The sequence below is a fragment of the Agromyces kandeliae genome, from assembly GCF_009674665.1.
GTDB lineage: Bacteria > Actinomycetota > Actinomycetes > Actinomycetales > Microbacteriaceae > Agromyces > Agromyces kandeliae.
The window spans coordinates 170,189-397,016 of the sequence record NZ_WKJD01000019.1 but is presented as its reverse complement, the minus strand read 5'-3'; the positions used below and the strand labels follow the sequence as shown (position 1 = coordinate 397,016).

General features: G+C 71.9%; 205 protein-coding genes, 9 tRNA genes, 2 pseudogenes and 1 riboswitch (1 of these 217 only partly in view). Of the genes and pseudogenes, 150 read left to right on the top strand and 66 right to left on the bottom strand.

Going from position 1 to position 226,828, the window contains the following annotated elements; all coding sequences use genetic code 11:
* The first annotated feature begins 131 nt into the window (after positions 1-131).
* From iolB to GJR97_RS15765, 4 genes are read left to right on the top strand one after another with little or no spacing between them, the layout of a single operon-like run.
* Positions 132-1,049: a 5-deoxy-glucuronate isomerase gene (iolB, locus tag GJR97_RS15780; protein WP_154347682.1), complete on the top strand. Its 918-nt coding sequence runs from the start codon at positions 132-134 to the stop codon at positions 1,047-1,049.
* Between the two features lie 17 nt (positions 1,050-1,066).
* Positions 1,067-2,962 (top strand): 3D-(3,5/4)-trihydroxycyclohexane-1,2-dione acylhydrolase (decyclizing), encoded by a 1,896-nt coding sequence (iolD, locus tag GJR97_RS15775; protein ID WP_229276315.1) that lies wholly within the window; start codon positions 1,067-1,069, stop codon positions 2,960-2,962.
* 34 nt (positions 2,963-2,996) lie between these two features.
* Positions 2,997-4,010, top strand: coding sequence for a Gfo/Idh/MocA family protein (locus tag GJR97_RS15770; RefSeq protein ID WP_154347680.1), 1,014 nt, complete (start codon positions 2,997-2,999; stop codon positions 4,008-4,010).
* A gap of 23 nt (positions 4,011-4,033) precedes the next feature.
* On the top strand, positions 4,034-4,906 hold the full coding sequence (locus GJR97_RS15765) for a sugar phosphate isomerase/epimerase family protein (protein ID WP_154347679.1): 873 nt from the start codon (positions 4,034-4,036) through the stop codon (positions 4,904-4,906).
* Between the two features lie 430 nt (positions 4,907-5,336).
* Here the strand turns inward: GJR97_RS15765 and GJR97_RS17930 are convergent, their stop codons facing one another.
* Entirely contained in the window at positions 5,337-5,972 is a 636-nt protein-coding gene (locus GJR97_RS17930) for a TetR/AcrR family transcriptional regulator (protein ID WP_229276342.1), read from the bottom strand.
* 719 nt (positions 5,973-6,691) lie between these two features.
* On the opposite strand from GJR97_RS17930, the gene GJR97_RS15755 reads away from it, so the two are divergent.
* From GJR97_RS15755 to GJR97_RS15740, 4 genes are all read left to right on the top strand, one after another.
* Positions 6,692-8,083 (top strand): FAD-binding oxidoreductase, encoded by a 1,392-nt coding sequence (locus tag GJR97_RS15755; RefSeq protein ID WP_324613593.1) that lies wholly within the window; start codon positions 6,692-6,694, stop codon positions 8,081-8,083.
* Positions 8,084-8,137: 54 nt separating this feature from the next.
* The gene (locus GJR97_RS15750) at positions 8,138-8,566 is read left to right on the top strand and encodes an MmyB family transcriptional regulator (RefSeq protein WP_195760737.1); all 429 of its coding nucleotides are present in this window, start codon (positions 8,138-8,140) and stop codon (positions 8,564-8,566) included.
* Between the two features lie 158 nt (positions 8,567-8,724).
* On the top strand, positions 8,725-9,633 hold the full coding sequence (locus tag GJR97_RS15745; RefSeq protein WP_154347676.1) for a hypothetical protein: 909 nt from the start codon (positions 8,725-8,727) through the stop codon (positions 9,631-9,633).
* 147 nt (positions 9,634-9,780) lie between these two features.
* Positions 9,781-12,138 (top strand): transglycosylase domain-containing protein, encoded by a 2,358-nt coding sequence (locus GJR97_RS15740; protein WP_195760736.1) that lies wholly within the window; start codon positions 9,781-9,783, stop codon positions 12,136-12,138.
* A 39-nt stretch (positions 12,139-12,177) separates the two neighbouring features.
* Here GJR97_RS15740 and GJR97_RS15735 read toward each other — a convergent pair whose 3' ends face one another.
* Positions 12,178-12,822, bottom strand: a complete 645-nt coding sequence (locus GJR97_RS15735; RefSeq protein WP_154347674.1) for an MBL fold metallo-hydrolase — start codon at positions 12,820-12,822, stop codon at positions 12,178-12,180.
* Positions 12,823-12,883: 61 nt separating this feature from the next.
* On the opposite strand from GJR97_RS15735, the gene GJR97_RS15730 reads away from it, so the two are divergent.
* From GJR97_RS15730 to GJR97_RS15680, 11 genes are all read left to right on the top strand, one after another.
* Positions 12,884-13,786 carry a diacylglycerol/lipid kinase family protein gene (locus tag GJR97_RS15730; protein WP_154347673.1) on the top strand — a complete coding sequence of 301 codons (903 nt, stop codon included), beginning with the start codon at positions 12,884-12,886 and terminating at the stop codon, positions 13,784-13,786.
* Positions 13,787-13,862: 76 nt separating this feature from the next.
* A tRNA-Glu gene (locus tag GJR97_RS15725) sits at positions 13,863-13,938 on the top strand.
* Positions 13,939-14,107: 169 nt separating this feature from the next.
* Positions 14,108-15,220 carry a TerC family protein gene (locus GJR97_RS15720; protein ID WP_154347672.1) on the top strand — a complete coding sequence of 371 codons (1,113 nt, stop codon included), beginning with the start codon at positions 14,108-14,110 and terminating at the stop codon, positions 15,218-15,220.
* Positions 15,221-15,330: 110 nt separating this feature from the next.
* Complete coding sequence (locus GJR97_RS15715) at positions 15,331-16,131, top strand: PP2C family protein-serine/threonine phosphatase (protein WP_324613592.1); 801 nt, start codon at positions 15,331-15,333, stop codon at positions 16,129-16,131.
* A gap of 9 nt (positions 16,132-16,140) precedes the next feature.
* Positions 16,141-16,740: an FHA domain-containing protein gene (locus GJR97_RS15710; RefSeq protein ID WP_154347671.1), complete on the top strand. Its 600-nt coding sequence runs from the start codon at positions 16,141-16,143 to the stop codon at positions 16,738-16,740.
* 121 nt (positions 16,741-16,861) lie between these two features.
* Positions 16,862-18,340 (top strand): 3-isopropylmalate dehydratase large subunit, encoded by a 1,479-nt coding sequence (gene leuC / locus GJR97_RS15705; RefSeq protein ID WP_154347670.1) that lies wholly within the window; start codon positions 16,862-16,864, stop codon positions 18,338-18,340.
* Between the two features lie 2 nt (positions 18,341-18,342).
* A complete protein-coding gene (gene leuD / locus GJR97_RS15700; protein WP_154347669.1) occupies positions 18,343-18,960 on the top strand; it encodes a 3-isopropylmalate dehydratase small subunit in 618 nt (205 codons plus the stop codon).
* Positions 18,961-20,331 (top strand): UDP-N-acetylglucosamine 1-carboxyvinyltransferase, encoded by a 1,371-nt coding sequence (murA, locus tag GJR97_RS15695; RefSeq protein ID WP_324613591.1) that lies wholly within the window; start codon positions 18,961-18,963, stop codon positions 20,329-20,331.
* A gap of 7 nt (positions 20,332-20,338) precedes the next feature.
* The gene (locus tag GJR97_RS15690; RefSeq protein ID WP_324613590.1) at positions 20,339-21,115 is read left to right on the top strand and encodes a lysophospholipid acyltransferase family protein; all 777 of its coding nucleotides are present in this window, start codon (positions 20,339-20,341) and stop codon (positions 21,113-21,115) included.
* A gap of 16 nt (positions 21,116-21,131) precedes the next feature.
* Entirely contained in the window at positions 21,132-22,244 is a 1,113-nt protein-coding gene (locus tag GJR97_RS15685) for an NAD(P)H-dependent glycerol-3-phosphate dehydrogenase (protein ID WP_154347668.1), read from the top strand.
* Positions 22,144-23,244 carry a D-alanine--D-alanine ligase family protein gene (locus GJR97_RS15680; RefSeq protein WP_154347667.1) on the top strand — a complete coding sequence of 367 codons (1,101 nt, stop codon included), beginning with the start codon at positions 22,144-22,146 and terminating at the stop codon, positions 23,242-23,244. Before GJR97_RS15685 ends, GJR97_RS15680 begins: the two co-directional genes overlap by 101 nt.
* Before the next feature lie 42 nt (positions 23,245-23,286).
* Here GJR97_RS15680 and GJR97_RS15675 read toward each other — a convergent pair whose 3' ends face one another.
* A complete protein-coding gene (locus tag GJR97_RS15675) occupies positions 23,287-23,817 on the bottom strand; it encodes a DUF3515 family protein (RefSeq protein WP_154347666.1) in 531 nt (176 codons plus the stop codon).
* 25 nt (positions 23,818-23,842) lie between these two features.
* On the opposite strand from GJR97_RS15675, the gene thiL reads away from it, so the two are divergent.
* A complete protein-coding gene (gene thiL, locus GJR97_RS15670; protein ID WP_154347665.1) occupies positions 23,843-24,841 on the top strand; it encodes a thiamine-phosphate kinase in 999 nt (332 codons plus the stop codon).
* Here thiL and rsmD read toward each other — a convergent pair.
* Complete coding sequence (rsmD, locus tag GJR97_RS15665) at positions 24,811-25,470, bottom strand: 16S rRNA (guanine(966)-N(2))-methyltransferase RsmD (RefSeq protein ID WP_154347664.1); 660 nt, start codon at positions 25,468-25,470, stop codon at positions 24,811-24,813. The two genes, thiL and rsmD, sit on opposite strands and share 31 nt — an antisense overlap.
* Positions 25,471-25,518: 48 nt before the next feature.
* On the opposite strand from rsmD, the gene GJR97_RS15660 reads away from it, so the two are divergent.
* The 10 genes from GJR97_RS15660 to mutM all read left to right on the top strand — a co-directional run bounded on the left by GJR97_RS15660 (position 25,519) and on the right by mutM (position 36,389).
* Complete coding sequence (locus GJR97_RS15660) at positions 25,519-26,334, top strand: tetratricopeptide repeat protein (RefSeq protein ID WP_154347663.1); 816 nt, start codon at positions 25,519-25,521, stop codon at positions 26,332-26,334.
* The gene (locus GJR97_RS15655; RefSeq protein WP_154347662.1) at positions 26,331-28,520 is read left to right on the top strand and encodes an ATP-dependent DNA helicase RecG; all 2,190 of its coding nucleotides are present in this window, start codon (positions 26,331-26,333) and stop codon (positions 28,518-28,520) included. The genes GJR97_RS15660 and GJR97_RS15655 overlap by 4 nt, the downstream gene beginning before the upstream one ends.
* A gap of 51 nt (positions 28,521-28,571) precedes the next feature.
* Positions 28,572-29,063: a pantetheine-phosphate adenylyltransferase gene (gene coaD, locus GJR97_RS15650; protein WP_154347661.1), complete on the top strand. Its 492-nt coding sequence runs from the start codon at positions 28,572-28,574 to the stop codon at positions 29,061-29,063.
* A gap of 35 nt (positions 29,064-29,098) precedes the next feature.
* Complete coding sequence (locus GJR97_RS15645; RefSeq protein WP_154347747.1) at positions 29,099-30,073, top strand: AAA family ATPase; 975 nt, start codon at positions 29,099-29,101, stop codon at positions 30,071-30,073.
* A 5-nt stretch (positions 30,074-30,078) separates the two neighbouring features.
* Positions 30,079-31,446, top strand: coding sequence for a DUF58 domain-containing protein (locus tag GJR97_RS15640; RefSeq protein WP_154347660.1), 1,368 nt, complete (start codon positions 30,079-30,081; stop codon positions 31,444-31,446).
* Complete coding sequence (locus GJR97_RS15635) at positions 31,436-33,844, top strand: transglutaminaseTgpA domain-containing protein (RefSeq protein WP_195760735.1); 2,409 nt, start codon at positions 31,436-31,438, stop codon at positions 33,842-33,844. The genes GJR97_RS15640 and GJR97_RS15635 overlap by 11 nt, the downstream gene beginning before the upstream one ends.
* Positions 33,845-33,918: 74 nt before the next feature.
* Positions 33,919-34,419, top strand: coding sequence for a YceD family protein (locus GJR97_RS15630; RefSeq protein WP_154347746.1), 501 nt, complete (start codon positions 33,919-33,921; stop codon positions 34,417-34,419).
* A gap of 9 nt (positions 34,420-34,428) precedes the next feature.
* Positions 34,429-34,632 carry a 50S ribosomal protein L32 gene (rpmF, locus tag GJR97_RS15625; protein WP_092669520.1) on the top strand — a complete coding sequence of 68 codons (204 nt, stop codon included), beginning with the start codon at positions 34,429-34,431 and terminating at the stop codon, positions 34,630-34,632.
* Between the two features lie 76 nt (positions 34,633-34,708).
* Positions 34,709-35,371, top strand: coding sequence for a ribonuclease III (gene rnc / locus GJR97_RS15620; RefSeq protein ID WP_154347744.1), 663 nt, complete (start codon positions 34,709-34,711; stop codon positions 35,369-35,371).
* A gap of 1 nt (position 35,372) precedes the next feature.
* Positions 35,373-36,389, top strand: coding sequence for a bifunctional DNA-formamidopyrimidine glycosylase/DNA-(apurinic or apyrimidinic site) lyase (gene mutM, locus GJR97_RS15615; protein ID WP_324613589.1), 1,017 nt, complete (start codon positions 35,373-35,375; stop codon positions 36,387-36,389).
* Here the strand turns inward: mutM and GJR97_RS15610 are convergent.
* Positions 36,331-37,416 carry a GNAT family N-acetyltransferase gene (locus GJR97_RS15610; RefSeq protein ID WP_195760734.1) on the bottom strand — a complete coding sequence of 362 codons (1,086 nt, stop codon included), beginning with the start codon at positions 37,414-37,416 and terminating at the stop codon, positions 36,331-36,333. The genes mutM and GJR97_RS15610 overlap by 59 nt on opposite strands.
* 14 nt (positions 37,417-37,430) lie before the next feature.
* On the bottom strand, positions 37,431-38,525 hold the full coding sequence (locus GJR97_RS15605; protein ID WP_154347657.1) for a GNAT family N-acetyltransferase: 1,095 nt from the start codon (positions 38,523-38,525) through the stop codon (positions 37,431-37,433).
* A gap of 205 nt (positions 38,526-38,730) precedes the next feature.
* Here GJR97_RS15605 and smc point away from each other — a divergent pair, with 205 nt between their 5' ends.
* Complete coding sequence (gene smc / locus GJR97_RS15600) at positions 38,731-42,258, top strand: chromosome segregation protein SMC (protein ID WP_154347656.1); 3,528 nt, start codon at positions 38,731-38,733, stop codon at positions 42,256-42,258.
* Positions 42,259-42,309: 51 nt separating this feature from the next.
* On the opposite strand, the gene GJR97_RS15595 is transcribed toward smc, so the two are convergent.
* Together GJR97_RS15595 and GJR97_RS15590 are read right to left on the bottom strand one after the other, a co-directional pair.
* Positions 42,310-43,974, bottom strand: coding sequence for an alpha-amylase family protein (locus GJR97_RS15595; protein WP_154347655.1), 1,665 nt, complete (start codon positions 43,972-43,974; stop codon positions 42,310-42,312).
* Positions 43,975-43,978: 4 nt separating this feature from the next.
* Positions 43,979-44,965 (bottom strand): TIGR03885 family FMN-dependent LLM class oxidoreductase, encoded by a 987-nt coding sequence (locus GJR97_RS15590; protein ID WP_154347654.1) that lies wholly within the window; start codon positions 44,963-44,965, stop codon positions 43,979-43,981.
* 159 nt (positions 44,966-45,124) lie between these two features.
* On the opposite strand from GJR97_RS15590, the gene ftsY reads away from it, so the two are divergent.
* The 4 genes from ftsY to GJR97_RS15570 all read left to right on the top strand — a co-directional run bounded on the left by ftsY (position 45,125) and on the right by GJR97_RS15570 (position 49,660).
* Positions 45,125-46,000 carry a signal recognition particle-docking protein FtsY gene (ftsY, locus tag GJR97_RS15585; RefSeq protein WP_154347653.1) on the top strand — a complete coding sequence of 292 codons (876 nt, stop codon included), beginning with the start codon at positions 45,125-45,127 and terminating at the stop codon, positions 45,998-46,000.
* Between the two features lie 17 nt (positions 46,001-46,017).
* Complete coding sequence (locus GJR97_RS15580) at positions 46,018-46,506, top strand: DUF2004 domain-containing protein (protein WP_154347652.1); 489 nt, start codon at positions 46,018-46,020, stop codon at positions 46,504-46,506.
* Between the two features lie 46 nt (positions 46,507-46,552).
* A complete protein-coding gene (gene ffh, locus GJR97_RS15575; RefSeq protein ID WP_154347651.1) occupies positions 46,553-48,142 on the top strand; it encodes a signal recognition particle protein in 1,590 nt (529 codons plus the stop codon).
* 84 nt (positions 48,143-48,226) lie between these two features.
* Positions 48,227-49,660 (top strand): GH1 family beta-glucosidase, encoded by a 1,434-nt coding sequence (locus GJR97_RS15570; protein WP_154347650.1) that lies wholly within the window; start codon positions 48,227-48,229, stop codon positions 49,658-49,660.
* A gap of 7 nt (positions 49,661-49,667) precedes the next feature.
* Here the strand turns inward: GJR97_RS15570 and GJR97_RS15565 are convergent, their stop codons facing one another.
* Positions 49,668-50,819, bottom strand: a complete 1,152-nt coding sequence (locus tag GJR97_RS15565) for a glutamate--cysteine ligase (protein WP_154347649.1) — start codon at positions 50,817-50,819, stop codon at positions 49,668-49,670.
* A 151-nt stretch (positions 50,820-50,970) separates the two neighbouring features.
* Here GJR97_RS15565 and GJR97_RS15560 point away from each other — a divergent pair, with 151 nt between their 5' ends.
* The 6 genes from GJR97_RS15560 to GJR97_RS15535 are packed head-to-tail and all read left to right on the top strand — an operon-like array spanning position 50,971 to position 56,382.
* Positions 50,971-51,633 (top strand): GntR family transcriptional regulator, encoded by a 663-nt coding sequence (locus GJR97_RS15560; protein ID WP_154347648.1) that lies wholly within the window; start codon positions 50,971-50,973, stop codon positions 51,631-51,633.
* An 11-nt stretch (positions 51,634-51,644) separates the two neighbouring features.
* The gene (locus tag GJR97_RS15555) at positions 51,645-52,802 is read left to right on the top strand and encodes an NAD(P)/FAD-dependent oxidoreductase (protein ID WP_324613588.1); all 1,158 of its coding nucleotides are present in this window, start codon (positions 51,645-51,647) and stop codon (positions 52,800-52,802) included.
* The gene (locus tag GJR97_RS18390) at positions 52,799-53,041 is read left to right on the top strand and encodes a (2Fe-2S)-binding protein (protein WP_154347646.1); all 243 of its coding nucleotides are present in this window, start codon (positions 52,799-52,801) and stop codon (positions 53,039-53,041) included. Before GJR97_RS15555 ends, GJR97_RS18390 begins: the two co-directional genes overlap by 4 nt.
* Complete coding sequence (locus GJR97_RS15545) at positions 53,038-54,423, top strand: FAD-dependent oxidoreductase (RefSeq protein WP_324613587.1); 1,386 nt, start codon at positions 53,038-53,040, stop codon at positions 54,421-54,423. Before GJR97_RS18390 ends, GJR97_RS15545 begins: the two co-directional genes overlap by 4 nt.
* 43 nt (positions 54,424-54,466) lie before the next feature.
* Entirely contained in the window at positions 54,467-55,381 is a 915-nt protein-coding gene (locus GJR97_RS15540) for a dihydrodipicolinate synthase family protein (RefSeq protein ID WP_154347644.1), read from the top strand.
* Positions 55,381-56,382 (top strand): proline racemase family protein, encoded by a 1,002-nt coding sequence (locus GJR97_RS15535; protein WP_154347643.1) that lies wholly within the window; start codon positions 55,381-55,383, stop codon positions 56,380-56,382. The genes GJR97_RS15540 and GJR97_RS15535 overlap by 1 nt, the downstream gene beginning before the upstream one ends.
* A gap of 72 nt (positions 56,383-56,454) precedes the next feature.
* Here GJR97_RS15535 and GJR97_RS15530 read toward each other — a convergent pair whose 3' ends face one another.
* Complete coding sequence (locus GJR97_RS15530) at positions 56,455-57,438, bottom strand: proline racemase family protein (RefSeq protein WP_324613586.1); 984 nt, start codon at positions 57,436-57,438, stop codon at positions 56,455-56,457.
* Positions 57,438-58,376 (bottom strand): ornithine cyclodeaminase family protein, encoded by a 939-nt coding sequence (locus GJR97_RS15525; RefSeq protein WP_154347641.1) that lies wholly within the window; start codon positions 58,374-58,376, stop codon positions 57,438-57,440. Before GJR97_RS15525 ends, GJR97_RS15530 begins: the two co-directional genes overlap by 1 nt.
* A gap of 261 nt (positions 58,377-58,637) precedes the next feature.
* On the opposite strand from GJR97_RS15525, the gene rpsP reads away from it, so the two are divergent.
* The 5 genes from rpsP to GJR97_RS15500 all read left to right on the top strand — a co-directional run bounded on the left by rpsP (position 58,638) and on the right by GJR97_RS15500 (position 61,563).
* On the top strand, positions 58,638-59,057 hold the full coding sequence (rpsP, locus tag GJR97_RS15520) for a 30S ribosomal protein S16 (protein ID WP_324613585.1): 420 nt from the start codon (positions 58,638-58,640) through the stop codon (positions 59,055-59,057).
* A 3-nt stretch (positions 59,058-59,060) separates the two neighbouring features.
* Positions 59,061-59,297 carry an RNA-binding protein gene (locus GJR97_RS15515; protein WP_154347640.1) on the top strand — a complete coding sequence of 79 codons (237 nt, stop codon included), beginning with the start codon at positions 59,061-59,063 and terminating at the stop codon, positions 59,295-59,297.
* Between the two features lies 1 nt (position 59,298).
* Entirely contained in the window at positions 59,299-59,940 is a 642-nt protein-coding gene (gene rimM, locus GJR97_RS15510) for a ribosome maturation factor RimM (RefSeq protein ID WP_324613584.1), read from the top strand.
* Between the two features lie 9 nt (positions 59,941-59,949).
* Entirely contained in the window at positions 59,950-60,651 is a 702-nt protein-coding gene (gene trmD / locus GJR97_RS15505) for a tRNA (guanosine(37)-N1)-methyltransferase TrmD (RefSeq protein ID WP_154347639.1), read from the top strand.
* Positions 60,652-60,828: 177 nt separating this feature from the next.
* Entirely contained in the window at positions 60,829-61,563 is a 735-nt protein-coding gene (locus GJR97_RS15500; RefSeq protein WP_195760733.1) for a sirohydrochlorin chelatase, read from the top strand.
* A gap of 54 nt (positions 61,564-61,617) precedes the next feature.
* Here the strand turns inward: GJR97_RS15500 and GJR97_RS15495 are convergent, their stop codons facing one another.
* The 6 genes from GJR97_RS15495 to nirB all read right to left on the bottom strand — a co-directional run bounded on the left by GJR97_RS15495 (position 61,618) and on the right by nirB (position 71,510).
* Positions 61,618-63,225: an NAD(P)/FAD-dependent oxidoreductase gene (locus GJR97_RS15495; RefSeq protein WP_154347637.1), complete on the bottom strand. Its 1,608-nt coding sequence runs from the start codon at positions 63,223-63,225 to the stop codon at positions 61,618-61,620.
* Positions 63,222-65,345: a molybdopterin oxidoreductase family protein gene (locus GJR97_RS15490; protein WP_154347636.1), complete on the bottom strand. Its 2,124-nt coding sequence runs from the start codon at positions 65,343-65,345 to the stop codon at positions 63,222-63,224. Before GJR97_RS15490 ends, GJR97_RS15495 begins: the two co-directional genes overlap by 4 nt.
* A 76-nt stretch (positions 65,346-65,421) precedes the next feature.
* Positions 65,422-66,843: an MFS transporter gene (locus tag GJR97_RS15485; protein ID WP_154347635.1), complete on the bottom strand. Its 1,422-nt coding sequence runs from the start codon at positions 66,841-66,843 to the stop codon at positions 65,422-65,424.
* 139 nt (positions 66,844-66,982) lie between these two features.
* A complete protein-coding gene (locus GJR97_RS15480; RefSeq protein WP_324613583.1) occupies positions 66,983-68,113 on the bottom strand; it encodes a uroporphyrinogen-III synthase in 1,131 nt (376 codons plus the stop codon).
* Positions 68,110-68,886 (bottom strand): uroporphyrinogen-III C-methyltransferase, encoded by a 777-nt coding sequence (cobA, locus tag GJR97_RS15475; RefSeq protein WP_154347634.1) that lies wholly within the window; start codon positions 68,884-68,886, stop codon positions 68,110-68,112. The genes GJR97_RS15480 and cobA overlap by 4 nt, the downstream gene beginning before the upstream one ends.
* Positions 68,883-71,510, bottom strand: a complete 2,628-nt coding sequence (gene nirB / locus GJR97_RS15470) for a nitrite reductase large subunit NirB (RefSeq protein ID WP_154347633.1) — start codon at positions 71,508-71,510, stop codon at positions 68,883-68,885. The genes cobA and nirB overlap by 4 nt, the downstream gene beginning before the upstream one ends.
* 203 nt (positions 71,511-71,713) lie before the next feature.
* On the opposite strand from nirB, the gene nirD reads away from it, so the two are divergent.
* The gene (gene nirD / locus GJR97_RS15465; protein WP_154347632.1) at positions 71,714-72,064 is read left to right on the top strand and encodes a nitrite reductase small subunit NirD; all 351 of its coding nucleotides are present in this window, start codon (positions 71,714-71,716) and stop codon (positions 72,062-72,064) included.
* Between the two features lie 40 nt (positions 72,065-72,104).
* Here nirD and map read toward each other — a convergent pair whose 3' ends face one another.
* Entirely contained in the window at positions 72,105-72,872 is a 768-nt protein-coding gene (map, locus tag GJR97_RS15460; protein WP_324613582.1) for a type I methionyl aminopeptidase, read from the bottom strand.
* 86 nt (positions 72,873-72,958) lie between these two features.
* Here map and GJR97_RS15455 point away from each other — a divergent pair, with 86 nt between their 5' ends.
* From GJR97_RS15455 to GJR97_RS15410, 10 genes are all read left to right on the top strand, one after another.
* A complete protein-coding gene (locus GJR97_RS15455; protein ID WP_154347630.1) occupies positions 72,959-73,480 on the top strand; it encodes a hypothetical protein in 522 nt (173 codons plus the stop codon).
* Between the two features lie 209 nt (positions 73,481-73,689).
* Entirely contained in the window at positions 73,690-74,037 is a 348-nt protein-coding gene (gene rplS / locus GJR97_RS15450) for a 50S ribosomal protein L19 (RefSeq protein ID WP_154347629.1), read from the top strand.
* 79 nt (positions 74,038-74,116) lie between these two features.
* The gene (lepB, locus tag GJR97_RS15445) at positions 74,117-74,863 is read left to right on the top strand and encodes a signal peptidase I (protein WP_154347628.1); all 747 of its coding nucleotides are present in this window, start codon (positions 74,117-74,119) and stop codon (positions 74,861-74,863) included.
* A 1-nt stretch (position 74,864) separates the two neighbouring features.
* On the top strand, positions 74,865-75,551 hold the full coding sequence (locus tag GJR97_RS15440; RefSeq protein WP_324613581.1) for a ribonuclease HII: 687 nt from the start codon (positions 74,865-74,867) through the stop codon (positions 75,549-75,551).
* A 6-nt stretch (positions 75,552-75,557) separates the two neighbouring features.
* Positions 75,558-75,881, top strand: a complete 324-nt coding sequence (locus GJR97_RS15435; protein ID WP_129234496.1) for a DUF2469 family protein — start codon at positions 75,558-75,560, stop codon at positions 75,879-75,881.
* 102 nt (positions 75,882-75,983) lie between these two features.
* Complete coding sequence (locus tag GJR97_RS15430; protein ID WP_154347627.1) at positions 75,984-76,340, top strand: YraN family protein; 357 nt, start codon at positions 75,984-75,986, stop codon at positions 76,338-76,340.
* A complete protein-coding gene (locus GJR97_RS15425) occupies positions 76,340-77,917 on the top strand; it encodes a YifB family Mg chelatase-like AAA ATPase (RefSeq protein WP_154347626.1) in 1,578 nt (525 codons plus the stop codon). The genes GJR97_RS15430 and GJR97_RS15425 overlap by 1 nt, the downstream gene beginning before the upstream one ends.
* The gene (dprA, locus tag GJR97_RS15420; protein ID WP_154347625.1) at positions 77,914-79,203 is read left to right on the top strand and encodes a DNA-processing protein DprA; all 1,290 of its coding nucleotides are present in this window, start codon (positions 77,914-77,916) and stop codon (positions 79,201-79,203) included. Before GJR97_RS15425 ends, dprA begins: the two co-directional genes overlap by 4 nt.
* A gap of 49 nt (positions 79,204-79,252) precedes the next feature.
* On the top strand, positions 79,253-80,173 hold the full coding sequence (locus GJR97_RS15415) for a phosphodiesterase (protein WP_154347624.1): 921 nt from the start codon (positions 79,253-79,255) through the stop codon (positions 80,171-80,173).
* Positions 80,166-81,161, top strand: a complete 996-nt coding sequence (locus GJR97_RS15410) for a tyrosine recombinase XerC (RefSeq protein WP_154347623.1) — start codon at positions 80,166-80,168, stop codon at positions 81,159-81,161. The genes GJR97_RS15415 and GJR97_RS15410 overlap by 8 nt, the downstream gene beginning before the upstream one ends.
* A gap of 19 nt (positions 81,162-81,180) precedes the next feature.
* Here the strand turns inward: GJR97_RS15410 and GJR97_RS15405 are convergent, their stop codons facing one another.
* Positions 81,181-81,753, bottom strand: coding sequence for a M23 family metallopeptidase (locus GJR97_RS15405; RefSeq protein ID WP_229276314.1), 573 nt, complete (start codon positions 81,751-81,753; stop codon positions 81,181-81,183).
* A gap of 280 nt (positions 81,754-82,033) precedes the next feature.
* On the opposite strand from GJR97_RS15405, the gene rpsB reads away from it, so the two are divergent.
* The 9 genes from rpsB (at position 82,034) to GJR97_RS15360 (ending at position 88,814) form a co-directional block, all read left to right on the top strand.
* Complete coding sequence (gene rpsB, locus GJR97_RS15400) at positions 82,034-82,951, top strand: 30S ribosomal protein S2 (RefSeq protein ID WP_154347622.1); 918 nt, start codon at positions 82,034-82,036, stop codon at positions 82,949-82,951.
* Positions 82,952-82,997: 46 nt separating this feature from the next.
* Positions 82,998-83,828 carry a translation elongation factor Ts gene (tsf, locus tag GJR97_RS15395; protein ID WP_154347621.1) on the top strand — a complete coding sequence of 277 codons (831 nt, stop codon included), beginning with the start codon at positions 82,998-83,000 and terminating at the stop codon, positions 83,826-83,828.
* Between the two features lie 161 nt (positions 83,829-83,989).
* Entirely contained in the window at positions 83,990-84,721 is a 732-nt protein-coding gene (gene pyrH / locus GJR97_RS15390; protein ID WP_154347620.1) for a UMP kinase, read from the top strand.
* 30 nt (positions 84,722-84,751) lie between these two features.
* Positions 84,752-85,306, top strand: coding sequence for a ribosome recycling factor (frr, locus tag GJR97_RS15385; RefSeq protein WP_324613580.1), 555 nt, complete (start codon positions 84,752-84,754; stop codon positions 85,304-85,306).
* A gap of 8 nt (positions 85,307-85,314) precedes the next feature.
* On the top strand, positions 85,315-86,298 hold the full coding sequence (locus GJR97_RS15380) for a phosphatidate cytidylyltransferase (protein WP_229276313.1): 984 nt from the start codon (positions 85,315-85,317) through the stop codon (positions 86,296-86,298).
* 41 nt (positions 86,299-86,339) lie between these two features.
* Positions 86,340-86,894, top strand: a complete 555-nt coding sequence (locus tag GJR97_RS15375) for a DivIVA domain-containing protein (RefSeq protein WP_324613579.1) — start codon at positions 86,340-86,342, stop codon at positions 86,892-86,894.
* 230 nt (positions 86,895-87,124) lie between these two features.
* Positions 87,125-87,712: an aggregation-promoting factor C-terminal-like domain-containing protein gene (locus tag GJR97_RS18850; RefSeq protein WP_324613578.1), complete on the top strand. Its 588-nt coding sequence runs from the start codon at positions 87,125-87,127 to the stop codon at positions 87,710-87,712.
* 44 nt (positions 87,713-87,756) lie between these two features.
* Positions 87,757-88,065 carry a hypothetical protein gene (locus GJR97_RS15365; protein ID WP_195760732.1) on the top strand — a complete coding sequence of 103 codons (309 nt, stop codon included), beginning with the start codon at positions 87,757-87,759 and terminating at the stop codon, positions 88,063-88,065.
* Positions 88,066-88,076: 11 nt separating this feature from the next.
* The gene (locus GJR97_RS15360; protein ID WP_154347735.1) at positions 88,077-88,814 is read left to right on the top strand and encodes an alpha/beta hydrolase; all 738 of its coding nucleotides are present in this window, start codon (positions 88,077-88,079) and stop codon (positions 88,812-88,814) included.
* Positions 88,815-88,851: 37 nt separating this feature from the next.
* On the opposite strand, the gene GJR97_RS15355 is transcribed toward GJR97_RS15360, so the two are convergent.
* Both GJR97_RS15355 and GJR97_RS15350 read right to left on the bottom strand, forming a co-directional pair.
* Positions 88,852-89,916 carry an AI-2E family transporter gene (locus GJR97_RS15355; protein ID WP_154347618.1) on the bottom strand — a complete coding sequence of 355 codons (1,065 nt, stop codon included), beginning with the start codon at positions 89,914-89,916 and terminating at the stop codon, positions 88,852-88,854.
* Between the two features lie 23 nt (positions 89,917-89,939).
* On the bottom strand, positions 89,940-91,547 hold the full coding sequence (locus GJR97_RS15350) for a DivIVA domain-containing protein (RefSeq protein ID WP_154347617.1): 1,608 nt from the start codon (positions 91,545-91,547) through the stop codon (positions 89,940-89,942).
* 196 nt (positions 91,548-91,743) lie between these two features.
* Here GJR97_RS15350 and GJR97_RS15345 point away from each other — a divergent pair, with 196 nt between their 5' ends.
* Together GJR97_RS15345 and GJR97_RS15340 are read left to right on the top strand one after the other, a co-directional pair.
* The gene (locus tag GJR97_RS15345) at positions 91,744-93,627 is read left to right on the top strand and encodes a hypothetical protein (protein WP_154347616.1); all 1,884 of its coding nucleotides are present in this window, start codon (positions 91,744-91,746) and stop codon (positions 93,625-93,627) included.
* Positions 93,624-94,586: a tetratricopeptide repeat protein gene (locus tag GJR97_RS15340; protein ID WP_324613577.1), complete on the top strand. Its 963-nt coding sequence runs from the start codon at positions 93,624-93,626 to the stop codon at positions 94,584-94,586. The genes GJR97_RS15345 and GJR97_RS15340 overlap by 4 nt, the downstream gene beginning before the upstream one ends.
* A gap of 14 nt (positions 94,587-94,600) precedes the next feature.
* On the opposite strand, the gene glgB is transcribed toward GJR97_RS15340, so the two are convergent.
* A complete protein-coding gene (glgB, locus tag GJR97_RS15335) occupies positions 94,601-96,808 on the bottom strand; it encodes a 1,4-alpha-glucan branching protein GlgB (protein WP_154347615.1) in 2,208 nt (735 codons plus the stop codon).
* The gene (locus tag GJR97_RS15330; protein WP_324613576.1) at positions 96,805-98,820 is read right to left on the bottom strand and encodes a maltotransferase domain-containing protein; all 2,016 of its coding nucleotides are present in this window, start codon (positions 98,818-98,820) and stop codon (positions 96,805-96,807) included. The genes glgB and GJR97_RS15330 overlap by 4 nt, the downstream gene beginning before the upstream one ends.
* 120 nt (positions 98,821-98,940) lie before the next feature.
* Between GJR97_RS15330 and glgP the strand changes: the two genes are divergently transcribed.
* Complete coding sequence (gene glgP / locus GJR97_RS15325; protein ID WP_324613575.1) at positions 98,941-101,505, top strand: alpha-glucan family phosphorylase; 2,565 nt, start codon at positions 98,941-98,943, stop codon at positions 101,503-101,505.
* A gap of 82 nt (positions 101,506-101,587) precedes the next feature.
* Here glgP and GJR97_RS15320 read toward each other — a convergent pair whose 3' ends face one another.
* The 3 genes from GJR97_RS15320 to glgX are packed head-to-tail and all read right to left on the bottom strand — an operon-like array spanning position 101,588 to position 104,429.
* On the bottom strand, positions 101,588-101,746 hold the full coding sequence (locus GJR97_RS15320) for a hypothetical protein (RefSeq protein WP_154347613.1): 159 nt from the start codon (positions 101,744-101,746) through the stop codon (positions 101,588-101,590).
* A gap of 11 nt (positions 101,747-101,757) precedes the next feature.
* Positions 101,758-102,255, bottom strand: coding sequence for a Cys-tRNA(Pro) deacylase (ybaK, locus tag GJR97_RS15315; protein WP_154347612.1), 498 nt, complete (start codon positions 102,253-102,255; stop codon positions 101,758-101,760).
* The gene (gene glgX, locus GJR97_RS15310; protein WP_154347611.1) at positions 102,255-104,429 is read right to left on the bottom strand and encodes a glycogen debranching protein GlgX; all 2,175 of its coding nucleotides are present in this window, start codon (positions 104,427-104,429) and stop codon (positions 102,255-102,257) included. The genes ybaK and glgX overlap by 1 nt, the downstream gene beginning before the upstream one ends.
* Before the next feature lie 50 nt (positions 104,430-104,479).
* Here glgX and GJR97_RS15305 point away from each other — a divergent pair, with 50 nt between their 5' ends.
* From GJR97_RS15305 to GJR97_RS15225, 17 genes are all read left to right on the top strand, one after another.
* Positions 104,480-105,715, top strand: coding sequence for a cysteine desulfurase family protein (locus tag GJR97_RS15305; RefSeq protein WP_154347610.1), 1,236 nt, complete (start codon positions 104,480-104,482; stop codon positions 105,713-105,715).
* Positions 105,716-105,765: 50 nt separating this feature from the next.
* Positions 105,766-106,905 carry a tRNA 2-thiouridine(34) synthase MnmA gene (gene mnmA / locus GJR97_RS15300; RefSeq protein WP_154347609.1) on the top strand — a complete coding sequence of 380 codons (1,140 nt, stop codon included), beginning with the start codon at positions 105,766-105,768 and terminating at the stop codon, positions 106,903-106,905.
* 88 nt (positions 106,906-106,993) lie between these two features.
* Complete coding sequence (locus GJR97_RS15295) at positions 106,994-107,707, top strand: hypothetical protein (RefSeq protein WP_154347608.1); 714 nt, start codon at positions 106,994-106,996, stop codon at positions 107,705-107,707.
* Positions 107,708-107,934: 227 nt separating this feature from the next.
* Positions 107,935-108,726 (top strand): hypothetical protein, encoded by a 792-nt coding sequence (locus GJR97_RS15290; RefSeq protein ID WP_154347607.1) that lies wholly within the window; start codon positions 107,935-107,937, stop codon positions 108,724-108,726.
* Between the two features lie 142 nt (positions 108,727-108,868).
* The gene (gene ligA / locus GJR97_RS15285; protein ID WP_324613574.1) at positions 108,869-111,202 is read left to right on the top strand and encodes an NAD-dependent DNA ligase LigA; all 2,334 of its coding nucleotides are present in this window, start codon (positions 108,869-108,871) and stop codon (positions 111,200-111,202) included.
* 13 nt (positions 111,203-111,215) lie between these two features.
* Entirely contained in the window at positions 111,216-112,988 is a 1,773-nt protein-coding gene (locus tag GJR97_RS15280) for an alkaline phosphatase family protein (RefSeq protein WP_154347606.1), read from the top strand.
* A gap of 36 nt (positions 112,989-113,024) precedes the next feature.
* Entirely contained in the window at positions 113,025-113,324 is a 300-nt protein-coding gene (gatC, locus tag GJR97_RS15275) for an Asp-tRNA(Asn)/Glu-tRNA(Gln) amidotransferase subunit GatC (protein ID WP_154347605.1), read from the top strand.
* Positions 113,321-114,850 carry an Asp-tRNA(Asn)/Glu-tRNA(Gln) amidotransferase subunit GatA gene (gatA, locus tag GJR97_RS15270; RefSeq protein ID WP_324613573.1) on the top strand — a complete coding sequence of 510 codons (1,530 nt, stop codon included), beginning with the start codon at positions 113,321-113,323 and terminating at the stop codon, positions 114,848-114,850. Before gatC ends, gatA begins: the two co-directional genes overlap by 4 nt.
* Positions 114,850-116,367, top strand: a complete 1,518-nt coding sequence (gene gatB / locus GJR97_RS15265) for an Asp-tRNA(Asn)/Glu-tRNA(Gln) amidotransferase subunit GatB (RefSeq protein WP_154347604.1) — start codon at positions 114,850-114,852, stop codon at positions 116,365-116,367. Before gatA ends, gatB begins: the two co-directional genes overlap by 1 nt.
* Before the next feature lie 118 nt (positions 116,368-116,485).
* Positions 116,486-117,142, top strand: a complete 657-nt coding sequence (locus GJR97_RS15260; RefSeq protein ID WP_154347603.1) for a hypothetical protein — start codon at positions 116,486-116,488, stop codon at positions 117,140-117,142.
* A gap of 34 nt (positions 117,143-117,176) precedes the next feature.
* Positions 117,177-118,460 (top strand): DNA polymerase IV, encoded by a 1,284-nt coding sequence (locus tag GJR97_RS15255; protein ID WP_324613572.1) that lies wholly within the window; start codon positions 117,177-117,179, stop codon positions 118,458-118,460.
* Positions 118,461-118,587: 127 nt separating this feature from the next.
* Positions 118,588-118,920: a hypothetical protein gene (locus tag GJR97_RS15250; protein WP_154347602.1), complete on the top strand. Its 333-nt coding sequence runs from the start codon at positions 118,588-118,590 to the stop codon at positions 118,918-118,920.
* A gap of 77 nt (positions 118,921-118,997) precedes the next feature.
* Positions 118,998-119,108, top strand: a riboswitch (TPP riboswitch).
* Positions 119,109-119,144: 36 nt separating this feature from the next.
* Positions 119,145-119,798: an ECF transporter S component gene (locus tag GJR97_RS15245; protein ID WP_324613571.1), complete on the top strand. Its 654-nt coding sequence runs from the start codon at positions 119,145-119,147 to the stop codon at positions 119,796-119,798.
* 4 nt (positions 119,799-119,802) lie between these two features.
* Positions 119,803-121,314, top strand: a complete 1,512-nt coding sequence (locus tag GJR97_RS15240; protein WP_324613570.1) for an ABC transporter ATP-binding protein — start codon at positions 119,803-119,805, stop codon at positions 121,312-121,314.
* Positions 121,311-122,108, top strand: coding sequence for an energy-coupling factor transporter transmembrane component T family protein (locus GJR97_RS15235; RefSeq protein ID WP_154347601.1), 798 nt, complete (start codon positions 121,311-121,313; stop codon positions 122,106-122,108). The genes GJR97_RS15240 and GJR97_RS15235 overlap by 4 nt, the downstream gene beginning before the upstream one ends.
* The gene (locus GJR97_RS15230) at positions 122,105-122,668 is read left to right on the top strand and encodes an AAA family ATPase (RefSeq protein ID WP_154347600.1); all 564 of its coding nucleotides are present in this window, start codon (positions 122,105-122,107) and stop codon (positions 122,666-122,668) included. Before GJR97_RS15235 ends, GJR97_RS15230 begins: the two co-directional genes overlap by 4 nt.
* Positions 122,669-122,716: 48 nt before the next feature.
* Entirely contained in the window at positions 122,717-122,962 is a 246-nt protein-coding gene (locus GJR97_RS15225; RefSeq protein ID WP_154347599.1) for a hypothetical protein, read from the top strand.
* A 1-nt stretch (position 122,963) separates the two neighbouring features.
* On the opposite strand, the gene GJR97_RS15220 is transcribed toward GJR97_RS15225, so the two are convergent.
* The 4 genes from GJR97_RS15220 to orn all read right to left on the bottom strand — a co-directional run bounded on the left by GJR97_RS15220 (position 122,964) and on the right by orn (position 125,368).
* Positions 122,964-124,214 carry a D-alanyl-D-alanine carboxypeptidase family protein gene (locus tag GJR97_RS15220; RefSeq protein WP_154347598.1) on the bottom strand — a complete coding sequence of 417 codons (1,251 nt, stop codon included), beginning with the start codon at positions 124,212-124,214 and terminating at the stop codon, positions 122,964-122,966.
* Positions 124,215-124,239: 25 nt separating this feature from the next.
* Complete coding sequence (locus GJR97_RS15215; RefSeq protein WP_324613569.1) at positions 124,240-124,587, bottom strand: metallopeptidase family protein; 348 nt, start codon at positions 124,585-124,587, stop codon at positions 124,240-124,242.
* A gap of 24 nt (positions 124,588-124,611) precedes the next feature.
* A tRNA-His gene (locus tag GJR97_RS15210) sits at positions 124,612-124,687 on the bottom strand.
* Between the two features lie 39 nt (positions 124,688-124,726).
* On the bottom strand, positions 124,727-125,368 hold the full coding sequence (gene orn / locus GJR97_RS15205; protein ID WP_154347597.1) for an oligoribonuclease: 642 nt from the start codon (positions 125,366-125,368) through the stop codon (positions 124,727-124,729).
* 131 nt (positions 125,369-125,499) lie between these two features.
* On the opposite strand from orn, the gene GJR97_RS15200 reads away from it, so the two are divergent.
* Positions 125,500-125,572: transfer RNA gene (locus GJR97_RS15200), tRNA-Arg, on the top strand.
* Here the strand turns inward: GJR97_RS15200 and GJR97_RS15195 are convergent.
* A complete protein-coding gene (locus tag GJR97_RS15195) occupies positions 125,534-126,715 on the bottom strand; it encodes a cation:proton antiporter (protein WP_324613596.1) in 1,182 nt (393 codons plus the stop codon). The genes GJR97_RS15200 and GJR97_RS15195 overlap by 39 nt on opposite strands.
* A 128-nt stretch (positions 126,716-126,843) precedes the next feature.
* Here GJR97_RS15195 and nadE point away from each other — a divergent pair, with 128 nt between their 5' ends.
* On the top strand, positions 126,844-127,668 hold the full coding sequence (gene nadE, locus GJR97_RS15190; protein WP_154347596.1) for an ammonia-dependent NAD(+) synthetase: 825 nt from the start codon (positions 126,844-126,846) through the stop codon (positions 127,666-127,668).
* 45 nt (positions 127,669-127,713) lie between these two features.
* Here nadE and GJR97_RS15185 read toward each other — a convergent pair whose 3' ends face one another.
* On the bottom strand, positions 127,714-128,397 hold the full coding sequence (locus GJR97_RS15185; protein WP_154347595.1) for a cation:proton antiporter: 684 nt from the start codon (positions 128,395-128,397) through the stop codon (positions 127,714-127,716).
* Between the two features lie 102 nt (positions 128,398-128,499).
* Entirely contained in the window at positions 128,500-129,507 is a 1,008-nt protein-coding gene (locus tag GJR97_RS15180) for an aldo/keto reductase (protein WP_154347594.1), read from the bottom strand.
* A 20-nt stretch (positions 129,508-129,527) separates the two neighbouring features.
* Between GJR97_RS15180 and msrA the strand changes: the two genes are divergently transcribed.
* The 5 genes and pseudogenes from msrA (at position 129,528) to GJR97_RS15160 (ending at position 133,609) form a co-directional block, all read left to right on the top strand.
* Positions 129,528-130,052 carry a peptide-methionine (S)-S-oxide reductase MsrA gene (gene msrA, locus GJR97_RS15175; RefSeq protein ID WP_154347593.1) on the top strand — a complete coding sequence of 175 codons (525 nt, stop codon included), beginning with the start codon at positions 129,528-129,530 and terminating at the stop codon, positions 130,050-130,052.
* A gap of 177 nt (positions 130,053-130,229) precedes the next feature.
* On the top strand, positions 130,230-130,787 hold the full coding sequence (locus GJR97_RS15170) for a single-stranded DNA-binding protein (RefSeq protein ID WP_154347592.1): 558 nt from the start codon (positions 130,230-130,232) through the stop codon (positions 130,785-130,787).
* A pseudogene (locus tag GJR97_RS18920) lies at positions 130,729-131,325 on the top strand (DUF6993 domain-containing protein); the annotation flags it as partial. The gene GJR97_RS15170 and the pseudogene GJR97_RS18920, both read left to right, overlap by 59 nt.
* Before the next feature lie 120 nt (positions 131,326-131,445).
* Positions 131,446-133,128, top strand: a complete 1,683-nt coding sequence (gene ettA / locus GJR97_RS15165; protein WP_324613568.1) for an energy-dependent translational throttle protein EttA — start codon at positions 131,446-131,448, stop codon at positions 133,126-133,128.
* Between the two features lies 1 nt (position 133,129).
* On the top strand, positions 133,130-133,609 hold the full coding sequence (locus GJR97_RS15160; RefSeq protein ID WP_129235643.1) for an acyl-CoA thioesterase: 480 nt from the start codon (positions 133,130-133,132) through the stop codon (positions 133,607-133,609).
* A 52-nt stretch (positions 133,610-133,661) separates the two neighbouring features.
* Here GJR97_RS15160 and GJR97_RS15155 read toward each other — a convergent pair whose 3' ends face one another.
* From GJR97_RS15155 to GJR97_RS15145, 3 genes are all read right to left on the bottom strand, one after another.
* The gene (locus GJR97_RS15155; protein ID WP_154347591.1) at positions 133,662-134,222 is read right to left on the bottom strand and encodes a hypothetical protein; all 561 of its coding nucleotides are present in this window, start codon (positions 134,220-134,222) and stop codon (positions 133,662-133,664) included.
* Positions 134,219-134,689: a Rieske (2Fe-2S) protein gene (locus tag GJR97_RS15150; RefSeq protein WP_154347590.1), complete on the bottom strand. Its 471-nt coding sequence runs from the start codon at positions 134,687-134,689 to the stop codon at positions 134,219-134,221. Before GJR97_RS15150 ends, GJR97_RS15155 begins: the two co-directional genes overlap by 4 nt.
* Positions 134,690-134,800: 111 nt before the next feature.
* Positions 134,801-135,682, bottom strand: a complete 882-nt coding sequence (locus GJR97_RS15145; protein ID WP_154347589.1) for an acyl-CoA thioesterase — start codon at positions 135,680-135,682, stop codon at positions 134,801-134,803.
* Positions 135,683-135,777: 95 nt separating this feature from the next.
* Between GJR97_RS15145 and GJR97_RS15140 the strand changes: the two genes are divergently transcribed.
* Entirely contained in the window at positions 135,778-136,458 is a 681-nt protein-coding gene (locus tag GJR97_RS15140) for a hypothetical protein (RefSeq protein WP_154347588.1), read from the top strand.
* Between the two features lie 74 nt (positions 136,459-136,532).
* Here GJR97_RS15140 and GJR97_RS15135 read toward each other — a convergent pair whose 3' ends face one another.
* The 5 genes from GJR97_RS15135 to pepN (GJR97_RS15115) all read right to left on the bottom strand — a co-directional run bounded on the left by GJR97_RS15135 (position 136,533) and on the right by pepN (GJR97_RS15115) (position 145,063).
* Entirely contained in the window at positions 136,533-138,224 is a 1,692-nt protein-coding gene (locus tag GJR97_RS15135; RefSeq protein WP_195760731.1) for an FAD-binding dehydrogenase, read from the bottom strand.
* Between the two features lie 95 nt (positions 138,225-138,319).
* Entirely contained in the window at positions 138,320-138,721 is a 402-nt protein-coding gene (locus tag GJR97_RS15130; RefSeq protein WP_324613567.1) for a globin, read from the bottom strand.
* On the bottom strand, positions 138,718-139,836 hold the full coding sequence (locus GJR97_RS15125) for a mechanosensitive ion channel family protein (protein ID WP_154347586.1): 1,119 nt from the start codon (positions 139,834-139,836) through the stop codon (positions 138,718-138,720). The genes GJR97_RS15130 and GJR97_RS15125 overlap by 4 nt, the downstream gene beginning before the upstream one ends.
* 122 nt (positions 139,837-139,958) lie before the next feature.
* The gene (gene pepN, locus GJR97_RS15120; RefSeq protein ID WP_154347585.1) at positions 139,959-142,511 is read right to left on the bottom strand and encodes an aminopeptidase N; all 2,553 of its coding nucleotides are present in this window, start codon (positions 142,509-142,511) and stop codon (positions 139,959-139,961) included.
* Positions 142,511-145,063, bottom strand: coding sequence for an aminopeptidase N (gene pepN / locus GJR97_RS15115; protein ID WP_324613566.1), 2,553 nt, complete (start codon positions 145,061-145,063; stop codon positions 142,511-142,513). The genes pepN (GJR97_RS15120) and pepN (GJR97_RS15115) overlap by 1 nt, the downstream gene beginning before the upstream one ends.
* A gap of 122 nt (positions 145,064-145,185) precedes the next feature.
* Between pepN (GJR97_RS15115) and GJR97_RS15110 the strand changes: the two genes are divergently transcribed.
* The 6 genes from GJR97_RS15110 (at position 145,186) to GJR97_RS15085 (ending at position 151,315) form a co-directional block, all read left to right on the top strand.
* On the top strand, positions 145,186-145,713 hold the full coding sequence (locus GJR97_RS15110) for a ribose-5-phosphate isomerase (protein ID WP_154347584.1): 528 nt from the start codon (positions 145,186-145,188) through the stop codon (positions 145,711-145,713).
* 3 nt (positions 145,714-145,716) lie between these two features.
* Positions 145,717-146,721, top strand: coding sequence for an Fpg/Nei family DNA glycosylase (locus GJR97_RS15105; protein ID WP_324613565.1), 1,005 nt, complete (start codon positions 145,717-145,719; stop codon positions 146,719-146,721).
* A 13-nt stretch (positions 146,722-146,734) separates the two neighbouring features.
* Positions 146,735-147,427 (top strand): FMN-binding negative transcriptional regulator, encoded by a 693-nt coding sequence (locus GJR97_RS15100; RefSeq protein WP_154347583.1) that lies wholly within the window; start codon positions 146,735-146,737, stop codon positions 147,425-147,427.
* Positions 147,424-148,953, top strand: coding sequence for an amidohydrolase (locus GJR97_RS15095; protein ID WP_154347582.1), 1,530 nt, complete (start codon positions 147,424-147,426; stop codon positions 148,951-148,953). The genes GJR97_RS15100 and GJR97_RS15095 overlap by 4 nt, the downstream gene beginning before the upstream one ends.
* A 281-nt stretch (positions 148,954-149,234) precedes the next feature.
* The gene (locus tag GJR97_RS15090; RefSeq protein WP_154347581.1) at positions 149,235-150,650 is read left to right on the top strand and encodes a sensor histidine kinase; all 1,416 of its coding nucleotides are present in this window, start codon (positions 149,235-149,237) and stop codon (positions 150,648-150,650) included.
* Positions 150,647-151,315 (top strand): response regulator transcription factor, encoded by a 669-nt coding sequence (locus GJR97_RS15085; RefSeq protein WP_324613564.1) that lies wholly within the window; start codon positions 150,647-150,649, stop codon positions 151,313-151,315. Before GJR97_RS15090 ends, GJR97_RS15085 begins: the two co-directional genes overlap by 4 nt.
* Positions 151,316-151,334: 19 nt before the next feature.
* Here GJR97_RS15085 and GJR97_RS15080 read toward each other — a convergent pair whose 3' ends face one another.
* The 6 genes from GJR97_RS15080 to GJR97_RS15055 all read right to left on the bottom strand — a co-directional run bounded on the left by GJR97_RS15080 (position 151,335) and on the right by GJR97_RS15055 (position 158,642).
* The gene (locus tag GJR97_RS15080) at positions 151,335-152,045 is read right to left on the bottom strand and encodes a hypothetical protein (RefSeq protein ID WP_154347580.1); all 711 of its coding nucleotides are present in this window, start codon (positions 152,043-152,045) and stop codon (positions 151,335-151,337) included.
* A gap of 67 nt (positions 152,046-152,112) precedes the next feature.
* Positions 152,113-152,823: a hypothetical protein gene (locus tag GJR97_RS15075; RefSeq protein ID WP_195760730.1), complete on the bottom strand. Its 711-nt coding sequence runs from the start codon at positions 152,821-152,823 to the stop codon at positions 152,113-152,115.
* Positions 152,824-152,895: 72 nt separating this feature from the next.
* Positions 152,896-153,399 (bottom strand): Dps family protein, encoded by a 504-nt coding sequence (locus GJR97_RS15070; RefSeq protein WP_154347579.1) that lies wholly within the window; start codon positions 153,397-153,399, stop codon positions 152,896-152,898.
* A 149-nt stretch (positions 153,400-153,548) separates the two neighbouring features.
* The gene (locus tag GJR97_RS15065; RefSeq protein WP_154347578.1) at positions 153,549-154,709 is read right to left on the bottom strand and encodes a hypothetical protein; all 1,161 of its coding nucleotides are present in this window, start codon (positions 154,707-154,709) and stop codon (positions 153,549-153,551) included.
* Positions 154,710-154,756: 47 nt separating this feature from the next.
* Positions 154,757-154,827 (bottom strand) — tRNA-Gly (locus GJR97_RS15060).
* Between the two features lie 110 nt (positions 154,828-154,937).
* Positions 154,938-158,642: an SCO7613 C-terminal domain-containing membrane protein gene (locus GJR97_RS15055; RefSeq protein ID WP_154347577.1), complete on the bottom strand. Its 3,705-nt coding sequence runs from the start codon at positions 158,640-158,642 to the stop codon at positions 154,938-154,940.
* 198 nt (positions 158,643-158,840) lie between these two features.
* Here GJR97_RS15055 and GJR97_RS15050 point away from each other — a divergent pair.
* From GJR97_RS15050 to clpX, 6 genes are all read left to right on the top strand, one after another.
* Positions 158,841-158,915, top strand: a tRNA-Pro gene (locus GJR97_RS15050).
* Between the two features lie 52 nt (positions 158,916-158,967).
* The gene (tig, locus tag GJR97_RS15045) at positions 158,968-160,383 is read left to right on the top strand and encodes a trigger factor (protein WP_154347576.1); all 1,416 of its coding nucleotides are present in this window, start codon (positions 158,968-158,970) and stop codon (positions 160,381-160,383) included.
* Positions 160,384-160,475: 92 nt separating this feature from the next.
* Positions 160,476-160,985, top strand: a complete 510-nt coding sequence (locus GJR97_RS15040; RefSeq protein ID WP_154347575.1) for a tetratricopeptide repeat protein — start codon at positions 160,476-160,478, stop codon at positions 160,983-160,985.
* A 64-nt stretch (positions 160,986-161,049) separates the two neighbouring features.
* Entirely contained in the window at positions 161,050-161,682 is a 633-nt protein-coding gene (locus tag GJR97_RS15035) for an ATP-dependent Clp protease proteolytic subunit (RefSeq protein ID WP_271192402.1), read from the top strand.
* Positions 161,683-161,701: 19 nt separating this feature from the next.
* On the top strand, positions 161,702-162,373 hold the full coding sequence (locus tag GJR97_RS15030) for an ATP-dependent Clp protease proteolytic subunit (protein ID WP_154347573.1): 672 nt from the start codon (positions 161,702-161,704) through the stop codon (positions 162,371-162,373).
* A gap of 140 nt (positions 162,374-162,513) precedes the next feature.
* Positions 162,514-163,791, top strand: coding sequence for an ATP-dependent Clp protease ATP-binding subunit ClpX (gene clpX / locus GJR97_RS15025; RefSeq protein ID WP_154347572.1), 1,278 nt, complete (start codon positions 162,514-162,516; stop codon positions 163,789-163,791).
* Positions 163,792-163,860: 69 nt separating this feature from the next.
* Here clpX and GJR97_RS15020 read toward each other — a convergent pair whose 3' ends face one another.
* Both GJR97_RS15020 and sepH read right to left on the bottom strand, forming a co-directional pair.
* On the bottom strand, positions 163,861-164,145 hold the full coding sequence (locus GJR97_RS15020) for a hypothetical protein (RefSeq protein WP_154347571.1): 285 nt from the start codon (positions 164,143-164,145) through the stop codon (positions 163,861-163,863).
* 134 nt (positions 164,146-164,279) lie between these two features.
* Positions 164,280-165,431, bottom strand: a complete 1,152-nt coding sequence (sepH, locus tag GJR97_RS15015) for a septation protein SepH (RefSeq protein WP_154347570.1) — start codon at positions 165,429-165,431, stop codon at positions 164,280-164,282.
* A 193-nt stretch (positions 165,432-165,624) separates the two neighbouring features.
* Between sepH and GJR97_RS15010 the strand changes: the two genes are divergently transcribed.
* Complete coding sequence (locus tag GJR97_RS15010; protein ID WP_129233012.1) at positions 165,625-165,918, top strand: DUF4193 domain-containing protein; 294 nt, start codon at positions 165,625-165,627, stop codon at positions 165,916-165,918.
* Here GJR97_RS15010 and GJR97_RS15005 read toward each other — a convergent pair.
* Entirely contained in the window at positions 165,915-166,379 is a 465-nt protein-coding gene (locus GJR97_RS15005) for a DUF3093 domain-containing protein (protein WP_154347569.1), read from the bottom strand. The two genes, GJR97_RS15010 and GJR97_RS15005, sit on opposite strands and share 4 nt — an antisense overlap.
* Positions 166,380-166,417: 38 nt before the next feature.
* Between GJR97_RS15005 and dut the strand changes: the two genes are divergently transcribed.
* The 5 genes from dut (at position 166,418) to dxs (ending at position 173,300) form a co-directional block, all read left to right on the top strand.
* Complete coding sequence (gene dut, locus GJR97_RS15000) at positions 166,418-166,876, top strand: dUTP diphosphatase (RefSeq protein WP_129233010.1); 459 nt, start codon at positions 166,418-166,420, stop codon at positions 166,874-166,876.
* Positions 166,873-167,493 (top strand): DUF3710 domain-containing protein, encoded by a 621-nt coding sequence (locus GJR97_RS14995; RefSeq protein WP_324613563.1) that lies wholly within the window; start codon positions 166,873-166,875, stop codon positions 167,491-167,493. Before dut ends, GJR97_RS14995 begins: the two co-directional genes overlap by 4 nt.
* A complete protein-coding gene (locus GJR97_RS14990; RefSeq protein WP_324613562.1) occupies positions 167,490-168,257 on the top strand; it encodes a DUF3159 domain-containing protein in 768 nt (255 codons plus the stop codon). The genes GJR97_RS14995 and GJR97_RS14990 overlap by 4 nt, the downstream gene beginning before the upstream one ends.
* A gap of 158 nt (positions 168,258-168,415) precedes the next feature.
* The gene (acnA, locus tag GJR97_RS14985; RefSeq protein ID WP_324613561.1) at positions 168,416-171,226 is read left to right on the top strand and encodes an aconitate hydratase AcnA; all 2,811 of its coding nucleotides are present in this window, start codon (positions 168,416-168,418) and stop codon (positions 171,224-171,226) included.
* A gap of 130 nt (positions 171,227-171,356) precedes the next feature.
* The gene (dxs, locus tag GJR97_RS14980; RefSeq protein ID WP_154347567.1) at positions 171,357-173,300 is read left to right on the top strand and encodes a 1-deoxy-D-xylulose-5-phosphate synthase; all 1,944 of its coding nucleotides are present in this window, start codon (positions 171,357-171,359) and stop codon (positions 173,298-173,300) included.
* A gap of 45 nt (positions 173,301-173,345) precedes the next feature.
* Here dxs and GJR97_RS14975 read toward each other — a convergent pair whose 3' ends face one another.
* The 5 genes from GJR97_RS14975 to GJR97_RS14955 all read right to left on the bottom strand — a co-directional run bounded on the left by GJR97_RS14975 (position 173,346) and on the right by GJR97_RS14955 (position 179,153).
* Complete coding sequence (locus tag GJR97_RS14975; protein ID WP_324613560.1) at positions 173,346-173,876, bottom strand: dihydrofolate reductase family protein; 531 nt, start codon at positions 173,874-173,876, stop codon at positions 173,346-173,348.
* A gap of 63 nt (positions 173,877-173,939) precedes the next feature.
* The gene (locus GJR97_RS14970; protein WP_154347565.1) at positions 173,940-176,078 is read right to left on the bottom strand and encodes a 3-hydroxyacyl-CoA dehydrogenase NAD-binding domain-containing protein; all 2,139 of its coding nucleotides are present in this window, start codon (positions 176,076-176,078) and stop codon (positions 173,940-173,942) included.
* Between the two features lie 11 nt (positions 176,079-176,089).
* The gene (locus GJR97_RS14965) at positions 176,090-177,298 is read right to left on the bottom strand and encodes a thiolase family protein (RefSeq protein ID WP_324613559.1); all 1,209 of its coding nucleotides are present in this window, start codon (positions 177,296-177,298) and stop codon (positions 176,090-176,092) included.
* Positions 177,299-177,376: 78 nt separating this feature from the next.
* On the bottom strand, positions 177,377-178,573 hold the full coding sequence (locus tag GJR97_RS14960; RefSeq protein WP_324613558.1) for a ribonuclease D: 1,197 nt from the start codon (positions 178,571-178,573) through the stop codon (positions 177,377-177,379).
* Positions 178,566-179,153: a DUF3000 domain-containing protein gene (locus GJR97_RS14955; protein WP_324613557.1), complete on the bottom strand. Its 588-nt coding sequence runs from the start codon at positions 179,151-179,153 to the stop codon at positions 178,566-178,568. The genes GJR97_RS14960 and GJR97_RS14955 overlap by 8 nt, the downstream gene beginning before the upstream one ends.
* A gap of 99 nt (positions 179,154-179,252) precedes the next feature.
* Between GJR97_RS14955 and GJR97_RS14950 the strand changes: the two genes are divergently transcribed.
* Entirely contained in the window at positions 179,253-180,434 is a 1,182-nt protein-coding gene (locus GJR97_RS14950; protein WP_154347564.1) for an alpha/beta hydrolase family protein, read from the top strand.
* Positions 180,435-180,479: 45 nt separating this feature from the next.
* Here GJR97_RS14950 and GJR97_RS14945 read toward each other — a convergent pair whose 3' ends face one another.
* Together GJR97_RS14945 and GJR97_RS14940 are read right to left on the bottom strand one after the other, a co-directional pair.
* Positions 180,480-180,920 (bottom strand): SufE family protein, encoded by a 441-nt coding sequence (locus tag GJR97_RS14945; protein WP_154347563.1) that lies wholly within the window; start codon positions 180,918-180,920, stop codon positions 180,480-180,482.
* 36 nt (positions 180,921-180,956) lie between these two features.
* Positions 180,957-181,856 carry a sulfurtransferase gene (locus tag GJR97_RS14940; RefSeq protein WP_154347562.1) on the bottom strand — a complete coding sequence of 300 codons (900 nt, stop codon included), beginning with the start codon at positions 181,854-181,856 and terminating at the stop codon, positions 180,957-180,959.
* Between the two features lie 144 nt (positions 181,857-182,000).
* Here GJR97_RS14940 and zapE point away from each other — a divergent pair, with 144 nt between their 5' ends.
* From zapE to GJR97_RS14925, 3 genes are all read left to right on the top strand, one after another.
* Positions 182,001-183,056 (top strand): cell division protein ZapE, encoded by a 1,056-nt coding sequence (gene zapE / locus GJR97_RS14935; RefSeq protein ID WP_154347561.1) that lies wholly within the window; start codon positions 182,001-182,003, stop codon positions 183,054-183,056.
* Between the two features lie 231 nt (positions 183,057-183,287).
* Positions 183,288-184,511, top strand: coding sequence for an ammonium transporter (locus GJR97_RS14930; protein ID WP_154347560.1), 1,224 nt, complete (start codon positions 183,288-183,290; stop codon positions 184,509-184,511).
* Between the two features lie 42 nt (positions 184,512-184,553).
* Entirely contained in the window at positions 184,554-185,114 is a 561-nt protein-coding gene (locus GJR97_RS14925; protein ID WP_324613556.1) for a type II toxin-antitoxin system PemK/MazF family toxin, read from the top strand.
* 55 nt (positions 185,115-185,169) lie between these two features.
* Here GJR97_RS14925 and GJR97_RS14920 read toward each other — a convergent pair.
* Positions 185,170-185,245: transfer RNA gene (locus GJR97_RS14920), tRNA-Val, on the bottom strand.
* Positions 185,246-185,536: 291 nt separating this feature from the next.
* On the opposite strand from GJR97_RS14920, the gene GJR97_RS14915 reads away from it, so the two are divergent.
* The 3 genes from GJR97_RS14915 (at position 185,537) to GJR97_RS14905 (ending at position 185,839) form a co-directional block, all read left to right on the top strand.
* Positions 185,537-185,609, top strand: a tRNA-Gly gene (locus tag GJR97_RS14915).
* Positions 185,610-185,661: 52 nt separating this feature from the next.
* A tRNA-Cys gene (locus tag GJR97_RS14910) sits at positions 185,662-185,732 on the top strand.
* 32 nt (positions 185,733-185,764) lie between these two features.
* Positions 185,765-185,839 (top strand) — tRNA-Val (locus tag GJR97_RS14905).
* Between the two features lie 46 nt (positions 185,840-185,885).
* On the opposite strand, the gene GJR97_RS14900 is transcribed toward GJR97_RS14905, so the two are convergent.
* Positions 185,886-186,740, bottom strand: a complete 855-nt coding sequence (locus GJR97_RS14900; protein ID WP_154347559.1) for a lysyl oxidase family protein — start codon at positions 186,738-186,740, stop codon at positions 185,886-185,888.
* A gap of 160 nt (positions 186,741-186,900) precedes the next feature.
* Positions 186,901-188,961: a glycosyl hydrolase family 28-related protein gene (locus GJR97_RS14895; protein WP_154347558.1), complete on the bottom strand. Its 2,061-nt coding sequence runs from the start codon at positions 188,959-188,961 to the stop codon at positions 186,901-186,903.
* A gap of 287 nt (positions 188,962-189,248) precedes the next feature.
* Between GJR97_RS14895 and GJR97_RS14890 the strand changes: the two genes are divergently transcribed.
* The 3 genes from GJR97_RS14890 to GJR97_RS14880 all read left to right on the top strand — a co-directional run bounded on the left by GJR97_RS14890 (position 189,249) and on the right by GJR97_RS14880 (position 192,965).
* Positions 189,249-190,313 carry a metallophosphoesterase gene (locus tag GJR97_RS14890; protein WP_195760729.1) on the top strand — a complete coding sequence of 355 codons (1,065 nt, stop codon included), beginning with the start codon at positions 189,249-189,251 and terminating at the stop codon, positions 190,311-190,313.
* 178 nt (positions 190,314-190,491) lie between these two features.
* Positions 190,492-192,402, top strand: a complete 1,911-nt coding sequence (gene thrS, locus GJR97_RS14885) for a threonine--tRNA ligase (RefSeq protein WP_229276327.1) — start codon at positions 190,492-190,494, stop codon at positions 192,400-192,402.
* Complete coding sequence (locus GJR97_RS14880; protein WP_154347555.1) at positions 192,399-192,965, top strand: HIT family protein; 567 nt, start codon at positions 192,399-192,401, stop codon at positions 192,963-192,965. The genes thrS and GJR97_RS14880 overlap by 4 nt, the downstream gene beginning before the upstream one ends.
* A gap of 9 nt (positions 192,966-192,974) precedes the next feature.
* On the opposite strand, the gene pdxY is transcribed toward GJR97_RS14880, so the two are convergent.
* Positions 192,975-193,826 carry a pyridoxal kinase PdxY gene (gene pdxY / locus GJR97_RS14875; protein ID WP_324613555.1) on the bottom strand — a complete coding sequence of 284 codons (852 nt, stop codon included), beginning with the start codon at positions 193,824-193,826 and terminating at the stop codon, positions 192,975-192,977.
* Positions 193,827-193,833: 7 nt separating this feature from the next.
* Positions 193,834-195,174, bottom strand: coding sequence for an aminotransferase class I/II-fold pyridoxal phosphate-dependent enzyme (locus GJR97_RS14870; protein ID WP_229276311.1), 1,341 nt, complete (start codon positions 195,172-195,174; stop codon positions 193,834-193,836).
* Between the two features lie 122 nt (positions 195,175-195,296).
* Between GJR97_RS14870 and pdxS the strand changes: the two genes are divergently transcribed.
* The 10 genes from pdxS (at position 195,297) to GJR97_RS14820 (ending at position 205,588) form a co-directional block, all read left to right on the top strand.
* Positions 195,297-196,187, top strand: a complete 891-nt coding sequence (gene pdxS, locus GJR97_RS14865) for a pyridoxal 5'-phosphate synthase lyase subunit PdxS (protein WP_154347553.1) — start codon at positions 195,297-195,299, stop codon at positions 196,185-196,187.
* Complete coding sequence (pdxT, locus tag GJR97_RS14860; RefSeq protein WP_154347552.1) at positions 196,181-196,825, top strand: pyridoxal 5'-phosphate synthase glutaminase subunit PdxT; 645 nt, start codon at positions 196,181-196,183, stop codon at positions 196,823-196,825. Before pdxS ends, pdxT begins: the two co-directional genes overlap by 7 nt.
* A gap of 109 nt (positions 196,826-196,934) precedes the next feature.
* A complete protein-coding gene (locus GJR97_RS14855; protein WP_154347551.1) occupies positions 196,935-197,693 on the top strand; it encodes a YebC/PmpR family DNA-binding transcriptional regulator in 759 nt (252 codons plus the stop codon).
* 10 nt (positions 197,694-197,703) lie between these two features.
* Positions 197,704-198,336, top strand: coding sequence for a crossover junction endodeoxyribonuclease RuvC (gene ruvC / locus GJR97_RS14850; protein ID WP_324613554.1), 633 nt, complete (start codon positions 197,704-197,706; stop codon positions 198,334-198,336).
* Positions 198,333-198,953: a Holliday junction branch migration protein RuvA gene (gene ruvA / locus GJR97_RS14845; protein ID WP_324613553.1), complete on the top strand. Its 621-nt coding sequence runs from the start codon at positions 198,333-198,335 to the stop codon at positions 198,951-198,953. The genes ruvC and ruvA overlap by 4 nt, the downstream gene beginning before the upstream one ends.
* The gene (gene ruvB, locus GJR97_RS14840; protein WP_154347550.1) at positions 198,950-199,993 is read left to right on the top strand and encodes a Holliday junction branch migration DNA helicase RuvB; all 1,044 of its coding nucleotides are present in this window, start codon (positions 198,950-198,952) and stop codon (positions 199,991-199,993) included. Before ruvA ends, ruvB begins: the two co-directional genes overlap by 4 nt.
* 69 nt (positions 199,994-200,062) lie before the next feature.
* The gene (yajC, locus tag GJR97_RS14835) at positions 200,063-200,440 is read left to right on the top strand and encodes a preprotein translocase subunit YajC (RefSeq protein WP_154347549.1); all 378 of its coding nucleotides are present in this window, start codon (positions 200,063-200,065) and stop codon (positions 200,438-200,440) included.
* Positions 200,441-200,502: 62 nt separating this feature from the next.
* Entirely contained in the window at positions 200,503-202,245 is a 1,743-nt protein-coding gene (gene secD / locus GJR97_RS14830; protein WP_324613552.1) for a protein translocase subunit SecD, read from the top strand.
* Positions 202,245-203,258: a protein translocase subunit SecF gene (secF, locus tag GJR97_RS14825; RefSeq protein ID WP_154347548.1), complete on the top strand. Its 1,014-nt coding sequence runs from the start codon at positions 202,245-202,247 to the stop codon at positions 203,256-203,258. The genes secD and secF overlap by 1 nt, the downstream gene beginning before the upstream one ends.
* Positions 203,259-203,332: 74 nt before the next feature.
* Positions 203,333-205,588 carry a RelA/SpoT family protein gene (locus tag GJR97_RS14820; protein WP_154347547.1) on the top strand — a complete coding sequence of 752 codons (2,256 nt, stop codon included), beginning with the start codon at positions 203,333-203,335 and terminating at the stop codon, positions 205,586-205,588.
* Here the strand turns inward: GJR97_RS14820 and GJR97_RS14815 are convergent.
* From GJR97_RS14815 to GJR97_RS14805, 3 genes are all read right to left on the bottom strand, one after another.
* A complete protein-coding gene (locus GJR97_RS14815; RefSeq protein WP_154347546.1) occupies positions 205,567-206,142 on the bottom strand; it encodes a hypothetical protein in 576 nt (191 codons plus the stop codon). The two genes, GJR97_RS14820 and GJR97_RS14815, sit on opposite strands and share 22 nt — an antisense overlap.
* Positions 206,143-206,299: 157 nt before the next feature.
* On the bottom strand, positions 206,300-207,532 hold the full coding sequence (locus tag GJR97_RS14810; RefSeq protein ID WP_324613551.1) for a DUF349 domain-containing protein: 1,233 nt from the start codon (positions 207,530-207,532) through the stop codon (positions 206,300-206,302).
* A gap of 109 nt (positions 207,533-207,641) precedes the next feature.
* Entirely contained in the window at positions 207,642-208,409 is a 768-nt protein-coding gene (locus GJR97_RS14805; protein WP_324613550.1) for a peptidylprolyl isomerase, read from the bottom strand.
* A 121-nt stretch (positions 208,410-208,530) separates the two neighbouring features.
* Between GJR97_RS14805 and GJR97_RS14800 the strand changes: the two genes are divergently transcribed.
* The 13 genes from GJR97_RS14800 to nusB all read left to right on the top strand — a co-directional run bounded on the left by GJR97_RS14800 (position 208,531) and on the right by nusB (position 221,407).
* Positions 208,531-209,937, top strand: coding sequence for a replication-associated recombination protein A (locus GJR97_RS14800; protein ID WP_154347543.1), 1,407 nt, complete (start codon positions 208,531-208,533; stop codon positions 209,935-209,937).
* Between the two features lie 184 nt (positions 209,938-210,121).
* Positions 210,122-210,745 carry a 30S ribosomal protein S4 gene (rpsD, locus tag GJR97_RS14795; RefSeq protein WP_456057508.1) on the top strand — a complete coding sequence of 208 codons (624 nt, stop codon included), beginning with the start codon at positions 210,122-210,124 and terminating at the stop codon, positions 210,743-210,745.
* 137 nt (positions 210,746-210,882) lie between these two features.
* A complete protein-coding gene (locus GJR97_RS14790; protein ID WP_154347541.1) occupies positions 210,883-211,071 on the top strand; it encodes a hypothetical protein in 189 nt (62 codons plus the stop codon).
* A 70-nt stretch (positions 211,072-211,141) separates the two neighbouring features.
* Positions 211,142-213,799 (top strand): alanine--tRNA ligase, encoded by a 2,658-nt coding sequence (alaS, locus tag GJR97_RS14785; protein ID WP_154347540.1) that lies wholly within the window; start codon positions 211,142-211,144, stop codon positions 213,797-213,799.
* 2 nt (positions 213,800-213,801) lie between these two features.
* On the top strand, positions 213,802-214,272 hold the full coding sequence (gene ruvX, locus GJR97_RS14780; RefSeq protein WP_324613549.1) for a Holliday junction resolvase RuvX: 471 nt from the start codon (positions 213,802-213,804) through the stop codon (positions 214,270-214,272).
* Between the two features lie 4 nt (positions 214,273-214,276).
* Positions 214,277-216,130 (top strand): endolytic transglycosylase MltG, encoded by a 1,854-nt coding sequence (gene mltG / locus GJR97_RS18845; RefSeq protein ID WP_154347539.1) that lies wholly within the window; start codon positions 214,277-214,279, stop codon positions 216,128-216,130.
* 6 nt (positions 216,131-216,136) lie between these two features.
* A complete protein-coding gene (locus tag GJR97_RS14770) occupies positions 216,137-217,012 on the top strand; it encodes a shikimate dehydrogenase (protein ID WP_154347538.1) in 876 nt (291 codons plus the stop codon).
* A gap of 24 nt (positions 217,013-217,036) precedes the next feature.
* Positions 217,037-218,248, top strand: a complete 1,212-nt coding sequence (gene aroC / locus GJR97_RS14765; protein WP_154347537.1) for a chorismate synthase — start codon at positions 217,037-217,039, stop codon at positions 218,246-218,248.
* Positions 218,241-218,789, top strand: coding sequence for a shikimate kinase (locus GJR97_RS14760; RefSeq protein WP_324613548.1), 549 nt, complete (start codon positions 218,241-218,243; stop codon positions 218,787-218,789). Before aroC ends, GJR97_RS14760 begins: the two co-directional genes overlap by 8 nt.
* A complete protein-coding gene (gene aroB / locus GJR97_RS14755; RefSeq protein WP_154347536.1) occupies positions 218,786-219,868 on the top strand; it encodes a 3-dehydroquinate synthase in 1,083 nt (360 codons plus the stop codon). The genes GJR97_RS14760 and aroB overlap by 4 nt, the downstream gene beginning before the upstream one ends.
* Before the next feature lie 46 nt (positions 219,869-219,914).
* Positions 219,915-220,355 carry a type II 3-dehydroquinate dehydratase gene (locus GJR97_RS14750; RefSeq protein ID WP_154347535.1) on the top strand — a complete coding sequence of 147 codons (441 nt, stop codon included), beginning with the start codon at positions 219,915-219,917 and terminating at the stop codon, positions 220,353-220,355.
* Between the two features lie 75 nt (positions 220,356-220,430).
* Positions 220,431-220,994 carry an elongation factor P gene (gene efp, locus GJR97_RS14745; RefSeq protein WP_154347534.1) on the top strand — a complete coding sequence of 188 codons (564 nt, stop codon included), beginning with the start codon at positions 220,431-220,433 and terminating at the stop codon, positions 220,992-220,994.
* Complete coding sequence (gene nusB, locus GJR97_RS14740) at positions 220,994-221,407, top strand: transcription antitermination factor NusB (protein WP_324613547.1); 414 nt, start codon at positions 220,994-220,996, stop codon at positions 221,405-221,407. The genes efp and nusB overlap by 1 nt, the downstream gene beginning before the upstream one ends.
* A gap of 29 nt (positions 221,408-221,436) precedes the next feature.
* On the opposite strand, the gene GJR97_RS14735 is transcribed toward nusB, so the two are convergent.
* The gene (locus tag GJR97_RS14735; protein WP_154347533.1) at positions 221,437-222,735 is read right to left on the bottom strand and encodes a glycosyltransferase; all 1,299 of its coding nucleotides are present in this window, start codon (positions 222,733-222,735) and stop codon (positions 221,437-221,439) included.
* A gap of 172 nt (positions 222,736-222,907) precedes the next feature.
* Here GJR97_RS14735 and pyrR point away from each other — a divergent pair.
* The 5 genes and pseudogenes from pyrR to carA form a co-directional block, all read left to right on the top strand.
* Positions 222,908-223,477, top strand: a pseudogene (gene pyrR / locus GJR97_RS14730) (bifunctional pyr operon transcriptional regulator/uracil phosphoribosyltransferase PyrR); the annotation flags it as partial.
* Positions 223,474-224,427, top strand: coding sequence for an aspartate carbamoyltransferase catalytic subunit (locus GJR97_RS14725; protein WP_324613546.1), 954 nt, complete (start codon positions 223,474-223,476; stop codon positions 224,425-224,427). The pseudogene pyrR and the gene GJR97_RS14725, both read left to right, overlap by 4 nt.
* On the top strand, positions 224,424-225,770 hold the full coding sequence (locus tag GJR97_RS14720) for a dihydroorotase (RefSeq protein ID WP_154347532.1): 1,347 nt from the start codon (positions 224,424-224,426) through the stop codon (positions 225,768-225,770). Before GJR97_RS14725 ends, GJR97_RS14720 begins: the two co-directional genes overlap by 4 nt.
* Entirely contained in the window at positions 225,763-226,320 is a 558-nt protein-coding gene (locus GJR97_RS14715; RefSeq protein ID WP_324613545.1) for a PH-like domain-containing protein, read from the top strand. Before GJR97_RS14720 ends, GJR97_RS14715 begins: the two co-directional genes overlap by 8 nt.
* Positions 226,313-226,828, top strand: partial view of a glutamine-hydrolyzing carbamoyl-phosphate synthase small subunit gene (gene carA, locus GJR97_RS14710; RefSeq protein ID WP_154347531.1) — the 5' end (the start) only. 690 nt of this gene lie beyond the right edge of the window; the window shows 516 of its 1,206 coding nt (coding positions 1-516); the start codon lies at positions 226,313-226,315; the stop codon falls past the right edge of the window. The genes GJR97_RS14715 and carA overlap by 8 nt, the downstream gene beginning before the upstream one ends.

Sequence of the window (226,828 nt, the reverse complement as noted above, 5' to 3'; positions counted from 1 at the left end):
GCTGGCTCGACCCCGCCACCCACGGCGGCATCAACCTCGGCTTCCCCCAGAACCACTGACACCCACCCGACGGGATGCCACGGCCGGCAGGGGTGCCCGGCCGTGGCATCCACGAGACCCGAGAGGGACACATGAGCACCGATGACCAGCGCTGGTTCCATCGCCGCGGCGCGCTCGCGCGTGACGGGTGGGAGAGCGTCGTCGACGAGCGCACCCCGGGGTGGGCCCACACCGGCATCCGGGTGGCCGAGCTCGGCGCCGACGACTCACTCGACCTCTCGTCCACCGGCGTGGAACGGATCGTCGTGCCGCTCTCGGGATCGTTCACGGTGTCCGAACGCGACGGCGGCTCCTCGACGACGACGCGGCTGCTCGGTCGCGCGTCGGTGTTCGACGGACCGACCGACGTGCTTTACCTCTCCAGCGCCGTGACCGCGGTGATCACCGGCGAGGGCCGGGTCGCGGTCGCCACGTCGCCGACCGACGTCGTGAAGCCGAGCCGCTACATCGCCGCAGAGGAGACTCCGGTGGAACTGCGCGGTGCCGGCGCCTCGAGCCGTCAGGTGCACAACTTCGGCACGCCCGCGGCGCTCGACGCCGCGCGCCTCATCGTCTGCGAGGTGATCACGCCCGCCGAGAACTGGTCGTCGTACCCGCCGCACAAGCATGATGAGCACGTCCCCGGACATGAGTCGCGCTTGGAGGAGATCTACTACTTCGAGGCGGCGCCGGCTCGCGGCGCCACCGCAGCCGACCCCGACGCGGCGTTCGGAATGTTCAGCACCTACTCCTCGCCCGCGGGCGAGATCGAGATCGACGCCATGGTCCGGACGGGCGACATCGCACTCGTCCCGTACGGCTACCACGGGCCGGCGGTCGCCGCGCCCGGATACGACCTGTACTACCTCAACGTCATGGCCGGCCCGGATCCCGAGCGGGAGTGGCTGATCAGCGACGACCCGGCGCACGCTTGGGTACGAACCACGTGGGAGGGCCAGCGCGTCGACGCGCGCCTCCCATACACTCACGACGAGGAAGGCCACCATTGATGCCGGCGACGAAGCGGATGACAGTCAGCCAGGCGCTCATCGAGTTCCTGGCGCACCAGTGGACGGTCGACGGCGACATCCGGGAACGCACGATCCCGGGCGTGTTCGGCATCTTCGGGCACGGCAACGTTGCCGGCATCGGACAGGCGCTCAAGCAGTTCAACGTCGAGCAGCCCGACCTCATGCCGTACTACCAGGCCCGGAACGAGCAGGCCATGGTGCACCAGTCGGTCGGCTACGCCCGCATGCACCGTCGGCGCGGAACCTACGCGTCCGCAGCGTCCGTCGGGCCCGGCGCGGCGAACCTGCTCACGGGTGCCGCGCTGGCCACGACCAACCGCCTGCCCGCGCTGCTGCTGCCGAGCGACACCTTCGCGACCAGGGTGGCCGATCCCGTGCTGCAGCAACTCGAGCAGCCGTGGGACATCGGCCTCACCGTGAACGATGCGTTCCGCCCGCTGTCGAAGTTCTTCGACCGCGTGCAGCGTCCGGAGCAGCTGTACTCGATCGCCCTCGCTGCGATGCGGGTGCTGACCGATCCCGTCGAGACGGGCGCGGTCACCATCGCCCTGCCGGAGGATGTCCAGGCCGAGGCCCTCGACGTGCCCGTCGAGTTCCTCCAGGACCGCGAATGGCACGTGCGTCGCCCCCTGCCCGAGCGTGCCGCGCTCGCACGGGCCGTCGCGGCCATCCGCGGAGCGAAGCGCCCGCTCATCGTCGCCGGCGGCGGCGTGATCTACTCCGGCGCCGAGCCGCAGCTGCGAGAACTCGTCGAGGCCACCGGCATCCCCGTCGGAACCTCGCAGGCCGGCGGCGGTGCGCTCGACTGGGATCACCCCCAGAACCTGGGCGGCGTCGGCGCGACCGGCACGCTCGCGGCGAACCGGCTCGCTGCAGAGGCCGACGTGGTCATCGGCATCGGCACCCGCTACAGCGACTTCACCACCGCCTCGCGCACGGCCTTCCAGAACCCGGACGTCGTGTTCGTGAACATCAACGTCGCCTCCTTCGACGCGTACAAGCACGGCTCCCAGCTCCCCGTCGTCGCAGACGCCCGCGAGGCGCTCGTGGAGCTCGCGGCGGCGCTCGCGGGCCACACGGTCTCGAACGAGTACGCCGAGCGGATCGCACGCGAGAAGGAGGCCTGGGACCGGATGGTCGACGACGCCTTCGCGCCGTCCGGCCTGTCGCTCCCGGGCCAGCCCGAGATCATCGGGGCGGTGCAGGGGTCGAGCGACGCGAAGGACGTGATCGTGCAGGCCGCGGGCTCCCTGCCCGGGGACCTCCACAAGCTGTGGCGCGTGCGCGACCCGCTGGGGTACCACGTCGAGTACGCGTTCTCGTGCATGGGCTACGAGATCGCCGGCGGCCTCGGCGCCAAGCGCGGCCTGCTCGCCGACGGCGACGACCGCGACGTGATCGTGATGGTGGGCGACGGTTCGTACCTCATGCTGAACACCGAGCTCGTGACCGCGGTCGCCGAGGGCATCAAGCTCATCGTGGTGCTCATCCAGAACCACGGCTACGCGTCGATCGGCCACTTGTCCGAGACCGTCGGATCCGAGCGGTTCGGAACCTGGTACCGCGAGTACGACGCCGACGCGCGCAACTTCCAGGGCGACGCCGTCCTGCCGGTCGACCTCGCGATGAATGCGCGCAGCTACGGCCTCGACGTGGTCGAGATCGAGCCGAGCCCGACGGCGATCGACGACCTGAAGCGGGCGATGGCGGCCGCCAAGGCCTCCGACCGATCGACCTTCATCCACATCAACAGCGACCCGCTCGTCTACGCGCCCGACGGCGCGGGCTGGTGGGACGTGCCCGTGCCCGAGGTCTCGACCCTCGACTCCACGCAGCGCGCCCGCGAGGAGTACCTCGAGCAGCAGGCGGCGCAGCGCCCCCTGCTCGGCTGATCCGCCTCCGACCCCAACCTCGGGAGAACCCACCATGACCAACGACCTCCGCATCGGCGTCGTGGGCGCCGGCCTCATGGGCGCCGACCACGTGACCCGCATCACCGAGCGCATCAGCGGCGCCGTCGTCTCCGCGATCGTCGAGCCCGACGCCGACCGGGCGTCGGCCGCGGTGCAGCACGCCCCCGGCGCGACCGCATTCGCCTCGATCGAGGACGCGATCGCCGCGGGCGCCGTCGACGCCGTGCTGATCGCCACCCCCGGCCGATTCCACGAGCCCGTGCTCGTTCCGGTGCTGAAGGCGCGGCTCCCGGTCCTCTGCGAGAAGCCGCTCACGCCGGATTCGGAGTCGGCGATGCGCGTCCTCGAGCTCGAGCAGACGCTCGACCGGCCGCACATCCAGGTCGGCTTCATGCGCCGGTTCGACGCGGAGTACGAGGCGCTGCGCGAACTCATCGCCTCCGGCGACTCCGGTCACCTGATGCTCCTGCGGTGCGTGCACCGCAACCCCGCGGTGCCGGACTCGTACACGCAGCAGATGCTGATCAACGACTCCGTCGTGCACGAGTTCGACGTCGTGCCGTGGCTCGCCGGTTCACCCGTGAAGTCCGTCGAGGTGAAGTACCCGCGGCGCAACTCGATGTCGCCGGACCACCTGCGCGAGCCGATCCTCGTGCTCATGGAGCTCGAGAACGGCGTGCTGGTCGACGTCGAGATGAACGTGAGCGTGCAGTTCGGATACCAGGTTGGGACCGAGGCCGTCTTCGAGAAGGGCCTGGCGCGCATCGGCCAGCCGTCCGGGCTCCAGCAGTGGCGCGACGGCCGGTTCTTCGTGGAGGACCACACGAGCTTCGTGACCCGCTTCGCCGCCGCGTACGACAGCCAGATCCAGCGCTGGGTGGACGCGGTCCGCTCGGGCGCCCTCGTCGACGGCCCGAACGCATGGGACGGGTACCTCGTCGCCGTCGCGTGCGAGGCCGGCGTGAAGGCGCTCGACGGCGGCGTCATCCCGGTCGACGCCCCCGCCCGACCTGCGTTCTACGCCTGAGCCACGACCACGAAGGAGCCGTCATGCCCCGCATCGCCCTCGATCCGACGCCGTACCACCACGAGTTCTCCCTGCTCGAGTTCCCCGAGGTCGCCGCGCGCCTCGGCTACGAATCGATGCAGCTCACCCCGCACGTGGACTTCACGCCGTTCTTCCGCTATCCGAAGGCCGACGACGGCCTGGTCGCGAAGCTGAAGAAGGCCGCGTCGGACGCAGGCGTGGACATCCCGGCGATCCTCCCCGTGCACCGCATCTCGTGGCCCGACGAACCGCAGCGCGAAGCCGCCGTCCGCAACTTCCGTCGCGTGATCGAGCTCGCGGTCGAACTCGGCATTCCCGTCATCAACACCGAGTTCTCCGGCCGGCCGGAACGAGCGGAGGACTCGGAGGCCGCGTTCTACCGCTCGATGGAGGAGCTGCTCCCGATCATCGAGTCGGAGGGGCTCCGACTCAACATCGACCCGCACCCCGACGACTTCGTGGAGGACGGGCTCGAGGCGTGGCGCGTCCTGCGCGGCCTGAACTCCCCGGCCGTCGGGTTCGTCTACGTCGCCTCGCACACCTTCCACTACGGCGACCGGGCGACGACGCTGCTCCCCGAGATCGGCGACCGGCTGGGCGCCGTGTACACGGCCGACACGTTCGACCACACCCGCTCGCACGGCCTCCGGTACATCTCGAACCCGCCGGGAAACGCCGCCCGCGTGCACCAGCACCTGCGCATCGGCGACGGCGACGTGGACTGGTCGGAGCTCTTCACCGCACTCCGCGGGATCGGCTACCTCGACCGAGACGATGCGCTGATCGTCTCGAACGTGTTCGCCGAGGACGAGACGGCCGACGAGGTGTCGCGATTCCAGCTCCAGCGGCTGAAGGAGCTCGTCTCCGGGGCGTGATCACGCGGCGGAACAGCGCTGCAACCGACCGGACATGGGCCTGCGCAGCGAAGGCGCGAGCGGGGACAAGCTTGCCCGGGGCGTCCTCTGCGACGCTGCGAACGATGACCAGATACCCGCCGGAAACTCCTGCGGAGACCAGATTCGGCCCGTACGTCTCCGTAGCAGCACGTACACTGGACCCCATGAGATCCGCGGAAATCCGCGGAATTCCGCCCCTCGCGGGCTGCCCCCGAATCGCCGAGATCGACTTCAGTTGTTCTTGGTTCGAGTCCAGGTACCCCAGCAGTGAAGAACCCCCGCCCAGGCGGGGGTTTTGGCGTTTCCAGCCGGGTGGATTCCCCGTCCGAACTCCGCTCCCCACACGGCATTCAGAACAGCATCTCTCTCGTCACTCTCGCCCCGACACGAGCGCGTTCACCCTCCGGGACTACGCCAGCGGGTCTGTGGTGAGCACTTCCATCAGTCGGCGGTGCACGCGGCCCGCGATGTCGATTCCGGTCGGGTCCACGAGCCATTGGATCTGCAGCCCGTCGATGAGAGCGATCAGGTCGCGGCCGAATCCGTCCAGGTCCGTGGCGGGGCGGACCAGTCCGCGGGACTGCGCTTCGTGCATCGCCTCGTCGATGTCGTCTGCGAGCCAGTGGAACCGGTTCGCGATGTACGCGTGTGCGGGATGGTCGGGTTCGGATGCCTCGGTCGACAGCGTGGCGAAGAGACGGACGAGCTCGCGCTGCCCCTCGTTGTGGACGATCACCTGCAGGAGGTGCCGGACGTAGTCGATGCCGTCGCGCTTCGGGTCGGTGTCGCGGAAGAACAGCTCCCCGTTGACGCGGTCGCGTTCCTCGAGTACTGCGGCCAGGAGCGATTCCTTCGTGGGGAAGTGGTGGAGGAGCCCGGCACGGGAGACCCCGCAGGCGGCGGCGATCTGCACCATGCTGGCACCGTGGTATCCGTTCGCGGAGAAGTTCGTGAACGCGGCGGCGATGATCTCGGCCCGCCGCCGCTCGCCCTTCGGGGAGGAACGGGTGGGTCGGGTGGGCGTCCACGGAGCGTCGGCGGGCATCACGCCTCCGAGGGTAGCGACGCGCGTCGTCGGTCGCGGCGGAGCAGCCACCACGCCGCGGCGGCGGACACGATCTCTCCGAGCGGGAGCGCGATCCACACGCCGAGCGGTCCGAGAAGGCCGAGCACCGACAACCAAACACGTGCGCGCCCGTCGTCCTGGCCGACCGCCCTCGCAGGTGACCAGGAACCTGCAGAGAACGCCCTCGGAGACCAGATTCGGCCCGGATGACTCCGTCGCAGCACGTACACTAGGGCCCATGAGATCCGTGGAAATCCGCGGAACTCCGCCCCTCACGGGCCGGTACCGAATCGCCGAGATCGACGTCAGTTGTTCTTGGTTCGAGTCCAAGTGCCCCAGCTTGAAGAACCCCCGGTTCGCCGAGGGTTTTCGTGTTTCTGCGATGACTGATGCGCGCGTCAGGTTCTCGCTCGTCTCCCGGTCGGCTTCCGGTCCGCCGCCGACGTCATCCGACAGCTCGACTCGCCGAGGTCGACCTCTCGATGTAGTCGTTGGCGCGGCCGCCATGTCGACTCGTCCGAGCAGGCGCGTCGGCTCTGCGACCGACCATCGCGTCAGGTCTTCGCCATGCGGCACGGCCTTCCCGCCAGCCGGCTTCCGCCGAGAGGGGTAGGGTGTTCGGCCCCATGAGCCGTCGCGCGCGGCGGTCGTAGCATGAAGGTAGCCGCCGCTCCTGTGGCGGGGAGTCGAGGGTGACTATGGCGATGTCCGAGGTCACGCGCCGATCGCTGCTCAGTGAGCTCGGGGCGCGAGTGCGAGGAACGGTGATCGGCCGGGATCACCCGGAATACGACGAGGCGCGAGCTGTGTGGAATGGCCTGATCGATCGGCATCCGGAGGTCGTCGTCCGTTGCGCGGACGCCGATGACGTGGTCGCGTGCGTGAACGCGGCGCGGACGCATCGACCGATCGTGTCGATTCGCGGGGGCGGGCACCAGGTCGCTGGGAGTGCGGTCTGCGACGACGGGCTCGTGATCGACCTCTCACGGATGCGCGACGTGATCGTCGATCCGGTCGCCCGCACTGCCCGCGTGCAGGGGGGTGCGCGCTGGGCCGACGTGGATGCCGCAGCCCAGGCGTTCGGGCTCGCAACACCGGGCGGCGAGGTCTCGGAGACCGGCGTCGCCGGCCTGACGCTCGGCGGCGGCCTCGGCCTGATGCAGCGCACCCACGGTCTCAGCTGCGACAACGTGCTCTCGATGACCGTCGTCACCGCGGACGGCGCGGTGCGCACGGCGAGCGCTGACGAGAATGCCGAGCTGTACTGGGCCCTGCGCGGAGCCGGTCGCGGTCTCGGGGTGGTCACCGAGTTCACCTTCGCGCTGCATCGGCTCGGTCCGGAGGTCGCCGCGGCCGCGTTCGTCTACCCGGCGGACGACGCCGGTGCCGTCTTTCGCGCCTGGCGGCGGCTGGCCGCGGAGGCGCCACCGACCATCGCGCCACAGTTCGCATTGTGGGCGCTCCCGCCCTTCCCCGGGTTGCCGGATGAGTTCGTCGGCGTCCCGATCGCGATGGCCGTCGGCACCTACATCGGCGAACCTGCCGACGCGGCACCGGTGCTCGAACCGTTCCAGGGACTGGGCGAACCGATCCTCGATCTCAGCGGCACGAGCACATGGGTGGAAGCGCAGAGCGAGTTCGATTTCGCGCTCCCCGACGGCGGACGCTACTACTGGAAGTCGCATTTCACGGACGAGCTGGATGACGCGACCATCGACCTCATCGTCGAGCACGCCGCTCGCCGACCCGATCCGAACTCGGCCGTGTTCGTGCGGACCCTCGGTGGCACGATCGACCGGATCGGTCCCGACGAGACGGCGTTCGCGCATCGTGGTGCACTGTTCAACGTGAGCGTGGACGCGGTCTGGAGCGATCCTGCGCTCGACGACGATGCGATCGGCTGGGCGCGCGGGCTCTGGAACGCGCTGGAACCGGTCTCCCGCGGAATGTACCTGAACTTCGCCGGATTGGGCGACGAGGAAGGCGCCGGCGGTGACCTGATCCTCGGCGCACACGAGGAGCGCGTCGAACGGATCCGGCTCGCCTACGATCCCGACGGTGTGTTCGCCGCTGCCGCGGCTCGACCCTGAATCTTGATCGGCGGAGCGAAGCCGAAGTCAGCGGAGCCGTCGTGGGTGGAGCTCATGGGCGTAGACGTGGTGCGTGCCGGGCAACTCATCGAGAAGTTCCCCGCGAGGTCCGTGAGGACGTCCTCCGCGTCGCTCGGACTTCGCGCCGAGGCGGGCCGCGACCCCTACGATCGCGGGCTCCAGGACCTGGTCGGCGAGCTCTCGACGCTGAGCGACGAGTTCCGGACCAAGTGGGGCACGCATGACGTCCGACACCACGGCAGCGGGGTCAAGCCCTTCCGGCACCATGCCGTCGGCGACCTCACCCTCGCCTACGAAGGGCTCGAGTTGACCGAGGAGCCCGGACTCTCGCTCCTCATCTACACCGCCGAGCCCGGCTCGGCGTCGGAGCAGAACCTGCGGCTCCTCTCCAGCCTCGCCGCGACCAGCGAGGCGCCCGCCGCCGGACGAGCTGCCCCGGTGGCCGAGGAGGAGAAGCGATGAGCGTCGCGCGTCGGCCCTCGAGGCGACGATGGGCGTCGGAGCCTCGGGCCGCGACTTCGTCGCGCTCCTCCCGCTGCGTCTGAGCTGCGGTCGCGGCTCCGCCATCTCAACCATCCGGACGATTCGCCCACGGTGTCGACGCTCCTACGCTGGCCGCCATGGGATCGCGGATCGGGTCATCGGAGTTGCAGAGGTTCATCACCCACACGGAGGGCACGATCTCGCCGAAGGGCGTCGCCGCGCTGTACGGGCGGGCCGAGATGCTCGCGCGGCTGCCCCTCGGCCTGCAGCGCCGGATCGTGTCGCACGCCCGGAGCGAGGACTACATGGGCTTCGTCGTGGAACCGTATTGCACGTTCCTGGCGTACGAGATCCGCGACGAGGTCGCGGCGACTCGGCTGCTGCCTCCGGGCTACCGCCTCGTCCCGACCGCCATGTTCGCCGACGACGAGCCACGCGCCTGCGCCATCCTCGGGGCGTTCAACGTCCACGCGTCGGTGTTCTGGGGTGCTCGGGTGGAGCTCTACCTCATCGCGGAGGACACGCGCACGGGGATGCTGACGTGGGTCATCTGCGACTACGAATCCAACACGATCAACTACGACCCCGGCCAGGGGTTCTCAGCCTCCACGACCGATCGAGCCGTGGTCACCACGTCCCATGCCGGTGAGGTGATCGTCGACGTCCGGAGCCGGCAGCGCCCGAACGCGCTCACGGTGACGGCGCCATTGGCGACGGGGTCGATGCGGCCGCTCGATCAGCGACTCTGGGTGGACGGCAACCTGTCCGTCGACTACGGGGGCCGGCTCGAGCACGCGGACTCCGTCCCGTTCGGGCTCGTCTTCGACCCGGGTGAGATGACCCGGGCGCTGGAGCTCCCTCCCGAGACCGTCGAGGTGGAGCGCAACACCTTCGGCGCCGACATCCTGGCCGACGGACCGTTCTCGGTCGCCTGCTTCCCATACGCCCAGCACTTCCTCACCACGAGCTATCCCCGCTCGAGCCCGATCCGCGATCGGCAGGCGCTCGAGGACGCCGTCCGCTCCCTGGCGGCCGATGCTCGCTGACGCGGTCCCGTCGAGCAGTCGCGGCGGCGCGCCCCGCGTCGCTTTACAAGCGACGATCCCTGAGGTTCGATGGAAGCCACGCCGAATGCGGCCGGAACCCTGCGTCCGGCCCGGCTGGGGACGGCGGGAAGGTCGGGGATCGGTTCGATGATGTACGGCGACACGCACGATCGCGCGGTGACCCGACCGCGCACGTTCGGCGGCGTCCTCGGTGGCCTGCTCGGCCTGATCGCGGTGAGCGCGGCCGCGGCGCTGCTCGTCGCCGCCGCGGTGACGCCGGCGATCGCGACGGCCGGGGTCGCGGCATCCGGCACCATCTCGCTCTTCGAGAACCTGCCGAGCTACCTGAAGATCGGCGAGCTCTCGGTGAAGAGCAACATCTACGCCAAGCAGTCCGACGGCACGCAGAAGCTGCTCGCCTCGTTCTACGACCAGAACCGGGTCGAGGTCGAGTGGGACGAGGTGAGCCAGTACGTCAAGGACGCGGCGATCGCCGGCGAGGACCCCCGCTTCTACGACCACAACGGCGTCGACCTGCAGGGCACGATGCGCGCCGCCGTCACGACGGCGAGCGGGCGCGAGACGCAGGGCGGCTCGTCGATCGCGCAGCAGTACGTCAAGAACGTCCGCGTGCAGGAATGCGAGCGCGAGGCGACCGACGAGGAGGAGCGCGACGGATGCTACGACGCCGTCACCGAGACCTCCATCGATCGCAAGCTCAAGGAGATGCGGCTCGCGATCGGGGTCGAGAAGCGCTACACCAAGAGCCAGATCCTGCTCGGGTACCTGAACATCGCAGGGTTCGGCGGCACGGTCTACGGCATCGAGGCGGCGGCGAACTACTACTACGGCACGTCCGCGTCGAAGGTGACGCTCGCCCAGGCGGCGTCGCTCGTCGCGATCGTGAACAACCCGTCGAAGTTCCGGCTGGACCAGCCGGGCAACGAGGTCAACGGCGCGGCGGACGGGTACGCCGCGAACCACGCGCGGCGGGACTACATCCTGCAGAGCATGCTCGACGAGTCGAAGATCACGCAGGCCGAGTTCGACGAGGCGGTCGCGACGCCTGTCGAGCCGAAGATCACCGAGCCGAGCACCGGATGCCAGACGGCGGGCGGGAGCGCCTACTTCTGCGACTACGTCACGCACATCCTGCAGAACGACCCGGTGTTCGGTGAGGACGAGGCGTCGCGACTGCTGAACTTCCGTCGCGGCGGGTACAACGTCTACACCAGCCTCGACCTCGACCTGCAGGGCGCCGCTGAGCGGGCGATCGCCGCGCACGTCCCCGCGACCTACCCGGGGTGGGACGTCGGCGGGGTCATCTCCACCGTCGAGGTCGGAACCGGTCGCGTGCTCGCGATGGCGCAGAACCGGACCTACAGCCAGGACCCCAAGGTGCTCGAGAAGGGCCCGCAGTACACGAGCATCAACTACAACACCGACTTCGACTACGGCGGCTCCCGCGGCTTCCAGCCCGGATCCTCCTACAAGGTCTTCACGCTCGCCGAATGGCTCAAGGAGGGCCACGGGCTCGCCGAGCGCGTCGACTCGAGGCCCAAGAGCAATTGGGGCGTCTTCCAGGACAGCTGCCTCGGACCGCACTTCGCAGGCGACTGGAACCCGCGGAACGACGCGAACGAGTCGGGTGCCAATTACAGTGCGCTCGAGTCGACGATCGGATCGATCAACACCGGCTTCATCGGGATGGCCAAGGTCCTCGACCTCTGCGGCATCCGCAAGACGGCCGAGTCCTTCGGCGTGCACCGCGCCGACGGGAACGTGCTCGTCCAGGGCCCGTCCGCGGTCATCGGCACGAACGAGGTCGCGCCCCTGTCGATGGCGGTCGCGTTCGCGGGCATCGCGAACAACGGCAAGACCTGCACGCCGATCGCGATCGACCGGATCACCGGGAGGGACGGCGAGGAGATCCCGCCGCCGGAGTCGGACTGCAGGCAGTCGGTGCCCGAACCCGTCGCGGCCGCGATGCACACCGCGATGGGCATGGTGATGACGCAGGGGACCGCGGTCGCGTCGCGAGCCGCGACGGTCCCCGCCGTGCCGCTCATCGGCAAGACCGGTACGACGGATGGCGCGAAGGACACCTGGATGGTCGGCGCGAGCTCCAAGGTCGCGACGGCCGCCGCGGTGGTCAGCGTCAACGGCGACGCGAACCAGCGCGGAATCTGGTTCGCCACCGGCCAGGCCGCCACGGCGCGTCACCGCATGTGGCCCGAGGTGATGTCGGCGGCGGCCGCGAAGTTCGGCGGGGACCCGTTCACGCAGGCCGGCCTCGGTCCGGTCGCGGGCCCCGGGTCCTTCCCCGACGGGCGCGTCGTCGAGCCGGATCCGCCCGCCTCGAACGAGCCGACGTCCGGACCGGGCGGGCCGGGCGAGCCTGCGTCGGGTGGCGGCGGCGGCAACGACGGGGGCGGCGACTCCGGCGGCCCCGGCAACGGCAACGGGAACGGCAACGGGAACGGCAACGGCGGTCCAGGGGGCTGATCCCTCGGTCCGGCGGCGGATGCCGCGGCATCCGCCGCGTCACGCGTCGAACGAGTCGCCCGGCTCGAGGGGCAGGTACTCTCCGCCGCCCTGCTCGGTCGCCCAGCCGAGGCGGGCGTTCGAGAGGTCCTTGCCTGCGCGGGAGAGGACCATCTCGTGGGTGGGGAAGGCGCGCTTGGGCCGGACCGCCATGACGTAGTCCATGGCCTCCGAGATCTTCATCCACGGTGCCCCGGCCGGAGCCGCGAGCACGTCGACCTCGACGCCCTCGGGGACGGCGAACGAGTCGCCGGCGTAGTAGAGCGCGTCATTGACGAGCACGCCGACGTTGTCGATCACCGGGATGGAGGGGTGGATCACGGCGTGCCTCCCCCCGAAGAAGCGCAACCGGAACGGGCCGACCTCGACCTCGTCGCCGGGCGCGACGCGCACGACCTCGATGCCCGCGTCGGCTGCCGCCGCGACGACCCCCGCCGGCCCGAAGACCCGCACGTCCGGGCTGCGGTCGCGGATGCGAGCGAGTTGCTCGGGCGTCCAGTGGTCGTCGTGCAGGTGCGTGATCACGACCGCGAGCGCGCCGGACGCCTCGGTGATCGGGGTGGTGAACTTGCCCGGGTCGATGAACAGCCGATCGCCGGAGTGCTCCACGACGAGGGCGGCGTGCTCGAGCTTCGTGACGCGCATGTTCCGAGCCAACACCGTGCGTGTCGTGCGCGCAACCGGGTCGCCCTGCCATGATCACTGCATGTCGCGTGGCCCCCGTCGCCTCCTGCTCGCGGTGAACCCGAGCGCCTCGTTCGGCCGGAACCGGTCGATCGGGCCGGCCGCCGCCCGCCGCCTCGAGGCGGAGGGCTACGAGGTGACCGTGCTCGGGGCCGACAACTTCGAGCTCCTGCGGCGCGACGTGCAGGCGGCGTTCGAGGGGGGGACCGACGGTCTCGTCGTCGTGGGCGGCGACGGCATGGTCTCGCTCGGCGTCAACGTGCTCGCGGGCACGCAGGTGCCCATGGGGCTCGTCGCCGCCGGGACGGGCAACGACCTCGCCCGCGCGCTCGGGCTGCCGCACGACGACCCCGATGCGGGCATCGAGGCGCTCGTCGAGGCGCTCCGCCGGCCGCCGCAGCAGATCGACCTCGGCCACGCGCGCCACGGCGCGCTCCGCACGTGGTTCGCCTGCGTGCTGTCGGCGGGCTTCGACGCCGTGGTGAACGAACGGGCGAACCGGATGACGCGGCCGCGCGGTCCGAGCCGCTACACCATCGCACTCCTGCGCGAGCTCGCGACCTTCCGGCCGCGTCGGTACGCCATCACGATCGACGGCGTCCGGCGCGACCAGGCCGCGATGCTCGTCTCGGTCGCCAACACCCCGTCCCTCGGCGGGGGGATGCGGATCGTCCCGCACGCCGACCTCGCCGACGGCATGCTCGACGTGTTCATCGTGCATCCCCTGTCCCGGATCGGGCTGCTCGGCGTGTTCCCGCGCGTATTCGCCGGGGAGCATGTGGACCATCCCGCCGTCGAGTTCGTGCGGGCGCGCCGGGTCCGGGTGGAGGCCGACGACATCATCGCCTACGCCGACGGCGAGCGCCTCGGCCCCCTGCCGGTCGACGTCGAGGTGGTGCCCGGAGCGCTCAGGGTGTTCGCCTGAGCCGTCGCGCCGGGGCCCGCCCGCTCGATTTGGAATGCGCCGGACACGTATGCCATACTCGAACACGTCGCAGCGAGGCCCCATCGTTTAGCGGCCTAGGACGCCGCCCTCTCACGGCGGTAGCGCGGGTTCAAATCCCGCTGGGGTCACCAATGACAGGCGAACGCCCCCGCATCACCATGCGGGGGCGTTCGTCGTTTCCGAGGACGGTCGCCTAGACTCGTCCGAGCGAAGGGGAGTATCCCGCCGGGCCCTTCGGTCCGGGCCACGATCGTCAGTACGAGCGCCGTCGATGCCGCTCCGGGCGTGGCGGCGCATCCGATGCGCGGGGAGAGACTTTCGGTCCTGAACGCACCCTCCGAAAGGCCCTCCGTGACCGCATTGCCCCTCTGGTTCGAAGTCGGTTCCCTCGTCGTGCTGACGCTGATCCTCGTCGCCGACCTGTTAATGGTGCTCAAGCGCCCGCACGTGCCGTCGTTCAAGGAGTCGACCCTGTGGGTCGTGTTCTACATCGTGCTCGCGCTCGTGTTCGCCGGGCTGATGTTCGTGATCGGCGATGCCGAGCACGGTGCGCAGTTCCTGGCCGGTTGGCTCACGGAGTACAGCCTCTCGATCGACAACCTTTTCGTCTTCGTCATCATCATGGCGAGGTTCGCGGTGCCGAGGAAGTACCAGCAGGAGGTGCTCATGGTGGGCATCATCCTCGCCCTCGTCCTCCGCGGGATCTTCATCCTGCTCGGCGCGCAGCTGATCGAGAACTTCAGCTGGATCTTCTACATCTTCGGCGCGTTCCTGCTCTACACCGCGGCGCAGCAGGCGTTCGGCGACCACGAGGACGAGGGCCGCGACTCCGCCCTCATCCGGCAGCTCCGCCGCCGGCTGCCGATCACCAACGACTACGACGGCGTCAAGCTCCGCACGATGATCGACGGACGTCGGTTCTTCACGCCGATGCTGATCGTGTTCGTCGCCATCGGCACCACCGACCTGATCTTCGCACTCGACTCGATCCCGGCGATCTTCGGCATCACCCAGAGCCCGTTCATCGTGTTCACGGCCAACGTGTTCGCGCTCATGGGGCTGCGCCAGCTGTACTTCCTCCTCGGCGGCCTGCTCGAGCGCCTCGAGTACCTGAAGTACGGCATCGCGTTCATCCTCGCCTTCATCGGCGTGAAGCTCGTCCTGCACGCGATGCACGAGAACGAGCTCCCGTTCATCAACGGCGGCGAGCACATCGAGTGGGCGCCGGACATCTCGACGTGGACCTCGCTCGCGGTGATCATCGCGGCGATGGCGGTGGCGACCGTGGCGAGCGTCGTGAAGGCGAACCTCGACGCCCGCCGTCGCGGCCACACGCTCGGCGAGGAGATCCCGCACTTCACCGAGGAGAGCGAGCGCGACCGCGACTCCGACAGCACCTCCGTCGAGCGCTGAGCGGCACGCCGGTCCGGTCGACGGCGACGCGAGCGCGGCGAGCGCTTGCTAGCGTGGAGCGACTGCGCCCCACGGCGTGACTCTGCCCTGCCCAGAGAGGACCCGATCACGTGACGTCTGACGGCAGCGGTGTCGTGCCCATCCCCACGGGATCGGCGCGGATCGCGCACAGCGCCCGCACCCACGTCGGCAACGTCCGCACGGTGAACGAGGATTCGCTGCTCGCGCAGCCGCCCGTCTACCTCGTCGCGGACGGCATGGGCGGGCACGCGCGCGGCGACGCCGCGAGCCGCGCGGTCGTCGACACGTTCCGCCGACATCTCGATGCGGGCGCGCCGTCGACCCCTGAGCGAGTCCTCGACGCGGTCCACAGCTCGAACGACGTCGTCCGCGCGCTCTCCGACGAGGGCGACGAGGGCACGGCCGTGGCCGGCACGACCGTCTCGGGGATCGCGCTGGTGGACGCGGGCGACGGCCGCGGCGTGCACTGGATGGTGTTCAACGTCGGCGACTCGCGCGTCTACGTCTGGGACGGCCGCCGCCTGGAGCAGGTGACGGTCGACCACTCCGCCGTGCAGGAGATGGTGGACGCCGGGCTCATCCGCGCGGAGGACGCTGAGCGGCATCCGGACCGGAATGTCATCACGCGCGCGGTCGGCTCCGATGCGCACGTCGAGCCGGACGTCTGGCTGATCCCGGCATCCGGGCGGCAGGTCTTCCTCATCTGCTCCGACGGGCTGTCGAAGGAGGTCGACGACACGGAGATCGGGCGGATCCTGGCCGGGCACTCGATGCACGCGGCGGGGCTGGCCGGGGAACTGGTGGATGCCGCGTTGGCGGCGGGCGCACGCGACAACGTCAGTGCGATCGTGGTGGAGTCCGACCTCGGCGGCGCCGTGGCCTCGCGTTAAGGTTGGGGCGTGAGCGAGCCCGACTCCATCGTGCCCCCGCCGGGGTCCGTGCCGGACGAGCCGGAGGCGGAACGGTCGACTCGGGCGGAGGACACCGGGCGCATGCAACTCGCGATCCCGGGATTCCGCCCACCTCCCGGCGTCCGCCCGCCGTCGGCACTGCCCATCGGGCCGCCCGCGTCGGCGTTCCCGGCCGCCCCGCCGGCTGCGGAACGGGGTGCGGTTCCGAGCGCGGCCGACCCGCCCGACCCGCCCGCCGCGACGGGCCCGTGGCACCTGCGGAGCGCCGACGGGATCGAGTTCTCGGTCCCCGATCGGGTGGTGGTCGGTCGCGACCCGAAGCCGCCGGCCTGGCTGCAGGGGGCGACGGTCGTGGCGATCCCCGACCACACCCGTTCGATGTCGAAGACGCACGCGCTCCTCGAGGTGCGGGACGGCCGGCTCCTCGTCACCGACCTCGATTCCACGAACGGGGTGCGCGTCTGGCCCGAGGGGTCCGACCCCACCGACCTGGAGTCGGGCGTGCCCGCCGAGGTGCCGCTCGACGCGGTCGTCCTGCTCGGCGACGTCGCCTTCCTCGTGGAACGGGCACCCGCCGACTCGGTGTAATCTGTGGGCATGCGTGCTCGGCGACTTCTCCTTCCGTGCCGCGGCGGGGCCCGGTTCTGAGGCCTTCCCCGCCGCGGAGTCCGTCGACGGCCGACCACCCTCCCGAAGGAAGACGAACCGCATGAACGACAGCACCCCGAACCCGGCGCGTCCGCGCACCCTGGCCGAGAAGGTCTGGGACGCGCACCTCGTCGCGAAGGGCGAGGCCGGCACGCCCGACCTCATCTACATCGACCTGCACCTCGTGCACGAGGTCACGAGCCCCCAGGCGTTCGACGGGCTCCGCATGGCCGGCCGCCCCGTCCGCCGCCCCGACCTCACGATCGCGACCGAGGACCACAACACGCCGACGCTCGACATCGACAAGCCGATCGCCGACCCGACGAGTCGCACGCAGATCGAGACGCTGCGCCGCAACGCCGCGGAGTTCGGCATCCGCCTGCACTCCCTGGGCGACAAGGAGCAGGGCATCGTCCACGTCGTCGGCCCGCAGCTCGGCCTGACGCAGCCCGGCATCACGGTCGTCTGCGGCGACAGCCACACCTCGACCCATGGCGCGTTCGGCGCGATGGCGTTCGGCATCGGCACGAGCGAGGTCGAGCACGTGCTCGCCACGCAGACGCTCCCGCTGAAGCCGTTCAAGACGATGGCGATCACGGTCGAGGGCACGCTCCGCCCCGGAGTCACGGCGAAGGACATCATCCTCGCGGTGATCGCGAAGATCGGCACGGGCGGCGGGCAGGGCTACGTGCTCGAGTACCGCGGCAGCGCCATCCGCGCGCTGTCCATGGACGGCCGCATGACGATCTGCAACATGTCGATCGAGGCGGGCGCCCGAGCCGGCATGGTCGCCCCCGACGAGACCACGTTCGAGTACCTGAAGGGCCGCGCGCACGCGCCGCAGGGCGAGGACTGGGAGCGGGCGGTCGAGTACTGGCGCACGCTGCCGACCGACGATGGCGCCGTCTTCGACGCCGAGGTGTTCATCGACGCCGACGAGCTCGAGCCCTTCGTCACCTGGGGGACGAACCCCGGCCAGGGCGTCTCGCTCAGCGAGTCCGTGCCCGACCCGGCCGCGATCGAGGACCAGCACGAGCGGGCCGCCGCCGAGCGCGCGCTCGAGTACATGGACCTCGAGCCGGGCACGCCGCTCAAGCAGATCCCGGTCGACGCCGTCTTCATGGGCTCGTGCACGAACAGCCGCATCGAGGACCTCCGCGCGTTCGCATCGATCATCGAGGGCCGCACCAAGGCCGAGGGCGTCCGCGTCATGGTCGTACCGGGCTCGGCCCGCGTGCGGCTCGAGGCCGAGGCCGAGGGGCTCGACAAGGTCTTCGAGGCGTTCGGTGCGGAGTGGCGCTTCGCGGGCTGCTCGATGTGCCTCGGCATGAACCCCGACCAGCTCGCGCCGGGCGAGCGCTGCGCGTCGACGTCGAACCGCAACTTCGAGGGCCGCCAGGGCAAGGGCGGCCGGACCCACCTGGTCTCGCCCCTCGTCGCCGCCGCCACGGCGGTGCGAGGCACGCTCTCGAGCCCGTGGGACCTCGAACAGGATGCCGCCGACGAACCGGTCGGCGCCGGCGCGAAGGGCGGCAACTGACCATGGAGAAGTTCAGCACGCACGACGGCGTGGCCGTCCCGTTGCGCCGATCGAACGTCGACACCGACCAGATCATCCCCGCGGTCTTCCTCAAGCGCGTCACCAAGACGGGCTTCGACGACGCGCTCTTCCACGCCTGGCGACAGGATCCCGAGTTCGTGCTCAACCACCCCGCTCACGCGGGGGCGTCCGTCCTGATCGCCGGCCCGGACTTCGGCACCGGTTCGAGCCGCGAGCACGCCGTGTGGGCGCTCCGCGACTACGGCTTCAAGGTGGTCATCTCGAGCCGGTTCGGCGACATCTTCCGCGGCAACGCGGGCAAGCAGGGGCTCCTCGCGGCCCAGGTCGCGTACGAGGACATCGAGCGACTGTGGGAGGCCATCGAGGCGCAGCCGGGAATAGCCGCGACCGTCGATCTGGTTGAGCGTACGGTGAGCATCGGGAGCCTCACAGTCGCCTTCGATATCGATGACTACACTCGGTGGAGGCTGCTCGAGGGGCTCGACGACATCGGGCTCACCCTCCGGGACGAGCAGGCCATCTCCGACTTCGAGGCGACTCGGGCGGGGTGGCGGCCGACGACGCTCCCCATCAGGGAGCCGGCAGAGACAGGGAACTGAGTGAACACACTCGTGGATGACGCGAAGCAGCACGGAACGGCGGTCGGCCTCCCGGTCGACCGCATCACGATCAACGGAGGCAAGCCTCTTCGTGGTCGGATCGAGCTGAAGGGGGCCAAGAACCTCGTCACGAAGGCGATGGTCGCGGCGATCCTCGGCGACACGCCGAGCGTCCTGAAGGACGTCCCGAACATCAGCGACGTGCGGATCGTGCGCGGCCTCCTCGAGGTGCACGGGGTGACCGTCACCGAGGGCGCCGAGCCCGACGAGCTCATCCTCGACCCGTCAGCGGTCGAGTCGGCGCACATGGCCGACATCGACGCGCACGCGGGGTCGAGCCGCATCCCGATCCTGTTCTGCGGGCCGCTGCTGCACCGCCTCGGCGAGGCGTTCATCCCCGACCTCGGCGGCTGCCGCATCGGCGACCGGCCGATCGACTACCACCTCGAGGTCCTGCGCAACTTCGGTGCGATCGTCGAGAAGCTGCCGAGCGGCATCCGCATGTCGGCACCGACCGGGCTGAAGGGCGCGAAGGTCTCGCTGCCGTACCCGAGCGTCGGCGCGACCGAGCAGGTCCTGCTCACTGCGGTGCTCGCCGACGGCATCACCGAGCTGTCGGGCGCGGCGATCGAGCCCGAGATCATGGACCTCATCAACATCCTGCAGAAGATGGGCGCCATCATCACGGTCGACACCGACCGCGTGATCCGCATCGAGGGCGTCGAGCGGCTGCAGGGCTACAGCCACCGCGCGCTGTTCGACCGGAACGAGGCGGCGAGCTGGGCCGCGGCCGCGCTCGCGACGGAGGGCGACATCTTCGTGGGCGGTGCCCGCCAGCCCGAGATGCTGACCTTCCTCAACATCTTCCGCAAGGTCGGCGGCGCGTTCGAGATCGAGGACGACGGCATCCGCTTCTACCACCCCGGCGGGGAGCTGAAGCACGTCATCATCGAGACGGACGTGCACCCGGGCTTCATGACCGACTGGCAGCAGCCGCTCGTCGTGGCGCTCACCAAGGCGAAGGGCGTCTCGATCGTGCACGAGACCGTCTACGAGCAGCGCTTCGGCTTCGTCGACGCGCTCGTCGAGATGGGCGCGTCGATCGACGTGCACAAGGAGTGCCTGGGCGGACGGCCGTGCCGGTTCGGTCAGCGCAACTTCAAGCACTCCGCGGTGATCTCCGGTCCCTCGCAGCTCCGCGGCGCCGACATCGAGGTTCCCGACCTGCGTGGCGGGTTCAGCCACCTCATCGCGGCGCTGACCGCCGAGGGGCGCTCGACCGTGTCGAACGTCGGGATCATCGCGCGCGGCTACGAGAACTTCATCATGAAGCTGGAGCTGCTCGGAGCGGACTTCGCGCTCGAAGGATAATGGGTCTGTGCCCCATCGTGACCCCGCCGTCGTGCCCGCAGTGAAGCCCGGCGCCGAGAAGCGCCGGCCCTCCTTCTTCTGGGTGCTGGCCGCGCTGATCCTCCCGTTCTGGAGCCTCGGCGTGAAGTACCGTTTCCACCGCCCCGAGCGGATGCCGCAGGCCGGCGCCTTCGTGCTGTCGCCCAACCACTACAGCGAGATCGACCCGCTCGTCATGGGCGTCGCCTCGTGGCATCTCGGGCGCCTGCCCCGGTTCATGGCGAAGGCCTCGCTGTTCAAGATCCCCGTCGCCGGGTGGTTCCTCCGCAGGTCGGGCCAGATCCCCGTCGAGCGGGCCGGCAGCAGCAGCCACGCGGCGATCCGCGCGGCTGAGGAGCTCGTCGAGAAGGGGCGGATGGTCATCGTCTACCCGGAGGGCTCGCTGACGCGGGATCCCGACCTGTGGCCGATGCGCGGCAAGACCGGCGCGGTCCGCATCGCGCTCGAGCGCGGCATCCCCGTGATCCCGGCGGCCCATTGGGGCACCCAGCAGATCATGCCCCGCTACGCGAAGAAGGTCAGCTTCTTCCCGCGGAAGACCGTCGACGTCATCATCGGCGAGCCGCTCGACCTGTCGGCCTACGAGGGGAAGCCGCTCGACCAGGCGACCCTGCTCGCCGCCACGAACGACCTGATGAACGCGATCGCCGCGCTCGTCGGCGAGCTTCGCCACGAGGCGCCGCCGTCGGAGCGCTGGGACCCGGCGAAGCACGGGCAGAAGGAGACGGGGCGCCTCGATGGCTAGGGGGGCGGGGCGCCGCATGCCCGGCAAGCGCGTCGCCGTGCTCGGCGCGGGCAGCTGGGGCACGACGTTCGCGAAGATCCTCGCCGACGGCGGGGCCGACGTCATGCTGTGGGCCAGACGCCCCGAGCTCGCGCGCGAGATCCAGGAGGCCAAGCGCAACAGCGACTACCTCGCCGGCATCAACCTGCCGATCGGGCTCCGCGCGACGAGTCGGCTCGATCTCGCCCTCGCTGGCGCCGAGCAGGTCTACATCAGCGTGCCGAGCCAGACCCTCCGCCAGAACCTGATCGCTGCGGAGCCGCACCTGCACGCCGAGGCGACGATCGTCTCGCTCATGAAGGGCGTCGAGAAGTCGACGGGCCACCGCATGAGCGAGGTCATCGCCGAGGTGCTCCCGATCGCCGAGTCGAAGATCGCGGTGATCTCCGGTCCGAACCTCGCCCTCGAGATCGCGCGCGAGCAGCCGACGGCGGCCGTCGTGTCGTCCTCGAGCCTGGAGACCGCGCAGTCCGTGGCATCCGTCTCGCGCAACCGCTACTTCCACTCGTTCGTGAACACCGACGTGATCGGCACCGAGTTCGGCGGGGTCCTGAAGAACCTCATCGCGGTCGCGATCGGCATCGTCGACGGGGCCGGCTACGGCGAGAACACGAAGGCGTCGATCATCACCCGCGGCCTCGTCGAGATGACCGACTTCGCGGTCGCGTACGGTGCGCACCCCGACACGCTGTCGGGCCTCGCGGGCCTCGGCGACCTCATCGCGACCTGCCAGTCGCCGCTGTCGCGCAACAACACGGCCGGGCGGCTGCTCGGCCAGGGCTACAAGCTGCCCGAGGTCGTCAACCAGATGCAGCAGACCACCGAGGGGCTCGCGTCCGTCGGTCCGATCCTCGAACTGGCGCGCGCCAAGGGCGTCGAGATGCCCATCGTCGAGCAGGTCCGGCAGGTGCTGGCCGGAACGCTCGCTCCGAAGGACATCGCGCCGCACCTCACGACCGACGACGAGCCGCAGGGCGAAAGGACGATGGATGGACAAGCTCAGGGTGGTTCTGCTCTTCGGCGGGCGCTCCAGCGAGCATTCGATCAGCTGCGCCACGGCGGCGGGGGTGCTCCGGGCGATCGACCGTGACCGCTACGAACTGATCCCGGTCGGGATCACGCGCGACGGCGCGTTCGTGCTGGAGGCCGACGACCCCGAGCGGTTCGCGCTCGACCCGGAGCACCTGCCCGAGGTGCACGACAACGGCACGCGCGTGCGCTGGCCGGAGTCGGCGGCCTCCCGCGAGCTCCACGTCGTGACCGCGAGCGGCGAGGAGGCCTCGCTCGGCGAGGTCGACCTGGTCTTCCCGATCCTGCACGGTCCCTTCGGCGAGGACGGCACGATCCAGGGCCAGTTCGAGCTGCTCGGCCTGCCCTACGTCGGCTCGGGCGTGCTCGCGAGCGCACTCGGCATGCACAAGCACTTCACGAAGACCGCGCTCGCAGCGGCCGGCATCCCGGTCGCACCGTGGCGCACCGTGACCGCGAGGGAATGGGCCGACGACCCGGCCGCCGTGCGCGCGGACGCGGCAGCCCTCGGCCTGCCGCAGTTCGTGAAGCCGGCCCGAGCCGGCTCGAGCGTCGGCGTGAGCAAGGTCTCCGACGGCGCACAGCTCGACGCGGCGCTCGAGGTCGCGTTCGCCGAGGACGACACCGTGCTCGTCGAGTCCGCGGTGATCGGCCGCGAGGTCGAGATCGGCGTGCTCGGCGGTGCGCCCGGCGAGCCGCCGCGCGCGTCGGTCGCTGGCGAGATCGTGCTCGCGGGCGACGGCTTCTACGACTTCGCGGCGAAGTACCTCGACGCGCCCGGCGTCGACCTCGTGTGCCCCGCCGACCTGGGCGACGGGCGGCTCGACGAGATGCGCGACCTCGCGATCCGTTCCTTCCAGGCGATCGGTGCCGAGGGGCTCGCGCGCGTGGACTTCTTCCTCACCGAGGAGGGGTTCGTCGTCAACGAGCTGAACACGATGCCGGGCTTCACGCCGATCTCGATGTTCCCGCGGTGCTGGCAGGAGTCGGGCGTGAGCTACCCCGAGCTGATCGACGAGCTCATCCGGGTCGGGCTGGCGCGGGGCGTCCGCGTCGGCTGAGTCGGGTCGCCGCGACGACGCCGGCCGGATGGCGCGGCCGGGTCAGCCGGCGTCGGCCGACCCGTCTGTCGCGGGGGCGAGGTCCTCGAGGTCGGTGCATCCGCCCACGGCCGGGATCGCGGCGACCGCGCCCGAGAGGTCTGCGATGGCCGTGGAGCCGGCGACCGTGTCGTTGTCGACGACGACCTCGACGGCGGGCGTGCGTCCGTAGGTCACGAAGCGGTAGGTCGGCGCGTCGGACTCGTCGATGATCCAATCGACGTCGTCGACGCTCACGCAGCGCAGCGTCGTGGGGCCGGGCGGCTCGACCCCGCATCGGAGCAGCACCGATGCCGGCGAGCCCCAGGCTCCCGTGCCCTGCGCGGTGGTCTCGCGGGCGTCGAGCCCGGCGACCTGGTCGGGGAGGCGGACCACGACCGAGGCGCAGTCGGCGTCCGCGGCATCCGGTGCGGGATCGAAGGGGACCGGCTGGCTGCAGCCGGCGAGGAGCGGCACGGTCGAGGCCGCGACGAGCGCGGCTGCACCGAGGCGCGCACTGCGGCGCCGTGGGCGGCCTGACGGGGGAGTTGGCATCGTCGATCAGGCTACCGTGGGAGCCATGGAGCAGCCTGCACTCGAGCCCTCGCCGACGATCGGGGAGCTCGGCGAGACCGCGGTGCTGGCCCGCATCCTCCCGCGCCTGGAACCGGGCGATGCTGCGCTCCTCGGCGCGGGCGACGACGCAGCGGTCGTGGCCGCCGCCGACGGGCGGTTCGTCGTCACGACCGACCTCATGGTGCACGGTCCCGACTTCCGCCTCGCGTGGTCGCGCCCGCACGACCTGGGCTGGAAGGCGGCGGCGACGAACCTCACCGACGTCGCCGCGATGGGCGCCCGGCCCACGGCACTCGTCGTCTCGATCGCGGCGCCGCCCACGACGCCCGTCGGACTGCTCGAGGGCATCGCCGACGGACTGCGCGATGCGCTCGCGGCGCTCGCGCCGGGCGCCGGCGTCGTGGGCGGCGACCTGTCCGCGTCATCGGTGCTCACCATCGCGGTGACCGCGTTCGGCGACCTGGCGGGGCGCGCCCCCGTCCTGCGCTCCGGGGCGCGCCCGGGCGACGTCCTCGCGCACGCCGGAGCGCGCGGCGACGCGGCACGCGGACTCAAGCTGCTCTTCGCCGAGGCGCGCGACGCCGACGGCGATCCCGACGCCGGCCTCGCCGAGGCGGCCCGGGAGCGGCATCCGCACCTCGTCGGCGCGCAGCTCGCGCCCTCGCCGCCGGTGTCGGCCGGCATCGCCGCGGCGGAGGCGGGCGCCACCGCCATGCTCGACGTCAGCGACGGGCTCGCACGCGACGCGCGGCGCCTCGCCGAGGCGAGCGCGGTCGGGCTCGAGTTCCACGCCGACGCGCTCGGACCCGATCCGCTGACGGCGCTCGCCGGTGCCGAGGACCACGGCCTGCTCGCGACGTTCCCCCCGGGCGCCGTCCCTCCCGAGCCGTTCGAGGTCGTGGGCGTCGTGAACGGCGACGCCGGGCGGCTCACCCTCGACGGCGAGCCCGTCGACACGAGCGGATGGGACCCCTACTCGGGCTGGGACGGCGGCACGGGCTGATCCCGCGCGCCCGCACCGCCGTCGATCGGGCTGTCGCCGTCGTCGTCCGTCCGCCCCTCGGGCTCGGCCGCGGAGGCCCACCAGAGCGTCGTCTCGCCGTAGTCGCGACGACGCCCGGGCTCGATGCCGTCGGGCCAGGCGGGCTCGGGGGAGCGGCTGCTGCGCTCGACGACGACCGTCGCGGAGTCGGCCAGGAGCGGGGAGAGCAGCGCCAGGTCGCGAGCCAGTTCGACCTCGCCGAGGTCGTACGGCGGGTCGATGAAGGCCAGGTCGACGCCGCCGGCCGCCGACTCCAGGTAGGACGCCACGCTCCGGGCCTCCACGCGGACGCGCGGTGCCCGCACCCCGCGCGCGGCCCTGGCCAGCGCCGCGGCGTTGCGTCGGCAGACCTCGGCCGCGGGCCGCGCCCGCTCGACCAGGACCACCTCGGCGGCGCCGCGGCTCGCGGCCTCCAGCCCGAGCGCGCCCGATCCGGCGTAGAGGTCGAGCACCGAGGCATCCGCCACCGCATCTCGCGCCTCGAGCGCGGAGAAGATCGCCTCGCGCACGCGATCGCTCGTCGGACGCGTGCCAGAGCGGGGCACGGCGAGGGTGAGCGAACCGGCGAAGCCGGCGATGATGCGCGTCATGTCTCGGGAGCATAACGGCCCCTCCTCGGGCGCTGCCATGATGGTCTGGTGGATGATTCGACCGACGCCCTGCACGCCGATCCGTCGCACCACCGGGCGCAGGAGCAGCTCGCGATCGACCGGATCTGGGACTTCGCCGACCCCGCCGCGAGCGAGGAGCGCTTCCGCGCCGCCGCGGCCGACGAGACGCTGACCGCGCACGGCCGGGCGGTCATGGCCACGCAGCTGGCCCGCGCGATGGGGATCCAGCAGCGCGAGGACGAGGCGCTCGCGGTGCTCGCAGAGCTCGAGTCGGCCGACGCGGGCGACTCCGACGAGGAGGCGGCCGAGCTGCGCGCGCGCATCGCGCTCGAGCGGGGTCGGATGGCCGCGGCCGGCGAGCGCGTCGACGAGGCCGTGCCAGAGTTCACGCGGGCCGTCCGAGAGGGGGCGCTGGGCGGATCGACGTTCCTCGTGCTCGACGCCCTGCACATGCTCGCGCTGAACGACGCCGGCCACGAGGAGGAGTGGGCCGCGGAGGGCTTCGACATCCTCGAGGGCGTCCGCGACCCGCGCCTCAAGCGCTGGGGCGTGGCGCTGCACAACAACCTCGGGTGGACCAAGCACGACGGCGGCGACGCGCAGGCGGCGCTGTACCACTTCGAGAAGGCCGTCGACGCCGCCGACCGCTACGGGACGGCGGGGCAGCAGCACGTGGCGCGCTGGTCCGTCGGGCGCGCCCTGCGCACCCTCGGCCGCACCGACGAGGCGCTCGAGATCCAGCGCGCGCTCGCGCTCGCGCGGCCCGACGACCCCTACGTGCGCGCCGAGATCGAGGCCCTCGAGCCCGCACCGACGGAGGCGGAGCCTACGATCGAGCCATGACGGCCGATCGCGTGGCGGAGGGAGCGCTGACCCTCGACAGCCGCCTCACCGGCGCGCTCGGCGGCCGCACCGCGCAGGCGCTGCAGCGCGCGTTCGGGTACACGACCGTCGGCGACCTGCTCGCGCACTACCCGCGCCGCTACGCCGCGCGCGGCGAGCTGACCGCGCTCGCCGAGCTCCCGCTCGACGAGAACGTCACGATCGTGGCCGAGGTGCTCGAGGTGCGGGAGCGCACCATGCGTTCGCGCCGGGGCTCGATCCTCGAGGCGAAGATCTCCGACGGCACCGGCGTCCTCACCCTCACGTTCTTCAACCAGGCGTGGCGTTCGCGCGAGCTGAAGCCGGGCGCACGCGGCATGTTCGCCGGCAAGGTCTCCGACTACCGGGGCGCCCGCCAGCTCGCCCACCCCGACTACCAGCTGTTCGACGAGGCGGTGCCGACGAGCGGGGCGGATGCCGCGGCCGTGCGCTGGGCGACGGCGCCGATCCCGATCTACCCGGCCACCGGCACCCTCTCCAGTTGGCAGTTGCAGACCGCGATCGGCGTCCTCCTCGACGGGCTCGGCCCCGTCGAGGACCCCATCCCCGAGCCGGTGCGCCGGGCCCGCGGCATGCGCTCGCACCGCGACGCGCTCGAGGGCGTGCATCGGCCAGAACGCGACGACGACTGGAAGGCCGCGCGCCGCGCGCTCCGCTTCACCGAGGCGTTCGTGCTGCAGACCGCGCTCCTCGAGCGCCGCGCGGCGGCGCGCGCGCACGAGGCCGTCCGACGCGAACCCCGACCGGGCGGCCTGCTGGAGCGGTTCCAGGCGTCGCTGCCGTTCACGCTCACGGACGACCAGCGCGAGGTCGGCGGCGAGATCCTCGCCGACCTCGCCGCGCCCGTGCCGATGAACCGGCTCGTGCAGGGCGAGGTGGGCTCGGGCAAGACGGTCGTCGCGCTCCGCGCCATGCTCGCGGTCGCCGAATCCGGCGGGCAGTCGGCGCTGCTCGCCCCGACCGAGGTGCTCGCCGCACAGCACCTGCGCTCGATCGTGCGCATGCTCGGCCCCGAGCTGTCGGCCGAGCTCATGCCCACGCTCGTGACCGGGCAGCTCCCCGCCGCGGAGCGGCGGAAGGCCGCGTTGCGCGTCGCCGCCGGGCAGTCGCGCATCGTCGTCGGCACGCACGCGCTCCTCGGCGACACGACGACCTTCGCCGACCTCGGCCTGGTCGTCGTCGACGAGCAGCACCGCTTCGGCGTCGAGCAGCGCGAGGCGCTGCGGCTGAAGGGGCGCCACCCGCACGTGCTGGTGCTCACGGCCACCCCGATCCCGCGCACCGTCGCGATGACCGTGTTCGGCGACCTCGACGTCAGCACCATCCGGCAGCTGCCCGCGGGGCGGGCCGGGATCGAGACGCACCTCGTGCCGCTCGCCGAACGCCCCGCGTGGCGCGCGCGGGTCTGGGAGCGCCTCGCCGAGGAGCTGGCCGGGGGCAGGCAGGGGTTCGTCGTCTGCCCGGCCATCGAGCCGAAGGTCGCGGAGGAGGACGCCGAGCCCGCGGAGGGCGAGCCGGCTCCCGGCGCCGGCCCCGCGGCATCCGTCGCCTCGGTGCTGGCCGAACTGCGGGCGCTGCCGTCGCTCGCCGATGCGCGGATCGCGCCGCTGCACGGCCGCATGTCGGCCGACGAGAAGGACGACACGATGCGCGCGTTCGCCGGGAAGGAGCTCGACGTGCTCGTCGCGACGACCGTGATCGAGGTCGGCGTCGACGTGCCGAACGCGAGCACCATGGTCGTGGTCGACGCCGACCGGTTCGGGGTCTCGCAGCTGCATCAGCTGCGCGGGCGGGTCGGCCGGGGGAGCGTGCCCGGCCTCTGCCTGCTCGTCTCGCATGCCGAGGCCGGCAGCGTCGCACGCGAGCGCCTCGAGGCCGTCGCCGCGACGCTCGACGGATTCGAGCTCGCGCGCGTCGACCTCGAGCTCCGGCAGGAGGGCGACGTGCTCGGCGCGACGCAGTCCGGCGGCCGCTCCTCGCTGAAGCTGCTCCGCGTCGCGCGCGACGGCGACCTCATCGCCGACGCCCGCGAGGCCGCCGCGGAGCTGCTCGCCGACGACCCGGGACTGGCCGGGCACGCGGCCCTCTCGGCCGCCGTGCGACGCCGCCTCGACGACGAGTCGAGCGAGTACCTGAGCAGGGGCTGAGACTCTCCGGCACCGCCTCCGGAGCGACGATCGCGCACTACGCTGGCACGTATGCAGCGGATCGCCGTCGTCCCCGGATCGTTCGACCCTGTCACGCGCGGACACCTCGATGTCATCGAGCGGGCCGCCGGCCTGTACGACCAGCTGCACGTCGTCGTCGTGCACAACCCCGACAAGTCGGCGCTGCTGCCGATCGCCCAGCGCGTCGCGCTCATCGAGCAGTCCATCGCCGACGCCCGCATCCCCGGCGACATCGTCGTCGCGGCATGGAGCATGGGCCTGCTCGTCGACTACTGCACCGACGTCGGCGCCTCGGTGCTGGTCAAGGGCATCCGCTCGCAGGTCGACGTCGGCTACGAGACGCCGATGGCGATCGTGAACCGGCACCTCGCGGGAGTCGAGACGGTCTTCCTCCTGCCCGACCCGGCGAACGCGCACGTGTCGAGTTCGCTGGTTCGGCAGGTCTCCGCGCTGGGCGGCGACGTCGCCCCGTACGTCCCCCGATCCGTGGCCGAGTACCTCCAGGGGGCGATGCGGCAATGAGCGACACCGAGGGCGGCGTCGGCGTCGCGGCCGCCATGGAGATCGACGAGGTCGGCGACCGCGCCGCCGCCATCGTGCGCAACGTCGAGACGGTGATCAGCGGCAAGCGCGAGGCGGTGACGGCGGCCCTCACGGTGCTCCTGGCCGAAGGGCACCTGCTCATCGAGGACGTACCGGGCGTCGGCAAGACGATGCTCGCCAAGGCGCTCGCCCGATCCGTGGACTGCACGGTCAGCCGCATCCAGTTCACCCCCGACCTGCTGCCGAGCGACGTCACGGGCGTCTCCGTGTTCGACCAGGTCTCCCGGCGGTTCGAGTTCAAGCCCGGCCCGGTGTTCGCGAACATCGTCATCGGCGACGAGATCAACCGAGCGAGCCCGAAGACCCAGTCGGCGCTGCTCGAGTGCATGGAGGAGCGCCAGGTCACGGCCGACGGCACGACCTACCACCTGGAGCAGCCGTTCACGGTCGTCGCCACGCAGAACCCGGTCGAGATGGAGGGCACGTATCCGCTGCCCGAGGCGCAGCGCGACCGCTTCATGGCCCGCATCTCCATGGGCTACCCGGCGACCGCCGACGAACTGGCGATGCTCGCCCAACGAGAGACCGCGAGCCCGCTCGACAGCCTCGAGCCCGTCGTCTCGCTCGCCGAGCTCCGCGCGATGATCGAGACGGTGCAGCGCGTGTTCACCTCGGAGCCCGTCAAGGCCTACGCCGTCGACCTGGCCCGCGCCACGCGCGAGGACCGCCAGCTCCGGCTCGGGGCGAGCCCCCGGGCGACGCTCCAGCTGATCCGGGCGGCGAAGGCGCATGCCGCCATGCACGGCCGCGACTTCGTGCTGCCCGACGACGTCGACGCGCTCGCGGTGCCCGTGCTCGCCCACCGCCTCGTGCCGACCAGTCGAGCGGTCGGCGGGCACGACCACGACGGCGGCCCGCTCATCGACCAGATCGTTCGCCGCATCGTCGGCGAGACGCCAGTGCCGGTCGGCAGCGCGCGGAGGGAGTGATCGGGATGTCGCGGGTCGGCCGGGTACGGCACCAGGCGCGTCCGCGCCTGACCCCGCGAGGGATCGCGCTCATGGTCGTGGGCGGCATCCTCTTCGGCGTCGCGCTCTGGTACGACCTGCGCGACATCCTCCTCCTCGCCGCGGTCGGCCTCGCCATGCCGCTCGCGGCACTCGGCTTCCTCGCCGCGCGTCCGCCGCGTCTCGCCGTCCACCGGACCTTCGAGCCGCCGGTCGTCGGGGCCGGGCACTCGACGACCGTCCGGCTGCGCGTGCACAACCGGAGCCGCCGGGCGTTCGACGGCGCGCACTGGCGCGACCTCGCCTCGCCGGCGCTCCGACCGCCGCCCGAGGCGATCCTGCCCGCGATCGGGCGCACCGAGGGCGTCCTGCCCTCGGGCGACGACACGGTCGGGCTCGAGTACCGGATGCGGACCCCGCGCCGCGGGGTGTTCGACGTGGGGCCGCTCCGCGTTTCGGTGACCGACCCGTTCGGGCTCGCGCGCATCGATCGGGTGGCGGGCGGTGCCAGGGACCTCGTCGTGACCCCGCGGGTCACGCCCCTCGAACCGGCGGTCGGGCTGCTCGCGAGCGTCGACGGAACGGTGCACGCCCTGCAGCGTCGCACGCGGCCCAACAGCGACGAGCTCATCGCGCGCGAGTACCGGTACGGCGACCCGCTCAGGCGGGTGCACTGGGCCGCGACCGCCCGGCGCGGCGAGCTGATGGTGCGCGACGAGGAGCAGCGCGGCGACCCCGAGCTCCGCATCCTCCTCGACACGGCGCTCGGCGGACGGGTCTCGCACCCGGCGTCGGGCTCGCGCGACCGCACCGACGCGCTCGACCCGGCGTTCGAACTCGGCGTCGAGCTCGCCGCATCGCTCGGCGTGCACCTGCTCGCCCGCGGCTTCCGGGTGCGTCTGGACCCGGTCGAGGACCCGGCGGTGCACCTCGAGCCGATCGCGCCGGAGGCCGGCGGCTACCGCGCCGCGGGCGGCGACGTGGCACTGCTCGAGGATCTCGCCCGGCTGGAACCGCCTCGTCGCGACGTCGCGCGCGGCGAGCCGCGTGAGCCCCGGCGGCATCCGACCGCGCCCGTGACGTCGGTGCGTCGCGACATGCGGATGCCGGCGATCGCCGTGCTCGTGGACCCGTCCGGCGATGCCGCCGAGGCGCTCGTCGCACTCCGCAGTTCGGTCGAGCCCGCGATCGCGTTCGCCGCCGACAGCGTCGCGGCCCGCATCGTGGACCGGCTCGAGGAGGCCGACTGGCGGGTCATCCGCGTGCACCGGGCCGCCGACCTGCCCGCCGCGTGGCAGGACGCGTGGCGCTCCGCCCGCGAGGCCGTGCGCTCGGGAGGTCGCCGTGGGCCCTGACCGCTACCCGTTGACCCGCGCGCAGTCGCTCGCGCTCTCGGGGGCGAGCCTGCTGCTCCTCCTCGTCGCGACGACCGCGCTCGGGCCGCTGATCGCGGGAAGCGGATGGTGGTGGGCCGGCGCCGTCGTCGCGGTCGCGGTGATCGGCGGAGGGGCGGCGCTCCGCGCCGTGCGGACTCCACCGTCGCTGGTCCCGCCGCTCGAGCTCGTGGTCATGCTGCTCGCGCTCACGCTGCTCTTCGCCGGAGGGACGAGCCTCGCGCTGGTGATCCCCACCGCCGAGACGTTCGCGGTCTTCGGCGAGCTCACCGAGGGTGCGCGCCGCACGATCGAGCAGCAGTCGGTGCCGGCGATCCCGGTTCCCGCGCTCGTCTTCGCGATCACCGTCGGCGTGGGCCTCATCGCCGTGTTCCTCGACCTGCTCGTGCAGACCGTGCGCGTCCCCGCGCTCGCCGCGATCCCGATGCTGGTGCCGGTGCTCGTGCCCGGACTGTTCCTCGCGGAGGGCGCCGACGCGCCCGCCCTCGTGCTCACCGCGGCGGCCTACCTGCTGCTGCTCCGCGTCGACGTACGCGTGCGGCGCGCCGCCGAGCTCGTCCAGGAGGACGATCGCGACGACGCGCCCGTCGTCAGCGCGCCCAAGCGCGCGCCGATCGTGTCGACCATGGGAGCGTCGCTCGGCCTCGCCGCGATCGGGCTCGTCGCGGCATCCGTCATCGCCGCTGCCACGCCGAGCGTGAGCACCAGCTTCCTGGTCGGCACCGGCGGGCCGGCGACGCTCTTCGCCCGAGGCGTCAGCCCGTACGTCGACCTCGGACGCGACCTGCGCAGGCCCGAGCCGGTGCCCGCCTTCTCGTACGTGTCGCCCGAGGGGGAGCGGCCGTACTTCACCCTGCTCACGATCGAGCGCCTCGAGGGCCAGGTGTGGTCCGCGACCGATCGCGCGGTCGACGGGGACAACACCCTGGGGACCCTGCCGGGGCCCGACGGGCTCGACGACGACGTGCTGGTCGAGCCCCGTCCGATCGCGGTGCAGGTCGACCAGGTCCGCACCGCATGGCTTCCCGTGCCGTACCCGACGACCGAGGTCAGCGGTGTGAGCGGGTCCTGGTTCTGGGACCAGGGCACGCTCAACGTCCGCAGCGTCGACTCGACGACGCTCGGACAGCAGTACCGCCTCACCCACCTCGACGTGCGTCCCGACGTCACGCAACTCCGCTCGGCGCCCGTCCCATCGCCTGGTGCGGTGGCCGATGCGACGCGCCGGCTGCCCGAGGACGTTCCGCCGATCATCGCCGAGACGGCCGCTGCGGTCACCGCCTCCGCGCCGACGCGGTACGACGCGGCCGTCGCGATCCAGGCGTACCTGCGCGGTTCGGACTTCGAGTACTCGGAGAGCGCCCCCGTCGCCGAAGGCTACGACGGAGCGGGATTCGATGCCATCGCCGCGTTCCTCGAGCAGGGTGCGGGGTACTGCGTGCACTTCGCGTCGACGATGGCGGTGCTCGCCCGCGAGGTCGGCATCCCGTCGCGCATCTCGATCGGGTACACCGCCGGCACCCCCGGCGACGGGCGGGTGGACGACCAGATCGTGATCGAGGTGGACTCGCACGACCTGCACGCCTGGCCCGAGCTCTACTTCGAGGGCGTCGGGTGGGTGCCGTTCGAGCCGACGCCCGGTCGAGGGAGCGTGCCCGACTACTCGCGGCCGAACGCCGGGCAGACCGCACCCGGGGTGGTCCCGACCGGGCCCGCCGCGACTCCGGGGGCGACCGGCCGGCCCGAGGGCGATCCCGACCGGGCGCTCGGCGGCCCCGGCGGCACCGCCTCGGCCGGAGCGCAGGCCGCGCAGCTCGGGCTCATCGGGCTCGCCGTGACGCTCGTCCTCCTGCTTCCGGCGATGATCCGCATCGGCGTGCGCGCGGCGCGCCGCGGCGGCATCCGCTCCGGAGAGCGCCCGGCGGATGCCGCGTGGCGGGAACTCCTGGCGACCGCCGTGGACCTCGGGCTCCCGGTCGATCCGCGGCGCACCGTGCGCGGGCTCGCCGCAGAGCTCGCCGAACGGCCCGCGTTCCGTGCCGACCCGGAGTCGCCGCCGGGTGAGCGCGTGGAGGCGCGCGCCGCGCTCGAGCGCGTGCGCGACGCGGTCGAGCGGGAACGCTACGGTCGCGTTCGCGGCCGGGACGCGGCGGTGGACGCCGAGTCCGTCGCGCCGGCCGGAGCCGAGGACCTCGAGCGCGCGCGTCGGTCCGCCCTCGCCGCCGACCTCGAGGCGTCCTCGGACGCGCTGCGGGCCGACGCGCCCGCCGTCCGGCGGGTGGCGGCGGTGCTCCTGCCCGGGTCGCTCCGGCCGTCGGCGCGCGTCGCGTTCGGCCGCCCCGCACCGCCCGGCGAGTAGGATCGTCGTTCGTGGCCGTACAGCATTCCCCTTTCAGCATCAACGTGCGCGACCTCGTCAACCGACCCGGCGAGATGCGCGAGCAGCAGTTCGACGTGCCCGTGCCCGAGCAGCTGGGCGAGGGGCTGGTCTCCATCCGGCAGGGCTCCGACCTCGCGATCGACGTGCGACTCGAGTCCGTCCACGAGGGCATCCTCGCGACCGCGGAGGTCGACGCGACGGCCGAGGGCGAGTGCGGTCGGTGCCTCATCGACATCGCGCTGCCGGTCCGAGTCGAGTTCCAGGAGCTTTTCGCGTATCATTCTGGGGAAGCTTTCGAGTATGAGGTTCAAGACGACCACGTGGATCTTGAACCGCTCATCCGAGATGCGGCAGTCCTGGCACTGCCGTTCCAGCCGGTGTGCCGGCCTGACTGCCCGGGTCTCGACCCCGAGACCGGACAGCGTCTGGCCGATCATCCGGAACTCGTCACCCCTGTAGAGAACGACCCGCGTTGGGCTGCGCTCGCAGGGTTCACGGCTTCCGAAGACGAGGGCGCGGATGCTGCATCCGACGCCGACCAGCAGAGAGATTGAGAGAGAGTCATGGCTGTTCCCAAGCGGAAGAAGTCACGCGCCAACACCCACGCGCGCCGTTCGCAGTGGAAGGCCGAGGCCCCCACGCTCGTCAAGACCGTCGAGAACGGCAAGGTCACCTACAGCCTCCCGCACCGCGCACGCGTGGTCGAGGACTCGGCGGGCACCCCGCTCTTCCTCGAGTACAAGGGCCGCAAGGTCGCCGACGTCTAGTCGGCCCGTGAACGACGAACGACCGGTCGTGAGGCGCGTCGAGCGCACGGACACCGGGGCCGACGAGCTCGCCGAGTTGCAGCGCACGCTGCGCGTCGAGCTCGACCCCGAACTCCTGCTCCTCGCACTCACGCACCGGTCGTTCGCGTATGAGAACGGCGGGATCCCGACGAACGAGCGCCTGGAGTTCCTCGGCGACTCGATCCTCGGGCAGGCGGTGACCGTCAAGCTGTTCACCGACCACCCCGAGCTCGACGAGGGCGAGCTGGCCAAGCGCCGGGCGAGCCTCGTCTCGAGCGTCGCGCTGGCCGAGGTCGCGCGGGCGATCGGTCTCGGCCCGTACATCCGCCTCGGCCGCGGCGAGACGATGACGGGTGGCGCCGAGAAGCCGTCGATCCTCGCGGACACCGTCGAGGCGATCATCGGCGCCGTCTACCTCTCGCGGGGCGGCGAGATCGCGACCGACCTCGTGCTGCGGCTCATCACGCCCCTCATGCTCGACCCCGACCGGTTCGGAGCGGCCATGGACCCCAAGACGAGCCTGCAGGAGATCGCCGCCCGCCGCGGCGCGGCCGCGCCGTCGTACTCCGTGAGCGAGAGCGGCCCCGACCACAGCAAGCACTTCGTCGCGACGGTCACCGTCGCGGGCCTCGTGACCGCGTCGGGCGAGGGCTCGAGCAAGAAGCAGGCCGAGATGGCGGCCGCGCTCGAGGCCTGGACCACCCTGAACGACCGCTGACGTGCCGGAACTGCCCGAGGTCGAGGTCGTCCGGGCCGGGCTCGCGCCCGCGGTCACCGGCGCGCGCGTCGCCGGGGTCGAGGTGCTCGACGTCCGCTCGCTCAAGCGTCACGAAGCGGCGTCCGGCGACTTCGAGACGCTGCTCACCGGCGAGCGCATCGAGGCCGCCGTGCGTCGCGGCAAGTTCCTCTGGATGCCGCTCGCCGGAGGCGCCGCGCTCGTGGGGCACCTCGGCATGAGCGGCCAGCTCCTGCTCCGCACGCCGGACCATCCGGGCGACGACCGCCACGCGCGGATCCGGCTCCACCTCGACCACCCGGTCCACGGCGAGCTCCGCGTCGACTTCGTCGACCAGCGCATCTTCGGTTCGATGGCGATCGATCGCATGGTGCCCGCGTCGGACGGGCGCGTGGCGGGGTTCTCCGCCGACGTCTCCGGCCCGTGGGCGCGTTCGATCCCGTCGCAGGTGGCCCACATCGCCCGCGATCCGCTCGACCCGGCGTTCGACGACGGCGCGTTCACGGCGGCGCTCGCCCGGCGGGCGACCGGCGTCAAGCGCGTGCTGCTCGACCAGGGCGTGGTTTCGGGCATCGGCAACATCTACGCCGACGAGGCGCTCTGGGCGGTCCGCATGCACGGCGAGCAGCCGGCATCGAGCCTCAGCCGGCGGCGCGTGCGCGAACTGCTCGCGGCCGTGCGCGAGGTGCTGCAGAAGGCGCTCGCCGAGGGCGGCACGAGCTTCGACGCGCAGTACGTCAACGTCAACGGCGCGTCCGGGTACTTCGCCCACTCGCTGAACGCCTACGGCCGCGCCGGCCGGCCGTGCCCTCGGTGCGGGACGCCCATCGTGCGCGAGGCGTTCATGAACCGCTCGTCGCATCGGTGCCCGCGCTGCCAGCGGCTGCGCGCCGGCGCCGGCAGCGGTGCCACCTCGGGCGCGTCGACGCCGGTCGTCCGGGTCAGCCCCGCTGCCACGTCGCCTGGATCGAATGCGGGCGGAAGCCCAGTTCGCGGTTGATCGCGAGCATGGGTCCGTTCTCGTCCGCGTTCCAGGTGTAGACCTCCGTCCGCTCGGGCGCCGCGTCCGCGAGCGCGACGAGGTTCGCGAGCTTCATCCGCATGCCGAGGCCGTGGCCGCGGTGCGGGGCGAGGACCAGCGTGTCGTCCTGGTAGGCCCCGCGCTTGCCGGGGGCGAGCGTGAGGATGGTGAAGCCGGCGATCTCACCGCCGGGCGCGATCGCGGCGACCGTCAGGTGCGTCCGTCCGGCCGCGACGGCGCGCGCCTCCTCGTCCAGGATGCGCGCCGCGTCCCAGTGCTCGTCGGGGAAGTCGACGGCGCCGCTCGGCGCCTCCGCCACCATCTGCGAGCGGGCGAGCGCGAACGCGTCGAGGTGTTCGGCGGGCGTGTGATCGCGCCAGTGCTCGAGGCGGTAGCCGTCGGATCGTGCGGCCTGCTCGGCGAGGCCGCGGACGCGTGCGCCGAGCCCGGAGACGGGGAGGGCGCTCGCGACGAGCAACTGGCCGAGGTGGTAGCCGCGCGAACGCGCGAACCGGACCGACGGCGCGTCGGCGGGCAGCGACGCGCCGCCCTGCGGCGCGTGGAGGCGTTCCCCCGAGCCGTCGTCGGTGCGGTGCTCCGAGATCATGATCGTGGCGTGGCGTCCGGCGTCGCGAGCGGATGCCTCGATCGCGTCGAGCACGCGACCGCCGAGTCCGCGTCGGCGATACGCCGGGTCCACTCCGACCATCGTGATCATGGGCGCGCCGTCCTCCTGCTCGCGTTCCCACCACGCTGCGACCGCCGCGACCAGGCGACCGTCGTCGAAGATCCCGAAACGCCGTCGCTCGAGGTACGGGTTCCCTCCGAGCACGGCGAGTTCGGCCGGCGAGTGGCTGAACTCGTCCGTGCCGATGGTCTCGAGCTGGATGCGACGGGCGAAGTCGGCGTAGGCCTCCAGGTCGGCCGACTCGGCTATCCCGATGCGGTCGGGGGCCTCGATCGGACGCAGCGTGCCCGGGCCGCTCGTCGCTGCGGCGCCGCTCACGGGCGCGTCGCCGTTCACGGCCGCTGCCAGACGGACTCGAGGGCGAACGGCCGGAAGCCGAGGTCGAGGTTGATGGCGAGCATGTGCTCGTTCTCGTCGGCATTCCAGGTGTAGACGCGTTCGCGCGAGGCATCCGCCGCCTGGAGCAGGAGGAGGTTCTCGAGCTTCAGCCGCATGCCGAGGCGGTGGCCCCGGTGGGCGGCGAGCACGATGGTGTCCCACTGCTCGACGGCGGGGGAGTCGGCGAGCAGCGACAGCACGGTGAACCCGGCGACGGCGCCGTCGGGCGCGACGGCAGCGGCGGTGAGCGTGGTCCGGCCCTTGGCGAGGGACCGACGCTCCTCGTCCCGGACCCGGTCGGCGTCCCAGTGCTCGAGTTCGTACGCGATGGCGCCCGACGGCGCATCGACCGACATCCGCTCGTGGGCCACGGCGAGCGAATCGACGAGGTCGTCGGGTGCGCGGTCGACCCACGTTCGCACCCGGTAGGGGTCGGGCGCCGCGAGGTCCGCGAGCCGCGCCGCGAACTCGGCCGCGCGGCCAGCGACGTCGAGCACGCTCACCCGGTCGAGCTGGCCGAGCGCGTAGCCGTGGGCCCGGGCGAATCGTACGGCCGGGTCGTCGGCCGGGATCGTCGCATCGCCCTGGGGTGCGCGCAGGACGCCTCCGGGGCTCGGCGCGGTCCCGTCGGCGGGGTCCGTCCCGTGGCCGGCACCGTGGTCGGCCGACAGGACGAGGGTCGGGCGTCCCGCATCGGACGCGACGCGCTCGGCGTGCGCGAGCAGCGCGGAGCCGATGTCCTGACGGCGGCGATCGGGCGCGACGCCGAGCATCACGAGGTAGGCGGTGCGAGCGTCGTCGTCGCGCTCCCACTCGAGCTCGGCCATGCCGACGAGGGTCCCGCCGTCGAACGCGCCGAGCGGCACGTGCGCGCGGTACGGGTCGTCCGCGAATTCCCGGAGTAGTTCCGGCACGGGTCGCGCGAGCTCGTCGGTGCCGAGGCGCTCGAGGTCGAGCCGGCGGATCAGCGCGGCGTACGCGTCGAGTTCGGAGGGCGCCGTGGCATCCGTCGCCGTCGACAGGCGGATCTCCCGCACCTCTGCGCCCATGCGACCTCCCTCGACTCGGAGCAGCCTGCCAGCCTAGCCACACGACGCACGCCCCGGTACCGCCATCCGAGACGACGACCATGGCGCCGGCGCCGTTGGCGGGCCCGATCCGCCCGAACGCGGCGAGCGAACCGGACCCGTGGCATCCGCTCGGGTACGCTCGTCCGAGGCATCCAGCACCATCACGCCGCGACACCGGGGGGACATGTACCTCAAGAGCCTCACCCTGAAGGGCTTCAAGTCCTTCGCGCAGCCGACCACCTTCGCGTTCGAGCCCGGGGTGACGTGCATCGTCGGCCCGAACGGCTCCGGCAAGTCGAACGTCGTCGACGCGCTCGCGTGGGTCATGGGCGAGCAGGGCGCCAAGACGCTCCGCGGCGGGAAGATGGAGGACGTCATCTTCGCGGGCACGTCCACGCGCGGCCCGCTCGGCCGCGCCGAGGTGAGCCTGACCATCGACAACTCCGACGGCGCGCTCCCGATCGAGTACACCGAGGTCACGATCTCGCGCACGCTGTTCCGCAACGGCGGCAGCGAGTACGCGATCAACGGCGAGCAGTGCCGCCTGCTCGACGTGCAGGAGCTGCTCAGCGATTCGGGTCTCGGCCGTGAGATGCACGTCATCGTCGGGCAGGGCCAGCTCGACCAGGTGCTGCACGCGAGCCCCGAGGACCGTCGGGGGTTCATCGAGGAGGCCGCCGGCATCCTGAAGCACCGTCGCCGCAAGGAGAAGACGCTCCGGAAGCTCGACGCGATGCAGGCGAACCTCACGCGGCTGACCGACCTCGCCGCAGAGCTGCGCCGCCAGCTGAAGCCGCTCGGGCGCCAGGCCGAGGTCGCGCGCGAGGCCGCCGGCATCGCCGCGGTCGTGCGCGACGCGAAGGCCCGGCTCGTGGCCGACGAGGTCGTCGAGCTGCGCCGCGCGCTCGAGGCCGCCGGGCGCACCGAGCACGAACGGCACGCCGAGCGCCTCGTGCTGCAGCAGGAGCTCGAACGCCACCAGGCGCACATCGCTCGGCTCGAGCAGGCGCAGGGCGGCGACGACGTCGACACGGCCCGCGCGGTGAGCTTCGCGCTCGAGCAGTCCGAGGCACGGCTGCGCTCGCTCGACTCGCTCGCACGCCAGCGCATCGCGCTGCTCTCCGCCGCCGACGAGGGCACGGATGCCGCGCCGACCGTGACGCTCGCCGACATCGCCGCGGCGCGCGGCGAGCTCGACGGCATCCGCGGCGGCGTCGGCGACGCGGCGTCCGCGCTCGAGCAGGCGGCGATCACGACCCGAGACGCCCGGTCCGCGCTCGACGCCGTCGACGAGGAGATCGCGGCGCAGGCGGCACGGGTCAGCGAGTACGACCTGCGGGCGTCCCAGCTCTCGGGCCGCGCCGACACCGCCGCCTCGAAGCTCGCCGCAGTACGCGGCGAGGTGCTCCGGCACCGGAACGCCCTCGACGCGGCGCAGTCGCGCCGTGAGGCCGCGGCCGCCGACCTCGCACGGGTCGAGGCCGAGTCCGATGCCGATCCCGCCGCCGCGACCGACCTCGACGAGGCGTACGAGCTCGCGCAGGCCGCGGTCTTCGAGGCCGAAGCCGAGATCGAGAAGCTGCGCGAGGCGCTCCACGAACGCGAGCGCGAACGCGACGCGCTCGGCGCGCGAGTCGGCGCGCTCTCGCTCGCGCTCGACCAGAAGGACGGGTCGGCAGCGCTCGCCGCCTCCGGCACCGCGGGCGTGCGGGGCCTGCTCGCCGAGCACCTGCGCGTCGAGCCCGGCTTCGAGGCCGCGATCGCGGCGGCTCTCGGACCGCTCGCCGAGTCCGTGCTCGTCGACGACCGCGAGGCGGCACTCCGGGCCGTCGGGATCGCGACCGAGGGGGACCTCGGCCGCGTCGCGCTCGCGATCGCCGAGCCGGGCTCCGACCTCTCCGGTGCCGGACGCCTCGAGGTCGACGGGCTCACGGCCGCCGCCGACGTGGTCACCGCGCCCGCCGGCGTCCTCGCCCTCCTCGGCGAGGTGCTCGTCGCCGACGACCTCGACGCCGTCCGCGCGGCCGAGCCCGCGCTCGCCGCGCTCGACCGCCCGGCGACCGTGATCACGCGCGACGGCACCGTCGTCGGCCGCTTCGTCGTGCACGGAGGCTCGGGCCGCACGCAGAGCCGCATCGAGCTGATCGCCGAGCGCGACCGCGCCCAGTCGCGGCTCGACGAGGTCCGAGCCGACATCGAGCGCGCCCGCTTCGACCTCGACGCGCAGCGCGGAGACGCCGAGCACGCCAAGGAGCAGTCGAAGCTCGCGCTCGCCGCGCTCCGCGAGTTCGACGCCCAGCTCGCCCAGCGCACCGAGTCGCTGAACCGCGCCCGCGTGCAGGCCGAGGCCGCCGGTGCCGAGACCGACCGACTCGCCGACGCGGTCCGCACCGCCGAGGAGCGCATCGCCGAGGCCGAGCAGGCCGCGACGACGGCGAAGGCGGAGCTCGAGGCCGCTCGCGGCGAAGCGCGCCCCGTGCTCGAGGCCGAACGCCGCGACGGCGCGCTCGCCGCGCTCGAACGGGCTCGCGAGGGCGAGGTCGAGGCGCGGCTGCGGCTCGAGACGGCGCGCGAGCGGGTCCGCGCCGAGGAGGCGCGCATCGTCGCGATGGAGCGCCAGCACGAGGCCGAGCGCCGTGCCGCCGACGAGGCGGCGCGCCGCGCCGTCGTCCGCCGCGCCCAGCTCGGGGCGGCGTCGCGCGTCGCCGATGCGCTGCCCCCGGTCCTCGCCGCGGTCGGCCGGTCGGTGGCGGAGGCCCGCGTCGCGCTGGCCGCCGCCGAGGCCGAGCGGGCGAGCCGCAACGAGGAGGTCCAGGTCGCGCGTCGCGCCGAGGCATCCGCCCGTGAGCGCCTGCAGGCGGTGACCGAGGACGTGCACGGCCTCGAGCTGCGCATCTACGAGAAGAAGCTCCACGTCGGATCGCTCGTCGAGCGCGCCGAGAGCGAGCTCGGACTCGGCGAGGAGGTCCTCGTCGCCGAGTACGGGCCCGACCAGCCGATCCCGGACGAGGCCGACGCCGAGGCCGAGCCGCGTCCGTTCGTGCGCGCCGAGCAGCAGAAGCGACTGCAGGCCGCCGAACGCAAGCTCGCCCAGCTCGGCCGGGTCAACCCGCTCGCGCTCGAGGAGTTCGCGGCGCTCGAGCAGCGCCACCAGTTCCTCACCGAGCAGCTCACGGACCTCGCGAACACCCGCAAGGACCTCCTCACGATCATCGAGGAGATCGACGGCCGCATGGAGTCGATCTTCCGCTCCGCGTTCGAGGACACGCGCGAGGCGTTCGCCGACGTCTTCCCGATCCTGTTCCCCGGCGGCGAGGGGCGCATCTCCCTCACGAACCCCGACGACCTGCTCACGACGGGCATCGAGGTGAGCGTGAAGCCCGCGGGCAAGAAGATCGAGCGCCTCTCGCTGCTCTCGGGCGGCGAGCGCTCGCTCGCGGCGGTCGCGCTGCTCATGGCGATCTTCAAGGCCCGCCCGAGCCCGTTCTACATCATGGACGAGGTCGAGGCCGCGCTCGACGACGCGAACCTCGGGCGACTGCTGACGACCTTCGAGGCCCTGCGCGAGGAGAGCCAGCTGATCGTCATCACGCACCAGAAGCGCACCATGGAGATCGCGGACGCCCTCTACGGCGTCTCGATGCGCCAGGACGGCGTCTCGGCGGTCGTCGGTCAGCGGGTGCGCGAGGAGTTCGACGCGAAGGCAAGCTGATCGCGGGCGCGGCGGCCGCCACCGCGGCATCCGGTCGCCCACGGCATCCGGTCAGGTGAGCCTGCGGTCGCCCGGTGCGAGCACGCGGAACCATCGGTACCCGTACGCGTCGAGCTCGACGTCGACCCGGCCGCGATCGTCGATCGGGTCGGCGTCGACGGCGAACAGGTCGGAGAGCACCGCGTCCTCCGGCAGGTCGCCCAGTTCGAGGGTGACCCGCACGGGGTGGGGCGCGAAGTTGTGCAGCGCGACGAACCGCAGGTGGTCCTCGGTGATGCGGTGCGCGAGCACCGCGGGCTCGCCGACGTCGAGCAGCTCGAACCGGCCCCAGCCGATCTCGGGCGAGCTGCGGTACCGGGTCACGAAGCCGCGGATGACCGCGAGCAGGGAGTCGGGATCGTGCATCTGCGCCTGGACGCTGACGTGCTCCGGGGCGTACCCGTCGGACGGCGGCGAGGCCGCGAGCCGCCCGGGTGCCGCCCGGGAGAAGCCGCCGTTGCGGCCGCCCGTCCACTGCATGGGCGTGCGCACGGCCTGGCGCTTCTCCTGCTCGCCGTTCTCGCCCATGCCGATCTCCTCGCCGTAGAAGAGCACGGGCGTGCCGGGGAGCGAGAAGAGCAGGCTGTAGGCCATGCGGATGCGCCGCGGATCGCCCTCCAGCATCGTCGGAAGCCGCCGGACGATCCCGCGGCCGTACACCCGCATCCACTCGTCGGGAGCGAACGCGTCGAAGACCTCCTCGCGCTCGGCGTCGGAGAGCTTGTCGAGGGTCAGCTCGTCGTGGTTGCGCACGAAGTTCGCCCACTGCTTCTCCGGCTCGAGTTGCGGGCGGCGGGCGAGCGTGTCGCGGAGCGGCGTGGCATCCTGCCTCGCGAGCGACAGGTACAGCCGCTGCATCGCCTCGAAGTCGAACTGCAGCGTGAGCTCGGCCGGATCGCCGTCGGCGCCGAAGTACGCGATCTGCTCGTCGTACGGGAGGTTGACCTCGCCGAGCAGGATCGCGTCGCTGGCGCGGCGCTGCAGGTACCGGCGGAGGTCGCGCATGAGCTCGTGCGGATCGCCGATGTCCACGCCCTCCGGGGGCTCGATGAGGAAGGGCACCGCGTCGACGCGGAACCCGGAGAACCCGAGCTCCAGCCAGAACCCGACGGTCTTCGCGATCTCGTCGCGCACCTCGGGGTTGGCGATGTTCAGGTCGGGCTGGTGCCGGTAGAACGAGTGCAGGTAGTACTGACCGGTGCCCTCGTGCCACTCCCACACGCCGTCCTCCTCGCCCGGGAAGACGTTCTCGGCCGGGTTCGGCGGGATCTCGTCGCGCCAGACGTAGAAGTCGCGGTAGGGGGCGTTGCGGCCGCGCTTGGCCGAGGTGAACCACGGATGCCGGTCGGACGTGTGGTTCATCACCAGGTCCATGATCACCCGGATGCCGCGGTCCCGCGCCGCACGCGTGAACGCGACGACGTCGCCGAGCGATCCGAGTCGCGGGTCGACGCCGAGGAAGTCGGTGATGTCGTAGCCGTCGTCCTGGTCGGGCGAGGGCTGGAACGGCATGAGCCAGATGCAGGTCACGCCGAGCTCTGCGAGGTGGTCGAGCCGGTTCGCGAGGCCCTCGAAGTCGCCCGAGCCGTCGTCGTTCCAGTCCATGTAGGTCTCGACGTCGAGGCAGTACACGACCGCGGTCTTCCACCACAGGTCGCCGCGGTCGGTCGCGCGCATCGGCTCAGCCCTCGATGCCGGCGTCCGGGCCCGCGGCGCGGAGCGCGGGCAGCACGTGCGCGCCGAACGCGTCGATGAACCCCTGCTGCTCCTGCCCGACGTGGTGCAGGTAGATGCGGTCGACGCCGAGGTCGGCGAGCTCGAGGAGCGCGTCGAGGTGGCGCTGCGTGTCCGAGGAGGCGAGGAGCGTGTCGGCCACCTCCGACGGCTCCGCATCGGCCGTCCGCTCGTCGAACGCCTCCGGGCTCGCGAGCTCCCACGCGAGGTGCGGGGGCACCAGGCTCTGCCGCCACTGGTCGTGCGCGATGGCCACGGCCTCGTCGTCGGTCGGCGCCCAGCTGAGGTGGACCTGGACGCAGATCGGCCCACGGCCGCCCGCACCGCGGTACGCGTCGATGAACTCGCGGAGCGCCTCACGATCCTGGTCGACCGTGATCACGCCGTCCGCCCACTCGGCGGTCTCGGCCGCGGTCTCGGTGCTCACGGCGGCGGCGATCAGCGGCGGCGCCTCCTCCGGCCGCGTCCAGAGCCGCGCCTCGTGCACGCTGATCGTGCCCTCGTGCGTGACGGTCTCGCCGGCGAGGAGCCGCCGCATGACGTCGATCGTCTCCGCGAGGCGGCGGTCGCGGTGCTCCTTCTCGGGCCACGGCTCGCCCGTGACGTGCTCGTTCACCGCCTCGCCGCTGCCGATCGCGGCCCAGAACCGACCGGGGAACATCTCGCCGAGCGTCGCGATCTTCTGGGCCGCGACCGCGGGGTGGTAGCGCTGTCCCGGCGCCGTGACGACGCCGAACGAGAAGTCGGTCGCCTGCAGGGCCGCCCCGAGCCACGACCACGCGTAGCCGGAGTGCCCCTGCCGGACGCTCCAGGGCGCCCAGTGGTCGCTGCACATGGCCGCGTCGAAGCCGGCGCGCTCGGCCTGCACGACGGCGTCGAGGAGCGCGCTCGGCGGCAGCTGCTCGTGCGACGCGTGGAATCCGACGAGGGGCATGGTGGTCTCCTTCCGCCGAGCACGATGCTTCCGCGGGAGTCGGACGCGGACAAGGCCTTGCCGCCGGGGCGCGCGGCCGGTAGCGCGCGGGCGCGGGCGGGCACCGTCGGTCGCCGGGAGCGGCGAGCCGGAGGCATCCGCCCCCGTAGGCTGGGAGGCATGGTGGAACGCGCATCGTGGTCGCTCGGGTCGGCCCTCCGCAACGTGTTCGGCGCGAGGACGATCGACGAGGACACGTGGGACGACCTCGAGTCCGCGCTGATCCGCGCCGACTTCGGGCCGGCGGTGACGGAGGAGATCGTCGAGTCGATCAAGGCGCAGGTCGAGCGGTACAAGACCACCGACCCGCGAGACGTCCAGCGGATGCTCCGCGAACTCGTCGAGGAGCGGCTCGCGAAGTACGACCCGACGCTCAAGCTCACCGAGCGCCCCGCGGTCGTGCTCGTCGTCGGCGTCAACGGCGTCGGCAAGACGACCACGATCGGCAAGTTCGCGAAGTTCCTCGGCAACTACGGCCGGAGCGTCGTGGTGGGGGCGGCCGACACGTTCCGCGCCGCGGCGGTCGACCAGCTCGCGACGTGGGCCGAGCGCGCGGGCGCCCAGGTGGTGCGTCCGGAGCGCGAGGGCCAGGACCCGGCCTCCGTCGCCTTCCAGACGGTCGACTACGCCAAGCGCACCGGCACCGAGATGGTCATCATCGACACCGCGGGCCGCCTGCACACCAAGGGCGGGCTCATGGACGAGCTCGGCAAGATCCGGCGCGTCGTCGAGAAGCAGGCGCCGATCAGCGAGGTCCTGCTGGTGCTCGACGCGACCACCGGCCAGAACGGGCTCGCGCAGGCCGAGGCGTTCATCCAGCACGGCGGCGTCACGGGCCTCGTGCTGACCAAGCTCGACGGATCCGCCAAGGGCGGGTTCGTGATCGCGGTGCAGGAGAAGACCGGGCTGCCGATCAAGCTCATCGGGCAGGGCGAGGGCATCGGCGACCTCACGGGCTTCACGCCGCACGTGTTCGCGCAGCAGCTCGTCGGCTGAGGAAGGGGAGAGAGCGGATGTCCATGGAGCACGACTACTTCGGGCTCGTCGGCGACTACTGGTCCGAGGACGTGGAGTACGGCGACCAGCGGGTCGAGGTCGTCCTCGACGCCGACGCCGACGCCGTCGCGCCCACGGCGCTGGATGTCGCGGCGACGCTCGTCGGCGAGCTCGAACTCGTCGACGACGAGCTCCGCTCGGCGTTCGTCACGCAGCTCGACTCGAGCGCCTCGCCCGTGATGCGGTTCCTCGCCACGGTGCTCGACCCCGACCTCGAGGAGGCCGAGGAGGTCGAGGCCGCGATCGGGCGCGACTCGGGCGACCGCCAGATCGACGCCCTCCGCTCGATGTCGCTCCTCCGCGTCGACCTCCGCCCCGACGCGGACGAACCGGGCGATGCGTTCGCCGAGTTCGAGTACGGCCTCGCACCGGAGGACACCGACGAACGGCTCGTCGCGTCGATCGACCTCGAGCGCGAGATCGTCGACGTCCGCTTCGAGGGCTGAGCCGTGAGCGGATGCCACGGAGTCGCCCTCTACACTTGAGGGCATCATGGCTACGTTCGGCACCCTCTCCGACCGTCTCACCGAGACGTTCAAGAACCTCCGCACCAAGGGCAAGCTCACCGCATCCGACGTCGACGGCACCGTCCGCGAGATCCGGCGCGCCCTCCTCGACGCCGACGTCTCGCTCGACGTCGTCAAGTCGTTCACCGCGACGGTGCGCGAACGCGCACTGGGCGACGAGGTCAACCGGGCGCTGAACCCCGCCCAGCAGGTCGTGCAGATCGTCAACGAGGAGCTCGTCGGCATCCTCGGCGGCCAGCAGCGTCGGCTCCAGTTCGCCAAGAACCCGCCCACCGTCATCATGCTCGCGGGCCTCCAGGGCGCCGGCAAGACGACCCTCGCGGGCAAGCTCGCGAAGTGGCTCAAGAAGGACGGCCACACGCCCATGCTCGTGGCCGCCGACCTCCAGCGGCCGAACGCCGTGAACCAGCTCCAGGTCGTCGGCGAGCAGGCCGGCGTCACCGTCTTCGCGCCCGAGCCCGGCAACGGCGTCGGCGACCCCGTGCGCGTCGCCGAGGACGCCGTCGCGCAGGCCGCGCGCGCCCAGCACGACGTCGTCATCATCGACACGGCCGGCCGCCTCGGCGTCGACGCCGAGATGATGAAGCAGGCCGCCGACATCCGGAAGGCCACGAACCCCGACGAGGTCCTCTTCGTCATCGACGCCATGATCGGCCAGGACGCCGTCACGACCGCGAAGGCGTTCCAGGACGGCGTCGACTTCACGGGCGTCGTGCTCTCCAAGCTCGACGGCGACGCGCGCGGCGGCGCCGCGCTCTCCGTGGCATCCGTCACCGGGCGCCCCATCATCTTCGCGTCCACCGGTGAGACGCTCGACGACTTCGAGCCGTTCCACCCCGACCGCATGGCGAGCCGCATCCTCGACCTCGGCGACATCCTCACCCTCATCGAGCAGGCCCAGCAGGCGTTCGACGAGGAGGAGGCGCTGAAGGTCGCCGAGAAGATCGCGACGGAGCAGTTCACGCTCGACGACTTCCTGGCGCAGATGCAGCAGCTCCGCGGCGCGGGCTCGATCAAGAAGATGCTCGGCATGCTCCCCGGTGCGGGCGGCATGAAGCAGCAGCTCGAGAACTTCGACGAGCGAGAGATCGTGCGCACCGAGGCGATCATCCAGTCGATGACGCCGGCCGAGCGCAAGAACACCAAGCTCCTGAACGGCTCGCGTCGCCTCCGCATCGCCAAGGGCTCGGGCATGACCGTCACCGACGTCAACCAGCTCGTGCAGCGCTTCGAGCAGGCCGCGAAGATGATGAAGACGGTCGCGCGCGGTGGCACGCCGCAGATCCCCGGCATGGGCCCGATCCCGGGCGGCGGCGGGTACGGCGGCGGCAAGCGCCAGTCGGCGAAGAACAAGAAGAAGTCGGGCGGCGGCTCGCGCTCGGGCAACCCCGCCAAGCGCGCCGCCGAGAACGCGGCGATCGCGTCCGGACAGGTGCCCGGTGCGGCATCAGACGCGCCCGCCGGCTCGGGCTTCGGCCTCGGCGGCGGCGCGGGTGCGAAGGGGGCGCCTTCCGAGGAGGAGATGGCCGCCCTCCAGAAACTGCTCGGCCGCTGATCGGCGTCATCGACGTGCTGGGCCGGCGCGCCCCGGCGTAGTGTTGGACCCGCGGCCTGCGCCGCGGACGAGGACGGAGCGACGATGACGACCGGCGACCCCGACTACCGCGACTCGGGCCTCGAGTTCGCACCCGACTTCCTGCTCGGATCGGCGACCGCGTCGTACCAGATCGAGGGCGCCGCGACCGAGGGCGGCCGTGGGCCGTCCATCTGGGACACGTTCAGTCACACCCCCGGCAAGGTGTGGAACGGCGACACCGGGGATGTCGCGTGCGACCACTACCACCGGTGGGAGTCCGACCTCGACCTCATGGCAGAGCTCGGGCTCGAGGCGTACCGCTTCTCGATCGCGTGGCCGCGCATCCAGCCGACCGGCCGCGGGCCGGCGAACGAGGACGGGCTGGCGTTCTACGAGCATCTCGTCGACGGACTGATCGCCCGGGGCATCCGCCCCATCGCGACGCTCTACCACTGGGACCTGCCGCAGGCGCTCGAAGACGAGGGCGGCTGGACGAACCGCGCGACGGCCGAGGCGTTCGCGGACTACGCGCGGATCATGGGGGAGCGGCTGGGAGACCGCGTCGCCGTGTGGACGACGCTCAACGAGCCGTGGTGCTCGGCCTACCTGGGCTACGGTTCGGGCGCGCACGCGCCGGGCCTCCTCGACGGGGCCAAGGCGCTCACCGCGGTGCACCACCTGAACCTCGCCCACGGCCTCGCCGTGTCGGCCCTCCGCGAGGTCGTCACGAACGACCCCGGGTTCTCGATCACGTTGAACCTGCACGTCATCCGCCCGTCGGGCGAGACCGGGCACGAGGCCGCCCGCCGCATCGACGGCCTCGCCAACCGGGTCTTCCTCGGGCCGCTTTTCGGCGACGGCTACCCCTCCGACGTCATCGAGGACACCGCGGAGGTCACCGACTGGTCGTTCGTGAAGCCCGGCGACACCGAGCTCATCGCGCAGCCGATCGACCTGCTCGGCGTGAACTACTACTCGACCGTGACGGTGCGACTGTGGGATGGCGTCTCGCCGCGCGTGAACGCCGACGGCCACAAGGACATGGGCGGAACGCCGTGGCCGGGCTCCCAGCACGTCGAGTTCCTCGAGCAGCCGGGACCGTACACGGCGATGGGCTGGAACATCGACCCGTCGGGGCTCGAGGACCTGCTCATCGCTCTGCACGGGGCGTACCCGGAGGTGCCGCTCATGATCACCGAGAACGGGGCGGCGTTCGACGACGTCGTGACCGACGGGCCGGACGGGCCCGAGGTGCGCGACCTCGATCGCGTCGACTACCTCCGGCGGCACTTCACGGCCGCGCACCGCGCGATGGCCCGTGGCGTCGACCTCCGCGGCTACCAGGTGTGGTCGCTCATGGACAACTTCGAGTGGGGCTACGGCTACTCCAAGCGGTTCGGCATCGTCCGCGTCGACTACGACACGCTGGAGCGCCTGCCGAAGGCGAGCGCCCGCTGGTTCGCGGAGCTCATCCGGACGCGGCGCATCCCCGCGTAGCGGGTCGCTAGCCGCTCGAGCGCGGCCCCGTGCCCTCGCGGAGCTCGCGAGCGAGGTGCGCGACCACCGCGGTCAGGTCGCCGCCGTGCTCCTCGGCGACCTTGAGCTGGCGCTGGTAGCCGGCACCCTCGTCGATCGTGCGGCGGATCCGCTGCAGCTCGACCGCGCAGCCGAGGCGCTCCGCGAACGGTGCGAGCGTGACGAGCAGGTCGCCGAGGGCGTCGGCCACGGGGCGCTCGGTGCCGGCGGCATCCGTGATGATCTCCGCGTGCATGCCGTACCGGGCGGCGCGCCACTTGTTCTCGCGCACGTACCAGGGCTGCATGACCGGCAGCGTCTCGCCCTGGTCGATGCGGGTCGACATCCACTCGACCAGGCACTGGATGAGCGCCGCGATCGCGCCGATCTCGTCGGCCGACGACACGCCGTCGCACACGCGCACCTCGACGGTGCCCCAGCGCGGCGAGGGGCGGATGTCCCAGCGCACCTCCGTGTGATCCTCGATGACGCCGGTGCGGATGAGGTCGTCGACGTACCGTTCGTACGTCGACCAGTCGGGCAGCTGGTAGGGCAGGCCGGCGGTCGGCAGTTGCTGGAACATCAGCGCCCGGTTCGACGCGTAGCCGGTCTCGACGCCGGCCCAGAAAGGGCTCGAGGCCGACAGTGCCTGCAGGTGCGGCACGTAGGCGAGCAGGCCGTCGAGGATGGGCAGCGCCTTGTCGCGTTCCTCGATGCCGACGTGCACGTGGATGCCCCAGATCATCATGTTGCGGCCCCACCACCGCGTGCGTTCGATGAGCTTGCGGTACCGGGGCTTGTCGGTGAGTCGCTGGTCGTACCAGCGGCTGAAGGGGTGGGAGCCGCTGCACATCAGCTCGTACTCGCCGATCCGGTCGAGCACGGCCCGCACCTCGGCCACCTGCCCGGTGAGGTCGTCGACGGCACCCGCGACGTCGCGGTGGACGCCGCTCACGAGCTCGACGGTGTTCGTCAGGAGCTCCGACGTGATGAACGGATGCGGCGTCCCGTCGGCGTCGCCGAGCTCCGCGAGCACGCGGTCGCCCACCGAGGCGAGCTCACCGGTCGAGCGGTCCACGATGGCGAGCTCCCATTCGATGCCGACCGTCGACCGTTCGGATCGTGCGAACTCGATCCCCATGCGGCACCCCCGTCCCGCGCCAGTGGGCGCACGGCCATCATGACACGGCGGATCGCCGCCGCGCCGGAGTGCGGGACGGGAGCACTGGCCTACCGTCGCGCCGACGCCGCGGCTAGCATGTAATGCATGACATATCACCCGAGGCGACGGGATGGCTGACACGTCCCCGTTGATCGAGGTCGCGAGCCTTCGCGAACAGGTCGAGCGCGCGATCGCCTCCCGGATCGTCGCCGGCGAGGTCGAGCCGGGCGACGTCCTCACGGTGCCGACGATGGCGTCCGAGTTCGGGGTCAGCGCGACCCCGGTGCGCGAGGCGATGCTCGACCTCGCGCGGCGCGGGTTCCTCGCGCCGATGCGCAATCGGGGATTCCGGGTGACGGAGGTCTCGCTCGACGAGCTGCGTCAACTCCGCGAGGTGCGTCGCCTGCTCGAGGTGCCGCCGATGCGCGAGCTCGCCGGCCGCGTTCCAGAGGAGGCGGCGGCGCGGCTCACCGACCTCGCCGCGGAGATCGTCCGCGCGGGCGACGAGGGGCGCTTCCAGGACTACCTCGAGGCCGACACGACCTTCCACCTCACGCTCCTCGGTCTCACCGGCAACCGGTACCTCGTCGACGTCGTCCGCGAGCTGCGCCAGCAGACGCGGCTGACGGGCCTCGCCGAGCTGGCCGAGACGGGCGCGCTGACCGAGTCGGCGCTCGAGCACGCCGAACTCGTCCGCCTGCTCGTCGACGGCCGCGGTGATGCTGCCGCCGACCTGATGTCACGCCACATCGGGCACGTCGGCGGCATCTGGAGCGGCGAGCACGAGGACTGAGGCGGCGCAGCGTGCGGGTCGTGGTCATCGGGGCGGGCATCATCGGCGCCGCCTGCGCGCTCGCCCTCGTCGAGCGCGGTGCGGAGGTCGTGGTCGTCGATCGCCTCGGCGTCGCCGGCGAGACCTCCAGCCGGTGCGAGGGCAACCTGCTGGTCAGCGACAAGGCACCCGGCCCCGAGGCCGCTCTCGCGATCGCCTCGAACGCGATGTGGCGGACGCTCGCCGGGCGGCTCGACGCCGATCGACGCGACGGGCAGCCGGCGACCGAGTTCGAGGCGAAGGGCGGGATCGTCGTCGCCTTCCCCGGAGGCGAGGCCGCGCTCGAGCGGTTCGCCGCCGCGCAGCGGGCGACGGGCATCCGCGCCGAGACACTGGACGCGGCAGCGCTCGCGTCGGCCGAGCCGCACCTCTCGCCGGAGGTCGCGCACGCCGTCCGCTATCCGGACGATGCGCAAGTGCAGCCCTCGAATGCGACGCAGGCGCTGCTCGCGGCCGCCATGCGGCACGGCGCACGCCTCGTCGTCGCCGAGGTCACCGGGCCGATCGGCGGTCCCGGGCGGATCGCCGGTGTGCGGACGGCCACGGGCGCGATCCCGGCCGATGTCGTCGTGAACTGCGCCGGGCCATGGTCCGCGGAGGTCGCCTCGCGACTCGGCGCGCGCCTCGACATCCGCCCGCGCCGGGGCGTGATCCTCGTGACGACCCCGATGCCGCAACGCGTGTTCCACAAGGTCTACGACAGCGACTACGTCGGGGCCGTCGGGTCGGGCGACGCAGCACTGCAGACGTCCATCGTCGTCGAGTCGACGCCCGGCGGGACGGTGCTGATCGGGTCCAGTCGCGAGCGCGTCGGCTTCGACGACCGGCCGGGCGTCGCCCCGGCCGGGGCGATCGCGGCGAAGGCCGTCCGGCTGTTCCCGTTCCTCGAGCGGACGATCCTCCTGCGCAGCTACTTCGGGTTCCGCCCCTACGCGCCCGACCACCTGCCCGTGATCGGCCCCGATCCGGAGATCGCGGGGCTCGTGCACGCGACGGGCCACGAGGGTGCGGGGATCGGACTCGCGCCGGCCACCGCCGAACTCGTCGCGCACGCCGTGCTCGACGCGCCGACCGACCTCGATCCGACCCCGTTCCTGCCGACCAGGGACGGCCTCCGGGAGACCGCATGATCCGCATCACCGTCGACGGCGAGCCCGTCCGGGGCCGGGACGGCCAGACCATCGCCGGTGTGCTCATCGGCGCCGGGCGCACCGCATGGCGTACCTCGCAGACGGGCGATCGTGGCGTCTTCTGCGGGATCGGCGTCTGCCACGACTGCCTCGTCACGGTCAACGGCGTCGAGGGCGTGCGCGCGTGTCGGCGCGAGGCCGTCGACGGCGACCGGATCGAACGCGAGGCACGGCCGTGACGCACGTCGCGATCCTCGGCGGAGGCCCTGCCGGGCTCGCGGCCGCACAGGGCGCCCTCGCCGCCGGCGCGCGGGTGAGCCTGCTCGACGAGGGCGACCGCCTGGGCGGCCAGTTCTGGCGGCACCACGAGCGGCTCACCGATCCTCGCCTGCAGCACGGATGGCACCGGTTCGAGCGCTTGCGAGATGCACTCGCCCGCGGCGACGCCCGGGTGCACGTCGGAGCGAGCGTGTGGTCCGCGGAGGCGACCGACCTCGGCGTGCGGCTCCGCGCCGTGGTCGGGGCCGCGGACGCCGATGCGCGGACCGCCGTCGACGTCGAGGCCGATGCGGTCGTCGTCGCGACGGGTGCCCACGACCTCGCGCTCCCCGTCCCGGGCTGGACCCTGCCCGGCGTGACCACGGCCGGTGCGGCGCAGGCGCTCGCCAAGCGCGACGGGGTCGCCGTCGGTCGTCGCACGGTGGTGAGCGGTGCAGGCCCCTTCCTGCTGCCGGTGGCCCAGTCGCTCGCGCTCGTCGGATCCGACGTGGTCGGCGTGCTCGAGGCGTCCCGGATCACCGCGCTCGCGGCGGGGTGGCTGCCGCGGCCGTGGGAGCTGGCGGGCAAGGCCGGGGAGTTCCTGCAGTACGCGGGGGGTCTCGCGCGGCACCGGATCCCGTACCGGACCGGGAGTGGGGTCGTCCGGGTGCTGGGGGACGAGCGGGTGGAGGGCGTCGTCGTCGCGGCATTGGACGCCGACTGGCACCCGATCGTGGGGACCGAGCGCGAGGTCGCCTGCGATGCCGTCGCGCTCGGCCACGGCTTCGCGCCGCGGCTCGAGGCCGCCCTCGCGCTGGGATGCGACCTCCGCGGCGATCACCGAGGGCGATTCGTGGTCGTGGACGACGCGCAGCGCACCACCACAGCGCAGGTGTTCGCGGCGGGCGAGGTCACGGGCATCGCCGGCGCCGACGCCGCGCTCGCCGAGGGCGCGGTGGCCGGGTTCCTCGCCGCCGGCGGTGCGCTCGGCGACCCCCGGCTCCGAGGTCCGGTGACCGCCCGGCGACGGGCGCGCGCCTTCGCGAGGCGCCTCGAGCGGGCGCACGGGATCCGGCCCGGATGGACGGCGTGGGTCGACGACGCCACGATCGTGTGCCGGTGCGAGGCGGTCACGCGGCGTGCGATCGCCGAGCGGGCCGACGTGCCGCTCCGGGCGATGCGCCTCGCGACGCGTGCCGGGCTCGGTCCGTGCCAGGGGCGCACGTGCGGTCGCGCGGTCGAGGCGATCGTGGCCGAGGCGGGCGGCGCCCCGGCATCCGTCGGGTTCGATCGCAGGCCGGTGCTCGCGCCGGTCCGGATCGGCGAGGTCGCGGCGCTTGCCGCGACCGATCCCGCCACGTAGTATGTGACATATTACTCGCGACCGACTCGGAGGATCGAAGCGGATGACCAGCACCATGGACCTCGGCGGCGTCGTCGTCGCGACCACCCTCGCCTTCAGGGAGGACGACGCCGCGCCGGCCGGCCTGGCGGTCGACTACGACCGGTTCGCCGAGCACGTCGACTTCCTGATGCGGAACGGATGCCGCGGCGTCGGGCCCAACGGCTCGCTCGGCGAGTACTCGTCGCTCACCGACGAGGAGCGCCGTCGCGTGATCCAGGTCGCCGTCGACGCCGTCGACGGGCGCGGCATCGTGGTCGCCGGCGCGCACGGCGTGGGCAGCCACCAGGCGCGCACGTGGGCCGAGCACGCCCGTGAGGACGGCGCCGACGGGGTGCTGCTCCTGCCGCCGACGCTGTACCGCGCCAACGAGGCGGAGGTGATCGCGCACTACGAGGAGGTCGCGAAGGCCGGCCTGCCGATCATGGCGTACAACAACCCCTTCGACACCAAGGTCGACCTCGTCCCCTCGCTCGTCGCGAAGCTCGCCGAGATCCCCGAGGTCGTCGCGATCAAGGAGTTCTCCGGCGACGTCCGCCGCGTCTACGAGATCAAGGAGCAGTGCGACATCGACGTCATCGCGGGCGCCGACGACGTGCTGTTCGAGCTCATGGTCAACGGCGCCGTGGGGTGGTTCGCGGGGTACCCGAACGCGTTCCCCAAGGAGGCGGTCGAGCTGTACGACCTGTGCGCCGCCGGCGAGTGGCACGAGGCGAAGGCGCTCTACGAGCAGCTCGTCGCCGTGTTCCGCTGGGACTCGCGCACCGAGTTCGTGCAGGCCATCAAGCTCTCGATGGACATCTGCGGCGATTCGTACGGCGGACCGACCCGTCCGCCGCGCGGCCCGCTCTCGGCGGAGCAGCGCGCGCAGGTCACCGCCGACACCGAACGGGCGCTCGCCGCCCTGGCGGCGCGCTGATGCGCGCGCGCCGGGTGATCTCGGCCGTCGACTCGCACACCGAGGGCATGCCCACGCGCGTCGTCACGGGCGGGGTCGGCCGGATCCCCGGCGCCACCATGAACGATCGGCGCCTGCACGCCATGGAGCACCTCGACGGACTCCGCGGCCTGCTGATGAACGAGCCGCGCGGGCACGCGTCCATGTCCGGCGCCCTGCTGCAGCCGCCGGCCCGCGACGACGCCGACTGGGGCGTGGTCTTCATCGAGGCCAGCGGGTTCCTGCCCATGTGCGGGCACGGCACCATCGGGGTCGCGACCGTCCTCGTCGAGACGGGCATGGTCGAGGTCGTCGAGCCGGTCACCGAGATCCGCCTCGACGTGCCGGCGGGCCTCGTCGTCGCACGGGTCGACGTCGAGGAGGGCCGCGCGAAGCGCGTCACGATCGAGAACGTGCCGAGCTTCGTCGAGCGGCTCGACGCGTCGATCGAGGTTCCCGGGCTCGGGACCGTGCCCTACTCGATCGCCTTCGGCGGCAACTTCTACGCCCTCGTCGACATCGGCGCGATCGGCCTCCCCTTCGACCGGGCGCGCAAGGACGACATCCTCGCGGCCGGGCTCGCGATCATGGAGGCGATCAACGCCCAGGCGCCGCCCCGCCACCCCGAGCTCGAGGGCGCTGATCACGTGCACCACGTCGAGTTCATCGCCCCCGGGTCCGACGCCGTGCGCTCGCGACACGCGATGGCGATCCATCCGGGATGGTTCGACCGGTCGCCCTGCGGCACCGGGACCTGCGCCCGGATGGCGGAGCTGCACGCCCGCGGCGAACTCGGCCTCGACGCGGACTTCGTCAACGAGTCGTTCATCGGGAGCGAGTTCACGGGACGCCTCCTGCGCGTGACCGCCGTCGGCGGGGTGCCCGCCGTCGTCCCGACGATCACGGGCCGCGCCTGGGTGACCGGGTTCGGGCAGTACGTCCTCGACGACGACGACCCGTTCCCCGAGGGCTTCGTGTTCTGACCCGAAGCGACCCCGGCACGGCGCGGCGGGACGTCGGTCGGCGGTCGGCGGTCAGTGGGCGCCGGTCGGCGGTCAGCGCAGGCTGAACCCGGCCGAGAGGGGATCGTCCGGATCGAGCTCGAACTCGCATGCGCCGACCCGATGCGCCTGCCCGGTGATCTCCGGGACGACGCCGTCGGGGGTGCGTCCGGCCACGCGACCGTGGAAGCGCGTGCCGATGATCGAGTCGTGCGTGAGCACCTCGCCGTCGGCGAGCGCGCCCGTGTGCGCGAGCAGCGCCACTCGCGCCGCGGTGCCCGAGCCGCAGGGGCTCCGGTCGACCTCGCCGTCGGCGAAGACGGTCACGTTGCGCTGCCACGGGCCCTCGGCCGTGCGGCCGAGGTCGTCGACGAGGATGGTCCCGTACACGCCGGACAGCCGATCGTCGGCGAGCTTCGCGTCCGGGTGCTCGTTGAGCGCCCACTTGACCTCGCGGCCGAGGCGGATGAGCTCGGGGGTGTGCGCCGGCGCCACCTCGAGTCCGAGCGCCGCCGCCGGCAGGGTCGCGTACACGGCGCCGCCGAACACGAGGTCGACCTCGACCTCGCCCCGGCTCGTCTCGAGGCGGATCCCCGTCGCCAGGACGCGCGACGGGACGTTGCGGAACACGACCCCGACGGTGCGACCGTCGCGGCGCTGCACGCGCGCCTGCACGCGACCGCTCGGCACGTCGATCGTGACGATCGCCTCGCCGTCGTCCGGTGCGTCCACGCGACCGGTGCGCACGGCCCAGGCGCCGAGCGCCATCGTGCCGTGGCCGCACGCGGTCGAGAACCCGTCCTTGTGCCAGAAGAGCACGCCGAAGTCCGCCCCGTCGTCATCGGGCGGCGTGATGAAGCCGCCGTACATGTCGTCGTGGCCGCGCGGCTCGAGGCAGAGGAACCGGCGCAGCGCATCCGCGCTGCCGCCCATCGCCTCGACGCGACGCTCAGCGACGGTCGCGCCCAACGTGGGGACGTCCAGCACGATGCGGAACGGCTCGCCCGCCGTGTGCCAGTCCTCGGTCGCCCAGCGCATCATCCGCGCCGTCCGTCGGCGAGGGCGAGGGGTGCGACGGCGAGGTCCTGCCAGCCCATCCCGCAGGTCTTCACGACCCTGGGGCGATCGGATGCCACGGGCGGGCCGGCGAACAGCTGCGAGAACGGGATGAGCGCATCGGGTGCGAGGCGGCCTTCGGCGACGGCGAGGATCACGTCGCCGGCCTCGGCGAGTGCGACGCGCTGGGACTCGACGATGACGTGCGATCGGGCGAGGAGGTCGCCGGGCAGCTCGCGGGCCGCGGGTTCATGCGATCCGACCGCGACGACGGCCGCGTGCCGCGGGACGAGGGCGCCGTCGAACAGGGGCTCCCGCGCGGTCGTGGCGCAGACGACGAGATCGGCGTCGGCGACGTCCGCGGCCGTGCCCACCGCGGCATCCAGCCCGGAAGCGGCGACGCTCGCGGCCGCCCGCCGTGCCCTGGCGGCGTCGCGGCCGACGAACCTGACCCGCTCGACGGGCCTGATGGCGCGCATCGCCTCGACGTGGCGCACGCCCTGCGGCCCGGTGCCGAACACGACGAGCGAGGCGGCCCCGGGGACGGCGACGACGTCGATCGCGGCCGCCGAGACCGCGGGCGTGCGGAGGGTCGTGAGCTCGGTGCCGTCGAGCAGGGCGACCGGCGCGAGCGTCTCGGCGTCGATCAGGACGTAGACGGCCTGGATCCGGTCGAGTCCGCGCGCCGGGTTCGCGGGGGCGACGGTCGCGAGCTTCTGCCCGACCCATCCGCCGAGCTCGGAGGGCATCAGAAGGAGCTGCCCCCGTCGCACGTCGACGATGCTCCTCGGGGGGTCGGCGTCGGGGTCGTAGCCGTCGCGCAGCACGCGCCGGACGGCGTCCACGGCCGCGCGCATCGGGACGCGCTCGGCGATCGCGGGCCCGTCGATGAGGTCGAGGGAATCGAGGGTGCCGCCCATGCGCCCATCGTAGGGTGGACCGGATGGCGACGCCCGTCGCCGACGTCGCGCGCTGCGGCGGCCGGTCCGGATCGGCACGGCGCTGCGCGTGCGGCCGGGAGGATTCCCGTTTCCGCGCGGAATCTGCAAGAATGGTCAGTCGAGTTCTGTACCGCCCGACCCTCTATCCGGCGCGCAGGACACCCTTTGAGCTTCCGCCGAGTGTGCACCCCACGCTCACGGCTGTCAGTTCGCCTACCTCACAACACATCCAGGAGAATCGTGGCTGTCAAGATCCGCCTCAAGCGGCTCGGCAAGATCCGTGCCCCGTACTACCGCATCGTCGTCGCCGACTCGCGCACCAAGCGCGACGGTCGCGTGATCGAGGAGATCGGCAAGTACCACCCGACCCAGAACCCCTCGTTCATCGAGGTCGACTCGGAGCGCGCGCAGTACTGGCTCGGCGTCGGCGCCCAGCCGACCGAGCAGGTGCTCGCCATCCTCAAGCTGACCGGCGACTGGGGCACGTTCAAGGGCGACAAGAACGCCAAGAACACCGTCCAGACCGCGGCGCCGAAGGCCGAGTACGAGGTCGACACGGCCAAGAAGTCGGTCGTGAAGCCGAAGGCCGAGAAGCCGGCCAAGGCCGAGGAGCCCGCTGAGGCTCCGGCCGCCGACGAGACCGCGTCGGACGAGGCGTAAGCCTTGCTCACTTCCGCGCTCGAGCACCTCGTCAAGGGGATCGTCGATCACCCCGGCGAGGTGAAGGTCGTCTCCGCGTCGAGCGCACGCGGCGAGGTCCTCGAGGTGCACGTGCACCCCGAGGACCTCGGCCGCGTCATCGGGCGGTCCGGTCGCACCGCGAAGGCGCTGCGCACGATCGTCGCCGCCCTCGCAGACGGCCGCCGGGTCCGGGTCGACGTCGTCGACACCGACGACTGACGTGGCCGCGGCAACCCGTCCCCAGCAGCTCCGCGTCGGCCGGCTGACGAAGGCGCACGGCCTGAAGGGCGCCCTCAAGCTCGAGCTCTACACCGACGACCCCGAGCGGCGCTTCGTGCCCGGCGCGGTGTTCTCGCTGCAGGTGCCCGAGGAGTCTCCGTGGCACGGCCGGACCCTCGCGTTCCGCGAGCTGCGCTGGTACAACGGCCAGCCGGTCGGGTTCTTCGAGGGCGTCGAGGACCGCACCGCGGCCGAGGGCCTCGTGAAGGCGATCCTGTGGGTCGACCAGCCCGTCGACGAGGAGCCCGAGCCCGACGCGTGGTACGACCACCAGCTCATCGGGCTGGCGGTCATCCGCGACGGAGAGCGCATCGGCCAGGTCGCGCACGTCGACCACCTGCCGGCCCAGGACCTCCTGATCGTGAAGACGAAGCGCGGCGACGTCATGGTGCCGTTCGTCGCGGCGTTCGTGCCCGAGGTCGACGTCGAGGCCGGCACGCTCACCGTCACCCCGCCGCCGGGACTGTTCGAGGAGCCCCCCGAGGACGCTCCCGGCTCTGAGGGCACCGGCGACCCCGAGGCATCCGTCGCCGACGACGCCGAGGGCGACGCCGACGCGTCCGACGAGACCCCCTCGGCGTAGGCGGCGACGATGCGCATCGACATCGTCACGATCTTCCCCTCGTTCTTCGACGTGCTCGACCTGTCGCTGCTCGGCAAGGCCCGGCAGACGGGCCTCATCGAGGTCGTCACGCACGACCTGCGCGAATTCACCCACGACCGTCATCGCACGGTCGACGACACGCCCTACGGCGGCGGCGCGGGCATGGTCATGAAGCCCGAGCCGTGGGGCGAGGCGCTCGACTCGATCGTCGGCGACGGCGACTCAGAGGCGCTGCTCGTGGTCCCCTCGCCTGCCGGCGAGCCGTTCACGCAGGAGACCGCACGCGAGCTCGCGGCCGAGTCGCACGTGGTGTTCGCGTGCGGGCGCTACGAGGGGATCGACCAGCGCGTCGTCGACCACTACTCGGCGCGCATGCGCGTCCGGCTGATCAGCCTCGGCGACTACGTGCTGAACGGCGGCGAGGTCGCCGTCATGGCGATGATCGAGGCCGCCGGGCGCCTCGTGCCCGGGGTCGTCGGCAACCCCGAGAGCCTCGTCGAGGAGTCGCACGAGGACGGCCTGCTCGAGTACCCGAGCTACACGAAGCCCGCCGTCTGGCGGGGGCTCGAGGTGCCCCCGGTCCTGCTGTCCGGCCACCACGGCAGGGTCGCGGAGTGGCGCCACGAGCAGCAGGTCGAGCGCACGCGCCGCGTGCGTCCCGAGCTGCTCGGCGACGGCGTGGCGGACTGATCCGAGGCCCGCTGGACCCCGGCCTCGTCGGCCCCGGCGTGAGGGACTCTTCACGCGCCGGAAACACGTGGGTGTGCTCGGCGAAACACGCCCTGAATACCGTCGGATCGGCGGGTGAGACCGGATTCCGCCGGAAGGTGCGGGCGTGAGATGGGTCGGACGAGCGATGCCGGAGACGTGTCCCAGCCGGTCCGTCGCCCGCCGCTCCGTCTCGTCGCCGTCACGCACGGCACCCCGTCGACGGCCAATCGCGAGGCGGTCATCCGGCTGATCGACGGCGTCGCATCCGCCCGTCCCGACCTCGACGTGTCGATCACCTTCGTCGACGCGAGCAACGCCGACATCGGCGCCGCCCTCGAGGCCGCCGCAGAGCCCGATGCAGTCATCGTGCCGCTGGTGCTGTCGGCGGGATTCCACGTGCGCACCGGGCTGTCGCTCGGCCTCGACCGCATCGGCGGCTCGGCGCGCCTGGCCGCCGAGCTCGGCCCCGACGAGCGCCTCGTCGACGTGCTCGCCGAGCGGTTGCTCGACGCGGGCCTGAGCGACGGCGACACGGTGCTCCTGGCCGCGGCCGGCTCGAACGACCCGCGCGCCGTGCGCGAGTGCTTCGAGACCGCACGGCGGCTGGGCCAGACCCTCGGCCGGTCGGTCACCGTGGGGTTCATCGCGGCCGCCATCCCGCGCCTCCCCGATGCGATCGAGATGATCCGCGAGGTGCACCCCGGCTCTCGGATCATCGTCGGACCGTACCTGCTCGCTCCCGGCACGTTCTACGACCAGGCCGTCGCCGCGGGCGCCGACGCGATCGCCGACCCCCTGCTGGTGCCCGCGGCGCCGCCGCCGCCCGCGCTCGTCGACCTCGTGCTCGACCGGTACACCGCCGTGGAGCAGGAGCAGCGCGAGCACGCCTGAGCGGACCCCGGCGCGTCGGCGACGGATGCCGCGTCCCGCGCGCCGCGCGCGACGTCAGGCCGTGAGGCTCGGCGCCCCGTCGGCCTCGGCGGCGCGGGCCAGGACCTCGGCGATGCGCCCGCGGCATCCGCCGCACCCCGTGCCCGCCCGGGTGTCGCGCCCGACGCACTCGACCGTCGCGTTCCCGCACGCGGCCGACTCCTCGATGCGCCCGACCGTGACGCCGTTACACCAGCACACCGTCGTCTCGGGTGCGAACGCGTCGGCGCTCGCCGACGGGTCGTCGTCGGGTCCGTCGAATCGCAGCAGCAGCGACCGGTCGGCGGGCAGCTCGGCACGACGCTCGAAGAGCAGCGTCAGCTCGGCGGCCGTGCGCGGCATGCCGACGCTCGCGAAGCCGGTGAGGATCCCGCCCTCGGTGACCATCTTCACGTAGCGCAGGTGCTCGGGATCCGCCCACTGGGCGACGCGCCGACGCGGTGCGAGTGCGTCGTCGTCCCACGGCTCGGCGGAGACGTCGCCGACGGCGACCACGTCGACGTGCTCCGCCTTGAGCATGACGATCGCGTCGCGTTCGGGCGCCAGGGCCGCGCCGGCCTCGCGGTCCTCGGCCTCGGCGGCGAGCGCGGCGGCGAGGTGCTCCGCCTGTCGCCAGCCCGGCCCGATGAGTCCTGAGGGGGCGCCCGGCAGGATGCGCCGGCCTGCGGTCTCGTCGGTCCGCTCGACGACCTGGGCGCAGTCGCCGATCGCGTAGACGTCGGGGTCGGTCCAACTGCGGAGGTCGGGCCCGACGACGATGCCGACGGCGGTGCGGAGTCCGGCGAGGGTGGCGAGCTCGTTCCGCGGGCTCACCCCGCACGAGAGCACGAGGAGGTCGCCGCGGACCTGCTTCCCGTCGGCCGTGACGAGCATGTCGAAGCGCCGCGTTCCGTCCGCGTCGGTGCGGAACCCGATCGCCTCGGCGCGGCTGTGCGCGATGACCGTGATGCCGGTGCGCCGGAGCGCCGAGCGCAGCACGTGCCCGGCGCCGCGGTCGAGGTTCCGCGGCATCGGGTGGGGCCCGTGGTGCACGACGCACACCTGTGCGCCCGCGTGGGCGGCCGCGAGCGCGAGTTCGAGGCCGAGCACGCCGGCGCCGAGCACGACGATGCGGCGGCGGGCGCGCACCGCCTCGAGCACCCGCTCGGCGTCCTCGAGGTCGCGGAGCGCGGTGACGCCCGCGGGCAGGTCGTCGTCGCGCGCGACGAGGGTCGACGGGTGGCGCTCGAGGTCGGACAGGTCGCGCCTGGGCCGGTCGACGCCGTCGAGCGTCGGCACGTTGGCGCGCGATCCGGTCGCGAGCACGAGCCGGTCGTAGGGGAGCGCCTCGCCCGTCGAGAGGTGCACGACGTGGGCGGCGCGGTCGACCCGGGTCGCGCGGACGCCGAGGCGCACCGCGGCGCCGGCCGCCTCGGCGGCCTCCTGGTCGCCGACGAGCATCGCGTCGAGGTCGGCGTTGCCGACCGCGTACTCGGCGACGAGGACGCGGTTGTACGCCTCGACGGGCTCGCCGGCGACGACGGTGAGTGCGACGGCGCCCGCCCGCACGGCGGGCAGCAGCTCCTCGACGAAGCGCGCGCCGACCGGGCCGTAGCCGATGAGGACGATCCGCAGAGGGGTCATGATCCGGCTCCCGCTTCGACGAGGCGCGTGACGCGCACGAGGTTGGACTTGAATTCGGGCATCGACGAGATCGGGTCGGCGGCGTCGGAGGTGAGGAGGTTCGCGGCCTGCTCGTCGCCGTAGTGGAACGGCAGGAACACCGCGTCGGTGCGGATGTCGGTGGTCAGCCGCGCCCGGCATCGCACGGTGCCGCGATCGTTGGCGACCTCGACGGGCTCGTCGTCGGCGATGCCGAGTCGTGCCGCCGTGGCCGGGTGGATCGCGGCCCGCGCCTCGGGCTGGGCGTCCAGCAGCTCGGGCACGCGGCGCGTCTGCGCGCCGCTCTGGTAGTGCTCCAGCAGCCGCCCGGTGATGAGCGTCAGCTCGTCGGGCGACGGCACCGGTCGCGCGCCCCCGCGGGGCGTGACGGCCACGAGGCGGGCGAGGCCGTCGTCGTGGTGGAACCGCTCCGCGAAGAGCCTCGGGGTGCCGTCGCCGCCTCGCGGGAACGGCCAGTACGCCTCGGCGCCGGAGTCGAGCAGCGCGTAGTCGATGCCGGAGTAGTCCGCGATCCCGCCCTCGGAGGCGAGGCGGAGTTCCTCGAACACCGCTTCCGGGTCGGTGTCGAACCGCGCGGTCGACCCGAGTCGCCGGGCGAGCTCGTGCAGGATCCAGAGCTCGTCGCGTGCGTCGGCCGGCGGTGCGAGGGCACGGCGGCGACGGATGACGCGTCCCTCGAGGTTCGTCATGGTGCCCTCCTCCTCGGCCCACTGCAGGACCGGCAGGACGACGTCGGCGAGGGCGGCGGTCTCCGACAGCACGAAGTCGCACACGACGAGCAGCTCGAGGCGCTCGATGCCGCGTCGGACGTCCGCGACGTTCGGGGAGGACACGACCAGGTTGGAGCCGTGCACGAGCAGCGCCCGGACGCCATCGGGCCGGCCGAGGGAGCCGAGCAGCTCGATCGCCGGGAGGCCGGGGCCCGGGATGTCCGCGGCGTCCACTCCCCACACGCGGGCGACATGGGCGCGGGCGGCGGGGTCGGTGATCTTCCGGTAGCCCGGCAGCTGGTCGCACTTCTGGCCGTGCTCGCGGCCGCCCTGGCCGTTGCCCTGGCCGGTGAGTGTGCCGTAGCCGCTGCCGGGCCGGCCGGGCAGTCCGAGGAGCAGGGCGAGGTTGATCGCCGCGGTCGCGGTGTCGGTCCCGTCGACGTGCTGCTCCACGCCGCGGCCGGTGAGGATGAACGTCCGGCCGCCCGCCGCGAGCCTGCGGGCGATCGCGCGGATCGTCGCCGCGGGCACGCCCGTCACCGATTGGACGCGCTCGGGCCACCACTGGGCGACGCTCCGCCGCAGGGCGGCGAACCCGGTCGTGCGGGCGGCGACGTAGTCCTCGTCGGCGAGCCGCTCGGCGATCACGACGTGGGCGAGGCCGAGGAGCAGCATCAGGTCGGTGCCGGGGGCGGGCTGCACGTGCAGGCCCTGCCCGTCGTCCGTGAGCCGCGCGGTCGCCGTGCGCCGAGGGTCGACCACGATGAGCCCGCCCGCGGCCTGCGCTCCCGCGAGGTGCCCGATGAACGGCGGCATCGTCTCGGCGACGTTGGTGCCCAGCAGGAGGATCGTCGTGCCGTCGTCCAGGTCGGCGAGCGGGAAGGGCAGGCCGCGGTCGACGCCGAAGGCGCGGTTGCCGGCCGCGGCGGCCGACGACATGCAGTAGCGGCCGTTGTAGTCGATGCGGCTCGTGCCGAGCGCGAGCCGGGCGAACTTGCCGAGGAGGTAGGCCTTCTCGTTCGTGAGGCCGCCGCCGCCGAAGACGCCGACGGCGTCGGCACCGTGTTCCGAGCGGATGCCGCGGAGCCGATCGGCCACGAGGTCGAGGGCCGCCTCCCACGTGGTCTCGCGCAGCGAACCGTCCGAGCCCCGCACGAGCGGCGCGGTCAGCCGGGACGGCGAGGCGAGGAGCTCCGCGGAGGTCCACCCCTTCTTGCAGAGCCCGCCGCGGTTGGTGGGGAAGTCCCGACCCGCGACGGTGACGGGCGGGCTCGCGACCTCCGTCGTGCTCGGCGCGGACGCGGCATCCGTCGCCGTCAGCGTCATCGCGCACTGCAGGGCGCAGTAGGGGCAATGGGTCTCGGCTCCCATGTCGTCCTCCTGGAGTGCGTGTCGTCGTGGCGGTGGGGGATCGGGCCGGGCGGTGAGGTCGCCCGGCCCGCCCCGGTCAGATCCGGTGTCCGGAGCGCTTCGCGAGGGTCAGGTAGACGCCCGCGGTGATGAGGAGCATCACCGCGTACGCCCACACGAACCAGCTGAGCCCCGTCGTGTAGTCGCCGAACGTGGTCTTCGAGTAGCCGAGCAGCTGCGGGATCACGAACCCGCCGTATGCGCCGACCGCGGAGATGATGCCGAGGGCCGCTGCCGCCTTCCGCTGCGAGCTCACGTCGCCGGCCGACTCGTGCGCATTGTGCGCGCCGGCGCGGAGCGCGAACACCGTCGGGATCATCCGGTAGGTCGAGCCGTTGCCGACGCCCGACGCGGTGAAGAGCACCAGGAAGAGGCCGAGGAAGAGCCAGAAGTTGCCGAGCGGGAGCGTCCAGACCACGGCGAGGGCGCCGAGCGCCATCACGGCGAACGCCGCGATCGTGATCTGGGTGCCGCCGAAGCGGTCGGCGAGCCGGCCGCCGTAGGGCCGCGCGAGCGAGCCGACGAGCGCTCCCATGAAGGCGAGCGACAGGGTCGCCGAACCGACGTGGAACGCGGAGAAGTCGGGGAACTGGTCCGCGATGAGCTTGGGGAAGACGCCCGCGAACCCGATGAACGAGCCGAACGTGCCGATGTAGAGCACGGCCAGGATCCACAGGTGCGGCTCCCGCAGTGCCGCGAGCGAGGCCGCGACATCCGCCTTCGCGTTCGAGAGGTTGTCCATGCGGAGCGCCGCGCCGACCATCGCGATGACGATGAACGGCACCCAGATCCAGCCCGCGAGGGGCAGGTTCAGCGTGACGGCCGCGCCGATCGTGATCGCGATGGGCACCACGAACTGCGCGACGGACGCGCCCAGGTTGCCGCCCGCGGCGTTCAGGCCGAGCGCCCACCCCTTCTCGCGCTGCGGGAAGAAGTAGGTGATGTTCGCCATGGAGCTGGCGAAGTTGCCGCCGCCGAAGCCGGCGAGCGCCGCGATCGCGAGCATCACGCCGAACGGGGTCTCGGGGTTCGCGACCGCGACCGCGAGGCCGATCGCCGGGATGAGGAGGAGCGCGGCGGACACGATCGTCCAGTTGCGCCCGCCGAAGCGGGGCACCATGAACGTGTACGGGATCCGCAGCGTCGCGCCGACGAGTGCGGGGATCGAGATGAGCCAGAAGATCTGGCCGGTCTCGAAGGCGAAGCCCGCGGCCGGGAGCGAGACGACCACGATCGACCACAGCTGCCAGACGACGAAGCCGAGGAACTCGGCGAAGATCGACCAGCGGAGGTTGCGGGCGGCGATCCGCCGGCCCTCGCGCTCCCACTGGACGGTGTTCTCGGGGTCCCAGCCGTCGATCCAACGGCCGGGTCGGACGGTGAGGGCGCCCGCGGCGGCGGGCGGTGCGGTGACGGCGGCGGGAGCCGCGGGGGGCGGAGCGGAGAGGGTCTCGGTCATCGGTGCCTCCGGGGGATGTCGGTCTCGTGTCGAGCTGGTGAGGCGACGCTATCCGCGGCGTGTTTCCCCGACCGGCGCGGGTGGTGAACTTCGTGTTCCCACCTGCTCACCTGCACCCGAGGCCGATGTGAGGTCATGGTCAGACGTCGATCCGGTAGCCGCGCTTGACCACGGTCGAGATGAGTCCGGGCACCGCGAGGGTCTGCCGCAGGCGGCTCAGCGCGACCTCGAGCGCGTGCTCGTCGGCCGTGCCCGGCATGCCTGCGGCGAGGCGGTCGCGCGCGACGACGGACCCCCGCGCGTGGACCAGCGGCCGGAGGATCGAGAGCGCGACGGGCGGCAGCGCCACGCGGCGTCCGCGCACCTCGACGACCGAGCCTCGCAGCGCGACCGGGCCGTGCTGCGTCTCGAGGCGGATGACGCGCGTGTCCTCGAGGTGCTCGCACACTTGGCGGATCATCGCGCCCATCCGGAACCGGTCGGGCTGGAGGGGCGTGATGCCCGCCGCGACCAGGGGGGCCGACGTCACCGGCCCGACGGTCGCCGCGACCACGGGGCCCCGCATCGCGTCCACGAGGTCGTCGTACCGGCCGCGCGCCTCGGCCGCCATGAGCAGCGCGTGCACGGCGGGCGCACTCGTGAACGTGATGCAGTCGAGGCCGCCCGTGCAGGCGGCCTCGATCAGGCGGTCGACGCGCTCGTCCGTGAGGTCGGGATCGATCCAGCGGTACGGCTCCACCGTGAGCACGCGATCGTGCGCGTCGCGCAGGCGGTCGAGCGCCTCGGGCGGCAGGTAGCCGTGCAGCTGCACCGCCACGGTGAGGCCCGGCGGATGCGTCGCCAGCACCTCGTCGATCAGCGACTCGGTGGTCTCCTCGGCGCTCATGCCGACGTCGTCCAGGCCGGCGGCGCGGATGCCTCCGCGTGCCTTCGGGCCGCGGACGAGGATCGCGGTGCGCCCGAGCGCGCACAGGAGCTCGTCGCCGAGCCCCGCGGCATCCGCCACCTCGAACCAGCGCCGCACGCCGTACGCCGTGGTCGCGAGCAGCACGTCCGGTCGCGCGTCGATGATCGCGCGCGTGTCGGCGATGACCGGCTCGTCGGAGCTCGCGTTCGCCATGCGGATCGTCGGCGCGTGGACCACCTGGGCGCCGCGGCGCACGAACGCGTCGATGAGGTCCGCCGATCGGCGGTCGCTCGTCACGCCGATGCGGAACCCCTCGAGTTGGTCGGGCCGGAACCCGATCGTCGAATCGACCTGGTCCGTCACGTCGCCACCGCCGCGAATCCCGCCGCGCGCTCCATGAGCTCGGCCGCCGTGCGGTCGCCGTCGTGCGCGAGCCGGACGACCTCGCCGACGACGATCACCGCCGGCGAGGCGACGCCGGCGAGCCCGGCGGCCGACACGATCCCCGACAGGTCGGCGATGGTCGTGCGCTGGTCGCATCGGAAGCCGCGCTCCACGATCGCGACCGGCATCGAGCCCCGCATGCCGTGCCGGGCGAGCCCGGCGGCGAGCTGCGGCAGCGTGTTCACGCCCATGAGCACGACGATGGTGCCGCCGAGGCCGGCGAGGTGGCGGAGTTCCTCGTCGCTCAGCGGCGCATGCCCCGAGACGACGGTGAACAGTCGGCTGATCCCGCGGTGGGTGAGGGGGATGCCCGCGGCGCCCGGCACTGAGACGGCGCTCGTCACGCCCGGCAGCACCTCGACGGGAACGCCCGCCCGGTGGCAGGCGAGCACCTCCTCGCCGCCGCGCCCGAAGACGTACGGGTCGCCGCCCTTCAGCCGGACGACGTGCCGCCCGGCGAGGGCGTGGGCGACGAGGAGCGCCTCGATCTCCTCCTGCGGCAGCGCGTGGTGCCCGGGCTGCTTGCCGACGTCGACGAGGTCGGCGTCGGGCGCGAGCTCGGCCAGGCGAGCGTGCGGCGCGAGGCGGTCGTAGAGCACGACGTCCGCGGAGCCCAGCGCGCGGACGGCCCCGACGGTGAGGAGGTCCTCCCGCCCGGGGCCGCCGCCGACGAGCGTCACCCGGCCGGTCATGCGTCGTCCCCCCGGACCGGGATCGTCGGTCCGGCGACGAGCACCGCCTCGCCGCGCGCGATCTCGTCGGGCCGCGCGGGCCGCAGCTGGCCGCGCTCCTCGACGCGCGCGAGGCCGGAGACGGCTGCGCTCCGGGGGTCGTCGGGGTCCGGGGCGTTCACGAACGGGCGGAACCTGCGGAGCCGCTCGGGGTCGGCGAGCGTCGCCGCCCATTCGTCCTCGTAGGTGTCGACGTGAGCGGCCATCGCCGTCTCGAGCTCGTCGGCGAGGCCGAGCGAGTCGTGGACCACGACGTCGCGGACGTGGTCGAGGCCGCCGTCGAGGTCCTCCATCCAGCGCGCGGTGCGCTGCAGCCGGTCGGCGGTGCGGATGTAGTACATCATGTAGCGGTCGATGTAGCGGATGAGCGTCTCGTCGTCGAGGTCGCTCGCGAGCAGCTGCGCGTGCGTCGGCTGGAAGCCGCCGTTGCCGCCGACGTAGAGGTTCCAGCCCTGGTCGGTGGCGATCACGCCGACGTCCTTGCCGCGCGCCTCGGCGCATTCGCGCGCGCAGCCCGAGACGCCGAACTTCAGCTTGTGCGGCGACCGCAGGCCGCGGTAGCGGAGCTCGAGGCGGATCGCCATCGCGACCGAGTCCTGGACGCCGTAGCGGCACCAGGTCGAACCGACGCAGCTCTTCACGTTCCGCAGCGCCTTGCCGTACGCCTGGCCGGACTCGAAGCCGGCTTCGACGAGCCGCTTCCAGATCTCGGGGAGCTGGTCGAGTCGGGCACCGAAGAGGTCGATGCGCTGGCCGCCGGTGATCTTCGTGTAGAGGCCGAAGTCGGTGGCGACCTGCGCGATCACCGCGAGCTTCTGCGGCGTGATCTCGCCGGCCGGGATCCGCGGCACGACCGAGTACGTGCCGTCCTTCTGCATGTTCGCCATGGCGCGGTCGTTGGTGTCCTGCAGGCCGCCGCGGCCGCCGTCGAGGATGTACGAGCCGTGCTGCGCGGCGAGCACGGACGCGACCACGGGCTTGCAGACGTCGCAGCCGCGCCCGGTGCCGAGCCGGCCGATGATCTCATCGAACGAGGCGAGTCCGAGCACCCGGACCGACTCGAAGATCTCCTGCCGCGAGATCGGGAAGTGCTCGCAGAGCGCGCGAGAGACGGTCTGCCCCGACTTCTTCAGCTCGGCCTCGAGCAGCTTCTTCACGAGCGGCACGCACGAGCCGCACTGGGTGCCGGCGCGCGTGCACGCCTTCAGCGGTCCGAGTTCGGCGCAGCCCGCCTCGTGCTCGCCGTGCGGCCCGTTCACGGCGTCGCGGATGGTGCCGGCCGCGACGTTGTTGCAGGCGCAGACGAGGGCGGATGCCGGCAGCTCGTCGCCGGCGGGCGCCTCCATGCCCGACGCCGACAGGTACGCGGCGGGCTCGCCCGAGAGCTCGGTGCCGAGGAGGGGCCGGAGCGACGCGTACGGGGACGCATCGCCGACGAAGATCCCGCCGAGCAGGGTCTTGGCGTCGTCGGTCATCACGAGCTTCTGGTACATGCCGCGCGCCGGGTCGGCGTAGACGATCTCGAGCGCCTGGTCGGTTCGCGCGAGCGCGTCGCCGAAGCTCGCGACGTCGACGCCGGCGAGCTTGAGCTTGGTCGCGTCGTCGACGGTCGTGAACTCCGCCGCCCCGCCGAGCAGGCGGTCCGCGACGACCTCGGCCATCGCGTTCGCCGGGGCGACCAACCCGGTGCAGCGCCCCTCGAAGCTCGCGACCTCGCCGATCGCCCAGACGTTCGGGGCGGATGCCGCGCAGCCGGTGTCGATCGCGACGCCACCGCGCGGGCCGAGCTCGAGCCCCATCGCCCGAGCCAGCTCGTCGCGCGGCGTGATCCCGATCGCGAACACGACGAGATCGGCGTCGACGCGGCGGTCGTCGGTGAGCTCCACCCCCACGACGCCGCCGCTGCCCGTGAGCACCTTCGCGGGGCGGACCCCGAGGTGCAGGTCGATGCCCTGTGCGGCGATGATGCGCCCGAGCGCGCGCCCGGCGCCCTCGTCGAGCTGCGCCGACATGAGCCAGGAGCCGGAGTGGACGATCGCGGCGTCCGCGCCGAGCTTCGCGAGGCCGCCCGCGGCCTCGAGCCCGAGGAGACCGCCGCCCGCGACGACGACGCGCGGCGCCCGGCCGAGTCGCGCCGCGAGCTCGCGGGTCTCCGCCACCAGGGCGTCGACGTCGTCGATGGTCCGGTAGACGCGGATGTGCTCGCTGCCGGGGATCGACGGCACCGGTGCGCTCGAGCCGGTCGCGAGCACGAGGTCGTCGAAGCGCAGCTCGAGGCCGTTCGCCGTCGTCGCGACGCCGGCCGCGGCATCCACCTCGGCGACGCGTTCGCCCGTGATCAGGCGCACGGAGCCCTCGGCCCACGGGGTGGCGGGCAGGGCGAGGTCGGCGGTGGAGTCGGCCAAGCGGGTGCTGAGCGCGACCCGGTCGTACGGGGCGTGCACCTCGTCCGCGACGACGGTCACCCGGAGCGTGCGTCCGCCGTCGCGGGCGTGCAGGCTGTCGGCCAGTCGGTGCGCGGCGGGGCCGCCGCCGACCACGAGCACGTCGCGCGGGGCGACGGCGTCGATCTCGGTGTCGTTCATGGCTCCTCCGGTCCTGGGTTGACTGGCGAGCGTACGGCGGCGCCGTTTCGCTCCTGTTTCGGAGCCGTAACACAAGCGCTCGGAGACCTTGCATGACGCCGTGCGTCGTGTGAGGGGTGTTTCACCCGGGCGAAACACCGCCGGAGCGGCCGGTGAAACATCGCCACCGTAGCGTCGTCGGCATCGAGGAGAGGGAGCCGCAGATGACGTCGACCATCGAACGCACGACCGACTGGATCGCCGCGTGCGCGGTCGCCGACCTCGAGCCCGGGTGGGCAGAGGTGGCGCTCATGGGCGACCGGATGGTCGCGATCGTGCGCGTCGGGAGCGAGGAGGTGTACGCGGTGGACCACCACGACCCGCATACCGGCGCGCCCGTCATGGCGCGCGGCATCGTCGGCTCCCGCGGCGATCGACCGACCATCGCCTCGCCCCTGCACAAGGAGGTCTACGACCTCGGGACCGGCGAGTGCTTCACCGACCCCGCGCTGGGGCTCCGCACCTATCGGACGCGGGTCGTCGGAGGGATGATCCAGGTGGAGTTCGACGCCTGAGGCCGCGGTGCGATCGCGTCGTGGCCGACGCCCGGGGCGATCAGCCGCGCTGCGTGAGCACGATCGGGTCGCCGTCGGTGATCGCGACGGTGTGCTCGGAGTGCGCGCCGCGCGAGCCGTCGACGCTCCGCAGCGTCCAGCCGTCGGGGTCGGTGAAGATGCGGTCGGTGCGGTGGAGGAACCACGGCTCGATGGCGACCACGAGGCCGGGCTTCAGCGGAAGGCCGCGGCCCGGGCGGCCGTTGTTCGGGATGTGCGGGTCGCCGTGCATCGTGCGGCCGACCCCGTGACCGCCGAAGTCGGTGTTGATCGAGAGCCCCTCGGCCTTCGCCACGTCCGCGATCGCGCGCGAGATGTCGCCGATGCGGTTGCCGGCGCGTGCGGCAGCGATGCCGGCGTCGAGCGCGCGCTGCGTCGTGTCGATGAGGCGCAGGTCCTCGTCGCGCGGGGTGCCCACGACGACCGAGACGGCGGAGTCCGCGACCCAGCCGTCGACCGACGCCGCGAAGTCGAGGCTCAGCAGGTCGCCGTCCTTCAGCCGGTAGTCGTGGGGGAGGCCGTGCAGCACGGCATCGTTCACCGACGTGCAGATGACCTTCCCGAACGGGCTCGCGCCGAACGACGGGTGGTAGTCGATGTAGCAGCTCTCGGCGCCGGCCTTCCGGATCATCTCATGCGCGAGCGCGTCGAGCTCCAGCAGGTTCACGCCGACGGCCGCGGCCTTCGACGTCGCCTCCAATACGCTCGCCACGAAGCGGCCCGCGGGCCGCATCTCCTCGATCTCGGCGGGGGTCCTCAGTTCGATCACGCTCATCCTCTCCGCCATCCATTCTGGCGGCTCAGCCCTGAGTGAACACCCGGCCGACCGCCGGTCGCCCGAAGTACGCTGGGGGCATGCTCATCCGACGCGGGTTCTACCGGTGGCAGTTCGCCGCCGCGATCGTGCTCCCGGTGTGGCTGCTCATCGGCTACGCGATCTTCGGCTCGAGCGGCTGGGGCGTGCTCGGGCTCATGTTCGCGACCCCCGTCGCGTTCGTGATGCTCGGCGTCGTCGCGCTCCTCGTCGCCGCGCGCCCCGACGTCCGCGGCACGCGGGCCGTCGCCTGGTCCGACGTCGCGGTGCTGGGCGCCTGGCACCTGCTCATCATCGCCGCGGGGTTCTACGGGCCGACGGGCATCGCCTTCGCGGTGCTCGCGATGGTCGGCGGCATCGCCGCCTTCTGGTACGCGGTCTGGCGGCTCCTCCGGGACGGGGCGCGGCGCGTGCGCGCGACGATGGACGAGTACGAGCGCCTGGTCGCCGAGGGGTCGCCTGCGCAGGGCGTCGGCGGCGACGCGCGTCGTGCGCCGGCCGACGACGCCGGCGAGGTCATCGTGATCCGCGAGGAGCGGCGCTGGGAGGAGCGGCGGGGCTGACGCCGTCGCGCCGTGGCTCGCCGCGGCGAGGCATCCGTTCAGCGGTTTTGGCCGAGGACGACCCGATCTGGCAGAATGGTTGTTTGTGCCGTCGCATGGCTCTGCCTCCGGGGAGCCCGCACGCCGCGAGTGATCGCGCGAACGGCGCCGAACTCTTCTTCCAATCAGATCCGCGTTCGACCGGTGGCGGGCGCAGAGAGCGAACCATCATGCACATCCTCGACCACGTCGACGCCGCGAGCCTCCGCTCCGACGTCCCGGACTTCCGCCCGGGCGACACCGTCAAGGTGCACGTCAACATCATCGAAGGAACCCGCTCGCGCATCCAGGTCTTCCAGGGCGTCGTCATCGGCCGCTCGGGCGAGGGCGTGCGCGAGACCTTCACCGTCCGCAAGATCAGCTTCCAGGTGGGCGTCGAGCGCAAGTTCCCGGTCCACTCGCCGGTGATCGACCACATCGAGATCGTCACCCGCGGTGACGTCCGTCGCGCCAAGCTCTACTACCTGCGCGAGCTCCGCGGCAAGAAGGCGAAGATCAAGGAGAAGCGCGAGAACTGATCGGCCGCGCGCCGTTCCGAACGCGTCATCCGCTCGAGCTCCTCACCCCTAGACTGGGGCGGGGAGCTCGAGCCGTTTCATGACTGAAGACACACGTACTGAGCGCGATGAACGCGCCACCTCCGGTGCGCCCTCGCGCCGCCGGAGCGCACTGCTGTTCCTCCGCGACCTGGTGGTGATCTTCCTGGTCGCCGTGCTCGTCTCGTTCCTCATCAAGACGTTCCTGATCCGGTCGTTCTTCATCCCGTCGCAGTCGATGGAGGAGACGCTGATGCAGGACGACCGCATCATCGTCAACCAGCTCGTGCCCGAGGTCACGCCCATCGAGCACGGCGACGTCGTCGTGTTCAAGGACCCGGGCGGATGGTTGCCCGCTCGTTCCGAGGAGGCGCGCCCACCGCTCGTCGCGGTCGTCGACGGCTTCCTCGCCTTCGTGGGCCTCTCCGCGCCCGACTCGAACGACCACCTCGTCAAGCGCGTCGTCGGCCTCCCGGGCGACCACGTCGCCTGCTGCAACGCGCTCGGCCAGATGACCGTCAACGGCGTGCCGCTCGACGAGCCCTACGTCGCGCTGCCGCCCGGCGAGACGAAGGTCTCGCGCGACGACTTCGACGTGACCGTCCCCGACGACTCCCTGTGGGTCATGGGCGACAACCGCTACAACTCGAAGGACTCCCGCTACAACACCGGCACCCCCCTCGAGGGCTTCGTGCCGATCGAGAACGTCGTCGGTCGGGCCGTCGTGGTGAGCTGGCCGATCTCGAACTGGGCCTGGCTCGACAACTACCCCGCGGTCTTCTCGGGCGTCGACGAGGGGACCGGCTGACGTGCCTCCCGCCGGGGTGCCGACGCTGCGGCTGGAGCGCGACCTGCTGGCCGGGGGAGCACCCGTGGTTCTCGCGTGCGACGAAGTCGGTCGCGGCGCGCTCGCCGGGCCGGTGACCGTCGGGATCGTCGTCATCGACGCGACCGTCAAGCGGATGCCGGCGGGCCTGCGCGACTCCAAGCTCCTCCCCGAGCCGAAGCGCGAACTGCTCGCACCGCGCGCCGCATCCTGGGTCCTCGGTTCGGCCGTCGGTGAGGCCAGTGCCGACGAGATCGACCGGCTCGGCATCATGGCGTGCCTGGGGCTCGCCGGCGCCCGGGCGTTCGCCGCGCTCGAGGTCGACCGAACGGTCGTCGCCGGGGCGCCGCTGCTCCTCGACGGGAACTACGACTGGCTCAGCCAGTCCATCGAGCACCGCGCGCAGGTCATCACGCGCATCAAGGCCGACCGCGACTGCGCGTCGGTCTCCGCGGCATCCGTCATCGCCAAGGTGCACCGCGATCGCGGCATGCGCAGGGCGCACGACGAGACGCCGCTCTACCACTGGCACGAGAACAAGGGGTACTCGAGCGCCGCGCACTTCGCCGCGATCGCCGAGCACGGCCCGAGCGACCTGCACCGGCGCACGTGGCTGCACGACCGGACGCCGGAACCGGCGCCGTCGCTGTTCGACCTCGAAGTAGGATGATCCACGATGGATGAGGACGAGTTCGACGACTACGACCGTGAAGTGGAGCTCGCGCTGTACCGCGAGTACCGCGACATCGTGACCCAGTTCAAGTACGTGGTCGAGACCGAGCGGCGCTTCTACCTCGCGAACGAGGTCGAACTGGTGCGCCGCGACACCGAGCACGATTTCTACTTCGAGCTCACGATGAAGGACGTCTGGGTCTGGGACGTCTATCGCGCCGACCGCTTCGTCAAGTCGGTCCGCGTGCTGACCTTCAAGGACGTCAACGTGGAGGAGCTCGCGACGCGCGAGTTCGAGCTCCCGAAGGACCTCGCGCTCGAGGAGTAGCCGCTCCGCGAGCCGTCCTCCACGGGCGGCGGTTCGACGAGCACGGCCACGGAACGACGGCGACGCCCCGGGACGCCTGCGCCCGACCGCGACGCTGGGCCCATGGCCCACAACATCGAACTCGGACGGCGCGGCGAGCAGGTCGCCGCCGATCACCTCGAGGCGCGCGGCATGCGCGTCGTCGATCGCAACTGGCGCTGCGCGCACGGTGAGCTCGACCTCGTCCTGCGCGACGGCGACTGCACCGTCTTCGCCGAGGTCAAGACCCGCACCGGGCCGTCGTTCGGTCACCCGTTCGAGGCGATCACGGCGCTCAAGCTCGCGCGGCTGCGACGGCTCGCGATCGCCTGGTGCGAGGCGCACGACCGGCCGACCGCGCGCATCCGCATCGACGCCGTCGCCGTGCACGCGCCGTCGTCGGGGCCCGCGATCGTCGAGCACCTCGAGGGGATCGGCTGATGGCGGTCGCACGGACGCGCGCGATCGCGCTCGTCGGGCTCTCCGGTTCGGTCGTCGAGGTCGAGGCCGACCTCTCCAGCCAGCTCCCGGCGTTCGTCATCATCGGCCTGCCCGACACCGCGCTCGGCGAGGCCCGTGAACGGGTGCGCTCGGCCGCCGGGAACGCGGGCTGCCCGCTCCCGGCGCGACGCCTGACGGTCAACCTCTCGCCGGCGTCCCTGCCCAAGCACGGGTCGGCCTTCGACCTGGCGATCGCACTGGCCTGCCTGGCCGCGGCCGGCACCGTCGACGCGGAATCCGTCGCGCGCTTCGTCCACCTCGGCGAGCTCGGGCTCGACGGGCGGCTCCGCGCGACGCACGGGATCCTGCCGGCCGTGCTCGCCGCCGCTCGGGCCGGGCATGAGCGGGTGATGGTGCCCTCGGCGAACGCGACCGAGGCTCGCCTCGTCCCGGGCATCGAGGTGGTCCCCGTCGCGACGCTCCGCGAGGCGGTCGAGCGCCACGGCGGTGATCCAGGGCACGAAGCCGCCCGCGTCGGCGAGCCCGTCGACGAGCCCGTCGAGCCTGCGATCCCAGCGGGCAGGGGGCCCGAGGGCGATCTCGCGGACGTCATCGGCGGCGACGAGCCGATCCAGGCGCTCCTCATCGCGGCCGCGGGCGGCCATCACCTGCTGCTCGCCGGCCCACCGGGCGCCGGCAAGACCATGCTCGCCTCCCGGCTGCCCGGAATCCTGCCCGACCTCTCGCCCGAGGCGGCGCTCGAGGTCGCGTCGCTCCGCTCGCTCGCCGGTCACCCGATCGGCGAGACGCTGTCGGTGCGACCGCCGTTCGAGGCACCGCACCACACCGCGAGTGCCGCTGCGATGGTCGGCGGCGGGAGTCGGGGCATCCGCCCCGGTGCCGCCGCGCGGGCGTCGCACGGCGTGCTCTTCCTGGACGAAGCGCCCGAATTCCCGGCCAGCGTGCTCGACGCACTCCGCCAGCCGCTCGAGTCGGGCCTGATCAGCATCCACCGGGCGAACGCGGTCGCGACCTTCCCCGCTCGATTCCAGCTCGTGCTCGCGGCCAACCCGTGCCCGTGCGGCGGCGGGGACTCGCCCGACGACGGCTGCGCGTGCCCGCCGGCGGCCAAGCGTCGGTACTTCGCGCGCATCTCGGGGCCACTGCTGGATCGTGTCGACCTCAGGCTGTTCGTTCACCGCGTCACCCCGTCCCGGCTGAACATGGAGCGCGACCGCGCAGGCGATCCCGGGGCCGCTCCCGTGATGACCTCGGAGGAGGCGCGCCGACTCGTGGCGCGGGCTCGCTCCGCCGCTGCCCGTCGTCTCGCGGGAACGCCGTGGCGCACCAACGCCGAGATGCCCGGACCATGGCTCCGCGGCGACGGCGGACTGCATCCCGGATCGGTCGCGACCCGAGCGCTCGACCGCTCGCTCGAGCGCGGCGGCGTGACGATGCGCGGGTACGACCGCGTGCTCAAGGTCGCCTGGACGATCGCCGACCTCGAGGGCGTCGAGCGCCCGAACGCCGAGCATGTCGGGCGCGCGCTCGCGATGCGGCTGGGGACGGCGGCATGAGCGGCGACATCCTGGCCGCGCTCGCCGCCGACCTCGCCGACGCGATCGCCGTGGTCAGGCCGCGCTCGGGTGGGGCGGCCTCGGCGTCGATCGACGTCGAGGAGGCGGTCGCGACCGCCCTGCTCGGCTACGTCTCCGAGCCCGGCGACGGCGTGCTCGGCAAGATCGTCGGCATGCTCGGCGCCCGACCGGTCGCGGCCGGGCTGCTCGGCGGTCGCTCCGGGGCCGAGCTCGCCGAGCGGGCGGCCGCCCACGATCCGGGCGGGCTCGATGCCCCGAGCGCACGCGAACTCGCCGCCGGACTCGCACGCTGGCGGCCGCGCCTCGACGAGGCGGCGTTCACCCGGTCGGTCGCGCAGGCCGCGCGCGTGCGCGCGCGACTCCTGCTCACCGCCGATGCGGCGTGGCCGGACGCGGTCGCCGACCTCGGCGCTCACGCGCCGCTCGCGCTGTGGGTGCGCGGTCGGTCGGCGGCGCTCACCGAGGCACCGGGCATCGCCCTCGTCGGCGCGCGAGCTGCGACGGGGTACGGCGAGCACGTCGCCATCGAGGCGTCGGCCGGCCTCGTCGACCGCGGGTTCACCGTCGTCTCGGGCGGCGCCTACGGCATCGACGGAACGGCGCACCGGTCGGCGCTCGCCGCCGGGGGCACCACGGTGGCCTTCCTCGCGGGCGGCGTCGACCGCTTCTATCCCGCCGGTCACGAGACGCTCCTCGGCCGCATCGCCGAGACCGGCGCGGTCGTCTCCGAGCTCTCGTGCGGCGCGGCTCCGACGCGCTGGCGCTTCCTCCAGCGGAACCGGCTGATCGCGGCCGCCTCCCGGGCGACGGTCGTGCTCGAAGCGGGCATGCGATCCGGGTCGCTGAACACGGCCGGTCACGCGGCGGCGCTCGGCCGCCCGCTCGGTGCCGTGCCCGGACCGGTCACGAGTCCGGCATCGGCGGGCTGCCATCGCCTGCTCCGCGAGTTCGATGCAGTCTGCGTGACGGATGCCGCGCAGATGGCGGAGCTCGTCGGGGACGCGGCGGTCGGGCTCGCCGACGAGTCCCGCGACGACGTCGTCCGGGTCGACGGGCGGGCGCCGCTGCCGGCCCTCGATGGGCTGACCTCGCCCGAACGGCGGGTGCTCGACGCCCTCGCGGCCCGCCGCGAGCGCACCATCGGCGAGCTCGTCCGCTCGACGGGGCTGGCCCCCGGGGCCGTCATGGGGGCGCTCGGCGCACTGGACGCCACGGGCCTCGCGGCCCGGTCCGGCGAGGGTTGGGTTCGCCGACCCCCCGATTGAGGCTCGGCTTCACGCGGACGGTGGTTCTAGGCTGGCCGCGGAGGCAGACATGGATCATCCTCGGCTCGGCAGGTACCCCGCGGCACGACACGTGATCGCGCACCTCAGCGACACGCACCTCCTCGAGGGCGGTGCGCGACTCGGCGGGCGCGCCGACACCGTCACCCAGCTCGAACGCGCGTCGGAGCAGATCGCGCGCATGGCGGGCGGCATCGACGCGATCCTCGTCAGCGGGGACATCGCCGACCTCGGCGAGGACGACGCCTATCGTCGCGTCCGTGCCGCGCTCGACCCAGTCGCCGCGGCGACCGGCGCCCGCCTGATCTGGGTGATGGGCAACCACGACGAACGCGCTCCCTTCCGACGGGTGCTGCTCGACGACGACAGCGGGGACGAGAGCCCGGTGAACCAGGTGATCGACCTCGACGGCCTGCGCATCGTCACCGTCGATTCGAGCGTGCCTGGCTACCACCACGGCATCCTCGAAGCCGAGACGCTGGACTGGCTCGACGCCGTGCTCGCGGCGCCCGCACCGAACGGGACGATCGTCGCGCTGCACCACGCCCCCATCGCGACCCCCCTGGCGCTGATGGACGTCCTCGAGCTCCGACGTCAGGACGAGTTCGCCGAGGTCCTCCGGGACCGCGACGTCCGCGCGATCCTCGGCGGGCACCTCCACTATCCGACGCAGGGCACCTTCGCCGGGATCCCCGTCTCCGTGGCCGGTTCGCTCGCCTACACGATGGACCTCTCCGCGCCCGCGCGGCACCTCGTCGGCATCGACGGCGGCAGGTCCTTCTCGCTCGTGCACTGCTTCGACGACGCCGTCGTCACCTCGGTGGTGCCCGTCGGGACGTTCGGCGAGATCACCAGCTTCGGCGAGCAGTTCCTGGCCGAGGTCGAAGCACTCGACGAGGAAGGCCGGCTCGACCGCTTCTCGCGGAAGCGCGAATGGGTGACGGATGGCTGATCCGGCGGAGGACGACCCGCCGCGGAACCGGACGCGCACCGATGTCCGCCCGACCGGCATCGACGACGCCGTCGACGCGTACCTCGGGCATGTCCGCCTGGAGCGCGGCTATTCGGAGCACACGGTGGCCGCCTACGCATCCGATCTCGCCGACCTGACGCGGTTCGCGGAGGCGCGTGCCGTGACCACCGTCGACGGCGTCGACCTCGACCTGCTGCGCGACTGGCTGTGGGAGGCCACCGAGCGCGGACTCGCCCGGGCCACCGTGAGCCGCCGCGCGGCATCCGCCCGAGGGCTCTGCGCCTGGCTCGAACGCACCGGAGCGCTGCCGACCGATCCGGCCGCACGACTGCGCGCCCCTCGCGCCAGGCGCAGCCTGCCCCGCGTCGTCGCGGCTCCCGCGGTCTCGGCACTGCTCGACGGCCTCCAGGCGCGCGCCGCCGGGGGCGAGCCGGTGCCCGTCCGCGACCTCGCGGTGATCGAGATGCTCTACGCGTGCGGGCTCCGCGTCTCCGAGTTGGTCGGACTCGACATCGACGACATCGATCGCGGGAACCGCACGGTGCGCGTCACGGGCAAGGGGTCGAAGGAACGCGTCGTCCCGTACGGTGCACCCGCCGCCGCGGCGCTGGACCGCTACCTCGCCTCGGGTCGACCTGCACTGCTCGCCGCCTCCTCCTCATCCGAGGGCGCAGCGAGCGGCCACGCGGGGCGGGCCGTGTTCGTCGGCGTCCGCGGCGGCCGCCTCGGCGTCCGGAGCGTGCATCGCCTCGTCGCCGGCCTCCTCGAGGAGCTGCCGGGCTCCGGTCCCGCCGGACCCCACGCCTTCCGGCACAGCGCCGCCACGCACCTGCTCGACGGCGGTGCCGACCTCCGCGCCGTCCAGGAGTTCCTCGGGCATGCGAGCCTCGGAACGACGCAGATCTACACCCACGTCTCGGCCGAACGGCTCAAGCAGACCTATCGCACGGCGCACCCGCGCGCCTGAACGCGCTCGACGCCCCGCGTCATCCCGCCATGGGGAGGAGCACCGCGCGGGGCACTCCGCCGAACCACAGCAGCGGCGAGACGTACTCGCCGTGCACCCGCACGCCGAGGTGGACGCATCGGTCGTCGCAGTGACCGCCCGTCGTCACGACCGCAACCGGATCGCCGGCCCGCACCGCGGCACCGGTCGCCACGCCGGCCGCGACCGGCTCGATCGAGCTGACGACACCGCCGCCGTGATCGATCGAGAGCACCCCGCGGCCGGCGACGGGGCCCGCGAACGACACGACGCCGGTCGCCGGCGCCACGACCGTCCTCCCCGGCAGGGCGGCGAGATCGATCCCGCGGTGTCCGGCCGAGTAGGGCGTCGGCGGGGCTCGGAACGGCCCGACGACGACGACCGGCGGTCCGACTGGCCAGTCCCAGCGGTCGGCCGGCCCGACGACGGATGCTGCGGCGCGCTCGGTCGGGACCGGCGATGCGCTCGTCGATGCCGACGCGGAACCGGGCGCGGCCAGGACGACGACGAGGGCGGCGAGCAGGCCTGCGACGCCCGCCGCGACGGCGGGGCCGGGAACGGGGGAGAGGCGCATGCGTCGAGCGTGGCGCAGCCGCAGGCGCTCGTCGGCCGCGCGCCCGCGGTGGGGCGTGACGGCCGTCGGAGCACCGGTGGTGAGGAGGGGTCGCCAAGCAGCGCCGTGATAGCATGACCGGAGCGCCCCGCCTGTCGGGGCGACTACGCGTGCCCATTCGGCCACCGACTCCACTCAGTCCCGCTCGCTGCCTCGAAGCACGAGCCGGCGGAGCCGTGCCGGGCACCAGGGCTTCCGACCGCCGGTCGGAGCATCAACTGAGAACAGAAGGAGTACGGCCATGGCCGTCGTCACCATTCGCCAGCTGCTCGACAGCGGCGTGCACTTCGGGCACCAGACCCGCCGTTGGAACCCGAAGATGAAGCGCTTCATCTTCACCGAGCGTTCCGGCATCTACATCATCGACCTCCAGCAGTCGCTCGCCTACATCGACAAGGCGTACGACTTCGTCAAGGAGACGGTCGCCCACGGCGGCACCATCCTCTTCGTCGGCACGAAGAAGCAGGCGCAGGAGTCGATCGCCGAGCAGGCCACGCGCGTCGGCCAGCCGTACGTCAACCAGCGTTGGCTCGGCGGCCTCCTCACCAACTTCGCCACGGTCTCCAAGCGCCTCGCGCGCATGAAGGAGCTCGAGGAGCTGGACTTCGAGGGCACGACCTCGGGCTTCACCAAGAAGGAGCTCCTCCTCAAGAAGCGCGAGCTCGACAAGCTGCACAAGTCGCTCGGCGGCATCCGCAACCTCTCGAAGACGCCGTCGGCGCTCTGGGTCGTGGACACCAAGAAGGAGCACCTCGCGATCGACGAGGCCAAGAAGCTCGGCATCCCCGTCATCGGCATCCTCGACACGAACTGCGACCCCGACGAGGTCCAGTACCCGATCCCGGGCAACGACGACGCGATCCGCTCGGTGAGCCTGCTCACGCGCATCATCGCCGACGCGGCCGCCGAGGGCCTCATCCAGCGTCACCAGAAGCCCGAGGAGGGCGAAGAGGCCGAGCCGCTCGCCGAGTGGGAGCAGGAGCTCCTCAAGGCCGGCTCGGAGACCACCCCGGAGCAGGCCTCCGCCGAGACCGAGAAGGTCGCGGAGTCGGAGTCCGAGGCGAAGGCCGAGGCCGCTGAGGTCGTCGACGAGGCGGCGACCGAGGTCGCCGCGACCGAGTCCGAGGCCGACGCCACGGCCGCTGCTGCCGCCGAGTAGACGCGGCACCCCCACCCACTCCGAAACGACAGGGAGTCCATTCCACATGGCCAACGTCAGCATCGCCGACATCAAGGCGCTCCGCGAGCAGCTCGGGACCGGCATGAGCGACACCAAGAACGCGCTCGTCGAGGCAGACGGCGACATCGAGAAGGCGACCGAGATCCTTCGCCTGAAGGGCGCCAAGGGCAACGCCAAGCGTGCCGACCGCTCGACCTCGGAGGGCCTCGTCGCCGCCGTCGAGAACGGCGACGGCACCGCCACCCTCATCGAGCTCGCGTGCGAGACCGACTTCGTCGCCAAGGGCGACAAGTTCGTCGGCCTCGCCGACCGCGTGCTCGCGGCCGTCGCCGCGGGCCGGGCCGAGACCGTCGAGGCCGCCCTGGCCGCGCCGGCCGAGGCCGGCACCGTCGGCGAGCTCATCGACGGCGAGGCCGCGATCCTCGGCGAGAAGGTCGAGCTCCGTCGCGTCCGCCTCGTCAAGGGCGAGCACTTCTCGATCTACCTCCACAAGACCTCGAAGGACCTGCCCCCGCAGGTCGGCGTGGTCCTCGGCTACGCGGGCGACGACGCGGAGACCGCGCGCTCGATCGCGCAGCACATCTCGTTCGCCGCACCGGAGTACCTCACCCGTGAGGACGTGCCGGCCGAGGCGGTCGAGAAGGAGCGTGCGCTCGTCGAGCAGATCACCCGCGAAGAGGGCAAGCCCGAGGCCGCCCTCCCGAAGATCGTCGAGGGTCGCCTCGGCGCGTTCTTCAAGCAGGTCGCGCTGCTCGAGCAGGACTACGCCAAGGACAACAAGCTGTCCGTCGGCAAGGTCGTGCAGGACGCCGGTCTGACCGTGAGCGACTTCGCGCGCTTCAAGGTCGGCGCGTAACACGTGACAGGGGAGTCCGGACCGCATCGCGCGGTCCGGGCTCCTTTGCCGTGTCCGGAGGCCGCGGCGACGCGCATCGGCCGCGGCGCGGTCCCGCCTGCACTGCGGCGCGGGCCCGGAACCACTAGTTTTGACTCCCAGAGGGGAAGGATCGGTCGGGGATGACGGAACACACGCGCAGGGTGCTGCTCAAGCTGTCGGGCGAGGCGTTCGGCGGCGGCGCACTGGGAGTCAACCCCGACGTCGTCAGTTCGCTGGCGCGCGAGATCGCCGATGCCGCGCGCACGGTCGAGGTCGCGATCGTCGTCGGCGGCGGCAACTTCTTCCGCGGCGCCGAGCTGAGCCAGCGCGGGATGGATCGCGGACGCGCCGACTACATGGGCATGCTCGGCACCGTGATGAACTCGCTCGCCCTCCAGGACTTCCTCGAGCAGGCGGGTGCCGAGACCCGGGTCCAGTCCGCGATCTCGATGACGCAGGTCGCCGAGCCCTACATCCCGCGCCGAGCCGAGCGGCACCTCGAGAAGGGCCGGGTGGTCATCTTCGGCGCCGGTGCCGGGCTGCCGTACTTCTCCACCGACACGGTCGCGGCGCAGCGCGCACTGGAGATCGGCGCGGAGGTCGTGCTCGTCGCGAAGAACGGCGTCGACGGGGTCTACTCCGACGACCCCCGCACGAATCCCGACGCCCACAAGATCGACCGGATCAGCTACCAGGAGGCGCTGCAGCGGGGCCTCAAGGTCGTCGACTCGACCGCGTTCAGCCTCTGCATGGACAACGGCATGCCGATGCAGGTCTTCGGCATGGAGCCCGCGGGCAACGTGACGAAGGCGATCCTGGGCGCCGACCTCGGCACCATCGTGAGCAACGGCGAGCCGGCCGCCGATCGATAGACTGTCCCGAGCCCGAGAGAAGGAGTCCCCGTGATCGCGGATGTACTGTCCGAAGCAAGTGCACGCATGCAGAAGGCCGTGGAGGTCGCCAAGGATGACTTCGCCTCCGTCCGCACCGGCCGCGCCAACCCGCAGCTCTTCCAGAAGATCATGGTGAGCTACTACGGCACGCCGACGCCGCTCGCCCAGCTCGCCTCGCTCGCGAACCCCGAGGCCCGCACGCTCGTCGTGACGCCCTACGACAAGTCCGCGATGAAGGACATCGAGCAGGCCATCCGCGACACGCCCAACCTCGGTGCGAACCCGTCGAACGACGGCAACATCATCCGCGTCACCCTCCCCGAGCTGACCGAGGAGCGCCGCAAGGAGTTCGTCAAGATCGTGCGCTCGAAGGCGGAGGACGCCCGGGTGTCCGTCCGCAACATCCGTCGCAAGGCGAAGGACGACCTCGAGTCGCTCAAGGGCGAGGTCGGCGACGACGAGGTGGCACGCGGCGAGAAGGAGCTCGAGCACGTGACCAAGTCCCACGTCGACCAGATCGACGAGGCGCTGAAGCGCAAGGAAGCCGAACTCCTCGAGGTCTGAGGCACACCATGACGGGCGTCCCTGATGGGGAACGGTCGGACGCCGACGACCAGCGGCATTCGACGCGCGACGACCTCCGCGCTCAGATGCATGCGCGGCGGGTCGATCTCGAGCGCCAGTTCGAGGCGTCGCGGGCGCAGTTCGACGAGGCCCAGGAGCGCATCAACGCCCGGACCGGTCGGAACCTGCTGCTCGCCATCCTGATCGGACTCGCGTTCGGCGGCACGCTGCTGCTCAGCCTCCTCGTGTTCAAGGAGCTGTTCATGGTGTTCGCGGTCGTCCTGGCCGGGTTCTCCAGCTCCGAGCTCGCGGCCGCGTTGAAGCACGGCGGGTACCGGGTGCCGCGCATCCCGACCGTCGCGGCGGCGGTCGTGGCCGTGCCCGTGGCGTACTACGGCGGGCCGGCGGGGCAGCTCGCAGCGGTCCTCATCGGGATGACGCTCGTCGTGCTGTGGCGACTCGCGCAGCAGGCCTCGGCGAGCGTCCGTGCCGAGACGTCGGGACTCGCGCGCGACCTCGGCGCGGGGATCTTCGTGCAGGGGTACGTCACCTTCCTCGCCACGTTCGCGGTCGTGCTCACCGCCGCCGACGGCGGACAGTGGTGGACGTTGGCCTTCATCATCACCGCGGTCGCCGCCGACACCGGCGCGTACGCCTCCGGCCTCGCCTTCGGCCGGCATCCGATGGCTCCCGTCATCAGTCCGAAGAAGACGTGGGAGGGCTTCGCCGGGGGCGCGCTCGCGAGCCTGGTCGCCGGCGTCCTGCTCGCGCTCTTCATGCTCGGGCAGCCCTGGTGGTTCGGCCTGGCCTTCGGCGCGGCGATCTTCCTGACGGCGACCCTCGGCGACCTGGCCGAGTCGCTCATCAAGCGCGACCTCGGCATCAAGGACATGAGCTCGTGGCTGCCCGGGCACGGCGGGTTCCTCGATCGACTCGACTCGATCCTGCCGTCCGCGGCGGTCGCGTTCGTCGCATTCCAGATCTTCGCCTGACCGTGCGCGAGGAACGGGTGCTCGTGCGCGATACTGGTGCGGTGGATGCCACGTTCCCCCGGGCCCGCAGGAATCAGCTGGGCTACAAGACCACCGAGGTCGAGGACTTCCTCCAACGCGCCCGCCGCGCATACGACGGCCGCCCCGAGGCCGAGGATCAGGGGCTGGATGCCGAGCGCATCCGCCTGACCGCGTTCTCGATGCAGAAGGGCGGCTACTCGACCTCCCACGTCGACGCGGCCATGGAACGACTGGAGGACGCGTTCGCGTTCCGCGAGCGGCAGATCGCCTCACGGCTGCACGGCGACGAGGCATGGCTCGCCGAGGCGCGGACGACGGCGCAGGTGGTGGCGAACCGACTCGCCCGCCCGGAGGGGGCCCGCTTCGACCGCGTCAGCTGGCTCGCCGTCGGCTACGACGTGCACGAGGTCGACGCGTTCGCCGATCGACTCACCCGGTACTTCCGAGACGGGTGGCCGGTGGCGATCGACGACGTGCGCGCCGTCGTGTTCTCCGCCCAGCGCGGCGGATACCGCGAGGCGCAGGTCGACCTCGTCCTGGACGCCGTCGTCGACGTGATGCTCGCGGTCCGGTGAGCGGCTCGGGGTTCGACCGGGGGGACTCCCTCCGTTACACTCATCCAATCGTGGGCAGGCATACGGATGAGTACGACGACATGCCGATGGATGCCGTCCGCGAGCGATGGGCGCGTGACGACGCCGCGGCCGGAGTGCGATCCCGTCGGCCGCACGAGGCGGGGCGCAGCGTCCGGCCCGCCCCGCGGGTCGAGACGCCCGCGCCGACCCGACCGGCGCAGCGCGGGAGCGTGACGGGCCCCGTCAAGCAGGCGGCGACCGTGGTGTTCGCGTTCGCGGCATCCGTCTGCTTCCTGCTCGTCAACGTCGTCGACCCCTACTCGGGCGCGACGGCGACCTCGACCTACGTCCCGGTCGACCGCTTCGGCGGCGAGGCCACGCAGGAGGTCGAACTCGCCGACGGGTACTCGTCGCTCGCGGTGGCATCCGAGGGGTACGTCGTCGAGGCGAAGCCCGACGAGCCCGAGCCGCCGGCGGCCTCCGCAGGCTGGGCGCCGCCCGCAGTGGTGCCCGATCCGGGCAGCGCGCAGGCCTACGGTGCGCAGGCGGTCGCCGCGCGCGGCTGGCCGACGACCGAGTTCGACTGCCTCGTCGTGCTGTGGAACAAGGAGTCCGGATGGCGCGTGAACGCCTACAACGCGTCGAGCGGGGCGTACGGCATCCCCCAGGCCCTTCCGGGGTCGAAGATGGCGACCGCCGGCGCCGACTGGGAGACGAATCCGGCCACGCAGATCGAATGGGGCCTCGGGTACATCCAGGCCCGCTACGGCACCCCCTGCGGCGCGTGGGCGCACTCGCAGAGCGTCGGGTGGTACTGACCCGCTCCGCCGCCGGAATCCGCCCCCGACCGTAGACTGGACCGATGGCCCGCTCGCACCGCTCCCGTGGTCGCGCCGCGAAGGCGCGTGAGCCGCACCCGGAGCTCGATGTCGCGCGGATGACGGCCGGCTGGCGCCGCACCGAGGTGCGCGCCGGGCGCGAATGGAACGTGCAGCCCGTCTCCGAGGCGCAGGCGGTCAAGGCCTACCTGTGCCCGGGTTGCGGGCTCGAGATCGACCCCGGTGTCGCGCACCTCGTCGCCTGGCGCGCCGATGGCGTGCTGGGCGACGCGGCGGACCTCGCCTCGCGCCGGCACTGGCACACCCACTGCTGGAGGATCGGACCCACGTGACCGACGAGACCATGACCGAGATCCGCGCCGGAGCCGTGCTGCCGGCGCACCGCGAGGAGATCGAACTGCGCACCGACGACGGGCTCCGCCTCGTCGGGGAGCTCGCGACACCGCTCGACCGGGCGCCCGTGGCGACCCTCGTGACGCTGCACCCGCTGCCTACCGCCGGCGGCTTCATGGACTCGCACATCCTGCGCAAGGCCGCGGCGCGACTGCCCGCCCTCGCCGACCTCGCGGTGCTCCGCTTCAACACGCGAGGCACGAGCTCGGTCCGCGGGACGAGCGAGGGCGAGTTCGGCCACGGCGTCAGCGAGCGGGCGGATGTCGCGGCCGCGATGCGCTTCGTCGCCGAGCGCGGACTGCCGAATCCGTGGCTCGTCGGGTGGTCGTTCGGGACCGAGCTCGCGCTGAAGTACGGCCTCGAGCACGGCATCGCCGGCGCGATCCTCCTCTCGCCGCCGTTGCATCGCACGAGCGACGAGGAGCTCGCGCGCTGGCGGTCCGCACCGGTCCCCGTGGTCGCGCTGATCCCCGAGCACGACGACTTCCTCAAGCCGGCCGAGGCGGCAGAGCGGTTCTCCGGCCTGCCGAACCTGACGCGCATCGATGTGGAGGGCGGCAAGCACCTGTGGGTGGGGGAGTCCCAGACGCGGCGCGTGCTGGACGAGATCGTGCGTGCCGTGAACCCCGCGGCGTCCCCGTTGCCGACGCAGTGGCCCGCGGCATCCGTGTCGACCCCCGATGCGTGACGCGTGAGCATCGACGCCCCGGGCGGCCTGAGCCGCCTCAGCGCTCGTTCTGGCGCGGGATCACGACCTGCTTGATGATGAGCAGGATCGCGGCGGCGATCGGGATCGCCACGAGCGCCCCCAGGATGCCGAGCAGCGCGCCGCCCGCCAGCGCGGCGACCACCACCAGCGCCCCCGGCACCTTCACGGCGCGGCTCATGATGCGCGGAGAGAGCACGTACGCCTCGACCTGCATGTAGATCAGGTAGTAGATGGCGGCGACGAGCGCCGTGAGCGGCGACCCGAGGCCGGGGATCAGGCAGAGCAGCACGATGATCACCGATCCCGTGAGCGTGCCGACGAGCGGGACCAGCGAGAACAGGAACGCGATGAAGGCGAGCACCGCGGGGAAGGGCGCGCGGATGATCGACAGGAACGTGAAGCTCAGGAACCCGTTGACGGCCGCGAGCGAGACCTGCCCGATCACGTAGCGCCCGACCGACTGGGTGATCTGCTCGGTCAGGTCGGCGAACCGTGCGCGCCGCGACGCGGGGATGAGCTGGTAGGTCGCCCGCTTCATCGCGTCGAGCGACGCGGTGAAGTAGATCGTGAGGACGGCGACCACGATGACGGCGAACACCCCGCCCCCGATCGCGATCGCGACCGCCCACACGCCGCCGAGCAGCTCGCTCAGGCGGTTCGGGTTCGTGAAGAAGTCGGTGAGCGCCGCTCCCGCCTGCTCGCTGATCTCCTCGATCAGCAGCAGCGGGAACTGCTCCTGCAGCCAGGCGATCCAGTCGACGCGGTTGATCTGCGAGATGATGCCCGGGATCTGGGCGACCAGCTCGGCCACCTGGTCGACGATGATCGGGATCACCGCGATGAGCAGCGCGGCGACGACCGCCGCGACGCCCGCGATGACGAGCAGGATGGCGGCCCAACGCGGAAGCCCTCGGCGCTCGAGCCCGCTCACGGCGGGCTCGAGGCCGAGGGCCAGGAACAGTGCTGCTCCGATGTAGGTGAGGATCGTGGACAGGCTCGACACGGCGGACAGGATGACGAGTCCCGTGCCGACGCCGAGCGTGCCGACGAGCGCGATGCGGAACGCGTTCTGGATCTTCAATCCCCGCGCTCCCTCGACTCGAGTTACTTGTTCGCCACCTGCTCCGCCTGGGTCAGCACGCCGCGGAGGCTCTCGAAGTAGCCGGCGACGGCGTCTCGCTCGATCCTAATCTGGGCGAGGCGGTCCTCGGCGTCCGCCACGAGGGCGCGCGTGCGCTCCTCGGCGTCGGCGATGAGCTTGCGGGCCTGCGAGTGCGCCGCCGCGACGCGCTCGCGCGCCTCCTCGTCGGCCTTGTCGCGAGCGTTCGCGATGTCGGTCCGCGCCTCGGTCTCGAGCCGCTCGGCCTCGGCGCGCGCCTCGGCGGTGCGGGCGACCGCCTCGGCGAGCTCGGCGTTGGAGTCCTCGAGGAACTTCTTCGTCTGCTCGGCGGCCTCCTGCTGCGCCGCGAGCAGTTCCTGCTCGGCCTCGTCGCGCTTGGTGGCGAGCTCGGCCTCGAGGTCCATGCGGGCGCGCTCGATCTCGCGACGCATCCGGTCGACCTCGTGCGTGGTCTTCTTCTTCATCGAGGTCAGCTGGTTGTCGAGGTCGATCCTGGCCTGCTCGGCCTCGGCCTCGAAGTCGGCGCGGGCCTGCTCCTGCTCGAGCGCGAGGTCGGCGCGCATCTGCTCGAGCTCCGCCGCGTGCTTCGCGCGAATGCGATCGAGTTCGTGCTGCAGCTTGAGGCGCGCGGTCTCGGTCTCACGCTCGAGGTCGACGCCGACCTGCTCGCGCTCCTGCGCGAGCTTGACCCGCTCCGCCTCGAGTTCGCGGTCGAGGTCGGTCCGCGCCTGCTCGAGCTCGTGCTCGAGCACGGCGCGACGCTCCTCGATCTCCGCGTCGAGCGCGGCGCGGGCTTCGGTGGACTCGCGCTCGAGGTCGAGTCGGGCCTGCTCGGTCTCCTTGGCGAGGTCGATGCGGGCCTGCTCGGTCTCCTTGGCGAGCTCCGCACGCTTCTGGTCGAGCTCGACCGCGACCTCGGCGCGCGTCTGCTCCGTCTCCTCCTGGAGGCCGGCCGCGGCGGCGCGCGCCTCGTTCGCCTCGGTGTTGGCGGCGACGAGCATCTCGGCGGCCTTGCGCTCGGCCTCGGCGACGACGGCCGCGGACTCGCGCTTCGCGGTCGCGCGGACCTCGGCGGCCTCGGTCGACGCGGTGCCCCGGATCGACGCGGCGTCGCGGTTGGCGTCGTCGCGCACCTGCTCGCTCGACTCGTGTGCGCGGGCGACCATGTCGTCGGCCTCGGCGCGGGCGTTCTCGAGCAGGCGGTTGGCCTGCGCGCGCGCCTCGCTCAGCGTGCGCTCGGCGAGCTCGTGCGCGTCGGAGCGCATGAGGTGCGACTCGTCCTCCGCAGCGCGGCGAAGCTTCTCGGCGTCGATGTCGGCCTGGGCGATGAGGCGGGTCGACTGCTCCTCGGCGACGCGGAGCGTGTTCTCGAGCTTCGTGCCGAGGCCGGAGAAGGTCGGGCTGCCGACCTCCTCGAGCTCAGCGGTCAGTTCCTCGATGCGCGCGAGGAGTCGCTTGTTCTCCTTCTGCGCGTCACCGGACGCGTTGTTCGCCGAGATGATCTCGCGGCGGAGCTGGTTGATGCTGCGGTCGACCTCGTCCTTGTCGTATCCGCGGAACACCTGCGTGAACTCGGTCTCTTCGACGGCCAATTCTTCCTCCGGGGTCCGTGTCCCGCGTTGTGGGGGGTTGTGGGGGGCGCGCGGGTCGCATCCGATCATACGGCCCGGAGGGCGACGGCAGGGGGTCGATGTCATCCAGACATCGGTTAGGAGACTCCCAGACACCGTCGGTAGTGTGGGGTGTCTTTGTCGGATGCCGCGCCCCCGCGGCCTGGAGGTTAACCGAGTGCGCTTCGTCCTCGCCATTCTGGCGTTCGCTGCTGCCGCCGTGCTGGTCGGCTTCGGCATCGCCCAACGGACCGTCTTCCTCGAGCCGGACAAGGTCTCGCTCGGGACGGTGGTCGAGAACCAGGCCAGCTACACGGTCCTCACGCCCGAGGCACTCGCCGCCAACCCGGGGAAGCAGACCATCACCGTCTCGGGCGGCGGACCCGTGTACATCTCCTACGGGCGCACCGACGACGTCCTCAGCTGGATCGGCGACGACCCGTACGTGTCGGTCGGGTACGACGGCGAGGTCGGCGAGTTCACGAGCGAGGTGATCGTCGCGCAGCCCGTCGACGACTCCACGCCCACGTCGCCTGCGACCGAGGAGCCCGAGGTCGCCGAGGAGTCCGAGGACGCCGAGGCGGAGCCCGATCCGGCGGCGTCGCCGGCCGGCAGCGACCTGTGGCTCGACGAGTTCACCGGCGACCGCACGCTGACCACGACGGTCGACGTGCCCGAGGGGATCACGGTCCTGATCTCGTCCGACGGGACGGCGCCGGCGCCGGGCCGGATCGTCGTGGCGTGGCCCCTCGACAACGCCACCCCGTGGGCAGGGCCGCTCATCGCCGGCGGCGCCCTCCTGTTCCTCGTCGGCATCGTCCTCGTCATCTCCGGCGTCTTCGCGCACCGCCGCTCCCGCGGGCCGCGCCGCAACCTCCCCAAGGGCCCGAAGGGGAAGCTGATGCGAGCACCCCGACCGCCGCGCTCGCAGCGTGCCTCGCTGGGATCCGGCGGCTCCGGTCGGTCGACCGGCCGCGCGAGGCGCATCGCGCTCCTGCCGGTGCTCCTCGTTCCGGCCATCGCGCTGTCCGCGTGCTCGGCGGACTACTGGCCCGACCTGACGTCCGCACCCGAGACGACGGCCCCGGCCACCCCGGTCGAGACGGCGGCCGAGGGCGAGGAGGGCGAGCCGGCCGAGCCCGCGGCTCCCGCAGTGGTTCCGGCGGTGACGGTGCCCCAGATGGAGCGCATCATGCGTCGCATCGCGGTCTTCACCACCGAGGTCGACGCCGACGCCGATTCGCAGCGCCTCGCAGAGCGATTCACCGGCCCCGCCCTCGAGGCGAGGAAGGCGAACTACGCGATCCGCAAGTCGCTGCCAGACCAGGCATCGCTGCCCGCGATCCCCGCCTCGCCGCTGACGCTCACGCTGCCGCAGCAGGTGACGGGCTGGCCGAGGACCGTGCTCACCATCGCGAAGAACAACGACGACGAGACGATCGCGCCGACGGCCCTCGTCCTCCGGCAGGAGTCGCCGCGGGAGAACTACAAGGTGCTCTACGCGACGGCGCTCGTGCCCGACGCCGACGTGCCCGAGGTCGCGCCGGCATCCATCGGCGCCCCGCCGATCAACCCCGAGTTCAAGGGCCTCATCATGCCGACGGGACAGGTCGCCCCGGCCTACGCCGACGTCCTGCTCAAGGGAGACGAGTCGGAGTTCGCGCAGTTCTTCGACCCGGAGGGCGACGTGATCCGGCAGCAGCTCGGCGTCGAGGGCCAGAAGGCCATCGCCGACGACCTCCCCGACACGGCCGACGTGGCGTTCTCGAACGCGCCCGGCGACAGCCCGACGGTCGCGCTGGCCACGAACGACTCCGGTGCCCTGGTGACCGTCTCGATCACGCAGACCGAGAAGGTCACGCCGAACGACGGCGGGACGATCGGCTTCAAGGAGGGCCAGCCCGGCGCAGCGCTCTCCGGCTTCGACGAGAAGAGCGCCAAGGGCGTCGAGCGCGAGATCGGCATCCAACTCATGTTCTACGTGCCCGCAGTCGGATCCGACGAGCAGATCCGCCTGCTGGGCTGGTCCGAATCCCTGATCGGCGCATCGGAGGTCAAGTGACGAACGCGTTCCCACCCAACGAGCCCGCGAGCCTGCGCGGCGCGGTCGACCTGTCCTCGCTCGTCCACCGCGACGAGCGACCGGCGACGGATGCCCCGGGCGCGACGCCCGCCGCGGGAGGCGCCGGCGGCTACGTCGCGGCCGTCGACGACCAGAGCTTCGGCCAGGTGCTCGAGCTCTCGCGCACGGTCCCGGTCGTCCTGGCGCTGTGGGCGTCATGGAGCGAGCAGTCCACCCAGCTCGTCGCCGCCCTCGAGCGGCTCGTGAACGCCCGCGAGGGCCGTCTCGTGCTCGCGCCCGCAGACGCGGACCGGAGCCCCCAGCTCGTCCAGGCGCTGCAGGCGCAGGCGATCCCCACGGTCGTCGCGCTCGTCGCCGGGCAGCCGGTGCCGCTGTTCCAGGGCGTGCAGCCCGACGAGGTCATCGACCAGGTGTTCGACCAGCTCCTCGAGGTCGCCGAGCGCAACGGCGTGACCGGTCGGGTCCCGGGTGCCGATGGCGACGGCGAGGGCGAGGCCGAAGCCGAGGAGCCCGTCGAGGAACCGCTGCCGCCGCTGCACCAGGAGGCGTTCGACGCGATCAGCCGTGGAGACTACACGGCCGCGGCATCCGCCTACCGCACGGCGATCGCACAGGACCCCCGCGACGACCTCGCGGTGGCCGGCCTCGCACAGGCGAACCTGCTCGGGCGCCTCCAGGGCAAGACGCTCGACGAGATCCGGAACCGCGCGGCGACCACCCCGGACGACCTCGACGCCCAGCTCGACGTCGCCGACCTCGACCTGTCCGGGGGCCACGTCGACGACGCGTTCGCGCGGCTGCTCGGCCTGTTCCCGACGCTCGACGCCGACGCCAGGAACCGGGTGCGCGAGCGCCTGCTCGAGCTGTTCCAGGTGGTCGGGGTCGAGGACCCGCGCGTCGGCGCGGCGCGGCGCCGTCTCGCGATGCTGCTCTACTAGCCCGCAGGCAGCGGCTACCCCTCCGGCGTGAACCAGAGCGCGCCGAGCGGCGGCAGCGTGAAGACGGCCGAGGCCGGCTTGCCCGCCCACGGCTCGTCGGTCGCGTCGACGCCGCCGAGGTTCCCGACGCCCGAGCCGCCGAACTCCGCGGCATCCGTGTTCAGCACCTCGCGCCAACGCCCCGCGAACGGCAGGCCGAGGCGCACGCCGTCATGCGGGTTCCCGGCGAAGTTCACGATGCACAGGAGCGGCCGACGGTCGCGGTCGTACCTGAGGAACGCGATCACGTTCATCTCGGCCGCGCCGCCCTCGACCCAGTCGAAGCCCGCCGAGTCGTCGTCGAGCTGCCAGAGCGCGGGCGTCTCGGCGTAGGTGCGGTTCAGCCGGCCGACGAGCTCGGCGAGCTGGCGGTGGCTCGGCTGGTCGAGGATCCACCAGTCGAGGCCGCGTTCCTCGCTCCACTCGGAGAGCTGCCCGAACTCCTGCCCCATGAACAGCAGCTGCTTGCCGGGGTGCGCCCACATGTACGCGAGGTAGGCGCGCGTGTTCGCGAGCTGCTGCCAGTGGTCGCCGGGCATCTTGCGCACGAGCGAGCCCTTGCCGTGCACGACCTCGTCGTGGCTGATCGGCAGGATGAAGTGCTCGCTGAACGCGTAGAGGAACGAGAACGTGAGCTCGCCGTGGTGGTGCGAGCGGTACATCGGGTCGCGCTGGATGTACTGCAGGGTGTCGTGCATCCACCCCATGTTCCACTTGTAGCCGAAGCCGAGTCCGCCCGACGAGGTCGTCGCGGTCACGCCCGGCCAGCTCGTCGACTCCTCGGCGATCATCACGATGCCGGGGTTGCGCTTGTAGGCCGTCGCGGTCGCCTCCTGCAGGAAGCCGATCGCCTCCAGGTGCTCGCGACCGCCGTACCAGTTCGGCATCCACTCGCCCTCCTCGCGCGAGTAGTCGAGGTAGAGCATCGATGCCACGGCGTCGACCCGCAGGCCGTCGATGTGCATCTCCTCCAGCCAGAACAACGCGTTCGCGACGAGGAAGTTCCGCACGCGCGGGTTGCCGTAGTCGAAGACGAGCGTGCCCCAGTCCTTCTGCTCGCCGCGGCGGGGGTCGGGGTGCTCGTAGAGCGGTTCGCCGTCGAAGCGGGCGAGGGCCCACTCGTCCTTGGGGAAGTGCCCGGGCACCCAGTCCATGATCACGCCGATGCCCGCCTGGTGCAGCCGGTCGATCAGGTACTTGAGGTCGTCGGGCGAGCCGAACCGGCTGGTGATCGCGTAGTAGCCCGTCACCTGGTAGCCCCAGGATCCGCCGAACGGATGCTCCGCCAGGGGCAGGAACTCGACGTGCGTGTAGCCGAGCCACTGGAGGTACTCGATGAGCTCGTCGGCGATGTCGCGGTACCCCTTGCCGGGCCGCCATGACCCGAGGTGGAGCTCGTACACGCTCATCGGCAGCTCGTGCGGGTTCCGATGCGCGCGCTGCGACATCCATTCGCCGTCGGCCCAGTCGTGCCCGCTCGTCGCGACGACCGACGCGGTCGCGGGGGCGACCTCGGCGCGGCGCGCCATCGGGTCGGCCTTCATCATCCACTCGCCGGACTGGGCCAGGATCTCGAACTTGTAGGACGAGCCCGGCTCGACGTCGGGCACGAAGAGCTCCCAGACCCCGCTCGAGCCCATGTTCCGCATGGCGTGGCCGAGGCCGTCCCACCGGTTGAAGTCGCCGACGACGCGCACGGCGCGGGCGCGCGGTGCCCAGACCGTGAACGAGACGCCGCGGAGCGGCCCCGTGACCGACGGGAACTCGCGGTGGTGCGCGCCGAGCACCGTCCAGAGCTCCTCGTGCCGGCCCTCCTCGATGAGGTGCAGGTCGAGCTCGCCGATCGTCGGCGCGTACCGGTACGGGTCGTCGGCGGTCCACTCGGTGCCGTCGTCGTAGCGCGCGCGAACCCGGTACCCGGTCGGCCCGAACGCTCCGGCACCCGCCCAGATGCCATGGCCGGCATGCGCGAGCGGGAGTTCGGCGCCGTCGTCGAGCAGGGCGGTGACGGATGCCGCGAGCGGTCGCCGCACGCGGACCACGGTGTGCGCGCCCGGCTCCCCGGGCGTCTCGAAGCCGTGCTGCCCGAGCACCTGGTGGGGGTCGTGGTGGCGGCCCTCGGCGACGGCGCGGAGGAGCTCGTCGGGGACGGGCGGTGCCTGGAGGGGGGTGGTGTCGGTCATTCCGCGCCTCGAATCACTCGGAGGATGTGGACCGGCTGCGTGAACGCGTCCAGCCGCACGTAGTTGTGCTCGCCCCACTCCCAGCGCTCGCCGGTCACGAGGTCCTCGACCTCGAACGTGCCGCCGCCGGGAAGGTCGATCGCCGGGAGGTCGAGGTGCACGGTCGTCTCGCGCACCGAGTGCGGGTCGACGTTGGCGACGACGAGGATCGTGTCGTGGTCGTCGGGACCGCGGCCCTCGATGAAGCGGCCCTCGAGGTGCTTGGAGTACACGAGGACCGAGTCGTCGTCGCTGTAGTGGAAGCGGATGTTGCGGAGCTGCCCGAGCGCGGGATGGTCGGCGCGGATGCGGTTCAGGATCCCGAGGTAGAGCGCCAGCGACGTGCCATCCGCCTCGGCCTTGGCGAAGTCGCGCGGCTTGTACTCGTACTTCTCGTTGTCGATCGCCTCCTCGGCGCCCGGCCGCGCGACGGACTCGAACAGCTCGAAGCCCGAGTACACGCCCCACGTCGCCCCCGCCGTCGCCGCGATGGTGGCCCGCACGGTGAACGCCGCCGGACCGCCGAACTGGAGGTACTCGGTCAGGATGTCGGGGGTGTTCACGAACAGGTTCGGCCGCATGAAGTCGGCGGTCTCCTGCGACACGCTCGTCAGGAACTCCTCGAGCTCGGCCTTGGTGTTCCGCCACGTGAAGTAGGAGTACGACTGCTGGAAGCCGACCATGGCGAGCGCCTGCATCATCGCGGGACGGGTGAACGCCTCGGCGAGGAACACCACGTCGGGGTCCGTCGCGTTGATGTCCCCGATGAGCCGCTCCCAGAACATCAGCGGCTTCGTGTGCGGGTTGTCGACGCGGAAGATCCGCACGCCCTGCTTCATCCAGAGCCGCACGATGCGCGTCACCTCGTCGACGAGGCCCTCGAAGTCGTCGTCGAAGTTGACCGGATAGATGTCCTGGTACTTCTTCGGCGGATTCTCCGCATAGGCGATCGTGCCGTCCGGCAGCGTCGTGAACCACTCGGGGTGCTCGGTCACCCACGGGTGGTCGGGCGAGGCCTGCAGTGCCAGGTCGAGCGCGATCTCGATTCCGAGCGCGGCGGCGCGGCGCACGAACGCCCGGAAGTCGGCGAGCGATCCGAGCTCGGGGTGGACCGTGTCGTGGCCGCCGGTGGCGGCGCCGATCGCCCACGGCGAGCCCGGATCGAACGGCCCGGGCGTGAGCGTGTTGTTCGGTCCCTTGCGGAACGAGAAGCCGATCGGATGGATCGGCGGCAGGTAGACCACGTCGAAGCCCATCGCCGCGACGCCGTCGAGTCGTCGCTGCGCGGTGCGGAAGGTGCCCGACTTCCACGAGCCGTCCTTCTTCAGCTGCCGCGCGCCCTCCGACCGTGGGAAGAACTCGTACCAGGACCCGACTCCGGCGCGCCGCCGCTCGACGAGGATCTCGTGCTCCTCGGAGTCGGTCGTGAAGCGGGCGAGCGGGCGGGAGCGGAACTCCTCCAGCAGGGGATCCTCGAGCAGGGCGCGACGGGCGGTCGCGTCTGCGTCCGCGTCGCGCAGCGTCGCCGCGTACGCGCGAAGTCGCTTGCGCACCGCGGCAGGGCGGCCCGCGTCCTTCGCGGCGCGCTCGGCGAGACGGGCGCCGATCTCGTACATGAGCTCGACGTCGACGCCTGCGTCGATCTTCAGCTCCGCGTCGTGCACCCACGTGCCGATCTCGTCGCCGAAGCCCGTCACGTGCCAGTGCCAGGTGCCGAGTTCGTCCAGGCGGACCCGCGCCTCCCATCCGTCGGTGCCCGGCGCGAGCGCCGACATCCGGTGCCGCGTCGCGACGCCCGACGGGCTCGTGAGCACGAGCATCGCACCGACCAGGTCGTGCCCCTCGCGGAACACCGTGGCGCGGAACGGGACCACCTCCCCGGAGAACGCCTTCGGGTTCCATCGCGGGTCGGGCAGGGCGGGGGTGAGCCGGGTCACGGGGATCCGGCCGGCTCGAACTGCGCGGTTCGTCACGCTCCGACCGTAGCGCGGATGCGATCCGACCGATACCGGGTTGCAGGGCGCTGCGCGACTCGGCGGTGCCCCGGCATCCGTTCATATTCCGGACACACGTTGCTGCGTAGGGTGGACCCCGTGAAGCCGATCCGCAAGTTCACCGTCCGCGCCGTCGTTCCGCCGCAGCTCGCCGCGCTCGAGGAGCTCGCCGCGAACCTCCGCTGGTCGTGGCACGAGCCGACACGGCGCCTCTTCGAGCACGTCGACCCGGTGGGCTGGCGCCGTTCGGGGCGCGATCCCATCGCGTTCCTCGGCGATGTCGACGCGCGGCGGCTCGACGAACTGGCGGCCGACGAGGGCTTCATCGCCTGGGCCGAACGGGAGCGCGACGCCCTGCGCGCCTACGTGTCCGAGCCGCGCTGGTACCAGTCGCTCGGCGCCGAGTCGCCGAGGACCGTCGCGTACTTCTCACCCGAGTTCGGCATCACCGAGGCGCTGCCGCAGTACTCCGGCGGCCTCGGCATCCTCGCCGGCGACCACCTCAAGGCCGCCTCCGACCTCGGCGTGCCGCTCATCGCGGTCGGCCTGTTCTACAAGGCCGGGTACTTCTCGCAGGCGATCGCGCCCGACGGCTGGCAGCAGGAGCGCTACCCGGCACTCGATCCCGACGGCCTCCCGCTGTCGGTGCTGCGCCGCGCCGACGGCACGCCGGTGCAGGTCACGCTCGCGGTCCCCGGCGGCCGAAGCCTCCACGCCCGAGTCTGGCAGGCCGCGGTCGGCCGGGTGCCGCTGCTCCTCCTCGACACCGACATCCCGGCGAACGACGACGACCTCCGCCAGGTGACCGACCGGCTCTACGGCGGCGGAGGCGAGCACCGACTGCAGCAGGAGCTCCTCCTCGGCATCGGCGGCGTCCGCGCGATCCGCGCCTGGAGCGGGCTCACCGGCCGCCACTTCCCCGACGTGTTCCACATGAACGAGGGGCACGCCGGGTTCCTCGGACTGGAGCGCATCTCGGCGTGCATCGGCGACGGGCTCTCCTTCGCCGAGGCGCTGGAACTCGTGCGCGCCGGCACCGTCTTCACGACGCACACGCCCGTGCCCGCGGGCATCGACCGCTTCGATCGCGGCCTGGTCGCGAGCTACCTCGAGTCGGGCCTGCTGCCCGGGATCGACCCCGCCGACGCCCTCCCGCTCGGCCTCGAACCGGGCGTGCCCGCCGAGGACAGCGCGTTCAACATGGCGATGATGGGCCTCCGGCTCGCGCAGCGTGCGAACGGCGTCTCGAAGCTGCACGGCGAAGTGAGCCGGCGCATGTTCGGCGAGCTGTGGCCCGGCTTCGACGCCGACGAGGTGCCGATCACGTCGGTCACGAACGGCGTGCACGCACCGACGTGGACCGACCCCGCGCTGCTCTCGCTCGCCGAGGAGCGGCTCGGCACCGGAGACACCGAGCACGCCGACTGGATGAGCGCCGCGGTCAGCGACGCCGAGATCTGGGGCGTGAAGCGGGGCATGCGCCTCCAGCTCGTCGAGGACGCCCGACGCCGACTCACGAGCGCCTGGGCCGACCAGCACGGCGGCGCGGTGGCGCCCGACTGGGTGCGCCGCGTGCTCGATCCGGACGTCCTCACGATCGGCTTCGCGCGCCGAGTGCCGACGTACAAGCGACTGACGCTCATGCTGCAGGACCCCGACCGGTTCGCGGCGATCCTCACCAACCCCGACCGTCCCGTCCAGTTCGTGATCGCCGGCAAGGCGCACCCGGCCGACGACGAGGGCAAGCGGCTCATCCAGCGCCTCGTGCAGTTCGCGCAGCGGCCCGAACTCCGCGAGCGCATCGTCTTCCTGCCCGACTACGACATCGGCATGGCCCAGCTCCTCTACCCGGGCTGCGACGTCTGGATGAACAACCCGCTCCGACCGCTCGAGGCGTGCGGCACGTCGGGGATGAAGGCCGCCATGAACGGCGCGCTCAACCTGTCGATCCTCGACGGCTGGTGGGCCGAGTACGCCGCCGACGACCACGGATGGGTGATCCCGACCGCCGACGCTGCCGGCGACCAGGCCGAGCGCGACCGGCTCGAGGCATCCGCGCTCTACGACCTCATCGAGCACCGGATCACGCGGCTCTTCTACGATCGCGACCGCGACGGCGTGCCCACCGAGTGGATGGCGCGCGTGCGCCGCACGCTTGCGCACCTCTCGCCCGAACTCGGAGCCGACCGGATGGTGCGCGAGTACGTCGAGCGGCTGTACCGCCCGGCCGCCGAGCACGCCGCAGTGGTCGGTGCGGAGGGGGCGAAGCCGGCGCGCGAGCTCGCGGCATGGGTCGCGCACGTGCGAGCGGCGTGGCCGGGCGTGGACGTGGCCCACGTCGAGTCGGGCGGCCTCGAGTCGACGCCGCACGTCGGCGACGAACTCCACCTCCGCGCGCACGTCGCGCTGGGCGCCCTGACCGAGTCCGAGGTGTCCGTCGAGGTCGTCTACGGCCACTCGCACGGCGACGACCGCATCGACGACGCTCGTGTCGCGGAACTCGTGCCCGACGGGACGTCGACGACGGATGCCGCGACCTGCGTCTACGTCGGCACGGTCACGCTCGACCGGGCCGGGGCGTTCGGGTACACCGTGCGCGTCGTGCCGCGGCATCCGCTGCTCGTCTCGCCGGCCGAGCTGGGGCTCGTCGCCGCCGCCGACTGAGCGTTCGTCGGACCGATCGGGCGGCGCGCCGGTGTGCCGACGGCGCGTCCGCGCGCATCGTCCGACGACGTGCCGGCGCACCTCAGCGGTCGCGACGCAGCGCGCGGACGAGCCGCGGGAACACGCCCGTCGCCCGGAACTGCGGGTCGTCGCCGCGAAGCAGCTCGGCCCGCCAGGCGCGGATCAGCAACGGGATGCAGAGCACGATCCCGACGGCCGCACTCCACTCGAGGAACGCCATGATGAACGCCATCAGCGGGCGCGGGCGATCGCGGCGTAGCGACCGGAGGTCACCGCGATGAGGTCGTCGGGCGCGAGCTCCAGGTCGAGGCCGCGGCGACCGCCCGAGACGAGGATCGTCTCGAACAGGATCGCGGTCTCGTCGAGCACGGTCGGCAGCGCGACCTTCTGGCCGATCGGGCTGATCCCGCCGACGACGTAGCCGGTCCTCCGTTCGGCGAGCGACGGATCGGCCATCTCGGCGCGCTTGCCCCCGAGCGCGGCCGCCAGCGCCTTGAGGTCGAGCTGGTCGGAGACCGGGACGATTCCCACCGCGAGCGCCCCGTCGACGTTCGCGAGCAGGGTCTTGAACACGCGCTCCGGCTCGATGCCGAGCTTCTCGGCCGCTTCGAGGCCGTAGGCGGCGGCGCGCGGATCGTGGTCGTACGGGTGCGCCGTGAAGCGGATCCCCGCGCGCGTCAGCGCGACGGTCGCGGGCGTGCCGGGCGTGCCATCCGCTCGCCTCGCCATCAGGCCGCGGGCTCCGGTGCCTCGCCGGCGCGTCGTCCGTCTCCGGCGTCGTCGGCCTCGTCGGCGCCCGCGCCGAGCGAACCCGCCGCGGCGTCGACCAGCACCGGAGCCGGTTCGCCCGACGCGCGGAAGAGCCGCATCGACTGCGGGGCCATCACGAGGCGCGTACCGGGCTCGTGGCGCGCGCCGAGTTCGTCGCCGGGCTCGTCGACGGCCGAATCCCACAGCAGCTCGTAGTCGTCGACCCCGGGGTGCGAAGGCAGCAGCACCTCGACCTCGCGCTCGGAGGCGTGCACGACGAGGAGGATGCGGTTGAAGCCCTCGAACTCGGGCGTGGAGGCTGCGAGGAACTGCAGGGTCCGCTGCGACGGGTCGTGCCAGTGCTCGATCGTCATGGTCTCGCCGTCGGCGTTGTACCAGTCCATCTGCGAGGCGCTCGGCACGCGCTCGCCGAACCGGCCGTAGCGCACGGGACGCAGCGCGGGGTGCTCGCGGCGCAGTCGCAGCAGGTGCCGGGTCGTCGCCTCGATCGCGGCGTCGCGCTCGTCGGCCGACCACGCGAGCCAGGTCAGCTCGGAGTCGTGGCAGTACGCGTTGTTGTTGCCGCGCTGGCTGCGGCCGTACTCGTCTCCGGCCGTGAGCATCGGCACGCCGGCCGAGAGCAGCAGCGTGCCGAGCAGGTTCCGGATGCTCCGGCGCCGCGCCGACACGACGCCCGGGTCGTCCGTGGGCCCCTCCACGCCGTGGTTGTACGAGTTGTTGTGATCGGCGCCGTCGCGGTTGTGCTCGCCGTTGCCGAGGTTGTGCTTGACGTCGTAGGCCGTGAGGTCGGCGAGCGTGAAGCCGTCGTGCGCGGTGATGAAGTTCAGGCTCGCGAGCGGGCCGCGCTCTGCGGCGAACGTGTTGGACGAACCCGCGAGGCGCGTGGCGAAGCGGCCGATGCCGCTGCCGTGCTCGCCATGGCGCTCGCGTCGCAGGTCGCCGAGCCAGAAGTCGCGCATCCGGTCGCGGTAGCGGTCGTTCCACTCGCTGAAGCCGGGCGCGAAGTTGCCGGTCTGCCAGCCGAACGGCCCGACGTCCCACGGCTCGGCGATGAGCTTGCCGGCCCCGATCACGGGGTCGGCGAGCATCGCCGCGAGGAGCGGATGGTGGGGGGAGTAGGCGCCGAGCGCGTCACGGCCGAGCGTGGCGGCGAGGTCGAGCCGGAAGCCGTCGACCTGCAGCTCGTCGGCCCAGTACCGCAGCGAGTCGAGCACGAGGCGCATCGGCGCGTCGTGGCCGAAGTCGAGGGTGTTGCCGCAGCCGGTCGTGTCCACGTAGCGGCCGTGCGCGTCGTGCCGGTAGTACGAGGAGTTGTCGATGCCGCGGAAGCTGTACGTCGGCCCCTGCCGCCCCTCCTCCGCGGTGTGGTTGTAGACGACGTCGAGCACGACCTCGAGGCCGGCCTCGTGCAGGCGCTTGACCATTCCCGCGAACTCGCGCCGCACGGCCTCGGGCCCGGCGGCCTGCGCCTCGGCGCTCGCGTACGGCGCGTGCGGCGCGAAGAAGCCGAGCGTGTTGTAGCCCCAGTAGTTGACCTGCCCCTGGCGGACGAGCCGCTCCTCGGCGACGAACGCCTGCACCGGCAGCAGTTCGACGGTCGTGACCCCGAGGCCCGTGAGGTACTCGAGCGACGCATCGTGCGCGAGGCCGGCGTACGTGCCGCGCCACGGCTCCGGGATGCGCTCGTTGAGCCGGCTGAACCCCTTCGGGTGCGCCTCGTAGACGACGGTGTGGTCGAGGGGCACCAAGGGCTTGCCGACGCCGCCCCAGTCGAAGCCCTCCGACGCGAGCGAGTCCAGCACGACCCCCCGCCAGGATCCGTCCGCCGCCGCGTGCAGGCCCTTGGCCCACGGGTCGAGCAGCGTGTGCGCGGGGTTGAACGCGTGCTCGAGCCCGGCGGGTCCGTCGACCCGCAGGCCGTACCGGGCACCCGGCACGAGCGCGGCCGACGTCCCCTCCCACACGCCGTCCGCGCCGCGCATGAGCGGCAGTCGTTCGACGGCCCAGTCCAGGTCCTCGGCGGAGAACACCTCGAGGTCCACGGAGGTCGCGTGCTCGGACCAGACGCGGATCGTGCCGCCGCCGGGTCCGGTGCGCACGCCCAGGTCGTGGAGCGGATCGGCCGGAGACATGCGAACTACAGTAGTTCGTGGGGAACCGGTTCCCGGTCAGGAGGTGCTCGATGCCCCGCCGCGACCCCGTCTACCTCGACCACGCCGCCACCACGCCGCTCCGGCCCGAGGCGATCGACGCCGTCACGCACGCGCTCCGGCTCGTCGGCAATCCGGCCTCGATCCACGGCGCCGGGCAGCACGCCAAGCGCCTGCTCGAGGAGTCGCGCGAGCAGGTCGCCGCGACGCTCGGCGCCGATCCCATCGAGGTCGTGTTCACCGGCAGCGGCACCGAGGCGGTGAACCTGGCGATCAAGGGCCTCTTCTGGCGTCGCCGCGCCGAGGCGTCCGCCCGCCGCATCCTGCTCCCCGGCGGCGAGCACCACGCCACGATCGACACGGTGGAGTGGCTCGCCGGCATGGACGGCGCCGAGGTCGTCGAGTCGCCCCTCGACGGGCTCGGGCGACTCCGTCTCGACGCGCTCGCCGCCGAACTGGGGCGCGACGCGGCATCCGTCGCCCTCGTCACGATGCTCTGGGCGAACAACGAGGTCGGCACGATCGAGCCGGTGCGCGAGGTCGCGGAGCTGTGCGCGCGGGCCGGCGTGCCGCTGCACGTCGACGCGATCGCCGCGTACGGGCACGTGCCCGTCGACCTGCACGCGATCCGGCGGGAGACCGCCGCCCCCGCGGGCGCGGGCCTCGTCGCGGTCAGCGTCTCGGCGCACAAGGTCGGCGGGCCCGTCGGCATCGGCGCGCTCGTGCTCGACCGGTCGACGCGCATCGAGCCGCTCCTGCACGGCGGCGGCCAGCAGCGACGCATCCGCTCCGGCACGCAGGACGTCGCCGCGGCGGCCGGGTTCGCCGCCGCGGCCGGCGCCACGGCAGCGCACGCGGCGGCCGAGGACGAGCGGATGTCTCGCCTGCGCGACCGACTCGTGGCCGGGGTCGCGGCATCCGTGCCCGGCGCGCGACTCTCGGGCGACCCCGATCCTGCCGGGAGGCTGCCCGGCAACGCGCACTTCTCGTTCCCCGGGTGCGAGGGCGATTCGCTGCTGTTCCTGCTGGATGCCGCGGGCGTCGCGGTCTCGACCGGGTCGGCGTGCCAGGCCGGCGTGCCCGAACCCTCGCACGTCCTGCTCGCGATGGGCCGCACCGAGGCGGAGGCGCGCGGCGCGCTCCGGATCACGCTCGGGCGCACCACGACCGACGCCGACGTCGACGCATTCCTCGAGGTTCTCCCGACCGCGGTCGAGCGCGCGACCCGAGCCGGCATGGCCGACCGGGTCACGAGCTTCGACCGCTGACCGCGGCCCGCGCGGCATCCGCTCAGGGGCCGTTCCGTAGACTTGAGCCCATGCGGGTCCTGGCAGCGATGAGTGGCGGCGTCGACAGCGCCGTCGCGGCCGCGCGCGCCGTCGAGGCCGGCCACGACGTGGTCGGCGTGCACCTCGCCCTCAGCCGCATGCCGGGCACGCTCCGCACGGGCAGCCGCGGCTGCTGCACCATCGAGGACTCGATGGACGCCCAGCGCGCGGCGAACGTGCTCGGCATCCCGTACTACGTGTGGGACTTCTCGGAGCGGTTCAAGGCCGACGTCGTCGACGACTTCATCGCCGAGTACGCCGCGGGCCGCACCCCCAACCCGTGCATGCGCTGCAACGAGCGCATCAAGTTCGCCGCACTGCTCGAGAAGGCGCTCGCACTCGGCTTCGACGCCGTCGCCACCGGGCACTACGCGAAGATCACGACGGATGCCGCGGGCCGGCGCGAGCTCCATCGCGCGAGCGCGGAGGCGAAGGACCAGAGCTACGTGCTCGGCGTGCTCACGGCCGAGCAGCTGGCGCACGCGTACTTCCCGCTCGGCGACACGCCGTCGAAGCAGCTCGTGCGCGAGGAGGCCGCGCGCCGCGGCCTGTCGGTCGCGCAGAAGCCCGACTCGTACGACATCTGCTTCATCTCCGATGGCGACACCAGGGGTTGGCTCGCCGAGAAGGTCGGCACCGCGCCCGGCGACATCGTCGACCGGACCGGCGCCGTCGTCGGCGCGCACGAGGGCGCGCACGCGTACACGGTCGGCCAGCGACGCGGGCTCCGGCTCGGCACGCCCGCGGCCGACGGGAAGCCGCGGTTCGTGCTCGAGGTGCGCCCCAAGGAGCGCACGGTGGTCGTGGGCCCGAAGGAGGCGCTCGCGGTCGCCGGGATCGCCGGTGCGCGGTTCTCGTGGGCGGGCGCCGACCCCGTGGCATCCGGCCTGGTCGCCGCCGAGGGCGACGCCTTCGACTGCGAGGTGCAGATCCGGGCGCACGCCGACCCGGTGCCCGCGGTCGCGAGGGTGGCGACGGATGCCGCCGGCTCCGCCGAGTTCGTGATCACGCCCGAGACGCCGCTCGATGGCGTCGCTCCGGGGCAGACGGCGGTCGTGTACGTGGGTACGCGGGTGCTCGGGCAGTGCACGATCGATCGCACGGTGAGCGCGGTCCCCGTCGACGCCTGATCGAATCTGTACCCCATTCGGGGGGCGGATCGCGTAGGGTCGGCTCGGTGGCGTCGCATCCCCCGGCGACGTGCCGTGAGGAGTCGACATGACCTATTCGCCGTATCCCGCCGTCCCGGCGAACGACGTCGCAGACCCGTTCCGCAACCTCGACCCGCCGCCCGCCACGCGGGCGACGGAGGTCATCGACTCCGGCCCCGACGGGTTCGACGGCCTCGTCGACCCGCCGCCCGTCGGCCGCGAGGAGGTCGCCGAGCGCCAGGCCGAGGTGTTCGGCGGGCCGAAGGTCGGCGCGGGCTTCTTCGGCATGCTGGTGGCCGCCGCGACGGGTTCCGGGCTGGTCGCGATGCTGGTGCTGGCGGACGCGCTGCTCGGCGTCGGAGCGTTCCCCGATCCGTGGGCGACGGGCGGGATCGGCCCGCTCGAGTCGACCACGGTGGGCTGGGTCGTCGTCGGCGTCCTGCTCGTCATCGTGCTCGCCGCCGCGTACTGCGGCGGCTACGTGGCGGGGCGGATGGCGCGCTTCAGCGGCGTCGCGCAGGGCCTCGCCGTGTGGGTGTGGGGGATCGTGATCGCCATCGCCGCGGCCATCGGCGCCGTGCTGCTCGACGACCGGTACGACCTCCTCGCGCGTGCCACGGCGGCGCTCCCGAGCCTCGCCGTGCCGCCGGACGCCCTGCTGGTCGCGGGCGTCGTCGCCGCGACCTCCCTCGCCGCGATCACGCTCGGCGGCGCCGTGCTGGGCGGGATCGTCGGAGTGAGGTTCCATCGGCGCGTCGACCGCGTCGGGCTCGACGGCTGAGGGGGCGCGCCTCCTCCCTCGACCGGGCGACACGCGCGGCGGCATCCGCCGTCACGCGGGGCATCCCGGTCGACGCCTGAACGCTCGCTGGGCGTTCGCTGCACGCGGCGAGTGCGGAATCGGGGCGTTTGTCAAGGCCTGCGCACGTCCCGCGGGTCCCGCGTAGGGTCGCAGGCGCGCCGAAGGGGCATCCTCCTTCGGCGACGACCACGAGAGGGGACCACATCATGAGCACCTCGACCGACCGCCCGGGACACGATCCGAACCGCGATCCGCGCACGGGAACGGCGCCCGCCGACCGGCCCGTCGACGCCGACGGCGACGGCGTCCGCGACGATCGGGCCGACGGCCGCACCGCGGCCTACGATCGCAAGCTCGACGAGCGGGCCGCGGAGTCCGACCGCGCCGACGCGGCCGACCGGCACGCGGTGCGCGACGACCGTCTCGTCGCCGACCCAGCGGTGCGGGCCGCGGTCATCGACCGCGAGCGCGAGCGGTTCGGCGGCATCAAGTTCGGCGCCGCGTTCTTCGGCTGGCTCACCGCGCTCGGGCTGGGCGCACTGCTCACCGCACTCCTCGCGGGCACCGGAGCCGCGCTCGGACTCGGCAACGTCGAGGCCGCCGTCGACGAGGCGGTCGCGGAGGACCCGCAGACGATCGGCGTGATCGGGGCCATCGCCCTGCTCGTGGTCCTGTTCGTCGCCTACTTCGCCGGCGGCTACGTGGCCGGGCGGATGGCGCGCTTCAACGGGCTGAAGCAGGGCATCGCGGTCTGGTTGTGGGCGATCGTCATGGCGGTCGTCGGCGCGGCGATCGCGGCGCTCGCCGGCACGCGCTACGACGTGTTCGCCACGCTCAACACCTTCCCCCGCATCCCCGTCAACGAGGGCGAGCTGACGGTGGCGGGCATCGTCACCCTGCTGCTCCTCGTCGTCGTCACCCTCGGCGGCGCGATCCTCGGCGGCAAGGCGGGCACCCGCTACCACCGCAAGGTCGACGCGGCCGGGTTCGGCATGTAGTCGACGAGGCGTCGACGACGCTCGGGGCGCGCGGGGGATCCGCGCGCCCCGATCCGCGTTCCGGGGCGATGGGCACGGCACCGGCCGTCGCGCGCCGCGCCGACCTCCCGGCGAGGTCGGCGGTGGCTTCTAGGATGACTGCGTGAGCGACATCCCCACCGAGTTCGACGACGCCCGCATCGAGTCCGAGGCGCTCCGCGAGCGCATCGAGCGGTACCGGACGACGTACTACTCCGAGGGCGTGAGCCTCGTCAGCGACGCGGAGTACGACGCCGACTTCCATCGCCTCGAGGCCCTCGAGCGCGCGTTCCCCGAACTGGCCGGGCAGGACAGCCCGACGCAGCAGGTCGGCGCGGCGCTCGTCTCCGTCGGCTTCCCGTCGCACGAGCACGCCGAGCGCATGCTGAGCCTCGACAACGTGTTCAGCCTCGACGAGTTCGCCGACTGGGCGACGAAGGCGCAGGCCGCCGCCGGGCGCCCGGTCCGCTGGCTCTCCGAGCTCAAGATCGACGGGCTCGCAATCAGCCTCGCCTATCGCGACGGCGTGCTCGAGACCGCGACCACGCGCGGCGACGGTCGCGTCGGCGAGGACATCACCGAGAACGTCGAGTTCATCCCCGCGATCCCGCGTCGGCTCGAGGGCGAGGGATTCCCGTCGTTCTTCGAGGTGCGGGGCGAGGTCTTCCTCCGCTCCGAGGACTTCGACGCGCTCAACGAGCGCCAGCACGCACTCCAGGCCGAGTTCGCCGCCGAGCAGCGCGCCAAGGGGCGGGCGGAGGAGGCGATCCCGACCCGCTTCCCCGAGTTCGCGAACGCCCGCAACACCGCCGCGGGCAGCCTTCGGCAGCGGCGCGAGAACAAGGGCCCGCTGCAGCTCGAGCTCATGCGCGACCGGCTCGGACGCCTCGCCCTCTACCTGCACGGCATCGGCGCGTGGGAGCGACCGCCCGTGTCGAGCCAGTCCGAGATCTACGGCCTGCTGTCCGGGTGGGGGCTCCCCGTCTCGCCGCACTCGCGCGTGTTCGACACGATCGACGAGGTCTCCGCCTTCATCTCCGACCGCGGCGAGCACCGCCACGACGTCGAGCACGAGATCGACGGCATCGTCGTGAAGATCGACGAGCTCGCACTGCACGACGAGCTCGGCGCGACGAGCCGGGCCCCGCGATGGGCCATCGCCTACAAGTACCCGCCCGAGGAGGTGCACACGAAGCTGCTCGACATCCGCGTCGGCGTCGGTCGCACGGGTCGGGCCACACCGTACGCGGTCATGGCGCCCGTGAAGGTGCAGGGCAGCACGGTCGAGCAGGCCACGCTCCACAACCAGGAGGTCGTGAAGGCCAAGGGCGTCCTGATCGGCGACACCGTCGTGCTGCGCAAGGCGGGCGACGTGATCCCCGAGATCCTCGGAGCGGTCGAGGAGCTGCGCGACGGCACCGAGCGCGAATGGCGGATGCCGGAGCTCTGTCCCGAGTGCGGCACGCCGCTGCGCCCGGCGAAGGAGGGCGACATCGACCTCCGCTGCCCGAACGCGCGCAGCTGCCCGGCGCAGGTCCGCGGCCGGGTCGAGCACATCGGCTCCCGCGGCGCGCTCGACATCGAGGCGCTCGGCGAGGTCACCGCCGCCGCCCTCACCCAGCCGTTCGTCCCGTCCACGCCGCCGCTCGTCACCGAGGCGGGGCTCTTCGACCTCACGGTCGACGAGCTCGTCCCGATCGAGGTCGTCGTCCGCGATGCCGAGACCGGCGAGCCGAGGACCGACCCGGTCACCGGCGAGGAGGTCCGGCGCGCACCCTTCCAGAAGGTTCGCATCACGTATCCTCCGGGCACCGAGCAGATGTCGGCCGCCGAGCGGCGGGCCGCCGGGATCCGGAAGGACCATCGCGAGCTGCGGCCGTCGGAGGCGGCCACGAAGCTCCTCTCCGAGCTCGAGAAGGCGAAGACGAAGCCGCTCTGGCGGATCCTCGTCTCGCTCAACATCCGGCACGTCGGGCCGGTCGCGGCGCGGGCGCTGGCCGACCACTTCGGCTCGCTCGATGCGATCCGCGCCGCGAACCGCGAGGAGCTCGCCGAGGTCGAGGGCGTCGGCGGGATCATCGCCGATTCGCTGGTCGAGTGGTTCGGCGTGGACTGGCACCGCGACATCGTCGAGCGGTGGGCCGCGGCCGGGGTGCAGTTCACGACGCCCGGCCACCCGGGCCCGGGGCGGGCCGCCGAGGCGGGCGGCGTGCTCGCCGGCCTCACCGTCGTCGCGACGGGCAGCCTCGAGGGCTTCACGCGCGACGGCGCGCAGGAGGCGATCATCGCGGCCGGCGGCAAGGCGGCATCGAGCGTGTCGAAGAAGACCGACTTCGTCGCGGCCGGCCCGGGTGCCGGCTCGAAGCTCGCGAAGGCCGAGGAACTGGGCGTGCGGGTGATCGACGCGGCGCAGTTCGCGATCCTGGTGACCGAGGGGCCCGACGCGCTCGTCGGGTGAGAGGGGGCTGGAGATGCAGGCTGAGGAGCACGACGAGTCGCCCGAGGCCGCGCGCCCCGAGCCCTCCCCGGGCACCACGCGTCGCGAGTTCCTCCGGTACGGCGGGGTGGCCGGGGCGAGCGCGATCGTCGCCGGCGGGGGAGCGGCCGCGATCGCCGCCGCAGCGGGGCACTCCGCGGGGGTCGAGGAGGGTGCGGCCGGGATCGCCCCGCTGCCGCCTCCTCCGCCGACCCGGTCGAAGCCCGGATTCGACCACCTCGTCGTCGTGATGGGCGAGAACCGCTCGTTCGACAACCTCCTCGGCTGGCTCTACGATCGCGGCGACCTCCCCGACGGCATGCGCTTCGACGGCCTCGCGTTCGGCGACTACGCGAACGCGACGGCCGACGGCGAGCGGATCGCCGCGCACGTGTACGACGGCCAGACCGACGCGATCATGCGCCGCCCCGACCCCGACCCGGGCGAGGAGTACCCGCACGTCAACACGCAGCTCTTCGGCACGATCCGGCCCGCCTCGAACGCGACCGCCGAGATCGACGACATGAGCGCCCCCTTCAACGCGCCGGATGCCGGCGCCGCGCCGAGCATGGACGGCTTCCTGCTGGACTACGCGAACCACGTGGAGCATCGGCGCGGCGACGGCGCGCGCGACATCGGCCAGATCATGGGCTCGTTCTCCCCCGAGATGCTGCCGGTGCTCTCGACGCTCGCGAAGGGCTTCGCCGTCTACGACGCTTGGCACTGCGCGGTGCCGTCGCAGACGTTCTGCAATCGATCGTTCTTCCACGCCTCGACCTCGCACGGGTTCGTCACCAACCGCGGCGACGGCGGCTACCGCAAGTGGCTCGACGCCGACGCGAGCCCGACGATCTTCAACCGGCTCGAGGACGCGGGCCTCGACTGGCGGATCTACTTCGACGACCTGCAGTTGGTGTCGATGACGGGCATCATCCACGCCCCGGCGCTCGAGAAGTACTGGCGCAGCGCCCACTTCGCGCCGATGTCGCAGTTCTGGGGCGACGTGGCCGACGGCACGCTCGCGCCGTACAGCTTCGTCGAACCGCGGATGATCTTCGATCACAACGACTTCCATCCGCCGGTGGGTCGCCTCCGCGAATCCGACGTCGACGGCGACGAGGTCACGGACGGCGCCGTCTCGGACGTCCGTGCGGGCGAGGCGCTCATCCACGCGATCTACTCCGCGATCCGGGCGAGCGCGTCCGACTCCGGCTCCAATGCGATGAACACGATGCTCCTCGTGACGTTCGACGAGCACGGCGGTACGTACGACCACGTTCCGCCTCCGGCGGCGACGCCCCCGAACGCGAGCGATGACGCGGGGGAGATGGGCTTCACGTTCGACCGGCTCGGATGCCGTGTGCCGGCGATCGCGATCTCCGCGTACACCGCCGCGGGCACCGTCATCAACGACCCGATGCACCACGGCTCGGTCGTCGCCACGCTGTGCGCGGCCCACGGCCTCGACCCGCTCACCGACCGGGACGACGGCGCACCGACGATCCGCAACGCCGTCACGCTCGACGCGCCGAGGCATCCGCTCACCTGGCCGGCGACCACGCCGCAGTACACGCCGCCCAACCCGGAGGCGCAGCCGTTGCACCCCGGAGATGCGCACCGCACCGCACCGCTCAGCCCGCCCGCGAAGGGCCTGCTCGGCCTCCTCATCGCCAAGTACGGCGACGGCGAATCCGAACCGGCGACGTACGGCGAGGCGTACGGGCTGCTCCAGAAGTACGGCGTCGGACTGTTCGGCGCGCCTCGATAGAATCGCTGCATCCCCATTCCCGGACGACGGAGCAGCATGTCTGAAATCAGCGCCGAGCAGGTCGCGCATCTCGCGAACCTCGCACGCATCGCGCTCACCGAGGAAGAGATCGAGCACCTCACGACGGAGCTCGGCCAGATCATGCAGGCGGTCGAGAAGGTGAGCGAGGTGGCCACGCCCGACGTCGTGCCCACGAGCCACCCGATCCCCCTGCACAATCCGCTTCGGGAGGACGTGCCGACCGACGTGCTGAGCGTCGAGCAGGCGCTCTCGGGGGCGCCCGAGCACGACGGCACGCGCTTCGTGGTCTCGGCGATCCTGGGGGAGGAGCAGTGAGCGACCTGATCCGGCTGAACGCCGCCGACCTCGCCGCGAAGCTCGCCTCCGGCGAGGTCTCGTCCGTCGAGGCGACCAAGGCCCATCTCGACCGCATCGCGGCTGTCGACGGCGCGGTGCACGCGTTCCTGCACGTCAACGCCGAGGCCCTCGAGACCGCCGCCGACGTCGACCGCCGTCGCGCGGCCGGCGAGGAGCTCGGCCCGCTCGCCGGTGTGCCGATCGCCGTCAAGGACGTGCTGGTCACCAAGGGCATGCCGTCGACGTCGGGCTCGCGCATCCTCGAGGGTTGGATCCCGCCCTACGACGCGACGCCGGTGCGCAAGGTCCGCGAGGCCGGCATGGTGCCGCTCGGAAAGACCAACATGGACGAGTTCGCCATGGGCTCGTCGACCGAGCACTCCGCGTACGGCCCCACCCACAACCCCTGGGACCTCGATCGCATCCCCGGCGGTTCCGGCGGCGGCTCGGCCGCGGCGGTCGCGGCCTTCGAGGCGCCGCTCGCGCTCGGCAGCGACACGGGCGGCTCGATCCGCCAGCCCGCGCACGTGACGGGCACCGTCGGCACGAAGCCCACGTACGGCGGCGTCAGCCGCTACGGCTCGATCGCCCTCGCGTCCTCGCTCGACCAGGTCGGCCCGGTGAGCCGCACCGTGCTCGACGCGGCGCTCCTGCACGACGTCATCGCCGGGCACGACCCGCACGACCAGACCTCGATCCCCGACGCGTGGCCGTCGATGGCCGATGCGGTTCGCCGGGCGGATGTCTCGGGCCTGCGCATCGGCGTCGTGAAGGAGCTCGACTCCGACGGCTTCCAGGCCGGTGTCCGCCAGCGCTTCCACGAGTCGCTCGAGCTGCTCGCCGCCAACGGCGCGGAGATCGTCGAGGTGAGCGCGCCGAACTTCGAGTACGCGATCGCCGCGTACTACCTGATCCTGCCCGCCGAGGCGTCCTCCAACCTCGCGAAGTTCGACTCGGTGCGCTTCGGCCTCCGCGTCGTCCCCGAGGGCGGCGGCACGGTCGAGGAGGTCATGGCGGCCACTCGCGAGGCGGGCTTCGGCCCCGAGGTCAAGCGCCGCATCATCCTCGGCACCTACGCCCTGTCGGCCGGCTACTACGACGCCTACTACGGCAGCGCCCAGAAGGTCCGCACGCTCGTGCAGCAGGACTTCGACGCCGCCTTCGCGCAGGTCGACGTGCTCGCCACGCCCACGGCGCCGACCACGGCCTTCAAGCTCGGCGAGAAGCTCGACGACCCGCTGTCGATGTACCTCAACGACGTCGCCACGATCCCCGCGAACCTCGCCGGCGTGCCCGGCATCTCGGTGCCCACCGGCCTCGCGCCGGAGGACGGCCTGCCGGTCGGCATCCAGTTCCTGGCGCCGGCCCGCGAGGACGCCCGCCTCTACAACGTCGGCGGCGCCCTCGAGGCCATCCTCGTCGACCGCTGGGGCGGCCCGCTGCTCTCGCAGGCGCCCGACCTGTCCACCCACGAACTCATGGCGACCGAGGAGGGCGTGGTCTGATGGCGCGCGCGGCACTGATGGACTTCGACGAGGCACTCGAACGCTTCGAGCCGGTGATCGGCCTCGAGGTGCACGTCGAACTCAACACCAGGACGAAGATGTTCTCGTCGGCGCCGAACCCGGCCAACGACGAGTTCCACGGCGCCGAGCCGAACACGCTCGTCGCGCCGGTCGACATGGGCCTGCCGGGCTCGCTCCCGGCCGTGAACGCCACGGCGGTGCGGTACTCGATCTCGCTCGGGCTCGCGCTGGGCTGCGGGATCGCGCCGTCGAGCCGGTTCGCACGGAAGAACTACTTCTACCCCGACCTCGGCAAGAACTACCAGATCTCCCAGTACGACGAGCCGATCGCCTTCGAGGGCTCGGTCGAGGTCGAGCTCGAGAACGGTCGCACGTTCGAGGTCGCGATCGAGCGCGCGCACATGGAGGAGGACGCCGGCAAGCTCACCCACGTCGGCTCGACGGGTCGCATCCATGGCGCCGAGTACTCGCTCGTCGACTACAACCGCGCGGGCGTCCCGCTCGTCGAGATCGTGACGAAGCCGATCGTGGGGGCGGGGGCGGATGCTCCGGCGCTCGCCCGCGCGTACGTCGCGACGATCCGCGACATCGTGCTCTCGCTCGGCATCTCGGAGGCGCGCATGGAGCGCGGCAACCTCCGGTGCGACGCGAACGTCTCCCTCCGCCCGAAGGGCCAGGAGAAGTTCGGCACGCGCACCGAGACGAAGAACGTCAACTCGATGCGCTCGGTCGAGCGCGCGGTCCGCTACGAGATCCAGCGCCAGGCGGCGATCCTCGCCGACGGCGGCACGATCACGCAGGAGACGCGCCACTGGCACGAGGACACCGGGACCACGAGCCCGGGTCGCCCGAAGTCCGACGCCGACGACTACCGGTACTTCCCCGAGCCCGACCTGCTGCCGGTCGAGCCCGACCCGGCCGTCATCGAGGAGCTGCGCGCCGCGCTGCCCGAGCCTCCGGCGGCTCGCCGTCGTCGGCTGAAGGCCGAGTGGGGCTTCACCGACCTCGAGTTCCAGGACGTCGCGAACGGCGGGCTCCTGAACGAGGTCGCCGCGACCGTCGATGCCGGCGCGAGCCCGGCCGCCGCGCGCAAGTGGTGGACCGGCGAGCTCACCCGCATCGCGAACGCGCAGGGTGCGGACCCCGCGGGCCTCGCCGAGCCGGCGCACGTCGCCGAGCTCGCGGCGCTCGTCGACGAGGGCATCCTCACCGACCGCCTCGCCCGCCAGGTGCTCGAGGGCGTCGTCGCCGGTGAGGGTTCCCCGCGCGAGATCGTCGACGCCCGCGGGCTCGCGGTCGTCTCCGACGACGGCGCGCTCATCTCCGCGATCGACGAGGCGCTCGCCGCGCAGCCCGACGTGCTCGCGAAGATCCGCGACGGCAAGGTCCAGGCCGCGGGCGCCGTCATCGGCGCGGTCATGAAGGCCATGCAGGGCAAGGCCGACGCGGCGCGCGTGCGCGAGCTCGTGCTCGAGCGGGCGGCCGCCGACAGCTAGGTCGACCGATCGAGGGATGCCGCGGCGCGCGTGATCGCGCCGCGGCATCCGTCGTCTCCCAGCCCGCTCATGGCGGGCGTCAGTAGCCTGAAGCCCCCGAACCACTTGCGAGGACACCATGGGATTCCTGGACCGACTCTTCGGCGGCAGCGGCGACGACCGCGCCGCCCGTCCCGCCCCGCCCGTGCCGCAGGCGCGCCGGCTCAGCGAGGACGAGCTCGCGATCGAGCGGTACCGCTACCTGCTGCGGACGGCGCCGCCCGAGTCGATCGAGGCGGTGCACGCCGAGGCCTTCGCGAAGCTCACGCCCGAGCAGCGACAGCAGGTGTACCGGTCGCTCGCCGAGCAGGCGCCGGCGGGGGAGCGGCTCGTCTCCGACGAACCCGGCGCGCTCGCACGGGCGGCCACGCGACAGGAGCTGCGGCAGCCGGGCTCGATGGAGCGCGCCTTCGCGGGCGCGCCGGGCGCCACCGGTGCCGCACCGGGAGCACGCGGGGCGGCGCCGTCGTTCGGTTCGATGGTGGGCGGCTCGATGCTCGGCACGATCGCAGGTGTCGTGATCGGCTCGGCGATCGCGCAGTCGTTCCTGCCCGACCCGACGGCGTTCGACGCCGGGGCGACGGACGGCGGAGCTGAAGCGGGCACGGACGCCGGCGCCGATGCGGGGTCGGTCGACGCCGCCGGAGGGGGCGACACCGGCGGCGACTGGGGCGGCCTCGGCGACTTCGGCGGCGGCGGGGACTTCGGCGGCGACTTCGGCGACTTCGGGTTCTGACGAGGGTGTCGGCGGCGGGCGCTAGGGTCGCTGCGTGAGCAAGCAGGACGGCTCGTCGAGGCAGGTCACGACCGGGCCGGTCGATGACTCCGCGACGCCGATCCTGCACGTCGACATGGACGCGTTCTTCGTGTCCGTCGAGCTCCTGCGCCGGCCCGACTTGCGCGGCAGGCCCGTGCTCGTGGGCGGCACCGCGGGCCGCGGGGTCGTCGCGGCCGCGAGCTACGAGGCCAGGCGGTTCGGCGTCAACTCGGCGATGCCGATGTCGGTCGCGTTGCAGCGATGTCCGAACGCGATCGTGCTGCGCGGCGACTACCGGCGGTACACCGAGTACTCCGAGCGCGTGATGACGATCTTCCGCGAACTCACGCCGCTGGTCGAGCCGCTGTCGATCGACGAGGCCTTCCTCGACGTGTCCGGCGCGCGGCGGCTGCACGGCAGCCCCGCCGAGATCGCCTGGACGATCCGGCGACGCGTCCGTGACGAGACCGGCCTCACCTGCTCGGTCGGCGTCGCAGCCAGCAAGTACGTCGCGAAGGTCGCGTCGTCGCGTGCCAAGCCCGACGGCATGCTGGTCGTCCCCGCGTCCGAGACGACCGCGTTCCTGCACCCGCTGCCCGTCTCCGCGCTGTGGGGCGTCGGGCGGGTCACCGAGGAGTCGCTCCTGAAGCTCGGACTCCGCACGGTCGGCGACGTGGCCGAAATGCCGGAGGAGGCGCTCACCCGCGCGGTCGGCCCCGCCCTCGCCGCGCGGCTGTCGCGGCTCGCCCAGGGCATCGACCCACGCGACGTCGAGACCAGGCGGGTCGAGAAGAGCATCGGGCACGAGACGACCTTCCACCACGACCTCGTGGCGTACGACGAGATCGCGCGCGAGCTGCTGCGGCTGGCGACGGACGTCGGCGTCCGGCTGCGCCGCGCCGGCATGCTGGCGCGCACCGTCACGCTGAAGCTCCGCTACGGCGACTTCACGACGGTCACGCGGTCGCGCACGCTCGCGGAGCCGACCGACGTCGCGCGTCGGATCTACGAGGAGGCGCTCGTGCCGCTCGGCGACCTCGTGGGCGACGGCCGTCGCGTCCGACTCATCGGCGTGCGGGCCGAGCACCTCCGGCCCGCCGGCGACGGCGCACCCCTGTGGGACCCGGACGAGGAATGGCGTGACGCCGAGCGGACGATCGACGAGGTCGTGCGCCGGTTCGGCCGGGGCGCCGTGCGGCCGGCCGCGCTCGTCCGGCCGGCGGCCGAGTCGGCGGCACCGACCGTACGCGACGCCGCAGACGAGGAACCGCCGCCGGGGCCGCGATCGTTCTGGTGAGCCCGCGGCGGCACCCCGGCGGGGCGCGAGTTCGGGTGCGGTGCGGGTGCCACGATCGCGCGGCCCACGGGCCGCGGCATCCGTCAACGCCCTTCCGACCGCCGCGCCGCGCCGGTAGCGTGGCCGCATGGCTGATTTCGTGCTCGAGCTCGCAGACAAGGTCGCCGGTGTCGGCGTCCGCACCTCCTACGCCGACAAGGTCGAGATCGGCGGTGCCGAGGTGGTGCCGGTCGCGCTCGGTGCCTACGGCTTCGGCGGCGGATCCGGCACCGACGACGAGCAGAACGAGGGCTCGGGCGGCGGTGGCGGCGGCTGGTCGGTCCCGCTCGGCGCGTACGTCGGCCGGGGCGGCGACGTCCGCTTCGAGCCGAACGTGCTGGGCCTGCTCATCGTGACGATCCCGCTCGTCGTGGTGACCGGCAAGGCGCTTCGGATGGTGATCCGCGCCCTGAAGAAGTAGGCCGCGCAGCGCGGCATCCGCTCGGAGGTCGCCCGGCGTCACCGACGACGCCGGCGGTCTCCGGCGCGCGTATACTCGTGCTCGAACACGGGAGTCCGGTGAGCCGGGCTGAGAGGAAGGTTCTCCAACCTTCGACCGTCGAACCTGATCTGGGTCATGCCAGCGCAGGGAGGGCATCAATCTCATATCCCGTGCCGCTTTCCTCGAGACGAAAGGGCACGACAGTGCACGAGACATCCACCGACCACACCCCCACGGCCGGCACGAACGGCGCGCGCGAGACCGCGGGATCCCGCAGCACCCGCTGGAGGGTCGTCGACATCGTCGTCGCGAGCGTGATCGGCGTCGCGACGGGGCTGGTCTTCCTCTTCTGGAACAACGTCGGCTACGCGTGGTTCAGCGCCGCCGACGCGCTCACGCCGGGCCTCGGAGGCATCGCCGTCGGCATCTGGCTCATCGGCGGCGTGCTGGGCGGGCTCATCATCCGCAAGCCCGGCGCGGCGCTCTACGTCGAGTTGCTCGCCGCGATCGTGTCGGCGCTCGTCGGCAACCAGTGGGGCATCGAGACGATCTACTCCGGCCTCGCACAGGGACTCGGCGCCGAGCTGGTCTTCCTCGCGACCGGCTACCGCCGGTTCGGCGTCGTCACCGCGATGCTCGCCGGTGCCGCTGCGGGTGCCGCGGCATGGGTCCTCGAGCTGTTCCTCTCCGGCAACCTGCAGAAGTCGGCCGAGTTCCTCGCGCTCTACTTCGGCACCGTCGTGGTCTCCGGGGCGGTCCTCGCGGGCCTGCTCGGCTGGATCGTGGTGCGCGCGCTCGCAGCGACCGGCGCGCTCAGCCGGTTCGGTGCCGGACGGGACGTCGCCGGACGGGTCTGACCCCGTGGACCGCACACCGCGAGCCGCCGGTCCCGCCCGCGTGGACGCCACCGGGTGGGGCTGGCGGCATGCCGGCCGCCGTCGCGCGGCGGTGCAGGGCCTCGACCTCCGCATCCACGCGGGGGAGCGGGTGCTGCTGCTCGGACCGTCCGGATCGGGCAAGTCGACCCTGCTGCACGCGCTTGCGGGCGTCCTCGGCGGGGACGACGAGGGCGAGCACCACGGTCGGCTGCTCCTCGACGGCCGTCAGCCCGCGGACGCGCGCGGTCGGGCGGGCCTCGTGCTGCAGGACCCCGACTCCCAGGTGATCCTCGCGCGGGTCGGCGACGACGTGGCCTTCGGCTGCGAGAACCTCGGCATCCCGCGCGAGGAGATCTGGCAGCGCGTGCGCGACGCGGTCGACGCGGTCGGCCTCGACCTGCCGCTGTCGCATCCGACGTCGCGACTGTCGGGCGGCCAGAAGCAGCGGATGGCCCTCGCCGGGGCGATCGCGATGCGTCCGGGCCTGCTGCTCCTCGACGAGCCCACCGCGAACCTCGATCCTCGCGGCGTCGCCGAGGTGCGCGCGGCGGTCGCACGGGTGCTCGATCGGACCGGGGCGACGCTCGTGGTCGTCGAGCACCGGGTCGACGTCTGGCTCGACCTCGTCGACCGGGTCGTGGTGCTCGGCGCCGACGGTCGACTGCTCGCCGACGGTCCGCCCTCGGTCGTGCTCGACGAGCGTCGCGAGTCGCTCGCGGCGGCCGGCGTGTGGGTGCCGGGCGTGCCGCTCGACGTGCCCGACGCGACGGATGCCGCGGCTCCCGGCGCGGGACCCGCGATCTCCACCGAGGCGCTCGCGATCGGTCGCCCCCGCGGCGCCGTGCTGCACGCGGGACTCGACCTCGCGGTTCCCGAGGCGTCCTCCAGCGTGCTGACGGGACCCAACGGTGCAGGGAAGTCCACCCTCGCGCTCACGCTCGGCGGGTTGCTCGCACCGCGCGCGGGACGCGTCGTGGCCGCGGCGCCGCTCGCCCGTGGGATCGGCGGCGCGCCGGTCCGCTGGCGCTCCCGCGACCTCCTCACCCGTATCGGCACGGTCTTCCAGGAGCCCGAGCACCAGTTCGTCGCGACGACGGTGCGCGACGAGGTCGCCGTCGCGCCCCGCGCCCTCGGGCTCGCCCCCGGTGAGGTCGACGCCCGCGTGGACGAGGTGCTCCACCGGCTCCGCCTCGACCACCTCGCGGGCGCCAACCCCTTCACGCTCTCGGGCGGCGAGGCGCGACGCCTCACCGTCGGGGCGGTGCTCGCGACCCGACCGAGTGCGGTGATCCTCGACGAGCCGACGTTCGGCCAGGACCGGCTCGGATGGATCGAACTCGTCCGACTGCTGCACGAGCTCGTCGGCGAGGGCACCACGCTGCTCTCGGTGACGCACGATGCGGCGTTCATCGCATCGCTCGGCGCGCACCGCATCCGGCTCGATGCGCACACCTCCGCCGACTCCCGGACCGCCACCGGACGGGGGCGCGCATGAGCGCGATCGACGTCGCCGACGCGACGCCCGCCCCGACCCTGCGCTTCGTCGATCGGGTCAACCCGGCCTCGCGGCTCGCCGCGGCGATGGTGCTGACGACACCGCTGCTCGTCACGGTGGACTGGGTGAGCGCTGCGATCGCGCTCGCGATCCAGCTCGTGCTCTTCGCCCTCGCGGGCGTGACGCCCGGCCTGCTCGTGCGGCGCACCTGGCCGATCCTCATCGCGGCGCCGCTCGCCGGCATCAGCATGCTGCTCTACGGCCGCCCGTCGGGCACGGTGTACGGCGAGTTCTGGCTCGCACGGGTCACGGACGGCTCGATCCAGCTCGCGATCGCGGTGACCCTGCGCGTCCTCGCCATCGGCCTGCCCGCGGCGCTGCTGTTCCTCCGGGTCGACCCCACCGACCTCGCCGACGGCCTCGCCCAGGTGTGGCGCCTGCCCGCTCGCTTCGTGCTCGGAGCCCTCGCGGCGACTCGGCTCGTCGGGCTCTTCGTGGAGGACTGGCGCGCCATGGCGCTCGCCCGCAGGGCGCGCGGGATCGGCGATCACGGTGCGGTGCGCCGCGCGGCGACCATGGCATTCGCCCTGCTCGTGCTCGCGATCCGACGCGGTTCGAAGCTCGCGACCGCGATGGAGGCCCGCGGCTTCGGCGCCGACACGCCGAGGACGTGGGCACGTCCGTCCACGGTCGGCGTGCCGGATGCGCTGCTCGTCCTGATCGCGGCCGCGGTCGCCGCGGCCGCGATCGTCGGGGCCGTCTGGGCGGGAACGTACCACCCGGTGTGGGCGTGAACGCGGAGCGCGCGCTCACGCTGCGTCCGGCGCTCGATGCGGTGCTCCGTGCCGCGCGGGCCCGGCGGCATCCGCTCGTGCTCGTCGACGGGCCCAGCGGAGCCGGGAAGAGCACGTTCGCGGCCTCGTTGGTCGCTGCCTGGCCGGGACGGCCGCCGTCCCTCGTCCGCGTCGACGAGGCGATCCCGGGATGGCGCGGCCTCCGCCGCGGTGCGGACGCCCTCGGTCCCCGGCTCGTGCGCCCGCACGGCGCGGGCCTCGTCGGCGCACTGGACCGCTGGGACTGGCACGCGGATCGGCGCGGAGCCGTCGAGCGCGTGCCGCCCGGGCGGCCGCTCGTGCTCGAGGGGTGCGGCGCGTTCCTCGCGGGCGTCGACGCGACGGACGCCGTCCGCGTCTGGCTCGACGCGCCGTACGAGACGCGCCGCGATCGAGCGCTCGAGCGAGATCAGGGCGCGTTCGACGACTTCTGGACCGCATGGGAGTCGGACTGGCGGCGCTACCGGCGCCAGTCGGGCGCCGCTCGGCGGCCGGCGATCCGCGTCCGACTCGCCGCCTGATCAGCGCGGATGCTGTCCCGCGGACCCGGCCGGGACTACGCTCGGCACATGGGTGATGCGACGTATGTGGCGGAGTTCATCGACGGTCCGCTCGAGGGCGACTTCGAGCAGCGGGCCCTCGTCCGCGGCGAGCCGGAGAAGCGGGTCGGCATGGTCGCCGCCGTCGACGGTCTCGAGTCCCTGTTCTGGTACGACGCCGTCGAGCAGAAGGACGTCGGCGGGCAGTTGCGCGTCCGCTTCCGCTTCGACGCGACGGACTCCGACCCGGTCGAGTCCGACGAGGAGAACGACTGACTCAGGCGTTCCCGTCGAGGAACGCCTCGATCAGCTCACCGGGGTGGGTGAGGCGCCAGATCGGACCGGGGTCGGTGATCGCACGGTCGAGCTCGAGCGCCGAGCTCACCTCGCGTTCGCCGATCGCGACGGTGACCGTGCCGACCTGGCTCCCGACGGGTGAGGTCGTGAAGGGCACGACGTCGACGGTCGCGTCCTCCGCCACGGCGCCGAACGCGGCATCCGTTCGCCCTGCCGTCGCGATCAGCCGCGCCCGGTCGCCCCACGCCGACGTGACCTCGCCGTAGCTCGCACCGGCGGTGATGACCTCGATCGGCTCGGATGCCGCCTGCATGCCCTCGACGGCGGCGAGCACCGCCGGGTCGAGCGTCTCGTAGTCGTCGACCCCCGTCATCGCGCCGACCATCGTCCGGCGCTCGTCTCCTGAGCGCAGGTCGGCCGTCCACACGAACGTGATCGCCGCCTGGTCCGTGAAGCTCCGGCTGATGGCGCGGATGCCGTCGTCGTCGAGGTGGGCGATCGCATCGGGGATGCGTCGATCGTCGCTCGCCGTCGGCGCGCCACCGTCGTCCCGGAGCATCGCGCCGAGCGTCGGATCCGCGAGCGCGAGCCCTGCGAGCCGGGTGAGCTCCGTCGCGGTGCCGACGTTGTCGCCCGAGAGCCCGGTGGTGTCGACGACCTTCGTCGAGGTGAACCCCTGCTCGGCCAGCCATTCGTTGGCCGTCGTGACGTAGGCGTCGATGCTGCCGAAGGCCCACCTGGCGAGCGTGTCGGAATGGTTGTTACTCGAGGCGAGCAGGACGGCGCGGACGACGTCGCGCTCGGTCCACGAGTCGCCCGGTGAGACCTGCACGGCTCGCGACCCCTCCCCGGAGTAGCGGAGGTAGTCGGTGTAGTCCTCGGGCCCGATGCGGATCGAGGGGCCGTCGTCGTCGGCAGCCAGGGGGAGGGTGTCGAGCACGACGAGCGCGGTGACGAGCTTCGCGGCACCGCCGATGGGCGACGCCTCGTCGTCTGCGGAGGCCGCGACGAGCGCCGCAGTCCCGTCGTCCTCGATGAACGCGACGGCCGTGGCGTCCTCTGCGGGGAGCGCGACCGAGCTGGTCGCCGGCGCGGCCGCCTGCGCCGTGTCGACGCGGACCTGGACGTCGGGGAGCGGACCCAGGAGCATCGCCGGGCCGTACACGCCGATGCCGAGGATCGCGAGCGCGCCGACGGCGATGCCGACGACGCGTCCGGGGGAGGGGCTCATGCGAATCAGGCTAGCGCGGCTTCGGTCACGCCCAGCCGAGCTCGTGCAGCCGGTCGTCGTCGATGCCGTAGAAATGCGCGATCTCGTGGACGAGCGTGACGTGGATCTCTTCGCGCAGGTCGTCCTCGGTGTCGGCGATCGCGAGCAGCGGCTCGCGATAGAGCACGATGCGGTCCGGCATCTCGCCGAAGCCGTAGCGGTCGCGCTCGGTCAGCGAGACGCCCTCGTAGAGGCCCAGGAGGTCGAGCGAGCCGTCCTCCGGGCGATCCTCGACGACGAACACGACGTTCTCGAGGCCCTCGACCATGTCGTCGGGCAGTTCATCGAGTTCATCGACGACGAGGCGCTCGAAGGCCTCGGCGTCGAGTTCCACGAATGGCTCCGATCTGGAGGCGATTGGGGTGAGTAACGGGGCTTGAACCCGCGACCTCCTGGACCACAACCAGGCGCTCTACCGACTGAGCTATACCCACCATGTTCCGCTCGTTCGCACCAGCGGCAACCCTACGAGATTACACCACGTTCGGGGCGCTCGTGGACACGGTGGCCCCGTCGGCGGCCACCTCGGCGGAGATGGCCTGCAGCTCCTGGCTGGTCGGCCCGGGGTCGGCGACGAAGACCGCACGCCGGTAGTACTGCAGCTCGCGGATGGACTCGAGGATGTCGGCGAGCGCACGGTGCCCGCCGTCCTTGGCGGGCGCGTTGAAGTAGGCGCGGGGATACCAGCGCTTGGCGAGCTCCTTGATCGACGAGACGTCGACGTTGCGATAGTGCAGGTGCGCGTCCAGGCGCGGCATGAACCGGCTGATGAACGCGCGGTCGGTGCCGATCGAGTTGCCTGCAAGGGGTGCGCGCTGCTCCTCGGGGACGTGCTTCAGCACGTACTCCAGCACCTGGTACTCGGCATCGGCGACGGACACGCCGTTCGGGATCTCCTCGATGAGCCCGGACTGCGTGTGCATGGCCCGCACGAAGTCGCCCATCGATTCGAGCGCGCTCGCGTCGGGCTTGATGACGATGTCGAGGCCCTCGTCGACCGGTCGGAGGTCGTAGTCGGTGATCACGACCGCGATCTCGACCAGCTCGTCGACCTCGAGGTCGAGCCCGGTCATCTCGCAGTCGATCCAGACCAGTCGGTCGCTCGAGGATGCCATGCGGTGAGTCTAGCCGCGCGGGCCGACACGACCGCGCCCGCGACCTCGGGGCGGGCCCGAGGTGCGCCCGGGGTGAGCAAGGGGTGCGCCCGAGGTGCGTCCGGCACCCTGGGGTATCGTGGTGGCGATCGGCCCTCGTAGCTCAGCGGATAGAGCAGGAGCCTTCTAATCTCTTGGTCGCAGGTTCGATTCCTGCCGAGGGCGCCGAGTCCCGCTCCGGGTGATCGCGATGGCGATGAGCGGGTAGAGCAGGAGCGAGAGCAGGCCCGCGCCGACGAGCGCCGAGGCCGTGCCCGAGTCCATGTCGCCGGCCTCCACGCCGATCGTGGTCACGGCGACGATGATCGGCAGGGCGGTGGCCCCGAACAGTCCGGTCGCGATCCGCTCGCCCAGGTGCGCGCCGGGGGGCGCGAGCAGGGCCGACGGCAGGCCGCGCACGACGAGCAGCAGCACGGTGAACACCGGCAGCAGGATGAACGTGCGCGCGTCCTCCACGAGCGCCTCGAGGTCGAACGTGACGCCCGTGTAGATGAAGAAGATCGGCACGAAGACGCCGAAGCCGATGCCGTCGAGCTTCACCTCGATGGTGCGGCGGTCCTGCTCGGGCGCCCCCTGCAGCAGGAGCCGGGCGATCACGCCCGCGGCGAAGGCGCCGAGCAGCATGTCGATGTCCAGCACGATGGAGAGCCCGACGAGCGCGAGCAGCACCACGATCACAAGGCGGATCGCGAACTGTCCGCTGGTGTGCAGGGTCGCGCCGATCGCGGCGTGAAGCGGGCGCCCGTCACCCCGCGAGGCGCGCCAGATCACGACGCCCGTGATCCCCGCGAAGGCGAGCAGCACGACGGCGGCGTGCAGCGGCGACCGGCCGGACAGGAAGATCGAGATCGCGATCAGCGGCAGGAACTCGCCCGCGGCGCCGATCGCGAACACCGAGACGCCGAACGGCGTCCGGAGCATGCCCGCGTCCCGGAGGATCGGCAGCAGGGCGCCGAGCGCGGTCGAGGTCAGGGCGATGCCGATGAACACGGCACCGGCGTCGGGATCGATCAACCACCCAGCGGCGAGGCCGAGCGGCACCGAGATCAGCCAGCCGAGGCTCGCACGGACGAGCGGCCGCCCCCGGATCGCCTCGAAGTCGATCTCCTGGCCGGCGAGGAAGAACAGCATCGCGAGGCCGAAGTCGGAGAGGAGCTCGATGAACGGGTCGGGCCGGACCCAGCCGAGCACCGACGGCCCGAGCGCGATGCCGAGCACCAGTTCGAAGATGACGACGGGGATCGCGATCCACTTCCCGAACGCCCTCGTGGCGAGCGGCGCGATCGCCGCGATCGCCGGGATGAGCACCAGCGTGGGTACGTCGACGTGCACGCGGCCCCCCCTTCGTCGGGGGAATGCTATCCGACGGCATGGTCGCGGCCGAGGAGGGGCGGATGCGTCATCCGCTCGTCACACGCGTGTCGTATCGTCGTGGCATGCGCGACCTCCAGGCACGGATCATCGAAGAACTGCACGTCGAGGCCACCATCGAGCCGGACGACCAGGTCCGCCGGCGCGTGGATTTCCTGAAGGCCTACCTCGTCGCCTCCGGCGCGAACGGCCTCGTCCTCGGCATCAGCGGAGGCCAGGACTCCACGCTCGCGGGCCGGCTCTGCCAGCTCGCGGTCGAGGAGCTCGAGGCCGAGGGCCGACTCGCCCGGTTCATCGCCGTCCGGCTGCCGTACGGCGTGCAGCGCGACGCGGCCGACGCCGAGATCGCCCTCGGCTTCATCCGCCCGACCGAGACCGTCGAGTTCAACGTCAAGCGCGGTGTCGACGGACTCGCCGCCGAGTTCGAGGCCGCCGTCGGCGGGCCGGTCAGCGACTTCGGCAAGGGCAACGTCAAGGCGCGCATGCGGATGGTCGCGCAGTACGCGCTCGCGGGTGAGGGCGGGCTGCTCGTCGTGGGCACCGACCACGCGGCCGAGGCGGTCACCGGCTTCTTCACCAAGTTCGGCGACGGCGGTGCCGACCTGCTGCCGCTGTCCGGCCTGACCAAGCGTCAGGGGCGGTCGATCCTGGAGCACCTCGGCGCCCCCGAGCGCCTGTACCTGAAGGCCCCGACGGCAGACCTCCTCGACCACGACCCGGGCCAGGCCGACGAGGCCAACCTCGGCTTGACGTATCGCGACATCGACGACTTCCTCGAGGGGCGCGAGATCGACGACCTGATCGCCGAGAAGATCGAGGCCCGCTTCCTGCAGACCCGGCACAAGCGGGCGGAGCCCGTCACCATGTTCGACGCGTGGTGGCGAGGCTGACGGTCCGCTCAGTGGCGGGCGGGCCCGCGCCCCGGCGGGGAGCCGTCAGTCCCGCTTGGCGACGGCGCGGCGGTCCGTATCCGCGTCGGCGACCTCGTCGGTCGGAGCCTCGGGCGAGGTCGTGACCGGCTGCGTCGCCGCATCCTCGACGAGGGGCGACTGCGCGTAGCGCTCGTGGTGCTGCTCCGCGACCCACGTGTCCTGCTCGGCGGCGAGCTCCTGCACGGGCTCGTCGCGCTGTGCGCGCCACCGCTCGAGGTCGTTGCGGAAGTCGCGTCGGGTGCGCGACGGATGCCGCTGCCACTCGAGCATGCGCTCGCGGAACTCGGCGACCGCGGGGTCGAGCTGGTAGCCGAAGGTCGCCGACGCGCGCTTCAGCTCGTGCAGCTGGTGGGCCGCCCAGTCGGCGGCGACGTCCGCTCCGCGCAGCGGCAGCAGGCGCACCTGGATGTCGGCCTGGCCGACGGCCCGATCGGCGAGGACCTGCTCCTGCGGCGTCAGGGAGTTCCAGACCGACGCCTCGGTCGCGGCGTCGATGAGCGTCGCGATCGCGGCGTGGCGCAGCTCGCGGTCGCGCTGCCGGATGAGGCCGCGCACGGCGGACCTGGCGATCCACGCCGAGAGCAGTCCGGAGACGAGCACCGAGATGAACACGACGCCCGCCGTGAACAGCACGGGACGGTTCTCGTCCGAGAGGATCCAGGCGACGAAGTCATTCCACCACTGCATGAGCGCAGGCTAGCGCCGCGCGGCGGCGGCGCGACGCAGCCGGCCCGGCGTGCCTTCCGACCGCCGAGGCGTCGTGCGACGCACGCGGAATGCGGCATCCCCTCAGCCGAGGGCGGTGCCGTCGGCCGCGTGCGGTTCGATCGCGGCGATCTCGTCGTCGGCGAGCGGGGCCGCGTCGAGCGCGGCGACGTTCTGCTCGAGCTGGGCGACGCTCGAGGCGCCGATCAGCGCGCTCGCGACCTGCGGCACTCGGAGCACCCACGAGAGCGCGAGCTGCGCGAGCGACTGCCCGCGGTCGGCCGCGATCGCGTTCAGGGCGCGCGCACGCTCGAGGTACTCCTCGCTGATGCGCTCGGCGGGCAGGAAGTGGCTCGTCGCCGCGCGGGAACCCGCGGGCACCTCGCCGGAGAGGTAGCGGTCGGTGAGGAGCCCCTGGGCGAGCGGGGAGAACACGATGGCCGACGCCCCGACCTCGTCGAGGGCGGGGAAGAGCCCCTCCTCGATGTGCCGGTCGAACATCGAGTAGCGAGGCTGGTGGATCGTCAGCGGCACGCCCTCGGCGGCGAGCGCCGCCGCGGCGGCGATCGTCTGCTCGGGCGAGTAGTTCGAGATGCCGGCGTAGAGCGCCTTGCCCTGGCGGACCGCGTGCGCCAGCGCGCCCATCGTCTCCTCGACCGGCGTCTCGGGGTCGGGGCGGTGCGAGTAGAACACGTCGACGTACTCGAGCCCCAGGCGCGTGAGGCTCTGGTCGAGCGAGGCGAGCAGGTTCTTCCGCGAGCCCCACTCTCCGTACGGGCCCTCCCACATGTGGTACCCCGCCTTGGACGACACGATCAGCTCGTCGCGGTACGGCTTCAGGTCGGTCGCGAGCAGGCGGCCGAAGTTCTCCTCGGCGCTTCCGGCCGGCGGCCCGTAGTTGTTCGCGAGGTCGAAGTGGGTGATGCCGAGGTCGAACGCGCGGCGGACGATGGCGCGCTGGGTGTCGAGCGGACGATCGTGCCCGAAGTTGTGCCAGAGCCCGAGGGAGAGCGCGGGCAGCTTCAGGCCGCTCCGCCCGATCCGGTTGTAGGTCATCTGGTCGTAACGGTCGGGGGAGGCGACGAAGGTCATGCCGGTAGCCTATGGCCGTGATGGAAAGCTTCGTTCTCGCCGGCGGGTGCTTCTGGTGCCTGGATGCCGTCTACCGCACGCTCCGCGGCGTGCACGACGTCGTGTCGGGCTACACGGGCGGCGCGACGCCGAACCCGTCGTACGAGCTGGTCTGCACGGGCGCGACCGGGCACGCCGAGGCGGTGCGCGTCGAGTTCGACCCCGAGGTGCTCCCGCGCGAGGTCGTGCTCGACGTCTTCTTCACGTTGCACGACCCGACGCAGCTGAACCGCCAGGGCGCGGACGTCGGCACGCAGTACCGGTCCGCGATGTTCTCCACCGGCGACGAGCAGCGCGAGCTCTTCGAGGCGGCGCGCACGCGGGCCGCAGGCTGGTGGCCGGGCGAGGTCGTCACGACGATCGAACCGCTCGGCGACTTCTTCCCGGCCGAGGAGTACCACCAGGACTTCTTCGCGAAGAATCCCGGCCAGGGGTACTGCCTGGCGGTGGCCCTGCCGAAGGTGAACAAGATCCGGCGGTCGTACGCCGACTACGTCGTCGCCTGACCCCTCCTCACCAGCTTCGTCCGCGTCCGCGCCGTCCACGGGGCCACGGCGCTCCCCGAATGCCGCGTTGCCGACCGCCACGCTGTGGAGAGCGGCATCCGGGGTCGTTCCGGCACGAGGGCCCCGGATGCCGCCAGCCGCCGATCCGCGGCGGCGTCGAGCCTTGAGGAGCACCCCATGTCCGACCTCGTGACCATCACCGGCGTCATCGGCAGCGACCCACGTCATACCGTCACCGCGACGGGCCTGCCGATCACCAACTTCCGGCTGGCGTCCACGCGCCGCTTCTTCGATCGCGCCACCGGCGCGTGGACCGACGGGGAGACGAACTGGTACACCGTCTCGTCGTTCCGGCAGCTCGCGCTGAACACCGCGCGCTCGCTCCGCAAGGGCGAGCGTATCGTCGTGCACGGCCGGCTTCGCGTCCGGGCCTGGGAGACCGGCGAGCGCTCGGGCACCGCGATCGAGATCGACGCCGACGCGATCGGCCACGACCTGTCGTGGGGAGTCGCGGTCTATTCGAAGACGTCGGGCGCCCGACTCGTCGATCCCACCGGCGAGACGGAGGGGTCCACGATCACGGCAACCGACGAGGGCGAGTCCGACGGCGACGACCGTCGCACCGACGTCCCCGACTGGGCGGAGGGGGCCGACTGGACGGTCCAGGACGACGACGATGACGAGCCGATCCTCGCCGACGAGGGGTCCGCGCTCACGCCACTGCCCGCACCCTGATCGGCCGGCGCCCCTGGTCCTGCGGTCGCCGGGTCGTGGACTCGGCCTCCGTGGAGACCGAGCGGGCACCGGCATGGTCGCGACCCCTCCCCGGCTGCGGACGGGGCCGCTCCCAGCCGCGCTCGCGGCAGGCGCCCTCGCGTTCGCGCTCGCCGGGTGCACGGGTCCGGAGGCCGGCGCTGCGCCGCCGAGGGCCACGTCCGCGCCTCCGGTCGCGACCGAGGCGGGAGGCGACCGGGCGACCACGGCCCCGGCACGCTCGTCCGATCCCGGGATCGACCGCTTCGACGAGGTGAACCTCGCCGTGATCGCGGGGGATGACGCGGCGGGCGGGCGTGCGTTCATCGACGCGCTCGCCGCCGCGGGAGTCGACCGTGCCGCGATGCAGGTGACCTCCGACACCACGACGCTCGGCGAGCCCGCCGACTCGATCCGGTTCTCGGTCCGGATCGGGGATCGCTGCGTGATCGGCCAGTACGGCCCGGCTTCCGACGGGTACCGGAGCGCCGAGCGCCCTGGCCTCGGCACCGGCGGATGCCTCATCGGGGCGACGGCCCCGACGGGCGGGTGGTGCGCGGCGAGCCGTCCCGGCTCGACGCACCCACCCGGGCCGCTAGGCTGGAGGGCTGAACCGCGCACTCCAGACGTGAGGAACTCAGTGGCTGACTACATTTACTCGATGGTCCGCGCCCGCAAGGCGGTCGGTGACAAGGTGATCCTCGACGACGTCACGATGGCGTTCCTCCCCGGAGCGAAGATCGGCGTCGTCGGCCCGAACGGCGCCGGGAAGTCGACGATCCTCAAGATCATGGCCGGGCTCGACCAGCCCTCGAACGGCGAGGCCCGGCTCACCCCGGGCTACTCGGTCGGCATCCTGATGCAGGAGCCCGAGCTCGACGAGACCAAGACCGTCCTCGAGAACGTGCAGGAGGGCGTCGGTCCGATCAAGGCGAAGGTCGACCGGTTCAACGAGATCTCGGCCGAGATGGCGAATCCCGACGCCGACTTCGACACCCTGCTCGCCGAGATGGGAACGCTGCAGGAGGAGATCGACGCCGCCGACGCGTGGGACCTCGACTCGCAGCTCGAGCAGGCGATGGACGCGCTGCGCTGCCCGCCGAGCGACACGCCCGTCTCGGTGCTGTCCGGCGGTGAGAAGCGGCGCGTCGCGCTCTGCAAGCTGCTGCTCCAGAAGCCCGACCTGCTGCTCCTCGACGAGCCCACCAACCACCTCGACGCCGAGAGCGTGCTCTGGCTCGAGCAGCACCTCGCCAAGTACCCCGGCGCCGTGCTCGCGGTCACGCACGACCGGTACTTCCTCGACCACGTCGCCGAGTGGATCTGCGAGGTCGATCGCGGTCGTCTCTACCCCTACGAGGGCAACTACTCGACCTACCTCGAGAAGAAGGCCGAGCGCCTGCAGGTGCAGGGCAAGAAGGACCAGAAGCTCCAGAAGCGACTGAAGGACGAGCTCGAGTGGGTCCGCTCGAACGCCAAGGGGCGTCAGGCGAAGTCGAAGGCCCGACTCGCGCGCTACGAGGAGATGGCGGCCGAGGCCGAGCGGACGCGGAAGCTCGACTTCGAGGAGATCCAGATTCCCGCGGGCCCGCGCCTCGGCGACGTCGTGCTCGAGGCGAAGAAGCTCGAGAAGGGGTTCGGCGACCGCACGCTCATCGACGGGCTGAGCTTCACGCTCCCGCGCAACGGCATCGTCGGCATCATCGGCCCGAACGGCGTCGGCAAGACGACGCTCTTCAAGAGCATCGTCGGATTCGAGCCGCTCGACGGCGGGAACCTCAAGATCGGCGAGACCGTGAAGATCTCGTACGTCGACCAGTCGCGCACCGGCATCGACCCGAACAAGACCCTGTGGGAGGTCGTCTCCGACGGTCTCGACTACATCCAGGTCGGCAAGACCGAGGTTCCGAGCCGCGCGTACGTCTCGACGTTCGGATTCAAGGGTCCCGACCAGCAGAAGCGAGCCGGCGTGCTCTCGGGCGGCGAGCGCAACCGCCTGAACCTGGCCCTGACGCTCAAGCAGGGCGGCAACCTCCTGCTCCTCGACGAGCCGACGAACGACCTCGACGTCGAGACGCTCTCGAGCCTCGAGAACGCGCTGCTCGAGTTCCCCGGGTGCGCGGTGGTCATCACGCACGACCGGTGGTTCCTCGACCGCATCGCGACGCACATCCTCGCCTACGAGGGCACCGACGAGAACCCCGCCGACTGGTACTGGTTCGAGGGCAACTTCGAGGCGTACGAGGCCAACAAGGTCGAGCGCCTCGGCCCCGAGGCGGCGAAGCCCCACCGCTCGACCTACCGCAAGCTCACGAGGGACTGACATGCGCCTGCACGTGCCCACGCCGCTCCGCTGGAGCGATCTCGACGCATACGGTCACGTGAACAACGCCCGGATGCTGAGCCTGCTCGAGGAGGCTCGCATCCAGGCGTTCTGGGTGAACGACGACGGCACCGCCGAGCATGCGGTCGGTGCGTCGACCGCGGTGATCGACGCGTCGCCGGGCTCGGCGACCCTCTCGCTCATCGCACGGCAGGAGGTCGAGTATCTGGCGCCGATCCCGTACCAGCGGCTCCCGCTCGACATCGAGCTCTGGATCGGCCGGATGGGCGGAGCGAGCCTCGAGGTCTGCTACGAGGTCTACTCGCCCGTGGGCTCCGAGCCGCGCACCCTCTACACGCGCGCCGCGACCACGATCGTGCTCGTGGACGCAGCCACGGAGACACCGCGTCGGATCACCGACTCCGAGCGGCTCGCGTGGGAGCCGTACCTCGGCGAACCGGTCGCGTTCCGGCGCCGCTGACGCGCGCCCCGGCGGTCCGCCCGGTCGGGCCCGCCCGCCGGAGCGTTCGTCCCTATCGGTCCTCGAGCGGCACGTCGCTGAACGAGCCCTCCCAGACGGCGCGGCTTCCGGCCTCGCCGATCCGGACGGTGGTCCAGACCGCGCCGACCCCGACGCCGATCGCCGCGACGAGCAGCAGGATCGCGATCACGACGCGGACGGGGCTCCGTCGTGCCGGTGTCGAGACGCCGCGCGCGACGGCGACCTCCGCGTCGGTGACCTTCAGCGCTGCGCGTCGCTCGACGATCGCGAGCGCGCCGATGAGGGCCGCGACTGCGACGAGCGCGATGACCCACGGCAGGAGGTCGTCCCCCTGGTCGGCGTGCTCCTCGATGAGCGGCGTCTCGGGCACTCGCTCGACGAGCCACTCTCCGGCCTCGACGGTGAGCCAGGTCAGGCCGAGCAGCAGCACGGCACCGATGAGCGCCGGGATCCAGAGCACCCGCCGCGCGGTCGGCCAGGCCGCCAGCACGATGAGGAGGAGCGCGAGCAGCGGCACGCCGACCACGATCACGTGCACGAGCAGCACGTGCATCGGCAGGCCGGCGACCTGGAAGTCGAACAGCTCGCTCATCCGGCGATCACGCGGTCCCCGTCGACGCTGACCGGCACCGAGGGCAGCGGCTCGAGCGCCGGGCCCTGTTCGACGTCGCCGGTCGCGGGGTCGAAGGTCGAGCCGTGACACGGGCAGATCAATGCCGCCCCTTCAGGCGCGACCGTGCATCCCTGATGCGTGCAGATCGCGCTGAACGCCACGACCTCGCCCGCGGACGGCTGCGAGAGCAGCACCGGCTCGCCGCCGATCGTGGCGCTGATGCTGCCGCCGACGGGGATGTCGGCGAGGGCCGCGACGTCTTCGCCCGCGGCATCCGTCGGCGTCGAACCCGTGTCACCCGAATCGGAGCCCGTCTCCGACGGGGTGCCCGCACCGGACGCATCCTCAGCGGGAGCGCATCCGGCGAGGATCAGTGCGCCTCCGAGCGCCCCGCTCCCACCCAATGCGAGCGCCGTCCGGCGCGAGAGTTCACGGGCGTCGTCCATTGCTGCCTCCCTCATCGGGCCGCGGGGTGCGGCGTGGTGCCATTCTGCGGCACATCGCCCGGCGGATGCCGCATTCGCCGCGATCGTCCAGGCAATCCGTCGCGGCTCCGATCAGTCGAGCGCGGTCGGATCGGGCACGCGGACCATGCCCTCCTGGGCCACGCTCGCCACGAGCAGGCCGTCGCGCGTGTAGATGCGGCCGAGCGAGAGGCCCCTGCCGCCGCTCGCCGACGGCGAGTCCATCGTGAACAGCAGCCACTCGTCGACGCGGGCGTCGCGGTGCCACCACATCGCGTGGTCGAGGCTCGCGACCTTCAGGCCGGGCGTGGCCCATGCGACGCCGTGCGCTCGGAGCACGGGCTCGAGGATCGAGTAGTCGCTGGCGTAGGCGAGCGCGGCCCGGTGCTGGCGGACGTCGTCCGGAAGGCGGCCGAACGCCTTCATCCAGACCACCTGATGCGGCATCCGCTCGCCCTCGACGGAGAGGTACACCGGCGACGGGATGTGCCGGACGTCGAACGCCCGCTCGCTCGACCAGTAGCGCGCGACGTCGTGGTCGAGGTGCCCGAGCACGTCGGCCGTCGACGGCAGCGTGTCGGGGTCCGGGAGGTCGTGGGGCATTCCGATCTGGTGCTCGAAGCCCGCGTCGCGGGTCTGGAACGATGCGATGAGCGACAGGATCGGCAGGCCGTGCTGGAACGCCTGCGTGCGCCTCGTCGAGAACGACCGGCCATCGTGGATGCGGTCCACGGAGAACGTGATCGGATGCTGCACGTCGCCGGGCCGGAGGAAGTAGCCGTGCATCGAGTGGATCGGACGGTCGTCGGGCACCGTGTTGCTCGCGGCGATGATCGACTGGGCCAGCACCTGGCCGCCGAAGACGCGGCCGCGCGGCATCCACTGCGACGGTCCCGTGAAGATGTCCTCGTCGGTCCGTGCTCCGGTGTCGGTGAGTCGCAGGGTGCTCAACAGCCCCTCGATCGAACTGCTCATCGTTCCTCCGTCTGGATCGTTCGACCGTCGCACCGCGGAGCGGCGGGCGCGCGACGGGCGGGGCCGCGGCGCTCTCTCGGTAGTCTAGACAGGCCATGGTCCAGCAATTCACGCTTGCCGACAGCCTGTCGCTCGGCGATCTGCACACGTACCTCCAGCGCGCGTCGCGCGTCGAGGACGGATCGGTGCGCCTCGTCGCGGCGAACGGCATCCTGGCCGTGTACACCGCGATCCTCTACCCGCGCGGCATCCTCGACGAGAGTCCCACCGTGCTCGGCCTCCGGACCTTCCAGCTCTTCGAGACGGACGACTTCGACGTGGTCGTGCCGATGCGCTCGGTGGTCGATCGGATCGTCCGCGCGCGTGGCGAGATCGGCGAGGACGACGAGTCGCGACCGGTCACGATGACCCGCCCGCCCGAGGTCAACACCGTCACCTGGGCGGGCATCTCGCCGCCGCGCGGCGGCTGGCGACCGCTCGGCGAGACGGATGCCGCCACGCTCGAGCGCGCGGCACGCGAGGGCATCGACGAGGTCGCGGCGACGATCCCCGAGGGCACCGGCGAGCAACTCGTGCAGCGCGTGCGCTCCGAGGTCTGGGGCCGGGGCATCGACGGGCTCGAGTACGTCCCGGCGGGTGCGGCGTTCGCGGCGTTCAGCCTCGGGTTCCTCGGCGACGACCCGACCTCGCTGTTCGAGACCGGTCCGTGGACGCGCCTGAGCTCGCGACGAGGGCACGTCCTCGTGCGACGGAAGGCCTGGACGCTCAAGGCGTAGCCGGGGCATCCGTCGTCTCGTCCCGGCTCGCGTCGGCGCGCTGCGGCAGGCGCCGTGCCGACGGCGACCCGGGCTCAGCCCGCCGCGATCGCGCGCCCCGCCGCGCGCCCGGTGAACAGGCACCCGCCGAGGAACGTCCCCTCGAGCGCGCGATAGCCGTGCACGCCGCCGCCGCCGAAGCCCGCGGCCTCGCCGACTGCGAACAGGCCGGGGACGGGCGCGCCGTCGGCGCCGAGCGCACGCGAATCGAGATCGGTCTGGATCCCGCCGAGGCTCTTGCGCGTCAGGATGTGCAGCTTCACGGCGATGAGCGGGCCGGCCTTGGGATCGAGGATGCGGTGCGGCGGCGCCACGCGGATGAGCCTGTCGCCGCGGTAGTTGCGCGCGCCGCGGACCGCGGTCACCTGCAGGTCCTTGGAGAACTCGTGCTCCACCTCGCGGTCGCGCGCGACGACCTCGCGCTCGACGTTGTCGGTGTCGAGGAGGTCGGCGGGGTCGAGGCGACGCATCCCGTCGAGCAGCTCGGGCAGCGTGTCGGCGACGACGAAGTCGACGCCGTGCTGCTTGAAGGCCTCGACCGGACCCGGTGCGCCGGAACCGAGGCGGTCGGCGAGCAGCCGGAGGTCCTTGTTCGTCAGGTCGGGGTTCTGCTCGCTGCCGGAGAGCGCGAACTCCTTCTCGATGATGCGCTGCGTGAGCACGAACCACGAGTGGTCGTGGCCCGAGCGCGCCAGGTGCTCGAGCGTGCCGAGCGTGTCGAAGCCGGGGAAGAGCGGCGCGGGCAGGCGTGCGCCGGTCGCGTCGAACCACATCGACGAGGGGCCGGGAAGGATGCGGATGCCGTGCCGGGCCCACACCGGGTCCCAGTTCGTGATGCCCTCGGTGTAGTGCCACATGCGGTCGCCGTTGACGAGTCGGGCACCGGATGCCTCGGCGATGCCGAGCATGCGCCCGTCGACGTGCGCGGGCACGCCCGACAGCATCTCCGACGGCGGAGTTCCGAGCCGCTCCGGCCAGGCCGCCCGTACGAGGTCGTGGTTGCCGCCGATGCCGCCCGAGGCGACCACCACGGCCGGCGCCCGCAGCTCGAACTCGCCGACGACGTCCCGGTTGGATCCCACGCCGCGCTCGACCTCGTCGGGTGCGAGCCGAACCCCCCGGACGCCGACCACGGCGCCGTCCTCGACGACCAGCTCGTCCACGCGGTGACGGAACTGCAGCGACACGAGGCCCGCCGCCTCGCCCGCGCGGACGCGCGCGATGAACGGCTCCAGCACGCCGGGCCCGGTGCCCCACGTGATGTGGAACCGGGGCACCGAGTTCCCGTGCCCGATCGCCGTGCCTGCGCCGCGCTCGGCCCACCCGACGACCGGGAAGAACTTCAGGCCCTTGCCCCGGAGCCACGATCGCTTCTCGCCGGCCGCGAACTCCAGGTACGCCTCGGCCCAGCGCCGGCCCCACTCGTCCTCGTCGCGGTCGAATCCGGCGGTGCCGAGCCAGTCCTGGCGCGCGAGCTCGAGCGAGTCGTGCACGCCGAGCCTCCGCTGCTCGGGCGAGTCGACCAGGAACAGTCCGCCGAACGACCACCACGCCTGCCCGCCGAGGCTCGCCTCCGGCTCCTGGTCGACGATCACGACGCGCTTGCCGGCGTCGACGAGCTCGGATGCCGCGACGAGGCCCGACAGGCCGCCGCCGATGATCACGGCGTCGACGTCGACGTCGGCGCGAGCGGCGGGCCTGGTGAGGGGAGTGGTCGGGTCGGCCACTGGGACTCCTTCGTCTCGGGCGGTGCGGCGGATGCTCCGGGGAGCGGATGCCTCGGGCTGCGCCGTGGGCGCGGTCGGCGCGGGTGACGCCCGTGTCACTCCTCGAAGGTGTTCACCATGGCGAACGCCGCCCGCTGGAGATAGTCCCACAGGGTGGCCTCCGCCACGGGCGGGAGGTCGAGCGTGTCGACGGCTGCGCGCATGTGCCCGAGCCAGCGATCGCGCGCCTCGGGATTCACCTTGAACGGCTGGTGCCTGAGCCGCAGGCGCGGATGTCCGCGCCGCTCGCCGTACGTGGTCGGCCCGCCCCAGTACTGCTCGAGGAACATGAGCAGGCGCTCCTCGGCCGGGCCGAGGTCCTCCTCCGGGTACATGGGCTTCAGCACGGGGTCGCCCGCCACGCCGCGGTAGAACTCGTGGACGAGCCGCGCGAAGGTCTCGTGCCCGCCGACCTGGTCGTAGAAGCTCGGCGAGGGGAGGTTGTCGGGCAGGCTCACGGGGCGTCCTTCGGGCTGGTGTCGGCGTCGGCGGCGGTCGGAACGCTGCCCGTGCCGGTGACGGTCTTCGCGGCGCGCATGGCGCGGAGCAGGCGCTTGCTCGGCGCCGGTCGGTCCATGACGGGGTTGGGCTCGGTCTTCGGCGGCTTCGCGCCCTTCACGCGGGTGACGCCGTCGAAGCCCGACAGCACGACGCTCGCGAGGCTCGGCAGGGTCAGGCCCATCTCGTCGAGCGTGCGCTTGAGCCGCACCCGGAGCTCGCGGGCGACGTCGTCCTTGGCAGACGTCCGGACCTTCATGACGATGCGGATCACCATCGCCTCGGACGAGACCGATTCGAGGCCCCAGACCTCGGGCTTCTCGAGGACGCGCGAGCGCCACTTGCTCGATCGGGCCATCTCGCTCGCGGTTCCGAGCATTGCCGCCTCGACCTCGTCGACGTCGGCCGTGTACGGCACTGCGAGGTCGATGATCACGCGAGCCCACCCCTGCGACATGTTGCCGACGCGCGTGATCTCGCCGTTCCGCACGAACCAGAGCGTGCCGTTGACGTCGCGAACCGAGGTCACGCGAATGCGGACCTCCTCGACGATGCCCGACGCGTGGCCGAGGTCGACGATGTCGCCGACGCCGAGCTGGTCCTCCACGACCATGAACATGCCGTTCAGGGCATCCTTCACGATGTTCTGCGCGCCGAAGCCGAGGCCGGCGCCGATCGCGGCGGACAGCAGTGTGAACGAGCCCAGCACGTCGGGCCAGAGCGTTCCGACCACGAGGATGACCACCAGGATGCCGATGGTCACGTTCACGATGTTCTTCAGCACCGACCCGAGCGTGCGCGTGCGCTGCACGACGCGAACGGCTGCGAGCGGTGACGCCGCGTTCAGGGCCTGCGTGTCGGCGACGTCCTGCTTGCGCTTGACGCCCGTGACGACCTGGTTGACCGTCCGTCGGATCACGAAGTGCAGGATCCACCGGATCAGGAGCGCGATCGCGACGATGATGGCGATGTCGATGACGTTGAACAGGACCTGGCCGTACCACGTCTCCTGGAACGCGTCGATCTGCACGGAGATGTCGATCTGCTCGGGATCGGTCTCTTCGAACGGGCGCATGATGCTCGAATTCTACTGAGCCGGGTCCGGGTGATCGCTGCACGTGGCCGCGACGACGCACGCCCCGCCGACCGACCCCGGAGGGCGGCGGCGGGCCGCGCGTCGGAACGGTGCGACCGTGCTCAGCCGGCGGCGGCGTCGCACTCGCGCGCCGCGAGTGCGCGTTCGAGTTCGCTCAGCTGCTCCGCGACGAGTCGGTGCAGCGGCGCGGGCTCGGCGTGCGCGTCCAGCCACTCGCCGACCCGCGAGGCGAGCTCGGCATCGACGACGGGCGACGGGAACAGCCTGCGCACGATGAGCGAGGCCATCGTGAAGCTCCGCTCGGCCCAGACCCGGTCGAGCATGTCGAGATAGTCGTCCGCGGTGCCGGCGAGGAGCGCGGCGTCCGTCGTCCGCTGCCAGCCGTCGGCGATCGCGCGGGCGAGGTCGTTCGACAGGGTCGTGTCGGTCGCGACGCGCCGCCACGCGGCATCCTTCGCCGACTGGTCGGGTCGCGCGGCGCGCGCGGTCTCGGCGAGCTGGCGCCCCTTGGCGGTGTCGTCCGCAGCGAGCGCCGCGTCGACCTCGTCGTCGGCGGCCGCACCGAGCGTCGCCCGGGCGATCGTGATCTCCCAGCGCAGGTCGAGGTCGACCTCGAGGCCCGCGAGGTTCGTCTCGCCGGTGGCGAGCGACTCGAGGACGTCGGCGTGCGCGGGCACGCAGGCGAGTCGGGTGAACGCCTTCACGAACTGCAGCTGCGCGTCGGAGCCGGCCGGGGCGAGCTCGGCGAGCGCCCAGACCGCGTCCGCAGCCTCCTCCGCGAGCACGTCGCGATGGTGGTCGGCGAGGTAGCGCGACACGGCGAGCTCCAGTCGGGAGAGCGCGAGGCCGCGTGCGGCCGACTGCGTCTCGTGCCCGACGTTCGCCACGACGAGGCGCACGAAGTCGGCGGCCGGGATCTCCGCATCTCGGACGCCGTCCCACGCCGATCCGAGGACGACCGCGCGAGCGACCGGGTCGACGAGGTCCGACAGGCGGTCACGCGCCACCGCGAACGACGACTCGTCGAGGCGCACCTTCGCGTAGGTGAGGTCGTCGTCGTTCACGAGCAGCAGCGCGGGGCGAGGTCGACCGACGAGCTCGGGCACGTCGGTCGATCCGCCGTCGACGTCGAGCTCGACGCGGTGCACGCGCTCGAGTCGGCCGTCGACGTCGTCGTACGACCCGACCGCGATGCGGTGCGGGCGGAGCGTCGGGTGCGAGTCGGCGGCGGACTGCTCGACGCGTGCCGCGGTGATCCGGCCCGCGGCATCCGACTCGATCTCGAGCCGCAGCGTGTTCACGCCGGCGGTCTCGAGCCACTTCGCCGACCAGTCCGCGAGGTCGCGGCCGCTGGCGGCCTCGAGTTCGACGAGGAGGTCGGCGAGGGTCGCGTTGCCGCCCGAGTGACGCGCCAGGTAGGCGCCAACGCCGCGCTGGAACGCCTCCAGTCCGACCCAGGCGACGAGCTGCTTGAGCACGGACGCGCCCTTGTCGTACGTGATCGCGTCGAAGTTCACCTCGACGTCGCCGAGGTCGCCGATCTCGGCGACGATCGGGTGCGTCGAGGGCAGCTGATCCTGCTCTGCGGCGTGCGACTTCTCGTCGCTGGCGAACGTCGCCCACACGTCGGTGAACTCGGTGATCCGCGAGGTGGCGAGCGTCGACGCCCAGGTCGCGAACGACTCGTTGAGCCAGAGGTCGTTCCACCAGCGCATCGTCACCGAGTTGCCGAACCACATGTGGCTGAGCTCGTGCAGCACGACGATCGCGCGCTGCTCGCGGCGCGCGTCGGACACGCGCGAGCGGAACAGGTAGCCCTCGTTGAAGGTCACCGCGCCGACGTTCTCCATCGCGCCCCAGTTGTACTCCGGGACGAAGACCTGGTCGTACTTGCCGTACGGGTAGGGCACGCCGAACGCGTCCTCGTAGAACGCGAGTCCGCCCTGCACCAGCTCGAACATGACGTCGGGCTCGGCGTACTGCGCGAGCGACGCACGCGTGAACAGGCCGAGCGGCACCTGGCGCCCGTCGCGGCTCGTCGCCGACGATCGCCACGACGCGTACGGGCCTGCGATGATCGCGACGATGTAGCTCGAGATGACCGGGCCGGTCTCGAACGCCCACACCGCGGTGCCGGATGCCGCGACGTGCGGCTCGGGCGATGGCGCGTTGCTCAGGACGCTCCAGTGGTCGGGGGCGGTGATCGTGAAGCGGACGGACGCCTTGAGGTCGGGCTGGTCGAACACGGCGTACACGCGGTTCGCCTCGGCGACGGCGAACTCGGTGTAGAGGTACGCCTCGCCGTCGACGGGGTCGACGAAGCGGTGCAGTCCCTCACCCGTGTTCGTGTACTCGCGCGTCGAGACGACGAGCAGCTCGTTCTCGGCCTCGAGGTCGTCGAGCCGGATCCGGTAGCCGTCCGAGACGGATGCCGCATCGAGCGGCCGGCCGTTCAGGACCACCTCGTGCAGCTCGGCCGTGGTCGCCTCGATGAACGTCGACGCACCCGGCGTCGCGGAGAAGCGCACCAGCGTGTCGGACCGGAACCGGCCGCGGTCGGCCGTGAGGTCGAGCGTGACCTCGTAGGCGGGCGAGGCGAGGAGCGACGCGCGCTCCTCGGCCTCCGCCCGAGTGAGGTCCGGGCGCCCCGACATCAGGCCTCCTGGGCGTCGCGCGACTGCGCGGCCAGCGCGCGGTCGACCCCGGCGAGGTTCTCGACGACGAGGCGACGCAGCGCGGCGGGCGCCTCGGGGTTCGCCTCGAGCCAGGCGCGCGACGCGTCGGCCAACGCCCGGTTCGCCAGGGTCGACGGGTACAGCCCGTCGACGAGCTTCTCGGCGATCGCGTAGCTGCGCTCGGTCCAGACCCGCCCGATCATCGCGAAGTACCGGTCGACGAACCCCTCGAGGAGGGCGAGGTCTGCCGATCGGACGAAGCCGATCGCGGTGTCGCGCACGATGGAGTTCGTCGCCGCGTCGCTGTCGACGAGCGACGACCACGCGCGCTCCTTCGCCTCGGCCGTCGGGATCGCCGCGCGAGCCTTCGACGCGGCCTCGCGGCCGGTGACGGTGTCGTCCTCGGCGAGGCGCGCGTCGATCTCGGCGTCGCCCGCGCGCCCGGCTGCGGCCAGCGCGATGAGCAGCTCCCAACCGAGGTCGGTGTCGACGGCGAGGCCGTCGAGCGAGATCGTCCCGGCGTAGAGGTCCTCGAGCGCGCCGAGGTTCGAGCCGTGCTCGGCGATCGCGGCGAACGACTTCACGAACTGGAACTGGGCGTCGCTGCCGGCCTCGGCCTCGTTCGCGAGCTCCCAGAAGCCGTCGGCGAGGAGGCGGAGCGCGTCGAGGCGGCGGGCGGGCTCGGTGTACGCGCCGGCGGCGAGGATCGAGTTCGCCAGCACGATGCGCAGCGTCGTCGACTCGGTCTCGCTCGCGATGTTGCCGAGCACGAGCGCGAGGTAGTCGCTCGGGCGGGTCTCGGCGTCGCGCGTGGCATCCCACACCGAGCTCCAGACGAGCGCACGCGCCAGCGGGTCCTCGATCTCCGACAGGTTCGCCAGGGCCACGCCGTGCGAGGCCGGGTCGAGGCGGATCTTCGCGTACGCCAGGTCGTCGTCGTTCAGCAGCACGAGGTCGGGACGCTCGAGGCCGACGAGCTCTCCGACCTCGGTGCGCTCGCCGTCGACGTCGAGCTCGACGCGGTGCTCGCGCACGAGCTTGCCGCCGGTGAGGTTGTAGAAGCCGATCGCGAGCCGGTGCGGACGGAGGGTCGGGTACGCCTCGATCGCGGACTGGAGCACCGCGAACGAGGTGATCCGACCGTCGTGGTCGGTCTCGATCTCGGGTCGCAGCGTGTTCACGCCCGCGGTCTCGAGCCAGAGCTTCCCCCAGTCGGACAGGTCGCGACCGCTCGCGACCTCGAGCTCGGCGAGGAGGTCGGCGAGCGTCGTGTTGCCCCACGCGTGCTTCCGGAAGTAGGCGGAGACGCCGGCGAAGAACTCGTCGACGCCGACCCAGGCGACGAGCTGCTTCAGCACCGAGCCGCCCTTGGCGTAGGTGATGCCGTCGAAGTTGACGAGCACGTCCTCGAGGTCGCGGATCTCGGCGACGATCGGGTGCGTGGAGGGCAGCTGGTCCTGGCGGTACGCCCAGCTCTTCTCCATGGCGTTGAAGGTCGTCCAGGCACCCTCCCACTCGGTGGCCTCGGCCGTCGCGATCGTCGACGCCCATTCGGCGAACGACTCGTTCAGCCAGAGGTCGTTCCACCACTTCATGGTGACGAGGTCGCCGAACCACATGTGCGCGAGCTCGTGCAGGATGGTCACGACCCGGCGCTCGCGGATGGCATCCGTCACCTTCGAGCGGAACACGTACACCTCGGTGAAGGTGACCGCGCCCGCGTTCTCCATCGCGCCGGCGTTGTACTCGGGCACGAAGAGCTGGTCGTACTTGGCGAACGGGTAGGGCACGCCGAACTTGGCCTCGAAGTACTCGAAGCCCTGCTTGGTCTTCTCGAAGACGTAGTCGGCGTCGAGGTACTCCGACAGGCTCTTGCGCGCGAACACGCCGAGCGGGATCACGCGGCCGTCGGCGCTCGTGAGCTCGTCGCGCACGACGTCGTAGGGGCCGGCGACGAGCGCCGTGATGTAGCTGGAGATGCGGGGCGTCGGCTCGAACGCCCACGTCTTCGCGCCGTCGTGGGCGTCGGCGGGCTCGGGCGTCGGCGAGTTCGACACGACCTGCCAGTGCGCCGGCGCGGTCACCGTGAAGCGGAACGCCGCCTTCAGGTCGGGCTGCTCGAACACCGCGTACATGCGGCGCGAATCGGGCACCTCGAACTGGGTGTAGAGGTAGACCTCGTCGTCGACCGGGTCGACGAAGCGGTGGAGGCCCTCGCCGGTGTGCATGTAGCGGCCGTCGGCGACCACGGTCAGCTCGTTCTCGTCATCGAGGCCGGGCAGCTGGATGCGGACGCCGTCGCTCACCTCCGCCGGGTCGAGCTCGCGACCGTTGAGCGTGACCGAGTGCACGGCCGCGGTGATGGCGTCGATGAACGTCGACGCACCCTTCCGGGCGGCGAAGCGCACCGTAGTCTCCGAGCGGAACACCTCCGGCCCGGTCGTGACGTCCAGCCGGACGTCGTAGTCGTGCACCGTGACGAGCGCGGCGCGCTCCTCGGCCTCGATGCGGGTGAGGTTCTCTCCAGGCACTCAGGTCTCCATCTGCGTCGAACGGATGCGTCGCCCCGGCGTTCGTGGCGCGGGACAACCCGATCAGCCTAGTCCCGCGTACCTGACGACGGGAGGTGCGCGAGGCTCCCTAGACTTGGCGCATGCGCATCCACATCGCGACCGACCACGCCGGCCTCGAGTTCAGCCGGACGCTCCAGGCGCACCTCGTCAACGGCGGTCACGAGGTCGTCGACCACGGGCCCGTCGACTACGACGCGCTCGACGACTACCCCGCCTTCTGCATCAACGCCGCGCTCGCCGTGGCCCGCGACCAGGCCGCGGGCGTGAAGACGCTGGGCGTGGTCTTCGGCGGCTCCGGCAACGGCGAGCAGATCGCTGCGAACAAGGTCGCCGGCATCCGCGCCGCGCTCGTCTGGAGCATGGACACCGCGATCCTCGCGCGCCAGCACAACGACGCGAACGTCATCTCGATCGGCGCCCGCCAGCACACGGTCGAGGAGGCGATCCGCTACATCGACGCCTTCATCGCCGAGCCGTTCTCCGGCGACGAGCGCCACGTGCGCCGCATCGGCCAGCTCGCCGAGTACGAGACGACGGGCGACATCGCCGGCAAGGGCGTCGACGTCGACGGCTCGACCGGTCGCGTCGTCGACGCTCCCGCGGAGTAGCCGGTGCCCGAGGGCCACTCCGTCCACCGCATCACGCGTCAGTTCGAGCGCAACTTCGTCGGCCGCCTCGTGCGCGCCTCGAGCCCGCAGGGCCGGTTCGCCGACGGCGCGGCCGACCTCGACGGGCGTCGCATGGAGGACGCGCGCGCCGTCGGCAAGCAGATGTTCCTCGGCTTCGAGGGCGACCGCTGGCTGCGCGTGCACCTCGGCATGTACGGGGCGTGGGACTTCGCGGGCGACATCCTGATGGACGCCACCATCGCGTCGTCGAACGGACGCATGGGGCAGACGAACCAGAGGGGCACCTTCCTCGACGGACCGAACCCCGACGCGGTCGTGTTCGACCGAGCGGGCGAGGACTCGATCACCTCGATCGGCGCGCCGCGCCGCACTCGACTCCGGATGTCGGAATCCGAGAAGGAGGGGGCCGCGCTCGAGACCTTCCCTCCGGAGCCGGTCGGGCAGGTCCGCGTGCGCCTGCTCACCGACACCGTCGTCGCCGACCTCCGCGGGCCGACCGCATGCGAGGTGCTCGATCCGGCGCAGGTCGAGCACGTGGTCGGGCGGCTCGGCCCCGACCCGCTGCTCGACGACGGCCCCGCCGCCGAGGAGCGCTTCACGAGCGTGGTCCGGCGGAAGCCCACGCCCATCGGGCTGCTGCTCATGGACCAGAACGTCGTCTCGGGGATCGGCAACGTCTACCGCGCCGAACTGCTGTTCCGCGCCCGGCTGAACCCGCACACGCCGGGCCGGCTGGTGCCGGAGGAGACGGTGCGCGGGCTCTGGCACGACTGGGCGCGGCTGCTCCGCGTCGGCGTCGAGACCGGCCAGATGATGACGATGGACGGCCTCGAGGGCGAGGCCTGGCGCGCCGCCATGGCGAACCGCGACGATCGGCACTGGGTGTACAAGAGGGAGGGCCTGCCCTGCCGCGTGTGCGGCACGAACATCGCCCTCGAGGAGATGGGCGCCAGGAAGCTCTACTGGTGCCCCGACTGCCAGGCCTAGGAGCACGGAGCGCATGAGACGGAATCCCAGCTTCACCCTCGCGAGCGAGGAGGGCGTGAAGCGGCTCGTGCGCGAGCACCCGTGGGCGACGATCGTGTCGATGACGGATGCCTCGGGGCTCGTCGCCTCGCACTACCCGGTGCTCCTCGACGAGACGGCCGACGGCATCGACCTGCTCACCCACGTCGGGCGGCCCGACGAGGTCGTCCACGAGCTCGGCCGGCACGAGGTGCTCGTCATCATCCAGGGGCCGCACGGCTACGTCTCGTCCGGCTGGTACGACGCGAACCCCGCCGTCCCGACGTGGAACTTCGTGACCGCCCACCTGCACGGGACCCCGGAGCTGCTCGAGCCCGAGGAGAACCTGCGGGTCCTCGGCGCCCTCGTCGACCACTTCGAGGGGCGGATGCCGGAGCCGCGCGGCATGCGCTCGACGCCGGAGGACGCAGCCTATGCGGAGCGCATCGCAGCCGGCACCGTCGGCCTCCGCATCCCGATCACCCGGTTCGTCGCGAAGAACAAGATGAGCCAGAACCGCCCCGACGAGACGGTCGACCGGATCATCGCCGAGCTCGACGGCGATGGTCCGTACGCGAGCCCCGCGCTCGCCGCGGAGATGCGACGGACGCACGACGCGCTCAGGGCGGCCCGCGCGGCCCGCGGCGCCGCGGCGTCGGCCGCGACGGCCGCAGGAGAGCGGGCATGAGCGGTGCGGATGCCGCGTCGCGCCGCCCGGCTCCCGACGCGCTCGTCCTCGCCGGAGCGCGCTTGCCCGGCGAGGCGCTCCCGGTCGACGTACACGTCGACGGCGGCGTGGTCCGCGCGGTCGCGCCGTCGGGCAGCGTCGTGCACGCGCCGGCGGCCCGGCGGCTCGAGGTCGCCGGCCGGTGGATCGTGCCGGGACTCTGGGACCGCCACGTCCACCTCTCGCAGTGGGCGATGGTGTCGCGGCGGCTCGACCTCGGCGGCGTCGGCTCGGCGGCCGAGGCGGCGGCGCTCGTCGCGGCATCCGTCACCGGCGGAGCCGACGAGGTGGTCGGCTTCGGCTACCGCGACGGCCTCTGGCCCGACGCGCCCGCCATCGACCTGCTCGACGCGGTCTCGGGCGACGTGCCGGTCGTGCTCGTGTCCGCCGACCTGCATTCCTGCTGGGTGAACCGCGCCGCGGCGAGGCGCCACGGCCTCGCGGAGACGGCGGGGGAGAGCGGCGTGCTCCGCGAGGACGACTGCTTCCGGCTCGTCCGCGAGCTCGACGATCTCGCCGACGACGTGCTCGACGCCTGGGTCGACGAGGCGTCGCGCGCGGCCGCGGCTCGTGGCGTGGTCGGCGTCGTCGACCTCGAGATGCGGTGGAACCGCGACGACTGGGCACGGCGCGCGGTGGGCGGCGCCGACGCCCTGCGCGTCCGCTTCGGCGTGTACACGCGCGACCTCGACCGCGCCGAGGCCGAGGGCCTCCGCACGGGCGACGACGTGGAGGGCACCGGCGGGCTCGTCCGCGTCGGGCCGTACAAGGTGATCACCGACGGCTCGCTCAACACGAGGACCGCCTGGTGCGTCGACCCGTACCCCGGCCTCGGAGCCGACGAGCACCCCCACGGGCTCGTGAACGTGCCCTTCGACGAACTCGTCCCGCACCTCCGGCACGCCGACCGGATCGGCCTCGCACCGGCCGTCCACGCGATCGGCGACCGGGCGAACGAGCGAGCGCTCGACGCGCTCGAGGCGCTGCGTCCGGGCGGATGGCGCGGTCGCGCGTCGATCGAGCACGCCCAACTGCTGCGCCGCGACGACCCGGCGAGGTTCGCCGCGCTCGGCGTCGTCGCGAGCGTGCAGCCCGAGCACGCGATGGACGACCGCGACGTGGCCGACCTCTACTGGGCGGGCCGCACGGATCGCGCCTTCATGCTCCGCGACCTCGCCGCCGCCGGCGTCGAGCTCGCCCTCGGCTCCGACGCCCCCGTCGCACCGCTCGACCCCTGGATCGCCATCGCCGCGGCCGTCGGCCGGTCCCGCGCGGGTCGGGAGCCGTGGCATCCCGAGCAGGCGATCGACGCGCGCGTCGCGCTCGCCGCCTCGACCGACGGGGCGGGCGCCGAGGTGCGCCAGGGCATGGTCGCCGACCTCGCCGTCGTCGAGCACGATCCGCTCGAGGCATCCGTCGACGAGCTCCGGGCGATGCCGGTGGCGCTCACGCTGCTCGCCGGACGCCCGACGCACGACGCGCTCTGATTCGCGGGCGGAACCCGGTCGCGACTCCGGTCCGCCCCCGTTCCGACGGGGGCGAACCCCCGTGCGGATCGGGGTGACCGTCGGCTGTGGCGGGCGCGTCGCGCTCGCGAGGCTTGATGCATGGTCCGAGCGCATCCGCCGAACCGGGGCCGACTCGGACCCGGACGCGCCGGACGCGCACGACCGGCATCCGCCGCAGCACGAGGACCAAGGGATGATGGGGCAGATCACCGTCGTCGAACCGGGCTCGCGTGCGACGATCATCGAGGAGACGAACGACCATGACCACGCTCACCGACCCCGCATCGACCGGCCCCGCAACGTCCGCGGCGACGGCGGATGCCGCAGCGCCACGCCGGGGCTACGGTCGTCTCTGGGCGAGCCTGCCGCGCGAACTCGGGTACGTGCTGCTCGGGTTCCCCGTCGCGCTCGTCGGGTTCGTCACGCTCGTGACGCTGTTCTCGACGGGCGTGAGCCTGCTCGTCGTCGTCGTGGGGCTCGTCATCGTCGTCGCGTCGCTCTACACCGCGCGCGGGTTCGGCACCTTCGAGCTCGTGCGGCTGCGCTGGGCGGGCCGGCCCGCCATCCGCCGGCCGCAGTGGGATGCCGCGGCGCCCGTCGGCGAGGGCCCATGGCGGGCGTTCTTCGCGCCGTTCGTCGACGGCCACTACTGGCTGTACCTGTTGCACGGCATGGTGGTCGCGCCGATCGTGGCGCTGTTCACGTGGACCGTGACCGTCGTGTGGCTCTCGATCGCGCTGGGCGGCCTGACGTACTGGATCTGGGCGGTCTTCCTCCCGCAGGACTCGCGCGACGTCTGGCCGGTCGAGTGGTTCCTCGACCGCGTCTGGCCGGGCGCGTCCTCGGCGCTCGCCCTCGACCCGCTCGCGCTCGAGGCCGCGGGCCAGTTCGCCCTCGGCGCGGTGTTCCTGCTCACGCTGCCGCTCATCACCGCCGGCTTCACGCTCATGCACGACGGGATCGGACGCGGCATGCTCGGTGCGTGGCGCTCCGAGGCGCTCGAACGCCAGGTGCAGCACCTGGCGGCGTCGCGCGGCGCCGCCGTGCAGGCGGAGGACGCCGCGCTGCGACGTCTCGAGCGCGACATCCACGACGGCCCGCAGCAGCGGCTCGTGCGCCTGCAGATGGACCTCGCGGCGATCGAGCGCAGGCTCGACGCCGATCCGGACGTCGCGAAGGGGCTGCTCGCCGAGGCACGCGACCAGGCGCGCGACACGCTCGACGAGCTCCGGGCGCTCTCCCGCGGGTTCGCGCCGCCGCTGCTGCAGGACCGCGGGCTCGCCAGCGCCCTCGAGTCCCTCGCGGCGCGCAGCCCCGTGCCCGTCGAGCTCGAGTGGATGCTCCCGACGGGTGCCACCCTGCCGGCCGCCATCGAACGGAACGCCTACTTCATCGCCGCCGAGCTCCTGACCAACGCGGCCAAGCACTCGGGCGCGAGCGCCATCCGCCTCCGCCTCGCCCAGCGCGACACGGGCGCGACCGGGTTCTGGCTCGACCTCTGGGTGACCGACAACGGGCACGGCGGCGCGGCGGCGCTGCCGGGCCACGGGCTCGCGGGCCTCGACGAGCGCGTCCGCGGTCTCGGCGGCGTCCTGCTGGTCGACAGCCCGGCGGATGGCCCCACCGTGATCGGAGCCCACTTCCCGTTCGTCCCCGTGGATAGGGTGGGCGCGTGAGCGAGACCGCACCGCCCGCCCGACCGATCCGCGTCGTCCTCGCGGAGGACTCCATGCTCCTCCGCGAGGGGCTCGTGCGGCTCTTCGACGAGGCCGGGTTCGAGACGGTCGGTGCGTACGGCGATGCCGAGGCGCTGCTCGCCGACCTGGACCGCGCGGCGCCGGAGGTCGCGGTGCTCGACGTCCGCATGCCGCCGACGTTCCGAGATGAGGGAGTCCGGGCCGCCATCGAGCTCCGCCGTCGGCGGCCGGGGATCGGCGTGCTCCTGCTCAGCCAGTACGTCGAGGGCACCTATGCGCACGAGTTGCTCGCCTCCGCCGACGGTGGGATGGGCTACCTCCTGAAGGACCGCGTGGCCTCGCTCGAGGACCTCGAGGACGCGGTGCTCCGCATCCGGGACGGCGGCACCGTGCTCGACCCGCAGGTCGTGCGCGAACTGCTCTCGCGACGTGGCGACCCGCTGGCCTCCCTCACGCCGCGCGAACGGGAGGTGCTGGAGCTCATGGCCGAGGGCCGCACGAACGCGGGCATCGCCTCGCAGCTGTTCATCGGCGTCGGCGCGGTGGAGAAGAACGTGACCTCGATCTTCCAGAAGCTCGGCCTCGAGGACTCGGGCACCGATCATCGCCGCGTGCTCGCCGTCCTGGCCTGGATGCGACGCTGACCGCGCGCGCCGGCGCTGTTCAGTCGTGGGGCGTCGGGCGAAGCGGAGTGTACGTGCCGAAGACCTCGCGGTAGCGCACGTAGCCGATCCGGGCCCAGAGCACGAACCAGCCGGCCGCGATGACGACGCCGACGCCCACCGCGACGGCGGTCCCGCCGCCGAACGCGGTGACGACTGCGCCGATGAGCAGGCCGACCATGGCGCTCTCCACCGAGGCGATCACGGTCATCGAGCTGGCGAAGGGCTGGCTCGGGCGCGGACCGAACGGGAAGTAGGTACGGTGCGCACCGAGCCGGTCGTCGTTCGCGGAGCTGAGCAGGTACGGGGCGAGCCCGGGATCGAGGTCGAGGTACGCGCCGCGCAGCCGGTTCATCGCGATGACGTAGGCGAGGTCCTCGGTCATGCCGTTGAGCACGCGCGTCTGCGTGATGAAGCCGAGCAGGGCGAGCAGCGCCAGCACGCTGATCGCCGCGACGCCGAACCATCCGCGGAATCCGGTCACGTTGCCGAGCACGCTGAGGGTGACGAGCCCCGCCGAGACGAGCGTGAGGAAGATCGCGATCCGGGTGAGCAACTCGCTCTGGGTGGTGCTTCGTGAGGCGAGGAGGCTCCAGTGCTCGGTCGCGAGCATCTGCGCGCGGAGCGAGCGTTGCGCGTCGGTGAGCCCGTCGGCCGTGGGCCGACGGTCATCGGCGGGTGGAGGAGGGTCGATCCCGGGTGCATCCGACATGGCGGCATTCTGCCCTCGGTCCACGATCGCCGCACCCCTCGGGACCGGACCGACCCCCGGGGCGCGCTCAGTCGTCGGAGGTCGTCCGCAACGGGGAATGGAGGCGGAACACCGCGGTGTAGCCGCGATAGCCGCTCCGCATCCAGAGGGCGATCGAGCCGAGGCCGGCGAGCAGCCCGAGGGTGATCGCCAGCCAGATCGGGCCGGTGAGGCCGAGCACCACGCCGCCGACGAAGAGGGCGATCACGGCGGCCACGACCACGGAGATGATCATCGCCGAGCTCGCCCAGATCTGGCCGGGCCGCGGGCTGAACGGGTAGTACGTCTGCGCGCTTCCGGCCTCGTCGTCGTTCGCGGAGGTCAGGAGGTACGGGCCGATGCCCGGATCGAGGTCGAGGTATGCGCCGCGCAGCCGGTTCATCGCGATCACGAACATCAGGTCGTCGAGCGAGGCGTTGAAGGTCCGCTTCTGGGTGATCAGTCCGAGCAGCACGAGCAGCAGGAGCACCCCGAGCGCGGCGACGCCGAACCAGCCGCGGAACCCGGTGACGTTCCCGAGGACGCTGAGGGTGACCAGTCCCGCCGACACGAGCGTCAGGTAGATGGCGATGCGCGTGAGCACCTCGCTCTGCGTGGTGCTCCGCGAGGCGAGGAGGCTCCAGTGCTCGGTCGCGAGCATCTGCGCGCGAAGCGAGCGCTGCGCATCGGTGAGTTCGCCCGTGGTCGGTCGTGTTCCGTCCGGCGAGCCGGAGGCGTCGGGCCCGGGTGCGTCCGCCATGGCGGCATTGTGCACCCGGGCCCGGCCTGCGGCGGCCAACGCCGCGGAGTTTCCCGAATCAGCCCACGCCGGCTACTTCACGCTGACGTGCGCCGCGAGGAACCAGCGGTCCTTGTCCAGGCCCTGCCGGATCGCGATCGCGACGTCCTGGCTCGCTGGGTCGAGTTCCTCGAGCCCCTCGATCGCCGCGTTCACGCGTGCGGTCGCCACGTCGATCTGCGCGACGACGTCGGCGATCGTGTCGTCGGACCGCCGGAACCCGGCTGCCGGATTCGCGGCGTCGGTGGCGTCGGCGATCGTCGCGAGGCGCGCGTCGATCGGCAGTCCGAGCGCGACGACCCGCTCCGCGGCGAGGTCGGCCCACTCCTGGGCGTGGTCGACGACCGTGTCGAGGAACTCGTGCACCTCGAGGAAGTCGCGACCGCGGACGTTCCAATGGGCCTGCTTCCCGTTGACCGCGAGCACGGTGAGCTCGTGGACGAGCGGCGTGAAGAACTGCGACACGCCGGAGGCGACCTCCGGGTCGGCACCGCTCATCGGGGCGTTGGTGGTCTCTGACGTCTTCGAGTCGGTCATGTGGTCCCCTTCCACTCGTGGCGTTCGGATGCCACGCTATGCCCAACCGCGCATCGGTCCACCGGATTCCCGCCGGACTCGCAGGCGCGCGCGAGGGGATTGCGCGAACGGCGCGAGCGTGCAAGTGCGGGGTGCTCGTGGGTGCGGCGTCAGGCCCCGAGGTCCGCGAGGCCGGAGCGCTGCGGCGCGGTCGGAGCTCCGAGCGCCGACCGGTCGCCCGACCGGGTCCCGGACTTCGGGCGGAGCGCGCGGAAGGCGCGGACGAGGCACCAGGTCGCGAGCACGAGGAGGACGGACGATGCGATCGCGACCGAAAGGCTCGGTGCGCGCAGCGCTCCACCCAGGAGGTTGATGGCAGCGTTGCCCAAGGTGAAGGCGATCAGCGAGTCCCCGCCGAACGGTCCGGGCTCGATGGCCGCGCGATGGAACACGAGGGACCAGACGGCGTAGGCGGCGAGCAGGACTCCGCCGGCCGCGAGGAGGCCGATCGCGAAGTAGCCCGGGTGGTTCGTGAATCGATAGGCGGTCGCGGTGACGTACGAGCGCACCACCTCCCCGGGCCCGTCCTGCACGACCAGGGTGACGACGACGCCCGCGGCGACGGCGACGCAGCACGCGAAGAGCCACCAGCGCCGCAGGAACGATCGCCCGGACCGATCGCGCAGGGCCGCGGCGAGCACCATCCCGACGACGGCCAGGAGCAGGGCATGGAAGGCGCTCGGGCCGTACATGTCGCCGATGCCGAAGATCCGGGCGATCGCCAGTCGCGGCGAGCCCTCCCGAGGCGCCGGGATGAGCGCGGCCGCGGGCCACCACGCCGCCACGAGCAGGAGGGTCGCCGGCAGCCCGAAGCGGATCCGGAAGGCCACGAGCGGGACTGCGATCACGAAGAACACGACGTAGAACGTGAAGATCTCGGCGTTCGGGACGGCTCGCACGCCGATCAGCGACCACATGAGGTCGGAGGGTGAGAGCATGCCGCTGATCACCGCGGCGATGCCGATGATCGCCAGGCCGAGGAGGCATTTCAGGCTCTGGGCCAGCAGGCGCCGGACACCGCGCCGACGGTCCGTGCGCCACGTCCTGGCGTACGCCAGCTCGACGGCCGCTCCGGCGAGCAGGACGAACGTGGGGGTCGCGGTCCGCGTGAACGCTCGAGCCGCGAGGTACCCGTCAGGCGCCGCGTCCTCGAGCATCGACCAACCGCCAGTGATGATCATCACGTGGGAGACCAGCGCCAGGATGATGGCGAGTGCGCGCACCCAGTCGAGCGGGGCGATTCGCGTCGAGCTGCGCTCGGTGGGTGTCACCCGCTCCTCCTGGAATCGGTCGATCCGTATTCGGGGGAGGCGGTCGGAGGGGATGACGGGAATCGAACCCGCACCATCAGTTTGGAAGACTGAGGCTCTACCATTGAGCTACATCCCCGAGCGCCCGCACGCGGGCACCCGATCATCGTACACGGAGGCGGACGCCGGTTCGTGCACGAGCGCATGGCGGCGCGCCTGCCGTCCCGCGGCGACTCCGCCGCTCCCGCCTCAGCGCAGCGATCCGATGGTGCGGATGACTCCGCGGGCCAGGCGCATCTGCCGCTCGTACGTCGCGGCGATCGCGATCAGGAGCGCGCCGGCGATCCCGAGCCACAGCCACCACCACACCGCCTCGTAGAGCAGCGTGATCCACGGCCAGAGCTGCGCGACCGTGTGGACGAGCAGCACGGCGGCCCCCAGCAGGAGCGGTGCTTGGAGCCGAACCACGGCCCCGATCACGACCGCCGCGACCGCGACGATGCCGAGTGCGACGAGGCGCCACAGCGAGGGGTCGGTCCAGTCCGCGATGAGCGCGGGCACCATGAGCACGGCGAGGCCGGGGCCGAGGGCGGGCCAGCTCCCCGCCTCGGGCGATCGCCGCATCCGGATGGCCCCGCCGGCGACGAGCGCCGCGCCGATGGGTATCGTGACCAGATCGAAGGGATCGACCGTGCGCAGCGCGAGCGCGAGCCCGCCGGCGACGACCGCCGCGGCCAGAGCGGTCCAGCCCGGCACGGGGCCGGCGAACGGTCGCGACCGCGTGGCGGCACCGAGCACGTACGCGCCGCCAAGGACGACGAGGAGCACCGCGGTGCGGAGGTCGGCATCGACGCCCTCCGCGATCGCGAGCACGGTCGGGATCGCCGCCAGTGCGAGGGATGCCGCGAGCCCCGCCTCGGCCGCGCGCAGCGGCTCGACGCGGTCGCGAACCCAGAGCACGACCGCGACGAGCCCCACCCCGAACGCGAGGACGGGCCAGAACTCGACGTGAAGCCCGCTGACTTCGCCGGTCGCGACCGCGGACCCGCGCACGACGGCGGCGCCGGTCGCGGCCGCCCACCCGGTCGCGACGACGAGCCTCCGGATGGGGACGCCGCGGAGGAGATCGGGCGTGAAGCTCCCGGCGATCACGAGCACGGCGCCCGTCGCGACGAGCACGAGCGTTCGCAGCTCGGAGTCGCCCGCGAGGGCCACGGTCGGCAGGACGGCGACGGCGGCCGCCGTCGCGAGGAGCGCCGTCCGCCCCGCGGCGGTCGTCTCGGGAACCGCCCGCCTCCAGATGAGGAGTCCCGCCGACGTCAGCAGACCGGCCGCGAGCGGGAGGGTGTACGTCTCGACCCCGTCGATGCCGCGGCCGCCCGGCCATGCCCAGACGGTCGCGACGCCGAGTGCGAGCGACCCCCATGACGCGTGGACCGCGGGCGAGCGGCCTCCGATCGGATCGCCGAACAGCGTGGCGATCAGCAGCGGCACCGGTGTCAGCAGGAGGAGGACGAGCCAGGCCTCGCCGGATGGCTCGGATGTCGAGAGCCCGACGACGGCCGCGATCATCGTCAGCGCGCCGGCGACGATGCCCCAGATGCGCCTCAGGAGCGGATCCGCGGGGAGTGCGACGAGGGCGACGGCCGCGGCGGCGAGGATCGCGGCGGCGAGCCCGATCGAGACGTTCCCGGCGTCGAGGTCCACGCTGATCCCGGCGCCCGCGAACAGCATGGCGAGCGGGACGCCCCCTGCGAACAGCGCACTCATGGGCCCGAGATCCGAGCGGACCCAGACGAGGCCGATGGCGGCGAGCCCGACCGCGGGCGCCCAGGCCCATGGCGTGAAGGACGTGACGGCGAGCCAGGTCGACCCGATCATCGCGCCGGCGAACAGGGCGGCGCCGGCCGACACGCGGTCGTCGGTCGGGAGCCCGCGGGCGGCCGCGAGGGCGCCGAGCGCGAGCGTCGCGACCGCGGCGACGAGGAACGCGGGCGCGTCCCACGGAGTCGAGATCGGCACCCCGGATGCCTCCGCCCAAGCCGGGTACGAGACGGCGGCGACCAGCGTCACGAGCGAGGCGGCGACCACGTGCAGGACCCGGACCGTCGGCGCGGCTGTTCCGGCGATGCGATCGGCGAGGACCCGCCCCGCGATCGACAATGCGACCACGGACGGCACGACCCACCACCAGAGGCCCGTGGCCGAATGGCCGACCACCCACCCGAGCGCGGCCGCCGGGATGCCGCCCGCGGCGAGGACGACGATCGCGCCCCTGAGGCGCCGCGCCGGAGGGATCGCGGCGACGGCCAGCGCGACTGCGGCGACGAGGATGAGCCCGATGGCCGCCGCGACCAGGGTCGGCATGAGGACGGCGGCGGCGAGTGCGGTCGTGACGGCGGCCGCGATCACCGCGGCCGCGAAGCGGCGCAGGCGCCCGGTCAGCCCGAGGACGGCGCTCAGCGCGACGGCCGCCACCCCGAGTGCGAGCACGGAACCCCGGGCCTCGACGGGCAGTCCGCGTGGCGCGATCGCACTCACCGCCCGCAGCCCGGTCACGTCGGCGGCGAGATTCCCGAGCCCGGTCAGCGCGATGACGAGTGCCGGGAGCGTGGCGACGACTGCGATCGCGGAGGCGGCGAGGAGTGCCGGGACCGCGTCGCGGCGCACGGCGCCGATCCTCGTGATCGCCGCGACGGCGCAGGCCACGAGCGCGGCGAGTCCGGGAGCCAGCCACACGGAAGCCGTCGTCTCACCCTCGAGCGCGATCCCCAGGACGAACGCGAGCGGGACGCTGAGCCCCACGGCGACCGACGCGAGGACGCGCCATCCGCTCGCACCCGCCGCCCACGACGGCGACGCGGCGAGGAGGACGGTCCAGACGCCCGCGACCGCGAGGAACGACCAGAACGTCCCGAGCCCGACGGACGGGAGCGCCCATGCGGCGGTCGCGAGGGCGATGCCGCCGCCGGCGAAGCCGAGGGTGCGCACGATGACCCGCTCGGGTTCCGGCCGGATGAAGCGGGATGCGGCGCCGAGGAGGGCGACGGCCATCCCGCCGATCCACAGTCCCATGGCGTCCTCGCCCTCGGGTGCGATGGCGATGCCGCCGACGAACACGCCGGCGGGCGCGAGCGCCGCCGCCGCGAGCCTCGGGAGCCGCAGTCGGCTGACGACACCCGCGCCGGCGAGGACGGCCGCGACGACCAGCAGCGCCACCCCCCAGTAGGCCGCGGCATCGATGCGGTCCGCTCCGAACAGGCCGTTCGCCTGGATGATCCAGGCGTCGAGGACGAGCAGGACCGCGCCGACGGCCGACACGCCCTCGGCGGTGCCCGGGAGTCGTCGAGCGCGGAGGAACCATGCGAGGACGAGGACGATCACGCTCACCGCCGCGGTGATGAGGGACCGCATCTCGAGGTCGGCGACGACGAACGCGAAGAAGAGGAAGACCATCGCGGCGACCGAGAGCAGCACGACGCCGAGCGTGAGCAGCAGCACCTGGACCCCGGAACGGCGAGGAGCCGTCGGAACCGTGGCGCCGGGCCCGGCGGCGCTGTCGGGCACGTCGGGGGCCCGGTCCTCGTCCGGCGGCAACGGCGGTGCAGCCGGAGCAGCCGGAGCCGCCGGCGGCGGAGCCGCGACGGGCACTTCGAGCGGGGGCCGGGTGGCGGTTCCGACGCCGCTGCGTTCGGATGCCGCGGCGTGCGCGGCCTGCTCGGCCCGCATCCGGGTGATGATCGACTGCCGGTCGGCCTCTGCATCGCGCACGCGCATGCCCGCGGCGAGCAGGTCGGTCGCCGCAACCACGTCGAGCCGGAGCCCGCAGACGCCGCACGTGACGCCGAGCAGGCGCGAGAAGCACGCGGGGCACAACGTGGTGTCGGCGAACTGGTCGGGATCGCCCGGCCAGCGACGCAGATCGGGCGCGGCGGGACGCGTCGAGTCGGTCATGCGCACACTCTGGCATCGGGCCGGTTCCGGGCACCATAGGTGCCGGCACTGACTTCGTCCTCCACAGGCCGCGCGGACGGGTCGGACCGACGCATCGGGCGCACCACGGCTCGTGCAGTAGACTTTCCCGGGTCCAATCCGTGCTTCGACGTGCTTCGGCGTGCCGACGCGCAGGACCGGCGAGTCAAGCCGGCGACTCGGGGCGTAGCTCAGCTTGGCTAGAGCGCCCGCTTTGGGAGCGGGAGGTCGCAGGTTCGAATCCTGTCGCCCCGACGAGTCGCATCGGCTCGACCACGTACTTCCACCAAACAGGAGAAACTTCCCCATGCCGACCACTTCGGTTGAGAAGCTGAGCCCGACGCGCGCCAAGCTCACCATCTCGGTGACGCCCGAGGAGCTGAAGCCCAGCATCGCCCACGCCTACGAGCACATCGCCGAGCAGATCAACGTGCCCGGCTTCCGCAAGGGCAAGGTGCCCGCGCCCGTGATCGACCAGCGCGTCGGCAAGGCCGCCGTCCTGGAGCACGCGGTCAACGAGGGCCTCGACGGCTTCTACCGCGCCGCCGTCACCGAGCACGAGCTCCGGCCCCTCGGGCGCCCCAACGCCGACATCGTCGAGTGGCCGAACGAGAAGGACTTCTCGGGCGACCTGCTCCTCTCGATCGAGGTCGACGTGCGTCCCGAGATCGAGCTGCCCGAGTACGACGGCCTCGAGGTGACCGTCGACTCGGTCGAGGTCGCCGACGACGAGGTCAGCGCAGAGCTCGAGCGCCTCCGCAGCCGCTTCGGCACGCTGATCACGGTCGACCGTCCGGCGAAGACGGGCGACTTCGTGACGCTCGACCTCGTCGCGAAGATCGAGGAGACCGAGGTCGACACGGCCAGCGGCGTCTCCTACGAGCTCGGCTCGGGCGAGCTGCTCGAGGGCATCGACGAGGCGCTCGACTCGCTGACCGCGGGCGAGACCACCACGTTCTCGTCGAAGCTGCTGGGCGGCGACCACGAGGGTGAGACCGCCGAGATCACCGTGACCGTCACCGCCGTCAAGGAGCGCGAGCTCCCCGAGGCCGACGACGACTTCGCGCAGATCGCGAGCGAGTTCGACACGCTCGACGAGCTGACCGAGAGCCTCAAGGACCAGGTCGCGAAGAACAAGTCGTTCGGCCAGGGCACCCAGGCGCGCGACCTCCTCGTCGACAAGCTCCTCGAGCTCGTCGAGGTCCCGGTCGCCGACAGCGTCATCGAGGACGAGGTGCACCGCCACCTCGAATCCGAGGGGCGCCTCGAGGACGACGAGCACCGCGCCGAGGTCACCGAGGCGAGCACCAAGGCCTTCAAGACCCAGATCGTGCTCGACGCGATCGCCGAGGCCGAGAAGGTCCAGGTCAGCCAGGAGGAGCTCACGCAGTACCTCGTCCAGGGTGCCGCGCAGTACGGCATGGACCCGAACGAGTTCGTGCAGGTCCTGAGCCAGAACGGCCAGATCCCGGCCATGGTCGGCGAGGTCGCGCGCAACAAGGCGCTCGCGATCGCCCTCGGCAAGGCGAAGGTCGCGGATGCCGCGGGCAATGCGGTCGACCTGTCGGAGTTCACCGCCGTCGCCGGCGAGGACGAGGCCGCCGCCGAGGCTGCGACCGAGGAGGCTCCCGCCGAGGCCGAGGCCGAGGCTCCGGCCGAGGCGGCTCCGGCCGAGAAGAAGCCGGCGCGCAAGCGCGCGACGAAGAAGGCCGACGCCGAGTAGTCGACGGTCGAGACGGACGGGGTCGGGCAGCACTGCCCGACCCCGTCGTCGTCTCCGGCGGTTGATGCGGCGAGATCGAGAGGCGAGGGGCGATGGGCGACGACTGGCAGCGACGCGTCGACGAGGTCTGGGACGCGGCATCCGAGTTGGGGGAGCGGGAGGTGATCGTGCGGATCGACGCGCTCGCCGCCGAACTGCCCGCCGACGATCCCCGCGGACCGTTCGAGGCGGCAGGAGCCCGCGACTCGGCAGGCCTCGAGGAAGAGGCCGAACCGCGGTACCGTCGTGCACTCGAGCTCGGGCTGTCGGGGCGGGCCCGCGTGGAGGCGCACATCCAGCTCGCCTCCACGATCCGCAACCTCGGCCGACCGGCGGAGTCGCTCGCCCTGCTCGACGAGGTCCATGCCGATGCGGGCGACCTGGCCGACGCCGTGGCGGCGTTCCGTGCGCTCGCACTCGTCTCGACCGGCGCAGCGGATGCCGCGGCATCCGTCGCTCTCATCGCGCTCGCGCCGCACCTCACGCAGTACCGCCGCGCGGTCGACGCCTACGCGCGCGAACTCGTCGCGCCGCCGGATGGCGGGCCGCGGTCCGGCGCCTGACGTGCCTCGCCGCGGCGCGGCATCCGCCGACGGCGAACAGTCCGGTTCCCGCGTGTTGCACCGGATAGATTCGAGACCAACGAAGCAACGGAACGGAGCGAAATCCATGGCCGAACCGACACTGCAGCCCAGTGTGTTCGATCGACTGCTGAAGGACCGCATCATCTGGCTCGGCTCCGAGGTGCGCGACGACAACGCGAACGAGATCGCCGCGAAGCTGCTGCTCCTCGCCGCCGAGGACCCGAAGAAGGACATCTACCTCTACATCAACTCACCCGGCGGCTCGATCACGGCGGGCATGGCGATCTACGACACCATGCAGTTCGTCCCGAACGACATCGTCACGGTCGGCATCGGCATGGCGGCCTCGATGGGGCAGTTGCTGCTCACGGCGGGCACCAAGGGCAAGCGGTACATCACCCCCAACGCGCGCGTCCTGCTGCACCAGCCGCACGGCGGCTTCGGCGGCACCGCGAGCGACATCCAGACGCAGGCCCAGCTGATCCTCGACATGAAGAAGCGGCTCGCCGAGATCACGGCGGCGCAGACCGGCAAGACCGTCGAGCAGATCAACGCCGACGGCGACCGCGACCGCTGGTTCAACGCACAGGAGGCGCTGGAGTACGGCTTCGTCGACCACATCCGCGAGTCCGCACTCGACGTCTCGGGCGGCGGCGGGACCGACCAGGCTGCGTAGGAAGAGAGAGACAGTGAGTATGAACATCCCCGCCTTCGGCGGCACCGCCTTCTCGGGTGGCCGGCAGGCCCCGGGCTCGCGCTACATCCTGCCGAGCTTCGAGGAGCGCACGGCCTACGGCTACAAGCGGCAGGACCCCTACGCGAAGCTCTTCGAGGACCGCATCATCTTCCTCGGCGTGCAGGTCGACGACGCGTCGGCCGACGACATCATGGCCCAGCTGCTGGTGCTCGAGTCGATGGACCCCGACCGCGACATCATGATGTACATCAACTCGCCGGGCGGCTCGTTCACGGCGATGACCGCGATCTACGACACCATGCAGTACATCCGTCCGCAGATCCAGACGGTCGTGCTCGGCCAGGCCGCGTCGGCCGCTGCGGTGATCGCCGCTGCGGGCACGCCCGGCCGCCGGCTCGCGCTGCCCAACGCGCGCGTGCTGATCCACCAGCCCGCGATGGGCGAGGCCGGCCACGGCCAGGCCTCCGACATCGAGATCCAGGCCGCGGAGATCCTGCGCATGCGCACGTGGCTGGAGGAGACGCTCTCGCGTCACTCGAACCGGACCATGGAGCAGGTGAACGCCGACATCGATCGCGACAAGATCCTGTCGGCCGAGGAGGCGCGCGAGTACGGCCTCATCGACCAGGTGCTCACGTCGCGGAAGACGCTGCCGGCGCTCAGCCGCTAGTCCGCGCGGACTCACGAGGGGCGGGTGCGGATGACGCATCCGCCCCTCGTCGTGTCGTTTCCGCCAAACCGCGGCGGATCGGCCCCGAGCGACGCCCGTCGGGCTAGGCTCGGAACAGACTCGGTTCGAGGGAGGAAGCGATGGCACGCATCGGGGAGAGTGCTGACCTCTTGAAGTGCTCCTTCTGCGGCAAGAGCCAGAAGCAGGTGCAGCAGCTCATCGCCGGTCCCGGCGTGTACATCTGCGACGAGTGCGTCGAGCTCTGCAACGAGATCATCGAGGAGCGGCTCGCCGAGGCGGGGGAGCCCGAGTCGGGCGAGTTCGAGCTGCCGAAGCCGAAGGAGATCTTCGGGTTCCTCGAGGAGTACGTCATCGGCCAGGATGCCGCCAAGCGCGCCCTCGCCGTCGCCGTCTACAACCACTACAAGCGCGTCCGAGCGAAGGCGGCGATCACGCCCGCCGACCGCGCGCACGACGACGTCGAGATCGCGAAGTCGAACATCCTCCTCATCGGTCCGACGGGCTGCGGCAAGACCTACCTCGCCCAGACGCTCGCGAAGCAGCTGAACGTGCCGTTCGCGGTGGCGGATGCCACGGCCCTCACCGAGGCCGGCTACGTCGGCGAGGACGTCGAGAACATCCTGCTGAAGCTCATCCAGGCGGCCGACTACGACGTCAAGCGCGCCGAGACCGGCATCATCTACATCGACGAGGTCGACAAGATCGCTCGCAAGGCCGAGAACCCGTCGATCACGCGCGACGTGTCCGGCGAGGGCGTGCAGCAGGCGCTCCTGAAGATCCTCGAGGGCACCGTGGCATCCGTGCCTCCGCAGGGCGGTCGCAAGCACCCGCACCAGGAGTTCATCCAGATCGACACGACGAACGTCCTCTTCATCGTGGCGGGAGCGTTCGCCGGGCTGGAGGAGATCATCTCCTCGCGCGCGGGCAAGCGCGGCATCGGCTTCGGGGCTCCGCTGCACTCCAAGCAGGACGAGGCGGAGCTGTTCAGCGAGGTCCTCCCCGAGGACCTGCACAAGTTCGGCCTGATCCCGGAGTTCATCGGCCGACTTCCCGTGGTCGCGACGGTCACCCCGCTCGACCGCACCGCCCTCATGGAGATCCTGACCGAGCCGCGGAACGCGCTCGTCAAGCAGTACCAGCGGATGTTCGAACTCGACGGCGTGCAGCTCGACTTCGACCACGCTGCGCTCGAGGCGATCGCCGATCTCGCCGTGCTGCGTCAGACCGGCGCGCGCGGACTCCGCGCGATCATGGAGGAGGTGCTCGGGCCGATCATGTTCGAGGTGCCGTCCTCGACGGGAGTCGCCCGGGTGGTCGTCACGAAGGAGACGGTCATCGACAACGCCGCTCCGACCATCGTGCCGTCCAAGCCGCGCCGGGCCGAGAAGTCGGCCTGATCCACCCTCGGACGCACGGCGGCGATCGAACGCCCGTGCCCTGCTCGAACGGTGCCGATGCGCTCCTGGTCAGTCGAACACCCGAAGCACATGCCAGTGCGTTCCGTCGTGCCCGACGTCGAACACGTGGGTCTCGCCCTCTGCACTGGTCGCCTGGAAGCGCCATCCGGTGATCGCCAGCGGGGCGCGCCCCGCACCCGGGTCGTCGCCCGCGAAGGCGAGCCACCACTCCGCCGGGCCGACGAGCGGGGTCGGCGTGTCGTCGACGCGGAAGCGGCGCGCTCGCCAGACGAGGCGCTCCGGGACTCCCGTGGCGCCGGTCCACACTTCCGCCGGTTCCGTCGTCCGCTGCATCCCGACCTCCGAGATTCGAAACTGTGTTCGAATGGTAGCACCCGGAGGTGCACGGCGGAACGGCTCGACCCGAGGCGGGTCCGACGGGCGCGCCGACGCGTCGCGGGCCTCGGCCCGCGACGATCCCGCGTCGCCTACGCCAGGTCGTCGTCGCTGCGCGCGCCGAAGACGATCTCGTCCCAACTCGGCATCGCGGCGCGACCCTTCTTCTGACGGGTCGTCTGGCCCGACTTGCCGCCCCACAGCGCCCGGGCGGCCGTGCCGGCCCGCTGCTGGGCCTCGTCCGCGTCCTCGTCGGCGGCGGCATCGACGTGGTCGTCGGCCTCCGCCGGCGACGAGGCCGGTGCCGCAGCCGAGTCGGCCGACGTCGGGGCCGCCGGTGCCGGTGAGGTCGTGATCCGCTCCGGGACGGGGCCCACCTCGCGTTCGCCGCGCCGCCGGCGCAGCGCTTCGAGCAGGTCGGCCGTCTCGCCGGTGGGCGGCGCCGGCTCATCGGCTCGCTTGATCGCGGCCCGCGCGACCGCTGCACTCGACGCGGTCGTCGTCGAAGGGGCCGTCGTCGACGCTCCCGACCCGCTCGGTGCCGATGTCGGCCGGGCGGCGGCGAGTTCGGGCTGGGGCGCGGTGTCGTCGTCCGCGGTGTCGGCGACGTCGAACGTGAACGCGCCACTGTCGAAGCGCGAGGCGTCATCGGCGGTCGAGACCGCTCGCAGCCGCGGGATCATGCCGCCCCGCACCTCGCCCTGCTTCGAGAGCGTCGTCGCGTCGGCGTTCTGCGGGTGCAGCGCCTGCTTGCGAGGCTCGAACGACCACCGCGCGTCGTGGTCGATGCCGTCGGCCGTGAACTCGAGCTTGACCATCCAGCCTCGCTCCTCGTCCTTCCAACTGGCCCAGCGCTCGCCGTGCGCGCCCAGCCCGGCGAGGCGCTCCCGCACCATCGAGCCGAACGACGTCGGCTCGTCGCCCTCGGCGACCTCGGCGTGGGTCGGGACGGCGAGGGCGGAGGTGACCATGTGTTCGCGCTCCGCGATCACCGGTCCCTCGAATCGGCGGATGTCGTCGACCGACGCGCCCGTGAGCTCGGCGACCTCCTCGGCCGAGAGGCCGGAGCGGATGTGCGCCTGCACTTCGCGCGGCGAGAGCTTCGGTCCGGTGCGCGTCTCGGGCACCGCCTGGCGGATGCGGGACTGCAGCACCTCGTCGACCTCGATACGGAATCGCGCGCCGTCGTCCGAGGCCGCGATGAGGGCGCCGCTCTCGACCCCGATCACCTTGAGTTCCTGCATGGCGAGAAGCCCTTCCGTGCCCTTGATCTCCGCCCAAGGATGCCACGCGGGTTCCGCGTGCGCTGGGAATACGCCGGGCGTGCCGTGAGTTGTGCATTCCACCGGTTCGGACGACCGACGGATGGTTTGCTTACGCACTTGATTTCGTGCAGACTATGGCCGCCGAATCCTCGGCAATGGAAAAAGGATGGGAATGGCAACGGATTACGACGCGCCGCGGAAGACCGAAGACGACTCCGAGTCGATCGAGGCCCTCAAGGAGCGCGTGCCCGACAAGATGTCGGGAAGTGTCGACGTCGAGGACGCCGACAACCCCGGCAGCTTCGACCTGGCGGGAGCCGACCTGTCCGACGTCGAACTCGACGTCGTCGTGCTGCCGCCGCAGGCCGATGAGTTCACCTGCGTCAGCTGCTTCCTCGTGAAGCACCGCTCGCAGATCGACCACGAGACCAAGCTCGGGCCGATCTGCCTGGAGTGCGCCGCCTAGGCGGGCTCCCCACCGACACGAGGCCGTCGCGATCCGTTGATCGCGGCGGCCATTTCGTGCGGATGCCGCGTCGACACGAGCCAGTACGGCGCCGGGTCGGCGGGGTCCTCGATGGGCACGCGCACGACGTCGCGGATCCAGCCGCGGATCACGAGGTACGCCCGCGCGTCGAGGCCGGTGCCGCGCTCGGTCCGTGCGGCTTCGCCCTCGGCCGGGATCGCCTGGCCGGTGAACTCGAGCGGGACCACCGCCCTGCCCGCACGGAGCCGGCCGTCCCCGACCTCGATCACGGGTGACGTCAGCGTGAGCGACCCCGCGACGGCCACGTAGAGGAGGACACCGGTCGCGATGCCCGCTGGCAGCGACACCGGGGCGAGCACGAGGATGCTCGCGGGGACGAGCAGCAGGCTGGTGAGGTAGATCCAGGGCGTCGGCCAGAGCCGTTCGCGGTAGTCGGGCATGGAACTATCAGACCAGACTTCTGCACTACCCTCGAACGGTGACCGATTCCGTCGATGTGCTGATCACGGCCGACCACGTCCCCGCCTACGCCCACCCGGGCGACGCCGGGGCCGACCTCCACGCCGCCGAGTCCGTCGTGCTCGAGCCGGGGGAGCGCGCCACCGTCGGCACCGGCGTCGCGATCGCACTGCCCGACGGCTACGTCGCGTTCGTGGTCCCGCGGTCGGGGCTGGCGTTCAAGCACGGCCTCACCATCGTGAACGCGCCCGGCACGGTCGATGCGGGCTACCGCGGCGAGATCAAGGTCGCACTGCTGAACACCGATGCCCGCGAGCCGTACCGGATCGAGGCGGGCGACCGGATCGCGCAGCTGGTGGTCATGCCGGTGAGCCGAGCGCGGTTCGTCGAGGTCGAGAAGCTGCCCGGAAGCCTTCGCGGCGAGGGAGGATTCGGATCCACCGGATTCGGGGCGAACCAGTCAGGAGCACACGCGTGAGCGACATCGAGAACATCGACGACATCCCCGTCGACCACCCCAAGTCCGCGCCGGAGGACCGCGCGACGAACGGACCGTTGGACGAGTCCGAGGCCAACCCGGTCCGCCCGTACGTCGACCTCGGCGGCGTCAAGGTCCTGCCGCGCGAGGGGCTGCACCTGCGCCTCGAGGTCGAGGAGGGCACGAAGCGCGTGGTCGCGGTCGGCCTCGACTACGCCAACTCGACGCTCCAGGTGCAGCCGTTCTCGGCGCCCCGGTCGAGCGGGCTCTGGCACGAGATCCGCGGCCAGATCGCCGAGCAGATCGCGCGGCAGGGCGGGTCGACGCAGGTGCGCGAGGGAACGTTCGGCCCCGAACTGCTCGCGCAGATCCCCGTGACGACTGCCGAGGGACAGGCCGGCAAGATGCGACTCGCTCGCTTCATCGGCGTCGACGGGCCGCGCTGGTTCCTGCGCGGCGTCATCGCCGGCGAGGCCGCGGCCGATCCGGCGGCGGCGGCGAAGATCGAGGACCTGTTCCGCTCGATCGTCGTGGTGCGCGGCAACACGCCCATGCCGCCGCGCGACCTGATCCCGCTGCGCATGCCGGCGCCGTCCTCGGGTGGTCAGCCCGCGTGAGCGAGGATCACGCCGCCGACGGCACGGACCGTGATCGGCCCGGGAACGCCGGCTCATCGAACGGCGGCGAGGCGGATGACGCGGCAGCCGAGTTCGGCCGCCAGGTCGCCGCGGCCGCCGAGAAGTCCGGCCTCGGCCGGATCGCCCGCGACGAGACGCTGACCCCGGCCGACCTCGTCGGCGCGCTCGGCGGCATTCGCGGGCTCGCCGAGGCCATCCTGCCCGGCCTCGTGTTCCTCGTCGTCTACACGTTCACGCGCGAGCTCGGCTGGGCGCTCGGGGCCTCGCTCGGCCTCGCCGTCGTGTTCACGGCGGTGCGCCTGTTCACGCGGAGCCAGCCGACGCAGGCGATCGCCGGGCTCATCGGCGTGGCGGCATCCGCTGCACTCTCGCTCTGGACCGGGCGTGCCGAGGACAACTACGTCATCGGCTTCTACACCAACGCCGCCTACGCGGTCGCGATCCTCGTCTCGCTCCTCGTTCGATGGCCCCTCGTCGGCCTCATCGTCGGATTCCTGATGGGCGACGGCACCGGGTGGCGCCGCGAGCGGCGGAAGTACCGTGCGATGCAGTTCCTGACGGTCGTCTGGCTCGGCATGTTCGTCGCCCGGCTTCTGGTGCAGGTGCCGTTCTACTATGCGGGAAACGTCGAGGCCCTCGGCGCCACCCGGCTGCTCATGGGCGTGCCGCTCTACGCCCTGCTGCTCGTGTTCTCGTGGCTGGTCGTGCGCGCGGTCTACCCCGCGAAGCGCGCCGCCGAGTGATACAGTTATCTCGACATCAAGATAAATCACGGGTGCGGCCGGCGGCCTGTCGGCCGGTGACGCGGTTGGGCTAGCCTTGCTGGGGCGGCCACCGGCGAACCACCGCGGGTGACGCCGGGAAGGGCCGCGTCCGCGGCATCCGCGAAGGAGAGGACATCGTGTCTGCAGTGAACAGTTTCGGGGCGAAGGACACGCTCCAGGTCGGGGACACCTCCTATGAGATCTTCCGGATCGACACCGTCCCCGGGCACGAGAAGCTCCCGTTCAGCCTGAAGGTGTTGCTCGAGAACCTGCTCCGCACCGAGGACGGCGCCAACGTCACCAAGGAGCAGATCGAGGCCCTCGGCTCATGGGTGCCGACCGCCGACCCCGACACGGAGATCCAGTTCACGCCCGCGCGCGTGGTGATGCAGGACTTCACGGGCGTGCCCTGCATCGTCGACCTCGCGACCATGCGCGAGGCCGTCGTCGCGCTAGGTGGCGACCCGAACCGGATCAACCCGCTCTCGCCCGCCGAGATGGTCATCGACCACTCGGTCATCGCCGACCTGTTCGGCACCGAGAACGCGCTCGAGCGCAACGTCGAGATCGAGTACGAGCGCAACGGCGAGCGCTACCAGTTCCTGCGCTGGGGCCAGACCGCGTTCGACGACTTCAAGGTCGTCCCGCCCGGCACCGGCATCGTGCACCAGGTCAACATCGAGCACCTCGCGAAGGTCATCTACCACCGCGATGTCGACGGCGTGACGCGCGCCTACCCCGACACCTGCGTCGGCACCGACTCGCACACCACGATGGTGAACGGCCTCGGCGTTCTCGGCTGGGGCGTCGGCGGCATCGAGGCGGAGGCGGCCATGCTCGGCCAGCCCGTGTCGATGCTCATCCCCAAGGTCGTCGGCTTCAAGCTCTCCGGCGCCATCCCGGCGGGCGTCACCGCGACCGATGTCGTCCTCACGATCACCGACATGCTGCGCAAGCACGGCGTCGTCGGCAAGTTCGTCGAGTTCTACGGCACCGGCGTGGCCTCCGTGCCGCTCGCCAACCGCGCGACCATCGGCAACATGAGCCCCGAGTTCGGCTCGACCGCGGCGATGTTCCCGATCGACGGCGTCACGATCGACTACCTGCGACTCACCGGCCGCAGCGAGGAGCAGCTCGCGCTCGTCGAGGCCTACGCCAAGGAGCAGAAGCTCTGGCACGACGCCGACAACGAGGCCGTGTACTCCGAATACCTCGAGCTCGACCTCGCGACGGTCGTCCCCTCGATCGCCGGTCCCAAGCGTCCTCAGGACCGCATCGTGCTCTCCGAGGCGAAGTCGCAGTTCGAGTCCGACCTGACGAACTACGCCGACGTCGACCACGACCTGGTCGACCTCGAGATCGCGGAGTCCTTCCCGGCATCCGACCCGCCCGGCAACTCGCCGGAGGACGAGCACAACCAGCACATGCACCACCACCGGTCGCACGCACCGAAGACGGCGTCTAAGCCGACCTCTGTCGAACTCGCAGACGGCACGGCCTACACGCTCGACCACGGTGCCGTGACGATCGCCGCCATCACGTCGTGCACGAACACGTCGAACCCGTCGGTCATGCTCGCCGCGGGCCTCCTCGCCCGCAACGCGGTGAAGAGGGGCCTGAAGGCGAAGCCGTGGGTGAAGACGACGCTCGCCCCGGGCTCGAAGGTCGTCACCGACTACTACGAGAAGGCCGGCCTGACGCAGGACCTCGAGGACCTCGGCTTCTACACGGTCGGCTACGGCTGCACGACCTGCATCGGCAACTCCGGGCCACTGATCGAGGAGGTCTCGGCGGCGGTGCAGCAGAACGACCTCGCCGTGACCGCGGTGCTCTCGGGCAACCGCAACTTCGAGGGTCGCATCAACCCCGACGTGAAGATGAACTACCTCGCGAGCCCGCCGCTCGTGATCGCGTACTCGCTCGCCGGCACGATGAACTTCGACTTCGAGAACGACCCGCTCGGCACCGACTCCGAGGGCAACGAGGTCTACCTGAAGGACATCTGGCCGGACGCGTCCGAGGTGCAGGCCACGATCGACTCATCGATCGACAAGGACATGTTCGACCAGCAGTACTCGAGCGTGTTCGAGGGCGACGAGCGCTGGCGCACGCTGCCGACCCCGACCGGCGCGACCTTCGAGTGGGACGCCGAGTCCACCTACGTCCGCAAGCCCCCGTACTTCGACGGCATGACCATCGAGACGACGCCGGTCTCCGACATCGTCGGCGCCCGCGTCCTGGCCAGGCTCGGGGACTCGGTCACGACCGACCACATCTCGCCGGCCGGTTCGATCAAGGCCGACAGCCCCGCGGGCCGCTACCTCACGGAGCACGGGGTCGACCGCAAGGACTTCAACTCCTACGGGTCGCGTCGCGGCAACCACGAGGTCATGATCCGCGGCACGTTCGCGAACATCCGCCTGCGCAACCAGCTCCTCGACGGCGTCGAGGGCGGGTACACGCGCGACTTCACGCAGGAGGGCGGCCCGCAGTCGTTCATCTACGACTCGTCGATGAACTACCAGGCGCAGGGCATCCCGCTCGTCATCTTCGGCGGCAAGGAGTACGGCTCCGGCTCCAGCCGCGACTGGGCCGCGAAGGGCACGAGCCTCCTCGGCGTGAAGGCCGTCATCACCGAGAGCTTCGAGCGCATCCACCGCTCGAACCTCATCGGCATGGGCGTCGTCCCGCTGCAGTTCCCCGCCGGCGAGTCCGCCGACTCGCTCGGCCTCGACGGCACCGAGGTCGTCTCGATCTCGGGCCTCGAGCAGCTGAACGAGGGCGTCACGCCGAAGACGGTGCGCGTCACGGCCGAGCCGAGCGAGTTCTCGCCCGAGGGCAAGCAGACGGTCGAGTTCGACGCGGTCGTCCGAATCGACACCCCCGGTGAGGCCGACTACTACCGCAACGGCGGCATCCTGCAGTACGTGCTCCGCAGCCTCGTCTGACGACGGCGCACGAGGGGGCGGCGGGCTTCGGCTCGCCGCCCCCGATCTCTGCCGGGGCTCACAGGTCGTCCGGCGTACACTCGAACGAAACCCGGGCGCACGGCGCCCCTCGCACCCGGAGGCACGACGGATGAGGCTGCTCGACACGATCCGCGGACCACGCGACCTCGATGCGCTGTCCGACGACCAGGTGGAGGAGCTCGCCCGCGAGATCCGCGAGGTGCTCGTCGCCGACGTGTCGAAGACCGGCGGGCACCTCGGCCCCAACCTCGGCGTCGTCGAGCTCACCCTCGCGATCCACCGCGTGTTCGATTCGCCGCGCGACCCCATCATCTTCGACACCGGACACCAGTCGTACGTGCACAAGCTCCTCACCGGACGGAAGGACTTCTCGACCCTGCGGCAGACGGGCGGACTCGCGGGCTACCCGCAGCGCTCCGAGTCCGAGCACGACGTCGTCGAGAGCTCGCACGCCTCGAGTTCGCTCTCGTGGGCCGACGGCATCTCGAAGGCCTTCGAGATGACCGGACAGGGCGACCGCCACGTCGTCGCCGTCGTCGGCGACGGCGCGCTCACGGGCGGGATGACCTGGGAGGCGCTGAACAACATCTCCGACGACAACACCCGCAACCTCGTGGTCGTCGTCAACGACAACGGGCGCTCCTATGCGCCGACCATCGGTGGGATGGCGCGCTTCCTGAACTCGGTGCGCACGAAGCAGTCGTACCGATCGCTGCACCTGAAGAGTCGCAGCGCGTTCGATCGCCTCGGATCGCCCGGTCGAGCGATCTACCGAGGCGTCCGCGGCGGCCTGCACGGCTTCCTCAGCCGGGTCAGCGGCAACGAGGCGCTGTACTCGAATCTCGACATCAAGTACATCGGCCCGATCGACGGTCACGACGAGCGCGCGCTCGAAGCGGCGCTGCGCCAGGCGAAGGACTACGGTGCCCCCGTGATCGTGCACGCGATCACCGAGAAGGGGCGCGGCTACGAGCCGGCCCGACGCGATGCCGCCGACCAGTTCCACGCGGTCGGCCAGATCGACCCCGAGACGGGCGAGTCGCTCGTGACGGCCTCCGCGCCGTCGTGGACGAGCGTGTTCGCGGACGAACTCGTGACGCTCGCGGAGCGCGACGAACGGCTCGTGGGCATCACCGCGGCCATGCTCCGGCCCACGGGGCTGCACCGGATGGCCGAGCGCTTCCCGAACCGCGTCTTCGACGTGGGCATCGCCGAGCAGCACGCGGTGACCTCCGCCGCGGGCCTCGCCTTCGGCGGCCTGCACCCGGTGGTCGCCGTGTACGCGACCTTCATCAACCGGGCGTTCGACCAGGTGCTGATGGATGTCGCGCTGCACCGGGCCGGCGTGACGTTCGTGCTCGATCGGGCGGGCGTCACCGGACCGGACGGCCCGAGCCACCACGGCGTCTGGGACCTGTCGATCCTCCAGGTCGTGCCGGGCATCCGTCTCGCGGCGCCGCGCGACTCCGTCCGCCTCGCGGAGGAGCTCGCCGAGGCGGTGCGGGTCGGCGATGCGCCCACGGTCCTCCGGTTCCCGAAGGGCACGGTCGGCACCGAGTACGACGCGATCCGCCGCACCCACGATGGAGTCGACGTCCTCGCCGAGTCCGAGCGTCGCGACGTGCTGATCGTGACGGTCGGCCCGATGGCCGGCATCGGCCTCGAGGTCGCGCGCAAGCTCGAGGCGCAGGGCATCGGGGCGACAGTGGTCGACCCGCGGTGGGTCGTGCCCGTACCCGAGAGCGTCGTCTCGCTCGCGGGGGAGTACCGCATCGTGGTGAGCATCGAGGACGGGATCCGCGTCGGCGGCATCGGCACCCGGATCCGCCAGGACCTGCGAGAGGCCGGTGTCGACACGGCAGTCACCGAGGTCGGCCTGCCCGACGAGTTCCTGGATCACGGCTCGCGCGGCGACATCCTCGAGCGCGTGGGCCTCACCCCCCAGCACATCGCACGGGACGTGACCGCGATGGTGCTCGGCAGCAAGCTCCCGCACGCCCGCAACGCGGGCATCGACGTCCCGACGAGCTCGGGAGCGCAGCCGCGCGTCTGAGCCGAGGATCGACCTCGCCGCGCACGTGCGCTTCCCGGCGCTGCGTCAGTCGACGCGGTAGACGTGCTCGACCGCGTCACCGAGACGGGTGAGCCCGGTGAGCGTGAGCACCGGCGTGACCTCCGAGACCGGCAGCAGCGGTCGTCCGCGCCCCAGCGCGACCGGCATGTACGTCACGAGCAGGTCGTCGAGCCGCCCCGCCGCGAGGAATTGGGCGGCGACCGGCCCACCGCCCACGACCCACACGTTCCGCCCGCCTGCGGCTGCAGTCGCTGCATCCGCCACCGCAGCCACATCGCCATCGGCGAAGCGGATGTCGGCGCCCTCGGGCGTCTCGAGCGTGCGGTGCGTGAGCACCCAGGTCGGCAGCTCGCCGTAGGGCCATCCACCGCCCTCGCGGAGGACCCACTCGTAGGTCGTGGCACCGAGGACGAGCGCGCCGACCGAGGCGAAGAAGCGTTCGTAGTGGTCGCTGAAGTCCTCCATGCCGAACTGGAGGAGCCACTCGAGCCCGTCGTGCTCGTCGGCGATGAAGCCGTCGAGTGTCGAGGCCACGTAGTACTGGATGCGCGTCACGCTGAGGAGCATACGAACGGCCCCCGACATCGCGTCGGGGGCCGTTCGGCGTTCAGCGGTCGGTCAGGACTCGACGCCCTTGACGGGCGGGTGGTGGAACGTGTCGCCGAACACGCGCTCCGAGGCGCCCACACGGTCGAGGTACGGCGTGAGTCCGCCCATCTGGAACGGGAATCCGGCACCGAGGATCATGCACAGGTCGATGTCCTCGGCTGCTGCGACGACCTCGTCGTCGAGCATCAGCCGCGTCTCGCGCGCGAGGCCGTCCTCGAGCCGGGTGAGGATCTCCTCCGCGGTCGAGGGGTTGGTGCCGCCTGCGACGATCTTGAGCGCACCCTTGTCGAAGCCCTTCACCTTGCCCTTGTCGTCCTTCTCCAGGAGCGTGCCGTAGTCGGCGAGCGCGTGGAGGTTCTCCGACCGGTAGAAGCGGTCGGGGAAGGCGGCGTGGTGCGTGTCGAGCACGTGGGCGCCGACCTTGAGGCCGACGAGGTCGAGCAGGGCCGACGGCGCCATCGGCAGGCCGAGCGGAGCCATGGCCTGGTCGACGGTCTCGAAGGAGGTGCCCTCGTCGACCGCGCGCATCGCCTCGCCGAGGAGCACCGCGAGGAGGCGGTTCACGACGAACCCGGGGGTGTCGGCCGTGATGACGGCGTTCTTCTTCAGCTTCGCTGCGGTGACCATCGCGGTCGAGAGCGTCGCGTCATCCGTCTTCGACGTCTTCACGACCTCGATGAGCGGCATCACCGCGACCGGGGTGAAGAAGTGGAAGCCGACGACCCGCTCCGGGTGCTCGAGCTTCGCGCCGATCTCCTCGACCGAGAGCGACGAGGTGTTCGTCGCGAGCACGGCTTCGGGGGAGACGACCTTCTCGATCTCCGCGAAGACGTCCTGCTTGATCGAGAGCTCCTCGAACACGGCCTCGATGACCCAGTCGCAGTCCGCGAACTCCGACTTGTCGGTCGTGCCGTGCACGAGGGCCTTGAGCCGATTGGCCTCGTCGGGGGAGATTCGCCCCTTGCCGAGGAGCGTGTCGATCTCGCCGGTGATGTAGGCGACGCCCTTGTCGACGCGCTCCTGGTCGAGGTCGGTGATGATCACCGGCACCTGCAGGCGGCGCAGGAACAGCAGTGCGAACTGGCTCGCCATGTAGCCGGCGCCGAGGACGCCGACCTTGGTGACGGGCTTCGCGAGCGCCTTGTCGGGAGCGCCGGCAGGGCGCTTGGCCCGCTTCTGCACGAGGTTGAAGGCGTAGATCGAGGCGTGGAACTGGTCGCCCGACACGAGGTCGGCGAGCATCTCGTCCTCGCGGGCGAAGCCCTCCTCGCGGGTGCCCGACTTCGCCGCCTTGAGCAGCTCGAGCGCCGCGTACGGCGACTTCGGGACCGTGCCGATGCGGCTCTGGAGCATCTTCTTCGCGATGCCGATCGCGGCGTCCCACTTCACGAGGCGCTCGACCTTGCCGGGCTCGTTCGGGCGCTTGACCTTCACACGGCCCGAGAGGACGTCGTCGGCCCAGCGGATCGAGTCCTCGAGGTAGTTCACGGAGGGGAACATCACGTCGGCGATGCCGAGCTCGAGCACGTCGGGCGCCTTGATGGTGCGGTTCTGCTTGAGCGGGTTCTCGACGACGATCTTCAGCGCGTTCTCGATGCCGATGAGGTTCGGCAGCAGGGTCGCACCGCCCCAGCCGGGGATCATGCCGAGGAAGACCTCGGGAAGCGCCAGGGCCGGCAGCGACGCGTCGACCGTGCGGTAGTCGGCGTGCAGTCCGATCTCGACGCCACCGCCGAGCGCGAGGCCGTTGATGAACGCGAACGAGGGCACGCCCACGGTCGCGAGCTTGCCGAGCGCGAAGTGGCCGAGCTGCGCGATGCGCAGTCCCGACTCGCGATTCGGCAGCTGCGACACCTTCGAGAGGTCGGCGCCGGCCGCGAGGATGAACGGCTTGCCGGTCACCGCCACGGCGTGGATCTCGCCCGCCGCGGCGCGCTCGGCGAGCCGGTCCAGCGTCGCCGCGTACTCGAGGAGCGTGTTCGGGCCGAGCGTGTTCGGCCGCGTGTGGTCACGTCCGTTGTCGAGGGTCACGAGCGCGAGGGTGCGGCCGGCCGACAGGGGGATGTCGCGCACGTACGAGTGCGTGACGACCTCGTCGTCGAACATGCCTGCGAGCTCGGTGAAGTCGATCTTCGTGTAGTCGGTCATCGCGGTGCTCCTCAGGCCTTCTTCGCGGCCTTGCGCGAGTAGTTCGGGTTCTCCCAGATCATCGTTCCGCCCTGACCGAGGCCCACGCACATCGTCGTGATGCCGTAGCGGACGTCGGGGCGCTCCGCGAACTGGCTGGCGAGCTGGTTCATGAGGCGCACGCCCGAGGAGGCGAGCGGGTGGCCGACGGCGATCGCGCCGCCCCACGGGTTCACGCGCGGGTCGTCGTCGTCGATCCCGTAGTGGTCGAGGAGCGAGAGCACCTGCACGGCGAACGCCTCGTTGACCTCGAGGATCCCGATGTCGTCCATCTTCAGGCCGGCGATCCGCAGCGCCTTCTCGGTGGCCGGCACGGGACCGATGCCCATGATGGCCGGGTCGACGCCGGCGAAGGCGTAGCTGACGAGCTTCATCTTCACGTTCAGGCCGTACTCCTTGGCCGCGTCGCCGCTGGCCAGGAGTGCCGCGGTGGCGCCGTCGTTCAGGCCCGAGGCATTGCCCGCGGTGACGCGACCGTGCGGTCGGAACGGCGTCTTCAGGCCCGCGAGGCCCTCGAGGGTCGTCTCGGGGCGCATGACCTCGTCGCGCGTCGCGAGGCCCCAGCCCTCGGTCGTGCGGATCGCGACGGGGACGAGGTCCTGCTGGATCTTGCCGGCCTCGTACGCGGACGCGGTCCGCTGCTGGCTGCCGAGGGCGTACCGGTCCGCACGCTCCTTGGTCAGGTGCGGGAAGCGGTCGTGGATGCGCTCGGCCGTGGCGCCCATGACGAGCGCGTCCTCCGACACCATCTTCTCGGCGACGAAGCGCGGGTTCGGGTCGACGCCCGAGCCCATCGGGTGGTGCCCCATGTGCTCGACGCCCCCGCCGATGGCGAGGCGGTACTGGCCGTAGCCGATCGACCCGGCGAGCATCGCCACCGACGTCATGGCGCCGGCGCACATGCGGTCGATCGCGAAGCCGGGAACCGACTTCGGCAGGCCCGCGAGGATCGCGGCACTCCGGCCGATCGTGAGTCCCTGGTCGCCCGTCTGGGTGGTGGCCGCGATGGCCACGTCGTCGATCTGGTCCTTCGGCGCGTTCGGATTGCGCTCGAGGAGCCCGACGATCGCCTTCACCACGAGGTCATCGGCCCGGGTGTTCCAGTACATGCCCTTTTCGCCGGCCTTGCCGAAGGGGGTACGGACCCCGTCGACGAATACGACGTCAGCTCGTTCAGCCACGCTGCAGCTCCCTTTCGAATGGAGGATCACCCGATCCTAGGAACGCCGCCTGCGGCTGCCGGAATCGGTTGCCGGTTCCTACGAAGCGTCGTGTGCGGCGTCTTCGAGCGATTGTGCGGCCTGCACAAACGCGATTGCGATTATCTGTGCGGTAGCGGCAATCTGCCAGGGTCGTGCACCGAGCTCCCCGAGGGCGCCGCCGATCGCCTCCGACGTCGGGTCGGCGGGCGGACGCCACGCCAGTCGCCGCAGGTGGTCGGGCGTCAGCAGGTTCTCGACCGGCATGCCCAGCTCCTCGGCTGCGTCGCCGACGGCCGCCTTCGCGAGTCGGAGGCGTGCGTCGGCCTCCGGGTTCCGCGATGCCCAGGCCCGCGGTGGCGGAGGAGCATCGCTCGGAACGCGCGAAGCGGGCGGTTCGGCGGTGCGCGCGTCCTCGATCGCCGCCCACCACCGATCGATCTCGGTGCGGCTCGCACGACCGTTGAAGGCCTTGAGGTCGGAGAGCGCGCGCTTGGACTCGGGGAGGGCCTTCGCGACGGCGAGGATCGAGGCATCCGGCACGAGTCGCCCGGGCGCGACATCCGTCTCGGCCGCCAGGTCGTCGCGTGCGTGCCAGAGCGCGCGCGCGACCGCGAGGTTCCGGGGCGACCGCAGGGCGTGGATGCCGCTCAGTCGGCGCCACGGCTCGGCGGCCGGGGGCTTCGCGGCGCGATGGACCGTCGCGTCGAACTCCTGGCGCGCGATCTCCTCCTTGCCCGCATCGACGAGTCGCTCGGCGAGTCGGTCGCGGACGTCGACGAGGAGCTCGACGTCGAGCGCGGCGTAGCGCAGCCAGGACTGGGGGAGCGGCCTGGTCGACCAGTCGGCCGCCGAGTGCTCCTTGGCGAGTCGGACGCCGAGGAGCTCCTCGACCACGGACGCCAGGCCCACGCGCGGCATCCCGAGCAAACGCGCGGCGAGCTCGGTGTCGAAGATCCCGGTCGGATCGAGGCCCACCTCGCGCAGGCACGCCAGGTCCTGGCTGGCGGCGTGCAGCACCCACTCCTCGTCGCGGATCGCGTCCTGCAGGCTCGAGAAGTCGCCGACCATCGTGGGGTCGAACAGGAACGTCCCGGCGTCGCGGCGGAACAGCTGGATCAGGTACGCGCGCTGCGAGTAGCGGAACCCGCTCGCCCGCTCGGCGTCGACGGCGACCGGACCCACGCCCCCCGCGATGGCCTCGACCGCGTCGTCGTAGGCCTCGTGGGAGTCGATCACGTGGAACTCGTCAGCCACGTCTCCTCCTCCGTGGAAGGGCCGTCACCCCCTCCGAACTCGGAGGCAGGCCGGCCAGCATGCACAGCAACTCACTCCACCCTTCCACATGCGGCGCGATCGCGGCGTCGAGCGGCGTCCACGACGCCCGGAGCTCGAGCTCCGCGCCGTCGCCCTGCCGGGCGAGTTCGCCGTACCCCGTCGAGAGGATCTTCGTGACGGTCCCGGAGGCGGCGACGTAGCGCGCACCGCGCGCGTCGAGCGCGTCGACGAGCCAGGACCACGCGACGTCCGCGAGGAACGGGTCGACGCCGATATCGGTCTCGAGCGGTGCCTGCGCGAAGCAGACGACGCGGAAGCGCCCGCCCCACGACTCGGGTTCCGACGGGTCGTGCAGGAGGACGAACCGACCCGTGCCCAGGTCGGAATCCTCCGCGTGGCGCCCGGGGATCAGGTCCGCAGCGAGCGCCACGGCCCACGGTGCCAGCGAGGAGGGCGCGGCGATCTCCGACACGCGCAGTTCCGCTCGCGGTGTCGCTGCCCGCAGCGACTCCAGCGCTGCGGCGAACTCAGGGGGAGGCGTGGTCGCCGAGTCGGACACGTGTGCAGACTAGAGTCTCGATCGCGGGGGTCGGCGGCGGCGCGCCGCACGAGCGCCTGTACCCCGGGTGATGCACGTCGGCGACGAACAGGAGGCGGGATGTCGAAGCTCGAGCGCACGGTGGGACCGATCGGCGCGGTGCTCGGCGGAATCGCCATCGTGGGTGCTGCGTTCGCGGCCGCGACCGCCGCGACGGCGATCGTCTTCGCGCGCCGCGTGGTGACGCCCGAACCGGATCGCGAGGACGACCTCCGCATCGAGCGGGTCGACCTCGCGGCAGGCGAGGTCGTGCTCTCGGGCTCCGAGGACGCGCGGATGCGCGGCCGGTACGGTCTCTGGTTCGAGCACGACTCGGGCTACGCGCTGGTGGGCGACGTGCTGCACGACGACGGTCATCGGGTCCGGCGGGTCGTCGAGTCGGTGGAGTTCGGCCGCCTGGATCGCGCCGCACGCGGCCGGATCAGCGGCTGGGTCCACCTCGGCCCGTGGGAGGTCGCCGAGCGGTACGAGAACGTCGTGGTCCCGACGCCGCTCGGTCCGGCCCCGGCCTGGTTCGTCCCGGCGACGGATGCCGCGGGGGCGCCCTCCGCGGACTGGCTCATCGTCGTCCACGGCCGTGGCGCCAAGCGCCACGAGGGGCTGCGCGCGGTCGAGCCGGCGAGTCGGGCGGGCTGGTCCTCGCTGCTCGTCTCGTACCGGAACGACGGCGAGGCGCCTGCCAGTGAGGACCGCAGGTACGGCCTCGGCGGCACGGAGTGGGAGGACGTGGTCGCCGCGGTCCGGTTCGCCGTCGAGCGCGGCGCCCGACGCGTCGTCCTGATGGGCTGGTCCATGGGAGGCTCCATCGCGTTGCAGACCGTGCTGCGCTCCGACGAGGTCCGCGAGCACCTGGTCGGGGTCGTCCTGGAGTCGCCCGCGGTCGACTGGCCCGACATCCTCCGATTCCAGGGGCGCGCGCTCGGTCTGCCCGCGGAGCTCGGCGGCGCGGTCGCGCGCGTGCTCAGCGCCCCCCTCGCCGGCACGCTGACCGGCCTGGCCGCGCCGATCGACCTCGAGGCGCTCGACGCGGTCGCCCGTGCGGACGAGCTGCACGTGCCGATCCTGCTGATGCACAGCGAGGACGACGGCTTCGTCCCGATCGACGGCTCGCGCCGGCTCGCGGAGGTGCGCTCAGACCTCGTGCAGTTCGAGGTGTTCGAGGGCGCGCGCCACACGAAGCTGTGGAACCACGACGCCCGGCGCTGGACCATGCTCGTGCACGACTGGCTCGCGGCGCGCTGAGCGCGGGCACCGTGCGGTCGATCGCGCGCTCGTCGGATCCGCCGGTCAGGCGGCGATGCGCTCCGTGAGCTGGCGCTTCGCGCGGGCGAGCATGCCCGACATGCCGAGCACGCGCAGCGGCGAGACGGCCTCGCCCAGGCCGAGCGACTGCGGGTAGTCAGCGGGGATCGCGAACACCTCGTCGGGCGTGAGCCCGTCCAGACCCTGCGCCAGGATCGACGCGAACCCGCGCGTGGTGGGCGCCTCGGCCGGCGCGGTCGCGTGCATGTGCACGAGGCCCTCCGGATCGACCTCGACGAAGATGTAGACGGGCGACTGGCACTCCTCGACGCGCTCGAGCAGGTCGGGGTGGTCCCGGTATCGCTCGGGTAGCTCCGGCAGTTCGTTGGAGAAATCGAGCAGCAGCGTCAGCCGGTCCTTCACGCCGAGCGCGAGGAAGTCCTCGCGCGTCTCCGCGAGCGCCGGGGGAAGGGTCGTGGCATCCATTCCGTCCATTCTCCCACCCGGCGCGTGGACGACGGCCTAGCCGGTCGGCGCCTCGCCTCGCTCCGGGCCGGTCGCGATCGGCACGCGCACGGCGCTGCCCCACTCGGTCCAGGACCCGTCGTAGTTGCGGACCCCCTCGAATCCGAGCAGGTGGGTCAGCACGAACCAGGTGTGGCTCGATCGCTCGCCGATCCGGCAGTAGGCGATGACGTCGTCGCCGTCCCGGAGCCCGACCTCGTCGCGGTAGATGGCGTCGAGTTCGGCGCGCGTGCGGAAGGTGCCGTCCTCCGCGGCGGCGCGGGCCCAGGGCACGGACGCCGCGGTCGGGATGTGGCCGCCGCGGAGCGCGCCCTCTTCGGGGTAGGCGGGCATGTGCGTGCGCTCGCCGGTGTACTCCTCGGGTGAGCGGACGTCGATGAGCGGGTTGCCGAAGTGGGCGAGGACGTCCTCCTTGAAGGCGCGGATGACGGTGTCGTCGCGCTCGACGACCGGGTACTCGACGGGTTCGCGTGCCGGCGCGTCGGTCGTCAGCGGGCGCCCCTCCGCGATCCACTTGTCGCGGCCGCCGTCGAGGAGTCGGACGTCCTCGTGCCCGAAGAGCGTGAAGACCCAGAGCGCATAGGCGGCCCACCAGTTGTTCTTGTCGCCGTAGATCACGACGGTGTCCTCGCGCGCGATGCCCTTCGCGGAGAGGAGTTCGGCGAACTGCGCGCCGGACAGGTAGTCGCGGACCACGGGATCGTTCAGCTCGGTGTGCCAGTCGACCTTCACCGCGGTCGGGATGTGGCCCACCTCGTACAGCAGGACGTCCTCGTCGGACTCGACCACCACGAGGCCCGGCTGTCCGAGGCGTTCCGCGAGCCAGTCCGTCGTGACGAGCCGCTCGGGGTGGGCGTACTCGGCCAGCTTGGCGGCGGGATCGAACTCGACGGACATGGGGTACCTCCAGTGGTCGCCCGGTCGGGCGAGGCGGGATCGGGGAGCGGACTAGGCTGGTGACCCGTCCACCACCGAATCTACGCGGCATGCCGGTCGTCGTCACCGCACATGTCACGAGGTGCAACAGGAGATCCCACGCCGATGACCACTGCAGCGGCATCCGCCCTCGAGCGACTCGTCGACCGCAACCCGTCGATCACGGGCGCCGAGATCGCGTCCGAGCTGGTGCCCCCGCCGCAGTTCGCGCACGCCTCGTTCGAGTCGTACCGGCCCGATCACGACTTCCCGTCGCAGCAGGCCGCGCTCGACCGTCTGAACACGTTCGCCGGCGCATGGCGCGCCGCGCAGAAGCCGGGCGGGTTCTTCTCACGGAAGCGGCCGGCGCGCATCGAGCTCCCCGGCGTGTACCTCGACGGCGGCTTCGGCGTCGGCAAGACGCACCTCCTCGCGGCGCTCTGGCACGTCGCACACGGCCCGAAGTACTTCGGCACGTTCATCGAGTACACCGCGCTGGTCGGAGCGCTCGGCTACGCGCAGGCCGTCGAACTGCTGCGCGGCGCGCGCCTCATCTGCATCGACGAGTTCGAGCTCGACGACCCGGGCGACACCATGCTCATGACCCGTTTCCTCGGCGAACTCATGGCGGGCGGCACCCGCGTCGCGGCGACGAGCAACACTCCGCCGAACGCGCTCGGCGAAGGCCGGTTCGCCGCCGCGGACTTCCTCCGCGAGATCCACGCCCTGTCGTCGAACTTCGAGACGCTGCGCATCGACGGCCTCGACTACCGCCGCCGCGACACCGAGGGCCACGCCGAGGCGCTCGCCGACGACGCGGCCGTGGAGCACGCGGCGGCGACGCTCGCCTCCCGCGGCCACCGCGTCTCGCTCGACGGGTTCGACGCGCTCCTGGCGCACCTGTCGACGGTGCACCCGTCGAAGTACATCAAGCTCATCGAGGGCCTCGAGTTCATCGCGCTCACCGGCGTCCGCGAGCTCACCGACCAGAACGCCGCCCTCCGCCTCGTCGCGTTCATCGACCGTGTCTACGACGCCGAGGTCCCCATCCTGGCCAGCGGCGTCGAGCTCGACGAGGTGTTCGGCGGGGACATGCTCTCCGGCGGCTACCGCAAGAAGTACCTGCGTTCGATGTCGCGCATGATCGCCCTCACGACGGGCGAGCTCCCGCCGCACGACTGAGCCGCGAGCGACCGACCCGCACAAGTCCTCGGCGGCGATTTCGGAGGCTCGTCGCGGCATCCGGAAACACGCTCGTTACATTCAGGGCGAATCCGTAACCGTTGCGAAACGCAGCGTGCCCCGTCGTCGAAACCTTCTCGCACCATTCTGATCGACGTACCTCGAGACGAGCCCCAGTCTCATCCCCCTCGCGGTACGTCCCCTGCAAACCAAGAGGTGTGAGGATTACCTATGGATAGCGGCAACATCGCGTGGGCCGTCACGGCATCCGCGCTCGTGCTCTTCATGACGCCGGGCGTCGCGTTCTTCTACGGCGGCCTGGTCAAGGCGAAGAGCGTCGTCAGCATGATGATGATGAGCTTCGGCGCAATGGGACTGATCAGCGTCCTGTGGGTGCTGTACGGCTTCAACATGAGCGCGGTCGGCAGCGCCTGGGAGTTCTCGGGCAACCCCTTCGCCGACTTCGGGCTCGCCGGCCTCGCCGGCGGTGAGTCGGCGAATGCCGACCTGCTCGGCGTCATCTTCGGCGCGACGTTCGCCATCATCACCGTCGCCCTGATCTCGGGCGCGATCGCCGACCGCGCCAAGTTCGGTGCGTGGATGATCTTCGCCGGCATATGGGCCACCCTCGTCTACTTCCCGGTCGCGGCCTGGGTCTGGGGCGGCGGCTGGATCCTGTCGCTCGGCGACAACCTCGGCCTCCCGGGCGTCATCGACTACGCCGGTGGAACCGCGGTGCACATCAACGCCGGTGCTGCGGCGCTCGCCCTCGCACTCGTGCTCGGAAAGCGCGTCGGCTTCCAGAAGGGCATGGACAAGCCGCACAACGTGCCGCTGACCCTGCTCGGCGCCTCGATCCTGTGGTTCGGCTGGTTCGGCTTCAACGCCGGTGCCGAGTTCCTCGCCGAGGGCATGCCCGGCGTCGGCCTCATCGCCGTCAACACGCTCGTCGCGACCGCGGCGTCCATCCTCGCCTGGCTCATCGTCGAGAAGATCAAGGACGGCAAGCCCACGTCCGTCGGTGCCGCCTCGGGCGCCGTCGCGGGTCTCGTCGCGATCACCCCGGCCTGTGCCAACCTGACCCCGGGTTGGGCCACCGTCCTCGGTGTCGTCGCGGGTGCGGTCTGCGCCATCGCCATCGAGCTGAAGTTCAAGTGGGGCTTCGACGACTCGCTCGACGTCGTGGGCATCCACCTCGTCGGCGGCCTCATCGGTACGCTCTACCTCGGCTTCTTCGCGACCGGCACCGGCCTCTTCGTCGGTGGCGACGCCGGCCAGCTGGCCGTGCAGGCGATCGCCGCGGTCGGCGTGCTGCTCTACTCGTTCATCGTGGCCTTCGTGGTCGGCTTCGCGATCGAGAAGACCATGGGCTTCCGCGTGAAGAACGAGGACGAGCTCGCGGGCATCGACACCATCGTCCACGGCGAAGAGGGCTACAAGCTCGAGTCCGTCTGATCCCTGCGATCACCGCGAGGGCGGTGAGGGTAGTGTGCGGGTGTGCCTGACACCCGCCGCTTCCTCACCGCCCTCAGGCGTGTCATCCGCTCGTTCCCGACCCCGTCGGGCGGTGACCCCGCCCGACCCGCTCCGATGGCGGATGCCGCGTCGCGGCCCCGCACCGATGACGGCGAGGACTGGCCGGGGCGCCGCGGCCCGTCGGCGACGACCGAGCTGGATCCCGCAGCCGTGCGACGCGTCCGGTTCGCCTATGCGCCGGAGCGCGACGGCGAACCGGACCCCGGCGAGGTCGTGTGGACGTGGGTGCCCTACGAGGAACGGGACGGGCGGGGCAAGGACCGACCGGTCGTCGTCGTCGCGGCGGGAAGCGAGGGTCGGTTCCTGGCGGTGCAGCTCACGAGCCGGCCGCAGGACGGGAACGGCGACGCGGTCGCGCTCGGCGCAGGCGCGTGGGACGGCGAGGGCCGCCCGAGTTGGGTGCGGATCGACCGGGTCTTCCTCGTGCACACCGAGGGGATGCGGCGTGAGGCGGCGTCGCTCGACGCCGAGCGGTACGGGCGCGTGGTGGATGCGCTCGCCACTCGCTACGGGTGGGGATGAGGAGAGCGACCCCGGACGTTCGAAACGCCCCCGGTGGACCGGGGGCGTTTCGTGGTGGTGGGCGATGCCGGGCTCGAACCGACGACCTCTTCCGTGTGAAGGAAGCGCGCTACCAGCTGCGCCAATCGCCCATCTTGGCGGACCCGATGGGATCGCGACCGCGGACTCGATACTAGCCCACGCAGCGGGTCGATTGCACATCGGCGCGCGGGGGTCGGGGCGGGCCGGTGCGAGGGCCCGGAACCCACGGTGCGAGTCGCGCGCTCATGGGTCGCGGGAGGGCCGCTCGCGACCGCGACACGCCCGGGATGCTCGGCTCGATTGGCCCCGTGACCGGCCGGAACCGTGGGCGCGAGGGGCTCAGTTTGTCATTCGTTCACGGGATCGGTTATTGTCTTTCTGCACGCAGAAATGCGAGCAACGCGGATGTGGCGCAGTTGGTAGCGCATCACCTTGCCAAGGTGAGGGTCGCGAGTTCGAGTCTCGTCATCCGCTCTGACCAAGCCGGCGCAAGCCGGTTTGTTCTTTGGTGGTGAACCCAAGCAACGGTGGATTGGCCGAGAGGCGAGGCAGCGGCCTGCAAAGCCGTATACACGGGTTCGAATCCCGTATCCACCTCGAGACGAGTTCCTGGAACTCACTCACACCCCGGGCGATTGGCGCAGCGGTAGCGCGCTTCCCTGACACGGAAGAGGTCACTGGTTCGATCCCAGTATCGCCCACCAGCACGAAGGCCCCGGCAACTGCCGGGGCCTTCGTCGTTGCTGCGACTCAGGGGTTGCCGCCGAAGCCGCAGATCACCTCGGGGATGCACGGCGAGTGGTCGAGCACCTCGACCTTCGCGTTCGCACTCGTCCTCGTGAGACGGAACTTCACCCAGGTGAAGTTGTTGGTCTCGTCGGACTCGATCCAGTGGTCGTCGGGATCGGCGAGGTGCGTGAGGTAGTACTCGCCGTCCGGAATGTCCGTCACGTCGAGCTCCTGCAGCGGCGTCGATTGGTGGTAGGAGTCCGCCCACCAGGAGGCGAGTCCCTGCAGGTCCCCGTTGCATTCGAAGTACGTCCGCGGCTTCTCCTTCTTGAGGGCTCCCGTCTCGCCGATGAACTCGATGTCGACGAAGCAGAAGGTGATCTTCACTCCCTCGGACCAGATCCTCGTCATCTCTGCGGGGTCGCCGGTGACCTGGCCGGGGCCGGGGCTCCGGATGTCGAAGAGCGCCACCGCCGACTGGTGCCAGTGGTTGTGCTGGGGATGGAAGACGGCCGCGCCGGCGTCGTGCGTGGCGACCACGTCGCCGTTCGCGTCGAGGATCTCCTGGGTCGCGATCGTGCACTCGTCGTACACCTGGCCGTCGATCTCGCACGGCTCGACCTGGCCGCCTCCCCGGATCTGGAGGTTGCCCTCGCCGATGTTGATGTGGGTCGTGGAGAACCGCAGCGATTCGCGCTGCTGCGTGTTCTGGATCTGCAGGTGGTGGGGGACTTCCTCGATGACGTCTGGCAGCAGCGCGCCAGTCGGCAATTCGATCGGGTCGTCGTCGTGGGCCTGTGCCGCCGCGCCTCCCGCGGCGACCAGGATCACCGCGGCGACGGCGGCGACGGCGTGAAGCAGGGCGGTGCGATTCATGACCACGCTCCAGATCCTGAGGAGACCTCGGTATCTCCTCCCGCGAGCAGCGTGGCAGCGATCACGTCGCCGCTGCAACGTCCCGGTTCGGGGGTCGTGAGAGACCCGGGCAGGCGGATCACGACGGTGCGGGCGCGCGGCATGCGCGCGCCCGCACCGCTCACCAAGCGGACGGGGCCGGCGGTGCGACGACCGGCGGGCGGTCGTCGCACGTGATCGTGTTCGGCAGTTCCCACGGCGCGAGCCAGGGACCCGTCGTGTTCACGCCGCTCGAGTCGTTGCCGCCGAGGTCGACGAGCGAGAACTCGCTGCCCGCGGGCGTGAAGTTGAACGAGCCGCAGTTGTTCACGCCGACCGCGCCGACGTTGCGGGCATCCACGTTCTCGAAGGAGGCGGAGCCGACGACCCTCGCGCTCACCACCGACGTCCCCGTCCCGTCGACGCGCACGTCGGCGAAGTGCACGCCCGAGATCGAGACCTGATCCTTCACCGGCCAGTCCGAGACCAGCATGATCGCGTTGTACGTGCTGTCGAGGTAGTGGTCCCCGGTCACACGGATGTCGGCCTGGTCGATCGATCGGTCGAGCGCGTAGAGCCAGATCGCGCCGAGGCCGATGTTCCAGTTCAATTCGTAGGTGCCCGCGCGCACGGTCGTGTTGTCGGTGAACTCGAGCGAACCCGTGAACGGCTCCGCGCCGAAGCGGGAGCCCGCGTGCAGCGCGCTGCCCTCGCGGATGGGATCGGCGACGAGGTTGCCCTCGACCGTCGTGTCGGCGCCGCCGTAGATCGCGATGCCGTTGGCGAGCGTCGGCGTCTGCACGGTGTTCCGCGCGAACGCGTTGCCCGTGTTCGGGATGCCCTCCGACCACATCGCCAGCCCGTCGTCGCCGGTGTTCCGGACGAAGTTGCCTTCCGCGATCGAGTTCGTGACGCCCGTGTGGAAGTTGAGGCCGTCCGCGATCTGGTCCACGATGACGTTGTCGCGGACGGCGACCCCGTCCATGGGCCCGTCGAACCACAGGCCGACCTTCGTGTGCTCGATGTGCAGGCGCTCGATCGTGGAGTCGCTCATCGCGCCGCCGACGCCGTTGACCTGGTCGGTGTCGATCCGTTCGCGCACGTCGCCACGGATCGCGAAGTCCGACAGGTGCACGTTCGAGCTGCCGCCGTCGGCGGCATCCCTGCCGTAGAAGCCGATGCCGGTGTGCACGGACCCATCGGGGGACGGCTTCTTCAACGCCACCTCCTCGCCGAACACGACCGAGTGCCAGTTGCCCGCCCCGCGGATCGTCACGTCGTCGACGATGAGGTGCTCGCTGACCCGGAACTCGCCGGCGGGGATGAACACCTCGAGGCCGTGTCGCTGGGCCCACCGGATCGCGGTGCGGAACGCCGGTGCGGAGTCGCGTACGCCGTCGGGGTCGGCGCCGAACTTCACGACGCTGACCGAACCGGCCGGTTCCGTCGCGGGCGGTGCGACGAGCTCGGAGTCGAGAAGGTCGATGACGGTCCACGCGGCCTCCGTGTCCTCCGGCGCGGTGAGCCGGATGGCGGAGCCGGCCGGTGCCGTCTCGCCCAGGAGCATCCGCTGCTCGTCGTAGAAGTGCATCGGCCGGAACGGCGTCTCGACCTCGTAGGCCTCCCCGGGCACGCAGCCGCACTCGGTGATCCACCAGTCGGGGTGCAGGAGACCGGCGTCGGGGTCGTTGGTGAACGGGTACTGGTTGTAGAGCCACGAGTACTCGGACGTCAGCGTCATGGTCGTGGGCTCTCCGCCGTCGATGGAGACCTCGAGCGGTGCGGTGATCCCGCCCCCGCCCGGGGCGTCCGGGATGCTGTAGCGCACGGTGATCGCGTTCGCGGCCTCGGGGAGCGTGAACTCGACGTGGTCGCCGGGCTCCAGTCGCACCGCGGAGCGACCCGATGCCTCGGCTTCGAGCGTGTACGCCGTCCGGTCGGGGCCGATCACCTCGCCGGACGTGGCGGCATGCTCGGCCTCCTGTTCGAGGAATGGCACGTCGGCGCCGCGCCCGGAGACCAGCGCGGGGTCGAGCGCGGCGCGCGTGACGACGGGCGCCGGGGCGGCCGATGCCGGTGTCGGGCCGAGGATCGCGGTGCCGACCGCGAGCGCCGCGAGCGCTGCGACGGCGAGTGGCGCACGGCCGTGTCTCGGGAGCAGCCTGCGCGGCGGCGGCGGGACGGGGAGCGTGGGACGTGTCATCGTCGACTCGATTCCTCTCGTGGTGCACGGCTGCGGGCACAGCGGGGGCGTCGCGGTGCCCTCGGGTGTGGCGAGGCTATGCCGCCGTGGAACCGGGTCACAAGACGATGCGAAGAAATGTCGTGGGAAAATCGTGTTCTTGCAGAACACTGCGCAAGTGACTGCAATCCATGACGGCTGCACGCCCCTCCTTGCATCCGCCGACGCAAGCGGGCGTCCGTTCGGACGCATCGCAGCCGCCGACCCGAGTTCCGGGGACGTCGGTCGCCGAAGTCATACAGTGGAGCGTGGCCGAGGTCCGATATCGCGGGACCGCGGCATCCATGATGGGTGTCGCCGGACTCATCCTGCTCGGCGCGTGCGCCGGACCGCCGGCGCCGGACCAGCGGGCGTTCGAGGAGCACCCTGCCGCTGAGATCGCATTCACGGCCTCCGGGGACATCGGGACGACGCCGGAAGCCGCGGCGACGCTCGCTCAGATCCCCGCCCTCGACGCCGAGTTCCACATCGCCCTCGGCGACCTCTCGTACGGCGACCCGGGGGACGAGCCGGCATGGTGCGAGTTCGTGGCCGGGCACGTCGGGGCGGGATTCCCCGTCCAGCTCATCGCCGGAAATCACGAGTCCGATGGGCTCGACGGCCATATCGACGCGTTCGCCGAGTGCCTCCCCGAGCGGCTGCCCGGGATGGTGGGCGAGTACGCACGCCGGTACTACGTGGACGTGCCCGCTGGCGCCCCACTCGCGCGACTCGTGATGATCTCCCCGGGCATCACGTTCGACGACGGCTCGTGGTCGTACGCCGACGGCAGCGAGCGTTCGGCGTGGACCCGGCGGGCGATCGAGGGTGCGCGGACGTCCGGCATTCCCTGGGTGATCGTCGGGATGCACAAGCCGTGCCTCTCGGTCGGCAACTACGAGTGCGACCCGGGCCCCGAGATCGCAGACCTGCTGGTCTCGGCGGGGGCGGATCTCGTGATCAGCGGCCATGAGCACCTGTACCAGCGCACCGCCCAGCTCGGGCACGGCCCGCGCTGCGATTCGATCGCTCCGGACGAGATCGCCGTGGACTGCATCGTCGACGACGGTGATCATCTCGAACAGGGCGCAGGAACGGTGTTCGTCACGGTCGGCACGGGGGGCACGGCACTGCGCGACGTCCACTCCGGCGACCGGGAGGCGGGCTACTTCGTCGCCTGGTCGGGGGCGAATGCAGAGCCGTCGTGGGGCAACCTCCGCGTGGGGCTCTCACGATCGGCGCTCGTCGTCGACTTCGTGCCGGCCGTCGGCGCGTTCACCGACGAGTTCGGCATCGCGGCGGCGGACATGCCGAGCGAGCCCGTCGATCGCTGAGCGCGAGCCCGCAGGTCAGTCCGGTGGGCGATCGCCGGATCCGATGGGACCACCGGGCGTCCCGTGCCGAGGGCCTCCCGGGCGCGACTACAGTTGAGTGGTTGCGTCTCACACAGCAGGGGAGTGGATCCACTTGGCCGACGGCTTCGAGCTCTTCACCGATCGATCCGTTGTCGCGATGCGCGTCAACGGCGAGCTGAAGGACCTCGCGACGACGGTGGGCGACACCGACGTCGTCGAGCCCGTCACGATCGACTCGCCCGACGGACTCGCGATCCTCCGCCACTCGACCGCCCACGTGCTCGCGCAGGCCGTGCAGAAGGTCAACCCCGACGCGAAGCTCGGCATCGGGCCGCCCGTGACCGACGGCTTCTACTACGACTTCGACGTCGCCGAGCCGTTCACGCCCGAGGACCTCAAGGTCCTCGACAAGGAGATGGCGCGGATCATCCGCTCGGGCCAGCGCTTCGTCCGGCGCGTCGTGACCGACGACGAGGCCCGCGCGGAACTCGCCGCCGAGCCGTACAAGCTGGAGCTCATCGGGCTCAAGGGCCACCCCACCGGCGGCGAGGCCGGCCAGGACGACAACGAGTCGGTCGAGGTCGGCGGCGCCGAGCTCACGATCTACGACAACGTCGACCCGAAGACCGGCGAGGTCGCCTGGAAGGACCTCTGCCGGGGCCCGCACCTGCCGAGCACCCGGATGATCGGCAACGGATGGGCGCTCATGCGCGTCGCCGCGGCCTACTGGCGCGGGTCGGAGAAGAACCCGCAGCTGCAGCGCATCTACGGCACGGCCTGGCCGACCAAGGACGAGCTGCGCGCGTACCAGCACCGGCTCGAAGAGGCGGCCCGCCGCGACCACCGCAAGCTCGGCGTCGAGCTCGACCTCTTCAGCTTCCCCGACGAGATCGGTTCGGGCCTGCCCGTCTTCCACCCCAAGGGCGGTGTGATCAAGCGCGAGATGGAGGACTACGTCCGCCGGCGCCACATCGAGGAGGGCTTCCAGTACGTCTCGACGCCGCACATCACGAAGGCGCATGTCTTCGAGCTGTCCGGGCACCTGCCGTACTACAAGGACACGATGTTCCCGCCGATGGAGCTCGAGAACAGCGAGTACTACCTCAAGGCGATGAACTGCCCGATGCAGAACCTCATCTACCGCTCGCGCGGGCGCTCCTACCGCGAACTCCCGCTGCGGTTCTTCGAGTTCGGCACCGTGTACCGCTACGAGAAGTCCGGTGTGGTGCAGGGCCTCACCCGCGTGCGCGGCCTCACCCAGGACGACTCGCACAGCTACGTCACGCCCGAGCAGGCGCCCGCCGAGATCGAGCACCTGCTGAACTTCGTGCTGGGCCTGCTCCGCGACTTCGGCCTCGACGACTACTACCTCGAGCTCTCCACTCGCGATGCCGACTCCGACAAGTTCAAGGGCACCGACGAGCAGTGGGAGGTCGCGACGAACGTGCTGCGCGACGTCGCCGAGGCGTCCGGGCTCGAGCTCGTGATGGACCCGGGCGGCGCGGCGTTCTACGGCCCGAAGATCTCCGTGCAGGCCCGCGACGCCATCGGCCGCACCTGGCAGATGTCGACCATCCAGTACGACTTCAACCAGCCCGAGGGCTTCGGCCTCGAGTACACGGCCGCCGACGGCACGCACCAGCAGCCGGTCATGATCCACTCGGCGAAGTTCGGGTCGATCGAGCGCTTCTTCGGGGTGCTCACCGAGCACTACGCGGGGGCGTTCCCGCTCTGGCTCTCGCCGGTGCAGGTCGTCGGAATCCCGGTCGCCGACGAGTACGCGCCCTACCTCGGCGGCATCCTCACGCAGCTCGCGGGTGCGGGCGTGCGCACCGAGCTCGACACCAGCGACGACCGCATGCAGAAGAAGATCCGCACCCACACCACGCAGAAGGTGCCGATCCAGCTCATCGCGGGCGAGAACGACCGCACCGGCGAGACGGTGAGCTTCCGCTTCCGCGACGGCACGCAGGAGAACGGCGTGCCGATCGCCGACGCCGAGCGCCGGATCCTCGACGCGATCGCCGATCGCCGTCAGGTGACCACCAGGGACGACCTGTTCGCATGACCGATTCCTACGGGCCCGGCGAGTTCGAGGGCGTGCCGACGGATGGCGCGGCCGACCTGGCGGGCGTCCCCGACGCGTTCCAGCGGCTCTGGACCCCGCACCGGCTGGTCTACATCCAGCACGGGCAGCAGCCCGACGAGCACGCGTGCCCCTTCTGCCGAGCGCCGCAGCTGAGCGACGAGCAGTCGCTCATCGTCGCGCGCGGCGAGCACGCCTACGTGCTGCTCAACCTCTACCCGTACAACAGCGGGCACCTGCTGGTCTGCCCCTACCGCCACATCGCGACCTACGACGAGGCGACGCCGGAGGAGGTCGCCGAGATCGGTGAGCTCACGCAGGTCGCGATGCGCACCGTGAAGCAGGTGTCGCGATGCGACGGGTTCAACATCGGCATGAACCAGGGCCGGATCGCCGGCGCCGGCATCGCCGAGCACCTGCACCAGCACATCGTGCCGAGGTGGGCGCTCGACGCGAACTTCTTCCCCATCATCGCCGGCACGAAGGCGCTGCCGCGGCTCCTGGGCGAGGTGCGCGAGGAGATCGCGGAGGCCTGGCCGCGCTGACGCGGTCGGTCAGCGGACCTGTCGGGCCTCGAACTGCATCCGCGGGTTCGCGTACGAATCCTGGGACTCGATGAGTCGCAGTTCGCGCTCTCCGGACTCGTGCGTGTTCGCCAGCAGGTCGAAGACGCTCGACGCCGTGCGGGCGAGCGCATCGGCCGCGTCGCCGGTGCGGCGGTAGTGGGCGGAGAACAGCGCCGCCGTGACATCGCCCGAGCCATTTGCCTTCATGGGCAGCAGCGGCGTCTGCACGATCCATGCGCCGTCGTCGTCGACCGCGAGCATCTCGATCGTGCCGTCCTCGCGGTCGGGTCGCTCGATGCTCGTGACGAGCACGGTCCGCGGTCCGGAGGCGCGTGCGAGCTCGACCGACTCGAGCGTCGTCTCCAGCGAGCCGGGCTCGGTGCCCGTGAGGTAGCCGAGTTCGAACTGGTTCGGCGTGATGAGGTCGGCGGCGGGCACGACGCGATCGCGCAGCAGGACGGGGATGGCCGGCGCCACGAAGCATCCGCTCTTCGCATTGCCCATGACCGGATCGCACGAGTAGATCGCGTCGGGGTTCGCGGACTTGATGCGCGCGACCGCGTCGAGGATGACGTCGGCGATGCCCTCGGAGCCCTGGTAGCCGGAGAGGATGACGTCGATCTGCGGGAACGCCCCCCGGTCCTCGATGCCCGCGATCACCTCGCGGACGTCGTCGGGGCTGATCAGGGGGCCGCGCCACGCGCCGTAGCCCGTGTGGTTGGAGAAGTTGACCGTGTAGACGGGCATCACCTCGACGCCGATGCGCTGGAGCGGGAAGACGGCCGCGGAGTTGCCGACGTGGCCGTACGCCACGGCGGACTGGATCGAGAGGACCTTCACCCGTCGATCATTCCATCCCCGCCGGAGCCGGACGTCCTCCGGCGGCGCGGACGGCCGCGGCGAGGTCGGTGGCGAGCCGCTCGGCGTCGGCGTCGGAGAGATCGTGGACGGTGAGTCGAAGGCGGTGCGTCGCCGGAGCATCCGCGAGCACGAACTCGTCGCCCGTCCGCACGAGCCAGCCGCGGCGCATCAGCTGCTCCGACACGTCACGAGCCGCAACCGGCAGGGCGACCCAGAGGTTGAGGCCGTCGCCCGCCGTCGTGGGCAGGCCGAGCTCGGTGAGGCGTCCGGCGAAGGCGTCGTTGCGTTCGGCGTAGTGCGCACCGGCCGCCGCGATGGCCGCATCGACGTCGGGGTCGGTCACGAGTGCGAGCGTCAGGCGCTGGAGGAGGTGGCTCACCCACGTGGTGCCCGGCGTGAGCCGCATCGCGAGCCGATCGGCGGTCTCGGGATCGGACGCGGTCACCGCGAGGCACATGTCGGGGCCGAGGAACTTCGACACCGACCGCACGAGCGCCCAGCGACGGTGCTCGGGCCCGATGAGCGAGCGGTACGGCCTTCGCGAGAGCATCGAGAAGTGGTCGTCCTCGATGACGAGCACGTACGGATGCTCGCGCAGGACGGCGCGCAATTCCTCGGCACGGCGCTCGGAGAGGCTCGCGCCCGTCGGGTTCTGCGCGCGGGGCGTGCATACGACCGCACGCACGCCCTGCTCGAGCGCCGCGCGAAGCCCCGACACGGTCATGCCCTCGTCGTCGACCGGGACGGGCACGGGGCGGTAGCCGCCGACCCGGACGGTGTGGATGCTCGTGAGGAAGCACGGATCCTCGAGCGCGACGGCGTCGTCGCGGACGAGCGCCTGGGCGAGGAGCCGCTCGACCGCGTCGGCCGCGCCGCTGGTGATGGTGAGTCGCACCTCCGACGGCGCGAGGTCGTCGCCGACCCAGGCGCGAGCCCAGTGCTCGAGGCCGGGGTCGACGACCGGCTCGCCGTAGAGCACGGGGCGGCCGGCCATGCCCGCGAGTGCGCGGGACGGGTCGGGGATGAGATCGGGGTCGGGATTGCCCGTCGCGACGTCGCGGAGCACGCTGTCGGCGGCGAACCCCTCCTGGGCGACGGCCGATCGATCGGCGACGCGCGTTCCGCCGCGGCCGCGGGTGACGACGACGCCCGCCGTGGTGAGCTGCCGGTAGGCCGCGACCGCCGTGTTGCGGTTGACGCCGAGATCGTCCGCGAGGTTGCGCACGGGCGGCAGCGCATCGCCGGGACGCAGCGCCCCGCGCTCGATCAGGGCGCGCACGCTCGCGGCGATGTCCGCGGCCGAGCTGCCGGTGATCTCGAGGGTCATGTCATGATCCATCACTGTTCGGGGAGGAGGACTCGGTCCATGCTATCTTTTGGCCTAGGTCAAGCCAACGCCTTGTCCGCCACGTTGCGCGAGCGCGCGCCATCCGTCGAAGGGAACCACCGATGAGCACGTCCGAGACCGGCTCGAGCCGCGTGAAGCGCGGCCTCGCCGAGATGCTGAAGGGCGGCGTCATCATGGACGTCGTCACGCCCGAGCAGGCGCGCATCGCCGAGGACGCCGGCGCCGTCGCCGTCATGGCCCTCGAGCGCGTTCCCGCCGACATCCGCGCGCAGGGCGGCGTCGCCCGCATGAGCGACCCCGACCTCATCGAGGCGATCATCGCCGAGGTCTCCATCCCGGTCATGGCGAAGGCGCGCATCGGCCACTTCGTCGAGGCGCAGGTCCTCCAGGCGCTCGACGTCGACTACATCGACGAGTCCGAGGTGCTCTCGCCCGCCGACTACGTCAACCACATCGACAAGTGGGGCTTCACCACTCCGTTCGTCTGCGGTGCGACGAACCTGGGCGAGGCGCTCCGCCGCATCAACGAGGGCGCGGCGATGATCCGCTCCAAGGGCGAGGCCGGCACGGGCGACGTCTCGGAGGCCACCAAGCACATCCGCAAGATCACCTCGGAGATCAACCAGCTGAAGTCGATGACGCGCGACGAGCTGTACGTCGCCGCGAAGGAGCTCCAGGCGCCGTACGAGCTCGTGCTCGAGGTCGCGCAGACCGGCAAGCTCCCCGTCGTGCTGTTCACCGCCGGCGGCGTCGCCACGCCGGCGGACGCCGCCATGATGATGCAGCTCGGCGCCGACGGCGTGTTCGTCGGCTCGGGCATCTTCAAGTCGGGCAACCCCGAGCAGCGCGCCGCGGCCATCGTCAAGGCCACCACCTTCTACGACGACCCGAAGGTCGTCGCCGAGGTGTCGCGCGGACTCGGCGAGGCCATGGTCGGCATCAATGTCGGCGACCTGCCCGCACCGCACCGGCTCGCCGAGCGCGGATGGTGAGTCTCCGCGACGAGTCCCTGGGGGCGACGGATGCCGCGGGGCCGACCGTCGGCGTCCTCGCCCTCCAGGGCGACTTCCGGGAGCACGCGCGGGTGCTCGGCGAACTCGGCGCGCGCGTCGTGCTCGTGCGGCGTCCCGAGGACGTCGAGGGCATCGACGGCCTGGTGATCCCCGGCGGCGAGTCGACCGTGATGGACAAGCTCTCGCGATCGTTCGGCGTCGCCGAGCCGCTCAAGCGGCGGATCGCCGAGGGGCTGCCTGTCTACGGCACGTGCGCAGGTCTCATCATGATCGCCGACACCCTGCTCGACACGATCGACGGGCAGCAGAACCTCGGCGGACTCGACGTGGTCGTGCGCCGGAACGCGTTCGGTTCGCAGAACCAGTCGTTCGAGACCGAGCTGGACGTGCCGGCTCTGGGCGACCGACCGGTGCACGCGGTGTTCATCCGCGGCCCGGTGGTCGAGTCGGTGGGGGAGCGGGCGACGCCGCTCGCGACGCTCGCCGACGGGCGGGTCGTGGCCGTCGAGCAGGGGAACCTCGTCGGGACGAGCTTCCACCCCGAGATCGAGGGCGACCACCGGTTCCACGAGTACTTCCTCGGCAAGGTGCGCGCGGCGGTCGGCGCTGCAGCATAGCGGCCCCGAGGCATCCGTCGGCTCGTGCGCCCGCCCCGCGCGCGCGCCGGGCCGGGGGGACGCACTGGCCTAGAATGTCGGGGTACTGAACCACCGTGACGGGAGAGGCATGTCCGGGCATTCCAAGTGGGCGACGACCAAGCACAAGAAGGCGGTCATCGACGCACGCCGCGCCAAGTCGTTCGCCAAGCTCATCAAGAACATCGAGGTGGCCGCCAAGCTCGGCGGAGCCGACCTCGCCGGCAATCCGACCCTGTACGACGCCGTGCAGAAGGCCAAGAAGACGTCGGTCCCGAACGACAACATCGACCGGGCCATCAAGCGCGGCGCCGGCATCGGCGGCGAGGCGGTCGAGTACCAGAACATCACCTACGAGGCGTACGGCCCGAACGGCGTCGCCCTCATGATCGAGGTGCTCACCGACAACAAGAACCGAGCCGCCGCCGAGGTGCGCACGGGGCTCAGCCGCAACGGCGGCACGCTGGCCGACCCGGGCTCGGTCGCCTACAACTTCACGCGCAAGGGCGTCATCGTCGTCACCGGCGAGGGCACGACCGAGGACGACGTCATGATGGCGGCGCTCGAGGCCGGCGCCGAGGAGATCGAGCCGCACGCGCAGGGCTTCGAGGTCATCACCGACCCGTCCGCAATGGTCGACACCCGCAAGGCGCTGCAGGACGCCGGCCTCGACTACGAGTCGGCCGACATCGAGTTCGTGCCGAACCTCAAGGTCGAGATCGATGCCGACACCGCACGCAAGGTGTTCCGCCTCATCGACGCGCTCGAGGACAGCGACGACGTGCAGAACGTCTACAGCAACTTCGACCTGAGCGCCGAGGTGCAGGCCGAGCTCGAGGCCGAGGACTAGGCCGATCGCCGTGCGCGTGCTCGGCATCGACCCCGGACTCACGCGCTGCGGCGTGGGCGTGGTCGACGTCGAGCCGAACCGCACGGCGAAGCTCGTCGACGTCGTCGTGCTCCGGTCGCCCGCCGACCTCGACACGCCGCGACGCCTGGCGCGCATCGCCGACGGCCTCGAGGCGATCCTCGAGGAGCATCGCCCGCAGGCCGTCGCGCTCGAGCGCGTGTTCGCGCGGTCCGACGTCTCGACGATCATGGGCACGGCCCAGATCTCGGGCGTCGCGATGCTCATCGCCGCCCGGCGCGTGCTGCCGGTGGCGCTGCACACGCCGAGCGAGGTGAAGGCCGCGATCACCGGCTACGGCCGTGCCGACAAGGCGCAGGTCGGCGCGATGGTCGCCCGGATCCTCGGGCTCGAGTCGGTGCCGAAGCCGGCGGATGCCGCGGACGCGCTCGCGCTCGCGATCTGCCACGCCTGGCGGACCGGGGGAGCGGCGGGTGCCGCGATCTCCGACGCCAGGTCGGGTGCCGGCGCGGCGCGCAGCGGACGCGACGGCTCCGGTGCCGCGCTCACGCCGGCGCAGCAGGCGTGGCTCGCCGCGGAGCGCGCCGCGGCCGTGTCGGGGGCAGCCCGTAGGGTGAAGGAGTGATCTCCTCCCTCCGCGGCCGCGTGCTCCAGGCCTCCGGCAGTTCACTCGTCGTCGAGGTGTCCGGGGTCGGCTATCTCGTGAACGCGACCCCCGCGTTCGTGCTCGCCGGCCGGGTCGGCGACGAGGTGCTCGTGCACACCTCGCTCGTCGTCCGCGAGGACTCGCTGACGTTGTTCGGCTTCGCCACGCGAGACGAGCTCGAGGTCTTCGAGCTCCTGATCGGGGTCACCGGCGTCGGTCCGAAGTCCGCCCTCGGCGTCCTGTCCGCGATGGCGCCAACCGACGTGGCGCGGGCCGTCCAGGAGGACGACGACGCCGCGTTCCGCAGGGTCAGCGGCATCGGCCCGAAGACCGCGAAGCTGATCACGGTCTCCCTGGCCGGCAAGCTCGTCGCGCCGGCCCCCTCCGCCGTCGGTGCACCGGTCGCGACCGGGGGCGTGGCAGACGACGTGCTCGCGGCGCTCACCGGTCTGGGGTGGTCCGAGAAGCTCGCCGGCGAGGCGCTCGCAGAGACGCTCGAGGCCGCCGACGACGCCGCCGCGACGTCCGTGCCCGTGCTGCTGCGGCTGACGCTCGCCCGGCTCGGTCCGGCGCAGCAGGGGGCGCGCGCGCGATGACCGATGACGACCTCGACCTGACCGATCCCGAACTCGCCTCCGAGGCCGAGCTCGCGTTCGAGGGTGCGCTGCGGCCGAAGAGCCTCGAGGAGTTCGTCGGTCAGGCACGCGTGCGCGGGCAGCTGCAGCTGCTGCTCTCGGCCGCCGCGATCCAGCAGCGGACCCCCGACCACATCCTGCTCGCAGGACCGCCCGGACTCGGGAAGACCACGCTCGCCATGATCGTCGCGTACGAGGGTGGCCGACCGCTGCGCATGTCCAGCGGTCCCGCGATCCAGCACGCCGGCGACCTCGCCGCCATCCTGTCGTCGCTGGTGCCCGGCGAGGTGCTCTTCATCGACGAGATCCACCGGATGGCGCGGTCCGCCGAGGAGATGCTCTACCTCGCGATGGAGGACTTCCGCATCGACATCATGGTCGGCAAGGGCGCCGGGGCGACCTCGGTGCCGCTCGACCTCGCCCCGTTCACGCTGGTCGGTGCGACCACGCGCGCAGGCCTCCTGCCGAATCCGTTGCGCGACCGGTTCGGCTTCACAGCCCACCTCGAGTTCTACGACGAGGCCGAGCTCGAGCAGGTCCTCGGCCGTGCGGCCGTGATGCTCGGGCTCGACGTCGATCGGGAGGCGGTCGCCGAGATCGCCGGGCGCTGCCGCGGCACGCCGCGCATCGCGAACCGCCTGCTCCGCCGCGTGCGCGACTACGCGCTCGTCCACGGCGGGAGGGCCGACGTCGACGCGGTGCGCGCCGCACTCGAACTGTACGACGTCGACCCGCTCGGGCTCGATCGACTCGATCGCGCCGTGATGATGACGATCCTCACGAGGTTCGGCGGCGGCCCCGTGGGCCTCAACACGCTCGCCGTATCGGTGGGCGAAGAGGCCGAGACCATCGAGGCGGTGGTCGAGCCGTTCCTCGTGCGCATCGGCCTCATCACGCGGACCCCGCGCGGGCGGATGGCGACGCCCGGCGCCTGGCGCCACTTCGGACTCGTGCGCGAGGCCGAGGGCGCCGGGGTCGCGCTGCCGATCGATGACCTATAATCCTTTGAGGCTCCGGCCACCCCGCCCCTGATCGTGCGCATCGTGCGCACACCGGAAGGTTCCCACCCCATGGTCCTTGATCCGCTGACTCTCATCATGCTCGCCGTCCTGGCGGTCCTGATCTTCTTCATGTTCCGCAACTCGCGCAAGCGTCAGGCCGAGGCACGTGAACTGCAGTCGAAGGTCGCGCCGGGCGCGAAGGTGATGACGAACTTCGGGGTGTTCGGCACGATCCTCTCGATCGACGAAGAGGAGAACCGGGTCGAGCTCGAGTCCTCGCCGGGCACCGTCCTGACGGTCCACCGCCAGACGATCGCGCGTGTGGTCGAGCCGGTCGACGCGCCCGCCGAGGCTGCGGCCGCGATCGACGGTGAGCCCGAGTTCGGCGAGCGCGTCGACGAGTCGCCGAACGACGAGACGCCCGACACCAAGAAGTCGGACGACTGAGGCCCACCCCATAGCTCTGCCCGCGCGATGCTGCGCGGGCTCCCTGCAGAGAAGGCACAACTGTGGCTGCACCATCCAAGCGGTCCTCGCGACCGACGCCCGTCCGCAAGGCCGTGCGATCACTGACCTGGCTCGGCGTCATCATCGTCGCGCTGTTCGGCATCAACGCGGCCGGTGTCATCTGGGGCGGTGGTTCCTGGACGCCGAAGCTCGCGCTCGACCTCGAGGGCGGCACGCAGATCATCCTCGCGCCGCAGCTCGCCGACGGTGAGTCCGTCTCGCAGGAGCAGCTCGACCAGGCGGTCTCGATCATCCGGCAGCGCGTCGACGCCTCCGGCGTCTCGGAGGCCGACATCACGACGCAGGGCGGCCAGAACGTCGTCGTCGCGATCCCCGGCGAGCTCGACGAGCAGACGCGCAACCGGATCGAGTCGTCGGCGAAGCTCGAGCTCCGGCCGGTGCTGCTCGCGGACGCCGCGGCCAACCAGTCGATCGACCCGAGCGAGAGCCCCGAGCCGACCGACGGTGCGGAGGAGGAGCTCTCGACGACGCCGAGCGTCGAGCCCACCGATGCGAGCGACCCGAACTGGGTGACGCCCGCCCTGCAGGACGAGTTCGACACGTTCGACTGCGCGACGATCGACGAGAGCGGTGCGAATGTCGCGCCCTCCGACGAGCCGCTCGTCACGTGCGACTCGACGCGTACCATCAAGTACCTGCTCGGTCCGGTCGAGGTCAGCGGCGAGGACATCGTCGACGCGACGAACGGCATGGTGCAGACGCAGACCGGCGCGACCACGGGTCAGTGGGCCGTCAACATCGTCTTCAACGACCGCGGCACCGCGGCGTTCTCCGAGGTCAGCCAGCGGCTCTTCGCGCTCAACGGCCAGACCCCGCGCGACCAGTTCGCGTTCGTGCTCGACGGCGCGGTGCTCTCCGCCCCCCAGATGAACGGCGTCATCACCGACGGCCGTCCCCAGGTCACGGGCAACTTCACGCAGGAGTCGTCCAAGGCCCTCGCCGACCAGCTGAAGTTCGGCGCCCTTCCGATCAGCTTCGAGGTGCAGTCCTCCGACACGATCTCCGCGACCCTCGGGACCTCGCAGCTCCAGTCGGGGCTCATCGCGGGCATCATCGGCCTCATCCTCGTCGTGATCTACACGCTGTTCCAGTACCGTGCGCTCGGAACCGTGACCATCGCCTCGCTGATCATCGCGGGGGTGATCACGTACCTGATGATCACGATCCTCGGTTGGTACCAGGGCTATCGCCTGTCGCTGGCCGGCATCGCCGGTCTGATCGTGGCGATCGGCTTCACCGCCGACTCGTTCATCGTGTACTTCGAGCGCGTCCGAGACGAGTTGCGCGACGGGCGACCGCTCGTCGGCGCCGTCGAGGCGGGCTGGAAGCGCGCGCTGCGCACCGTCCTGTCGTCGAAGTCGATGAACCTGCTCGCGGCAGTCGTGCTGTACATCCTCGCCGTCGGCAGCGTGCGCGGCTTCGCGTTCACGCTCGGTCTCACCACGATCATCGACGTCATCGTCGTGATCCTGTTCACGCACCCGATGCTGCAGCTCCTGGCGCAGACCCGCTTCTTCTCCAGCGGGCACTCCTGGTCGGGCCTCGACCCCCAGGCGCTCGGTGCGGTCTACCGCGGCCGCGCGGAGTTCCGCAAGCCGGTCGCCGTTCCGGCGAAGAAGGCGGCATCCAGTTCGCGTGAGGCGCAGAAGCGCCAGACCATCGCCGAACGCAAGGCGGCGCAGGCCGACGCCACCGTCGGCGCCGGCGAGAGCAAGGAGTCCTGATGGCCAACCGACTCACCACGTTCGGCAACGACCTCTACACGGGCAAGCGTTCGTTCAACTTCGTCGGCGGGCGCAAGAAGTGGTACACGATCGCCGCCGTGCTGATCATCCTCTCCGTGCTGGTGCCCGTCGTGCGCGGCTTCAACTTCGGCATCGAGTTCCGCGGCGGTTCGCAGTTCCAGATCGCCGGCGTCGCGAACGCGACCGAGCAGCCCGCGATCGATGCGGTCGCCGAGGTCGTGCCGGGTGCGGTCGCCCGCGTGACCATCGTGGGCGAGGACGGCGTGCGCGTGCAGACCGACCAGCTCGAGCAGGCGGAGTCCCGTGAGCTCACCACGGTCCTCGCGGATGCCTACGGCGTGCCCGAATCCGAGGTGACCTCCTCGTTCATCGGCGCGAGCTGGGGTGCGGACATCACGCGCCAGGCGCTGCTCGGCCTCCTGGCCTTCCTGCTGCTCGCTGCCGTCATCATGGCGTTGTACTTCCGCACCTGGAAGATGTCGCTGGCGGCGATCCTGTCGCTGCTCGGCGACCTGATCGTCACCGCGGGCCTCTATGCGGCGGTCGGCTTCGAGGTGACACCCGCAGCGGTGATCGGAATCCTGACCATCCTCAGCTACTCGCTCTACGACACCGTCGTGGTCTTCGACAAGATCCGCGAGAACACCTCGGAGGACGGCCAGGAATCCCGTCGCACGTTCGCCGAGTCCGTCAACCTCGCCGTGAACCAGACGCTGGTCCGCTCGATCAACACGAGCGTGGTCGCGGCGCTGCCTGTCGCGGCCATCCTGTTCATCGGTGCGGGCGTGCTCGGCGCCGACACGCTGCGCGACATCTCGCTCGCGCTGCTCATCGGCATCCTCGTCGGCACCTGGTCCACCGTCTTCATCGCCGCGCCGCTCTACTCGCAGCTGCGCGAGGGGGAGTCGGCGATCAAGCGCCACGACCAGAAGGTCCTCAAGGAGCGCGAGCGCGCCGGAGGGTCTTCGGCCGAGGCCCTGCCGGTCGCCTGAGGCGTCCTCCGGACCTCGATGGCGCGCGACCGTTACGGAAGCGGTGATAATTGAGGTCTGGAGGTGCGGGGCTCATGACCGATACCGGTGTCAACTCGACGGCGTCACTGCGTCGACTCGTGCCACGGATCTTCTCCAAGGCGCTTCCCGCTGGGGCGGTCGACAGCGTGATGCGGACGGTGCGCATGCACCATCCGAAGGCCGATCTCTCGGTCATCGAACGGGCGTACACGGTAGCCGAGCGCGCGCACGAAGGCCAGAAGCGACGCAGCGGTGAACCGTACATCACGCACCCGATCGCGGTCGCCCAGATCCTCGCCGATCTCGGCATCGGATCCAAGGCCGTGGCAGCCGCCCTCCTCCACGACACCGTCGAGGACACCGCGTACACGCTCGACCAGCTGCGCGCCGACTTCGGTGACGAGATCGCGATGCTCGTCGACGGCGTCACGAAGCTCGACAAGGTCAAGTACGGCGATTCGACCCAGGCGGAGACCGTCCGCAAGATGATCGTCGCGATGTCCAAGGACATCCGCGTGCTGATCATCAAGCTCGCCGACCGCCTGCACAACGCGCGCACGTGGGGCTTCGTCCCGGCGGCCTCGGCGTCGCGCAAGGCCACCGAGACCCTCGAGATCTACGCGCCGCTCGCGCACCGCCTCGGAATCCAGACCATCAAGTGGGAACTCGAGGACCTCTCGTTCGCGGTGCTCTACCCGAAGCTCTACGCCGAGATCGAGAGCCTGGTCAAGCAGCGGACGCCCCAGCGCGAGGAGTACGTCCAGTCGGTGATCGACCTCGTCTCGGACGACCTCAAGGCGGCTCGCATCCGCGGCAAGGTCGTCGGACGGCCGAAGCAGTACTACTCCATCTACCAGAAGATGATCGTCCGCGGCCGGGACTTCGACGACATCTACGACCTCGTCGGCATCCGCATCCTGGTGAACTCGGTGCGCGACTGCTATGCCGTCCTGGGATCCATCCACGCGCGATGGACGCCGGTCCCCGGCCGTTTCAAGGATTACATCGCGACGCCGAAGTTCAACCTGTACCAGTCGCTGCACACGACCGTGATCGGACCGAAGGGCCGTCCGGTCGAGATCCAGATCCGCACGCACGACATGCACCAGCGCGCCGAGTACGGCGTGGCGGCGCACTGGAAGTACAAGGAGCGGATGGCCGCCGGCCACGTCGACGGCGGAGGGACCCGCGGAGATGCCGACATGGCTTGGCTCGCGCACATCTCGGATTGGCAGGCGGAGACGGCCGATCCCGGCGAGTTCCTCGACTCGCTGCGGTTCGAGATCGGCGCGAAGGAGGTCTACGTCTTCACGCCGAAGGGCCGCGTCATCGGGCTGCCGGCCGGCGCGACCCCGGTCGACTTCGCGTACGCCGTGCACACCGAGGTCGGCCACCGCACGATGGGCGCGAAGGTCAACGGCCGTCTCGTGCCGCTCGAGAGCGAGCTGGTGAGCGGCGACGTCGTCGAGGTGTTCACGTCGAAGAACCCAGACTCGGGTCCGAGCAAGGACTGGCTGATCTTCGTCAAGAGCCCACGCGCGCGGAGCAAGATCCGCCAGTGGTTCACCAAGGAGCGACGCGACGAGGCGATCGAGCACGGCCGCGACGCGATCGCCCGGGCGATGCGCAAGCAGAACCTCCCGCTCCAGAAGCTCATGAGCCAGGATTCGTTCGCCGAGGTGGCGGCCCAGCTGCGCTACGACGACGTGTCGGCGCTGTACGCCGCCGTCGGCGAGGGGCACGTGTCGACGCAGTCCGTCATCGAGAAGGTCATCGCCCTGGTCCGCGATGTCGACGATGCCGACGAGCCCGAGCTGCCCGCCATCCCGGTCCGCTCGCGACCGCTGCCGAGGACCAGCGATTCCGGCGTGCTCGTGCGCGGCGCCCCCGACATCCTCGTCAAGATCGCGCGGTGCTGCACACCGGTGCCCGGTGACGACATCGTCGGCTTCATCACGCGAGGTTCCGGGGTCTCGGTGCACCAGGCGTCGTGCCACAACGTGCAGTCGCTGCTCCGCGAGCCCGAGCGGATGATCGATGTCGAGTGGGCGCCGAGCTCCAAGAGCGTGTTCCTTGTGCAGATCCAGATCGAGGCGCTCGATCGTGCCGGGCTCCTGTCGGACGTCACGCGGGTCCTCAGCGAGCACCATGTGAACATACTGTCCGCGAACGTCTCGACGTCGTCGGACCGGTTGGCCATCAGTCGGTTCGTCTTCGAGATGGGCGACACCACGCACCTCGACCGCGTCCTGAACGCCGTTCGCCGCATCGACGCCGTCTACGACGTCTATCGGGTGAGCGACGGCTGAACGGTCGCGGCGATCTCGGCCGCCGTGAGGCGTTCGAGCGCTGCTGCCTTGTGGGGCAGTCGATGGGCGAGTTCCAGGCGTGATCGGACGCGTCCGCCCATCGACCGGTCGGCGCTGAGCAGCGCGGCCACGATCCTGAGCACGTCGTGGGCGGGCTCCGCATCGCGCACGAGGTCGTAGACCGTCCGATCCGGCGTGGTGCACCGGACGCCGCCGATCGCGACGATGTCGGCGGGCGCGATCGCGACCTCGCGCAGGAGCATCCCGGGTGGCAACGACCGCGTCGACACGCGTGACGAGAGCGGGACGCAGCACTCGGCGACCCGCGGGGGAGACACAAGCGCGCCGTGCACCCAGGCGGCGGACCGGCGCTCGACGACGAACTGCGACGGCAGACCGGGCGCGACCGCCGCGGCACGGAGGCCGGGCAGGTCGGGCTCGTCGACCGGGCACCACCCGTCGCCGATGCGCATCACCTCGCCGTCGAGCCGCGCGGCGCAGAGTTCGGCCAGGGGCAGGTCGTCGAGGTCGAGGACCGAGGGAAGCCGCGCCATGCGACCTATGTTCCGCCATTCGCCGGCGCATCGGGTCGTCTCCGGCCCGGGCTGTGGATCATCGCCGGTGATCGGTCGGACGTGCAGGGGACGTCGCCGAACGCACTCGACCCGCCGCCGCGAGCGCGGCGACGGGTCGAGTGCGGTGAGCGGACCGTCAGCCGCCGACGGCCTTGAGCCAGGCCCGGCGGGCGTCGAGCGCCTCGCGTGCGGCGGCGATGGCCTTCGCGTCGCCGGCGGCCTCGGCCTCGGCGAGCTCGGCCTCGAGCTTCGCGATCGCGTCGTGCAGCTGGCCGAGCATGCCCTCGGAGCGCGCCTTCTTCTCGGGGTCCTCGCGTTCCCAGCGCTCGTCCTCGAGTGCGCGGACGTGGTTCTCCACCTTGCGGAGGCGGTCCTCGACGGTGCGCACCTGGTCGCGCGGAACGCGGCCGATGTCGTCCCATCGGCGCTGGATGCCGTTCAGCGTCGAACGGGCCGCACGCGCGTCCTTCGAGGCGAGCAGTGCGTCGGCCTCGTCGAGCAGCGCGAGCTTCTCGGTGAGGTTGGCGCGGTACTCCTCGTCGTCCTTGGCGTCGATCTCGGCCTTGGCCTGGAAGAGCACGTCTCCCGCGGCCTTGAACTTCGCCCAGAGCGCGTCGTCGACCTTCTTGCCCGCGCGGCCCGCCTGCTTCCACTCGTCGAGGAGCGAGCGGTACTCGACGACGCCGTCGGCGCCGCGCGGCGCGAGGGCCTCGGCGCGCTCGATGAGCCGCTGCTTGCGCTGGCGCACCTCGCGGTGCGAGGCGTCGAGCTCGGCGAAGAACGCCTTGCGATGCTGTTCGATCGTCGAGCGTGCGGCGCGGAATCGCTTCCAGAGCTCGTTCGCCTCGCCCTTGGGCAGCCGCGGGCCGTCCTGCTGGTGCTGCTGCCAGCGGGCGAAGAGGGCGTCGAGTTCGGCGGAGGTCTGCTTCCACTGGGTCTTCGCGGGGTCCTGCGCGGCGAGCGCCTCGGCCTCCTCGACGATGCGGGTGCGCTCTGCGATCGCGTCGGCGAGCGCGGCCTTGGCCTCGGCCTGCTGCTGCGCCGTGAGCTCCTGCGTCGTGCCGGAGAGGGCCTCGAGCCGGCGCGTGAGCGCGTCGAGGTCGCCGACGGCGTGGGCGTCGGCGACGCTCGCCCGGAGCGTGTCGACGGCCTTGGCGACATCCGCTGCCGGTGCACCGCGGCGCACGCGCTGCTCGAGCAGCCCGACCGCGCCCGCCAGGTCGGCGTACTTGCGCTCGAAGTACGCCAGCGCCTCTTCCGGAGTCGCATCGGGGTACTGCCCGACCTCGCGCTCGCCCTCGCTGGTCCGCACGAAGACGGTGCCCGTCTCGTCGACGCGGCCCCACGGTTGCTGTGCTGAATCGGTCACGAACTCACCCTGTCGTCGTGCGGATGCCGCGTGCGCGGCGGATGACGGCATCAAGCCTATTGCACCCTCGGGAACGGCGTCGGCCGCATCCGAGCGCGGACGTGGGCGCTCATTCGACGATGAACGACGTGATGCTCACCGGGCGCACGGGTGCGCCGTCGGCGGCATCGTCGGCGACGCCCTGGTCGGTGATGTCGGCGCGCAACGCGTCGAGCCCGTCGGTCACGCGGCCGATCACGGTGTAGCCGCCCGCGGCGTCGGAGGGGATCGTCGAGTCCTCGTAGACGATGAAGAACTGGCTGCCCTGGCTCTCGGCGACGCCGCCCTGACGGGCCATCGCGATGGTGCCCGCCGGATAGACGTCATCGGCGGGCGCGTTCTCGACCGGGCCGTAGCTGTACCCGGGTCCGCCCGAGCCGTCGCCGTTCGGATCGCCGCACTGGAGCACGAAGATGCCGTCGGTCGTGAGGCGGTGGCAGGTGAGCCCGTCGTAGAACCCCGAGTCGACGAGGGTGACCGTGCTCGCGACGGCCTGCGGCGCCGCGGCGCCGTCGAGCTCGATCGAGAGCGAGGTGTCGTTGAGCGTCAGCGCCCCGACCCAGGTCCGGTCCTCGGCGAGGTCGGGGGAGGGGACCTCGGTGGCCTCGGCGCTGGGCGTCGGCGAGGGCGTCGGTTCGGCTGCGGGCGCGCCGGGGCCGCCCGAGAAGTAGAAGAGCTGCGCACCCGTCGCGAGCGCGAGCACCACGACGAGCCCCACGCCCGCGAGCACGTTGTCTCGCGTGCGGCGCCGAACGGACCGGCGGTGCACCTCCTGGCGGGCCTGGTACGTGCGGAGGCGCGAGCGTTCCTCGCGCGCCTGACGGTCGTTCGTTGCCACGCTGCTCCTTCGGGGGAAATCCTGCGGAGGAGAGCCTACGCAACCGCGGCGCGCCCGGGCGAATCCAGCACGGCCGCCCACGGGTCGGGCCCTGTCGGTCGCCGCGATTACGCTGGTCCGCATGGTGGATTCGGCCCAGGGGTTGCGTGCGGGGGCGACCCCGCTCGCGGTGCGGATGCGGCCGCGGAGCCTCGATGAGGTGGCAGGTCAGCGGCACCTCCTGACGCCGGGTTCGCCGCTCGTGGCGCTCGCGGCCGACCGCACGGGCGAGTCGGGTGCGGTGTCGGTGATCCTCTGGGGTCCGCCAGGCACCGGCAAGACCACGCTCGCGCAGGCGATCGCCCGATCGTCGGGTCGCAAGTTCGTCGAGCTCTCGGCGGTCACCGCCGGCGTGCGCGACGTGCGCCAGGTGATGGAGGCGGCCCGCGCGGACCGCGACCTGTACGGCGTCTCGACGGTGCTGTTCCTCGACGAGATCCATCGCTTCACGAAGGCGCAGCAGGACGCACTGCTGCCCGGCGTCGAGAACGGATGGGTCATCCTCGTGGCGGCGACGACCGAGAACCCGTCGTTCTCGGTGATCTCGCCGCTGCTGTCGCGTTCGCTCCTGCTCACCCTCGAGACGCTCGACGACGACGACCTGGCATTGCTCGTCGACCGTGCGGTCGTCGATCCGCGCGGTCTCGGCGGGAGGGTCGAGCTCGCACCGGAGGCGCGCGCGGCGATCGTGCGCCTCGCCTCGGGCGACGCGCGACGCGCCCTGACCGCCCTCGAGGCGGCCTCCACGTCCGCGATCAGCGAGGCCTCGACGGATGCCTCCGGCGATACCGGCGAGGTCGACGATGAAGGGGCCGACGGCAGCGGGGTCGAGGCCGACGGGTCGCCGCTGCCGGTGATCACGCCCGAGGTGGTCGCGCGGGCGGTCGACCGTGCGCTCCTCAGGTACGACCGCGACGGCGACGAGCACTACGACGTGATCAGCGCGTTCATCAAGTCGGTGCGCGGCAGCGACGTCGATGCCGCGCTGCACTACCTCGCGCGGATGATCGAGGCCGGGGAGGACCCTCGGTTCATCGCCCGTCGCATCATCGTCCTCGCGTCCGAGGACATCGGCATGGCCGACCCGACCGCGCTCGGCGTCGCGGTCGCCGCGGCCGACGCGGTGCAGTACATCGGCATGCCCGAGGGCCGCATCCCGCTCGCCCAGGCCGTCGTGCACCTGGCGACCGCACCGAAGTCGAACGCGGCGTACCTCGGGATCGACGCGGCGCTGGCCGACGTCCGCGCAGGCCGCGCCGGCCGCGTGCCCAAGCACCTGCGCGATGCGCACTACCCCGGCGCGAAGCGGCTCGGGCACGGCAAGGGCTACGCGTACCCCCACGACGACCCGATCGGCGTCGTGCCGCAGCAGTACCTGCCCGACCCGCTCCGCGGTGCCGTCTACTACAGCCCGACCGAGCACGGGAACGAGCGCGAGGTGTCCTCGCGGCTCGCCAAGCTGCGCCGGATCGTCCGCGGTGAGCGTTGACCCGCCGCTCGTGGTAGGATCGTCGCTGGCCTGAAGCCAGATTCTCGCGTGCGGCTGCGCGGTCTCCACGGCGAAGGGATGCGACCTGTAGCCGGTCGCCCCGTGGCGAACCCCTCTGAACATCGTCTTTCCGGCGCTCGGTGCGCCCGGAACACACCGTTTGAGAATCCTCCGAAAGGACATCGTGACCAACCAGTCCCGAAGCAAGACCCGCCTCTCCCGTGCGCTCGGCGTCGCCCTCACCCCGAAGGCCGCCAAGTACATGGAGAAGCGCCCGTACGCTCCCGGTGAGCACGGCCGCACCAAGCGCAAGCAGGACTCCGACTACGCCGTTCGCCTCCGCGAGAAGCAGCGCCTGCGCGCCCAGTACGGCATCCGCGAGAAGCAGCTCCGCATCGCGTTCAACGAGGCCCGCCGCACCGACGGCATGACCGGTGAGAACCTGGTCGAGCTGCTCGAGATGCGCCTCGACGCGCTCGTGCTCCGCGCCGGCTTCGCCCGCACCATCTCGCAGGCCCGCCAGTTCGTCGTGCACCGTCACATCACCGTCGACGGCAAGATCGTCGACCGCCCGTCGTTCCGCGTGAAGCCGGGCCAGGTCGTGGGCGTCAAGCAGCGCTCCGAGGGCACCGAGCCCTTCCAGGTCGCCGCGGCCGGCGGCCACGTCGACGTGCTCCCCAAGACCCCGGGCTACCTCGAGGTCGAGCTCGACAAGCTGCAGGCCACGCTCGTGCGTCGCCCGAAGCGCGCCGAGGTGCCCGTCACGTGTGACGTCCAGCTCGTCGTCGAGTACTACGCCGCCCGCTAGTCGGCGGTTCGCCCGAACGGGGTCGCGGTTCGCCGCGGCCCCGTTCGTCGTCTCCCCGCGGCGTCCGTCGCACGCCCTAGACTGAGGAGACGCGTGCGCACCGCGCGGCGCGAGCACGACCCATCGAGGAGTGAGACGTGAAGAGCATCCTGTGGTTCACCGTCGGCGTCGCGGTCGGCTTCGCCGTCGCGCACCAGGTCAACCGCACGGCCCAGGGCCGTGAGTTCTTCTCGGGGATCGACGCCAAGGCGCGTGCGTTCGGACGCGCGGTGGCCGAGGGCTACCACGCTCGCGAGGCCGAGCTCCGGGCGGCCGAGGACCACTAGTCGCGGCGCGCGACGCATCCCGCGCCACGCGCGGGACGTTCCACCATCCCCACGAAACCAGAACGGAACCATGCAGACTGCCGAGATCCGCCAGCGCTGGCTTGACTTCTTCGCCGCGCGCGGCCACACGGTCGTGCCGTCGGCCTCGCTCGTGTCCGACGACCCGTCGCTGCTCTTCACGGTCGCCGGCATGGTGCCCTTCGTGCCGTACCTCACCGGCGTCGTGCCCGCGCCCTACCCCCGCGCGACGAGCGTGCAGAAGTGCATCCGCACGAACGACATCGAGGAGGTCGGCAAGACGCCTCGACACGGCACGTTCTTCCAGATGAACGGCAACTTCTCGTTCGGCGACTACTTCAAGGAGGGGGCGATCACCGCGGCGTGGGAGCTCCTGACCAGCTCCGAGGCCGAGGGCGGCTACGGCTTCGACCCGAAGGACCTCTGGGTCACGGTCTACGAGGAGGACGACGAGGCGCGCGAGATCTGGAAGCGCGTCGCCGGCCTGCCCGACGAGCGGATCCAGGGCCTCGGCAAGGACACGAACTACTGGCACACGGGCCAGCCCGGTCCGGCCGGCCCCTGCTCGGAGATCTTCTTCGATCGCGGGCCCGAGTACGGCATCGACGGCGGTCCGGCCACCGACGACGACCGGTACGTCGAGATCTGGAACCTCGTGTTCATGCAGTACCTGATCGCCGACGTGAAGTCGAAGGTCGACTTCACGATCGTGAAGGAACTGCCCAAGAAGAACATCGACACCGGCATGGGCCTCGAGCGCGTCGCGTTCATCAAGCAGGGCGTCGACAACATGTACGAGATCGACCAGGTCCGGCCGGTGCTCGACGCTGCGGCGCGCCTCTCCGGTCGCCGATACGGGGCCGACCACGAGGACGACGTGCGCATGCGCGTCATCGCCGACCACATCCGTTCGTCGCTCATGCTCATGAGCGACGGCGTGACGCCCTCCAACGAGGGTCGGGGATACATCCTCCGACGCCTGCTCCGCCGCAGCATCCGTGCGATGCGCCTGCTCGGCGTCGAGGGACCGACGTTCCGCGAGCTGTTCGCCGCGTCGCGCGACGCGATGAAGGCGGCGTACCCCGAGGTCGCGACGAGCTATACGCAGATCGAGCAGCTCGCGCTCGGCGAGGAGGCGACCTTCCTCCGCACGCTCACGGCGGGTACGGCGATCCTCGACGGCGCGGTCGCGAAGACGAAGGCGGACGGCGCGGACCGCCTCGCCGGCGACACCGCGTTCCTGCTGCACGACACGTACGGCTTCCCGATCGAGCTCACGCTCGAGATGGCGGAGGAGGCAGGCCTCGCCGTCGATCGACCGACGTTCGACACGCTCATGGCCGACCAGCGCTCGCGTGCGAAGGCCGATGCGAAGTCCAAGAAGAAGGTCCTCGCCGACCTCTCGGTCTACAGCGACTTCCGGGCCAAGGGCGAGACCGTCTTCACGGGCTACACCGACCTCGTGACCGACTCCAGCGTCCTCGGCATCCTCGTCGACGGCCGACCGGTCGCCGCGGCGACCGCCGGCCAGACCGCCGAGGTGATCCTCGCGGAGACCTCGCTCTACGCCGAATCCGGCGGCCAGGCCCCCGACCAGGGCCGCATCGTCGGCGACGGCTTCGAGCTCCGGGTGCTCGACGTGCAGAAGCCGGTCAAGGGACTCATCAGCCACACCGTGACCGTGACGACCGGAGAGGTCGGCGTCGGGGTCCCGGCGACGAGCATCGTCGACGAGGACTACCGACGCGGTGCGACGCAGGCCCACTCCGGCACGCACCTCGTGCACGCGGCGCTCCGTCAGGTGCTCGGGCCGACCGCGCACCAGTCCGGCTCGTTCAACAGGGCGGGCTACCTGCGTCTCGACTACGGCTGGAACCAGGCGCTGTCGTCGGAGACGCGCAGCGAGATCGAGGAGGTCGCGAACGGTGCCGTGCGCGAGAACCTCGAGGTCGTCACCCGCGAGATGCCGATCGACGAGGCCAAGGCGCTCGGCGCCATGGCGCTGTTCGGCGAGAAGTACGGCGACGTCGTGCGCGTCGTCGACATCGGCGGTCCGTGGTCCCGCGAGCTCTGCGCGGGCACGCACGTCGCGCGCAGCGCCGAGGTGGGGATGATCAACATCGTCGGCGAGTCCTCGGTCGGTGCATCGAACCGCCGCGTCGAGTCGCTCGTCGGGAAGGACGCGTTCCAGCGCTTCGCCGCCGAGCGCGCCCTGGTGCAGGAGCTCACCGGAACGCTGAAGACGCGCCCGGAGCTGCTCGTCGACCGCGTCGGCGAGCTCGTCGCCAGCCTCAAGGCGGCCGAGAAGAAGATCCAGGCCTACGAGTCGAAGGCGCTGAACGATCGCGTCCCCGACCTCGCCGCGAAGGCGGAGCGCGTGGGCGACCTGCTGCTCGTCACCGAGTCGGTCGGGAAGCTCGGCTCGGGCGACGAGCTCCGCTCGCTCGCCACTGCCGTGCGCGGCAGGCTCGGCGACGCGGCATCCGTCGTCGCACTCGTCGGCGAGGTCGGCGGCAAGCCGCTCGCGATCGCGGCGACGTCGCCGGCCGCCCGCGACGCCGGTGCGAACGCCGGGACGATCGCGAAGGCGATGGCCGCTGCGCTCGGCGGCGGCGGTGGCGGCAAGCCCGACCTCGCGCAGGGCGGCGGCACCGACCTCGGCTCGATCCCGGCCGCGCTCGGCGCGGCGCGGACCGCATCCGGAGCCTGATCGTGAGATCGGGCGCGCGACTCGGCATCGACGTCGGCCGAGCGCGGATCGGCGTCGCGCGGTGCGATCCGTCGGCGATCCTGGCCGTGCCCGTCGAGACGGTCGCGCGGAGCGCGGAGGACGACGGAACGGACCTCCGTCGCATCCTGGAGCTCGCGTCCGAGTTCGACGTCCTGGAGCTGGTGGTCGGTCATCCGCTGTCCATGTCGGGTCGGCCCACCGCGTCGACGGACGACGCCGTCGGGTTCGCCGAGCGGCTTGCGGCGGCCGGGGCGGCGGTGCGCCTGGTCGACGAGCGGATGTCGACGGTGAGCGCGCAGCAGGCGCTCCGCTCGGCCGGAAAGTCGTCGAGGAAGCAGCGTCCGATCATCGACCAAGCTGCAGCCGTTATCATTCTGCAACATGCCATCGATGCCGAACGGGCATCGGGTACCGCCCCCGGACGCACGATCTCCGTCGAGGAAGGCCCCTGACCTCGTGACCCAGCTCCCCCCAGAGCGCCGAAGCGGCTCCGCGCCGGTGCCGCCGCCATCCGACCCGTACGGGGGCGATCGCGTCGCCGGAACCGGCTCGACGCCCGCGGCCGACGGGCGCGGCGACGCGCTCGGGAGCGCGGGAGCGCAGCCTCCGGCCCCGAGGACCCGCCGGGAACTGCGGGAGATGGAGCAGCGGCAGGCGGCGGAGGCGGCACGGCGCGCCGGCGCAGCGGATGCCGAGCGCGCGGCGGCCGCGGAGGCGGCGGAGCGCGCGGCCGCCGTGGAGGCCCAGCGTGCCGCAGCAGCGGAGGCGCAGCGTGCGGCGGAGGCGCAGCGCGCGGCGGAGGCGCAGTGGCGTGCCGCTCAGGAGGCGCAGGAGGTCAGGCGGCCGCACGCGCCACCGCCCCAGTCCGCGCGCATCGCGGCGAGCGGACCGACGGGACTCCCCGGTCAGCACCCCGGCCGGCAGCCGGTGCCGGGCCCGCCCGAGGAGCCCTGGTACGACGAGGGCATCCCGGAATACGACGACCGCATCCCGGAGTACGACGCGTACGAGGACACTCGCTACGCCACCGACGACACGCTCGCCGCGGCATCCACGGGGCCGGTGCGCGGACGCGCCGGCGGGGCGCCCGAGGAGTGGCCGCCGTCCGGCGGGCGAGGCATCGTCACGGACGCCGACCCGCACGACCAGGATCCGTTCGCCGACTGGAGCGACGAGGCCGGGCGCCCGTCGCGCGCCGACCGCCGCGCCGCGGCGGCCTGGGAGTTCGAGGAGCACGAGCGCGAGCCGAATCGCCGTCGACGCGGCGCGTGGGGCTGCCTCATCGCGCTCATCGTGCTGGGCGCGCTCGTCGCGGGCGCTGCGTTCTTCCTCCAGGGGCCGATCACGTCGCTGATGGAGCGCTTCCAGCCCCCGGAGGACTACTCGGGCGCGGGCACCGGCGAGGTCGTCTTCATGATCAACGAGGGCGACGGCGGCGAGACGATCGCCGCGAACCTCGAGGAGCAGGACGTCGTCGCCTCCTCCGAGGCGTTCATCGACGAGGTCACGAGCCGTTCCGAGCAGCCGATCTTCTACCCCGGCGCCTATCGGATGGCGAACCAGATGAGCGCCGAGGACGCACTTGACGCGCTGCTCGATCCGGAGAACAAGCTCGAGAACACGTTCGTGATCCAGGAGGGCCTGTGGGCGCGTGACGCGCTCGCGAACGCCGCAGCCGCGACCGGGATCCCGATCGAGGAGCTCGAGGCGGCGGCATCCGACCCGCAGGCGCTCGGCCTGCCCGCCGAGGCCACGAGCATCGAGGGCTTCCTCTTCCCCGCGACGTACACGTTCGGACCCGACGTCACCGCCGACGAGGTGGTGAAGACGCTCGTCGACCGGTCCTTCCAGTCCCTCGACGAGGCCGGCGTGGCGCCCGAGGACCGGTGGGAGACGGTGATCATCGCCTCGCTCATCGAGCGGGAGGCGGGCTCGGAGGCCGATGCGTACAAGGTCTCGCGCGTCATCCGGAACCGCCTCGACGCGAACCAGTTCCCGACGCAGCTGCTCCAGTTCGACTCCACCGTGCACTACGGCACCGGCGACGACACGCTCGTCACGACCACCGACGCGGAGCGCGCCGACGCATCGAACCCGTACAACACCTACGTGCATCCGGGGCTGCCGCCGGGGCCCATCGGCAACCCGGGCGACATCGCGATCGACGCCGCGCAGCACCCGGCCGACGGGCCGTGGCTGTACTTCGTCACCGTGAACCTCGAGACCGGCGAGACGGTCTTCTCGGCGACCTTCGAGGAGCACGAGGCGGCGGTCGAGCAGTTCCTGCGGTACCTCGACGAGAACGGATAGCGAGTGATGGCGACGCCTGGCGCGACGAACGCGACATCGGGGGAGCGTGCGGTGCGGCTGGCCGTGCTGGGCTCGCCGATCGCGCACTCGAAGAGCCCGTCCCTCCACCGCGCGGCGTACGAGTGCCTCGGCCTCGACTGGCGCTACGACCCGATCGAGGTGCGATCGGGGGAGTTCGCCGGGTTCCTCGAGCGCGCACGCGGCGAGGCGGATGCCGCGTGGCGCGGACTGTCGCTGACGATGCCGTTGAAGCACGAGGTGCTGGAGCACCTCGACGGGGCCGATCGCCTCGTGGATCTCGCCGGGGCGGCCAACACCGTCCGGTTCGCCGAGGACGGTTCGCTGCAGGGCTTCAACACCGACATCGGGGGCATCGTCCGCACGCTGGGCGACGCGGACCTCCGCCGCGCGCACCGCGGCGTGCTGATCGGCGGCGGAGCCACGGCGTCGTCGGCGCTCGTGGCGATGGCCGAGCTCGGCGCCGCCGAGGTCGACGTGCTCGTGCGCAACCCGGATCGGGCGCTCGGCGTGCAGGAACTCGGGCGGCGACTCGGGCTCGTGGTCCGGGTGGGCCCGCTCGCGGAGCTCGCCGCCGCGGCATCCGCCGACCTGGTCGTGAGCACCGTTCCCGGCGGCACCGACCTCGGCGTCGCGCCGTCGGATGCGCTGGTCGGCTCGGCGCTGCTGCTCGACGTCGCGTACGACCCGTGGCCGTCGGCGCTCGCGGCGGGCTGGCTCGAGCGCGCGGGGCGCGTCACGCACGGGCTCGGCATGCTCCTGCACCAGGCCCTCCTGCAGGTGCGCGTCTTCGTCTCGGGCGACCCGTTCGAGCCGCTTCCCGATGAGGCGGGCGTGCTCGACGTCATGCGCCGGAGCCTCTGACGACGCTGTGGGAGGATGGTGGGCATGCTCCGTTGGCTCACCGCCGGGGAATCGCACGGCCCCGAACTCGTCGCGATCCTCGAAGGCCTCCCCGCAGGCATCCCCGTCTCCCTCGATGACATCCGCGCCGACCTGGCGCGCCGCAAGCTCGGGTACGGCCGAGGCGCGCGCATGAAGTTCGAGCAGGACGAGCTCGCCGTCTCGGGCGGCGTGCGCCACGGCCTGAGCCTGGGCAGCCCCGTGGCGCTGCGGATCGGCAACACCGAGTGGCCCAAGTGGCAGCAGGTGATGAGCCCCGAGCCGGTCGAGGCCGAGGCGCTCGGCCGAGGACGCGGTGCGCCGCTCACCCGCCCACGTCCGGGGCACGCCGACCTCGTCGGCATGCAGAAGTACGGCTTCGACGAGGCTCGGCCGGTGCTCGAGCGCGCGAGCGCGCGCGAGACCGCTGCGCGCGTCGCGCTCGGCGCGGTCGCCCGATCGTTCCTCGCCGAGCTCGGCATCCGCCTCGTCTCGCACACGGTCGCCATCGGCCCCGTCCAGGTTCCCGAGGGCAGCGAACTGCCCATGCCGGCCGACGTCGATCGGCTCGACGCCGACCCGCTGCGCTGCTTCGACGCCGCGACGAGCGAGCGGATGGTGGCCGAGGTCGACGCGGCGCACAAGGACGGCGACACGCTCGGCGGCGTCGTCGAGGTCCTCGCCTACGGCCTCCCGCCCGGGCTCGGCTCGCACGTGCACTGGGACCGCCGTCTCGACGCGCAGCTCGCCGCGGCGCTCATGGGCATCCAGGCGATCAAGGGCGTGGAGGTCGGCGACGGCTTCCTCACCACCACCCGGCGCGGCTCGGCCGCGCACGACGAGCTCCACCTCGCGGACGGCCGGATCGTGCGCGCGAGCGACCGCGCCGGCGGGACCGAGGGCGGCATGTCCACCGGGACCGTGCTCCGAGTGCGCGCCGGCATGAAGCCGATCGCGACCGTCCCGCACGCCCTTCCCACGATCGACGTCGCGACGGGCGAGCCCGCCCCGGCCCACCACCAGCGCTCCGACGTGTGCGCCGTCCCCGCGGCGGGCGTCGTCGCCGAGGCCATGGTCGCACTGACCCTCGCGAACGCCGTGCTCGAGAAGTTCGGCGGCGACTCGGTCGTCGAGACCCGGCGCAACCTCGACGCCTACCTGGCGGCGATCCCCGACGCGCTCGCGAGCGAGGTCGCCGACGGCGCGATCCGTGCCTGAGCCGTCCGCACCGGGCACTACGCCGCGGGACTCACGGGCGATCCCGCTCCCGATCGTGCTCGTCGGCCCGATGGGCTCCGGGAAGTCGCGCGTCGGAGCGCGGCTCGCGTCGTCGCTCGGCGCGCCCTTCGTCGACACCGACCACCGGATCGTCGATCGCTACGGCCCCATCGAGGACATCTTCGCCCGCGACGGCGAGGCGCACTTCCGGGCGATCGAGCGCGAGGTCGTGGCCGAGGCGCTCCGCGAGGAGGCGGTCGTCTCGCTCGGCGGCGGAGCAGTGCTCGACGCGGACACCCGCGCCGACCTCGCGGGCCTCGCCGTCGTCCGGCTGGACGTCAGCCCGGCGGCCGTCGCGCCGCGGCTCACGGGCGGCACGCGGCCGCTGCTCGCCGATGGCGGGCTCGAGCGGTGGACCCGGATCCGCGAGGAGCGCCGCCCCCTGTACGACGAGGTCGCCGGCCTCAGCATCGACACCACGCGTCGCTCGGTCGCGCGGATCGTCGCCGAGATCACCGAGTGGGCTGGAGGACGCGCATGAGCGAGCACGAGGCGACGGTGATCCGGGTCGGCGGCGACGCGGGGTACGACGTGCGGATCGGCCGCGGCGTGCTCGACGGGCTGGGCGACGCGATCGGCACGTCGGCCCGCAAGGTGCTCGTCGTGCACCCGCCCACCCTCGGCGCGCGCGCGGCGGCGCTGCGCGAATCGCTCGTCGACCGGTTCGAGGTCATCCTCGCCGAGGTCCCCGATGCCGAGCAGGCCAAGCGCGTCGAGGTCGCGGCGTTCTGCTGGCAGATCCTCGGACAGGCCGACTTCACGCGCTCCGACGTGGTCGTCGGCTTCGGCGGGGGAGCGATCACCGACCTGGCGGGCTTCGTCGCGGCGACGTGGCTCCGCGGCGTCCGCATCGTGCAGGTGCCGACCACGGTGCTCGGCATGGTCGACGCGGCAGTCGGCGGCAAGACGGGGATCAACACGAACGAGGGCAAGAACCTGGTCGGCGCGTTCCACGCCCCGGCCGAGGTGCTCTGCGACCTCGAGGTGCTCGACACGCTGCCGCGGAACGAGGTCCTCGCGGGTTTCGCCGAGATCGTGAAGGCGGGCTTCATCCGGTACCCCGAGATCCTCGACGTGATCGAGGCCGACCCGGATGTCGCGACCGACCCCTCGACTCCCGAGTTCCGTCGCGTGGTGGAGCTGGCGGTCCGGATGAAGGCCGACGTCGTCAGCGAGGACTTCACCGAGCAGGGGCTCCGCGAGATCCTCAACTACGGTCACACGCTCGGCCACGCCGTCGAGCACGCCGAGCGCTACCAGTGGCGGCACGGCGCGGCGGTCGCGGTCGGGATGGCGTTCGCCGCGGAGCTCGGCCGGCTCTCCGGACGCCTCTCCGACGAGGTGGCCGACCGGCACAAGCGGGTGCTCGACCTGCTGAGCCTGCCGACGTCGTACCCCGCGGGCCGGTGGAACACCCTGCTCGCGACGATGCAGCGCGACAAGAAGGCGCGCGCCGGGCAGCTGCGATTCATCGTCCTCGACGACCTCGGCAAGCCCACCGTGATGCTCGCGCCCGACCAGTCGCTGCTGTTCGCGGCCTACCAGGAGATCGCGTCCTGATCCGCGACGGGCGAGGGGGCGGATGCCGCGCCGATAGGCTTCCGGCATGACCACGATCCTCGTCCTGAACGGACCGAACCTCGGCCGACTGGGCACGCGCGAACCCGAGGTGTACGGCTCGGAGACGCTGGCGGACATCGGCGAGCGACTCCAGGCATCCGTTCCCGACGACGTCGTGATCGAGTTGCGCCAGACCGACGACGAGGGCGAGCTCATCGGGTGGATCCACGAGGCCGTGGATCGCCGGGTGCCGGTCGTGATCAACCCCGCCGCCTTCACGCACTACAGCTACGCGCTCCGCGACGCGGCCGCCCAGTTGAAGACCGCTGGCGTGCCGCTCGTCGAGGTGCACCTGTCGAATCCGCACGCGCGCGAGACGTTCCGGCACACGAGCGTGATCTCCGGCGTCGCCACCGGCGTGATCGCGGGGTTCGGGTCGGACTCGTACCGTCTCGCGGTCGACTGGCTCCTGCGATCGCCCAGCTGAGTCGACTACACTCGATCAGTCGCACGCCCTTCGGCGTGCCCGCAGACTTCCCTCCATCGAACGGAAAGCACTTCCATGGCATCCACCGCTGACATCAAGAACGGCGTCGTCCTGAACATCGACGGCCAGCTCTGGAGCGTCGTCGAGTTCCAGCACGTCAAGCCCGGCAAGGGCGGTGCGTTCGTGCGCACGAAGCTGAAGAACGTCGTGACCGGCAAGGTCGTCGACAAGACGTACAACGCGGGTGCCAAGGTCGACATCGAGAACGTCGACCGCCGCGACTTCACGTACCTGTACAACGACGGCGACGGCTTCGTGTTCATGGACACCACCGACTACGACCAGCTCACGGTTCCGGCGGTCGTCGTCGGCGACGCCGCGAACTTCATGCTCGAGAACCAGTCGGTCACCATCGCGTTGAACAACGGCAACCCGCTCTACATCGAGCTCCCCGCGTCGGTCGTGCTCGAGATCACCTACACCGAGCCGGGCCTGCAGGGCGACCGCTCGACGGGCGGCACCAAGTCGGCGACGGTCGAGACCGGCTACGAGATCCAGGTCCCGCTGTTCCTCGAGACCGGCACCAAGGTCAAGGTCGACACCCGCTCGGGCGACTACCTCGGCCGCGTGAACGACTAGTGAGCGCCCGTACGAAGGCGCGCAAGCGCGCCCTCGACATGCTCTACTCGGCCGACATGCGGCAGGTCCCGGTCGAGCAGGTGCTGGTCGCCGAGGCCGAGCGGGCGGTGAACGAGCCCGAGCGGCAGGCGTCCTGGCTGTACGCGCGCGAGATCGTCGACGGCATCGTCGACCACCGCGACGAGATCGACGAACTCATCACCACGCACTCGCGTGGCTGGACGCTCGAGCGCATGCCGGCGGTCGACCGCGCGCTGCTGCGGATCGGCGTCTGGGAGATCGTGTACAACGACGAGGTCCCCGACCCGGTCGCGATCTCCGAGGCCGTCGAGGCCGCGACGGTGCTCTCGACCGACGACTCCGCAGGTTTCGTCAACGGCCTGCTCGCCGCCGTCTCGCACGCCAAGGGCTGAAGGCTCGAGGCGGTCGCGAACCGCGGTCCTCAGGTCGCGGGCGGCGCGGTTCGCGCGCGCCGTTCGACGAGCGCCATCGTGTGCTCGACGACCTCGCGCGGACCGTCGTGCGAGCGCAGTTCTCGACCGATCGCCTCGGCGCGCTCCCGGTACTCGGGGTCGGCCGACAGCCGTCGCCACGCGCGCAGGATCGCCGTCGCCGACGGGCGACCGGTCCGCAGGTCGATGCCAGCGCCCGCCCACCCGACGCGTGCCGCGATCACCGGCTTGTCGATGTCGCCGCCCGCGACGATGAGCGGGATGCCGTGCGCCAGCGCGGCGAGCACGCCGCCCCATCCGCCGTTCGTGATCATCACGTCGGCCCGGGGGAGCAGCGCCGCGTAGTCGACCAGCCCGGCGACGAACGCGTTCGGCGGCGCTGGGAACGGCAGGTCGGGAGCCTCCGCGCGGCCGGTCGTCGCCACGACCGAGACGGGCTGTCGGCCGAGCGCCGCGAACGCCGGCCGGATGAGGTCGTCAGGGTCGACGTTGAGCGTCCCCTGCGTCACGTGCACGATCGGACGGTCCTCGGGCAGCTCCGCCCACCAGTCGGGGGGTTCGGGCCGGACGGAGCCCGTCGGCGCGAGCGCGCCGACGAACTCGACGCGCACCGGCCAACTGCTCCGCGGGTACTCGAGTTGCGGAACGCCTGACGCGCACACGAGGTCGGGGGAGTGCCACGCCGCCGCGAGCGGGGCGTCGGTGGGCGGCAGGCCGGATGCCGCACGCTGCGCGTCGTAGGCGTGCTGGATGCCACGAGTCGCCAGGGCGAGCGCCGTGTTCAGGATGCGATCGCGGAGCCGTCCGAGCGGGCCGGCGGCCGGCCGCAGCGGGAGGATCGGCGGCGGGAGCTCGGGCGTCGGGATCGAGAGGGGCACGATGCTCACCGTGACCGATGGCGTGCCGGTGCGTTCGGCGGCGAAGTGCGTCCCCAGGCTGAGGTTGTCGGCGACGATGACGTCCCAGGGTCGCTCCCCGTACGCCGCGACGAGGTCGTCGCCCTGCGCGGCCCCGGTTCCGACGAACAGGTGCTCGACGTTCGCCAGCAGCTGTCGCGGACCCTTGCGGCCGCGCAGCGCGGGGAAGGTCGCGGCGAGGTCGAGCTCGTCGAAGTCGGGTGCCGTCGACCAGGACACGGGCTCGGCGCCGAGCGCGGCGAACCGGTCGGCGTAGGCGCGGCCGGTGTAGACGCGGACCCGATGGCCGGCGTCGACGAATGCGGCGGCGACGGCCGCGAGGGGAGCGACGTGCCCGGCGAAGGGCATCACGGCGATCATGACGTCGGCCATGCGCCATTGCAGCACGCGGGGCGACGACCGGGCCAGCCCTCGAACGCAGGATCCCCCGGACGGGGGATGCCTGCGGGCGGACGCCCTCCGCGACATCCGCCGCATCCCCGGGCGGAGGTGACGGAGGGGCGGGAGCTCGCTGGTAGGATCGATCGACCGACAACCTTGAAGCCCGTCCCGTGAGGCGGAGAAGGGAGTCCGCACCGCTGTGCGCACCGTGCTCCAGCAGGCAGACCTCGAGCGGGCGCTGACCCGCATCGCCCACGAGATCCTCGAAGCCAATCGCGGCGCCGACGATCTCGTCCTCCTCGGCATCCCCACGCGCGGCGTGGCGCTGGCCGAGCGACTCGCCCGGATCGTGTCCCGGATCGCCGGCGTCGACGTGCCCGCGGGGGCGCTCGACGTGACGATGTACCGCGACGACCTGGGACGCAACCCCGTGCGCGCCACCCACCCGACCGAGGTGCCGGGCGACGGCATCGACGGCCGGGTCGTGGTGCTCGTGGACGACGTGCTCTACTCCGGCCGGACCATCCGTGCCGCCCTCGACGCGCTCGCCGACCTCGGCCGCGCCCGCGCGGTGCGCCTCGCGGTGCTCGTCGACCGCGGCCACCGGGAGTTCCCGATCCGCGCGGACTACGTCGGCAAGAACCTGCCGAGCTCGACGCGCGAGCGCATCAACGTGCACCTCGCCGAGGTCGACGGCGACGACGCCGTCACGATCGAGGGCGGTGACGAGTGAGGCACCTGCTCAGCACGCGCGACCTGTCGCGCGACGACGCCATCGCGCTGCTCGACGTCGCCGAGGACATGGCCGCGGTCCAGGAGCGCGAGGTCAAGAAGCTCCCGACGCTTCGCGGCCGCACCGTCGTGAACCTCTTCTTCGAGGACTCCACGCGCACGCGCATCTCGTTCGAGGCCGCGGCGAAGCGCCTCTCGGCCGACGTCATCAACTTCAGCGCCAAGGGCTCCAGCGTCTCCAAGGGCGAGTCGCTGAAGGACACCGCGCAGACGCTCCAGGCCATGGGCGCCGACGGCGTCGTGATCCGGCATCCGTCCTCGGGCGCGCCCTTCACGCTGGCGACGAGCGGATGGATCGACGCGGGCGTCGTCAACGCCGGTGACGGGACCCACGAGCACCCCACGCAGGCCCTGCTCGACGCGTTCACGATGCGGCGGCGGCTCCACGGCGCCGCATCGCGCGGCCGCGACCTCGACGGAGTCCGAGTGGTCGTCGTCGGCGACATCCTGCACTCGCGGGTCGCGCGCTCGAACGTGTGGCTCCTCGAGACCCTCGGCGCCGAGGTCACGCTCGTGGCGCCGCCGACGCTCGTGCCCGTCGACGTGTCCGGCTGGCCCGCCGTCATCGAGTACGACCTCGATCGGGCGCTCGCCGCCGGACCCGACGTCGTGATGATGCTCCGCATCCAGGCGGAGCGCATGCAGGGAGCGTTCTTCCCGAACAGCCGCGAGTACGCGCGGACCTGGGGGCTGGACGACCACCGGTTCGCCCAGCTTCCCGAGACTACGATGGTCATGCATCCGGGCCCCATGAACCGCGGGCTCGAGATCGCCGCCCGCGCCGCCGACTCGATGCAGTCGACGGTGCGCGAGCAGGTCGCGAACGGAGTATCAGTGAGAATGGCCGCCCTCTACCTGCTGCTGTCCGGCGAACGGGGGGAGACCCCATGAGCGAGTCCTTCCTGATCCGCGGCGCGACCCTCCCGTCGGGCGAACGCGCCGACATCCTGCTCGAGGGCGGGCGCATCGCCGACGTCGGCACGCTGGCGGATGCCGCGGGCGCCACGGTCGTCGACGCCGACGGGCTGGTCGCGCTGCCAGGCCTCGTCGACCTCCACACCCACCTCCGCGAGCCGGGCTACGAGCAGAGCGAGACCGTCCTCACGGGCACGCGGGCCGCCGCCGCCGGCGGCTTCACGGCGGTGTTCGCGATGGCGAACACGTTCCCCGTCGCCGACACCGCGGGCGTCGTCGAGCAGGAGCTCTCGCTCGGCGAGGCCGCGGGCTACGCGACGGTGCAGCCGATCGGCGCCGTGACGGTCGGGCTGAAGGGCGAGCAGCTCGCCGAGCTCGGCGCCATGGCCGCCTCGCGCGCACGCGTCCGCGTCTTCAGCGACGACGGCTTCTGCGTCTTCGATCCGCTGCTCATGCGCCGGGCCCTCGAGTACGTGAAGGCGTTCGACGGCGTCATCGCCCAGCACGCGCAGGAGCCGCGTCTCACGCAGGGCGCGCAGATGAACGAGGGCGCGCTCTCGGGCGAGCTCGGCCTCGCCGGGTGGCCCGCGGTGGCCGAGGAGTCGATCATCGCCCGCGACGTGCTGCTCGCCGAGCATGTCGGGTCGCGCCTGCACGTGTGCCACGTGTCCACCGCCGGGTCGGTCGAGGTCGTCCGCTGGGCCAAGGCCCGCGGCATCGACGTCACCGCCGAGGTCACGCCGCACCACCTGCTGCTCACCGAGGAACTCGTCGCCGGGTACGACCCCCGCTACAAGGTCAACCCGCCGCTGCGCCGCCAGGAGGACGTCGACGCGCTCCGTGCGGCCCTCGCCGACGGCACGATCGACATCGTCGCGACCGACCACGCACCGCACCCCGTCGAGGCGAAGGAGTGCGAGTGGGACGCGGCGGCGAACGGCATGGTCGGCCTCGAGTCGGCGCTCTCGGTCGTGCAGCAGACCATGGTCGACTCGGGCCTCATGGGCTGGGCGGACGTCGCACGCGTGCTGTCCGCGACGCCGGCCCGGATCGGCCGCCTCTCGGGGCACGGCGAGCCCGTCGCGGCCGGTTCGGCCGCCGAGCTGACCCTCCTCGACCCGACCGCGACCGCTGACTTCGGCGTCGACCGGCTCGCCGGGCGCAGCGTGAACTCGCCCTACCTCGGGCGCACGCTCCCGGGCCGCGTCGTCGCGACGTTCCACCGCGGCGTGCCCACGGTCCTCGACGGCGAGGTCCGAGCCTCCGACGAGATCGCCGCGGCCTTCGCCCGCCTCGCCGAGGGGAGTGCGCGTGGATAGCCGATGGATCGGCGCGCTCGTCGCCGTCGCCATCGTCGCGGTGGCCGCCTGGCTGATGTGGCGCTCCTGGCGCCGCCGCACGGTGCGCGACGAGACGCTCGCCGCCTACGCGCCGCCCGCCGACCCCGGAACCACCACCCTCGAGGTCGAGGCGCTCTACGTCGCGACGACCCCCGAGGGCGACCCCCTCGAGCGGCTCGCCGTCGAGGGTCTCGCCTTCCGCGGCTCGGCGCGCGTCGAGGTGCACCGGAAGGGCGTCCTCCTCCGCATCGCGGGCGAGCTCCCGAGCTTCATCCCGGCCGACCGCATCGCGGCCGCCGGGACGGCGACCTACGCGATCGATCGCGGGGTCGAGCCCGAGGGCCTCGTTGCCCTCACCTGGATCGTCGACGACCGGTCGGAGCCCGAGGTTCCGTCGCGGGTCGACAGCTACCTTCGGTGCCGGTACCCGGGCGACTCCGCCCGGTTCGTGGCCGCCGTCAACGAGATCGCTGCGGCGCCCGAGGCGCCGCAGCCGGAAGCAGAAGAGAGCGAGGCCTCGGATGACTGAGACCCCGACCACCGTCGACGTGCAGGCGCCCGCCGATGCGATCGACCCCACCAGGGCGGTGCTCGTCCTCGAGGACGGCACCCGGTACGAGGGGCGCGCCTACGGCGCGCGCGGACGCACGCTCGGCGAGGCCGTGTTCGCGACCGGGATGACCGGCTACCAGGAGACGCTGACGGACCCGTCGTACGCCGGGCAGATCGTGCTCATGACCGCGCCGCACATCGGCAACACGGGCATGAATGACGAGGACATGGAGTCCGCCCGCATCTGGGTCGCGGGCTTCGTCGTGCGCGACCCCTCCCGTGTCGTGTCGAACTTCCGCTCGCAGCGGAGCCTCGACGACGACCTCGCGGCGGCCGGGATCGTGGGCATCAGCGGCATCGACACGCGCGCGGTGACGCGGCACATCCGCTCGCTCGGCGCGATGCGCGCGGGCGTCTTCTCCGGCGAGGAGGCCCACCTCTCGCCCGGCGAGCAGCTCGACCTCGTGCAGTCCGGCGAGCAGATG

Excerpts from the sequence above, each read along its gene's own strand:
- iolB (WP_154347682.1), top strand. The coding sequence starts at position 132 with ATGAGCACCGATGACCAGCGCTGGTTCCATCGCCGCGGCGCGCTCGCG.
- iolD (WP_229276315.1), top strand. The coding sequence starts at position 1,067 with ATGACAGTCAGCCAGGCGCTCATCGAGTTCCTGGCGCACCAGTGGACG.
- GJR97_RS15770 (WP_154347680.1), top strand. The coding sequence starts at position 2,997 with ATGACCAACGACCTCCGCATCGGCGTCGTGGGCGCCGGCCTCATGGGC.
- GJR97_RS15765 (WP_154347679.1), top strand. The coding sequence starts at position 4,034 with ATGCCCCGCATCGCCCTCGATCCGACGCCGTACCACCACGAGTTCTCC.
- GJR97_RS17930 (WP_229276342.1), bottom strand. The coding sequence starts at position 5,972 with ATGCCCGCCGACGCTCCGTGGACGCCCACCCGACCCACCCGTTCCTCC.
- GJR97_RS15755 (WP_324613593.1), top strand. The coding sequence starts at position 6,692 with ATGGCGATGTCCGAGGTCACGCGCCGATCGCTGCTCAGTGAGCTCGGG.
- GJR97_RS15750 (WP_195760737.1), top strand. The coding sequence starts at position 8,138 with ATGGGCGTAGACGTGGTGCGTGCCGGGCAACTCATCGAGAAGTTCCCC.
- GJR97_RS15745 (WP_154347676.1), top strand. The coding sequence starts at position 8,725 with ATGGGATCGCGGATCGGGTCATCGGAGTTGCAGAGGTTCATCACCCAC.
- GJR97_RS15740 (WP_195760736.1), top strand. The coding sequence starts at position 9,781 with ATGATGTACGGCGACACGCACGATCGCGCGGTGACCCGACCGCGCACG.
- GJR97_RS15735 (WP_154347674.1), bottom strand. The coding sequence starts at position 12,822 with ATGCGCGTCACGAAGCTCGAGCACGCCGCCCTCGTCGTGGAGCACTCC.
- GJR97_RS15730 (WP_154347673.1), top strand. The coding sequence starts at position 12,884 with ATGTCGCGTGGCCCCCGTCGCCTCCTGCTCGCGGTGAACCCGAGCGCC.
- GJR97_RS15720 (WP_154347672.1), top strand. The coding sequence starts at position 14,108 with ATGCGCGGGGAGAGACTTTCGGTCCTGAACGCACCCTCCGAAAGGCCC.
- leuC (WP_154347670.1), top strand. The coding sequence starts at position 16,862 with ATGAACGACAGCACCCCGAACCCGGCGCGTCCGCGCACCCTGGCCGAG.
- leuD (WP_154347669.1), top strand. The coding sequence starts at position 18,343 with ATGGAGAAGTTCAGCACGCACGACGGCGTGGCCGTCCCGTTGCGCCGA.
- GJR97_RS15685 (WP_154347668.1), top strand. The coding sequence starts at position 21,132 with ATGCCCGGCAAGCGCGTCGCCGTGCTCGGCGCGGGCAGCTGGGGCACG.
- GJR97_RS15680 (WP_154347667.1), top strand. The coding sequence starts at position 22,144 with ATGGACAAGCTCAGGGTGGTTCTGCTCTTCGGCGGGCGCTCCAGCGAG.
- GJR97_RS15675 (WP_154347666.1), bottom strand. The coding sequence starts at position 23,817 with ATGCCAACTCCCCCGTCAGGCCGCCCACGGCGCCGCAGTGCGCGCCTC.
- thiL (WP_154347665.1), top strand. The coding sequence starts at position 23,843 with ATGGAGCAGCCTGCACTCGAGCCCTCGCCGACGATCGGGGAGCTCGGC.
- rsmD (WP_154347664.1), bottom strand. The coding sequence starts at position 25,470 with ATGACGCGCATCATCGCCGGCTTCGCCGGTTCGCTCACCCTCGCCGTG.
- GJR97_RS15655 (WP_154347662.1), top strand. The coding sequence starts at position 26,331 with ATGACGGCCGATCGCGTGGCGGAGGGAGCGCTGACCCTCGACAGCCGC.
- coaD (WP_154347661.1), top strand. The coding sequence starts at position 28,572 with ATGCAGCGGATCGCCGTCGTCCCCGGATCGTTCGACCCTGTCACGCGC.
- GJR97_RS15645 (WP_154347747.1), top strand. The coding sequence starts at position 29,099 with ATGGAGATCGACGAGGTCGGCGACCGCGCCGCCGCCATCGTGCGCAAC.
- GJR97_RS15640 (WP_154347660.1), top strand. The coding sequence starts at position 30,079 with ATGTCGCGGGTCGGCCGGGTACGGCACCAGGCGCGTCCGCGCCTGACC.
- GJR97_RS15630 (WP_154347746.1), top strand. The coding sequence starts at position 33,919 with ATGCGCGAGCAGCAGTTCGACGTGCCCGTGCCCGAGCAGCTGGGCGAG.
- rpmF (WP_092669520.1), top strand. The coding sequence starts at position 34,429 with ATGGCTGTTCCCAAGCGGAAGAAGTCACGCGCCAACACCCACGCGCGC.
- GJR97_RS15605 (WP_154347657.1), bottom strand. The coding sequence starts at position 38,525 with ATGGGCGCAGAGGTGCGGGAGATCCGCCTGTCGACGGCGACGGATGCC.
- smc (WP_154347656.1), top strand. The coding sequence starts at position 38,731 with ATGTACCTCAAGAGCCTCACCCTGAAGGGCTTCAAGTCCTTCGCGCAG.
- GJR97_RS15595 (WP_154347655.1), bottom strand. The coding sequence starts at position 43,974 with ATGCGCGCGACCGACCGCGGCGACCTGTGGTGGAAGACCGCGGTCGTG.
- GJR97_RS15590 (WP_154347654.1), bottom strand. The coding sequence starts at position 44,965 with ATGCCCCTCGTCGGATTCCACGCGTCGCACGAGCAGCTGCCGCCGAGC.
- ftsY (WP_154347653.1), top strand. The coding sequence starts at position 45,125 with ATGGTGGAACGCGCATCGTGGTCGCTCGGGTCGGCCCTCCGCAACGTG.
- GJR97_RS15580 (WP_154347652.1), top strand. The coding sequence starts at position 46,018 with ATGTCCATGGAGCACGACTACTTCGGGCTCGTCGGCGACTACTGGTCC.
- ffh (WP_154347651.1), top strand. The coding sequence starts at position 46,553 with ATGGCTACGTTCGGCACCCTCTCCGACCGTCTCACCGAGACGTTCAAG.
- GJR97_RS15570 (WP_154347650.1), top strand. The coding sequence starts at position 48,227 with ATGACGACCGGCGACCCCGACTACCGCGACTCGGGCCTCGAGTTCGCA.
- GJR97_RS15565 (WP_154347649.1), bottom strand. The coding sequence starts at position 50,819 with ATGGGGATCGAGTTCGCACGATCCGAACGGTCGACGGTCGGCATCGAA.
- GJR97_RS15560 (WP_154347648.1), top strand. The coding sequence starts at position 50,971 with ATGGCTGACACGTCCCCGTTGATCGAGGTCGCGAGCCTTCGCGAACAG.
- GJR97_RS18390 (WP_154347646.1), top strand. The coding sequence starts at position 52,799 with ATGATCCGCATCACCGTCGACGGCGAGCCCGTCCGGGGCCGGGACGGC.
- GJR97_RS15540 (WP_154347644.1), top strand. The coding sequence starts at position 54,467 with ATGACCAGCACCATGGACCTCGGCGGCGTCGTCGTCGCGACCACCCTC.
- GJR97_RS15535 (WP_154347643.1), top strand. The coding sequence starts at position 55,381 with ATGCGCGCGCGCCGGGTGATCTCGGCCGTCGACTCGCACACCGAGGGC.
- GJR97_RS15530 (WP_324613586.1), bottom strand. The coding sequence starts at position 57,438 with ATGCGCTGGGCGACCGAGGACTGGCACACGGCGGGCGAGCCGTTCCGC.
- GJR97_RS15525 (WP_154347641.1), bottom strand. The coding sequence starts at position 58,376 with ATGGGCGGCACCCTCGATTCCCTCGACCTCATCGACGGGCCCGCGATC.
- trmD (WP_154347639.1), top strand. The coding sequence starts at position 59,950 with ATGCGCATCGACATCGTCACGATCTTCCCCTCGTTCTTCGACGTGCTC.
- GJR97_RS15495 (WP_154347637.1), bottom strand. The coding sequence starts at position 63,225 with ATGACCCCTCTGCGGATCGTCCTCATCGGCTACGGCCCGGTCGGCGCG.
- GJR97_RS15490 (WP_154347636.1), bottom strand. The coding sequence starts at position 65,345 with ATGGGAGCCGAGACCCATTGCCCCTACTGCGCCCTGCAGTGCGCGATG.
- GJR97_RS15485 (WP_154347635.1), bottom strand. The coding sequence starts at position 66,843 with ATGACCGAGACCCTCTCCGCTCCGCCCCCCGCGGCTCCCGCCGCCGTC.
- cobA (WP_154347634.1), bottom strand. The coding sequence starts at position 68,886 with ATGACCGGCCGGGTGACGCTCGTCGGCGGCGGCCCCGGGCGGGAGGAC.
- nirB (WP_154347633.1), bottom strand. The coding sequence starts at position 71,510 with ATGAACGACACCGAGATCGACGCCGTCGCCCCGCGCGACGTGCTCGTG.
- nirD (WP_154347632.1), top strand. The coding sequence starts at position 71,714 with ATGACGTCGACCATCGAACGCACGACCGACTGGATCGCCGCGTGCGCG.
- GJR97_RS15455 (WP_154347630.1), top strand. The coding sequence starts at position 72,959 with ATGCTCATCCGACGCGGGTTCTACCGGTGGCAGTTCGCCGCCGCGATC.
- rplS (WP_154347629.1), top strand. The coding sequence starts at position 73,690 with ATGCACATCCTCGACCACGTCGACGCCGCGAGCCTCCGCTCCGACGTC.
- lepB (WP_154347628.1), top strand. The coding sequence starts at position 74,117 with ATGACTGAAGACACACGTACTGAGCGCGATGAACGCGCCACCTCCGGT.
- GJR97_RS15435 (WP_129234496.1), top strand. The coding sequence starts at position 75,558 with ATGGATGAGGACGAGTTCGACGACTACGACCGTGAAGTGGAGCTCGCG.
- GJR97_RS15430 (WP_154347627.1), top strand. The coding sequence starts at position 75,984 with ATGGCCCACAACATCGAACTCGGACGGCGCGGCGAGCAGGTCGCCGCC.
- GJR97_RS15425 (WP_154347626.1), top strand. The coding sequence starts at position 76,340 with ATGGCGGTCGCACGGACGCGCGCGATCGCGCTCGTCGGGCTCTCCGGT.
- dprA (WP_154347625.1), top strand. The coding sequence starts at position 77,914 with ATGAGCGGCGACATCCTGGCCGCGCTCGCCGCCGACCTCGCCGACGCG.
- GJR97_RS15415 (WP_154347624.1), top strand. The coding sequence starts at position 79,253 with ATGGATCATCCTCGGCTCGGCAGGTACCCCGCGGCACGACACGTGATC.
- GJR97_RS15410 (WP_154347623.1), top strand. The coding sequence starts at position 80,166 with ATGGCTGATCCGGCGGAGGACGACCCGCCGCGGAACCGGACGCGCACC.
- GJR97_RS15405 (WP_229276314.1), bottom strand. The coding sequence starts at position 81,753 with ATGCGCCTCTCCCCCGTTCCCGGCCCCGCCGTCGCGGCGGGCGTCGCA.
- rpsB (WP_154347622.1), top strand. The coding sequence starts at position 82,034 with ATGGCCGTCGTCACCATTCGCCAGCTGCTCGACAGCGGCGTGCACTTC.
- tsf (WP_154347621.1), top strand. The coding sequence starts at position 82,998 with ATGGCCAACGTCAGCATCGCCGACATCAAGGCGCTCCGCGAGCAGCTC.
- pyrH (WP_154347620.1), top strand. The coding sequence starts at position 83,990 with ATGACGGAACACACGCGCAGGGTGCTGCTCAAGCTGTCGGGCGAGGCG.
- GJR97_RS15380 (WP_229276313.1), top strand. The coding sequence starts at position 85,315 with ATGACGGGCGTCCCTGATGGGGAACGGTCGGACGCCGACGACCAGCGG.
- GJR97_RS15365 (WP_195760732.1), top strand. The coding sequence starts at position 87,757 with ATGGCCCGCTCGCACCGCTCCCGTGGTCGCGCCGCGAAGGCGCGTGAG.
- GJR97_RS15360 (WP_154347735.1), top strand. The coding sequence starts at position 88,077 with ATGACCGAGATCCGCGCCGGAGCCGTGCTGCCGGCGCACCGCGAGGAG.
- glgB (WP_154347615.1), bottom strand. The coding sequence starts at position 96,808 with ATGACCGACACCACCCCCCTCCAGGCACCGCCCGTCCCCGACGAGCTC.
- GJR97_RS15320 (WP_154347613.1), bottom strand. The coding sequence starts at position 101,746 with ATGGCGTTCCTCGAGTGGAGTGCGGCCGTCGGGATCGTGCTCTGCATC.
- ybaK (WP_154347612.1), bottom strand. The coding sequence starts at position 102,255 with ATGGCGAGGCGAGCGGATGGCACGCCCGGCACGCCCGCGACCGTCGCG.
- glgX (WP_154347611.1), bottom strand. The coding sequence starts at position 104,429 with ATGTCTCCGGCCGATCCGCTCCACGACCTGGGCGTGCGCACCGGACCC.
- GJR97_RS15305 (WP_154347610.1), top strand. The coding sequence starts at position 104,480 with ATGCCCCGCCGCGACCCCGTCTACCTCGACCACGCCGCCACCACGCCG.
- mnmA (WP_154347609.1), top strand. The coding sequence starts at position 105,766 with ATGCGGGTCCTGGCAGCGATGAGTGGCGGCGTCGACAGCGCCGTCGCG.
- GJR97_RS15295 (WP_154347608.1), top strand. The coding sequence starts at position 106,994 with ATGACCTATTCGCCGTATCCCGCCGTCCCGGCGAACGACGTCGCAGAC.
- GJR97_RS15290 (WP_154347607.1), top strand. The coding sequence starts at position 107,935 with ATGAGCACCTCGACCGACCGCCCGGGACACGATCCGAACCGCGATCCG.
- GJR97_RS15280 (WP_154347606.1), top strand. The coding sequence starts at position 111,216 with ATGCAGGCTGAGGAGCACGACGAGTCGCCCGAGGCCGCGCGCCCCGAG.
- gatC (WP_154347605.1), top strand. The coding sequence starts at position 113,025 with ATGTCTGAAATCAGCGCCGAGCAGGTCGCGCATCTCGCGAACCTCGCA.
- gatB (WP_154347604.1), top strand. The coding sequence starts at position 114,850 with ATGGCGCGCGCGGCACTGATGGACTTCGACGAGGCACTCGAACGCTTC.
- GJR97_RS15260 (WP_154347603.1), top strand. The coding sequence starts at position 116,486 with ATGGGATTCCTGGACCGACTCTTCGGCGGCAGCGGCGACGACCGCGCC.
- GJR97_RS15250 (WP_154347602.1), top strand. The coding sequence starts at position 118,588 with ATGGCTGATTTCGTGCTCGAGCTCGCAGACAAGGTCGCCGGTGTCGGC.
- GJR97_RS15235 (WP_154347601.1), top strand. The coding sequence starts at position 121,311 with ATGAGCGCGATCGACGTCGCCGACGCGACGCCCGCCCCGACCCTGCGC.
- GJR97_RS15225 (WP_154347599.1), top strand. The coding sequence starts at position 122,717 with ATGGGTGATGCGACGTATGTGGCGGAGTTCATCGACGGTCCGCTCGAG.
- GJR97_RS15220 (WP_154347598.1), bottom strand. The coding sequence starts at position 124,214 with ATGAGCCCCTCCCCCGGACGCGTCGTCGGCATCGCCGTCGGCGCGCTC.
- orn (WP_154347597.1), bottom strand. The coding sequence starts at position 125,368 with ATGGCATCCTCGAGCGACCGACTGGTCTGGATCGACTGCGAGATGACC.
- nadE (WP_154347596.1), top strand. The coding sequence starts at position 126,844 with ATGCGCGACCTCCAGGCACGGATCATCGAAGAACTGCACGTCGAGGCC.
- GJR97_RS15185 (WP_154347595.1), bottom strand. The coding sequence starts at position 128,397 with ATGCAGTGGTGGAATGACTTCGTCGCCTGGATCCTCTCGGACGAGAAC.
- GJR97_RS15180 (WP_154347594.1), bottom strand. The coding sequence starts at position 129,507 with ATGACCTTCGTCGCCTCCCCCGACCGTTACGACCAGATGACCTACAAC.
- msrA (WP_154347593.1), top strand. The coding sequence starts at position 129,528 with ATGGAAAGCTTCGTTCTCGCCGGCGGGTGCTTCTGGTGCCTGGATGCC.
- GJR97_RS15170 (WP_154347592.1), top strand. The coding sequence starts at position 130,230 with ATGTCCGACCTCGTGACCATCACCGGCGTCATCGGCAGCGACCCACGT.
- GJR97_RS15160 (WP_129235643.1), top strand. The coding sequence starts at position 133,130 with ATGCGCCTGCACGTGCCCACGCCGCTCCGCTGGAGCGATCTCGACGCA.
- GJR97_RS15155 (WP_154347591.1), bottom strand. The coding sequence starts at position 134,222 with ATGAGCGAGCTGTTCGACTTCCAGGTCGCCGGCCTGCCGATGCACGTG.
- GJR97_RS15150 (WP_154347590.1), bottom strand. The coding sequence starts at position 134,689 with ATGGACGACGCCCGTGAACTCTCGCGCCGGACGGCGCTCGCATTGGGT.
- GJR97_RS15145 (WP_154347589.1), bottom strand. The coding sequence starts at position 135,682 with ATGAGCAGTTCGATCGAGGGGCTGTTGAGCACCCTGCGACTCACCGAC.
- GJR97_RS15140 (WP_154347588.1), top strand. The coding sequence starts at position 135,778 with ATGGTCCAGCAATTCACGCTTGCCGACAGCCTGTCGCTCGGCGATCTG.
- GJR97_RS15125 (WP_154347586.1), bottom strand. The coding sequence starts at position 139,836 with ATGCGCCCGTTCGAAGAGACCGATCCCGAGCAGATCGACATCTCCGTG.
- pepN (WP_154347585.1), bottom strand. The coding sequence starts at position 142,511 with ATGTCGGGGCGCCCGGACCTCACTCGGGCGGAGGCCGAGGAGCGCGCG.
- GJR97_RS15110 (WP_154347584.1), top strand. The coding sequence starts at position 145,186 with ATGCGCATCCACATCGCGACCGACCACGCCGGCCTCGAGTTCAGCCGG.
- GJR97_RS15100 (WP_154347583.1), top strand. The coding sequence starts at position 146,735 with ATGAGACGGAATCCCAGCTTCACCCTCGCGAGCGAGGAGGGCGTGAAG.
- GJR97_RS15095 (WP_154347582.1), top strand. The coding sequence starts at position 147,424 with ATGAGCGGTGCGGATGCCGCGTCGCGCCGCCCGGCTCCCGACGCGCTC.
- GJR97_RS15090 (WP_154347581.1), top strand. The coding sequence starts at position 149,235 with ATGACCACGCTCACCGACCCCGCATCGACCGGCCCCGCAACGTCCGCG.
- GJR97_RS15080 (WP_154347580.1), bottom strand. The coding sequence starts at position 152,045 with ATGTCGGATGCACCCGGGATCGACCCTCCTCCACCCGCCGATGACCGT.
- GJR97_RS15075 (WP_195760730.1), bottom strand. The coding sequence starts at position 152,823 with ATGGCGGACGCACCCGGGCCCGACGCCTCCGGCTCGCCGGACGGAACA.
- GJR97_RS15070 (WP_154347579.1), bottom strand. The coding sequence starts at position 153,399 with ATGACCGACTCGAAGACGTCAGAGACCACCAACGCCCCGATGAGCGGT.
- GJR97_RS15055 (WP_154347577.1), bottom strand. The coding sequence starts at position 158,642 with ATGACCGACTCGACGCGTCCCGCCGCGCCCGATCTGCGTCGCTGGCCG.
- tig (WP_154347576.1), top strand. The coding sequence starts at position 158,968 with ATGCCGACCACTTCGGTTGAGAAGCTGAGCCCGACGCGCGCCAAGCTC.
- GJR97_RS15040 (WP_154347575.1), top strand. The coding sequence starts at position 160,476 with ATGGGCGACGACTGGCAGCGACGCGTCGACGAGGTCTGGGACGCGGCA.
- GJR97_RS15030 (WP_154347573.1), top strand. The coding sequence starts at position 161,702 with ATGAACATCCCCGCCTTCGGCGGCACCGCCTTCTCGGGTGGCCGGCAG.
- clpX (WP_154347572.1), top strand. The coding sequence starts at position 162,514 with ATGGCACGCATCGGGGAGAGTGCTGACCTCTTGAAGTGCTCCTTCTGC.
- GJR97_RS15020 (WP_154347571.1), bottom strand. The coding sequence starts at position 164,145 with ATGCAGCGGACGACGGAACCGGCGGAAGTGTGGACCGGCGCCACGGGA.
- sepH (WP_154347570.1), bottom strand. The coding sequence starts at position 165,431 with ATGCAGGAACTCAAGGTGATCGGGGTCGAGAGCGGCGCCCTCATCGCG.
- GJR97_RS15010 (WP_129233012.1), top strand. The coding sequence starts at position 165,625 with ATGGCAACGGATTACGACGCGCCGCGGAAGACCGAAGACGACTCCGAG.
- GJR97_RS15005 (WP_154347569.1), bottom strand. The coding sequence starts at position 166,379 with ATGCCCGACTACCGCGAACGGCTCTGGCCGACGCCCTGGATCTACCTC.
- dxs (WP_154347567.1), top strand. The coding sequence starts at position 171,357 with ATGAGGCTGCTCGACACGATCCGCGGACCACGCGACCTCGATGCGCTG.
- GJR97_RS14970 (WP_154347565.1), bottom strand. The coding sequence starts at position 176,078 with ATGACCGACTACACGAAGATCGACTTCACCGAGCTCGCAGGCATGTTC.
- GJR97_RS14950 (WP_154347564.1), top strand. The coding sequence starts at position 179,253 with ATGTCGAAGCTCGAGCGCACGGTGGGACCGATCGGCGCGGTGCTCGGC.
- GJR97_RS14945 (WP_154347563.1), bottom strand. The coding sequence starts at position 180,920 with ATGGATGCCACGACCCTTCCCCCGGCGCTCGCGGAGACGCGCGAGGAC.
- GJR97_RS14940 (WP_154347562.1), bottom strand. The coding sequence starts at position 181,856 with ATGTCCGTCGAGTTCGATCCCGCCGCCAAGCTGGCCGAGTACGCCCAC.
- zapE (WP_154347561.1), top strand. The coding sequence starts at position 182,001 with ATGACCACTGCAGCGGCATCCGCCCTCGAGCGACTCGTCGACCGCAAC.
- GJR97_RS14930 (WP_154347560.1), top strand. The coding sequence starts at position 183,288 with ATGGATAGCGGCAACATCGCGTGGGCCGTCACGGCATCCGCGCTCGTG.
- GJR97_RS14900 (WP_154347559.1), bottom strand. The coding sequence starts at position 186,740 with ATGAATCGCACCGCCCTGCTTCACGCCGTCGCCGCCGTCGCCGCGGTG.
- GJR97_RS14895 (WP_154347558.1), bottom strand. The coding sequence starts at position 188,961 with ATGACACGTCCCACGCTCCCCGTCCCGCCGCCGCCGCGCAGGCTGCTC.
- thrS (WP_229276327.1), top strand. The coding sequence starts at position 190,492 with ATGCGCGTCAACGGCGAGCTGAAGGACCTCGCGACGACGGTGGGCGAC.
- GJR97_RS14880 (WP_154347555.1), top strand. The coding sequence starts at position 192,399 with ATGACCGATTCCTACGGGCCCGGCGAGTTCGAGGGCGTGCCGACGGAT.
- GJR97_RS14870 (WP_229276311.1), bottom strand. The coding sequence starts at position 195,174 with ATGACCCTCGAGATCACCGGCAGCTCGGCCGCGGACATCGCCGCGAGC.
- pdxS (WP_154347553.1), top strand. The coding sequence starts at position 195,297 with ATGAGCACGTCCGAGACCGGCTCGAGCCGCGTGAAGCGCGGCCTCGCC.
- pdxT (WP_154347552.1), top strand. The coding sequence starts at position 196,181 with ATGGTGAGTCTCCGCGACGAGTCCCTGGGGGCGACGGATGCCGCGGGG.
- GJR97_RS14855 (WP_154347551.1), top strand. The coding sequence starts at position 196,935 with ATGTCCGGGCATTCCAAGTGGGCGACGACCAAGCACAAGAAGGCGGTC.
- ruvB (WP_154347550.1), top strand. The coding sequence starts at position 198,950 with ATGACCGATGACGACCTCGACCTGACCGATCCCGAACTCGCCTCCGAG.
- yajC (WP_154347549.1), top strand. The coding sequence starts at position 200,063 with ATGGTCCTTGATCCGCTGACTCTCATCATGCTCGCCGTCCTGGCGGTC.
- secF (WP_154347548.1), top strand. The coding sequence starts at position 202,245 with ATGGCCAACCGACTCACCACGTTCGGCAACGACCTCTACACGGGCAAG.
- GJR97_RS14820 (WP_154347547.1), top strand. The coding sequence starts at position 203,333 with ATGACCGATACCGGTGTCAACTCGACGGCGTCACTGCGTCGACTCGTG.
- GJR97_RS14815 (WP_154347546.1), bottom strand. The coding sequence starts at position 206,142 with ATGGCGCGGCTTCCCTCGGTCCTCGACCTCGACGACCTGCCCCTGGCC.
- GJR97_RS14800 (WP_154347543.1), top strand. The coding sequence starts at position 208,531 with ATGGTGGATTCGGCCCAGGGGTTGCGTGCGGGGGCGACCCCGCTCGCG.
- alaS (WP_154347540.1), top strand. The coding sequence starts at position 211,142 with ATGCAGACTGCCGAGATCCGCCAGCGCTGGCTTGACTTCTTCGCCGCG.
- GJR97_RS14770 (WP_154347538.1), top strand. The coding sequence starts at position 216,137 with ATGGCGACGCCTGGCGCGACGAACGCGACATCGGGGGAGCGTGCGGTG.
- aroC (WP_154347537.1), top strand. The coding sequence starts at position 217,037 with ATGCTCCGTTGGCTCACCGCCGGGGAATCGCACGGCCCCGAACTCGTC.
- aroB (WP_154347536.1), top strand. The coding sequence starts at position 218,786 with ATGAGCGAGCACGAGGCGACGGTGATCCGGGTCGGCGGCGACGCGGGG.
- GJR97_RS14750 (WP_154347535.1), top strand. The coding sequence starts at position 219,915 with ATGACCACGATCCTCGTCCTGAACGGACCGAACCTCGGCCGACTGGGC.
- efp (WP_154347534.1), top strand. The coding sequence starts at position 220,431 with ATGGCATCCACCGCTGACATCAAGAACGGCGTCGTCCTGAACATCGAC.
- GJR97_RS14735 (WP_154347533.1), bottom strand. The coding sequence starts at position 222,735 with ATGGCCGACGTCATGATCGCCGTGATGCCCTTCGCCGGGCACGTCGCT.
- GJR97_RS14720 (WP_154347532.1), top strand. The coding sequence starts at position 224,424 with ATGAGCGAGTCCTTCCTGATCCGCGGCGCGACCCTCCCGTCGGGCGAA.